This window comes from Pseudomonas sp. KUIN-1 (genome assembly GCF_009176725.1).
In the GTDB taxonomy this organism is placed as follows: domain Bacteria; phylum Pseudomonadota; class Gammaproteobacteria; order Pseudomonadales; family Pseudomonadaceae; genus Aquipseudomonas; species Aquipseudomonas fragariae.
In genome coordinates, this window is the sequence record NZ_AP020337.1 from 3,957,840 (window position 1) to 4,186,756 (window position 228,917).

The following is a 228,917-nucleotide window of genomic DNA, read 5'->3' on the forward strand; positions in this document are numbered from 1 at the left end:
GCGCATCATGCTCAGCGAGCTGCACCTGGCTGACCGGGTGCTGGTTCAGCCCGGTGCAGTGATACCGGCTGATGGCAAAATCCTCGAAGGCCGCTCCAGTGTCGACGAGTCGTTGTTGACCGGCGAATACCTGCCACAAATGCGCAGTGTAGGCGATGCGGTCACCGCAGGAACGCTGAATGTCGAAAGCCCGCTGACCATCGGCGTGACGGCGCTGGGTCACGAAACCCGCCTTTCGGCCATTGTCCGACTGCTCGAACGTGCTCAGGCAGAAAAACCCCGACTCGCGCAGATCGCCGACCGGGCGGCACAGACCTTTCTGCTGTTATCGCTGATCGCAGCTGCGCTGATCGGGGTGATCTGGTGGCAGCTGGACGCATCGCGCGCGGTCTGGATCGTGCTGGCCATGCTCGTCGCCACCTGCCCTTGCGCACTGTCGCTGGCGACGCCGACCGCCTTGACTGCGGCGACCGGCACTCTGCACAGACTCGGCCTGCTGCTGACCCGAGGTCACGTGCTCGAAGGCCTCAACCAGATCGACACGGTCATCTTCGACAAGACCGGCACCCTGACCGAAGGACGCCTGACGCTGCGCAGCATTCACCCATTGCGCGAGCTGGACGCCAATCGCTGCCTGGAGCTGGCGGCCGCCCTGGAAAACCGCTCCGAGCACCCCATCGCCCGCGCCTTCGGTCGAGCGCCGAGAGCTGCCGAGGAGGTGCTCAGCACACCGGGGATGGGTCTGCAAGGTCGTGTCGACGGGCATCTGCTGCGCATCGGCGAGGCGGCTTTCGTCTGTGCGCTGAGCGGCGCTGAAACGCCCTTGCCAACTGAAATATCCGGCCAATGGCTGTTGCTGGGCGATGCGCAGGGCCCACTCGCATGGCTGGTGCTGGACGACCGGCTGCGCGAGGATGCAGCCATCCTGTTACACGCATGCCGGGCGCGAGGCTGGAAAACGCTGCTGTTGTCCGGTGACAGCTCGCCGATGGTTGGCAGTGTCGCGCAGGCGCTGGGCATCGACGATGCGCGTGGCGGCATGCGCCCGGACGATAAGCTGGAGGTGCTGCGCCAGCTTCAGGCTCAGGGGCGCAAAGTGCTGATGATCGGTGACGGGGTGAACGACGTACCGGTCATGGCAGCAGCCGACATCAGCGTGGCGATGGGCTCGGCCACCGACCTCGCCAAAACCAGCGCTGACGCCGTGCTGCTGTGCAACCGCTTGCCGGTGCTGATCGACGCCCTGAATCTGGCCCGCCGCACGCGTAGCGTCATTATCGAAAACCTGCTCTGGGCCGGTCTGTACAATGGCCTCATGCTGCCCTTCGCGGCGCTGGGCTGGATCACTCCGGTGTGGGCGGCGATCGGCATGTCGCTCAGTTCGCTGACTGTGGTGCTCAACGCCTTGCGCCTGACCCGCCTGTCGCGTCGTGCGCCTGTCTCCCCATCTGCCCCGGAGGTTTCATGCCCGCGCTTTACATCATGATCCCTGCCGCTCTGCTGCTGGTGGGCGTGGCGATCTACGTGTTCTTCTGGGCAGTGGACAGCGGCCAGTACGACGACATGGAAGGTCCGGCACACAGCATATTGTTCGATGACACGCCGCCTGTGGAACATGTCCCGCCTGAGCCTCCCCAGTCGGGCGCGGACGAGAAACGCGATGTTTGAACTTGCTTCGATGCTGTTCTCGGCATTCATTCTCGGGCTGCTGGGCGGTGGTCACTGCCTGGGTATGTGTGGCGGCCTGATGGGTGCCCTGACGCTGGCCATCCCCAAAGAACAGCGCAGCCGCCGGTTTCGTCTGCTGCTGGCCTACAACCTGGGGCGCATTCTCAGCTACGGCGTTGCCGGCGTGTGTTCCGGACTGGTCGGCTGGGCGGTCGCGCAAAGTCCGCTGGCGACAGGCCTGCGCATCGTCGCCGCCGTGTTGCTGATCATGATGGGGTTGTACCTGGCCGGCTGGTGGAGCGGACTGACCTATATAGAGCGCCTTGGCCGAGGCCTGTGGCGTTATTTGCAACCCCTGGCCAGTCGCCTGTTGCCGGTGTCCAGTGTGCCGCGCGCCTTGTTGCTCGGCGCCCTGTGGGGCTGGCTGCCCTGCGGGCTGGTCTACAGCGCCCTGCTGTGGGCCGCCAGCCAGGGCAATCCTCTCGACAGCGCGCTGCTGATGCTGGCCTTCGGGCTGGGCACCTGGCCCGTGCTGCTGGCCACCGGCCTGGCTGCCGAACGCACCACGGCCTTGCTGCGCAAACGTGGTGTGCGCATGGCGGGAGGGCTGCTGGTGATAGTCTTCGGTATCTGGACCTTGCCAGGCCCGCATCAGCATTGGCTGATGGGGCATTGAGGCCGGTAACTCTTGCCATTTGATCCACATCAACGCCGCCCCTCGGCCTCCTGCGTATGCTCGCGACATCGCCAGCCGGACCGGGAAACGCGCGCATGCTTGACGCCATTCGTTGGGATTCAGACCTGATCCATCGCTACGATGTGGCAGGACCGCGCTACACGTCCTATCCGACAGCGGTGCAGTTTCATACCCAAGTGGGTGCCTTCGAGCTGCTGCACGCGCTACGCGAAAGCCGCAAGGCGTCACGTCCGTTGTCGCTCTACGTGCATCTGCCCTTCTGCGCGAATATTTGCTACTACTGCGCCTGCAACAAAGTCGTCACCAAGGATCGCGGACGCGCTCAGGCCTACCTGCAACGGCTCGAGCACGAGATACAAATGCTCGCCTGTCACCTGGCGCCCGGTCAGGTGGTGGAGCAACTGCACCTGGGCGGCGGTACGCCGACCTTTCTCAGCCATGCTGAACTGCGCCGCTTGATGGCGCAGTTGCGCTTGCATTTCAATCTGCTGGAAGACGACTCCGGCGACTATGGCATCGAGATCGATCCTCGCGAAGCGGACTGGTCGACGATGGGGCTGCTGCGCGAGCTGGGTTTCAACCGGGTCAGCCTGGGCGTTCAGGACCTCGACCCGACGGTGCAGCGGGCGATCAACCGCATGCAGAGCCTGGAAGAGACCCGCGCGATTGTTGAAGCAGCGCGCACGCTGCAATTTCGTTCGGTGAATATTGATCTGATCTACGGTCTGCCCGCGCAAAACCCGCAGACCTTCAGCCACACCGTGGACAAGGTCATCGATCTGCAGCCTGATCGGCTGTCGGTGTTCAACTATGCGCATCTGCCCGAGCGCTTCATGCCGCAGCGGCGCATCGACGCGGCGGATCTGCCGGATGCAGCGAGCAAACTGCTGATGCTGCAGCGCACCGTCGAACAATTGGGCAACGCCGGCTATCGCTACATCGGCATGGACCATTTCGCCCTGCCCGACGACGAGCTGGCCACCGCCCAGGAAGACCTGACCCTGCAGCGCAACTTTCAGGGCTATACCACGCATGGCCACTGCGATCTGATCGGGCTGGGGGTTTCGGCCATCAGCCAGGTCGGCGAGCTGTACAGCCAGAACAGCAGCGACCTGAGCGAATATTCAAGGCTGCTGGACAGCGATCAGCCCGCAACCAAACGCGGCCTGCTCTGCAACGATGACGACCGCATCAGGCGCGCGATCATTCAGCAGTTGATCTGCCACTTCACACTGGAGTTCGGCGAGATCGAAAAGACTTTCCGCATCGATTTCAGGGACTATTTCCGCGATGCGTGGCCGCAACTGCTTGGCATGGCCAGCGACGGGCTGATTACGCTGAGCGAGACGGGCATTGAAGTCAGACCGGCGGGCCGACTGCTGGTGCGCGCTGTGTGCATGGTCTTCGATGCCTACCTGACCCGGCAGAACAGACAGCAGTTCTCTCGGGTGATATGACCCGTTGCCAAGTGCTACATTTTGGCCAGAACCAGCATGCCCGCCTTGGTCTTGTCGCCGTCACTGGAGCCCAGGCTGTTCATGAGCGACGACAGATCGGCCGTGGAATTGCTCACCTGCGCCTGCAACGTGCTGAGCACGGTCTGTAGCGCCGCCGCCTTGGTCCTGCGCTCCTCGGGGCTCAGGCTGGGGTCATTCAGGGCCTTCTGGATCTGCTCCATGGTCTCCTCGATCCTGCGCTGAAGTTCGCGAATCGCCTTGAGGATCTTCTGCACGGAAGCCGGCAGGCCGCTCTGCTCGATATCAGCGTTTCTGGAAGACGATGACGCAGCCGCCTTGCCTTCTGCCGACAAATTGACCTGTACGCCCTTTGTCTCGCTCGCCGACGTCTCGGCAGTGCTTTGCCCGGCGCTACTGTAGGTGGTCTGCGAGGTCGCAGTGCGGATCGTAATGCTGTTGATCAACGGGAGTGTCGTTGACATGACGAGGCATCCTGGCTTGGCTGAAGGAATACGGGGTTATCGGCAGGCAACCTGAAACCTTGACGACGCCGACAGGTTTGCAGGCTGGCCCCGACAAGCCTGGGTGAGTTACCCTTACGGCTTATGTGTGATTTCCCACAAGGAATTAAGTGATGTCCGAGCCAGTCAAGTTGCGCGCTCAAACCCAGGCTCACTGCAAGGATTGCAGTCTCGCGCCGTTGTGCCTGCCCCTTTCGTTAAATACCGAAGACATGGACTGCCTTGACCAGATCGTCAAACGCGGCCGGCCACTGAAGAAAGGCGAGTTTCTGTTTCGCCAGGGTGACACCTTCGAGTCGGTCTACGCGGTGCGTTCCGGGGCGTTGAAAACCTTCAATATCAGTGACAGCGGTGAAGAACAGCTCACCGGCTTTCACCTGCCCAGCGAACTGGTAGGCATGTCCGGCATGGACGCCGAGGCTTACCCGGTCTCGGCGCAGGCACTGGAAACCACATCGGTCTGCGAAATCCCTTTCGAGCGCCTGGACGAGCTGTCCGTAAGACTGCCGCAACTGCGTCGGCAGTTGATGCGCGTCATGAGCCGTGAGATCCGTGACGATCAGCAAATGATGCTGCTGCTGTCGAAAAAGACCGCCGATGAGCGTATCGCCACGTTTCTGATCAATCTGTCTGCACGCTTTCGCGCCAGAGGCTTTTCGGCCAATCAGTTCCGCCTGAGCATGTCGCGCAATGAAATCGGTAATCACCTGGGTCTGGCAGTCGAGACGGTGTCCCGTGTATTTACCCGATTCCAGCAAAATCAGCTGATTTCTGCCGAGGGCAAAGAGATACACATCCTCGACCCCATCGAGCTGTGTGCGCTGGCTGGCGGGTCGATGCAAAGCTGAAACGTGCGATCTTTGGCGGGTCGGCTTAAACTGTCGGCCAAAACTGCCATGGAACCCCCTGATGACTTTCGATCAATCGAACTTCAAATCCCTCATCCGCCCGGTCGTGGACTTCCCCAAGCCGGGTGTGGTCTTCCGTGATATCACGCCGCTCTTCCAGTCGCCCAAGGCCACCCGTCAGGTGATTGACAGCTTCGTGCAGCGCTACATCGATGCCGAATTCAGCCACATCGGCGTGATGGACGCGCGGGGTTTTCTGATCGGTTCGGTGATCGCGTATCAGCTGAACAAGCCGCTGGTGCTGTTTCGCAAACAAGGCAAGCTGCCCGCCGATGTACTGTCCGAGGCGTATCAGACCGAATACGGCGAAGCGTATCTGGAAGTGCATGCCGACAGTCTGTGCGAAGGCGACTCGGTCGTCATGTTCGATGACCTCATCGCGACGGGAGGCACGCTGATTGCCGCCGCCAACCTGATCCGCCGTATGGGTGCCGAAGTGTATGAGGCCGCTGCGATTATCGACCTGCCGGAACTGGGCGGCTCCATGCGTCTTAACGATCTGAAGATCCCGACGTTCTGCCTGACCGAGTTTGCGCTGGACGAGCAGTAACGGCACAGGCACGAGAGTTACAGGTTTCAAACGGTCCAGCGCTCACGGCTATCGTAAATGCGCTTTTTTATCGCGATGGCACTGACGACGCAGAGTGCGACGTTAGTGACGGCTGAGTCCTGGCGCTGATCCGGGGGTAGCCTGGCAGGACGCCAGGCTAGCCGCACCGCGCCATGGATGGCGCGTTGCGGCGACCCCCGGATCAGTGACAGGGCGAAGGAACCCGACGAAGTCGGGCCGGAAACAGGAGCGAAGGACTTTGCTCACTTTGGTCCCTCAAAGTGAGTCGCCGAGGGGCGAAAAGGTGACTTGAGTCGAACCCCAATCTACCTGACATCACAGAAACACTGTGTGACGCGGAGCGTCACGAACTGCATTCCCACGCGGAGCATGGGAACGATAGCCATCCGAACGAGAAACTAGCTCGCTGTATTGCCGTGCAGTTTGGTCATCAGTTGCGCTTCGGCCTGGGTCAGGCCGCAGGACTGGGTCAGCTCATCGATGCTGGCACCCATGCCGACCAGACGGGCGGCCTGGGCGAAGGACAGCGTGGAGGGATCGCGCTGCTCCAGAGCAGTGAGCTTGTCCGGCAACGGCGCAACGACGGCACGCAGCTCATGCAACGCTTCGCCCATGCGCACCGTACCGTTCTGGTAGTTGTCCAGGCGTCTGGCCAACTCCTTGATCCGCTGATCCCGCAAGGCAGCCGCGTCATCACGCTCGGCGTCGAGCTTGCGCTGACGCCTGGTATGGGCCAGGAACATAAACAGGGTGACAACCCAGAGAATGCCCAGAAAGACGACAGCTACCTCAAAGATCAATCAGATGTTCTCCAGCTCGGACCACTCTTCTTCGGACATCATTTTGTCCAGTTCAACCAGAATCAACAGCTCGCCGTTCTTGTTGCAAACGCCCTGAATGAACTTGGCCGATTCGTCGTTACCGACGTTAGGCGCAGTTTCAACTTCTGACTGACGCAAGTAAACCACTTCAGCCACGCTATCGACCAGGATACCGACCACTTGCTTGTCGGCTTCGATGATCACGATACGCGTATTGTCGCTGACTTCAACCGGGGCCAGGCCAAAACGCTGACGGGTATCGATCACGGTCACGACATTACCGCGCAGGTTGATGATGCCCAATACGTAGCTTGGCGCACCCGGCACCGGGGCGATTTCAGTGTAGCGCAGCACTTCCTGCACCTGCATTACGTTGATGCCGTAGGACTCGTTATCCAGGCGGAACGTGACCCATTGCAGAATAGGATCTTCGGAACCTTGTGCAGACGACTTATTCATAACCCCAACCCCTCACGTGTGTTCTTTGCAGGTGATGCCACTGGCATCGACCCATGATTATTTCGACTTGTTCAACTGCTTGACCGCGCCACTGGCTATCAGCTCGGCCAACTCTGCAACATCCAGCAACGCGCACATGTGCTCGATGACCGTACCCGCCAGCCATGGACGATGACCTCGCTGCGCGCGCCATTTGATCTCGTTCGGATCAAGACGCAACGAACGGCTGACCTGATGCACCGCCAGCCCCCACTCGTACCCCTGCACCGAAATCACGTACTGCAATCCCTGGCGAAAATCGTCGCGGTAGCGATCAGGCATGATCCAGCGCGCGGTATCCAACACTTTCAGGTTGCCTGCCTGGCACGGCAGGATCCCGAGAAACCAGTCCGGCTGACCGAACAGCGGCGTCAGCTCCTGCCCCGCCAGCGGATAAATCGACCCCAGGCACACCAGCGGCACCGCCAGTGTCAGACCGGCCACATCGAACAACAGGCATTCGAACGGCTCGGCAGCCCATGCCGGACGACCATCGCTGGTCGGCGGTGGCGTCGGAGTGCGCTGGGCTGCCAGCGTGCTCAACTCGGCGACCGGCTCCACCAGCGCAACGGTGGGCACTGCCTCTTCAACCTGAGCCACGTCAACCTGCACCGCTTCGGCAACAATCACCGGAGCGACTTCAACCACTGGCGCAGGCGCTGCGACCTGTACCTCGACAGCCACCGCAGCCGGTGCGGCAACCGCGACCGCCAGCGGTTTGATCTGCGCCTGCATCCGCGCATCAAAGGCCTGCTCTTCGAGCACAGCCGCCTGAAATTCATCGATGCTGCTGACGGGCTCTTCGAGCACCTCAGTCGCGTCGTACAGCAATGCGTCCAGATAGGACTGCAATGCCAGTTTGGGTCGTGTTGCTACTTCTACAGGGCGGTTCATACCGGGGCCCAACAAAAAATGGAGCATGTGCAGCCTGATAGAGTTATCGGCCGCATTGAGGCATCACTTGAGCAAACAATGTAGAAAGAGTAGGCGTTCACGTCAGGCCACCTGCGCATTGAGCTGCTCGGCGAGCATATGCTTGAGCAATGCCCGGTAAGCGATCACACCACGACTCTTGCTGTCGTTCTGCGACGGCGTAAGACCCAGACGGCTGGCATCGCGCAGTCGGGTATCGACCGGCACATAGGCTTGCCAGACATGCTCGGGGAAGCTGTCACGCAACAGTTTCAAGGTGCCCATCGAGGCCTGGGTACGGCGGTCGAACAAGGTCGGCACGATGGTGTAAGGCAGCGGCACCTTGCGCGAACGGTTGATCATGGTCAGCGTATTGACCATGCGCTCCAGACCTTTCACGGCCAGAAACTCGGTTTGCACCGGAATCGCCAGTTGCTGGCTGGCCGCCAGTGCATTGACCATGAGAACGCCCAGCAGCGGCGGACTGTCGATCAACGCATAGTCAAAATCCTGCCACAACTGAGCCAGGCTTTTCGCGACAACCAGGCCCAGGCCGCTCTGGCCGGGTGACTGGCGTTCCAGCGTGGCGAGTGCAGTGCTGGACGGTATCAGCGAGATACGTTTGTCGCTGGTAGGCAGCAGCAACTGGCCGGGAAGACCGTCCGGCACCGCGCCTTTATGCAGGAACAGATCGAAAGCACTGTGTTCCAGCTCGTCCGGGTTATGCCCGAAATAACTGGTCATGGAGCCGTGAGGGTCCAGATCGACCACCACCACGCGCTTGCCTGAATCGGCCAGCAAACCGGCCAGGGCAATGGTCGTGGTGGTCTTTCCGACTCCACCTTTCTGGTTGGCTACTGCCCAGACTCTCATTAATTGTTTTCCTTCCGTACAGCGACGACCATACCGATACGATGTTTAGGGGGCGGGTGACGGAGAATTGACGGCGTTCGCGCGTACCGGCGGCTTTGCTGGCACCGGTGCAGTTTGTGTGCCAGCACGCCGCAATGCAGCATCCGGCTGCACATTGGCTGATCCGGCGCTGGTCAGGCTGCGGCGAATATCCAGATTCCGGGAGATAACCAGCACTACACGGCGGTTCTTGGCGCGTCCGGCGGTGCTGGTGTTGGGAACGATCGGCTGAAACTCACCGTAGCCCACCGAGGCGAGTCGCGCCGGATTGACGCCGTCCATGGCCAGCATGCGCACAATGCTGGCAGAACGCGCCGAAGACAGTTCCCAGTTGGTCGGAAACTGTGCAGTACTGATCGGCTGGTCGTCGGTAAAACCCTCGACATGGATCGGGTTGTCAAAGCGTTTGACGATCCCGGCGACCTTTTCAATGATGGTGAAGGCCTTGTCGCTGGGCATCGCATCGCCGCTGCCGAAAAGCATGCTGGAGTTAAGCTCGATCTCGATCCACAGTTCGTTGCCGCGCACAGTCATCTGGTCGGACTTGATCAGGTCACCGAAGGCATCGCGCACGTCCTGGGCGATGGTCTGCAACGGGTCATCGGACGCCTGACCTATGCCGGCGTCAGTCTGCTCGCTGTCCTTGACCAGCGGCTCGGCGGGCTTGATCGAGACCGGGCGTTGCTCACCGATGGGGATCGGCTTCATGGTGCGCTCGGTGTCGTTGAATACGCCGACCAATGCCTGGGACAGAATCTTGTACTTGCCTTCGTTGACCGAGGAAATCGAGTACATCACCACGAAAAACGCGAACAACAGGGTAATGAAGTCGGCATACGACACCAGCCAGCGTTCGTGATTTTCGTGTTCTTCGACCTGACGACGGCGAGCCATGCGCTGTTACTCCATGAAGCCTTGCAGCTTGAGTTCGATGGAGCGCGGGTTTTCACCCTCGGCGATGGACAAAAGACCTTCAAGCAACATTTCGCGATAGCGCGCCTGACGGTGGGCAATGGCCTTGAGCTTGTTCGCCACTGGCAGAAGGATCAGGTTGGCCATGGCCACACCATAGATCGTGGCGACAAAGGCCACCGCAATACCGCTGCCCAGTTGACTGGGGTCAGCCAGGTTGCCCATGACATGAATCAGGCCCATGACTGCGCCGATGATACCCACGGTCGGCGCGTAGCCGCCCATGCTTTCGAATACTTTCGCAGCCTGAATATCGCGGGTTTCCTGAGTGATGAAATCCACTTCGAGAATGCTGCGAATCGCTGCCGGCTCGGCACCATCGACCAACAGTTGCAAACCTTTGCGGGCATAACCGTCGGGCTCGGAATCGGCTACGGTTTCCAGACCCAGCAAGCCCTCTTTGCGGGCAGTCATGCTCCAGCCGATGACCCGGTCGACACCACCGGGCAGGTCGATACGTGGCGGGAAAATGATCCAGTGGATGATCTTCATGGCACGCATGAACGCGCTCATCGGCGACTGTAACAGCGAAGCACCGAGTGTACCGCCCAGCACGATCAGCGCCGCCGGGCCATTGAGCAAGGCACCGAGGTGTCCGCCTTCGAGAAAATTGCCACCAATGATTGCGACAAATGCCAGAATCAGACCGATAAGACTCAGTACATCCATCAGAGACAAGCCTCTACCAAGTGCCGACCGATGTCGTCGAGACTGTAGATCGCGTCCGCAAGCTCAGCCTTGACGATGGCCATCGGCATGCCATAAATCACGCAGCTCGCTTCATCCTGAGCCCACACGGTACTGCCGGCCTGCTTGAGCAGACGCGCGCCCTCACGGCCGTCAGCGCCCATGCCGGTCAAGACCACCGAAAGCACCTTGTCGCCGTAGGACTTGGCGGCAGAGCCAAAGGTGATGTCGACACAGGGCTTGTAATTGAGGCGCTCGTCGCCCGGCAGAATCTTCACCGTACCGCGTCCGTCAACCATCATCTGCTTGCCACCCGGCGCCAGCAGCGCCAGACCAGGACGCAATACGTCGCCGTCTTCGGCTTCCTTGACGCTGATCTTGCACAGCTTGTCGAGACGCTCGGCAAATGCCTTGGTAAACGCCGCAGGCATGTGCTGAATCAGCACCAGTGGTGCCGGGAAATTGGCTGGCAGTTGGGTCAGCACCCGTTGCAGCGCAACCGGGCCGCCCGTTGAGGTGCCGATGGCCACCAGCTTGTAGGCCTTGCGCTTGGCCGTGCCGGAAGTCGTCGGGTGCGCCGGCGCATGACTGGCCGGGGCGGCTGGAGCCGCAGCAGGTGTCGCAGTGCGTGACGGTACCGCCCTGGCAGGTGCCGGGGCTGGCGCAGAGGCGCGGCTGGACAACGTCGACGGCGCCGGTGCGGCCGGAGCTGCACTGGCTGAACCGAACCCGCTGGAACGACGGTTGCTACGTGAAATGCTATTGATTTTCTCGCACAGCAGTTGCTTGACCTTCTGCGGGTTGCGCGAGATATCTTCGAAATTCTTGGGCAGAAAATCCACCGCACCGGCATCAAGAGCATCCAGCGTCACGCGCGCACCTTCGTGCGTCAGCGACGAGAACATCAATACCGGGGTGGGGATACGCTGCATGATATGGCGAACTGCCGTAATGCCATCCATCATCGGCATTTCGTAGTCCATGGTGATGACATCCGGCTTGAGCGCCAGCGCCTGCTCAATCGCTTCCTTGCCGTTGGTGGCGGTGCCGACCACTACAATGTTGGGGTCCGAAGAAAGAATTTCCGTAACGCGGCGGCGGAAAAAACCGGAATCATCCACCACCAGGACCTTGACTGCCATAAACACTCCAATAGGTGTCGCAGGCAGCCAGGCTGCCCGCAACCCCGGGTTCAGATACGCCGTGCGGCGTAACGCTTGAGCATGCTGGGTACATCGAGAATCAAGGCGATGCGACCGTCACCGGTGATGGTGGCGCCCGACATGCCCGGCGTACCTTGCAGCATCTTGCCCAGCGGTTTGATAACCACTTCTTCCTGACCAACCAGTTGATCGACGACAAAGCCGATGCGCTGGGTACCGACTGTGAGGATCACCACATGCCCTTCGCGCTGCTCCTCGTGAGCCGCCGAACTGACCAGCCAGCGCTTGAGGTAGAACAGCGGCAAGGCCTTGTCACGTACGATCACCACTTCCTGGCCATCAACCACGTTGGTAGTCGACAGGTTCAGGTGGAAGATTTCGTTGACGTTGACCAGCGGGAAAGCGAAGGCCTGGTTGCCCAGCATCACCATCAGGGTCGGCATGATCGCCAGGGTCAGCGGCACCTTGATGACGATCTTCGAACCCTGGCCCTTGGTCGAGTAGATATTGATCGAACCGTTGAGCTGGGAGATCTTGGTCTTGACCACGTCCATGCCCACACCGCGACCCGACACATCGGAAATCTCGGTCTTGGTCGAGAAACCCGGCGCGAAGATCAGGTTGTAGCAGTCGGTGTCACTCAACCGATCGGCTGCATCCTTGTCCATGACGCCACGCTTCACAGCAATGGAGCGCAGGACGTTAGGGTCCATGCCCTTGCCGTCATCGGAGATCGACAGCAGGATATGGTCGCCCTCCTGCTCTGCCGAAAGGATTACCCGACCGCCGCGGGATTTGCCCGTGGCTTCGCGCTCTTCCGGCGTTTCGATACCGTGGTCGACCGCGTTACGCACCAAGTGGACCAGCGGATCGGCAAGCGCCTCTACGAGGTTCTTGTCGAGGTCGGTCTCTTCACCGACCAGTTCCAGGTTGATCTCTTTCTTGAGCTGACGAGCCAGGTCACGAACCAGACGCGGAAAACGACCGAAGACCTTCTTGATCGGCTGCATGCGGGTTTTCATCACCGCAGTCTGCAGATCGGCAGTCACCACATCCAGGTTGGAAACTGCCTTGGACATGGCTTCATCGCCGCTGTTGAGACCCAACCGCACCAGGCGGTTACGCACCAGAACCAGCTCGCCGACCATGTTCATGATCTCGTCCAGTCGGGCGGTATCGACACGAACCGTGGTTTCAGCCTCTGTAGCCACCGGCTTTTCGCCGCTGGGTGCAGGAGCGCGCGCAGGGGCCGGAGCCGAAGCGGGTTTGGCCGGCTCGGCTTTCGCAGCAGGCGCCGGAGCAGGCTTGGCAACAGGAGGCGGCGGTGGCGAAGCAGCCGCTGCGGCTGCCGGAGCAGGCGCCTTGGCAACAATCGCCTCAGGCTCGAACTTGCCCTTGCCGTGCAATTCGTCGAGCAGGCTTTCGAATTCGTGATCGGTGATTTCGTCCGATGCAGCCGCAGCAGCGGGTGCCTTGGCAGCAACGGCTACAGGTGCCGCAGCTACGGGAGCCGCTACAGCGCCATCAAACGAGCCTTTGCCGTGCAGTTGATCGAGCAACGCTTCGAATTCGTCGTCGGTGATTTCATCACTGGCAGGCGCTGCACTGCCCTGCGCCACAGGTGCAGGGGCCGGAGCGGTTGCGGCATCGGCCGCAAATTTGCCCTTGCCATGCAGCTGATCGAGCAGGGATTCAAATTCCTGATCGGTGATCTCATCACCCGCCGGCGCAGCCGCTGCTGCTGGCGTCTGTGCAGGCGCTGCAGACACCGGGCTGGAGCCGTGCAGCGAATCGAGCAACTGCTCGAATTCATCATCGGTAATCTCGTCGCCAGCCGCCGGTTCTGCAACCGGAGCAGCAGCCTGTACTTCAACCACCGGCTCCAGCTCAGGGGCAACGGCCTCGTCGGCGGATTGTGGCTCGGCCAGCCGCGCAAGTGCGGCCAGCAGTTCTGGCGTCGCCGGGGTTACGTCAGTCCGTTCACGTACCTGACCAAACATGCTGTTGACGGTGTCCAGTGCTTCCAGGACCACGTCCATCAGTTCGGAATCAACGCGACGCTCACCCTTGCGCAGGATGTCGAACACGTTTTCGGCGATGTGGCAGCACTCCACCAGCTCATGGAGCTGGAGGAAGCCGGCGCCCCCTTTTACAGTGTGAAAACCGCGAAAAATTGCATTGAGCAGGTCAGCATCATCCGGTCGGCTTTCCAGCTCGACCAATTGCTCTGACAACTGCTCCAGAATTTCGCCGGCCTCTACCAGAAAATCCTGAAGGATTTCTTCATCGGCGCCGAAGCTCATGGGGTGCTCCCTAAAATTAACCGTCAACAGACCTTAGAAGCCGAGGCTCGATAGCAGATCGTCTACATCATCCTGTCCGGATACGACGTCTTCACGTTTATCGGCATGAATCTGCGGACCTTCACCCTGAGCGAGATGTTTTTTAGGATCTTTTTCATCGAGGATGGATTGTTCGTCATGTTCGATGCCTGCGAAGCGATCGACGTGACTGGCCATGAGCACCAGTTTGAGCAGGTTGCTCTCGACTTCAGTGACCAGTTGCGTCACACGCTTGATGACCTGACCGGTAAGGTCCTGGTAATCCTGGGCGAGCAGAATGTCATTGAGATGTGCGGAAACCTGATGGGTTTCCTTCTCGGTACGCGTCAGAAAACCATCGACCCGCTTGGCCAGCTCGCGGAACTCTTCGGCACCGATTTCGCGGCGCATGAAACGTCCCCAGTCATCGCTCAATGCCTTGGCGTCGGAACTCAGGCCGTTCATGACCGGCGTACTCTCCTCCACCAGGTCCATGGTGCGGTTGGCCGCATTCTCGGTCAGCCTCACCACATACGACAGGCGTTCGGTAGCATCCGTGATCTGCGACACTTCCTCGGCTTGAGGCATGTGCGGATCAATGTGAAAGTTTACGATTGCACTGTGCAGCTCACGAGTCAGCTTGCCCACTTCCTGATAAAGGCCGCGGTCGCGTGTCTGATTGAGTTCGTGGATCAGTTGCACAGCGTCACCAAAACGACCCTTTTCAAGGCTGGTGACAAGTTCCTGCGCGTGTCTTTTTAAGGTCGACTCAAAGTCGGCCATCGAATCATTGTTATCCATAGCGCCCTCGCGGCTTGCATCAGCTATTGACGCGTTCAAAGATCTTGTCGATCTTGTCTTTCAGGGCTTGGGCAGTGAATGGCTTGACTACATAACCGTTCACCCCAGCCTGGGCAGCTTCAATGATCTGCTCACGCTTGGCTTCGGCAGTGACCATCAGCACGGGAAGGCTCTTGAGGCGTTCGTCCTTGCGGACTTCGCGCAGCAGATCGATACCGGACATGCCAGGCATGTTCCAGTCCGTCACTAGAAAGTCAAAGGCACCGCTCTGCAGCATCGGCAATGCGGTCAGACCATCATCCGCTTCCGATGTGTTGGTAAACCCCAGATCACGCAAAAGGTTCTTGATGATCCGCCGCATCGTTGAGAAGTCATCAACGATGAGGATTTTCATGTTCTTGTCCAATTCGACCTCCAAGCAGTCTTTAACGCGTTCAGCACCTGAACACGCTGTTCACTCAATACTGGCACAGCACACCCCCGGCTGTACGAAACGACGACGGGCTTGGCACAACAACAGGCAAGGACCTGAGAAACAAGCCCATCAAGGCAATGCCTGACAGGCTTCTGACGGGTCCATCCTGTTACCACGTAACGCTCTGCACAGCCGGCTTGCAGTCAACGCGCGGCCATAGACCGCACATTGCCTGTCAACGCGCTCGCCACTCCCCCAAACGCCCTCGCAAACGAGCTGCGCACTGGCTGTGTAACTGACTGACCCGAGATTCGCTGACCCCCAGAACCTCTCCGATTTCCTTGAGGTTCAGCTCTTCGTCGTAGTACAGCGCCAACACCAGACGCTCACGCTCTGGCAGATTGGCAATTGCATCGGCCAACGCAGCCTGGAAGCGCTCGTCTTCCAGGTCGCGCGACGGCTCAAGCGAACCGCTTGCGCCATCCTCGTGCAGCCCTTCATGATCGCCGTCCTGCAGCAGGTCGTCGAAACTGAAGAGGCGGCTGCCCAAGGTATCGTTCAAAATCCCGTAGTAATCATCGAGACTTAACTGGAGTTCGGCCGCAACCTCGTGATCTTTAGCGTCACGGCCGGTTTTAGCTTCAATTGCCCGAATTGCGTCACTCACCATGCGCGTATTGCGGTGTACCGAGCGTGGCGCCCAGTCCCCCTTGCGCACTTCATCGAGCATCGCACCACGGATGCGGATGCCGGCATAGGTCTCGAAACTCGCACCCTTGGTGGAATCATACTTGGTGGAGACTTCAAGCAGGCCGATCATGCCGGCCTGGATCAGATCCTCGACCTGCACGCTGGCCGGCAAGCGCGCCAGCAGATGATAAGCGATACGCTTGACCAAGGGCGCATAGCGCTCGATCAACTCGTATTGTGAATTACGGGAAGTCTTGCTGTACATCTGGTAGCCGCTCGCAGTCATTGCACAGGCCCTGCACTGGTCTGGTGAACGAGTCGCTCAACGAAGAACTCGAGATGACCCCGCGGGTTGGCTGGCAACGGCCAGGTATCAACCTTCTGGGCAATGGCCTTGAAGGCCAGTGCACATTTGGAACGCGGGAATGCTTCGTAAACGGCGCGCTGTTTCTGTACAGCCTTGCGTACGCATTCGTCGTACGGCACGGCACCTACATACTGCAGCGCAACATCGAGAAAACGATCCGTCACTTTGGTCAGTTTGGCGAACAGGTTGCGCCCTTCCTGCGGGCTCTGTGCCATGTTGGCCAGCACCCGGAAGCGGTTCATGCCGTAATCGCGATTGAGCAGTTTGATCAGGGCGTAGGCATCGGTGATCGACGTGGGCTCGTCGCACACCACCAGCAGCACTTCCTGAGCGGCGCGCACGAAGCTGACCACCGACTCGCCGATACCGGCGGCTGTGTCGATCACCAGCACATCGAGGTTGTCGCCAATCTCGCTGAACGCCTGGATCAGGCCGGCATGCTGAGCGGGCGACAGATGCACCATGCTCTGGGTGCCGGACGCAGCGGGTACGATCCGAACCCCGCCCGGCCCCTGCAACAGCACGTCGCGCAACTCACAACGCCCCTCGATGACATCGGCAAGCGTGCGCTTGGGCGTCAACCCAAGCAGCACGTCGACATTGGCCAGACCCAGATCGGCGTCCAGCAGCATGACGCGACGGCCGAGCTCGGCGAGGGCCAGTGAAAGGTTCACTGACACGTTAGTCTTACCGACGCCACCTTTGCCACCGGTCACCGCGATAACCTGTACGGGATGCATGCTGCCCATGTTATTTCTTTACCTTGTCTTGCGTAGACCGAAACCACATCGAGGGCTGCACGTGCGCAAATGAACACCGCATGGCAGACCGTTGACGCAGGGACATTCCAATAATATCCATCACTTAACCCACTCTCTTGCCAGGGGTGTGATAGAGGTCAGCAAACATATCAGCCATTGCTTCTTCACTGGGCTCATCCTGCATTTGCACACTCACCGCGCGGCTTACCAGTTGATGACGACGCGGGGTATGCAGGTCATCAGGAATGCGTGGTCCGTCCGTGAGGTAGGCCACAGGTAATTCGTGACTGATCGCCAGGCTCAGGACTTCACCGAGGCTGGCTGTTTCATCAAGCTTGGTCAGAATGCATCCGGCCAGGCCACAACGTTTGTAACTGTGATACGCGGCTGTCAGCACCTGCTTCTGGCTGGTGGTTGCCAGTACCAGATAGTTGCGCGACTTGATGCCGCGACCCGCGAGGCTTTCCAGCTGCATGCGCAGCGCAGGATCACTGGCCTGCAGGCCGGCGGTGTCAATCAGCACCACGCGCTTGCGCAGCAGCGGTTCCAGCGCCTGAACCAGAGACTGGCCAGGATCGATATGGGTGACCGGTACGTTGAGGATGCGCCCAAGGGTCTTGAGCTGCTCCTGCGCGCCGATGCGGAAACTGTCCATGCTGACCAGTGCGATATTCTGCGGGCCGTACTTCAACACGTAACGTGCTGCCAGTTTGGCCAGCGTGGTGGTCTTGCCCATGCCGGCAGGACCGACCATTGCAATCACGCCGCCCTCTTCGAGTGGCTCGACTTCAGGGACGGCGATCATGCGGGCCAGGTGCGCCAGCAGCATGCGCCAGGCCTGACGAGGCTCGTCGATCTCCGGAATCATCGACAGCAGGTCGCGTGACAGCGGGCCGGACAGGCCGACACGTTGCAGGCGGCGCCACAGGTTGGCCTGCTGCGGACGAGTGCCCTGCAGCTGGTTCCAGGCCAGCGAGCCGAGCTGGACTTCCAGCAGCTCACGCAGGCCGTTCAATTCGGAGCGCATCGAGTCATAGGCGCGCTGGCCAATGGCAGGCTCGGCGGCCTGTGGCGGTGCGTACGCGAATGGACGCGGCGGCTCTTCGAGTGTCGGCTCGATGTGCGTCTCGGCAGGGTTGGCCGGCTTGCCGGAAAACAGCTGCAGGTTCACCGATGCGTCGCTGTCGCTGCGGTTGTTCAATTCGGCCTGGGCGGAAACGATGCGCGACTGAGTCTTGCGCAGCTCGTCTTCCAGTTCCATGTTCGGCACACGCGGTGCCAGGGCGGACAGCTTGTAATCCAGAGCAGCAGTCAGCTCTACGCCACCGGCAATGCGCCGGTTACCGATGATGGCCGCTTCAGCGCCCAGCTCATCGCGAACCAGCTTCATGGCTTGACGCATATCGGCGGCGAAAAATCGCTTAACTTGCATGACTCACTACCTCAGCCGTTTGGCCCGACAGTCGCTACGATGGTTACTTGCTTGTTGTCCGGAATTTCCTGATACGCCAGAACATGCATGTTCGGTACAGCCAATCGTCCAAATCGTGACAGCATCGCCCGGACAGGCCCTGCTACCAGAAGAATTACCGGCAACCCTTGCATCTCCTGACGCTGGGCCGCCTCGATCAACGAACGCTGGAGCTTCTCAGCCATGCTTGGCTCAAGAAGAACGCCTTCTTCCTGACCCTGACCAGCCTTCTGCAAACTATTGAGCAATATCTGTTCCAACCTTGGCTCCAGAGTGATAACAGGCAGCTCCGGCTCAACGCCTACAATGCTTTGGACGATTGCGCGGCTCAGACCCACGCGCACTGCGGCCACCAAAGCGGCGGTATCTTGACTCTTCCCGGCGTTGTTGGCGATAGCCTCTGCAATGCTGCGAATATCCCGCACAGGTACGTGTTCAGCCAGCAGCGCCTGCAGCACGTTGAGCAGCGAGGACAGCGACAGCACGCCCGGTACCAGCTCTTCAGCCAGCTTGGGCGAGCTTTTGGCCAGCAATTGCATCAATTGCTGGACTTCTTCGTGGCCGATCAGCTCATGCGAATGTTTGTAGAGAATCTGGTTCAGGTGGGTTGCCACTACCGTACTGGCATCGACCACGGTGTAACCCAGCGACTGCGCCTGACTGCGCTGGCTGATTTCGATCCACACGGCTTCCAGACCAAACGCCGGGTCTCTGGCGGTAATGCCGTTCAGGGTGCCGAACACTTGACCGGGGTTGATCGCCAGTTCGCGATCCGGGTAGATCTCGGCCTCGGCCAGAATCACACCCATCAGCGTCAGACGATAGGCGCTTGGCGCCAGATCGAGGTTGTCGCGAATGTGCACGGTAGGCATCAGGAAACCGAGCTCTTGCGAGAGCTTCTTGCGCACACCCTTGATACGCGCCAGCAACTGGCCACCTTGATTGCGATCCACCAGCGGAATCAGGCGATAACCCACTTCCAGGCCAATGATATCGATGGGCGTCACGTCATCCCAACCCAGTTCTTTGGCATCCTGAACACGGGTCGGCGAAGGCAGCAGGTCTTGCTGGCGCTGCACTTCAGCGATGGCCTCGACCTTCACCTGATTTTCTTTTTTCCACAACAGGTAGGCGCCGCCTGCGGCAACCAGCCCGAGACTGATAAAGGAAAAGTGCGGCATGCCCGGGACAAGGCCCATGACGATCATGATTGCAGCGGAAACCCCCAGCGCCTTGGGCGAGGCGAACATCTGACGATTGATCAGCTTGCCCATCTCTTCCGAACCGGAAGCACGGGTCACCATGATCGCTGCGGCGGTGGACAGCAGCAGTGATGGCAATTGCGCCACCAAACCGTCACCGATGGTCAACAGGGTATAAACACGGCCGGCGTCGGCGAAAGTCATGTTGTGTTGCAGGATACCGACCAGCATGCCGCCGATCAGGTTGATGAACAGAATCAGCAGACCGGCAATCGCATCGCCGCGCACGAATTTACTGGCACCGTCCATGGAACCGTAGAACTCGGCTTCCTGGGCGACTTCGGCACGGCGGCGCTTGGCTTCCGGCTGATCGATGAGGCCGGCGTTGAGGTCGGCGTCGATCGCCATCTGTTTGCCGGGCATCGCGTCGAGGGTAAAGCGTGCGCTCACCTCGGAAATACGGCCGGCACCCTTGGTGATAACCACGAAGTTGATGATCATCAGAATCGCGAACACCACGATACCGACGACGTAGTTGCCACCGATCACCACTTCACCGAAGGCCTGAATCACCTTGCCCGCCGCGGCGTGGCCGTCCTGACCGTGAAGCATCACCACCCGCGTGGAAGCGACGTTCAGCGCCAGACGCAGCAACGTGGCGACCAGCAGAATGGTCGGAAACACAGAAAAATCCAGCGGCCGCAGGGCGTACACGCAGACCAGCAGTACGACGATGGACAGTGCAATGTTGAACGTGAAGAACACGTCCAGCAGGAACGGCGGCATAGGCAACATCATCATTGCCATCATGACCAGCAACAACAACGGAACGCCCAACTGACCACGGCCCAGGCCTGTGATGTTGCTGCGTGCGCTACTGAGTAATTGAGAGCGATCCACTGATTCGTTACCTGCGCACTAGATCAAAACATTGACGCCGATGGCGCCCTGTATCGACCCTGTTGCAAAAATCTGTCCAACTTTTACAAAGCCAGTGGCGGTAAGGCTTTAGGCACAGAAGTCACGTAAATCCGGTGCGCTGAGCGCAGTCAGAAAATCTTCTCGTTTAGCTGTGCAAGAACGGACGCGGAGCGTCCGGAACGGCATGCCCGCGCGGAGCATGGGCAGGTGTCTGCCGGAAAAATCTCGCTCCTCACGCTTCAGCGCGGGAATGCCGTGGGTGACGCTCTGCGTCACAAATCTGCGCCGCACCACGCGTCCAGGAGCAGACTACGCGTCGCGCTGCAGGTCGGGCGGGATCTTGATGTCGCCCAGAGGGTCGGGGCGCTTGCCCTGACCGGCGCGGAACTGGCGGATCTGGTAGACGTAGGCCAGCACCTGGGCGACTGCCAGATACAGCCCGGCAGGGATCTCCTGGTCAAGCTCGGTGCTGTAGTAGATAGAACGCGCCAGTGCCGCAGACTCCAGAATCAGGATCTCGTTATGCGCGCCGATTTCACGAATTTTCAGCGCCACCAGATCAGTACCCTTGGCCAACAACATCGGCGCCCCGCCCTGCTCGGGATCGTATTTGAGGGCGACGGCGAAGTGTGTCGGGTTGGTGATGATCACGTCTGCTTCGGGAACGGAGGCCATCATGCGCCGCTGCGACATTTCACGCTGCAACTGACGAATACGTTGCTTGACCTCCGGGCTGCCCTCGCTGTTCTTGTGCTCGTCGCGCACCTCCTGCTTGGTCATCAGCAATTTCTTGTGCGCTTCATACAACACGAACGGCACATCCGCCGCCGCGATGAATATCAGGCCGCAGGCCATCCAGAAACTGCTCCAGCCCACCACCACCAGGCTATGGATCATGGCCTGCTCGAGCGGCTCGTGAGCAATCGCGACCAGATCCTTGCGCTCATTGTTCAGGACCACCAGCGCCACTGCCAGAGTGATCAGGAATTTTCCGAAGGACTTGAGCAACTCGACCAGCGCATGCGGCGAGAACATGCGTTTGAGCCCTGCTGCCGGGTTCATGCGGCTGAACTTGGGCATCAACGATTTGGTTGCGAAAAGCCAGCCACCGAGCATGATCGGCCCCACCAGTGCAGCAACCAGCATGGCGATCAGAAACGGCAGGACCACGACCAGCGCATGCATCCCGGAACTGAGCAGCGCCTTGCCCATGTAGGACTGGTCCATCAGGGTTTCACGGGATATCGTGAAATTGTCACGCATCAGTTCGGACATCATCAGGGCGATATCAGAGCCGAACATCAGTAACCCGCCCGCCCCCATCAGCATCACCACCAGCGTGGTCAGCTCCTTGGAGCGCGCGATCTGGCCGTCAGCCCGTGAGTCCTTGACCTTTTTTTCCGTGGGGTCTTCTGTCTTGTCCTGGCCATTCTCGTTTTCTGCCATTCAACGAGCCCTCACCATATCGCGCAACGCCTGCAATGCCTGCGTTGCGATCGGTTGATACTGATTGAGCATGTCACCCATGGTCATCCACAGAATGACCATGCCCAACACCAGCGTAAGCGGGAAGCCGATGGAAAAGATGTTGAGTTGCGGCGCGGCGCGAGTCATGACCCCGAAGGCGATGTTGATGATCAGCAGCGCGGTGATCGCAGGCAATACCAGTCGCAGACCCGAAGCCAGTGCCCAGCCCAGCCCATTGGCCAGCTCCCAGAAGTTATTGACCAGCAAACCACTGCCGACCGGCATCGTGGTAAAGCTCTCGACGAGAACCTCCAGCACCACCAGATGGCCGTTCATGGCCAGGAACAACAGGGTGACCAGCATCGTGAAGAACTGACCAATGGTGGCGGAGGAAACACCGTTGGTAGGGTCGACCATTGACGCAAAGCCCATCCCCATCTGCGTCGAGATGATCTGTCCCGCGATGACAAAGATATGGAAGAACAACTGCAACGACAAGCCCATCCCGGCGCCGATGATGATCTGTTCACCGATCAGCAACAGCGCGCTCAGGTCGAGCGCCTGCACGGGCGGCATGGCTGGGAGCGCAGGCGCGACCACTACGGTGATCGCCACGGCGAGATACATGCGCACGCGACGCGGGACCAGCGTGGTGCCGATGATCGGCATGGTCATCAGCAACGCGATGATGCGAAACAGCGGCAGCATGAAGCTGGCTACCCAGATACTGATCTGGGTATCGGTCAGCGCAAGCATCGGCTGCATGCGGTGCTAGCCGATCAGGGTCGGAATACTGGTGTACAACGACAGCATGTATTCCATGAATATTTTCAACAGCCACGGGCCGATGACGATAAGGGTGACGAGCATCACCAGCAGACGCGGCAGGAAGCTCAAGGTCTGTTCGTTGATCTGCGTGGCCGCCTGAAACATGGCCACCAGCAGACCGCACAACAGGCTCGGCACCACAAGAATCGCGACCAGCACAGTGGTCAGCCACAGCGCCTCGCGGAACAGATCGACGGCTACTTCCGGCGTCATCGGGCAGACTCCTCAGTAAAACGGCTCATACGCCACCAAAACTGCCAGCCAGGGTGCCGACAATCAGCGCCCAGCCGTCCACCAGTACAAACAGCATGATCTTGAACGGCAGAGAAATGATCAGCGGCGACAGCATCATCATACCCATCGCCATCAGCACACTGGCCACCACCAGATCGATGATCAGAAACGGAATGAAGATCATGAAGCCGATCTGAAACGCCGTCTTGAGTTCCGAAATCACGAACGCCGGAACCAGAATGGTCAATGGCGCGGCATCCGGGGTCGGAATGTCGGTACGCTTGGACAGGCGCATGAACAGCTCGAGATCGCTGGTGCGCGTCTGGGCCAGCATGAAGTCCTTGATCGGCACTTGCGCCTTGGCCACCGCATCCTGCGCGGAAAGTTTCTCCGCCAGGTAAGGCTGCAAGGCGTCCTGATTCACCCGATCGAAGACCGGCGCCATGATGAACATGGTCAGAAACAGCGCCATGCCGGTGAGGATCTGGTTCGACGGCGCCTGCTGCAGGCCGAGGGCCTGACGCAGGATCGAGAAGACGATGATGATTCGCGTGAAGCTGGTCATCAACATAACAAACGCCGGAATGAAGCTCAGCGCGGTCATGATCAGCAGAATCTGCAGGCTGACCGAATACTCCTGCTGACCATCGGCACCGTTGGACAGCGTGATCGCCGGAATCGACAGCGGATCGGCCGCCAGCGCAGCAGGCGTCACCATGACCAGCAACAGCAGTATCAGGAAACGCAAGGCGCCCATCACTTCTTGTCCTTATCCTTGCCCATCAGCTCCATCAGGCGCTGAGCGAATTCAGGGGTGGCCTGCTCGCGCACCGGCACCTGCACCGGCTCCTTGAGCACATGCAGAGGCGTGATTCGCCCGGGCGTAATGCCCAGCAGCACCTGTTCATTGCCGATCTGCACCAGCACCAGCCGATCACGCGGCCCCAGCGCGCGCGAACTCACCAGCTCGATCACCTGATTGCTGTTCGGCCCGACGCGCTGCACCCGGCGCATCAGCCAGGCGAGCACGAAGATCAGACCAATCACCAGGATCAGACCGAACAGCAGTTGCACCACCTGCCCGCCCATGCCGCCGGAGACCGTGTTGGCCACCTGCGCAGGCGCCGCCTGAGCGGCGGGTTCGGCGGCCCAGGCCAGCGATGGCAGGGTCAGCAGAACACTCAGCCAGCGCCTCACTTAGCGCAGCTTCTTGATGCGTTCGCTCGGGCTGATCACGTCGGTCAGACGGATGCCGAACTTTTCGTTGACCACCACCACTTCGCCATGCGCGATCAGTGTGCCGTTGACCAGCACATCCAGCGGTTCGCCCGCCAGACGATCCAGCTCGATCACCGAGCCCTGGTTGAGCTGCAACAGGTTGCGAATGTTAATGTCGGTGCTGCCCACTTCCATGGAGATCGATACCGGAATGTCGAGAATCACATCCAGATTGGGACCATCCAGAGAAACCGGACCAGTGCTTTTCGGCACGCTGCCAAACTCTTCCATGGCCATCCGGCTACCCGAATTCCCGGCGTCCGCAGCCAGCAACGCATCAATATCAGCCTGACTGTCGCCAGCTTCGCCCAAGGCAGCAGCCCATTCATCGGCCAATGCCTGGTCTTCAGCAGACGTCATATCGTTTTCATCAGCCATCGGTTGTCCTCTGCACGCAGTATTTCAGTTACGCAACAATTTCCGACGCAGACCAGAAAGGTCAGCGTCGCGCTATGGGTTCGATTACTTGCAGGGCCATCTTGCCCTTGTGCGAGCCAAGCTTGACCTTGAATGAAGGTACGCCATTGGCTCGCATGACCAGCGAGTCGCTCAGTTCCACCGGGATCACATCACCAGGGCGCATGTGCAGAATGTCCCGCAACGGCAACTGGCGCTGGGCGATGGTCGTCGTGAGCGGCACGTTGACGTCCAGCACGTCTTCCTTGAGCGCGTTGACCCAACGCTCATCCTGGTCGTCCAGATCGGACTGGAAACCGGCATCGAGCATTTCGCGGATCGGCTCAATCATCGAGTACGGCATGGTCACGTGCAGATCGCCACCACCGCCATCGAGTTCGATGTGGAAGGTGGAAATAACTACAGCCTCGCTCGGCCCTACGATGTTGGCCATGGCCGGGTTCACTTCCGAGTTGATGTACTCGAAATTCACTTCCATGATCGCCTGCCAGGCCTCCTTGAGGTCGACAAACGCCTGATCCAGCACCATGCGCACGACACGCAGTTCGGTCGGCGTGAACTCCCGGCCTTCGATCTTGGCGTGACGCCCGTCACCGCCGAAAAAGTTGTCCACCAGCTTGAACACCAGCTTGGCATCGAGAATGAACAGCGCGGTGCCACGCAGCGGCTTGATCTTGGCCAGGTTAAGGCTGGTCGGCACGTACAGGGAATGCACGTACTCACCGAACTTCATGACCTGGACACCGCCCACCGCCACGTCCGCAGAGCGGCGCAGCAGGTTGAACATGCTGATACGCGTGTAGCGGGCGAATCGCTCGTTGATCATTTCCAGCGTCGGCATGCGTCCGCGGACGATCCGGTCCTGGCTGGTCAGGTCGTAACTTTTGACGCTGCCAGGTTCGCTGTTGTTGTCGGTCTGGACCATCCCATCGTCGACGCCATGCAGCAGCGCATCGATCTCATCCTGGGAGAGCAGGTCTTGCACGGCCATGTGAGAGTCCTACTGCAATACGAAGTTAGTGAAGAGCAGCTGTTCGATCACAGTCTTGCCGAGTTCTTTCTGTGCGACTTCCTGAATGCTGGCGGTCGCTTTCTGGCGCAGCATTTCCTGGCCGATCGGCGAAGCCAGCGATTCGAAGGGAATGGCTGCAAACAGCATGACCAGATTATTGCGGATCAATGGCATGTGTACCTTCAGCGCTTCCATGTCGGCTGCGTTACGGCCCAGCATGGTAATACTCACCTGCATGTAGCGTTGGCGACCGTTGGCGTTGAAGTTGACGACGAAGGCCGGGGTCATCGGTTCGAACACCGCCACTGGCTTGACGTTCGCTGCCGCTGCAGCCGCCGCTGGATCTACCTTGCTTTCGCTCTTGTGCATGAGGAACCAGGTCGCGCCCACCGACAAGCCTACCGCCAGCAGCAACGCCACGACGGCGATGATAATGAGCTTGAGTTTGCCTTTACCTTTGCCTGTGGTCGCGGGGTCTTTAACTTCTTCGCTCTGCGCCATGCCAATAATCCGTCACTATTCAAGAGGTTCTTCAATACGTGACAGAGGCAGAGCAAGTGTTATGCCAGAGTTGTACGAAACGGGGATGTATCGGACACAACCGGTTACGCGCCAGGGCGCGCAGGGATCGTGATTCTTGTGCCAGCGCTGAGGGCCCGGCCCGGGAGTTGATGACTATCGCCCCCACGCTCCGCGTGGCAATGCCGTTCGTGACGTCGCGTCGCGGCTGCCACGACTATCGTTCCTCACGCTCCAGCGTGGGAATGCAGTTCGTGACGCTCTGCGTCACACGGCGGTTTTTCTTTGTCAGGTGGATTGAGGTTCGACTCAGGGGACCTTTTCGCCCCTCGGCGACTCACTTTGAGGGACCAAAGTGAGCAAAGTCCTTCGCTCCTGTTTCCGGCCCGACTTCGTCGGGTTCCTTCGTCCTGACACTGATCCGGGGGTCGCCGCAACGGGCCCTCCATGGCCCGGTGCGGCTAGCCTGGCGTCCTGCCAGGCTACCCCCGGATCAGCGCCAGGACTCAGCCGTCACTAACGTCGCACTCTGCGTCGTCAGTGCCATCGTGCTCGAAAAGCACTTTAGAGTAGTCGGGCTAGAGGCACGGCCCGGTAGCTGATGACTATCGTTCCTCACGCTCCAGCGTGGGAATGCAGTTCGTGACGCTCTGCGTCACACAACGGTTCTGTGATATCAGGCTAATTAGCGTTTGGCTCAAATCACCTTTTCGCCCCTCGACTTCATCAGTGCCATCGCGCTCAAAAAGCATTTCTGCGCCAAGACGTGAAGACAATGCATGACATCGTGTAGCGACTGCCATGTGACGCAGGAGCCTCACGCGTAATAATCGATCTCACTGGTGCCGATCACACGTGCTGCTGGCTGGCTGACCGGGATGGCCGCATCGACGCCTGCGATTTCATCGGAGCTATCGCCGGAGCTCATGCCACCGCCACGACCGCTGCGCTGGGAGCGGCTGGCCTGTTCCTGAGCCTGTTGCTGGGCCTGCTGTTGCGACTGATCGGAGACATTGACGTCGACGTTGCCAAGCCCCTGCTGCACGAACGATTCACGCAGCTTCGACATCTGGCTTTCCAGCGCATCACGTACGCCCATGTGCGCGCTCATGAATGTCACCTGGGTCTGCTGCTCAGGCGCCATGTTGATACGGATATCAAGACGACCGAGTTCGGCAGGTTCCAGCTTGATATCGGCGGTCTTGAGGTTCTGGCTCGACAGGTACATGACGCGATCGACGATGCCTTCGGTCCAGCCGCTTTGATGCATGGCCAACGGTTGGTTCATCAAGGGTGCGGCAGGTGCAGCCGCTGCGCGTGCAGGTTGCGCGGCCTGACTGAGCGCTGCGAGGCGATCGGCAAAGTTGTCGACGCGAGTATCACCGGCGGCGCCTTTGACATCCTTCAGCCCCTCGCCGATCAAACCGCTGAACGACTTGTCACTGCTTTCGGTGCTGCCGCCTTCGGACGGAAGCTGCTCGCTCAAGACCGACAGGTTATTGACGATATTCTGATTCGGGTCAGCTTCAGCATTGCTCGGCGTCGCCTTGTTGGCAGCCTGGGCATTCTGCGTAGCCAGTTGAGTCTTGGCAGTGGCGTTTTCCAGCGCCAGCTGCACAGCATCCAGACCATCAAGCGGATCGGCGTCAGGATCGAAGGCTTCTTTAGCCACTGCTGGCGGTGCCGCCTGCGTAGTGGTGAGCGCCGAAACCGCTGGCGCAGTGACAACTTCCGCACCTGGCGCCTTGGCTACAACAGGTGCCGCGGGAGCCTGTGCGGCCATTGCCTGCAATGCCGGATCAAGGACTGGATCAAGGGCCGGATCGACGATCGCCTGGCCGTCATTCAGCGCCGGATCGGCAGAGGCCTGCGCATCATCCTGCTTCGAGTCAGAATGGGCTGCGTCATCATCTGCAGCAGCCGGCCTGGCTGGCAAATCATTGCCGCTATCGGCAACGCCAGACTTGTCGGCGGCATTTGCCTGATCGCTTGCAGGCTTGTCCTTGCCGGCGGCAACCTTGTCCTTGTCAGGCGCGGTCTTGTCGCGGGCTGGCTTTACTGGCGCATCTTCGCGCGCAGGCACGGTGTCTTTCGCCTGCTTTGCATAGACATTGGAAAAGCTGGAGGCCCCGTCCTTGCTGCTGTCAGCAGACTTGACCGCATTGTTGGCCACACCGGACCTGGCGGTCACAGAGGTTGTGGCCTGAAGAAGCGCATTGGTAGCAAGGGGCATTTCGGTCTCCGCATCAGCTGCTGGTTATCGCCTTACCGAAATAGTTAGCAATATACGGGCCAGCTATCTAATGATTCCCCATAGCGGGGATCGAGGGTATGACTCTAAGGGCTCAGATGACGAACAGCTGCCGCTCGGAATTGAACAGCCCGCGAATCGTCATGTATTCGCTATCGATCGTGCCAATCAATTCTGCCAGACCTGCGAACTGCTCCTGACGGGCCTGCTCCTCGAGCTGACGGCACAGCTCGGAAAGCTGCAAGGCCCCCATGTTGCTGCTGCTGCCCTTGAAACTGTGAGCGGTAAGGCTCAACTCCTGAAAGTCAGGATTGCGGGACCCGGCAGCCAGACGCAGCTGCGCGATACGCTGCTCGGAATCCTTGATAAAAACATCCAGCAAGGTTGGATATTCGTCTTCCATGACCTCCTGCAAGGTATTCAACACGCTGTAATCCAGATGAATCGACACTTGTTCACTCCTTGATCAAGACTCCAGGCGGGGATTATGCCACTCCCTCCCAGGAAAATTCCACGCAGGCGGTCCTGCCATCCCTGGACCACCTGGCCTCGCGGCTCAACTCACAGACCAGATGCAGCCCGCGACCATACAGTTCATTGCCGGCAGGCGTCAGCGTCCGGGTCTTTTCCACATCAAATCCCTGGCCGCTGTCCTCGACGCCGAGGGTCAGCCGACCGCCCTGCGCGACCGTTTCAACCTGCAGGGTCATGCGGATGAAGCCGGACTGCAGCCTGTCGAGGCGTTCTGCCCGCTGCTGATAATAGAGCGCGAAGCCTGCTGCGTCGTGCTTGAGCGCCGAATCCAACCCTAGCACACCATGCTCCAGCGCATTGCTGTACAGCTCGCCGAGCACCATATGCAGTGCAGCGCCCTGATCACGCAGGCCGTGAACCTCCAGCAGCAATTGCAGTACGTAAGGCAGGGGGTTGAAACGCTTGAGGGTCGAGGCGCGAAACTCGAAGCTGGCCGACCAGTCCAGCGGGCTGGAGGCGCCGCTGTCCGAATACATCATGGCAGGCAGACTTTGCAGCGGCGCTTCGACAGCGCTGACTTCCAGCAGACTGACATCGTCACGCGCCTTGCCGCCAAATTCGTTGAGCGCCTCGAGGATCTCTTCGATCAGCAACTGCGGTTCGCGATTGGCCGACAGAACCTGTCGCAGACGCTGCGCACCGAACAGCTCCTCCTGACTGTTACTGGTGTCGAGCACGCCGTCGGACAACAGAAATATGCGGTCACCCGGCGCCAACGGATACACGTCGGTGCGCGCGTCGAAGGCATCGACGCTCAATACGCCCAAGGGCAGATGATTCGAGGCCAGCGGCACATGCTCGCCCTGTGCGCCGCGCAGCAGGTAGCCGTCCGGCAAGCCACCGCTCCAGACCTCGACCTGCCGCTGCGGCAGATTGATACACAGCAGCGTCGCACAACAAAACATGTCGACCGGGAGGATGCGTTTGAGCTTGGCGTTCATTTCACGGAGGATTTCAACCAAGCCATAGCCCTTGGCTGTCATGCCATAGAACACTTCTGCAAGCGGCATCGCGCCAACGGCAGCCGGCAAGCCATGTCCGGTGAAATCACCGAGCAGCACCTGCATGTGCCCGGCGGGGGTGTAAGCAGCCAGCATCAGGTCGCCGTTGAACAGTGCGTAGGGGGACTGCAGGTAGCGAATGTTGCTCGCCCCCAGGCAACCGGCGTGGGCGATCTGATCGAACACCGCCTTGGCGACACGTTGCTCATTGAGCAGATACTCATGGTGCCTGGCGATCTGGTCACGCTGCTGGCGAACAGTTTCGTGCAATACCCGCAAACGGTTCATGGCGTTGAGCTTGGCGGCCAATACCAGCGGGTTGTAAGGCTTGGACATAAAGTCGTCACCACCGGCGTCCAGACAGCGTGCAAGCGCCTCGCCTTCGGTGAGCGAGGTCAGGAAGATGATCGGCACCAGCGATTCGCCGGCCATCGCCTTGATCCTTCGCGCGGCCTCGAAACCATCCATGACCGGCATCATGGCGTCCATCAGAATCAAATGCGGGCTTTCGGCCTTGAAGATGGCAACCGCTTCGACACCGTTGCCCGCGCTGAGGACCCGGTGACCCTGCCGCGCCACGATGGCTGACAGCAGCAAGCGGTCACTGGTGCTGTCATCAGCGATCAGAATGCACAGTTTGTTCGGGGCTGGCTGCACGGGGTATGCTCAATTCGAACAGCTTCGAGAAATTGGAAATGGCCAGAATCTTCAGCACATCAGGCGTGCAGTTGACCAGGCGTACCAATGCCTTGTCACCTCCGGCGTGATCGCGCAGCAGCAACAGCATGCCCAGCGCAGAACTGTCCAGATAATGCGTACCGCGCAGGTCGACCACGTAGTTCAGCGACTGCGGATAGTCCTCATAGGCAGTGCGAAACGCCTGATGGGAATTGAAATCGAAACGCCCTTCGATATAAAGGGTCAGCGTCTGGCCATCGGCAGAACGTTCGGAAGTGACAGTCATGGGAACCTCGAGGTGTTTCATCACCGAGACATTGATAGCGTAGACCAGCCAGAGAGATCACTGCGGGTCTGATTGAGTCAAACGTCAGAATTGTTCATGACGAGGCAGGCGCTGCGACAACTCGTCGAGCAATTTCTGCTCGCGCTTGTCTTCCAGCCTGCGCGCCTCGTCCATGTACCGCTGCACCAGCTTGCGCAAGCCCTCTACCCGCGCGTAGCAATCCTGCCAGGCGCTGCGCGCCCGATCCAGATTGGCTTTGTGCCATTCAAGACTTTTGTATTGCTGGGCAACGGCGACATCGAGCTGACTGAGAAAGCGTTGATAACCCAGCAGCCACTGCCCGGAAACCCCGGCACTGCCGCGCTGCAACCATTGTTGCTGATAATCCTGACGAAACTGGTCAAGTTCCTGCAGCTTGTTGTTGGCAAGATTGACCTGCCCCTGGAAGTGCCCAAGGCGCTGGGCGGCAGTTCGCTCGGCAGCCTCTGCCATCTCGACCACCGGCGCCAGACGCGCCGCTCGACTCTGCGCCATGGGTTATCAGCCGCCAGGCGCTGGTGCGAAGATCGACGCCAGCGCCTCGCTGCTGCCCTGCATGCTTTCGTTCTCGCGCAACGCCTGACGCTGATAGCGCACCAGTACCGGATGCAGCGCGATCGCCATGTCCGTCTCGCGATCACCACCGGCCACGTAGGCGCCGACGCTGATCAGATCGCGCGTCTGCTGATAACGCGACCACAACTGTTTGAAATGCTGCGCACGCGCCATGTGTTCGGGGCTGACCACGGCGGGCATGACCCGGCTGATCGACGCTTCGATATCGATAGCCGGGTAATGCCCCTCTTCGGCCAGACGCCGGGACAACACGATGTGACCGTCCAGCACACCGCGCGCCGAGTCGGCAATCGGGTCCTGCTGGTCATCGCCTTCGGAGAGCACGGTGTAAAACGCGGTAATAGAACCACCGCCCTTTTCAGCGTTGCCGGCGCGCTCGACCAGTTTGGGCAAGCGGGCAAACACTGATGGAGGATAGCCCTTGGTGGCCGGCGGCTCGCCAATGGCCAGCGCGATTTCCCGCTGAGCCTGAGCAAAACGGGTCAGGGAATCCATCAGCAACAGGACATTCTTGCCCTTGTCACGAAAGTATTCGGCGATTCGCGTGCAATACATCGCTGCGCGCAAACGCATCAGAGGCGCATCATCGGCTGGCGAAGCGACCACCACCGAACGCTTCAGGCCCTCCTCGCCGAGGATGTGCTCGATGAACTCCTTGACCTCACGGCCCCGCTCCCCGATCAGGCCGACGACGATGATGTCCGCTTCGGTGAAGCGCGTCATCATGCCGAGCAGCACACTCTTGCCCACGCCCGTACCGGCAAACAGCCCGAGACGCTGACCGCGACCCACCGTCAATAAACCGTTGATGCACCGAATGCCGACATCCAGTGGCTGACTGATGGGGTCACGCTTGAGCGGGTTGATGGTCGGGCCATCCATCGGCACCCAGTCTTCAGCCTTGATCGGCGAGCGACCATCCAGCGGACGACCGGCACCATCAAGCACCCGGCCCAGCATGCTCATGCCCATCGGCAGACGACCGGTATCGGCCAGCGGCACAACCCGCGCGCCAGGCGCGATGCCGGCCACGCTGCCGACCGGCATGAGAAACACCTTGCCACCGGAAAAACCCATCACTTCAGCTTCGACTTCCACCGGGTGATGGCTGTCGTCATTGATAACTACACACCGGCTGCCCATTGCCGCGCGCAGGCCCTCGGCCTCAAGCGTCAGACCCACCATGCGCAGCAGCCGACCTTCCACTACGGGCTGGGCAGGCAGGCTGATCGACTCGGCATAGGAACCGAGGCGCTTGGCGAAACTGGTGCGATCAAGGCGCATCGAGGGTGTCCGCGTCAGATTCTTCAGCATTGGAGGCTTTGCCTGGCGAAACATCCAGATCAACGCTCAGATCCGCTGCAGCAGGATGAGTGACCTGTTCATGCAACTGGTCGTGCATCTTGGAAATCGCCAGGGCAATGCGTGTTTCGACGCTGGCGTCGATACGGCTATGCTCGGTTTCGATGCGGCAACCGCCCGGCAGCAGGTCTTCGTCTTCGACGATCTTCCACGACTCCTCGTGACGTTCACGCATGGCCTTGACCAGCAGGAAGTCCTGAGGGTTTATGAAAATTCGCACATTCTGCGCGCCCATCGGCAATAGCTTGAGGGCATCGCGCAGCACGCTGGCAATCTGTGCCGAGTCCGTGACCAGCTCGCGCTGAATGACCTTACGCGCGATGTGCTCGACGAGGTAAATGACGGCCTTTTCGATCTGGGTGTCCTGCTCGGCGATAGGTGCCAGCAGATTACCCATCAGTTGTTCCAGGCTGGCAACTTTTGCAGCAAGAACGACCTCCGCCTCCTGACGCACTTTTAGCTGAGTGCTGTGAAAACCTTCCTTTTCACCGGTGGCGAAGCCTTCGTTCCAGGCCTCCTGGCGGATGCTTTCCAGCTCTTCCAGAGTCAGTGGCTGAACTTCATCCAGCGGCACTTCTTCCATCTCGGCCGGTTCGTCGACCAGCTCGGGTTCCGGTTCAGGTTCGGGCTCCACGTGTGGATCGAAGCTGGGCAGCGCCCAGATGTCGAGCAACGCGGCGTCCTTGGCGCGAATGAGGTCGCTGGCCGATTCTTTATTGGAACTGGACATGAGTCGGCTGAATCCTTAGATCATTTCCTCGCCACCCTTGCCACCGAGTACGATCTCGCCGGCCTCGGCCATACGACGCGCAATGGTGAGGATTTCTTTCTGGGCGGTTTCCACATCGCTGACACGCACCGGACCTTTTGCTTCCAGATCGTCGCGCAACAGCTCAGAGGCACGCTTGGACATGTTCTTGAAGATTTTTTCCTTGATGCCTTCGTCCGAGCCCTTGAGCGCGAGTACCAGCACGTCCGAGGATACTTCGCGCAGCAGCGCCTGGATACCACGGTCGTCGACATCGGAAAGATTGTTGAAGACGAACATGAGGTCCTCGATCTGCACCGAAAGGTCTTCGTCGACCTCGCGGATCGAGTCCATGAGCGAACCTTCGATCGAGCTGTCGAGGAAGTTCATGATATCGGCCGCACGCTTGATACCACCCAGTGTGGTACGCGACGTGTTGGCGTTACCGGAGAACTGCTTCTCGAGAATCTGGTTCAATTCCTTGAGAGCCGCTGGCTGTACGGTGTTGAGCGATGACACGCGCAGGATGATATCGAGGCGGACCTTGTGATCGAAATGCCCAAGCACCTCGCCCGCCTGATCGGCGTCGAGGTAGGCGACCACGATGGCCTGAATCTGCGGGTGCTCGAAACGGATCACGTCGGCGACGGCACGCGGCTCCATCCACTTGAGGCTGTCCAGACCGCTGGTATTGCCACCCAGCAGGATCCGGTCGATCAGGCCGTTGGCCTTGTCCTCGCCCAGTGCCTGGGTCAGCATCTTGCGGATATAGCCATCGGAACCGACGCCAAGACTGGTCTGATCACCGACGATGTCGACGAACTCGCTCATGACCTCTTCGACCTGCTCGCGATGCACGTTGCGCATCTGCGCCATCGCTACGCCCACTTTCTGGACTTCCTTGGGGCCCATGTGCCGGAGCACCTGAGCCGCATCGGTTTCGCCCAGCGAGAGCAACAGTACAGCCGCTTTTTCAACTTTGGAGAGTTTGGCTACCATGGCTCGTTCATTCATCAGTGTTGATCCACTCTTTCACAACCTGAGCCACACGGCCAGGATCCTCAGCCACCAAACTCTTGATTGCGTTCAGCTGTGCGTCATAGCCTTCGGTCGGGCTCGGCAGCAGAATACTCTGCGGGCCGCCCAGGCTTACGCGATCGTTGGACAATTCGCCGTCCAGACCGCCCATGCCACCCAGTTCGGCGTCGCCACCGAAACCTGCCAGTTCCTTGCGCTTGCCGTTGGTGATGTTGTTCAACACCGGGCGCAGTACACCAAACACCAGGATCAGGATGAAAATCACGCCAACCGCCTGCTTGACGATGTCCCAGAACCAGGGTTGCGAATAGAACGACGCCTCAGGCAGCACTTCAGCGCGTTCGCTGGAGAATGGCACGTTGATCACGCTGACGCTGTCACCGCGGCTGGCGTCGAAACCCACGGCATCCTGTACCAGACGCGTGAAGCGAGCCAGATCCGCCGCGCTCCACGGAGCACGCGTCACTTCGCCATTGGCCGCGTTGGTCTTGACCATGTCGTCGACCACCACCGCGACCGACAGGCGGGTCAGACGGCCCTGCTGCTGCTTGGTGTGACTGATCGAACGGTCCAGCTCGAAGTTCTTGGTCGACTGCACGCGCTTGTCGGCAGGGTATGGCGCCAACGCGGGCTGACCGGTGGCCGGGTCCATGATCTGCTGACCATTGGCATCCAGCAGTGGCTGGCCTGGCGCGATGGGGCCGGCAGCACCGGCGGCACCACCGCCTGCAGTCTGCGGAGCCGTCGCCGGGCCGGGCGGCTGGTTGCTCAGCGCACCCGGAACGCCGCCCGAGCTTGAGCTGCTGGAACGTTGTTCATTGACCGACTGCTCGCTGCGCAAGGCAGGCTGGTCGGGGTTGAAGCTTTCGGCGGTCGATTCGACAGCGCTGAAATCAACCACTGCCGAGACCTCGGCCTTGTAGCGATCATTGCCCAGAATCGGCTGCAGAATGTTCTGCACGCGCTGGGTCAGCATGCCTTCCATGCGACGGCTGTAGTCGAATTGCTTGCCGGCCATGGTCAGTTCGGAGTTTTCCGCCTGATCGGAAAGCAGAGCGCCCTTCTGGTCGACGACGGTAATCTGCGACTTGCTCAGCTCGGGAACACTGGTGGCCACCAGATTGATGATGGCCATGACCTGACTCGGCTCCAGTGAACGACCGGCGTACAGCTCGACCAGTACCGATGCACTTGGCTTGCGGTCATCACGGACGAACACCGAGCTCTTCGGAATGGCCAGGTGCACACGGGCACCCTTGACGTTGTTCAATGCAGAAATGGTACGTGCCAGTTCACCTTCCAGGCCACGACGATAGCGTGTGGCTTCCATGAACTGACTGGTGCCAAGGCCCTGATCCTTGTCAAGGATTTCGAAACCGATGTTGGCGTCGTTCTGTACCACACCCGCCTGGGCCAGTTGGATACGCGCACGCTGCACATCATCGGACTTGACCAGCAGCGCACCGGAGTTCGGCTCGACGGTGTAGTTGATGTTCGCCGCAGTCAGGGTGTCCATGATCTGCTTGCTGTCCATGCCCGCCAGACTGCCATAAAGCGGACGATAGTCAGGCTGCTGGGACCAGAGCACCACGGCGAAGCCGATGGCCACGCTCGCGGCAAGACCGACCATGAGGCCGATCTGACGCAGCATGGTCATTTCGGAAAGATTTTCCAGAAAAGACATACCGAACAACGGTTTTCTTTCGGAATCGCCCGTTCTTGCAGGAACGGTATCGGCAGCTGCTTCGGCCATGACTCAGTACGTCCCTTAAACCGGCATCTGCATGATGTCTTGGTAAGCTTGAACCAGCTTGTTACGCACCTGGGTCAACGCCTGAAAAGACACGCTGGCTTTCTGCGACGAAATCATGACGTCGGTCAGATCCACGCCGCTCTTGCCGACTTCAAATGCATTGGCCAACTGGCTGGAAGCCTGCTGGGTCTGCGCGACCTTGTTGACGGCCTGACCAAGCATGTCAGCGAAGCTGCTGGCACCGGCTTCCTGCGCACCGGACACGGGCTTGGGCGCAGACATCGCATCCATCTGCATGGCCCGCATATCCAACATCAAGCGATTAAATTCAACACCTTGGCTCATGGACATATCTCTCGTAAGGCCCGCAAATTTTTGACACTGATTCAGCGGGTACAGAAGGTATAGCAACAACGATGCCAGCTAGATGGCGGCTATTTGCCACACCAGATGAGTGCATCATGTCGCTTGACACGAGTTCGCGCCGGGCCGCCCGTATCTACGGGGCGCCGGGATTATTTCAGGCTTGTATCACAGCAAAAATATTCAGTGACCGCCGATCGGGAGCGGCGATCCGTGTGCCTGGTTCATGTGGCAAACAGATAGGCTTCCACATCCATTCCGGCGTCACGCATCTGCGCCAGCTTGTAGCGCAATGTACGCGGGCTGATACCCAGGCGTTCCGCAGCCTCCTTGCGACGTCCCCGTTCAGAACGCAGGGTGTCGATGATCATTTGAAACTCGTGACGCCTGAGGTCATCGCCCAGCGCGCCGACAGATTCCGGACTGACGCCGGCACCTGCATTCTCCGCCACGGTAGTGCCAGTCACTGCCACTGCAGCCTCGACAGAGGCAGCAACAGGCAGGCTGGTAACCGGCCCGGACAGACAGAAATCCTGCGCCTGAATCACCCCGCCCTGCTGCAGAATCAAGGCCCGCTGCACAGCGTTATCCAGCTCCCGCACATTCCCGGGCCATGGATAGCTCACCAGACACTGCTGCGCTTCGGCGGAAAGACGAACCGGCGCATGCTTCATTTTATTGACGTGTTTGGCCAGAAGCCGCTCGGCCAACGGCAGAATATCGGCAGTCCTTTGACGCAACGCCTGCCATGCCAGTGGAAATACCGACAGGCGATAAAACAGATCTTCACGAAAGCGCCCCGCCGCCACTTCACCCGCCAGATCGCGGTTGGTGGTCGCCACGACGCGGATATCCAGAACGATCGGCTTGCGCGCCCCTACGCGTTCGACTTCGCGCTCCTGCAACACACGCAGCAATTTGGCTTGCAGCCCCAGCGGCATTTCGGAAATCTCGTCCAGCAGGATCGTCCCGCCGTCAGCCTGCTCGAACTTGCCAGCCTGCGCCGCAATGGCGCCGGTAAACGAACCCTTCTCATGACCGAATAACGTGGCTTCCAGCATGTTGTCCGGAATCGCCGCACAGTTGATCGCAATAAAAGGCTTATCGGCACGGGGCGAGTTTTGATGAATGAAACGCGCCAAAACCTCTTTGCCGGTCCCGGACTCGCCGGAGATCAACACGGTGGAGTCGCTTTTCGCCACGCGACTGGCCAGGTTCAGCAACTGGATACTGGCGGGCTCGACGGCAATCGGCCCGTCGCGCTCGGCAGGTTCCAGACGACCCAGTGCATGCCGCGCAACCAGCGCGATCAGCGCCTTGGGCTCGAAGGGTTTGACCAGGTAATCCGCAGCCCCCTGACGCATGGCATCGACAGCGCGCTCGACTGCGCCATGCGCCGTCATCAGCAGCACCGGCAGTTGCGGATGCCGGCTGCGCAACAGACTCAACAACTGGTGGCCGTCCATGCCCGGCATGTTGACGTCACTGATCACCAGGCTGAAGGGCGTTGCCTCGGCAGCCACCAGTGCTTCTTCGGCGGAACCGACCGCCTTATAGTCATAACCGGCCAGCTCGAGGGTTTCCCCAAGCGCTTCCCGGAGCGAACGGTCATCCTCGACCAGCAGCACATTGATCGGCATCAGTTATTACCTGTCGGACTGGAAGCCGGGATCAACGGCAGACTGACAATGGCGCAGGTACCACGGCCGACCCGCGACAAATAATCCACGCGCCCCTGATGCGCACGCGACACCGCCGTCACCACGGCCAGACCAAGCCCTGTGCCGGTGGTCTTGGTCGTAAAGAACGGCTCACCGATGCGCGCCAGCGCGGCCTTGTCAATGCCGCTGCCGTTATCGCTGAAGCAGATTCGCAGTTCGTTGCCGCGACTGTAGGCGTGAATTTTCAGCAGCGTCCGGCCAGCGCTGGCCTGGACGGCGTTTTCAATCAGATTGAGCAGTGCGCCGACCAGTGTGTCGCGATTACACAGCAGCTCGCCATCGATGCTGTCGCACTGCCAGCGCACCGAAACGCCCTGAACATGCGTCGCAGCCGCATTTTGCAGCGCCTGAAACAGAGCACCGGGCGTCAGGCGATCCGTCAGCGGCAGTTCGCCGCGGGCGAACACCAGCATGTCGCGAACCTGATGCTCCAGCTCATGCAAACGATCCTTGAGCCGCGCGGCGAAACGCTGCTGGGTTTCCACCGGCAGTTCCTGCTCGGTCAAATGGCTGGCGTAGATCATGGCAGCGGACAACGGCGTACGAATCTGATGCGCCAGAGAGGCGACCATACGCCCCAGTGAAGACAGGCGCTCGTGACGGGCCAGCTGTTCCTGAAGATGACGGGTTTCGGTCAGGTCATTGAGCAATACCAACTGACCCGGCTCGGCATCCAGCGAGCGTGTGGCAATCGAGAGCCTGCGACCGTCCTTGAGGGAGACTTCGTGGCCGTCGTCCTCTCGGGGTGCAAAGCAGCGGCTGATCACATGACGCCAGAGCATGCCCAGCAGCGGCTGCCCGAGCAGATCGATAGCAGCGGGGTTGGCCTCGCGCACGACGCCCATGCCATCAATGACGATCACCCCGCCGGGCAGCAGATCAAGCAGATTCTGCAGGCGGTTGGCCAGGCGTTCTTTTTCCGCCAGTTCCTGAAGACGCTGGGCGCCGGCATGTGCCAGTTCGCCCTTGAGTTCGGTGACGCGCGCTTCAAGCACCCCGTAGGAATCGGTCAATTGCGCCGACATTTGATTGAACAGCGAGAATGCGTGCTCAAGCCCCTGACGACTTTCCAGCTCCGGGGAGTACGGAGCCTGAACAGATAGGGCGGAAGTCAGTTGGGCGGCCTGGGACATGATTCATCTCTCTCGTGGCGAACCGTCAGTAAACGGTGTGTTAAGAGAGACTTAGCAATCCCCGTGCCTAAAAAAAACCCCTGAAAAATCAGGGGCTTGGTTTTTGGCACAAAAAACCGGCGTCAATCATCTGCCTGTTCATCGCCCTCACGGCGGCTCATACCGTACTTGCGCATCTTCTCGACCAGCGTGGTACGACGAATACGCAAGCGCTCCGCAGCACGGGCAACGATACCGTTGGCATCGTCGAGCGCCTGCTGAATCAGGCCCTGCTCCAGACCACCGAGGTAGTCTTTCAGATCAAGACCTTCAGGCGGCAGCATCGCGCCGGAAGCGAAGTTCGGCGTATTGCTGTTGATCGCCACACGCTCTTCGATCTCGCTGCGCATGCTGTCGACCATCTGCTCGTCTTCGTCGTCGACGTAGCGAAACTTCTTTGGCAGCTCAGCCACGCCAATCACACCGTACGGGTGCATGATCGCCATGCGCTCGACCAGGTTGGCCAGCTCACGAACGTTGCCCGGCCAGGCATGGCGACACAGCGACATGATGGCGGCGGAGTTGAAACGAATCGAACCGCGCTTCTCGTGCTCCATGCGCGAAATCAATTCATTCATGAGCAGCGGGATGTCTTCGACACGCTCGCGCAACGGCGCCATCTCGATCGGGAACACATTGAGGCGGTAATAAAGGTCTTCGCGGAAGCTGCCCAGCTCGATCATGGTCTCGAGATTCTTGTGCGTCGCGGCGATAATGCGCACATCGATGCTTTGCGTCTTGTTGCTGCCCACACGCTCAAAGGTGCGTTCCTGCAGGACGCGCAGCAGCTTGACCTGCATCGGCAGCGGCATGTCGCCGATTTCGTCGAGAAACAATGTGCCGCCGTTGGCCAGCTCGAAGCGCCCGGCACGGCTGGTGATCGCACCGGTAAACGCGCCCTTCTCGTGTCCGAACAGCTCGCTTTCGAGCAGCTCGGCCGGAATGGCACCGCAGTTGACCGGCACGAACGGCGCATCACGACGCTTGGAGTGGTAGTGCAGGTTACGCGCAACCACTTCCTTGCCAGTGCCCGACTCGCCCAGAATCAGTACGCTGGCATCGGTGTCGGCGACCTGCTGCATCATCTGCCGTACGTGCTGAATCGCGCGGCTGGTACCTACCAGACTGCGGAACAGGTTCGGTTCACGATGACGGCCGCGCTCGCGGGCCTGATCGTACATCTCGCGATAGACCTGGGCACGGTGCAGCGAATCGAGCAGCTTGCTGTAGCTGGGCGGCATTTCGAGTGCAGAAAGGACTCGCCTGCGCAAATCCTCGGGCAATTCGACAGAGGAATTTTCGCTCATCAGCAGCACAGGAAGGAACTCATCCCATGCGGCGATGGTCTTAAGGAGCCCTTGCAGGCTGCCCGGCGCGTTTACGCTACCGACCAGTACGCAAAGTACTTCTCGTGGAGACGCCAGAGAGCCGACCACCTGCTGCCAGTCCTGACTGGAACAGGAGAGATTTTCTTCGCCAAGAAAATTCAGGATAACCGCCAGATCCCGGCGGCGCTGGCTATCGTCATCGATTAGCAGAATCTTGATTTCACGCCACATGCAATAGCAACTTCCCTAGTCAACTCAATGCCCATGATTGGGGGGCAGCTTGGCTTCTCAGCTGTATAAACCTTGAGACGCCAGAAAATAGTAAACATCACTAGTTAAGTCAAAAAAAACGGACACAGTCAAATTTATGGCGAAATTCTTGTCGAACAATAAAAATGACAATTAAACATTAACCAAACAGATGGTATACCTTCGTCGCGCTCTTCGCATTCTGGATTTGAGTCATTTCTTCGACAACCGCTTGACGCTCACCGGTTGCAACATCAATCAGTTGCCTGTAGACACCCAATAACTCCTCAAGGTTGCTGCGCAGTGCAGGTTCGTCGTCGGGCGCTTCGCTGACCACCGCGTCGACACACTCGCGACACGCCAGGTCCAGCTTGACGATAGCCTCCCAGTCACGATCTGCCAGCGCGCCTACCAAGGCTTCGCGGGTTTCCTCGATACGCTTGAGCGCAGCACTCATTATTGTTCTCCTCAGGCCAGCAGATTATTGCAAGGTGCCGATAGCATCCCAGCCTTCCTTGACGGTGATCAACAGGCCGGCGACTTCATCGAGCATCTTCTGATCATTACGGGCGTTGGCTTCCGCCAGACGCGTCATCATGTAGTGATAGAGACTGTCCTGCCTGACCAGCGCGTCACTTGGCGAGCTTTCCAGATCCAGCCCCTCACGCAGGCCGCCCACGATGTCGATGGCCTTGCTGATGAGCACGCCCTTACTAGCGATATCCTTGCGCGCCATGGCACCCTTGGCCTGAGCAATGCGGTCGAGGCCACCTTCCATCAACATTTGAACAAGACGATGAGGACTGGCCTCCGAGGTCTGAGCCTGGGAGCCGATCTTCTGATACTGCCGCAACGCTAACATCGGATTCATAATGGGCCTCGTAACAAATCCAGAATACTGATACTCAAGCTATCGACGCAGTGCGCGGAAACTTTAGCCTAAAAGCAAGAACCCGACACAGCGTCGGGTTCCTGGTACTTCTGCACTGGTTTTTTACGAGGCGTTTTTCTGCGCGTTCATCGCTTCAAAAATCGAAGTAATGCTTGAAGCCGTTGCCTTTAACTGCCCGACGACCAGGTCCATTGCGTTATATTTCTTGGTGAGGGTTGCCGTCAATGTCGTAATACGACGGTTGAGCGCCTCCTGATCACTGGCCAGTCGCGTCTGCACTTTATTAAGACTGGTGGTCTTGCCAGCCAGAACGCCGTCGGCTTTCGTATACGGCTCAAGCGCAGTGTTCATGCGTGCGATCAAGCCACCCGAGCTGGTGCCGTCAGCATTGGTCACACCGGTGAACATCGCCTGAATCTGGCTGCCCAGCTTCTTGTCGCTCAGCGCTGTTGTGAGTTCGGTCGTGCTTAACGTCAATTTGCCGTCAGACTGTTGAGTCTTGATCCCCAACTGCGCCAGGGAACTCAAGCCGGCATTCGACGTAGCCGTGGCAATCTGGTCGCGTATCGTCGCCAGCAGGGCACGCGGCGCGGAATCGCCGGTCAACGCAGCGGCCGTGTATTTACCCTGACTGTCGACAGTGCCCTTGGTCAACGACGACACCAGTGAAACCAGTGTGTTGTAAGAGTCGACGAAAGACTGCAATGACGTTTTCAGACCATCGGTGTTAGTGGCTACCGTGACTGTGGTCGATGCCGAAGGAGCAGAAGAAGCGCTGGGCGCGACCAGTTCGAACGTCAGACCGGAAATGGCCGTACTCACGGTATTGGTCTTGCTGGTCAGACTCAGGCCATCGACCGTGAACGCAGCGTCCTTGGCGACATCGGTAATCGCACCGGCGCCAGTACCCGAGGCACTCATCAACTTGGTGCCATCAATGTTAAGCGCTTCCTGGCCGGAAGCGCCCGTCACCGAAATGTCACTGCCCTTGCCGGTGGTCGTCGAACTGAACACCAGCCTGGAACCGTTGTTGTCGTTGATGATGTTGGCGGTGATGCCTTTACCCTGCAGCGTCGAGTTGACCTTGTCGCGCACTTCCTGCAGCGTCGAGGTCTTGTCGATCGCCACGTTGTAATCAGTGCCATTTTGAGTGATTTTCAGAGTACCACTCGGAATAGCACTTGACTGCGTCGAGTCTAGCGCGGCGGTAGCCACCTTCGAAGGCGTTGCCAGCTGGCTAACGTTGATCGCGTAGGAGCCGTTGACTGCCGTGTTGCCCGCTGTGGCCTTGACCACCGCTTCATTAGAAGACGTAGCAGCAAAGCCCTGGAAGGCAGGCGTGGTGGAACTGGCAAGGGTATCCAGTGTCTTCTGGAACGCAGCCAGTGCAGACGTCAACTGACTGACACCCGACAGGGATGCAGTCGTGGAGGCGCTCTGCTTGTCGATCTGGTTCTGCTTGGGCGCTTTTTCAGCACCGACAAGACCTTCGACGATGGAACCGATTGCCAAACCGGACCCAATACCATTTGTAGATGTAATCGGACTTGCCATGGTGCTTCTCCCTTCAAGAATGCCGCAGGGTTAACCGCCCTTTTAAAAGGCGAATGACCCGACAACACATGCGGTACCGGCGATCAGGCCTTGGCGCGGAACAACAAACTGTTCGCATCACTCAAGCTATCGGCCAGTTTCAGGATTTCTGCATTGGGAATCTGTCTTACTACTTCACCGGAGTCGCTTGCAATCACTTTGACAATGACTTTGCCAGAATCTTCGTCAATCGAGAACTCAAGATTGCGCTTCACCGCGTGAAAGAATTTTTGAATATCCTCGGCCGCTGCTTTGACTTTAGCATCGTCCTTGGGATTATCCTTATGCAGATCGGAACCTTTACTTTCGGCCGGGGCCGCAACCCGCTCCACGGGCTTCGCGTCGGCAGGCTTGTCAACCGGCGGGGCGGCCACAACGGCCTGGCCTGCCGGTTGAACGGCCGGATAAGACAAGCTCAGCTTCACACTCATATCCATGACCATCACCTCTGAAAGCAAAAAAGCGAGAGAGCACTGTTAAGTGCTCACCCGCCAAAACTCATTCCGATATTACTGAAGCAGTTTCAGTACAGCGGACGGCAGCTGGTTAGCCTGTGCCAGGATCGAGGTGGAAGCCTGTTGCAGGGTCTGTTGCTTGGTCAGCTGTGCAGTTTCAGCAGCAAAGTCGGTATCCTGGATACGACCCAGTGCAGCACTGGCGTTTTCGTTGATGTTCTGCAGGTTGGAGATGGTGCTGGACAGACGGTTTTGCGCAGCACCCAGATCCGAACGGGTGTTGTTGATGGTCTGCAGAGCCGAGTCGATCGCGGCGATTGAAGCAGAGAAGTTGGTCTCCGCTGCGGCGCTGTCGGAGCCGACGATGGTGATCGCCGAACCGACACCCAGGGTGTTCGCGTCAAAACTGGCGCTCAAAGACAGCGAGATCTGGTTCGAGGCGCCGGAGTTGGAGCCAACCTGGAAAGTCATGGTGCTGGCAGAACCGTCAATCAGGTTTTTGCCGTTCAGGTTGGTACTGTTGGCGATACGGGTCAGTTCCGAACTCATCTGGGTGAATTCTTTGTTCAGCGCAACGCGGTCAGTAGCGCTGTTGCTGTCGTTTCGCGACTGAACAGCCAGTTCACGCATACGCTGCAGAATGTTGGTCGACTCTTGCAGAGCGCCTTCAGCGGTCTGAGCAATGGACATACCGTCGTTGGCGTTTTTGATCGCCATGGTCTGACCTTTGATCTGCGAGTTGATCTTGGTAGCAATGTTCAGGCCGGCGGCGTCATCTTTCGAGCTCATGATCTTCAAGCCGGAAGACAAACGACCCATCGACGTCGACAGTGCGTCGGAGGCGCGGCTCAGGTTCTTCTGGACGCTCAACGATGTTACGTTGGTGTTTACTGTTAAAGCCATGATGAATTCCTCGGTGGTTTTGGTACTACGTGGCTTCCGGCCCCTGCAAGCGCCGGGTATGCCTAGAGAACCTTCGTAATAGTTATCGTCGCGATGGCAGGTTGCTTGAGTGTTTTTTTTTAATATTTTGCCATCATCGTGACACCCCTTATAAAACAAGGGTTTGGGGCGTAAACCCACGGCGGGAAAGAGGGGAATTCACGGCAGTCAGAAGTGGCGGCAGGCGAGCGCATTGCGCCACGAAGTTCAAAGTGTGACGTAGATCACTATTTAATTTAAGAACGCCTGGGGTTTTATCCGCAGGCGTTCTTTGTAAGGCGAGGTGAACTCAGTCTTTATAGATAATTGCAGAGCCCCAGGACAACCCCACACCAAAACCGCTCAAGGCGACCCGCTTCCATGAAGAACCGAGCACATGCTTCTCGATCAGCAGCGGAATGCTGGATGACACGGTGTTGCCGGTTTCGACCATGTCCTTGAGAAACTTCTCGGGTTTGTCTTCGAAGCGCCGCGCGACCGCATCGACGATCGCCGCACTGCCCTGGTGAATACAGAAGGCATCGATATCGTCCGGGGTCAGATCCGACTCGCCCAGTAGCTCATGCAAATGCGCCGGGACTTTCAACAGTGCAAAGTTGAACACCTGGCGACCGTTCATGAAGAAAACGCCGTTGCTGACCTTCAGATGTGGCGCACCGGAACCATCGGTACCGAACTTCGCCTTGCCCAGCTGCCATTGGGCCCCCTCGCCCATCCAGGTGGCCGTCGCAGCATCACCGAACAGCATGGTGGTGTTGCGGTCTTCCTGATCGACAATTTTCGAATACGGATCGGCAGTGATCAACAGGCCATTTTTCAAGCCTGCCGCTTCCATGAAGCCCTTGATCGCATAAATGCCGTACACATAGCCGGAACAGCCCAGCGATATATCGAATGCAGCGACGTTGGTCGACAGCCCCAGCTTGTCCTGAACGATGGCTGCGGTATGCGGCAGCCCTTCCTCGTCGCCATTCTGGGTGACGACGATCAGCACATCGATGCTTTCGCGCTTGAGCTGCGGGTTATTGGCAAACAGCGTGTTGGCCGCCTCAACGCACAGATCCGAGGTTTCCTGGCCGGCGTCTTTGCGCGGCAGGAAGGTGGAGCCGATTTTCCCAAGGATGAATTCTTCATCCTTGCCGAATCTGGCGCCTTGAGCGTAGTTATCAACACCTGCAACAGGCACGTAACTCGCTATGCTTTTAATGCCAATCATCATGGCTTCCCGATGAGTAAACAGGTCATTTTTCGTCCCGATGCAATCGGGGCGCTACCGAATAGGGGTGATTTACGGACATTTTCAGGGCGCTTGGCAGGTTAAAGCAAGTCAGGCGCATGTCGCTCCCTGTAAAACAATACAGTGGAGATGCACTTTATGACCCGCAGGTCACTCCCGTGTGCATGCTTTAGGATAATTTGCGTCGAGGGAACATGCACTTGATGCTTGCCGGCAGCTTCCTGCGAAGAAGCCTTCAAAGTGACTAACCGGCCGCGAAGCAGCCGGTTTTACGGGGGTGAACGACTCAAACGGCCAGAGTGAAGCCTTTGCCGTGGAGATCCAGATTGACGCTGTAGGCTTCATCCTGCGCGAACTGCGATGACCACTTGTCCATCAATGCTTCGCGCGCCTGCTGCGGGGCATGCAGCACACCGGAATGCACTACCTGCACATGCGGCGTCCATACGGTCAGATAGCCGGCTTGCGCAGCCTTGAGGCACAGATCGACATCGCCCAGTGCTTCGGCGAATGCCTCCTCATCAAGACCGCCCACTGCGTTGTACAGCTCCTTGGCAATCATCAGGCAGGCCGATGACACGGCAGAGTAGTTCTGCTCGACCACCAGGCGCTGCATATAGCCAGTGGCGGTCTTGGGCTCACCGACGAACCCCGAACCCACACCGCCATTCAGGCCCAGCACCAGACCGGCCTGAGTCACTGCACCTTCGCCGTCCACCAGCTTGGCGCCTACCACGCCCACTTCCGGACGCTGCGCCTGGTTGAGCAGTGATTCGATCCAGCCGACATTGACGATCTGACTTTCGGCATCCAGCAGGATCAGGTATTCGCCACCGGCTTCCTGACTGATCAGATTGCGCAAGGCTGCCGGGCTCATGCGCTGCTCGGCGCGGAACACCCGCACGCGACCCGACACCTGCTCCTGCCGGTCCAGCCAGGTCGACAATTCGGCAGAGCTGCTGGCGTTGTCACCGATCAGCACTTCATAACGCTGATAGCGGGTGCGTTGCAGAATGCTTTGCAGGCAACGCTGCAACTCGGGCAGGTTGTCCTGGCCGTGCAGCAGGATCGAAACCACCGGCCGGTGGGCGTGGCGATAATCGATCTTGTAAGCACCAGGCTGCGCCGAGCTGACTTCCGCCTGATAACCGCGCTTGTCAAGGTGGCGCTTGAGCGCTTTTTGTTCGTCCGGATTGTCTTTCAATTCGGGCGCCTCACAGATCAGCAACGGTTCGCTCAGATGGGCCAGACCGCTCATGCCGCCCTGCTCGATCAGGCGCAGCAACAGATCGAATTCCAGCGCCTCGGGAAACTCGCGCGAGTATCCACCCGCCTCGACCAGCAACTCGCGACGCACCAGCCAGTGACGAGCCATCAATGCCGGCAGACTTTGCAGCAGATCAAGGTTGAAGCCGGGACGAAACACCGGCGTGAGCGTGCCATTGGCTTGACGCTGAATCTCGTCCACGGCAACGGCCCGGCACTGCGCGGCATCGATCAGCTCGGCGCTGGCCAGCAACAGACCGCTGCGGGTGAACTCTTCGCCGGCCTGCGCGAGCATCAGCCAGTCGCTGGGCGACTGTTTGACGAACTGATTAATCTTGTCGACGTAGTTGCTTTCGGTGACTTTCACAAAGTGCAGGGTACTGTGCAGCGTAGTCACGGCCGGCAATTCCCCGGTGGTGAACACCGCCACCCTGAAGGCCTTGTAATGACTGTTGATCAGGCTGTCGAACGTGGCCTGCAGCTTGAATACATCCGCTTCCAGATCCAGCACCAGGATACCGATCTGCGACCCGGCCGGTTTGCTGGCGAGTTTGTCGCTGATCTGCTTGAGGGCCTCAGGCGCCGGATCGCGCGAATCGAGCCAGTTGAGCAGTTGACCGGAAGCCATGCCATCGAGCAGCCGACCATTGTCGAAAGCGGATGCCGCCTGCAGACGCTGGCTCCAGGCCGAAACCTGTTCGATCTGCTTTTCGCTGTCCTTGCCTTTGCCGCTGATCAATTCCGCGATCAGGCTCTTCACGACGCCCAGGTTGAAAGCGTAGGTTTCGTAGGCGTACCACAAGCGGCTGATGCGCGCCTCGGCGTCCGGGTTGCTCTGCTCGCGCAACAACTCGGCCTGCTTGAGCAGCGCCGCTTCCAGCCCTTCCAGCTGCAGACGGCCCGCCGGCATCAGATGGATGAGGAATTCGATTCTGGCCAGCTCATCGAACAGTGCCTGGTTGTAAAACGGCATTTCGACGAACTGGCGAGGCTCGAAGAGCGCGTCCGATTGCTCAAGGCCGACGTTCCACACCGCGCTGATGATTTTCTCATCGCCCTGGAAGCCCTGGGTCTTGAGGCACTCGCCCATGGCGGCAAGACCGGCCTGAATCTTCTGTTCACCCTGCGCGCCGTCGAAGCCCGAGCCCTCACCGAGCAGCGCGACCAGTTTTTTGGCGAACGCATCGCGGACGGCCCTGGCCTTGGGATCAGTGTGCCTGACGGCGGCGGCAATGGCCGCGCCATGGCGTAGCTCGGCCTGCTTGCCCGAGGTGAAGTGCAGTGCATAAGCGATTGGCAGGATGCGCAGGCGGGCCGCCGCAACCAGATAGTTCATATGGCCGATTTCCTGCCAGTGCGGCTCGGTGTCATCGGTAACCGAAGTGAACCACTGCTGCGCCAGCTCCGTGCGCGTCACTGCGCTGAGCAGCGACAGGCTTTCACTCATGAAACCCAGAACCCGCTCACCCGCGTCATCCGCGGCATAGTCTTCGCAGGTTTTGCGATCGCGACGGAAATAGTCCACCTGACCGACCTGTGCCTGATAGCTCAGGCTGTAGCCCTGACAGGCGCCGTAGGTGGGGTTGGCCTCAAGAAAGCTCAGTGCTGCGCTCAGTGCATCAGGCAGCAGAAAACTGTCGACCGGAGCCTGAACCACGAAGGGCGTGGTCACCTGCTTGAGCCCCTCGGCGACCCTGACGCCAAGGCTGGCACTGGCCAGCGCGTCACTGTGCAGGTAATGCAGGCCGGCTGTGCCGGCAATCTCCGCATCAGGCTGGGCTGACGCATCGACCACTATGAGGGTGCACGGAAACTGGCTGTAATACTTCAAGGCGCGGCGCAGGAAGTCTGGCTGGTCCCTGGCCATCAACAGCAGGGTCAGACGCTGATTCAAAGCGGTGTGTTCATTTCCCGAATGGCTTTGCATGATCTTTCCTTATAACGAATCGATTGCGCCTTCAACCGCAGCGGGCGTTGAAGCAAGAGCGTAGCGTGACCGTGCCAGCGGGCAACCCGCTGGTGCGTGTTCAAACGGATCGGATCAGTCCGGCAACCAGCCGTTGGCCCAATACTGCAGGTTTTCGCCGCGCAACATGAAGTCACGCAGTACTGTCTCGCGCAACTCGTCGCCCATGCGGTAGCTGGCATTGGGGTCGGACAAGTGCATGCGGATCGCCTGCAACCATTCTTCGGAGCTGTTGGTGTACACCCGGGTCGCCGGCAGATGGCCGCGATACGCCTCGGTGTCGGAACAGATCACCGGATAGCCGCAGGCGCCGTACTCGAGCAACCTGAGGTTGCTTTTGCAGTCATTGAAAATATGGAATTCCAGCGGTGCCAAGGCCAGATCAAGGTTCAGGCTGGCGAGCTTGGCCGGGTAGGTTTTCAGGCTGACCCCTGGATGGAACTCATGGATGTAGGGCTTGAGCAGATCCGGGCACATGCCGAAGAACACCCACTCGACTTCATCAGCCAGTTCGCGCACCACATCGGCAATCAGCTCCAGGTCTCCCCGATGGCTGGTGCCGCCGCCCCAGCCAATACGCGGCTTGTCCGAGCTGCGACGCTGGGTCCTGAGGTTACTCCACAAGTGGGTCGCCAGCATGTTCGGCACGACGCGAATGTCGCTGTGCATGCTCGACAGCGCCTCGGCCAGCGGGTGAGTCGATACCACCACACGGTCACACAGGCCTATGCCCTTGCGCAGCATGGCGCCGATGTTGTCCGGCATGTTGCGCTTGTGCTCGTTGCGCTCGGGGACATCGGCGATATAGTCATCGAGCTCGAAAATACGCATGGCACTGGAGTAGTTCTTCGCCAGCTCGATGTCCGGAACCTTGGCTTCTGTGTAACGGCCCTGGAAAACGATGACATCCGGCGACTGGCGCTCTATTTCGACCGGCGTTGCGGTCTCGTAAGTCATTCGGCCAACCACCCGCCCGGCCGCCATCAACTCCAGCAGTGGCTGGCTGACCCGGTAGTGCCCCACCGCCGAGGAGTTGACCGCCATACCGAAAATGGACGGCAGGTGCCGGGTGCAGAACGGGCTCCAGCCCGCCAGCAGACCAGGGTCCAGAGTGAACGACAGCGCCTCGTTGAGGTACAGGTTGGGGTTGTAGGCCTGATCCCTGGCCATTTTCGGCAGCCACTTCTGGAAGAACGATTTCTGCTCGTTGTCGAGTACCTGACGAGACGTCTCGTTACGTTCGGCGGCAGCAGGCTCGGCCAGTACCAGCGATGAATCCGGGGTACCGACGATCAGGTAACCCTCGTGCCCGACGCGCATGCACAGGTCCAGATCCTGCAGCCCCTGCGTGAAGGTCGCAGCCTCCAGTGCGCCGACGGCGTCGAAAACGTCCTTGCGCACCATCAGGCAATTGCCGCTGACCGCGCTCCAGTTCTGGGTCAATTGCAGGCGCTGCATGTAGCCACTGGCACCTGCAGGGAAATGGATGAACGGCCGACCGGCCAGACCATCCATGCCCATGACCATGCCTGCGTACAGAATATTGCCTTGTGGATTGAGGATACGTGGACCGACGATCCCGACCTCGGGGCGCTGGGCATGGTGCATCAGCCCCTGCAGCCAGTCCGCCTGATGGATCAGCGCATAGGCGCTGAGCATCAGCAGATAATCGCCACGCGCCTGACCGGCGGCATGATTCTGGGCGGCTGCCTCGCTGCCTGTTGCGGACAGGGAAAAAATCCGCAACTTGTCGCTGCCCAGCTCACTCATCGCCGTGAACCATGCCCGCGCTTCGGCGCTTTCGCTGGCGTTGTCGACGATCAGGACTTCGTAATTCGGGTAGGTGGTGTTGCTGAGCAGACTGTCTATGCAGCGCTCCAGGGCGCCCAGTTGATCCCTGGCGGTGATGATGATCGAGACCAGCGGCAGCGACGGGTGAACGTACTCGATGCGATTGAGCAACGGCAACTGATCGTGATGAATCACGTGTTCTCTGCCGATCCGTGACAGGTGGGCTGCAACCAGAGGCTCGCTGTGCTCGATAACACCAGGCAGCGACAGCCAGTCCGCGAATGCCAGACGCGACTCGACCTGCACTTCGGCAATGTGCTCGATGCTCTGCGGCCCGGCCCCTTCGACCAGACGCCAGATCACATCGTGCGGGGCGAGTTCATCGAAGGCCGGATCGAAACCGCCCATGTCGAGCAGATTTCGACGTTCGAACGCCAGCGTGCGCCCGACATAAGGGTAGGCACGCAGCAGGTCCAGGTTGAAGCCGGGTTTGAATATCGGCTCTCTGGACTCGTCCTCGACCAGCGCGCCTTCGTCGCTGTAGACACACAGCAGCCCGGGGATCTGGGCGATACGCTCGGCCAGAATCAACAACGCTGGCTGCGTCAGCCGGTCACCAGCGCGCAACAGGTAGACCCAGTCGGCACTGTCCAGCAGTGGCAATACTTCGTTCAGTTGCCGAGCCCAGTCCGGCTGCAGAGAAAAACGCAGCACCTGAGGGTCGTCGACACTGGCGTTGGTCAGCACCACCACCGAGTCTGCGGCATAGTCCTGTTCGGCCAGGCTGCGCAAGGTGATATCGAGGGCCTCGGCATCGCCATCCGCATCGATGATCACCGGCACGATACGTGGCTGCCAGGCCCAACTGACGATGCGCTGTTCCAGCAGTTTTTTTTGCGGCTCGGAAAACCGGCGGCAGGACAGCCATTCGGCGTAAAGCTCTGCATAGCTGTCACTGCTACTGCCGACGCGGCTCATCATGATGCCCTGGCGACCAGCCATCACCCCGTAAAGGCCGACCTCATCCCACTCACGCGGTTCTTCGTGCGCGCGGCGCAGAGGCAGAAAACGCACCCAGCCCTGAGCCGGTGCGTCTTCGCCGCTACGCGCCTTGAGCATTTCGTTCAGCCAGCCCCATTCGGTGGTGGCTTTCTGGTGCATATCGCCCTGACTGCTGAAGCGCCCCGGGTGCAGGCGTTCGGTGCTCTGGATGCTGTGCAGCACCACGAGATTGCCGCGTCGCAGCAGGCAGATAAACAACGTGAAATCCAGCAGCGCAACGAAACCCTGCGGCAGCGCAATGGACGGCAGGTATTCCTGGACATCGGCGCGACGCATCAGCGCGCCACTGAAACCGCCCAGATAATTGCGCGGCGTGCGCTCGAAAATCGCCAGCATGTCCTCGCCCTTGAACACGGCGTCGTAGGGCACGAGGCCGACGTTTTCCATGCGGGCCGGCAGGACATAATCATCGACGTCCACCAGATGGCGCTTGCTGACGACGAGTTGGACGTCCTGGTAGGTATCAAGGGTTTGCGCCTGATGCGCAATGCAGTAGTTATAGAGGCGGTCGTCATCGCAGAGAAATTTGATGTACTCGCCGCTCGCCTGCTCCAGCCCCATGAGCAGGTTGCCCTGAAACCCCAGGCGCTGAGGATTGCGCAGGTAACGGGCCCGGTCGCTGTCGGGAGCCACCAGTTCGTCGAAAATCGCCTTGATCTCGTCGCTACGGCAATCGTCACAGACGATGATTTCGAGATTGTCGTAGACCTGGTCGAGCGCACTTTGCAGCGCTGCGCGGAAAAAACGCGGATTGAAGGCGGGAATGACGATACTGACGAGGGGGACTGAATTCACTATGACTGACTCGCGAGCGGCTGGGGACCCATCAGTCGAGTGGCCCCCCTCACCGCTGAAAAAAGACGGCGGATGCTCAACGTCAGAACTCAAAGCTGACTGAACAGGTTCAACTTGGATAGCATGGTAAACACCTGCTGAGAAGCGTCCAGCATGGTTTTTTGCAATGTCAGGCGAGTGGTCGCCTCGACGATATCGGCGTTTACGTAAGTGCCTTGCTCAACGGTATTGTTATCTTTGAGCAGATCGTTGGTCGTGCCTTGGGCGGTTGCCGCCAGCTGACGCGCACCGCCACTGGAACGTGCCGTAGAGGCCTGTTCGATGGCACTGCTCATGTTGCCCAGCGCAGTGTTCAGCGCTGCCGTCATATTCTGCGAGGCCACCAGGTTGCCATCGGTGGGCGTCGACAGGGCTTTGATCGCCGCTGTCAGCGTATTGAGAATGTTCTCGGTCTGGTGCGTGCCAGACTCGACGATGAACTGGTCGCCGGCAGCCGGCGTGCCGCTGATATTGAAGTTCACCCCTGAAGCATTGGCCGTCGAACCGGTCATGGTGCCGCTGGACACTGGCTTGCTGCTGCTGGTCAATGGCGCAGCATACAAGTCGTAATCGGTCGGGCTGGTGAACTTGAGAATTGCGCCTTCTGTCGGGAAGGTATTGTTGAACGCGGTCCGGTCCGCAGCAGTATTGCCCACAGCAGAGCTGCTGACGGTCGCCGTCGAGGTATTGCCGGCGCTGCGCGCGGTGGAAACACTGTCCGGTGTCGACGCCAGCTGGTAGCTGCGATTGACCAGCGCCGCATCTGCGGTAGCGTCCGAAACCCGGTCAGCGGCTGGCAGGTTGACGTTGAGGGTCATTTCCACGCCGCGGAAGGTGAACGTCTGGGCATCGAACGAGCCGTGGGAAAACTTGCCGCCAGACGACGTATCGGAACTCACGTCAGTGCCACTGGCGTCAGTGATCTTGAACTGCGTACCGCTGAGAAAGGTCAGCGTGTAGGGCTCACCGGCCTGGTAGCTGGCGTTATAGGTCGGAGTGGACGTCACCAGGCCACTGCTGAGGCCGATCTTGCCGTCATCGGTTGCAGGCGAGAGCAGTGTGGCAGACGTACGGGTTGTGTTGACCGACTGTTCGAAGGCCTCGAAACCTGTTGTGTTGCTAGCCATCACCAGACCATCGCCTACCGCCAGATTGACGCTGGTCTGATCGCCCTTGTAGCTGTAGGAGCCGTCAGCGTTCTGCGCGTACGGCGGCGTCGACGCCTTGGAACCGGAAAATATGTACTGACCGTTCGGGTCCTGGCTGTTCATCAGGCCCAGAATCTGACTCTGGTACTGCTTGAGGGCCGAAGCCTTGGCGAGCCGGTCCGAGTCGGTAAACGCGCCACTGCCTGCCGATACGATCTGCTCACGCGCGGCCTGCATCGTGTCGATGATGCTGGTCAGCGTGGTCTCGGTGGTCACCGCATTGGTATTGATCGTGCCGATATTGGTTTCGTACTGGGTCAGCATGGAGTTCTGCTGGGTCAGTTGCAGTACGCGCGCCGCACCCACCGGATCATCGCCCGCGGTATTGAGCTTGATGCCGCTGGAAACCTCTTCGCTGGTCTTGTTCAGGTTCGAATAGTTACGCTGATAATTGGTGTTCGTGGATTCGAAGAACTGGGTAGTCGAGATACGCATGGCTCACGATTCCTTAAAGACTGTTGATCAGCGTGCTGAAAATGGTTTGTGCCGCCTTAATGATCTGCGAAGAGGCGGTGTAGTACTGCTGGTACTTGATCAGGTTGGACGCTTCTTCATCGAGGGATACACCCGAGACCGAATCGCGTGACGACTTCGCCTGGCTGACAACGGCCGCTGTGGCGGTCACATCGTTCTTGCTCTGGCTCGCCAGCGTACCCACAACAGACACCGTATCTGCATACGAACCGGACAGGCTGGTACCTACACCACCGTTGACGACGCCGACAGTCTTGGCAGTCTGCAGGCCGACCACCGCCAACGCATTGCGGTTATCGGACGAGCCGCCGCCGGTCATGCCGATGCTGAACGTGTCATTGGCAACCGGCGAGCCGGAAATGGTCATTTGCAGTTCAAAAGCGGTTTTACTGTTCGGCGTCGTCGTGGTGTCGGTGTAGCCAACGTTCAACTTGACCGTGTTGGCCTGGCCCTGAATGATCGAACCACCGATGGCGTTGCCATTCTGGTCGAGCACCGCACCGCCATTCGCCTTGATCAGGGTATAGCTCTGCACACCGCTGCTGTTGACCGCCCCCATTACCAGTTTCATCGGGGTGGAGTCTTTGAGCGCATTGCGCAGATCAGCGGTCTGGGTGCTGTCGTAGATATCGGACTTGGTGTTCAGCACAGGCTGAGTGAAGCCGCCGGTGCCGGAGTTGCTGCTACCCGCGGTTGCCGTCAACGGCGCGGCAGCTGCAATGTCCTTGGCATCGGTCAGAGCCACAGAAATCCCCGACGCGCCAGTGCGTGTCGGGATGACCTTGAAACTGTCACCGGCGGCCAGCGTATTGCCGTTGAGGCTCACACTGAAGCCTTCGAACTGCTTGGGCGGATTGTCAGCCAGCGAACCGGAACCCACGCTCTCGCCATTGGGCAGACGGCGCACGCTGAAATTCGATGAGTCGCTGAACGTCACTTCATAATCGTTGGCGGTCAGCTTGCTGGTGTCGCCGATCGTCACGTTGAGGTTGCCGGAGCCGACACTGTTGGTGGTTTTGCCGATGCTGCGCTGAGTGATGGCATCTGCACTGTTGATGCTGGAGTACAGGTTCGAACCAAAGTTACCCTTGCTGTCGATACCCTGATTCATCTGGCTGTTGACCTGGTCGGACAGCACCATCGCGGTACGGCCCAATTCATTGGTCGCGGGCACCAGCACTTCGTTGCGATAACGCAACAGACCACCGATCGAGCCGCCAGTAAGCACCGAGGTCACATCGGTCTGGGTCTGGCCGTAGGCAATCTGCACGTTGTACTGCAACGGATCGGACGGGCTCGGGCTGGCCGACATCTTGTAGGACGTGCCGCCACTGACCAATGATTGTCCGGTGCCGGTATAAATGTCGAAGTTGCCGTTGTTCTCGACCACTTTCACGCCAACCAGCTCGTTGAGCTGACGAACCGCTTCACTGCGCGAGTCAAGCAGGGTGTTCGGTGTGGCATTGCCCGCCGACGCTTGTGTGATCTGCTTGTTCAGGCTCGCCAGCGTGGTGGTCAGCTCGTTGACCTGTTTGGTGAAGGTGTTGAGCTGCGTGTTGACGTTATCGTTCTGCGTGGACAACTGCGACGACACCGAGTTGAAGCGTGCGCTCAACGCGCCAGCCTGGGTCAGGAACGACGAGCGTTCTGCCGACTGCGTGGCGCTGGTGGCGATGCCCTGCATCTTGGTGAAGAAATCCGCCAGCTGCACGGAGATCCCCGTCGCACTGTCGGACAGCAATGTATCGGTCTTGCTGGCCTGACCGGAATAAGCCACTGCATCCGCGCTGAGGGCGGTGCTCGATTGCAATTGGGTGTCCAGATAGCTGTTGTAGATGCGACGTACGTCGGACAGCGTGGTGCCGGTACCGATGTAGCCCACACCCTGACCAAGAGCGATCTGCGCCGAAGCCGTGGTCAGCACCTGCTGACGCGAGTAACCCGCGGTATCCACGTTGGCCGTGTTGTTACCGATGGTGTTGATCGCGGCACTGCTGGCATTGATACCTGAGAGCCCAATTGAAATCAGCGACATGAGTCAAACCTTATAAAGTCGTGGAAGAGCCCGCTGCAGCGGCGTAAGTCTGGTAACTCTTCATCTGCTTGGCAATCTGCGAAATCTTGCTGGCATAGTCCGGGTCAGTGGCGTAACCGGCTTTCTGCAATTCTTTTACAAACTGTTCCGGTTTATCGGCCGAATTGACCACTTCTTTATAGCGACTATTGTTCTGCAACAGACTGACCAGGTCGTGGAAGCTGTCGGCATAGGAATCGTAGGAACGGAAGTCCGCGGTTTCCTTGACCATCTTGCCGTCGCGGAACTCGCTGGTGATCGCGCGCGCTTCGGCACCCTTCCAGCTGCCTGCCGCCTTGATGCCGAACAGGTTGTGACTACTGCTGCCGTCCTGCTGACGCATGATCGATTTGCCCCAACCGGTTTCCAGTGCCGCCTGCGCCACCAGCATGACCGGGTCAACGCCGATACGTGCTGCGGCTTCCTTGGCCAATGGCAGCATGGTTTCGACGAACTGATCGGCGTTGCTGAACGCACGCTTGGCCGGTGCCAGCGGTGGCTGGGCCATGGAACGCACGTACTCGGGCGCTGGCGCCAGGTTCGGATCGAGTGTCCAGTCGCCGTTGTTGCCTGTGCTGCCGGCTGTCGCGCGAGCGGGTACCGGGCTGTTGCTGACGGCGGTTGTAGCGGACGGCACGATGCCAGCCAGCAGACGATCGGTGAGCTTGGCGGGCAGGGACAGGCGGCGGGCGTTGAGCAGCGCCATGTCATTGCGCCCTTCTCCGGACGCCGATGCCGCAGCCGCCGCCTGATCGGCAGCCGCCGAGCGCGTGGCCCACAATGGACGCTGGTAGACACTGGTCGCCAGACCGGTCTTGGCCGGCGCAGCGTCAGTGGCGGCCGTTGCAGCGTCGGTCGTATTGACCGGCGCGGCATGGTTTATCCCCTTGTCTTTCGACAATTGGCGCATCAGCACATCCTGCAGACCGATACCGTTGCCACGCGTGGACAGCGTGACCGCCAACTGCTGGTCATACATATCCTGATACTGCCGCGTGGCCGGGGTGTTCATCGGATTGTCCTTGGCCAGCACTTCGTTGGCCGAGCGCATGGCCTTGAGCATCTGGCTGACGAACAGCGACTCGAACTCGCGGGCCACTTTCTTCTGGTTTTCCACACTGTCCTTGTCGCCATGCTTCAGCGACGCCAGACGGTTGACGTCGGTGTACGCACCCGAGTCGACCGCTGACGAAATTCCGCTCTTGGGCATATCCATGCTCGAATCCTCAGATCACGATCAGGTCGGCTTGCAACGCGCCGGCCTGTTTAAGCGCTTCGAGAATGGCCATCAGGTCACCGGGCGCAGCGCCCACCTGATTGACCGCGCGAACGATCTCATCCAGCGTGGTGCCTGGACCGAACTTGAACATCGGGTGCAGCTCCTGCTGGGCATTGACCCGCGAGCGAGGCACTACCGCAGTCTGACCGCCGGACAATGCGCCCGGCTGGCTGACGATCGGGTCTTCGGTGATGGTCACGGTCAGGCTGCCGTGGGTCACGGCAGCAGGCGACACCTTGACGTTCTGACCGATGACAATCGTGCCGGTACGCGAATTGATGATGACCTTGGCAGCGGTCTGGCCGGGATCGACTTCCAGGTTTTCCAGAATCGACAGGTAGTCGACACGCTGACCCGGATCAAGCGGCGCGGTCACACGCACCGAACCACCGTCCAGCGCCTGGGCGACGCCCGGGCCCAGCAATTCGTTGATCTTGTCGACAATCCGCTTGGCCGTAGTGAAGTCGGAGCGATTCAGGTTCAGGGTCAGGGTATTGCCCTGATTGAAGCCGCTCGGTACCGAGCGCTCGACCGAAGCGCCGCCAGGAATGCGTCCCGACGACGGGACGTTGACGGTAATTTTCGAACCGTCGCGACCTTCCGCATCGAAACCACCGACCACCAGGTTGCCCTGGGCGATGGCGTAAACGTTGCCGTCGACACCTTTCATCGGTGTCATCAACAGCGCACCGCCGCGCAGGCTCTTGGAGTTACCGATCGAGGAAACGGTGATATCGACCGTCTGGCCCGGCTTGGCGAAGGCAGGCAGATCCGCATACACGGCGACCGCCGCGACGTTTTTCAACTGCACGGTGCCGGAGCCGGCCGGGACCTTGATGCCGAACTGCGACAGCATGTTGTTGAAGGTCTGCAGGGTGAACGGGGTCTGGGTGGTCTGGTCACCTGTACCATTGAGACCCACGACCAGACCGTAACCGATCAACTGGTTGGCCCGTACGCCGGAGATGCTCGCGATGTCCTTCAGACGCTCGGCGTGGACGCCGAACGCTGTGGACAACAACAAGGTCGCCGCTATCAGTTGCTTGAGCTTGATCATGTCTATCCCGCTATCAGAAAGGGAACAACGGGCTGAGGAAGAACCGGTCGAACCAGCCTGGCTGGCTGGTATCGGCAAAGGCTCCGGTCCCCGAATAGGTAATACGTGCATCAGCGATACGGGTAGATGACACAGTATTGTCGGTGGCGATATCGTCAGCCCGGACCAGGCCGGCAATCCGCACCAGTTCATCACCGGTATTGAGGGTCATCCACTTTTCACCACGTACCGCCAGAATGCCGTTGGGCAGCACATCCGCAACCGTCACGGTAACCGAACCGGTCAGACTGTTGCTCTGTGCAGCCTTGCCATCACCCTTGGTGGTCCGCGCACCGTTGTAACCGGCGTTCAGACTCAGGTCGTTGCCGCCAATCGGGTTGTTGGTGGTCAGACCCGAACCGAACAGCGAGGTCAGACCAATGCTGTTGGTGCTGTCCTTGGACATTGCCGACGTGGCCGCCTTGCTCGCCGCCATACGCTCGGAGAGCGTGATGGTAATGATGTCGCCAATACGGAAGGCCTTGCGGTCGCCGTACAGGTTCTGCTCGAAACCGGCCTGATAGATGGCGCCATTGTTGGCAGCCGCCGACATGGGCGTACGCGGCAACACCGGAGCGTAATAAGGGTCATTGGGCTTGGCCGTCGGCGCAACACAGCCGGACAGCAGGGTGATCCCGCACAATGAAGCGATCAACACTGAAAAACGCGGAACACTAAGGCGGTTCATGACACTTGAAACCTCGCGGTGTAACAGGCGCTTATCAGGCGCCCCATCGGATTGAGCGGTTCTACGAGCAGCGACATCAAGGCCTTACAGGTTCTGCGTCAGGTTCTGCAGCATCTGGTCAGCGGTCGAGATCACTTTGGAGTTCATCTCGTAGGCGCGCTGGGTAGTGATCATGTTGACCAGTTCCTCAACGGTGCTGACGTTGGAGTTTTCCAGCGTGTTCTGCAGGGTCGGACCCAGGCCGTTAAGGCCAGGGGTGCCGATCTGCGGCGCGCCGCTCGAACCGGTTTCCAGGTACAGGTTGCCCCCGATGGCCTGCAGGCCGGCCGGGTTGATGAAGTCGGCGGTCTGGATGTTGCCGATGATCTGCGGCGTAGCGGTTGCGCCTGCCAGCGTGACGGAAACAGTACCGTCCTGGCCGACCGTGAAGGTCTGGGCGTTCTGCGGAACGACAATCGCAGGCTCGAGGGCATAACCGTTGGCGGTCACGATCTGGCCGTTGGCGTCGAGGTGAAACGTACCGTCACGGCTGTAGGCAATGGTGCCGTCCGGCTGGGTCACCTGAAAGAAACCACGACCGTTGACCGCCAGGTCCAGCGGGTTGTTGGTGGTCTGCAGGCTACCGGCAGTGAAGTTCTTCTGCGTGCCGACAATGCGCACACCGGTACCCAGTTGCAGGCCGGAAGGCAGTTCGCTGTCCTGAGTGGACTGGGCACCCGGCTGGCGTTTGATCTGATACAGCAGGTCCTGGAACTCGGCCCGGTCACTTTTGAAACCGGTGGTCGAGACGTTCGCCAGGTTGTTGGAGATGGTGGTCAGGTTGGTGTCCTGAGCGGCAAGACCGGTTTTGGCGACGTATAGTGCAGGAAGCATGTGTGTTCTCCTCGAGCGCCGGTTTGTCGGCGCAAGCTGTCATTGATTAGCCAAGTTGCAAGACGCGAGCCATAGACTGATCGTCTTCTTCGGCGGTCTTCATCATCTTGACGTGCAATTCGAATTGACGGGACAAGGCCAGTACCGAGGTCATTTCCTCGACCGCATTGACGTTGCTCGCCTGCAGAAAGCCGGACTCGACCTGAACGGTGGCATCTGCATCGGCAGGCCGGCCGTTCTTGGTGTGGATCAGGCCATCAGGGCCCTTCTCCATGGTCTTCAGGTCAGGCCTGACCAGTTTGATGCGGTCGACCTGCGCCATCACCTGCGGACTCTCGCCCAGCGAACGAATGCTGATCGTGCCGTCGGCGCCGATCTCGATCTGCTGCTGAGGCGGCACGGCAATCGGACCGCCGTTGCCCATAACCGGCAAACCGCTGCCGTCGCGCAACACGCCCAGAGCATCGATGTTCATGCCGGAGCTGCGGGTGTAGGCTTCACCGCCGTCAGGCGTCTGCACCGCGATCCAGCCATCACCCTTGACAGCGATGTCCAGCTCACGACCGGTCTGCACCATGGCGCCGGCGGAAAAGTCGGTCCCGGGACGCTCGCTCATGGCGTAGGCACGCGATGGCATGACCTCGCCAAACACCGGCATCGAGCGGGCCTGTTCAAGGTCACGCATGAAACCGTTGGTCGAGACGTTTGCCAGGTTGTTGGCATGAGCCTTTTGCGCGATCGCGTTTTCGGATGCACCGCTCATTGCGACGTAAAGCAACTTGTCCACAGTCTTCCTCCTCCGACAGACGCTTGCCGCCTGTAGCTGTTCTGAAAGGGTTAAAGCAATTTTTGAACCAACTTGTCAGGCTCGATACAAATGCCTGATTAGCCAGTAAAAACCGGCATTCGCCGACGGCCTGAGGAGCGCGCGTCAGCCAATAGCGGCGGTGGACTGCCGCCTGCCGCTTGCCAGACCGGAAACACCGCCAAAAAAACTTCATCGAACTGCGCCGAGAACCGGATCGACAGTGATAACCTTGCCGACACCGCAACCCTGAACGGGAACCGTCATGCCTTTTCGTGCGTGCATCATCGGTATCGCGAGCGCGAGCCTGATGACCCTTGCCCTGCTCTCTCAGGCCGATCCCGCCCACTATTACAAATGGCAGGGCGACAGCCGGATCGTCTGCGCCCAGGCCAGCCCGGGCCCAGGCTGGAAACGCCTGAAAGGCCACTTCATCAAAGCCGACTGCTCGATCTGATCAGGTCGACTGAATCAGCGTCTGCATCAACGTCACTTCGGTGGATATCGCCTTGGAGTTGGCCTGATAGGCCGTCTGGGCCTGGATCAGCGCAATCAGCTCATCGGCCAGCACGACGTTCGAACCCTCCAGCGCGCCACTGACGATACTGCCCAGCGTACCGACGCCCGGCACATCATATTCAGCCACTCCGGAATCAGCGGTGGCGGTCCAGCGTGTATCGCTACGCGGCTGCAAGCCATGGGGATTGGCGAAACTGGCGAGCATCACCTGACCGATATCTTTAGTCATGCCATTGGTAAACCCGGCACGCAGAATGCCGTCCCGGCCAACGTCGAGACTTTTCAACTCCCCTGCCGAATGGCCATCCACGTAGGCGGCGGAGCGCGAACTGGCAGCGTTGTGCTGAAGCAAATGGGTGAAGTCGATGGTGATGCCGTCAGCGCTGCCGGCCGCCCCGTTGGCTATCCAGCGCTCACGACTGGTGCCAGGATCAACCGCCATCACCGGCGACCAGCCCGTGAGTTTCAGCTGATTGCCATTGCTGCTGCTCAGACCCGGACTGCCGGTCAACGACGCAACAGTGCCATGCGAATCGAAGACGATATTCGCTGTCAGCGGCGTGGTGGAAGCGGAGTTCTGCGGGTTTCGATCGTCGATCAGCACATGCATGCGCCAGCTGTTGGTGCCGTCCTTCACGAAATACTGTTTCAGCTCATGGGTGTTGCCCTGACTGTCAAAAATCTGGTTACCGAACATCCTGCTGTAAGTGTTCAGGTCTGCGGGGTTGAAATCCGGAACCGGCCGATGCATGACCGTATCGCCCGGGTCGAGCAGACTGGCCCCGGCATCGCTCAACGGCAACGAAACAGCCCCGCCGTTCAGCGAGCCGTTCGCCGCCCACGCGCCATTGATCTGCGTGGCAGGTACCCAACCCTGCAAGGCAAATTCGGTGTCCGAGACTTTGCTCAGGTGCTGATCATTGCCGCTGTACGACAGGGAGCCGTCAGGCTTGAGCTCAAGACTCACCTGCAACGGCGCTACGCTGTCGGGATCCACCGGATTGCGCCCGTCCACCAGCACATACATGGACCATTGATTAGCCTCGGTCTTGACGAAATACTGTTTGAGCTCATGATCGGCTGCGGGCACCGGAGTGATGCCCACATCCTGGATGGTCCGGGTGGCGACCCGTGTGAAGGTCGCGGGGTCGGCCGGGTCAAAGGTCGGCAAGCGGGCGAGCGAAGGCAGCGAGGCATCCAGATTGATAGTTTCGGCCACCGTGGTCGTGGCCCTGGCACCGACGTTGGACGTATCGATCTGCAGGTCCGTGCGGATACCACTGGCAATCTCGCCCTTGTCGTTTGCGGCGTAACCCTGCAAGCGCCCGCCATCGCTGTCGACGACAAAGTTGGCAGCATCCTTCAAAAAGGCGCCGGCCCGCGTATAGGCCAGTGAACCCTGATCACTGACCACAAAAAAACCGTTGCCCTGAATACGCATATCCAGGGCATTGCCGGAACTGATCACGGTTTCACCCTGATTGAAATTCTGCTGCACCGAAGCAAGTCGTACGCCATCGCCGACAGCGTGCTGCCCGGCCCCCAACTGTGCGGACGCATATAAAGCAGAAAACTGCGCACGAGACGACTTGAACCCCAGGGTACCGACGTTGGCAATATTATTGCCCGCCACTTCCAGTCGTTTATTGGCAGCATGAATACCGCTGATCGCTGTATTGAATGACATGAGAACTCCCTTGCCGCAAAGGCAATTCATAGAGGAGTTTTATTCTCACATCATCGTGCGTAGGAAGTTTCCAAGTAGGATGCGGGAGTCATCCGTAACTTTCAGTACTAAAAAAGACATAACAAAATACTTTGCAGACACCCATAAAAAAGCCCCTTTTTACAGGGGCTCTTTCAACACGCATCCAACAACACGTGTTACGTCATCTGAATAGTGGTCTGCATGATGGTGCTTTGTGTGGAAATGGTCTTGGCGTTAGCCTGATAGTTGCTCTGCGCCTTGATCAGGTTAACCAGTTCCATGGTCAGGTCGACGTTGGATTCTTCCAGCGCCTGACCGGTGATGTAACCCAGCGTACCCGACTGTGGAGCGCCGCTCACCGGGACGCCGGAAGCGAACGTTTCACGCCAGTTGGTGCCGCCGGCCTGCGCCAGACCCTGCACGTTGGCAAAGCTGGTCAGCGAAGTCTGACCGATCACCTGCGACTTGCCGTTGGTGTAAGTGGCGAACAGGTTGCCGCTCGAGTCAACGTTCATGCCGCTCAGCTGGCCAGTGGCGTAGCCATTCTGATCCTGCTTGAGCAGACCGGATACCGAAGCGGTCTGGGTAGTGCTCGACATGTCCAGCTTGATCGAAGCAGCGCCCGTCGCGCCATTGGCTGCCCAGGTAGCTGCCGTACCAGTACCGACCTGCACGCCAGGAACCCAGTTGGTCACGGCGAATGTACCGTCAGCGTTGAACTTGATGTTGGCGCTGTCAGTAGGAACGGCGCCGCCGGCGGTGGTCACCAGTTTGCCCGAGGAATCGAATGTCAGGTTATTCTTGTCCGGCGTGGTGGACGTCGGATCGGAAATGCTGCGCCCGTCCATCAGGGAATACATCGACCAGGTATTGGTGCCGGTCTTGACGAAATACTGATCCAGGGTGTGCGCATTACCCTGAGTGTCGTAAGTCGGGGTGCTGTACTTGACGTTGTAGCTATTGGTATCGGTCGCATCGAACGTCGCAACGGTCGGCAGCGCAGTTGTCGAGTTCAGGTTGGCGGAGTTGGTGATCGTGGTCGTCGCCTTGGGCTCCAGGTTGGACGCATTCACACGCAGATCGCTGAGCGCGCCGGTCACCACAGCGCCATTGGCGTCAACGTTGTAACCCTGCAGCTTCATGTTGCTGCTATTGACGACGTAGCCTTCCTTGTCGGTGTGGAATGCACCGGCACGGGTGTACAGCTTCTCGCCGTTATTGCTCATCATGAAGAACCCGTCGCCATTGATGGCCAGGTCCAGACTGTTGGCTGTTCCGGTGGTCAGGCTGCCCTGGGAGAACTGCTGGGAAACTGCCGCAGTTCTCACGCCACTGCCGACACTGGTATTGCCGGAAGTACCGCGAATCGACTGAGCATACTGATCAGCGAACTCGGCACGTGACGATTTGAAACCGGTTGTCGCGACGTTGGCAATGTTGTTGCCGGTAACGTCGAGACTTTTGTTTGCAGCATAGAGCCCACTAAGGCCGATATTGAAAGACATGTTTCACTCCTGCGCCGTAGCGGCTCTACAATCCGATAGTTTGAACTTTGGACAGGGCAACACTGCCGCTGGCCAGGTTAAGCGTTGTTTCTGCGCCATTGACACCCAGCGTGACACTGTTGACCGTGGCGGGCAGGTAAGTTGAAAACTGTGTGTTCTTGCCTTCGACCGAGCCTTCAGCCTTGAAGCTGTAAGTGCCCGATGGCAGCTGGGTACCGCTTGAGTCCGTACCGTCCCAGGCAAAGCTGGTGGTACCGGCTTTTTGCGTGCCCAGGTCGACACTGTCGACCAGATTCGATTGCGCGTCGTACACCTTGACCGTCGTTAGCGAGCTTTCGCTCGGCACCACGATCGAACCGGTCAGGCCTTTGGTGGTATCGACCGAGGTGCTGCTCGCATCGATGATCACTGAGCGACCGACCAGTGACGAGGCCTGCAAGGCCTGCGACGACTTGTAGCTGCTGGCGATCGTGTCCACCGTCGACGTCAGGTTCTGCATGCTTTCAAGGCTGCTGAACTGCGCCAGTTGCGCCACGAACTGCGTGTTGTCCTGTGGATCCAGCGGGTTCTGGTTCTTCATCTGCGTCACGAGCAACTGCAGAAAAGAGTCCTTGCCCAGCGTGCCGGTAGAATTCGTCGCGGTCGGCGTCGGATTCTGCAGCGTATTCAAAAATGTCGATGAAACGCTGTTTGCTGCGGTGCTATCAACGGCCATAACGTTCGCCTTCTATCACTGACCGAGGGTCAGAACCTTCTGCATCATGGATTTAGCGGTGTTCATGATTTCTGCGTTGGTCTGGAAAGACCGGCTGGCAGAAATCATGTCGGCCATTTCTTCCACGACATTGACGTTGGGGTAGTAGACATACCCGTCCTTGTCAGCGGAAGGATGATTGGGCTCGTAACGTGCTTCCAGGTTCGAGCTGTCTTCGATGATGCCGTTGACCTGAACACCCTGCCCGGCTTCGCCCTGGTCCTGGAACAGCGAACCACCTGTGGACTGCTGACCCTGCATCACGGTGGCGAACACCGGGTGACGGGCGCGATAGGTCTGGTCCATGCTCGAAGACACGGTCTCGGCGTTGGCGATGTTACTGGCCGTGGTGTTCAGACGCGTGGTCTGGGCACTCATGGCGCTACCGGCAATGTTGAACACATTGGCTAGTGACATGAATTATTCTCCGCGAAGGGCTGCAACCAGCCCCTTGAACTTGCTGTTGAGCAATGTGAAGCTGGCCTGGAAGCCCATGGCGTTCTCGGTGTAGCTGGCCTGCTCGACCTGGGAATCAACGGTGTTCTGGTCCAGCGAAGGCTGCGACGGCGTGCGATACATCAGCGTCCCGTCGTCATTGCCCATGCCCTCGGCTTCGATATGGCGGCTGTTGGTCTTGTTCAGCGCGAAGTGACCGTTCTGGACCTTGTCGTTTTCGGCAGCCAGCACCGAAGAGAAGTCCAGATCGCGAGCCTTGAAATTCGGGGTGTCGGCGTTGGAGATGTTGTTGGCCAACACCTCTGCACGCTGAGCCCGGAAGTTCAGAGCCTTTTCATGTATGCCTAGCGCTTTATCGAAGCTGATGCTCATTTCGGGAAACCTTTGCCGGTTGACCTGATTCTGTTGTTACTGACAAAGCAATCGGCGTGCCATGTTGTAAAAGCCAATGTTTGCAGGGTCCACAGGCGGCGGCGAGGCGGCAATGCCAGAAAAGCGGCAAGGCATTTCCGCTGCAGAGGGGTAAAGCGGCAAGGCGGGTGCCGTTTTTTTTGCCAGTATCGACTTGCCGCGTGGCAATCGTGGCTCTTCATCATTGCCTCAACCGGACACCCAATAAAAAAGAGACCCGAAGGTCTCTTTGACGATTGATCAGAGGCCAAGCTCGCTCAACCCCGGGTGATCATCCGGTCGGCGCCCCAGCGGCCAATGGTATTTGCGCTCGGACTCGGCGATCGGCAAATCATTGATGCAGGCAAAGCGCCGTTGCATGAGGCCGTTTGCAGCGAACTCCCAGTTTTCATTGCCATACGAACGGAACCAGTTGCCGGAGTCGTCATGCCATTCGTAGGCATAGCGCACGGCGATGCGGTTATCGGTGAATGCCCAGAGCTCCTTGATCAGCCGGTAGTCCAGTTCCTTACGCCACTTGCGTTCCAGAAAGGCCTGGGCCTCTGCGCGACCATTGACGAACTCGCTGCGGTTACGCCAGTAGGTGTCTTCGGTGTAAGCCAGTGCGACTTTCGCCGCATCGCGTGAATTCCAGCCATCCTCGGCGCCACGGACTTTCTGGACTGCAGTCTCCAGGGTGAAGGGTGGCAATGGCGGTCTTCCTTTATCACTCATCTCAGCGTCCTCAGAACGGTTTGTAGGGCAGGAATTTTCCATCGAGGGTGATCACGGCTCGCTCTCCCCCTTCCGGATCGTCGACTTTCTTGATGTCGAGCTTGAAGTTGATTGCGCTGATGATGCCGTCGCCGAACTGCTCATGCACCAGTGCTTTCAGCGTTGTGCCGTAGACCTGAACCATTTCATGGAAGCGGTAGATGGTCGGGTCGCTGGAGACGTCTTCGACATTGCCGCGCAACGGGATGGTTTGCAGTTCGGCGACCGCGTCCCGGTCCAGTCCGAGACGCTCGGCGACCACCTCGGCCACCGCTTGCGGCAAAGGGTGCTGCCCGAGCAATGCAGCGGTGACATACACCACGCTCAACCCCGTACCTTCTGCAAGTCCCGCCCAGGTCAGGTTCTTTGCAGTCTTGGCCTGCAGCACACGTTCAGTCAGATGCTGGCGCGGCGCTCGGGAAATATTGCTGTGCGGCATAGGTAACCCTCCGGAATAAATTCACTTCAATCACAGCATCGACGACTATCACCATAAGATCCAAGACTGATTTATGATCATCACCATAATCCTGACTTATGGTGATGCCGTGCTGTTACGCCATATACGTTATTTGCTGGCAGTCGCCGACCATGGCAATTTCACCCGGGCAGCCGAGGCCCTGCATGTCTCGCAGCCGGCGTTGTCGCAGCAGATCAGGCAGCTGGAAAGCAGTCTGGGTGTGCAACTGTTCGACCGCACCCGCCGCAGTGTCGTGCCGACCGATGCCGGCCGCGTGTATCTGGACCACGCGCGTCGCTGCCTGCTTGAGCTGGAGGCCGGGAAGCGTGCGCTCAACGATGTCAGCGACCTGTCACGCGGACAATTGCGCCTCGGCGTCACGCCTACCTTCAGTGAATACCTGATAGCGCCGCTGATCGACCGCTTCAGCGCGCTGTATCCGGGAGTGGCAATCATCCTCACGGAGCTGCCTCTGGAGCAGATTACCGAGGCACTGATCAGTGACGCGCTCGATCTGGCCATCGGCTTTGCCGGCAGTCATGCTGTCGAGATAGACAGCCAGCCGCTGTTCGATGAACAACTGTGCCTGGTCATGGCCAAGCCTGGCCCCGAAAAGCAGGCCGCATTGACACTTGAGGACCTGCAAACACTTCGCTTTGCCTTGCTCGCCCCCGGATTCGCCACTCGCCAGTTGCTGGATGCCTGGTGCCAGATGCACAACTTCAAGCCGACGGTCGGCTTGGAAGCGAACTCGATTGCCATTTTGCTCAAGGTCGTCGCCCAGGGTCGCATGGCAACCATTCTTCCCGATGCCATCGTTCGCGAGCAGCCTGGATTGCGCGAAGTTCAGACCATCCCTGCCCTGCCTGGGCGGACTGTCGCACTGCTGCGGCGTAAAAACGGCTACCAGAGCGCCGCCGCCAAAGCTTTTGCAAAACTGGTGAGCGATATCAGAACGAAAATATGAACCCGATGGGCAGACAATCAGAGCTGTTTTCGGCCGCGCACAAAAAAAGAGACCCGAAAGTCTCTTTTTTCATGACAGGCCACTGACAGATCGTCACTTGGCCTTGTAGATGATCCCGGGGCTGCACTGAACCATCTGATAGTGATCCGGCAAACCATTGAGCGCTTCGGAAGCCCCGAGAAACAGGTAGCCGCCTGGCTTGAGCGTGCCGTGGATGCGCAGCAGGATGTCTTTCTTCACTTCGGCGGAGAAGTAGATCAATACGTTACGGCAGAAAACGATGTCGAACTTGCCCAGCGAGGCGTAGCTGTCGAGCAGGTTGAACGAGCGGAACTCCACACGACTCTTGATCGGCGCCTTGACCACCCAGCGGCCCGGACTTTTTACGTCAAAAAAGCGCTGCAGACGGTCCGGCGACAGGCCGCGACCGATGGCCAGGCTGTCGTACTCGCCGGTCTTGCAGTTATTGAGCATCAAGCCCGACAGATCGGTTGCGACGATCTGCACGCCCGATTTGAGCTGACCCTGATTGGCTCGCTCGAACTCGTCGATGGACATCGACAGCGAATACGGTTCCTGACCCGACGAACAGGCGGCCGACCAGATGCGCAGACGCTGACCAGGACTGGCCTTGATCTGCTCGGGCAACACCTTGTTCTTCAGCACTTCGAACGGATAGGTGTCGCGAAACCACAGGGTTTCGTTGGTGGTCATCGCATCGACCACCTGCTCGCGCAAACCACTGCGCGGCTGGGTCTGAATGCGCTGGACCAACTCGCCAAGCGACTTGATGCTTTGCTGCTCCATCAATTTGTTGAGGCGGCTGGACACCAGGTACTGCTTGTTTTCCCCAAGCAGAATGCCACAGGCTTTTTCCAGAAATACCCGGAACTGATCAAAATCCAAATTACCCGTAGACAAAGTGCCGCCTCTCAAATCATGTGAATCACCGGGGACGACGCCCCCGGCTGGTTATTCTGCTGCCTTGATCCGCGCAACGACCCTGGCCGCCAGATCATCAGGCCTGAATTTCGCGAGAAAATCATCCGCGCCAACTTTCTTGACCATCGCCTGGTTGAATACCCCTGACAGCGAGGTATGCAAAGTGATGTGCATCTTCTGCATGCGTGGATCATTGCGTATTGCTGCGGTAAGGGTATAGCCATCCATCTCCGGCATTTCAATGTCGGAGATCATCATCAGGAACTCTTCTTCAGGTTTTTTGCCTTCTGCGACCATCTTGAGCAGGTAATCCAGCGCCTGACGACCATCGTTGAGCGCTACGACTTCCACCCCGACGGTTTCCAGGCAGCGGCTCACCTGCTTACGGGCCACCGACGAGTCGTCGACCGTCAGCACACGCAGGGAGACAGCCTTGTGCTGAACCTCGGCGTCAATGACACCGACCGAGATTTCTTCGGACACTGGCGCGACTTCGGCGAGAATTTTCTCGACGTCGATGATTTCCACCAGCTGGTTATCAACCCGGGTCACGGCGGTCAGGTAATGATCGCGCCCGGTGCCCTTGGGTGGTGGATGAATCTCTTCCCAGTTCATGTTGACTATGCGTTCGACAGAATGCACCAGAAAGCCCTGAACCTTGGTGTTGTACTCGGTAATGATGACGAAGGAATTAACCAGCGAAATCATCCCTGTGGAACCTGTCGCCATTGCCAGATCCATGATCGGGATCGTGCCGCCACGAATATTGGCCACGCCCCGAACGATCTTGCTCGATTTGGGCATGATGGTGAGTTTCGGGCATTGCAGTACTTCTTTTACCTTGAAGACGTTGATCCCATAGAGCTGCTTGCCGTCGAGACGGAACAAGAGCAGCTCCAGGCGATTCTGACCCACCAGCTGAGTTCGCTGGTTTACCGAATCCATTACACCTGCCATGCCGAACCCCCTTACAAAATGACCGCCGCCCAGACACCAGATCAACAAGCGGCACGGGCTTTGCTATTTATTACTTCATGAACGCAAAGACGACAATTTCTCGACACCTCGCATTAGAAACCCGCAGGCTTCTGTGCGCAATCGCCCTGCTGTGCCTTTCCAGCACGGTGACCCTCGCTCGTGCCGAGAATTTCACACTGCCTGAGCAGCTTATCGGCGTCACCCAAGGGTTTCTTGAGTTCACAGTAGAAGACTATTTGGCAACCAACCAGATTGACGGGCGTCATGAGATACAGGTCAAGCAGCTCGACCCGCGTTTAAGGATGGGTGCCTGCGACAAGGATTTGACAGCCACACTGGAAAGTCCGCGCCCGGTTGGCCGGGTTACCGTGCGGGTACGCTGCGAAGGTTCTTCGCCCTGGACGGTGTTTGTGCCCGCCCAGGTGTTGCTGTATCGCAACGTCGTGACCGTGATGCGCCCGCTCAAACGTGACGCGATCGTCACCGAAGAAGACGTTGCGATGCGCGAGCGGGATGTCAGCAGCCTGGGTCAGGGTTTCCTGGCATCGCTGGATCAGGCAGTCGGTCAGAAGGTTGTCCGACAGATGGTCATCGACCAGGTCATCACCCCGGTGGCGCTTGAGCAGCCACAAATGATTCACAAGGGCGATCAGGTGGTGATCATCGCCCGCAGCGGCTCGCTGGCGGTGCGCATGCCCGGCGAAGCGATGTCCGATGGAGGCTTCAACGAACAGATACGGGTGAAAAACCTCAATTCCCAGCGGGTGATCAAGGCAAGTGTCACCGGCCCAGGGCAGGTGGAAGTCGCTATGTAGTGCATTGATGGTGGCGCGAAGGGTGTGTTTTTTTTAGACTGCGGGGAATGCCCGACGGCAAATGTCGTCTATTGGGAAGCTTTCTCACAATCAGCCTAAAGTTTGATGGGGGTTGGCCGAAAACAAGGCAAGCGTCCAAACACCCAGAGGTTTTTTCAATCATGGTCATAGATTTCAGTCGCCTTAACAACTCACAGTCTGTTGCCGGTGCTTCACGTACCAGCGCCAGTAAAGACACCGCCAAAACCGATGCTCCAGCCCCTGCCGTCACCGCAGGTGTCAAAAGCACCGGGGAAACTTTTTCCTTGAGCAGTGAGGCTCAACAGTTGCAGAAAATCACGGACAAGCTGACCGATCTGCCAACCGTCAACAGTGCTCGGGTTGCCGAGCTCAAACAGGCCATCGCCGACGGTAGTTACACAGTGGACAGCAACCGTGTCGCCAGCAAACTGTTGAATTTCGAAACCCAACGCTAAGCCAAGGCTGGCGCTGGATATTCTGGACGCTTAAAAACCAGAGCATGCGATGCAAGACACTACTTTGCTGCAGATGATCACTGACGACATGGTTTCGGCCCGACAGCTTCTTGAGCTGTTGCAGGCCGAATCACTGATTCTTCACGGCCGCGACATGGGCGAGATGGAGCAGGTGCTGGCGCAGAAACAGGCGCTGGTCATTCTTCTCGATCAGCATGGTCGCAAACGTAGCCAGGTGCTTGCGGGCATGGGGCTGCCAGCCAATCGCAGTGGTCTCCAGCAACTGGCCAGCCAGTCGGATATCGGTGAGCAATTGCTGCTGGCCGCCGACGAACTGAACACGTTGATCAACGAATGCCAGACGCTCAACGAGCGCAATGGTAGTCTGATCCAGTTGCAACAGGTCAGTACCGCTCACCAGCTTCGCATCCTGAACGGTGGCGATACGCCTACACTCTATGACAGCCGCGGATCGACTGCGCTTAGAGCAAAACCACGCCCTCTGAGCCAGGCGTAACTTCCTGTATCAAGGTTTCGTGCATAGTGGCAGAATGCCTGCTGTTGCGTTGCCGTAGTATTTTGCCTGGAGATTCAAGAACGTGAATGGCTCAAGCGCGGACGATGCTCCGCAGCCCCCGAAGGTTCTCAATACACCTTTGGAAATTGCCGCTAACCTGCGGCTGCTACTCGAGAGTCATGATCCTCTGATCATTACCTTTCACGAGCGTCCCCAGCGCTTTCAGAGTTATCTGCTTGAAGTCGACCGTGACAACAACGTCATGGCCCTCGACGAAATGATCCCCCGCGATGGCGAACGCTTTCTGAGCAACGGCGAATCCTTCCGTGTCGAAGGCTTTCATGACGGCGTGCGGATTGCCTGGGAAAGTACTGCGCAGATGGACATCCTCAGCACCGACGGTCAACGCATGTACCGCGGCCCGATGCCTGAGGAAGTGGTTTATCACCAGCGCCGCAACGCCTTCCGGGCCGCGCTGAAGCTGGCGCAGCTGGTCGACGTCGAAATCGGCGGTGACCGCCTGAAATTCACACTGGCTGGCAAGCTGCTGGATATTTCTGCCACCGGTTGCAAGTTGCGCTTCGAGGGCGACGTGTCCGATCGCATGCAATTGGGCCAGGTATACGAACGTTTCGTTGCCAAGCTGCCTTTCGGCGCCATGACAGCACCTGTCGAGTTGCGCCACCTGCATTTCGAAGAACGATTCAACACCACCTTTGCCGGCGTACGCTTCCACAACATGAGTGGGCTGGTGCAGCGTCAGGTCGAACGTTTCGTCTATCAGTTACAGCGCGAAGCACGGCGCTTCGACAAAGACGACGACTTCTGACACTCACCTGAATCCCCCGGCGATTGCGGCATTGCTGCCGCAATCGTGTACTGCCCTACCCCTCAGGCCTTCCAGGTCTCGCTTTCACGCTCGCGTTCATGCTCATCGGCTTCGGTTGTTTCCGCTCCGGCAGCCGGCTCGCTCTGCGCCAGAACCTCGCTTTCTGCCTCGGCCTCTGCTTCAGACACCACCTCGGGATCCGCCTCAGGCTCAGGCTCAGGCTCAACGGTTGCCTGCATCTGCTCCTGAACCACCTGCTCATCGACACGCGGGTCAAGTGCAACCACCAGTGGCGAACTGGACATACTGTCCGGCATCGCAACGTGGTGCAGCGGTGCGTTTTCGACCTGGTGCAGGTGAGTGACCGCCTTGGGCCTGATCAGCAACACCAGAATCACACCCGCGCCACAGACGAACGCATAGAGCATGTGCCCGCCAAACAGCTTCATCACCACACCTGCGGCCAACGGACCGATACTGGCGCCGATGCCATAGGTCATGAGCAACATGGCCGTCAGCGACACCCGGCGCTCGGCCTCGACGTGGTCATTGGCGAAGGCCACTGCCAGTGGATAGAGGCAGAACTGCATCAGCGAAGCCAGAAAACCGACACCGAACAGCACCTCGACCGGCACGCTGGGAAACACCGCCAGCGGTAACGACGCCACCACCAGGGCGGCGGCAAAGATACGCATCAGCACGGAACGGTCATAGCGGTCGGACAGCAGGCCCAACGGCCACTGCACCAGAAACCCGGCCAGAATGCAGCAGCCCATGAACAAACCGACCTGCTCGGTGGACAGCCCCTGCTCGGCGGCGTAGACCGGTGCCAGACCATAGAACGAACCGATGATCAGACCGGCGCCCAGTACCGCTGTCAACGACTGCGGCACACGTTTCATGAAGAAGCGCGGCTCCAGTGGTGCCGGATGCAGAGGCGCCGGGTGAATCGCCCGGGTCATGGCGACGGGCACCAGGCACAGTGCGAAACACAGCGCTACCAGCATCAGCAGCTCAGGCCCCAGTTGCGGGTGAACCACCAGCACCAGCTGACCCAGTACCAGCCCCAGGTAGGATGCAATCATGTAGCCGCTGAAGACCATGCCGCGCTGTTTGGCGGCCGCCTGCTCGTTCAGCCAGCTCTCGATGACCATGTATTGGCACATCATGCCCAGACCGACGATCACCCTCAGCACCAGCCAGGCGGGCAACCAGCTGATCAGGCCATGCCCCAGCACCGCCGCACCGACGATGCCGGCACAGGTGGCGTAGGCGCGAATATGCCCGACACGGCCGATCAGGCGGTGACCGATCTTGCCGCCCAGCACCAGACCGAAATAGTTGGCGGCCATCAACGCACCGACCCACAGGCTGTCAACCTGATCGGCGGCCAGGCGCAGGGCCAGATAAGTGCTCAGCAGACCCGAGCCGATCAACATCATCAACGAGGCAAAATAAAGCGCTCGAAAGGACTTCCAGATTTGGCGCATCAACTTTCCAAAAATAGGGAGTCGCCCGACTGGGCGAGCCCGACACTGCGATTCTTAAACCTGAGCAGCCAGCACGCGCCGTTCCCAGGGGGTTATCTCGTCGAAAAAACTGGTCAGTTCCAGGGCCTTCGACGCAATGTAGCCTTCGATGAATTCATGACCAAACAGTTCCTTGGCCAACTGACTGCTTTTCAGACGCTCCAGAGCAGCGTGCAAGGTACACGGCAGTAACAATTCTTCCGGCACCTCCAGTTCGCCCTGCAGCGGCGGCGTCGGTTCCAGTCGCTGCTCGATGCCGTGCAACCCGGCCGCCAGACTTGCAGCGATGGCCAGATAGGGATTGGCATCAGCGCCCGGCAGACGATTCTCCACCCTTCTGGCCGCCGCTGCACTCGACGGAATACGTAATCCGGCAGCGCGATTGTCGTAGGACCAGCAAGCGTTGTTGGGCGATGCATAAGGATGGCACAGGCGCTGGTAGGAATTCACATTGGGCGCGAACAGCGCGGTGAAGTCCGCCATGCAGGCTTGCTGGCCGGCAATGAAATGACCAAACGTGTCGCTCGGCTCACCCTGCGCATCACTGAATACATTCACTGCGCCCTCTGCTGCCACCACGCTCTGATGGATATGCATCGAACTGCCCGCCGTATGGGCGAGCGGTTTGGCCATGCACACCACGATGAGCCCGTGTTTGAGCGCAACCTCCTTGAGCAGGTGCTTGAACAGAAAAGTCTGATCGGCCAGCAGCAGCGGATCGCCATGCAGCAGGTTGATCTCGAACTGGCTGACACCCATCTCGTGCATCACCGTGTCACGCGGCAGCCCCAGCGCTGCCATGCAGGCATACACCTCGGCAAAAAAAGGCCGCAAGCCGTTGTTGGAGCTGACGCTGAATGCCGAGTGCCCCTGTTCGCGTCGCCCGTCCAGCCCGGTCGGCGGCTCGAATGGATAAAGCGGCTCGGGATTGGGCGCGAAGACAAAAAACTCGAGTTCGGTGGCCACCACTGGCACCAGCCCCTGCGCAACGTAACGGGCGATAACAGCCTTGAGCTGATTACGGGTAGAGAGCATGCACGGCTGGCCATCGAGGTCCTGCGCATCGCAGATGGCCAAGGCTCGCGGCGACGTGCTCCAGGGCAGACGGTGGAGCTGCTGCGGATCACTGATCAGTGCCAGATCGCCGTCGTCACTGCCGTAAAAGCGCGCCGGCGGATACCCGCCCATGATGCATTGCAGCAACACGCCGCGCGCCAGCTGCAAACGGCGACCTTCGAGAAAACCTTCAGCCGTCATTACCTTGCCGCGCGGTACACCGTTCAAATCCGGGGTTACACACTCCACTTCATCAATGCCCATCAGCATTTCTTTCTGCGAATGGGGGTCATTGCCTGTCATGGGTCAGTCCTTTTAGTTGAGCAGCAGACGCCAAGCTTCAACCTTCAGACTGCAATCTTCAAGCACCGCGCTTCAGGCTGTCGGCCTGCCGCTCGACGTGTCAGAGAACCGGGTTATGGAAAGGTGTCCCGGTCACTTCGATGAACTCCTTTCGGTAGTCTTCGTTTTCCGGGTCGACCACAAGGGCCTGGCGCAGGAATTCGACGCCTTCGGCCACATTGCCCAACTGACGACTCAGGGCGCCGGCGAGGTGCAGCCTGGTGGCATCGAAAAAATTGAATGACAGCATTATCTTGGTCAGCGTCAACGCGTTCTCGAGCTTGCCCGCCATCAACAACTGGTTGAACTGGGTGTTGAAGTCGCCGAGATCCTGCCACTTTTCGGCAGACAACCCTTCGACTTTGCGGAGCACGACGGTGTGGCCGTTGCCCACTTTCGAATCGGTCTCTTCGACGCACTCGATGTACCAGCAACCCAGGCCTGACGAGTTAACGTAATTGACCGCGCGGAGCATGCTTTGCAGGGAAAAGACCTGATAGTGACCGCGCCATTCACCTTCCGTGACGGTGGTCATGTCGACCTTGTTTTCATAGTCCTCGATCATCTGCGTCAGCGTCGTCAAACGACGCGCCCGATCAGTCTTGGCTGCCGTGCGCTTGGGAAAGATGCAGAAGAATACCCCGCCGTTCTTCAGCACTCTGAAGGATTCGACGTACGCAGAAAACAGATTGGGGACGTGCTCGATGACGTGCGAGCTGATCAGATAGTCAACCGACGAGTCTGGCGTATGGATGCATTGAAAATCGCCCAGCATGTCGACCTTCGAAACGTCGCCCGACACTTTCATCTGCTCGACGAAGTACTGCTGATAGTCTTCCATGTCGCGGGGGTGCAGAAAATCGACACCGTTGCACGGCGCAACGTTGAGGCAATGGGCAAGGTTGAACGCGTTGTGAGCCGCTGCGCCCAACTCTATTCCGTGCCCCTGGCAGTACTTTTTAGCTAACAGCATCACCCACCCACCGCTCATCGTGATATCGAATACAGCCTTTCAACGATTTCGGCGGTGCCCGCTAAAACTTTAACCGGCGCCTCCCCCTGGCCTTGGCGCACCAGCAATTGGCGCAAATATTGCAAACCACCGCGTACATACATCGATTTACGTCAGCGCAGGCCTGAACCACCCGCCACGCGGCAACGCAAGTCAACAACAATCACGCTAACGCCCAAGAGAACAGAGGATCACCATGATCAATGGTCAAAAGGTTGGCTGCGGAATCGTCACCTACAATCGTCCTGCGCTGCTGAAAAAGCTTTACGATTCCCTGCCTGCCGAGATCATCGACTGCGTTGTCATCATCAATGACGGCGATGTGTACCCGGAGTTTTCCGCGTATGACAGCGAGGTGTTCTTCAATAACGAAACCAACCTCGGCGTTGGAAAATCCAAGAACAGAGCCTTGTCGCGACTCATGGATGCCGGGTGCGAGCATCTGTTCCTGATCGAAGACGACATCTATATAAAAAGTCCGGAAGTATTCGAGCTTTATATTCTGACCTCGACGCTGACCGGCATTCAGCACCTCAATTACAGCCAGCATGGTCTGATGAACAAGACGCCGTCGGGCGAGGCCAACGCGGTGTACAGGATTGACTACGGCAATGGCATCAACCTGCCCTTGTACCGCCATTGCGTCGGTGCGTTTTCCTACTACTCCAGACGCAGTCTGGAAGCCGCCGGCCTGATGGACGAGACGTATCACAACGCCTTTGAACACGTCGATCACACACTGGCCATCATCAACCAGAACATGCACCCGCCTTTCTGGTTTTTTGCCGACATCGATAATTCGCAACTGTACCTGGGGGACGAGCCCTGGACGCTCGAGGGCTCAACGATTTCGTCCGACACCCTGCACCGCAAAAACGCCCTCGCGGCCATTGAACACTTCACGCTCAAGCACGGCTGCGAACCGGTCAGACATCCGTTGGCGTCTGATCAGGAACTGATGGACAGCCTGAACAGTATCAAACAGAACTTCGGATTGAATATCTAAGCGCCGAACCTGCCCCGCAATCCTGACAAGGCGTTGCGGGGTACTCGTTGCAAGACCGCTGCCTCAGGGCAGGGTCATACTGAACATCGCCCCGCCCAGCACCCCGCCGTTGGCGATTTCAATGCGCCCGCGCATGCCGTTGCGTACATGCAACTGGGCAATGTGTGCAGCGAAGTACAAGCCCAGGCCAGTACTGCCGCTGCCCTGGTTGATGCCCTGCACGTATTCGGTCTGGCGCTCGATCAGATACGCCGGGTAACCGGGGCCGTCGTCATTGATGGTGATCTTCAACTGCCCGCCTTCATCACCAACACTGACAACGATCTGCTCACGGGCGAAACCGATGGCGTTGACGATGATATTGCCCACCACCGAGCCGATCAGTTCGCGGTCGAAAAAGCCCAGGGGGCTTGCCACATCGATCGCATGACGGGCGGCAATGCCGCGGCTGCCCAGCACGTCCTGATGATGGGCCAGTTGCGCTTCGATGAAATCGTCCAGTTCGTGGTAATCCGGACGCAACGGCATCTGGTTGACACCCAGTTTATAGAGGCCGAGCAACTGCACGAGCATGCCATTGAGGTTGGCAAACTCATAGTCGATGACGCCGTGCTCCGGCGTGTCACGCTGCTGCACCGAAAGCTTCGCCTGCCACTGGCTGTGCGCCTGGGTCAGGGTCGCCAGCGAGTTCTTCATGTCGTGCACCGTGGAGGCGATCACCATGGAAAAGTCGAGGCCCTGCTCTGTCTCTTCACTCATGCGCTAAACGCCCTCTCCCTGAGTTTATGGTAGCGCTCATAGCGTGGATCGCTTTCCGGGATCTTGCCCAGCATGGTCAGGCTGGCACGACACTCGTCAATTCCGGCCTGGCCCAGATCCTGTCCAGGGTGAAGCAGCGATTGCACCATGTTCAGCACGATACTGATGTTCTTCGGCTGCAAGCCAAGCGCACTGCGGAAAAATGCCTGTGCTTCGGTGAGGTTGCCGGCCTTGTAGCTGCGCACGCCTTGCAGGTTGAAATCGACAGCCGCCTTGCTGGCCCCCAGAATCGCCGGATCATCGGTCATGCTGGCAATGCTTTTCATCACCGCAGGATCGTCGCCATAGGCTCCCGCACAACTCTTCAAGACGCCGGCACCGGCCTCTTCCTGACCGAGCTGCTTCAGTTGCGCAGCCACCATCAGTGCGGCGTCGGCACTGAGCACCTGCTCCATGCCATCCAGTCTGGCCATTGCCTGCTCGGTGAGCTTGGCTGCGGCTTCCGGGTCCGAATGCTGCAGGCTGGCCGCCTTCATCAGCCGGGTGCGCACTTGCAGACCTTGATCGTCGCCATGCTCCTTGGCAACGTCGACGAGGGCGTTGTTGATCTCGACGCGGGTGCGCGCATCAAGACCCTGATCGCCGCCCTTGCTGATCAACGCGTGAGCCAGCCCCAGATTGGTTTCCGGATCCTTGAAACGCGAATGCTGACCTTGGGAGACGGCCTGACGATAGGCCTTGGAGGCACTTTCGAAGTCCTCGTTGCCCAGCGCCAGCTTGCCCAGCAGCTTCTGTCGACGCACCGCCAGCGGCGACAAGCGCACTGCGCTTTCCAGCGCAGACTGCGCGCGTTTGCCATCGCCAAGCGCCACCAGCACATCAGCCAGGCCATCGAACAGCGCAGGCATGGTCGGAAACGCCTTGATCGCCTGTTCGTAGACAGCCTGTGCCTCGGCGGTCTTGCCGCGCTTGAGCAGCAGGCTGCCCAATGCACCGTAAGCCCACGGCGTGGCCCGATCAGCCAGAATGGTCTTGAGGAACGCTTCCAGGGGCTCGTTCTGCTTCAGATCACGCAAGGCATCGGCCTTGTAACGCAGGCACAACGGCGCATAACGCGGGTCCTGCTCGATCAGCTTGTCGCACGCGGCCAGCACCTCGGCCGGCTTGCGACGGTCGAGGGCCTGCAGAATCGGCTTGAGCAAGGTCTTGCGCTGCACCAGCTTTTCCAGCCGCTGGGCCAGCCCGGCGCGGTTGAACGGCTTGGTCAGGTAACCATCCGGCTCCCACTCAAGCGCACTCATGACCATCGCCTGACTGTTTTCGGCAGTGACCATGATGAATACGCTTTCGTAACTCAGCAGCCGCTCGATCATCAGGTCTTCCAGCACCTGCTGGCCGTTCTTGCGGCCATCACCCAGGTTGAAATCGTGCAGCACGAAGTCATAACGCTTTTGCGAGCACATGCGCAGAGCCTGCTCACCGGTATCGGCGGTGTCCACTTCCTTGACGCCCAGCTCACGCAGCATCGATCTCACTGAACTGCGAAAGTCAGAGAAATCATCAACGATAAGAAAGCTTTTTTGGTTGTACGCCAGCATCCGGATTCCTGCACAGGAGAGGGGTGAAAATATGAGACCCGTGGCCTGAAAACGATTCAGGCCCGACTCGGCAGCCCATTTTTCAGGACGCACATAATAACTGATGGCAAAGCGCCACAATACGACTTGCCGGTACCCTCCCCCTATGCGTCAAAGCGCGAGGGTGAGGGCAACACTCAGTTTTTCGACCATCCACGCAGAAACTGTAGAACGAACATCAACTTCGCACACGGACTCTGTGCCAGGCAGGCCTGAAGAGTGTGGGCCGGGTCGTGATTGCGGCAGGGGAAAGGCATTTTCGGAGAGGTTTGTCACACATCGGCTGTGCATTCGATACAACGCACAGCGTGGCGGAACGGCATGCCAGCGCGGCGCGCTGGCATGCGAGGTTGCACAGGTGGTTTACACCCAGCCGTCGTTCTTCTTGCGGCCCTTGGTCAGCGCCGGAAGGATCAGGCCGACCAGCAAGCCAGCACCGGCAATGCTGCCGCCGTAGACCATGTAACGCATCATCACCTGCTTGTTCTCGTCGCCAAGTCGCGCCTGAGTCGCACGCAACTCAGCCTGAGAGTCGGCCAGTTGATCGTTGAGGGTCTTGGTGCGCGCCTCCAGTTCGTCGACCAGCTTCTTGCGCGCGTCCAGCGTTTCCTGCATGCCTTGCACGCGGGTCTTCCAGGTGTTGTCGATGCCCGCCAGCTGCTCGGTCAGGTCGGCAACCTGCTGAGTCAGCTGCGGCACACGCTCGGCCTGGCCAGGGACTTCCTGCAAGTCGCTGCTGGGGATCCACACGGTGGAACCGCCTTCGCCACGCACCTGGCTGAACTTGCCCGAAGCGCTGAGCAGCTCGACCTTCTGCCCGGATTTCAGCGTCCCCACAATCCGATGATCATCGGTTGGTCCGCTGCGTACGTAGGTAGTGAGGCTGTCGCTGACCCAGCGATCGCTGCCGGCGGCCTGTGCGCTGCCAGGCATGACAACGGTCAATGCAGCGCCAACCAGGCCTGCGCCGAGCAAGCGACGCGAAACGGCGAACAGGCCAGGGGCTCGGGAAAGAAGTGCGGAAAAATGACGAGACATGGCGATAATTATCTTTATCTGAAATGAAAATAAAGCCTCGTTTAACGGGCCGGCTAAGGATGGGAGCGGCAAGTGATCAACGGTTTTGCAACTCCTGCCCGGACGGAATGTCTGCCTATCAGGCGCGTTGAAAAAGCACCTGATGATCCCTTTCATGCAGGCCGTCCAGAAAGTCCATCAGCTAACAGACTCCGTTAAAGGGGTCAGGTTCACTATTGCCCGTTGTCCGCGTCAAAATTCAGCCGCACGGTCATGCGAAGCAAGTGCCTGCTTTCAAAAGAATTCGCCTGCCGATTCAATCCTGCGATGACGCACAGGGGCTCAAATAAGGGACGTCGGCGGTCCGGCGTTTGCTTTCCCGGCCAAGTGCTGTAGAAAAGGCCCCACAGGGGTGAATCTTCTCGATATTCACCATCCTGATGCTCGACTGCATCGCTCTAATGGAAAATAGAATGATCCCAAGACAAGTGATTAACGCCACCGTAAGCCCGAAAGGCAGCCTTGAAACCCTGTCCCAACGTGAAGTGCAGCAGCTCAGCGCGGCCGGTTCAGGCAGCACCTATACCCTGTTTCGCCAGTGCGCCCTGGCCATTCTCAATACCGGCGCCCACGTCGATAACGCCAAGACCATTCTTGAAGCGTACGAGAGTTTTGAAGTCCGCATCCATCAACAGGACCGCGGGGTTCGCCTGGAGCTGCTCAACGCTCCGGCTGATGCATTCGTCGACGGCGAGATGATCGCCAGCACCCGCGAAATGCTGTTCAGCGCCTTGCGCGACATCGTCTATACCGAAAGCGAACTGGACAGCCAGCGCATCGACCTGAGTAATTCCCAGGGCATCACCGACTACGTGTTCCATCTGCTGCGCAATGCTCGTACCCTGCGTGCCGGTGTCGAGCCGAAGATGGTGGTGTGCTGGGGCGGCCATTCGATCAATACCGAAGAATACAAATACACCAAGAAAGTCGGCCATGAACTGGGCCTGCGCAGCCTGGATATCTGCACCGGCTGCGGCCCCGGCGTGATGAAAGGCCCGATGAAAGGCGCGACCATCGCGCACGCCAAGCAGCGCATCGTCGGCGGTCGCTACCTGGGCCTGACCGAGCCGGGCATCATCGCCGCCGAAGCGCCCAACCCGATCGTCAATGAGCTGGTGATCCTGCCGGACATCGAAAAGCGTCTCGAAGCCTTCGTGCGCGTCGGCCACGGCATCATCATCTTCCCCGGTGGCGCAGGCACTGCCGAAGAGTTCCTGTATCTGCTGGGCATTCTGATGCATCCGGACAACAAGGATGTGCCGTTCCCGGTGATCCTGACCGGCCCGAAAAACACCGAACCGTACCTGCAGCAGTTGCACGCGTTTGTCGGTGCCACGCTGGGTGAAGAGGCGCAGCGTCACTATCAGATCATCATCGACAACCCGGCAGACGTTGCCCGGCAGATGACCCAGGGCCTGAAGGAAGTGAAGCAGTTCCGCCGCGAGCGTAACGACGCGTTTCACTTCAACTGGCTGCTGAAGATCGAGGAAAGCTTCCAGCACCCTTTCGATCCAACCCACGAGAACATGTCGAAGCTGCATTTGAACCACGATGTGCCGACTCACGAACTGGCCGCCAACCTGCGCCGGGCGTTTTCCGGCATCGTCGCCGGCAACGTCAAGGACAAGGGCATTCGCCTGATCGAACAGCACGGTCCGTATCAGATCCACGGCGACCCATCGATCATGGGCCCGCTGGACAAACTGTTGCAGGCCTTCGTCGATCAGCACCGCATGAAGCTGCCAGGCGGCGCGGCGTACGTGCCGTGCTATCAGGTCGTAACCTGACCGCATAGCGACGTACGGCAAGCCGACGGGGTGCTCTTGAGCACCCCGTTTCTATTTTTGCTGGCGAAATGCCTTGGGCGACTGCCCGGTAGCGCGCTTGAAGAAGCGCGAAAAATACGCAGGCTCGGAAAACCCAAGGCTGTCTGAGACCTGATTGATGGTCAGGGTGGTGTAGATCAGGTTGCGCTTGGCCTCCAGCAACAAGCGCTCACTGATGATCTGCAAGGCCGACTGGTTGCACAGCCGCCGACACAGTGCATTCAAATGCGCGGCGCTGATACCCATCGCCTGAGCATGCTGGTCGATCGACCAGTGCTCGCGAAAACTCGCTTCCAGCTGATGCATGAACACCTGCAAATGCTCGCGGCCGCGATCCATCGCATGAGTTTCTTCGCCTGCATGTTCACTGCTGCGCCGACTGAGCCACACCGCCAGCACATTGACCAGCGAGTGCAGCATAAGATCGCGGCCCGCTCTGGGCTGCCGGTATTCATTGGCAATGGCATTGAACAGCGTGTCCACATAATCGCCATCCGCCCCGAGCGCATAGCAGCGTGCCGCGCTGAGGGCTGAGACGTCGAGCGCAGCCTCGAGTTGCTCCACCAAGGGTCTGGCCAGGCTGAGAATATGGCCCTGAATATCTCTGGAGAACCTGAAGGTGTGCACGCTCAGTGCGGGAACGACCTGCAACGAAGGCATCTCGACCTCGCTGACCCGGTCCTCGACCTTGAGCATCGCCTTGCCCGACTGCACGTAAAGCAGCTGGACCAGATCGCCATGCCGATGCGGCTTGATCTCCCATTCGTGAATCCTGCTGCGCTCGGGGATCGACTCGCAATGAATCAGGTCCGGGGTCGGCCAGGCCGTGGTTTCCCCATAGAGCTTGAACACCGGTATCGCTGCTGTGGCAGGTCTGGCCATGTCGCCCTCTCTCGTCCGGACCCTCGGAAAGTCCAGATAATGCAGCGGATATTGCCTTCTTATCTCGACGGCATCCATTAAAAATGCAGGAGACAAAAACAAACACGTCCCGCTGACTAAACCTGGCAGGGATCAAAAGACAGGACTATCGCCATGAAGACCAAGGTTGCCATTATCGGTTCAGGCCCTTCCGGGCTGCTGCTAGGCCAACTGCTGCAGCGTGCCGGCATCGACAACGTCATCGTCGAGCGCAAGGACCCCGATTACATCCTTTCGCGCATCCGCGCCGGCGTGCTGGAACAAGGCATGACCGACCTGTTGCGTGAAGCGGGCGTCAGTGAACGCATGGACGCAGAGGGCATGATCCATGACGGTTTCGAGCTGGCGTTCGCCGGTCGCTGCGAGCGTATCGACCTGAAGAGTCTTGCCGATGGCAGGACGGTGATGGTCTACGGCCAGACCGAAGTCACCCGCGACCTGATGGCCGCGCGCGCCGCGACCGGAGCAATGACGATCTACAACGCTACGGACGTCAAAACGCACGACCTCAAGAGCGATAGTCCGTACCTGACGTTCGTGAAAGACGGCGAGACCGTGCGCCTGGACTGCGATTACATTGCCGGCTGTGACGGCTTTCACGGGGTCTCACGGCAATCGATTCCCGCTGACGCCCTCAAGGTATTCGAACGCGTCTATCCGTTCGGCTGGCTCGGCGTACTGGCCGACACGCCACCGGTCAACGAAGAGCTGGTCTACGCCAATCACCCGCGCGGCTTTGCCTTGTGCAGCATGCGCTCGGCCATTCGCACCCGCTATTACGTGCAGGTCAGTGCCGACGAGAAGGTCGAAGACTGGTCGGACGAGCGCTTCTGGGATGAACTCAAATCCCGTCTGCCCGAGCATCTGGCAGAGCGACTGGTCACCGGCCCGTCCATCGAGAAAAGCATCGCGCCGCTGCGCAGCTTTGTGGTTGAACCCATGCAGTACGGCCGCCTGTTCCTGCTCGGCGACGCCGCGCACATCGTCCCGCCGACCGGTGCCAAGGGCCTGAACCTGGCGGCCAGCGATGTCAGCACGCTGTACCGCATCCTGCTCAAGGTCTATCAGGAAGGCCGCACTGACCTGCTGGAAAAGTATTCACAGATCTGCCTGCGCCGAGTGTGGAAAGCCGAGCGCTTCTCCTGGTGGATGACGTCGGTGCTGCATAACTTCCCCGACACCGACGCCTTCAGCCAGCGCATCCAGCAGACTGAACTGGACTACTACGTCGGCTCGGAAGCCGGGCGCAGGACCATTGCCGAGAACTACGTGGGCTTGCCGTATGAGGCTGTCGAGTAGAGCGTCGGCCCCGGCGCTGTGATTGCGCTGCGTACTCACAAGCCATAGGCTGCCCGTCGACATGCGTTGTGCAATCACACAACGCATGCTCCCCGCCGCCGTGCAAAACCCCAAAGCGTTTTCGACACTGCCCACCTATGATCAGACGTGCGTCCAATAGCTATCTGGCTATATAAAAACAACAAGCACAGAGGAACCCCCGCCATGACACCTGTTTCGACCCACGAGGTGGGCGACGCCGAAGGCAATCATGTCTACCGTCGCATCACCCTGCGCCTTATCCCGTTTATCTTCATTTGTTACCTGTTCAATTACCTCGACCGCGTGAACGTCGGCTTTGCCAAGCTGCAGATGCTCGATGCCCTGAGTTTCAGCGAGACGGTCTATGGCCTGGGCGCCGGTATCTTCTTCATTGGCTACGTGCTGTGTGGCCTGCCCAGCAATCTGGCGCTGAACCGCTTCGGGCCGCGTCGCTGGATCGGTCTGATGATGATTACCTGGGGAATCTTCTCGACCTGCCTGATGTTCGTCACCACGCCGGTCGAGTTCTACGTGCTGCGCTTTCTGACCGGTATGGCAGAGGCCGGTTTCTTCCCAGGCATCGTGCTGTACCTCTCGCGCTGGTATCCAAATCAGCGTCGCGGGCGGATCATGGCACTGTTCATGTCGGCCATCCCGGTCTCCGGCCTGCTGGGCGGCCCGTTTTCCGGATGGATTCTCAATCATTTCGCTGCGGGCCAGGGCGGCATGGCCGGCTGGCAATGGATGTTCCTGATTCAGGGCGTGCCGACGGTGGCGCTGGGTGTGCTGGCCTTCGTTCTGCTGTGCGACAAGGTCGAGGATGCCCGCTGGCTGACGCCCGGACAGCGTCAGCGGGTCAAGACCGATATCACCAACGATGAACTGAGCCGTCCGGTGCACGGCAAAAGCTCGGTGGCTTCCGTGCTGAGCATGCCGTTCATATGGATCCTGGGCTTTATCTACTTCTGCATTCAAAGCGGCGTCTACGCGATCAATTTCTGGCTGCCGTCGATCATCAAGAACCTCGGTTTCAGCGATGCACTCGTGATCGGCTGGATCAGCGCCGTGCCGTACCTGATGGCAGGCGTGTTCATGCTGCTGGTCGGCCGCTCCGCCGACCTGCGCAATGAGCGCCGCTGGCATCTGGTGGTCCCGATGCTGATGGGCGCGACCGGCCTGATCATCGCCGCCAACTTCGCGACGCTGCCCATCGTTGCCATCATCGGGCTGACCATCGCCACCATGGGTGCGCTGACCAGCCTGCCGATGTTCTGGCCATTACCGACCGCCCTGCTGAGTGCCAGCGTCGCCGCAGGCGGGCTGGCGCTGATCAACTCGATTGGGCAGATGGCAGGCTTTCTCAGCCCTTACCTGGTGGGCTGGATCAAGGATCAGACCGGCTCGACTACCCTGGCGCTGTATTCACTGGCCGCGCTGACCATCGTCGGCAGTCTGGTGGCACTGCGGCTCAGTCGGTCGTCGGCAGTCAAGGTGGCAGGGAGCGCCTGAGCGCCATTGCCGAAGACAGCGTGATCCTGCGCAGATGGCGTGGTGCGGGATGCGCAGATTTTTGCGCACCCGATACCCGCATAAAACTGACCAAGGCTCGTATTCAAAGCGCTGCAGCACACAGGTATGAGTCAGCGCATGTGCGCAGACATTTGCGCACTATTTCATGCTTTTTTTGCTTGATGTCTTTGCTTTAAATCTCTATCTCTTTGTTTTATATCGATAAATAGACAGTCGGCACATATCTTGGAATGCACCTCTGCATACAGCGGGCGATATCGCCCGTTTCTGCGCAGAGATTCCATGCATGACCGACAAATCCGGCACCCATACTCAACGACGTGCTGCAACGTTCGCCAAAACTCCCGCCACGGCCACCAGCCTGTGTCCCTTCCGCGGACCTGACATCGCCATCGTGCCAGTGCGCTATGCGCTGGACCGCTCCCGCTACGATGCCGCGCCCGAGAAGCTCAAGCCGCTGCTCAAGGGCAGCCGCTGGGCGGTGATGCCGAAGCTGAAAACACGCAGCTATACCCTTCGCCAGCTGTATGACGGCTACGTGTATGTCTATGACGAAACGGCCGGCACCTTTCATGAGTACCTCTCGTCAGCCGCCAATGGTCATCTGAGCCGCATCATCTGGACAGACGCACAGATCGGCAGTGACCGGCGAAGCAGTGCCGACGATGGCAAACCCTTCCTGCTCTATCCGCGAAACAACCGGCTGCACATCGCCTTTTCCCCGCAGCAATGGACGTGGCGAATCTGCGAACACCTGCGCTCCAGTCCGGAAAGCCGCGCTTCATGGATGAAAGCGCTGGATCTGAAACGCTACTGCACGACCATGGCCGAGCCGGATACCTTGCCATTGAACCGTATCGCCGAGGCGGTAGCGGACATCGACAAGGAGTATGTGGTCGATGATGACCGCTTTGCAGACTCGGCGATTCCTGCTGCTCGCCCGCCTTCGGATAGCGATGAAGTTAAGGCACTGTTTTCGCCAATCGGCGCCGACGTTTTCTGGCAGGGCAGCGTTGAAGATCAGGACAGCTCTCTGCTCATTGCCCTTGATGACCCTCTGTCCATTTTCAACGATCTGGGCATGCAACTGGCCGCCGATCAGGCCGCATACCGCAACTGGCAAGCCGAGCACGAACACAAGATCCAGATTGCCCAGACCGTCGCCACGCTATGTGGCGCTGAAAGTGAACCGGAGAAACTGCCGGCATCGGTGCGCGGCAATGCGGCGCTCACTCACCAGTATCTGGGCGAGCTCGAAGCTTACTTCGAGCAGTGCATCCTTGAGGAAGCGCAGATCAGCAGCAGTAACGTTCCCGGCGATTTTCTGCTGATGCCGGACATGTTCAAGAGCCTGGATATGCGCAAATCGATTGAAATGCGATACGGCAGCGCGCCCTCCGACCAGGCCCTGCAAGCCTGGAAAGATCGCCACAAATGGCGTCGCGAGGTCGATCTGAGTGGTGCGCGTGCGTACCTTCAGCAGCACCTGCCAACCGGTGACACACTGCTGCAACAGGTGCGAGACACGCAAAGCGACTTTCGGCAATGGTCGACCCATCTGGGCACGGAACCGCTCAAGCTGTTTGTCGACACTACCCACCCTGAAAGCCTGCTGTACCTGCAAACGCTCATGCTCAATCTGCAGATCATTTACGCTCAGGACAACGCCGCCAGCGCCTGGCTCGCCGAGCAGGAAGCCAACGACAGCAGCCTGTTTGGCACGTTGCGCTACGGCTTCTCACCGGCGCTCAAGCACGCGCTGCACCAGGAGGCCAACGCGCTGCTGAACGGCCTCGGCGACATCACCAACCTGGCCACCCGCATCGGCGAACTCAACGGCACGCTCAATCACCAGGGCTTTGCCGACAAGCCGTGGATGAAGGCGCTGAAACAACCTGTTCAGGACACCTTCAAAGCCATCGGCCAACTGGCCAGCAGCGCAGGCAAGGCAACGTTCGAAAGTATCCTGCTGGCCTGGGTGCCTATCGACAGCCGCCTGGCAGTGGGCAAGCAGCAGAACATCGTGGCACTGATTCGCACACTGTTGATTGGCCAGATTTTGCTCGATTCAAAGGCGCGTATCGCGATCGATCACAACATGCTCGCGAAGCTGAAAACCTGGATCAGGGAGTGGCAGGTACTCAACAAACAGATCAGCGACACCCGCCGCAGCTGGCTCTACCCCACCGCTTACAACCCCCGCAAAAGCATCGCCAGCCACCTGCGCGCCCTCGAGCAAAAACTTCGTCTGCACGAACTGAGCATGCCCGCCCTGCTCGACTTTCAAAACAACCAATACGCCAAGCAGTTGCAGGATGAGATTCGCCTGCACTTCCAGTCCGGCAAAGCCATCACCAAAGAATGGCTGAGCACCGCCAGGCGCTGGCTCGATGGACTGGGAGGCATTGCCGGTTCGATCACCTGGGGCGTGATCATGCTCAACTTCATCAACACCGCCTTCACCTATCGCGACCTTACTCGGGACGGAAACTTCAGTGCCAAGGATATTGGCAAGGTGACGTATGGGTTGGGGTATAGCTTTAACCTGTTGATGGCGGTGTTTGTTGAAGCGCCGTGGGTGGTTATCAGTACGGCCAAGCCTCTTTCCATTGGCGGCTATGACATAGGCATTCTCGATAAGTCGGCGGCTTACTGGAAAGCACGGGGTAATGCGGTTTGGGGGGATGCTATACGTGGGTTTAGAGGTTCGATGGTGGCGATGGGGGCATTTGGGATAGCGGCGGCCATGCTGGAAATTCTGGATATAGGAAATGATCTAAACAAGGTCAAAACAAGCGAAGAGCGGATAGCGAGTGAGATAAAAATTGCGTCGGTCGCCATGATGCTACTCGGCAGCGCCATTCAGCTCAGCGCTGGTCTCTTCCCGACAACTTTTCTCGCTGCGTTCGCAATGGCTTCATGGTTCAGTGCTGTACTGCTGCTGACTGGTGTCGTGTATCTGCTCGCCACAATGGCGTTGAACCACTTAAAACAAGACAGTATAGGACGGTGGCTAAGAAAATGTTGCTGGTCAAAGTCAATCGAATATCGATACTCTACAAATGGAGAAGGCCAACTTGAAGAAAAGCTTGCTCTACTCACGATACAGCTCAGTCCTCAAGTTTATGTGAAGAGCACCACACGTGATGCAACCCGCTACCTCGGCAAAGGTGATTACTACAGCACCCCGGAGCAGTATGGTGCTGGTGTTCAAATCCTCTTGCCCAAAGTGGTGCGCGGTCAGTCGGTGCATTTCAACGTCATCAGTAGTAAACGTCCCTGGGGCGTGCTTCCCGTGAAAAAAATTGATTCTTCAATACATGAATCATTTCTTAGTAGGGGTCAATTCAAAAAGACTGATCAGTTTGGAAAACTTGTTAATCTACCCGCTCGCAATGCTGAGGAAGATTTTACATTTCCTCGCATGCCTCCAGAAAGTGAGGATCTGGTTTGGGAAACCTGGGTGCCACTCGAGAAAGAAGCAGCATACCTAGAACTAAAAATATGGTATTCAAACAACCTACTGAACTCAGATCCACAGGATATTGGCTACCTGTTTCAGCTTGAGCTAAGCGGTAAGGGCGAAACCGCTATCAATGGGGTAGACGCCACCGAGTTTGAAGTAAAATCAGCAAGTTTAATCAACGCGCTGACTCTTGAGATTGCGGATTAATAACATGACCGAACAAAAGACATCCGCCACTTACACACACAAAAGCGAAACACCTGTGAGCGACGTGCTAAAAACTCAAAATAAAAACCTGCCCCATAATAGTAAAGACCTATTGAATTGGACAATAAAAACCATTGCAAGATCACCAAAAGAAACCCTAATATCTGAGCTAAGTGTTATTTGCTTATGCGCTCTTGTACTGAGCTTTACTTTATGGATAAGCTGGGATCACTACATAGAAAACCCAATGGACTCGAGCTACCAAGTAATTACGTTAACTGGAGCTGCAATCTATATCATCGCGCTAGGTGTCCGCCAAAAAACCATCTACAACTACACCCTGAAAACCGACGGCGCCACGGTCGAGTATTACCTCCACTACCCCGACTTCGCCTCAAGCTTCTTCAAAGGCATCGCCATTTTCGTCATGCTGGTATTCGCACTCGTCGCCATCCTGACCGGATCGTTGCTCTTTCTGGTCGGTCCGGTGGCGATGGCCTTCATCGCCGCCATCAAACTGCTGAATTGGGAAAACCCTGTCCACCATCGACAAACCGCCCCTTGGCAACTGCACGAATTTGTCACGGTCGATCACAAACGCCTGATGGTCATTATCCATTGCGACGATATCACCACCGGCTTCGCCGCGCGCTTTCCCAGCAAGGCGCTGATGGACAAGTACCTCGCCTTCCTGCGCGAGGTACTTCCAGCGAACGTTGAATACATCGAAAAGGCCACCCACTGGCATCAGGGCTGATGCGACTCAGGCTTGAGTTGAAACTCACTGCAAGCCTGAGAACGCGATCAAACCGCCATTGGCACCGTGAAGCGGAACTCGCTGCCCTCGCCCACCTGGCTTTGCGCTACCAGTTCTCCACCATGGGCCTTGACGATGCCCTGGGAGATGTAAAGGCCCAGGCCGGTGCCGGTCGGGTTGCCTTCCTTGACGGTCCAGTAGCGTTCGAAGATATGCGGCAACTGCTCGGGAGGGATACCCTCGCCGGAGTCCCGCACGGTGAACACGATTTCAGTGCCGTTGGACATGGCTGACACGTCGATCTTGCCCAGTTTCGGGGTGAATTTGATGGCGTTGCCAACCAGGTTGGACAGCACCTGAAACAGCCGCTCCGGGTCAGCATTGACCTTGATGTCTGGCTCGGCGTTGAAGGAAATTTCGACGGACTTGTCCATCGCCAGCGGGGCCAGCAAGGTATAGGCCTCCTCGAATATCTGGCTGACTTCCAGTGGCTGCGGCGTAATCGTGTAGCGGCCCGCTTCGATTTTCGAGGTGTCGAGCAGGTCTTCGAGTAACACATTCATGCGGCTGGCCGCTTGCTGCATGGTATCGATTGCCGTGGAAATACGTCGCGACGTATGCGGCCCATCGGAGCTGAACGACTTCTGCATCATCCCGCAGAGCATGGAAATGACCGTCATCGGGTTACGCAAGTCATGGGACACGACCGCTACCAGCTCGTCACGCGCGCGAACAGCCTGTTGCTCCCTGCGCACCTGACGGGCGAGGTCATTTTCCAGGGCGGAGCGGCGCAGGTCATTGGCGGCGAACACATCGCCGTAGCTCCACTTCGTAGCGATCCCGGTCATCTCGACCTTCCAGATCTCAAACGAGGTACGCGGCCGAAGACGCATGCCGCCCGCCGAGCTTTCCATGTTCAATGGCTTTTTAGGATCACCGCTCCACTGGACCGTTTCCTTGACCTCGGGACGAAACCAGATAACGCCATTGTCGACCGGCTTTGGCAGGCTCATCGCCAATACGCCGCTGGCGACTGGCTGATAAGCCTCGGCAGGCGCATAGACACTGGATAGATGATGACTGGCATACACTGGTTCGCCACCAGCGATCATCCAGGCATGCAATGCACGTATGTCGGACGGCTCAGGGCAGATGCCGAAACAATGCGTTTGCCGGTCTTCGATGATGGCGACGCCGGTCGCGCCGACCAGATCCATCAACAACTGGGGTTGCTGCGCCAGGCCATCGAAGACGTTTTCTTCGGACCCGGCCATGGCCAGATTCAATTGCTCGAGCGCCCTGACCTTCGCCTCTCGCTGACGGCTTATTTCCAGCGCTTCCATGGCGCTGATCTGCAGCGACAGCACCTGGCCTATCGCCTGGCAGGCACTGCGCAATTCGTGAGACACGTACAGCGGCGTGCGGTTGCCGCAACTGATCAATCCCCACAACTTGCCGCCCTGAATCAGCGACACACTCATGGACGACAGCACGCCCATGTTCTTCATGTACTGGCAGTGGATCGGTGAAACACTGCGCAACGTCGAAAAACTCAGATCAAGCTGCTGCTGAGTGTCCGGGCGCAGTTGAGGCACCAGGGGCACCGGGATGTAATCGGCATCGGGAATAATGCGCAGCCAGTTGCGGCGATACAGTTCGCGCGCCTGCTCGGGAATGTCCGATGCCGGGAAAAACAGACCGTTGAAAAGCTCCATGGACGGCGCCGACGCTTCGGCGATCACCTGGCCATGGCCCTCCTCTTCGAAACGGTAGATCAGCACCCGGTCGTAACCGGTCATTTTCTGGATCTCGCGGACACTGACTTCATACAGGGTCTGCAGATCACTCGCAGCGTGCAGTTGACGCAACATGCGACCCATGTTGCCGGTGCGCTCGGAATAACTCACCGACTGCGCATCCTTGCCCTGAATTTCGAGTTCCAGCACCAGAACGCCCTGATGACGGTGTAACAAGGCTTCGAACTCGATGCCGTTGATCGACATCAGCAGGCGTTGCGCGTCGATGAACGAATCATGGGCACTGGCGCTTCTGATCACCTCGGCCCAGCCAGCGCCCAGCACACAGTCCAGCCCCTTGCCGAGCAACTGCTCGGGCACATGACCCAGCACAGTCTGCACGTTGGCGCTGACTTGCAGGATCGTCAGCTCGGGCTCTGCAAGGGTAAACAGCAGGCCATGGGGTTGAATGGCGCCGGGAAACTGAATGGGCTCATCCGCACAATTGGCCAGAAGGACTTCAAAGGCGTCTTTGTCGAGTTGGCTCATAACAGTACCTTTTGACCCTCGAGCCAGTGCTCGAAACATGCAAATGTGGAGTGCGCTGCAAACGCGGCAGCATCATTAAAAGCAACTTCCCGCGACACTTCATCCAGATGGTTCAGAAACGCCTTCCAGCGAGGTCCGGTGCGGGCGCCATACACATCGAGAAAGGCCGTTCCACTTTGCCCATCCAGACCCAGACGCTTGTTTATTTCGCGTCGCAACACCTGCCCGCCCAATGTCGCCCCTTCCAGTACATACATCACACCCAGACAGGCGCCGGGAGAATCAATGGCGGGCAACTGTTGGCAGCGGGGCAATTGCCCGATGTCGTGATCGGACATCCCCAACGCATGAAGATCCTCGACCAGCACAGGTGTTTTGACCCTCTCGGCCGGGACAAGCTCCGCAGGTACCAAGGCACTGCCGTGCAATACCGCTTCAAGCGGTGCATAAAAGCCGTAATAGGCCTGAAGCAGGCGCAGGTAAAGAGCGTGATCGAGAGCGGATGAAAAAAACGGCATGCGTTTTTCAAGCCTGACGTGCAACTGACTGGTTTCAGCACGCAGTGCATCAAGCAGTTTCGGCGGGGTAACACGTGGAAAACTTGCCGGCATCCAGGAAGGCTCTTGAGTGTGCAATGGGCAGAAAACGCATCCGAGCGAAAACAGGCCGCCAAAATACAGATTCAGAGCAAAATCTGACAGGTTTTTCCTGCGTTTGCGATGAAATACCACAATCCATAAAGAAAAACAGTCAGCGAAATAAGACGACGGTTTGCCACCGCCCGAAAATCCGCTATCGACCAAATAACGATAGTTGAAAACCGAACCCTATACGCGCCAGATGCGCGAGCGGTTCACAGAGGCAAGCACTTTAACATCATCCAATAACGATGCCATCCTCACGCAAGCCCCTGACTCGACCAGCGGCTTGCGTGACAACGCTGAAAAGGCCAGCTCACGTGGTCAACGCACGTTCTGATACAGCATCATTCGCGAGGTTTCATGCAGACCGCGGGTCAGGTCGCGCAGCCGCTCGAACTCTTGCGGATTCTGTTCGGCGACGTTGTCCAGCGGCGTGGGCGAAGACAGGTCGTGGAGCGTTGGCGAACTGCCGTCGTGTTCCATTTGCAGCAGGTAGTTGCGCGTGACACCGCCGATCAGCGGAAACGTACCTTCGCGCAGTACCAGCGGCACTACGCGTTCACCTTCCGGAGCCGCCTGCTGAATGTCGCGGCCCATGGTGCCGCTGGTGAAGTCCATACCGGCCATCCCGGCGAGTGTCGGCAGCAGGTCGGCAAGGCCGACCGCTTCGTCGACGACCCGTGTGCCCAGCAGGCCAGGGGCGTGAATCAACAGCGGAACGTTGTTGCTCTCCAGGCCCAATTGCTCGAACGCTGGTGCCATGTGCGGGATCTGGCTGATGCGCGTGTTGTGATCGCCAAACAGCACGAAGATGGTGTTTTCGTAGTAACCGCCCGCCTTGGCCAGCTCCATCAACCGCCCGATATTGAAATCCAGCAGGCGCACCGCGTTGTACTGCTCCACGCTGCGCGAACCGGCGGCCTGGACCTGCTCCACGGTCTTGTCGCTGACCTGAAAACCGTCGTTGTCTTTGGGAATGGTAAACGGCCGGTGATTGCCCGCAGTCTGCACGTAGGCAAAGAACGGTTTGTCGGCTGGCAACGCACGCAGGATCCGGTCACTCTCCTTGAATAGATCCAGGTCGGAAATCCCCCAGACATCCACCTGCGGTGACTTCCAGTCGCGCTCGTCATACAGCCGTACGTCGTCGATACTGCGACGGATCAGGGCGTTCATGTTGGCCCAGCCGGAATTTCCGCCAATCATGTACAGCTTCTCGTACCCTTTGAAGTCGTTGATGATGGTGTTTTGCCGGGTGAGCAGCGGATGACGTGTAGCCGTTTCCTGCCGGGTCACGTCGGGTACCCCGGTGATGCTCGCCCAGACCGTTTTCGCAGTGCCGGTAACCGGCACGTAAAAGTGCTTGAAGAACCAGCTTTGGGTGGCCAGATGGTCCAGGTTCGGCGTCGGGTTCAGCGGGTTGCCGTAGGCGCCGACGGCACTGGTGCCCAGCGATTCGAGCATGACGAACATGACATTCGGCGGCCGCTCGCCCGGCAGCCGGTAAGGCTGCACGGGCTGATGACGCTTGAAACTCAACCCCTGCACGTCTGGCTGGCGGACGCCCAGATAACGCGCGACTTTTTCATAATGCTTGCGCACCTGAGGCTCATCGAAGTTCGACTGCGAGACCTTGAGCGTGTCGTACAGAAACAGCGCCGGATTAAGCCCCAGCGCCGCCACCTGACTGTTGCCGGAGAAGAACGCATCGCTCCAGCGCAGCGGTACCGGGTTTTCCAGATTGAGATTCTCCACCCGGCCCAACAGGCCGAGGAAGGTCGCACAGATCATCAGTGCCGAACCCCAGACCGCGGACCAGCGTTTGATCGGTCTGGCCTCACGGTCCAGGGTGACACGCTCAAGCCTGATCAATACCCAGCCGAGCACTGCGACCGTGAGCAGCCAACCGACAGTGATCCACACCACTGGATAGGTCTGCCAGAGCATGTCCCGGGAAATCTGCGCATCCTCCAGATAGCGCAGCACACTGGCGTTGAGCCTGACGCCGAGATAGGCGTAATGACCGAAATCGACGATGTAGATCATCGTCAGAATCGCCAGCGTCACGATCAGATAACCTCGCGCCAGCCAGCGCAAGGCACGCACGCTGATCAGGTTCCAGCCCGGCAACCAGAGCAGCACCGCGACTGGCAGCAGTATCAGCAGCGCCAGGCGCAAGTCGAAACGCAAACCGATGCCCAGCGTCTGGGCGACCTCGCCATGCGTGAACAGCGTGCCCGGTTCGATGCCGGAAAACCCGTAGAAGAACACGCCCCTCAGCAACGCCGACAGCAGGAACACCACCATGACCGCGCCCAGCCAATAATGCAGGCGTCGCGATTGCAACCAACTCATCGTCATTCCTCTAGACATTGCCGACAGACAGAGCGGCCGGACGGCGCGTCTGCATTGCCCGGCGATAAACAAAACGGATAGCCAGAATCAGCAAGGCCCCACAACAGTAAAGGCCAAGCAGCGGATCAATCAGGTAATCCCAATAATTTTCCGATGGCTTGATGCGAAAAGTGAAGGCCAGCGTCGCCGCGCTGAGCATCACGGCGGCCAGCGCATTGCGCATAAAGACCAGCCCCAGTGCGATGACAGCGACAATCATGATCATCGGCCGCGGGTTGTAGCCCCAGCGGTACGGATCGAAATAGGTCAGGCCCAGCGTGGCCGGGTACAGGGTCAGCGCCAGCGCAGCGAACACCACCAGCATCACCCCGCGTCTGGACACGGCCAGCGGCTGGAGCACACCGAGTCGCTGCAGGGTCAGCCAGCCCAGCAGGACCAGGCTGCTGATGGCCAGGTCATCGGTCAGGCTGCGGGCATAGGACGCCATCGACAGCCCGTCGATCGAGATCACACTCAATAGCGAGGTGGCGGCCAGCAGGCCGCAGCGCCACCATAACGATGCGGTCAAGGGTGCCAACAGCACAAACAGGGTCCAGGCAAACGCCAGATGAGCCAATCCCAAAGCGATCATAAAAGTTGCTCCGCCAGCCAGGCCTCGTTGAAGCTGACATGCTTGATGAAGGTGTTATTCCATGAGTAGACCAGGTGATACAGGCCGTCCGGACTGCGGATGAAGTACGGGTATTCGTATTCGAAATCGCAGCCCTGGGGCGAGCAGACGCGTTGGTCCAGATTGCTCAGAAACGCCTCTTCCATCGGTTGACGCAGGGCACCACTGGAGCTGCGGAAGCCCTCGCCGATCACCTCCTTGTACGCCTCAAGGGTAAACGGCGTGCCCAGCGGATCGGGCGACTTGTCGAAATCCATCAATGGCCGCCAGACGTTCATCTCCTCGTCAGTCCCGTACAGACTGAGTTTGAAGCGCCCCTCGCGCAAGTCATTGAGCGCCACCAGCAGACCCTTGCCCGGCACACCGACCGCAGCCAGCGAAGAATTGGGGTTGCTCGGGGTCAACGGATACGGCTCGCTCCAGCTCTGCCCGCCGTCTTCGGTGCGGCTGGCCAGCACCCGGTGGAACGTCTCGCCGGCATAGCGCAGCAAGGCCACGGCACGCTGCCCATCCAAAGGCACGACGGTGGGCTGCAGGGAATTGTTGCCACGGCTGATGCGAAACTTGTCGATGACCTCACCGTCGGCGCTCAGGTACAGGTATTCGGCAAACTTGCCGAGAAACTCGTGGTAGACCGGCAGGCCGATCGAACCGTCGGCATGAAACACCGGCGCACCGCGTACCAGCGTACTGATGTTCAGAAACGGTGTTGTCACCAGTTGCCACGGCGGCGACCAGCTGGCGCCCATGTCGCTGGAGACCATGGCGTTGACCGTGCTGCCCGCCCAGCCGCCGACCGAGACTGAAACGTAGAACAGCCACAGGCGATTGTCCGGAGCCAGGGCGATCACCGGATTGCCCAGTTTGCGGATGTATTTGCCGGTGCCCGCCTGGGTGGACTCGCGGGTTGCCAGCACCTGCTCGCCGCCCCACTCGCCACTGGCCGCATCGAAGCGCGAGGTGCGTATTTCAACGTCGCCCGCCCCTTCGCGAGAGCCGGCGAACCATACCGACATCAGGTCGCCGCCGGGCAACGCCGTCACGGCTGAAGAATGCACGAAATCGTCCAGGTCGGAAGACGCGAAGCGCGACATATAGGACGCCTTGGGCGCCACGCTCTCAGCGCCAACTGGCGCGGGGCTGACCGCAAAGGGCGCAATACGGTGCTGTGGATGGCTGAGCCACGCACTGAGAAAAATCGCCACAACAATCAGGCCTGCGCTCCATGCAGCCACGTTTCGGGAAATAACACGCATCGGGAGGCATCACTGTAAAGAGGAACAAAGGTGTGGTTTCAGCGATGGCGATCTTCGGGCAACGGACGTCGCTTGCCTGTCAGCATCGACAAGGGCAGGTTGTCACGTACCTGCACGCTTTCGAAGATGGCGGCGGCCATGTGCAGCACCACCAGGGCACACAATGTGTTGGCGAGAATTTCATGGATGTCCTGCGGCCAGTCGGCGCCCCACAAGGCATCGACCTCTTCCATCAGAAAACCGGTCAGGCCCATGCCGAAGATCAGCACCATCATGAGTACCATGACCAGCGCGCCGAGCGGGGAATGGCCGAGCCGATGCATCGGCCGCCGCTCGATCAGCGAGCGGATGTGCGTACGCAGGCGCGCCGGATGTGGCCAGAAATCACTCCAGCATGCGCTGCGTGGCCCGATGAATCCCCATACCACTCGCACCGCCAGCCAGGCAACCGCGTAATAGCCCAGCCAGATATGCCAGTCGCCACCGGCTTCATTGAAGAAATAATTGGCAACAAAAACACCCGCGATCGAGACGTGAAACAGCCTGACCAGCGGGTCCCACAGGCGCAGGGAACCACGGTTCATTACTTGATCTCGGTCTTCACCGCTTTACCCGTCACCGGATCGTGGTAGATCTCGACCTTGCGCTTGTCCTTGTCGAAGCCATAGATTTCGTAGCAGTTGCCATCGGTCACTTTGAACTTGCTGATCTCGTAACCCTGAGCCTTGAGCTGCTCCTGGAAGTTGGCCTGATCCTGCCATTGGGACTTGTCAGCCGTGGTGCATTGCGGGCCGGCAAGTGCCAGCGGGCTGGCCAGACACAGGGAAATCAGCAGGACTTTACGCATGACAGAGACTCGCAAGCAGTTAAGGAGCGCCTACTGTGCGAAACGAATCTTAGGAAAAGCTTAATACGTAACAGCTCGTAACATCTTCCCGGACACACGGCACTTCGCGCTGCTGTCTGCTGACGGCATCATGGCGCCCTTCTCCCCACACTCACCGGTCAAACCCTATGCGCCTGCTTCTCGTCGAGGATGATCGAGCCATTGGTCAGGGCATCCGCGTGGCCCTGAATACCGAGGGCTATACCCTCGACTGGCTGGAGGACGGACTGAGCGCGCTGCACGCTTTGCGCAGCGAGCCATTCGACCTGTTGCTGCTCGACCTCGGCCTGCCGCGCCTGGATGGCCTGGACCTGCTGCGCCAGTTGCGCGCCGAAGCACTCACCCTGCCGGTGCTGATCCTGACCGCGCGCGACGGGACTGCCGACCGTATTGCCGGTCTGGATGCCGGTGCGGACGATTACCTGATCAAGCCATTCGACGTCGATGAACTGAAAGCCCGGGTCCGCGCCCTGCTCAGGCGCAGCCAGGGCCGTGCGCAACCGCTGCTGGAACATGCCGGCATCAGCCTCGATCCGGCGTCGCAGCAGGTCAGTTTCCAGGGCAGCGAAGTACCGATGACGCCCATGGAGTACCAGTTACTGCATCAACTGATGATCCGCCCCGGCAAGGTGGTCACCCGCGAGCGCTTGTCCAATACCCTGTACGGTTGGCAGGACAAGGTCGAAAGCAACACGCTGGAGGTACTGATTCACAACCTGCGCAAGAAACTGTCCACCGAGCTGATCCGCACCGTGCGCGGCGTCGGCTACCTGCTGGAGCTCAAGGCATGACCTCGGTACGCGCGCGCATTCTGGTCCCGGTGCTGATGCTGTTGCTGCTCGGCGACCTGACCATCAGCCTGCTCGCCCTGCGCGACAGCCATCACGAAATCGAAGAAGTCTACGACGCACAGCTGGCCCAAAGCGCGCGCCTGCTGCAAGGCGTACTGCATCAGCGCGCAGCGGGTGAACAGGACCTCGACAAGCTGTATCAGGCGTTCGATCAGGCCATGAGCCGGGTCGGCACCAGTGGCGTGGCCCATCCCTACGAAACCCGGCTGACCTTTCAGGTCTGGCGAACCTCGGGCGAGCTGCTGGTGCGCTCGGCCGAAGCGCCGCTGCTCAGCGCACCTCCGGCAACCGAAGGCTCCCATGATCTGGTCGAGAACGGCCACGAGTGGTGCGGCTTTCTCCTCGCCGATCCACAGCAGGGTTTTCTCATTTGGGTGGGTGAGCGCGATGACGTGCGCCAGGACCTGATTCAGCGCATTGTCAGTCACACGCTGTGGCCGACGCTGATCGGTGTGCCGCTGCTGGTGGTGGCGATCTGGCTGGCCATCGGCTGGGGCCTGCGCCCGCTGCAAGCGATGGCCAGAGTCATCCGCAAGCGCGATGCCGAAAGCCTCGAACCGCTTGCTGTAACGCCCCTGCCCAAAGAGCTGGAGCCCATGCAGTACGCGCTCAACCGCCTGCTGACCCAGATCGAGAGTGTGCTGGAACGCGAGCGACGCTTCATCGCTGACGCGGCGCACGAACTGCGCACACCACTGACCATCCTGCGCATCCACGCGCAGAACGCGCGCCAGGCCGAAACCCCGGAGCAACGCCTGGAAGCACTGGATTTCCTTGTGCATGGCGTCGACCGCGCCGCCCGCCTGGCCAGTCAGTTATTGACCATGGCACGCCTGGAACCGCGCCTTGAAGTCAGCCAGTTACAGACCTTCGAGCTGAACACGCTGGTACGCGAGGAAATGGCCGAACTCACGCCGCTGGCTCTGGAGAAGCGCGTCGATCTGGTGTTCGAGGAAGGCGAGAATTGCGTGATCCGCAGCGACCCGGCAGCCATCACCATTGCCCTGCAGAACCTGCTGACCAATGCGCTGAATTTCGCCCCGACCGCCAGCGAGATACGCGTCGCTCTGCACACACAGGAAGATGGCAGCGCGCACCTTTCAGTCGAAGACGCAGGGCCGGGTATCGACGAACAACAGAAGGCGCGCCTCTTCGAACGCTTTTACAGTCAGGGTCACAGCAATGGCGCAGGGCTAGGGCTGGCGATCGTCGACATGATCGTGCGCAAACTGGAAAGCAGCCTGCACCTGCGCAACTCGGCGCAGGGCGGACTGTGTGCAGAGCTGCGCATCAAGAGCAGGACGAGCTGAACCCGCTCGGTTCAAAGCACCACGCGCAGGCATTGCCCGGCGTGATACAGGGTGAAACCCGTGTCGTAGGCGAGGCTGCGCAGCGAACTGCCCGAGACCTTTTTGCCGCTTGAAAAACTCATCGGCAACGCGGTCGCATCGTTGCTCAGCAGGTAATCGGCAAAGCACTTGCCCACCAGTGTCCCGGTGGTCACCCCCCGACCATTGAAACCGGTCGCCGCCAGCAAGCCTGGCGCGGGTTCGAAAAGGCGCAACAAGTGGTCCGGCGTGAAGCCGATGCGCCCGGTCCAGGTGCTCTGCCACTCGACCCGGCCCAGTTGCGGGAAGTAATGCTGCTGGACGCGATCCGCCCACTGACGAATGAACCACAGCGGATAATTGCCGGCGTTACCCAGGCTGCCCAGCAGCAGGCGCCCGTGAGCGTCGCGACGAATGTTGCTGAGCACCGTGCGCGTATCCCACGAACCCTGACCGCCAGGCAGAATCTGCGCCTGCTCGGCACCGCTGAGTGGCTGTGAAGCGACCTGATAGTAGTACCCCGCGAAGATGTGATCCTTGATATCGGTCCACTCGCCTTCGGTGTAGGCATTGGACGCGATGATCACTTTCTCGGCACGTACACTGCCCGCGGCAGTAGAGACCTTCCAGCCATCAGCGGTGCGTTGCAAGCCGTTGACAGGAGAATCGCCGAACACTTGCCCACCCTGCGCCACCACGTTGAGCGCCATGCCCGAGACATAGGCCATCGGGTTCACCGTGCCGGCGCGGTGATCGAGCAAGGCACCGCTGACCTTGTCGGTGCCACAAGCGTCTTCGCAGGGTTTGCCGGTCAGCAATTCGACGTTGGCACCGCGCCGTTGCCACTGTTCGGCACGGCTGCGCAGGTCAGCCAGACCCTTGGCGTTATGCGCCATGTGCAGGTTGCCGGTGCGCGTGTCCTGGCAATCGATGCGGTACTGGTCGATGGTCGCGAACACCAGTGCCGGTGCCGCGCCCAATGCGCCATTCAGTCGGCTGGCCTCGACGCTGCCCAGTACCTTGTCCAGTTGATCGGGCGCCACCCAGGTCCCGGCATTCACCAGACCGACGTTGCGTCCGGAACCGCCATGGCCGACCTGGTGCGCTTCGACCACGCACACCGACTTGCCGCCTTCCAGCAAGCGCAACGCCGCCGACAGACCGGTGAACCCGGCGCCGATGATGCACACATCGGCGCTCCGCTCACCGCTCAGGGCCGGGCTGACCGGACGTTGCGGAGTCAATTGTTCCCACAGACAGCCTTGAGCAAACTGCACCATCGAAAAACTCCAGCAATGTCGGTAATAAGCGCCCGGTTCACATCAGTCGAAAACAATGCCCTGAGCCAGCGGCAACTCGCGGGAGTAGTTGACGGTGTTGGTCTGCCGGCGCATGTAGGCGCGCCACGAATCGGAGCCGGACTCGCGACCGCCACCGGTTTCTTTCTCGCCGCCAAATGCCCCGCCGATTTCCGCACCGCTGGTGCCGATATTGACGTTGGCAATCCCGCAATCGCTGCCCGCGGCACTCTGGAAAGCCTCGGCCTCACGCAGATCAGTGGTGAAAATGCACGACGACAGGCCCTGCGGTACTTCGTTGTTCAGGCGCAGGGCCTCTTCGAAGTCGTCGTAGGCCAGCACGTAGAGAATCGGCGCGAAGGTTTCGTGACGCACGACTTCGCTCTGCCCAGGCATTTCGGCAATGGCCGGCGTGACGTAGTAGCCGTTCGGGTATTTGTCCTGCAACTGACGCTCGCCACCGAACACCTGCCCGCCTTCGTCGCGGGCCTTGGTCAGCGCGTTCTGCATGGCCGAAAACGCTTGCTGGTCGATCAGCGGACCGATCAGATTGCCTTCGCGCGGATCACCGACGCGCACCTTGGCGTAGGCGGCCTTGACGCGGGCGACCACTTCGTCCTTGATCGAACGGTGCACAATCAGGCGGCGCAACGTGGTGCAACGCTGACCGGCGGTGCCTACCGCGCTGAACAGAATGCCACGCACGGCCAGGTCCAGATCGGCGCTGGGGGCCAGAATCATCGCGTTGTTGCCACCCAGCTCCAGAATGCTGCGCCCGAAACGCGCGGCGACACGCGGACCGACTTCACGGCCCATGCGGGTGCTGCCGGTGGCGCTGATCAGTGGCACGCGCGGGTCATCGACCAGCGCTTCACCGGCGTCACGATCACCGATGACCAATTGCGCCAGCGCTGCGGGGGCATCACCGAAAATCTTCAGCGCCTTGTCAAACAGTGCCTGACAGGCCAGTGCCGTCAGCGGAGTCTTTTCCGAAGGCTTCCAGATCACCGGGTTGCCACAGACCAGCGCCAGCGTGGTGTTCCAGGCCCAGACTGCGACCGGGAAGTTGAACGCGCTGATCACGCCGACCACACCCAGCGGGTGCCAGGTTTCGCGCATGTGATGACCGGGACGCTCGGAGGCAATGGTCAGACCGTACAGCTGACGCGACAGACCGACGGCGAAGTCGCAGATGTCGATCATTTCCTGCACTTCACCCAGGCCTTCCTGAGTGATCTTGCCAGCCTCGACCGACACCAGTTCGCCCAGATCAGCCTTATGCTCACGCAGTACTTCACCAAAGATCCGCACCAGCTCGCCACGCCGTGGGGCCGGTACTGTGCGCCACTTCAGAAACGCGCTGTGGGCGCTGTCGATACGCGCTACGACCTGTGCCTTGCCTTCAAGCGTGACCGAGGCAATCCGGCTGCCATCAATCGGGGTGTAAACCGGATAGTCCCCTTGGGTGTGGGCACTGTTCGCCACGCCCAGACGTGCTAGTAACTCGGCAACCATGTTGATTCTCCTGTCATGAAACCACGGTGGAAATCATCGATGAGCTCAGTATCAAGCCACTCGGGGCTGACCTACAAACGACGTTTTTGAAAAACATGATTCCTTTTAGGAATGAACTTTTGATCATTAGCAGCCAGAAAGGCCACTACATTGGGAATTATTGGAATGACCCGGTGATTTTATTTCGTTTGCGAGCGCTGCCCGATGTTTGTTTGGATAAGGCCATCATGATCACCCGGAGTCGGGGCCAGACCGATGAGCGAACACATCAGCGAATCCATTTCGTTTGTCCACAACATGACGCTGTCCCACGGCCGCAACGCTGAAGTCTGGGACACCGCCGGCAAGCGCTACATCGACTTTGTCGGCGGCATCGGGGTGCTCAATCTGGGGCATTGCAACCCGCAAGTGGTCACGGCCATTCAGGACCAGGCGGCAAAACTGACCCACTATTGCTTCAACGCCACGCCTCACGACCCGTACATCCGCTTCATGCAGCAGCTCACGCAGTTCGTACCGGTCAGTTATCCCCTCAGCGGCATGCTCACCAACAGCGGTGCGGAAGCGGCCGAAAATGCCCTGAAGATCGTACGCGGCGCCACAGGGCGCACGGCGGTCATCGCCTTCGACGGTGGTTTTCATGGCCGCACTCTGGCGACCCTGAACCTCAACGGCAAGGTGGCCCCCTATAAACAGAAAGTCGGCGTGCTGCCCGGCCCGGTCTTTCACGTTCCGTTCCCCAGCAAGGACAACGGCGTGTCCACCGAGCAGGCGCTCAAGGCCATGGACCGGCTGTTCAGCGTCGAGATCGACGTCAATGACGTGGGCTGCATCATCTTCGAACCGGTGCAGGGCGAAGGCGGTTTTCTGGCCATGCAGCCGGACTTTGCCCAGGCATTGCGAGCGTTCTGCGATAAACACGGCATCGTGCTGATCGCCGATGAAATCCAGTCCGGCTTCGGCCGTACCGGGCAGCGTTTTGCGTTCAGTCGTCTGGGCATCGAGCCCGATCTGATTCTGCTGGGCAAAAGCATTGCGGGCGGCATCCCGCTGGGCGCGGTGGTGGGTCGCAAGCCGTTGCTGGACAACCTGCCCAAGGGCGGCCTGGGCGGCACGTACTCTGGCAACCCGATTGGCTGCGCAGCGGGCCTCGCGTCACTGGCGCAGATGACCGATGCCAACCTGTCCAGTTGGGGCGAGCAGCAGGAGCGCGCCATCGTTTCACGCTATGAAGCCTGGCGGGCAAGCGGACTGTCGCCGTATCTGGGCAGGCTGACCGGTGTCGGTTGCATGCGCGGTATCGAACTGATCACGCCGGAAGGTGAGCCCGGCACCCGACCGCTCGCCGAACTGCTGAGCTCAGCGAGGGACGCCGGGCTGCTGCTGATGCCCAGCGGCAAGGCGCGGCACATTATCCGCCTGCTGATCCCGCTGACCATCGAACCCGACGTGCTGCACGAAGGGCTGGATATTTTCGAGCGCTGCCTGGCAGCGCTGGCTTGAACCCGTACGGAGAAAACACCCTGATGAGCACATCACGCTTTGCCGACCCGGACCAGATCCGCGCGGGCTTTTCTCGCGCCATGTCGCAGATGTACAAGCACGAAGTGCCGCTGTACGGCACGCTGATGGCGCTGGTGAGTGAAGTCAACGAACAGGTCATGAGCCATGACAGCAGTGTGCTGGACAGCCTGCGCCAGACCGGTGAAATCCAGCGCCTGGACATGGAACGGCACGGTGCGATCCGCGTCGGCACGGCACAGGAACTGGCCACCCTCGCCCGCCTGTTCGCGGTCATGGGCATGCAGCCGGTGGGTTACTACGACCTGAGCGCGGCCGGCGTGCCGGTTCACTCCACTGCCTTTCGCGCCGTGCATGAGCAGGCGCTGCAGATCAGTCCGTTTCGCGTGTTCACCTCGTTGCTGCGCCTGGAACTGATCGAAAGCGACAGCCTGCGTGAGTTCGCCGGTCAGGTGCTGGGCAAACGCAATATCTTCACGCCCGGCGCCCTGGCGTTGATCGACAAGCATGAAGCAGACGGCGGCTTGAGCGAAGCCGATGCGGCCGAGTTCATTCAGCAGGCGCTGGAAACCTTTCGCTGGCACAACACGGCGACCGTTTCGCTGGACGACTATCAGAAGCTGAACACGCAGCATCGTCTGATCGCTGATGTGGTGGCGTTTCGTGGTCCGCACATCAACCACCTGACGCCTCGCACGCTGGACATCGATGCGGTTCAGGCCGGCATGCCCGGCAAGGGCATCACCCCCAAAGCGGTGGTTGAAGGGCCGCCACGTCGCCAGTGCCCGATTCTGCTGCGCCAGACCAGCTTCAAGGCGCTGGAAGAACCGATTGCCTTCATCGGCCAAGGTGGCAGTCAGTCGGGCAGCCACTCGGCACGCTTCGGCGAGATCGAACAGCGTGGCGCCGCACTGACGCCCAAAGGCCGCGAGCTGTATGACCGGCTGTTGAGCGAAGCCCGCGACGCGCTGGGCGAGTTCCCCAATGAGGCCAATGCCGTGCGCTATGCCGGGCTGCTGGAAGAGACGTTCAAGGCGTTCCCGGACAGCCACGCTGAAATGCGCAGGCAGGGTCTGGCCTACTTCCGCTATTTCCCGACCGAATCAGGCATTGCCGCGCGCGCATCAGGCAGTCTGGAGCAGCTTGTCGAAGCCGGTCATGTGCGCTTCGAGCCACTGGTGTACGAAGACTTTTTGCCGGTCAGCGCGGCGGGTATCTTCCAGTCCAATCTGGGCGATAACGCACAGGCGCATTACGCGACGAATTCGAATCAGCAGGATTTCGAGCGGGCGCTGGGACGCGGGACGCTTAACGAACTGGACCTGTATGCCGATACCCAGCGTCGCTCCCTGGAGGAATGCGCCAAGGCGCTGGAGCTGAGCAGTCCCGCCTGCTAATTAGTGAGAGCGAGCTTGCTCGCGAAGACGATGTTTCAGGCGATGCATTTTGGCGCCCATACCGACTTTTTCGCGAACAAGTTCGCTCCTACGGCCTTCGGCCAGAATCAAACGCGCACTTGTGTATAACGATGAGCGCTCTGCGTCACATTCCCGGTTCGCTCCCCCTTGGGCAAAAGGCCGTTTTGATTCTGCCCAACGGGCGTAGGAGCGGACTTGTCCGCGAAGGGGCCGCAAGCCTTCCCGAGAATGTATCGCCTGAAACATCGTCTTCGCGAACGAGTTCGCTCCTACGGCCTTCGGCCAGAATCAAAAGCGGACTTGTGTATAACGATGAGCGCTCTGCGTCACATTCCCGGTTCGCTACCCCTTGAGCAAAAGGCCGTTTTGATTCTGCCCAACGGGCGTAGGAGCGGACTTGTCCGCGAAGGGGCCGCAAGCCTTCCCGAGAATGTATCGCCTGAAACATCGTCTTCGCGAACAAGTTCGCTCCTACGGCCTTCGGCCAGAATCAAACGCGCATTTGTGTATAACGATGAGCGCTCTGCGTCACATTCCCGGTTCGCTACCCCTTGGGCAAAAGGCCGTTTTGATTCTGCCCAACGGGCGTAGGAGCGGACTTGTCCGCGAAGGGGCCGCAAGCCTTCCCGAAAATATATCGCCTGAAAAATCGTCTTCGCGAACAAGTTCGCTCCTACGGCCTTCGGCCAGAATTAAAAGCGCACTTGCGCATAATGATGAGCGCGCTGCGTCACATTCCCGGTTCGCTACCCCTTGTCCAGAAGGCCGTCTTGATTCTGCCCAACGGGCGTAGGAGCGGACTTGTCCGCGAAGGGGCCGCAAGCCTTCCCGAGAATGTATCGCCTGAAACATCGTCTTCGCGAACGAGTTCGCTCCTACGGCCTTCGGCCAGAATCAAAAGCGGACTTGTGCATAACGATGAGCGCTCTGCGTCACATTCCCGGTTCGCTCCCCCTTGGGCAAAAGGCCGTTTTGATTCTGCCCAACGGGCGTAGGAGCGGACTTGTCCGCGAAGGGGCCGCAAGCCTTCCCGAGAATGTATCGCCTGAAACATCGTCTTCGCGAACGAGTTCGCTCCTACGGCCTCCGGCAAGAATCAAAAGCGGACTTGTGCATAATGATGAGCGCTCTGCGTCACATTCCGGGGCGTTCTGTGTTCTGTTTAAAGCAACGATAAATAAAATTCGCAATATTGGTGTGCAACCTCTCGCTATGCATACTGCGATTGCGTGTGGACAGCAAAGTGCCGTATTCAAAGGCTCATCCCTTCAAATAGCGCACCCTGTGATCCCCTTGCGAAGGCTCGAAGCAGCCTGGGTCTGGATCACATTCAGACCTCATAAAAATACCTGGCCGGATAACGGTCTCCATGACTTCATGGACTTTCCAACGCTGCCCTGGCGCTTCACCGCGCCGACCTGAAAAACAGAATAACGATTGATAAGGCCTGAAAAAGGTCATTCAGCAGGCAAGGGGATCATCATGCAAAACTCACACGCTGCAGTGTCGGGTGACAATCAGGCCGTTTCATCGACGGTGAAACTGTATGTCTGGGCCGCCATTATCCTCACCATTGCCGAAATGATCGGTGCAGTCAGTATTCCGCTGGGCCCCGGCAAGGTGGTGCTGTTGCCGATGGTGTGGGCGCTGCTGCTGGGCGCGATGATCGGCCTTGCCAGCCGTCGTATGCCGGGCACCATTGGCATCGACCACGGCACGCAATTGCGCTCGGCCTCCATCCTGCAACCTGCCCTGCTGCTGTTCATCGCCAAGCTCGGTCTGGTGGTCGGTGGCTCGCTGCCGGTGGTGTTCGCTTCCGGGTGGGCGCTGATGTTTCAGGAGTTCGGCCACTTCGTCGGTACCGTGATGCTCGGTCTGCCGGTGGCGTTGATGCTCGGTATCAAGCGCGAAGCCATTGGTGCGACCTTCTCGGTCGGCCGTGAGCCGAGCCTGGCAATCATCGGCGAGCGTTATGGCATGGACTCACCGGAAGGTCGCGGCGTATTGGCCGAGTACCTGACGGGCACCCTGTTCGGCGCGCTGTTCATCGCCATCGTCGCCGGGTTTATCGCCAGCCTGGGGATCTTCCATCCCAACTCGCTGGCGATGGGCTCAGGCATCGGTTCGGGCAGCATGATGGCAGCCGCTGCCGGAGCCATTGCCGCGCAACAGACACCGGAAGTCGCCAAGGAAGTCATGACCCTGGCAGCAGCCTCGAACCTGATCACCACCACCATCGGCACCTACTTCACCCTGTTCATCTCCCTGCCACTGGCGGTCTGGGGCTATCGTGTGCTCGAGCCGCTGATCGGCCGCACCACCAAAGCCTCCATGAGCGAGGAAGGCCTGCGCCACAGCGACGTGTCGCTGGAGGTGCCGGAACTGGGCTGGTCGGGCAAGATCAGTGCCTGGCTGGCGGCGGGGGCACTGGCGCTGATTGCCAACTATGTCGGCTACAAGACACTGTCAGGCGATGCCTTCACCGGCATGGGCATTATGATTTTCTGTGCCTTCGTGGGTGAGGTGCTGTGCAACCTGCTGCGCCGCAAGATCCCGGCGGTGTGCATGGTGTCGCTGGTAGCGATGTTCCTGACGTCGCCGGCCTGCCCCTGGGCCGCCGAGATTGCGCGGATCACCGGCTCGATCAACCTGCTGGCGGTCATCACCCCGATGCTGACCTTCGCCGGCCTGTCGATTGCCAAGGACCTCCCGGCCTTCCGCCGCCTGGGCTGGCGGATTGTGCTGGTGTCGTTCCTCGCCAACTTCGGTACGTTCATCGGCGCGGTATTGATCGCCGAGCTGTTCCATTGATCCGCACCGCCTGATTCGGTGCAGTCAGCCAAGCGCCTCGTTCACCAGCCAGTCATGCACTGCGCGACGTGACGGGGTGCTGAGCGCCCCTTCACGATAGGCCAGCACGTATTTCTTTCTGGCCTTGATCGGATGACCGAACGGCACGATCAACAAGCCCTGCTCCAGCTCATCGGTGATCAGCGCCTTGCGCGCAATAGCCACACCCATGCCCATGCGCGCGGCGTCGATGGTCAGGTGATTACGGTTGAACGTGTGGCCGCGACGCACGTCGATGCCATCGGCACCGATGGCCGTCAGGTAGAACTCCCACTCCGCATACTCATAGCTGCCGCGCCAGGCAGTGATGTCGTGCAACAACGGAAAGTGCACCAGCTGACTGGGCGTATCCAGCGGCGGCTTGCCCACCAGCAGGTCTGGCGAGCAGACTGCGAACAGTTCCTCTTCCAGCAAGGGCGTAGTCGACAACCCCGGATAGCTGCCGTCGTTCAGGTCGATGGCCAGATCGAAATCGTCATCACGCAACGAGCCGCTGCTGTCCTCGGCAATGATCCGCAACTGGATGTCCGGAAACGCCGCCTGCAAGCGTGGCAGGCGCGGCATCAGCCATTTGCTCAGGAATGATGGGATGCAACGCAGCTTGAACACCCCGCCGATACGCCCGGAATACAGCAGGCGCAGTTCTTCGCTGATACGGCTCTGCACTTCGTTGGCGACCACCGCCAGACGCTGACCTTCAGCGGTCAGCTCAAGCCCGCGCCCGACCCGGTGAAACAGCGCAAAGCCCAGGCGCTCTTCGAGCTGGCGCATCTGCTGGCTGATCGCGCCGGGGGTGACGTGCAATTCTTCCGCGCAGCGGGTGAAGGACAGGTGACGGGCCGCGCAGGCGAACACCTGTAGCCAGGCGTGCATCTGTGCGTTGAAGATTCTGCTCATTGAAGAGTTCCGCTAAAGCGTTGCATAGCAACAATCGTTTGTCGTTTCGACAGCCGAAGCCAAAGATGAGTAACAGAAAAAGGGGAATACCAAATTCCCGTGCATCATCTCACCTGAAGGACCTTCGTGATGGCTATCAGCGTCTTCGACATGTTCAAAATCGGCATCGGGCCGTCCAGTTCCCACACCGTCGGGCCAATGCGCGCCGGTGCGCTGTTCGTGACCGAGCTGCGCAACCACAACCGGTTGCACAGCGTAGAACGGATCGAGGTGCGATTGTACGGTTCTCTGTCGGCCACGGGCATCGGTCACGGCAGCGATCGCGCAACGGTCATGGGCCTGATGGGCGAGTGGCCGGACCAGATCGACCCTAGCCAGGTCAACCAGCGCATCGACGCGCTGCGTGCCGATAACCAGCTGATGCTGGCGGGCGAACAGGCCATCACCTTCGTCTGGGAGCGGGACATGTGCCTGCTCGATGAAAGCCTCCCCTACCATCCCAACGGCATGACCCTGTGTGCCTACGGCAAGAACGGCGAACTCCACGAGCAGACCTACTATTCGGTGGGCGGCGGATTTGTGATCGACGCTGAACAGGCCGCCAGCGGCGTGCTGGACAACGACACAACCGTCCTGCCCTATGATTTTTTCAGTGGCGCGCAGTTGCTCAAGCTGTGCAAGACCCACGGCATGAGCATTTCCGAGCTGATGATGGCCAATGAAAAGGTCTGGCGCAGCGAGGAGGAAATCCGCGAGAAAATCATGGTGATCTGGGCCGCAATGCGCGCCTGCGTCGACAAGGGCCTGGTGGAAACCGGCATCCTGCCCGGTGGCCTGAACGTGCGGCGGCGTGCCTACCGCCTGCATCAGAACCTGCAGAACCTGGATAACCCCAACGTAATCGGCTCGACCCTGAGCGCCATGGAATGGGTCAACCTGTTCGCCCTCGCAGTCAACGAAGAAAACGCCGCAGGCGGGCGCATGGTGACCGCGCCCACCAACGGCGCAGCTGGCATCGTGCCCGCCGTGCTGCATTACTTCATGAAATTCAAACCCACGGCCAATGACGATGACGTGGTGCGCTTTTTCCTGAGCGCCGCCGCGGTCGGCATTCTGTGCAAGAAAAACGCCTCGATTTCCGGTGCCGAGGTTGGTTGTCAGGGCGAGGTAGGATCGGCCTGCGCAATGGCCGCCGCCGGTCTGGCGGAGATCCTCGGCGCGACGCCCGAGCAGGTAGAGAACGCTGCCGAGATTGGCCTGGAGCATAATCTGGGGCTGACCTGCGACCCGGTCGGCGGGCTGGTGCAGATCCCCTGCATCGAACGCAATGCGATTGCTGCCGTAAAGGCCATCAATGCCGCCCAGATGGCCCTGCGCGGCGACGGCGAGCACCACATCTCGCTGGACCACGCCATCCGCACCATGCGTGACACCGGCGCCGACATGCACGACAAATACAAGGAAACCTCACGCGGCGGGCTGGCGGTCAACCTGATCGAGTGCTGACAGACATCCACCGGCGTCGCGACGTATTCGAGAGCGTCCGGGACGGTACATCCCCTGCGGAGGTACCGTCCTTTTCGCGAACCGCGTCGCTCCTATGACCTACGGCCAGCATCAAAGGCAGGCGTAAGCGCGAGAGCCATTCAAGCCACCGGCAAACACTGCTCCACCAGCGAGGTCCAGACCGCAACGCCGGGCTCAATCACCTGGTCGTTGAAGTCGTAGTAAGGGTTGTGCAACGCCGCTGACGGCTTCTCGCCGTCGACGCCCATCCAGATGTAAGCACCGGGACAGGCATGCAGCATGAAGGCGAAGTCTTCAGAGGCCATCGACGGGTTGCAGCCCCACTGCACGTTGGCCTCGCCGACTGCGGCGACTGCTGCACGACGGATCGTGGCAGCCGCTTCGACGTGGTTTTCGGTCACCGGGTAGCCGACGTTGTAAACCAGCTCGCCGCGCACGCCGAAGGCCGTCGGCAAACGCTCGACGAACTCGCCGATCAGTTGCTGAACCTTTTCGCGCACAGGGGTTTGCAGGCAGCGCACGGTGCCACGCAACGTGGCGGTTTCCGGGATCACGTTGATCGCCTCGCCGGCATTGAACTGAGTGATGCTGACCACCGCCGAATCGAGCGGCGACAGGCGCCGGGAGACAATGGTTTGCAGCCCCAGCACCAGCTCGGCCGCGGCCACGATCGGATCATTGCCCTTGTCCGGCATGGCCGCGTGGCTGCCTTTGCCGGTCAGGGTGATTTCAAAGGTGTCGAGCGACGCCATCATCGGCCCCGGATTGATCACCACCTTGCCCGCAGGCACGCCCGGCCAGTTGTGCAGGCCGTAGATGGCTTCCATCGGAAAGCGTTCGAACAGCCCGTCTTCGATCATTCGCTGTGCGCCGCCGAGGTTCTCTTCGGCAGGCTGGAAGACGAAATGCACCGTGCCGCGAAAGCGCCGAGTCTCGGCCAGATGCCTCGCGGTGGCCAGCAGGATAGCGGTGTGGCCATCATGGCCGCAGGCGTGCATGCAGCCCTTGTGGGTCGACTTGTGAACGCTGTCGCCCAGTTCCTGAATCGGCAAGGCATCCATGTCGGCACGCAGGCCGATGGTCGGACCTTCACCATTACGCAGGGTGCCAACCACACCAGTGCCGCCCAGCCCACGGTGGATCTCGATGCCGAAACCGCTCAGCAACTCAGCCACCTTGTCAGAGGTTTTCAGCTCCTGAAACCCCAGTTCCGGCGCGGCATGGAGGGTGCGGCGCCACACAGTTGCTTCGTCAATCAACGTCTTTGAAATGGACATGTGCTTACTCCAGACTCGCGCCGTAGCCAAAGCTGGCGGCTGGCTTGGCGGCGGTTTCGACCCAGACGCTTTTCACTTCACTGTACTCGCGCAGGGCATCCAGACCGGAAGACCGGCCATAACCACTCTCACCATAGCCGCCGAACGGCGAACTGACGTGAATAGTCTTGTAACCGTTGACCCAGAAGGTCCCGGCCCGCACTTGTCTGGCAACGCGGTGAGCACGACCGACATCGCGGGTCCAGACACCACCGGCCAGGCCGAAACGGCTGTCGTTGGCGATGCGGATCGCGTCCTCTTCGTCTTTGAATGGAATCGCCACCACCACCGGGCCGAAGATTTCTTCCTGCGCGCAGTACAGCGCGTTGGTGCCTGCCAGGACGGTCGGATTGATGTAGTAACCGGGTTTTTCCGGGATCGGATCAGCGTGCTCGCCCACCAGCTTCGCGCCGTCTTTGAGCGCCTGCTCGACCATGTTTTTCACGTGGTTGTATTGCTTGGCGTTGTTGATCGGGCCGATCTGGGTTTCCGGATCGCTCGGATCACCGACCTTGAACTGTGTCGCTGCCACTGCCAGGGCATTGGTGAACTTCTCGAAGATCGATTCCTGCACCAGCAGCCGCGAACCGGACACACAGCTCTGCCCGGCACCGGAAAAGATCGCGGCCTGGGCACCGCGCAAGGCAACTTCCAGGTCGGCGTCGTCGAACACGATGTTGGCCGACTTGCCGCCCAGCTCCAGCACCGCAGGAATGCAACGCTGCGCCGCTGCCACGGCGATATGCCGGCCAGTGGCTGGCGAGCCGACGAACACCACCTTGCGAATGTCAGCCTTGGCGATGAACGCCTGGCCGATGGAATGACCGAAACCGGCAATCACGTTGACCAGCCCTTTCGGCACGCCGGCCCGCTCGATCAGCACGCCGACCATCAGCGAGCTGAGCGGGGTCAGTTCCGACGGTTTGAGAATGACCGCGTTGCCCGCTGCAATCGCCGGGGCGATCTGCCAGCCACAGGTGAAGATCGGCGCATTCCAGGGCGTAATCTGCAACACCGTGCCCAGCGGTTCGTAGGTCACATAGTTCAGATGCGTGGTCGGCACCGGGATGATCTCGCCGTGCAGCTTGTCCGCCCAACCAGCGTAATACTCGAACATCTCGGCCACTTTCAGCACTTCGACGCGGGCGTCACGGATCGGCTTGTTGGCGGTCAGGGATTCGATCTGCGCGAGGTTTTCCAGCTCGTCACGAATCAGATTGCCCACCTGGTACATGGCACGGCCACGCGCCTGGGCGGTCAGCGCCCACCATTGTTGTTGCGCAGCCCTGGCAGCCTTGTCGGCCACTTCAACCAACGACTCGTCGGCGTCCGGGAAACTCAGCAGCAGGCTGTCGTCATGAGCATTGCGCACTTCGACGGGCGTACCGTGGCCTTCGATGAACTGGCCGCCAACGTAACTGGCGATGACACTGCGATCGCCCCAGTAAGGACGCATCAGTTCGAGGATTTTTGCAGTGCTCATCGCTTATTCTCCATGACCGTAAAGTTTGCCATCGGTGCGTTGCACGATGGCGCAGAAGTCTTCGTTGTCCGCCAGGGTTTCACTGCTGGCCTGCCACAACTGCGCGACGACGCGCGACAGCGGCAGGTCCATGTCCAGGCTGTCCGCCAGATCGCTGGCCAGGCCGACGTCCTTGCGCATCAGGCCCATGGTGAAGCCGGAGTCATAGGCCTTGTTGAGTACCCAGGTCGGGAACATCACTTGCGTGGCACCGCTGCGTCCGGAACCGGCATTCAGACCCTGCAGAAGTTTTTCCGGATCGACCCCTGCACGCGCGGCCATCGCCACGGCTTCGGCAGTGCTGATCAGGTGACAGGCGGCGAGCATGTTGTTGGCGATCTTGGCCACGTTCCCTGCGCCACATTGCCCGACGTGCACGCGTGTCCCGCTCATGCCTTCCAGGACCGGCATGGCGCGCGCCAGGTCAGCATCCTCGGCACCGATCACCATCGACATGCTGCCGGTGGCAGCGCCTTTCGGGCCGCCAGACACCGGCGCGTCGATGAAGGCGATGCCGTTCTTCGCCAGTTCGGCGGCGACCTTGCGGCTCATTTCCGGCGTCGACGTCGTGGTATCGACGACGATAAGGCCCTTGCGCCCCACCTCGTTGATGCCACCCGCGCCGAGGCACACCGACTCCACGTGCTCGGCCTTGGGCAGCGAGAGGATCAGAATGTCCACGCCTTGAATCAGTTGCGTGCGATCGGCAACCGGCTTGACGCCCTTGCTTTCGGCCTGGGCCAGCGCGGCCTGCGACAGGTCGAAGCCGCTGACATCAAAGCCCTTGCCGGCCAGCGTGGCCGCCATGCCGCCGCCCATGTTGCCCAGTCCGATCACACCTGCTTTCAAAGTCATGTCTGCATCCCGATCAAAGATTTTGTACGAATTAGAGGATGACGCTGCGGGCCCCTGCGGCCGGCAATGTGCTGGTGATTCGAGTATGGACAGCGCTCTCCCCTCTCAGCAATAATCCAAAAATCGAATTTATGTTGCCTTTAGCGCAACACTGGAAGCCCATGAGCCTCGTTCAAGATCGACGCATCCTGTACTTTTTCGAAGCCGTACGATTGGGCAGCGTCCGGGCTGCCGCCGACTTCCTCAACGTTGCGCCTTCGGCGGTCAGCCGCCAGATCGCGCAACTGGAACAGGAGCTGGGTTCCCCCCTGCTGGAGCGCCATCGACGCGGCGTCAAACCGACCGAGGCGGGCGACAAGGTGCTGGCCTATTACCGCCAGCGACTGACGCAGCAGGAGGTCCTGCTGGATTCGATTCAGGCCCTCAAAGGCTTGCACAGCGGCTCGGTGACGCTGGTCTCCGGGGAGGGGTTTCTGGAAAGTCTCGCGCAGCCGCTGGCCCGGTTTTCCGAGCTGTACCCCAGGATCGAACTGATCGTGAACGTCTGCGGCAGCAACGAAGTGATTCGCCAGGTGGTCGAGGATGAAGCGCACATCGGCCTGGTCTTCAATCCGGCTGCCGACCCGAAAATCCGCTCGCATGCGCATCAGCGTCAACCGGTCTGTGTGATCACCGCGCCTGATCACCCGCTGACCGACGAACCAGGCCCGATACAGCTGCGGGCACTTGAAGACTACCGTGTCGCCCTGCCTGCGGTGTCTTACGGTATCCGCCAGATTCTGCTGCAAGCCGAGCACCAGCTGGGCATCACCGTGCAGCCGACGCTGACCTGCAGCACCTTCGCGATGCTCAAGCACTTCGCCATGCAAGGGGGCGTCACGCTGCTGCCGACCTTTGTCGTGGAGGAAGAGATAAAAGCCGGCACATTGCGTGCCCTGCCCTTGCAGCATGAGGTGTTCAGCAGCCCGCAAACCCACCTGATCAGCCGCCTGGGCCGTCAGCTCAGCGTTGGTGCCAACCGCCTGATGGGCATGCTGTTGCAGGATATGACAGCGTTCCGCAACTGACCTACCGTTAGTCCGCGCGTCAAGCAATCGCGCTGAACCAACAAAAAGCTCATGGTTCATCTTCAGTAACGGAGCGGAATTCCTGCTGCCACTGAGGATTGATCATGAGAGCTTTGACTTACCACGGCGCGAACAGTGTAAAAGTCGATACAGTGCCGGACCCTGTGATCGAGCAAGCGGATGACATCATTCTGCGCGTAACGGCGACCGCTATCTGCGGTTCCGACCTGCACTTGTATCGCGGCAAAATCCCTACGGTTGAACACGGCGACATCTTCGGTCACGAGTTCATGGGCGTCGTTGAAGAGACCGGCTCGGCCGTCACGGCTGTAGCCAAAGGCGATCGCGTGGTGATCCCGTTCGTCATCGCCTGCGGCAGCTGCTTTTTCTGCAACCTCGACCAGTTCGCGGCCTGCGAAACCACCAACACCGGACGTGGCGCGATTCTCAACAAAAAGTCGATTCCACCAGGGGCGGCGCTGTTCGGCTTCAGCCATCTGTATGGCGGTGTGCCGGGCGGCCAGGCTGAATACGTGCGAGTGCCCAAGGCCAACGTTGGTCCGTTCAAGGTGCCAGGCACGCTGGCTGACGAGAAGGTTCTGTTCCTCTCCGATATTCTCCCCACCGCCTGGCAGGCTGTACTCAACGCCGGGATTGGCCAGGGTTCGACGGTTGCCATTTACGGCGCTGGCCCGGTGGGTCTGATGAGCGCAGCGTGCGCAAAAATGCTCGGTGCGGAAAAGATCTTCATGGTCGATCACCATCCGTATCGTCTGGCCTATGCGCAGAAAACTTACGGCGTGATCCCGATCAATTTTGATGAAGACGATGATCCGGCTGACACGATCATTCGCCAGACCGCCGGCATGCGCGGCGTGGATGGCGTAATCGACGCGGTGGGTTTCGAGGCCAAAGGCAGCACCACGGAAACCATCCTTGCCACGCTGAAGCTGGAAGGCAGCAGCGGCAAGGCATTGCGTCAGTGCATCGCAGCAGTACGACGCGGCGGCGTGGTCAGTGTGCCGGGGGTATATGCCGGGTTCATCCATGGCTTCATGTTCGGCGATGCGTTCGACAAGGGCCTGACCTTCAAAATGGGCCAGACCCACGTGCATCGCTTCATGCCTGAATTGCTGGAACACATCGAGGCCGGCCGCCTGGAACCCGAAGCCATCATCACTCACCGGATGTCACTGGAGGATGCGGCGAAGGGCTACAAGCTGTTCGACAAGAAGGAAGAAGATTGCCGCAAGGTCATCCTGACGCCTGGCAACAACACCATTGTGGTGCCGGACGACACGACTGAAGCCCTGGTCGGGGGTGGCGTGCCGGCTATGTAAGGTACGGGTTCGCCTTTGATTCTGGCCTAAGGCCGCAGGAGCGAACGTGTTCGGGAACGGTATTGCAGACGATGTATGTTCATCGTTCATGCCACCCCTTTCGCGAACAAGTTCGCTCCTACGCCCTGCGGGCAGAAGCTTGAAAACGGTGTTTCAGACGATGTATGTTCATCGTTCGTGCTGCCCCTTTCGCGAACACGTTCGCTCCTACGCCCTCCGGGCAGAAGCCTGAAAACGGTGTTTCAGACGATGTATGTTCATCGTTCATGCCGCCCCTTTCGCGAACAAGTTCGCTCCTACGCCCTCCGGGCAGAAGCCTGAAAACGGTGTTTAGACGATGTATGTTCATCGTTCATGCCGCCCCTTTCGCGAACAAGTTCGCTCCTACGCCCTGCGGGCAGAAGCCTGAAAAAGGTGTTTCAGACGATGTATGTTCATCGTTCATGCCGCCCCTTTCGCGAACACGTTCGCTCCTGCGCCCTGCGGGCAAACGCCATCACCGACTCAGGTAGGCAAACCGGCCTTTGAACGGTTTGCTGATGGGGTCGGCCAGGTCGCCGTGTTTGCTGGTGGTCAGGCCCAGATCCACCAGCGATTCGGCCAGTTTCACCGCCGCTGCCACGCCGTCGATGACCGGCAGGCCAATCGCTTCGCTCAGTTGCCTGCCCAGATCCGCCATCCCGCCGCAACCCAGTACAATGGCTCCTGCCCCTTCTTCGTCACGGGCGCGACGGGCCTGTTCGGCCATGCATTCGATGAGCTCCGGCCCGCTTTCCTCCAGCGCCAGCACCGGCAGATCGATACAGCGCACCGATGTGCATAACTCACTGAAGCCATAACGCTGCAGCAAGTGCTCGGCGATGATCCGCGTGCGGGTCAGCGTCGTGACCACGGCGAAACGGGTAGAAATCAGGCTGGCCATATGAAAGGCCGCTTCGGCGATGCCGATCACCGGGGCGCTGGCGTACTCGCGTGCCGCCAACAGGCCGGGGTCGCCGAAACAGGCGATGATATGCGCGTCGACCTGTTGCTCGCGCCCCTTACGCACTTCTTCCAGCACGCCCAGCGTCGCGATCGCCTCATCGAAATGGCCTTCGATGGACACCGGGCCATCCGCCGGACTGCAGGCGATGATCTGTGTGCCTGGGCGCGCCACGGCTTGCGCGGCCAGACCGATCTTGTGGGTCATGGCTTCGCTGGTATTGGGGTTGATCACTTGAATACGCACCGGAACTCCTTCAGCGCCGTTTGAAAATGCTATGAAAATCCACTGTCTCGCTGAGCGGCGCATCCACATTCAGGCTGGCGCGGATGCGGCGCAAATGCTCGGCCATCCATTCGCGCGCCTGTTCGCCCTGCCCGCTTTCGAGCAAGGCCAGCAAGTCGACATGCTGGCCACAATCACACCCGACACTGCGTCGCGAACCGTACACCGCAACAATCAAGGAGGATCGCGTGGTGAGCTGCGCGACCTGTTCGGTCAACACCTGATTGCCCGCCAGCGCGCTCAACTGCACATGAAAGCGCGCCGACAGTTGAATCGCTTCGCTGTGGCGCCCCGCGTGTTGCGCCTCATGCTCCTGATCGCAAAGCGCACGCAGTGCATCCAGACGCCGGCCGCCGACTCGCGTGGCGATCTCGGCCATCAGCGCGGGCTCGATCAGTTGCCTGGCACCCAATACATCCTGTGCTTCCTGAGCCGACGGTTGCGCGACCTCCGCGCCGCGCTTGGGGCGCAGGGTCACCAGCCGTTCCAGCGCCAGACGCTGCAAGACCTTGCGAATGCCGGTGCGGCTGATCTCGAACACTTCGGCCAGTGCGTCCTCGGGCAAGCGCGTTCCCGGAGCGAGCCGGTGTTCGACGATGGCTTCCAGAACATGCTGGTAAATCTGTTCATCACGGCCCTTTTCAGCGGCAGAAGGCGTGAGAAACAACGGGGCACTGTCAGGTCGGATCATGGCTTCACATCACATTGGCATTACAGATCGTATACAAGAATAGTGCCTGATACGGAACATGATGAGTAGCGCGATTTGAATAACTGGCCAGAGAGCCACTCAACTGAAAACGAATAAATCGCACCGTAAATGAGCAAAAGCGCCCTGTTTACGTGCACTTCAAATCACTGCTCGGACTTGCCCGTTTTACCCGCCTGTCTCAGTAAAAACGCCCTAAAACAAGACTCGCAGCCATTCCCTACCAACGAGAAATCGTATGGCACATGTTTTGCGTACACGATCGTATACAAAAAAATCATCGATCGTACTCCGATCCCGTCACGACACACCGAGGGAGTCACGCAATGACAGATCAACGCCCGGCCGGGTACAGCCCGCGCCTGCACAACCACGATCTGGGGCCGGTGCCGCAGAAGTGGACCTGGTACAACATTCTGGCGTTCTGGATGAGCGATGTGCACAGCGTCGGCGGCTACGTTTTTGCCGCCAGTCTGTTCGCCCTGGGCCTGGCCAGTTGGCAGGTGCTGATCGCCCTGCTGGTGGGGATCTGCATCATTCAGGTGATTGCCAACCTGGTCGCCAAACCCAGTCAGCAAGCCGCCGTGCCCTACCCGGTCATCTGCCGCCTGGCTTTCGGCGTGTTCGGTGCCAACATTCCCGCCATCATTCGCGGGCTGATCGCGGTGGCGTGGTACGGCATTCAAACCTACCTGGCGTCCAGCGCACTGGTGATCGTGGTGCTGCGCTTCTTCCCGGAACTGGCCGTCTATCAAAGCGTGACATTTCTCGGACTGTCCTGGCTCGGCTGGTTCGGCTTTCTGGCGTTGTGGGTGGTGCAAGCCGCGGTGTTCTGGACGGGTATGGAGTCGATCAGGCGCTTCATCGACTGGGCCGGCCCTGCCGTTTATGCGGTGATGTTCGCTCTGGCAGGCTGGATTGTCTGGCGCGCCGGCTGGGACAACATCAGTTTTACTCTGGCTGAAAAGGAGTTGTCCGGCTGGGCAGCGTTCGGCCAGGTGGTCATGGCCATTGCGCTGGTGGTCTCGTATTTCTCCGGGCCGACGCTGAACTTCGGTGATTTCAGCCGCTATTGCCGCAGCATGGCCGACGTGCGCCGCGGCAATTTCTGGGGCTTACCGGTGAATTTTCTGGCGTTTTCACTGGTAACAGTGGTGATCGTCTCGGGCACGTTGCCGATTTTCGGTGAGATGATCCACGACCCGATTGCGACCGTCGCGCGCATCGACAACACCACGGCCGTGCTGCTCGGCGCCTTCACCTTCGTCACCGCCACGGTAGGCATCAATATCGTCGCCAACTTCGTTTCCCCCGCCTTCGACTTCGCCAACGTGGCGCCCAGCCGCATCAGCTGGCGGGCAGGCGGCATGATCGCAGCGGTAGCGTCGATCTTCATTACGCCCTGGAACCTGTTCAACAACCCTGAAGTGATTCACTACACCCTCGACGTGCTGGCGGCCTGTATCGGCCCACTGTTCGGCATCCTGCTGGTGGATTACTACCTGATCAAGAAGCAGCAGATCGATGTGGATGCCCTGTTCGATGACACGCCAAGCGGTCGCTACTGGTACACCAACGGCGTGAACTGGATCGCGGTCAAGGCATTGCTGCTCACCGCACTGGTCGGTCTGTGCTTCACCTTTGTCGAGTGGTTCAAGCCGATTGCCAACTTCGCCTGGTTTACCGGCTGCATCCTGGGCGGCGCAGTGTTTTACGCGTTGACCCGCTGGTCGCCCGTACAGGCTGCCAACCTTCCTGCGCCTGTCGGCCAGCATTGAGACGTCGCAAGACGCCAATACCTGAATGAAACCAGCGCTTTCAGAGGATTCGCCAAGCCCGGCATGACCTGAAAGCGCCGCCCTGCCTGCTCCGCTGAAAATAGCGCACGCCCCGGATGATATTAATTTAATATCATCCACTCCAGAATCATTGAATGATCGAGAGTCACTCATCGTTTTGTGAGGCCTGAAGCACAAAATAGAATAAATTTTGTACAACTTTCAGGCCGCTGCGCTGCCCTATGACTGAGTCTTTGTGAACCAGGCGTTCAAGTGGGTCGATAGTGATGAGCAATGATGTTTTTGGCGGCAGGCCATTCGCCCCCCAGCCACCCGTTCCCTCGGCGCAGGAAGCAGCCGAGCGGCTGCAACTTGCCCTGGAGTCAGGGGCGGTTGTCGGTACCTGGGTGTGGGACATCATTGCCGATCAGTTGACCGGCGATGAGCGTTTTGCCCGGACCTTCGGCTTGTGCCCGAAGCTGTGCGCCAAAGGTTTGCCACTGGAACTGGTGATTGCCTCCATTCATCCTGACGATTCGGCCAGAGTCGACAAGTCAATCGAGGAAGCGCTGCAGAGTAGCGAAACCTATCGATGCGAATACCGGGTTCTCCATGAAGACGGTATTTATCGCTGGATCGAAGCCAGCGGAAGAATCGAACGCGACAGTCGTGGCAAACCCATTCGCAGTCCGGGTGTATTGCTTGATATAGACGGCCGTCGCACTGCCGAAGACGAGCGCGACCGCCTCAACGAGTTGCTGAGAATATTCACAGCTGCCGTTCCCGGCGTTGTCTACGCCAAGGATCTCGAAGGTCGAATGCTGGTCGCCAATCGTGGCACCGCTGACCTGATCGGCAAGCCGCCCGAGTTTTTCATTGGCAAGACGGACCTGGAATTTCTGGATGATCAGGAACAGGCGCGGACGCTCATGGAAACCGACCGCCGGATCATGCAGAGCAATGTCAGCGAACAGATCGAAGAACAGGTCAACCTGGCTGACGGCTCTGCAGCGATATGGCTCTCGACCAAAGCGCCGCTGCTCGATGCCAGCGGCGACGTGATCGGTCTGATCGGCTCCTCTATCGATGTAACCGCCAGAAAAAAAGCCGAAGAAGCGGTCAGAGAACTCAACCAGACACTCGAACAGCGCATCGAACAAGCGGTTTTCGAACGCGAGCAGATCGAAGACGCCCTGCGTCACTCGCAGAAGATGGATGCCGTCGGACAACTGACGGGGGGCATCGCCCATGATTTCAACAACTTGCTGGCCGGCATTTCCGGCAGCCTGGAACTGATCACCAAACGCCTGGCCCAGGGCCGCGTCGGTGACGTCGACCGTTACGTGTCGGTCGCCCAGGGCGCAGTACGCCGCGCCGCATCGCTGACCCACCGCCTGCTGGCGTTCTCAAGACGCCAGACACTGTCGCCAAGAGTCACCGACGTGAACGGGTTGATTCATGACATGGAAGAGTTGATCGCGCGCACGGTCGGCCCGGAGATAGACATCAATGTCGTCGCCCATGATGACCTGTGGCCCGCGCTGATCGATCATGCCCAGCTGGAAAGCTCGCTGCTTAACCTGTGCCTGAACGCCCGTGACGCAATGCCCAACGGCGGGCGCATTATCATCGAGACCGCCAATGCGTCCCTCGAAGAGTGCACCGACCCGGATCACGGCATTCCTGCCGGCGAGCACCTGAGCATCCGCGTGACCGACACGGGCATCGGCATGAGTCCGGACATCGCCGCCAAAGCCTTTGAACCGTTCTTCACCACCAAGGCCATCGGTGCCGGCACCGGTCTCGGGCTGTCGATGGTGTATGGCTTTGTGCGCCAGTCCGGCGGGCAGATTCGCGTCGAGTCGGTCGAAGGCCAGGGCACCAGCGTAGTCATGCACCTGCCCCGCCACACCGCTGAAAGCGCTCCGCGCCCCGTTGCGCCGGAAGTCATCGAAGAGCCGCCGCATCACACCGGCGAAACCGTTCTGGTCGTAGACGACGAACCCTCGGTGAGGATGCTCGTCGCCGAAGTCATCAGCGGTCTGGGCTACAACTGCCTGGAAGCGGCAGACGCACAATCGGGCTTGCAGATCCTGCAGTCGGACACACGCATCGACCTGCTGATCAGTGACATAGGCTTGCCAGGCGGCATGAACGGCCGGGAAATGGCCGATGCGGCCGGTGACTGTCGACCTGGCTTGCCGACCCTGTTCATCACCGGTTACGCCAAGACATCCGTGCTGGACGATTGCCACCTGCGGCCTTGCACGCAAGTGCTGACCAAGCCGTTCGGGCTGGACGCGCTGGCCGGGCGAGTGACAGGTCTGATCGGCGCTGACGCGGTCGCCCGCGGGTATTCGTGAGATGAACCCGACCACGCCTGATGGTCGGTATTTCGTGGTCAAGGGGCAACTCTGGCGGTGCTCCAATCCCTCCTTGAGCGACGACGTCCGCCAGAATCTGGTGGATGAGCTGATGGCTGCACGTCGTGCAGTCAAGGCCGCCAAGGCATCCGAAGACCCCGCAGCCCTGAAGGCGGCTCGGGCCAGTGTCGACAAGGCCAAAGTTGCCCTGGGCGAGCGCGGTGAAGTCTGGTGGACCGATGGCGCTGAAGATTTCAATCGGCACAAGGTGCAAAACACGCCTTATGCCCAGTGGTACCTCGACCTGAATCACCCTGCCATCTGAAGCTGCCAGCCTGATTGGGGGCTGAAAGATGAAAAAATCAGGCCTTTTGTCATTTATATGACACATGACATTCATAAACACCGATTCCCGCCGATAACCACCCCTGCTCCACCCACTACCTATGACCCCTTGCGCAATACCCCTCTAAAGGCTCATATCGGCATGAGAAAATCTTTAAAATTCAGCCATAAAATTCTCTTGGCGGCGTCCCTTGTGGTGATCGCCGCATTCACGCTATTCACGTTCTATAACGACTATCTGCAGCGCAATGCGTTGCACGTGCAGCTCAAGGAGAACCTTAACCAGACGAGCGAAAGTACCGCCGGCAATATCCGTAACTGGCTTTCAGGGCGAATTCTTCTGGTAGAGAACCTGGCGGAAAACGCGTCTTCGCCTCAGTCCCCGCAAGAGCAGAATCGGGTACTCGGGCAACCCACGCTGATCGCCACCTTCATGAGCATTTATCAGGGCAGAAGCGATGGCTCCTTCGTCACCCAGCCGCCTGATGACATGTCGGCCGACTACGACCCAAGAACCCGACCGTGGTATGTCGATGCCCTTCGCGCCGGCAAAACCATCCTGACCGAGCCGTATCTGGACGCCGTGACCAAGGGCCTGGTCGTGACCCTTGCCACACCGATCAAGGGAGACTCCGGCGTGTCCGGTGTAATTGGCGGCGACCTGAGCCTGGAAATCCTGGTGAAGATGATCAGTTCGCTGCGACTGCACGGCGACGGATACGCGTTTCTGGTCGACGCGAATGGCCGCATCCTGGTCCATCCGGACACCTCACTGGTGATGAAGACGCTGGCCGAAGTCTACCCGGCGAATACGCCCAGGCTGTCGCAAGACCTGAGTGAAAGCGAGTATGCCGGCAAGACCCAGATCCTGACCTTCGCTCACGTAGACGGCCTGCCCTCGGTCAACTGGTACATCGGCGTAGCGATGGATAAAGACATCGCCTACGCGGCCCTGGGCGAGTTCAGAAACTCGGCCATCGTGGCCACTGTGATTGCTGTGGTGCTGATCATCCTGCTGCTGGGCATGCTCCTGAGTGTCCTGCTGCGCCCACTGAACCTGATGGGCCGCGCCATGCACGATATCGCTGCCGGCGAAGGTGACCTGACCAAGCGCCTGGTCATCGAGAGCCAGGACGAGTTCGGGCATCTGGGCAATGGTTTCAACCTCTTTGTAGAGCGAATCCATGACTCGATGCGTGAAGTCGCCTCCTCCACCGTGCAGCTCAATGAAGTTGCCCTGCGGGTACTGAATGCATCCAACTCGTCGATGCTCAACTCCGATCAACAGTCCCACCGCACCAACAGCGTCGCCGCAGCCATCAATGAGCTGGGCGCCGCAACGCAGGAGATCGCCCAGAATGCCGCGCGCGCCTCGGGTCACTCCAGCGATGCACGAACGCTGGCGTCGGACGGGCAGGACGTGGTCGGGCAGAACATCGAGGCCATGAGCCGTCTTTCCAAGCGCATCAGCAGCGCAAGCGGGCAGATCGAAACGCTGAACACCAAGACAGCCAACATCGGCCAGATCCTCGACGTGATTACCGGCATCTCGCAGCAGACCAATCTACTGGCCCTCAATGCGGCCATCGAGGCCGCGCGTGCAGGTGAAGCCGGCAGAGGGTTTGCCGTGGTTGCCGACGAAGTCCGCAGCCTGGCGCACCGAACGCAGGAATCGGCGAGTCAGGTGCAGGAGATGATCGAGCAGCTGCAATCCGGTGCCCGTGAAGCCGTGTCGATCATGAACGACAGCCAGCGCGAGAGCGTTGAAACGGTCGGCATTGCCAACAAGGCCGTTGCAAGCCTTGAGCACGTGACCGAACGCATTGGCGAAATCGATGGCATGAACCAGTCGGTCGCTGCAGCCACCGAAGAGCAGACCGCCGTCGTGGAAGCGATCAACATGGACATCACCGAGATCAATACGCTGAACCAGCAAGGCGTAGAGAACCTGAACGCGACCCTGCGCGCGTGCACTGACCTTGAACAGCAGTCCACCCGACTGACGCAGTTGGTGGGCAGTTTCAGGATCTGATGTGCCAAGGCCGCTGCCGGGAAGCGTTCGGCAGCGGCCTGCCTTGCATAAATATCGGGGAATAGCGCCAGTCTCTCGTTTTGGCGGTATGGTTACGCTTTCGTACGAGGGTGATCCATGGCCGTCCAAAACCCCAACAGTTCTCAAAAGCACCTGGCGGTGCTGATCGATGCCGACAATGCGCCAGCAGCTATCGTAGAAGGTCTTTTCGAAGAGATCGCCAAATATGGCGTGGCCAGCGTCAAGCGCATCTATGGTGACTGGACCGGCCCGCAGCTCGGCGGCTGGAAGAAAGTTCTGCTCGACTACTCCATCCAGCCCATCCAGCAATTCGCCTACACCAAAGGCAAGAATGCGACTGACAGCTCATTGATCATCGACGCGATGGACTTGCTCTACACGCGTCGTTTCGACGGGTTCTGCCTGGTGTCCAGCGACAGTGACTTCACACGCCTGGCCTCGCGCCTGCGTGAGGAAGGTCTGACCGTTTATGGCTTTGGCGAAGAAAAGACACCCAAACCCTTCGTGGCGGCCTGCGACAAGTTCATCTACATCGAATTGCTTCGCGAAGAGATCGCCGTACCCGCCAGCGCAGACCCTGCATCGGACGCCACCGCACCTGCAGACAACGTCAAATCCGTTGCCGCCGAGCCGAGCAAGAAGCCCAAGGCCCCAGTGGCTTTCATTGCGAAAATCATGGACGACATCGCTGATGAAGACGGTTGGGCGCACTTGAGCGCTCTGGGCACAAACATCACCAAACTGCGGCCGGAGTTCGATCCTCGTACCCATGGCTACAAGAAACTGAGCGATTTGATCAAAGGCTATCCACAAACGTTCGAGCTACAGGCCCGTGCGGCCTCTGGCGGAACAGCAGTGCTTTATGCGCGGCATAAGCTGCAGGGCAAGTGAGGTTTGTCATTCCTGGGCTGACAGTTGCGACTGTCAGTTCTTTCCTGACGCTGTAGCTGGGACGGCACCGTCGAACACATGTAAAAAAGGTCAGCCTGAAAACGCCGGTATTCCAGTACGGCCGCACCTGTTTCGGTAACACCAAGAACAATGTGCTGGACATAGGGAAACGAGATGTCGTGATCCAGCACAGCGGCTGAAACCAGCAGTCCCTCTTTGACCAGCTCATCAATCATGGCCATAAAATCCCCGGCCGCCGGAACGTCTGATTGAAGACGTATCAGCGCGAGATAAATTTGCCCAGACGTCAACTTTCCAGGGCGAACGAAGTTGGCGCTGCGGACGATTTCAAGCACCGCCAATTCATCGGAAAAATTATTAAAACCCATAGCGGCCTCCAGCTTCTGAAGACGCTGACCCGCCTGCCCGGCTACGTCAGGACTTTTAAAAGAAGCTCAGCTCGTGATGAGCGGAAACGCATCTGGCTTCCGTTATTCATCTTGCAATTAAACGAGCCAGGTCCAACTGGCACATACGGATTTCATGAAGCTGCGTGTAGACGCTTTAGAGTGGAATCGTTGGAAAGGCCATCCGTTGCGGATGCCGTTAACGATGATCCGGTTTCAGAAACTTCATCACTTCGTCTATCACCGATGGATGATCAATCAACCGATTGTGGCCAAGCCCTTCAGTAGTAAACAGACGCGCCCCCGGCCATAGTTCTGCAAAACGAGCGCCCTTTTCCCACGGTGTTTCGCGGTCACGGCGGTCATGAATGATCAGGGCGGGACGATCAAGCAGCGGCAGTCGCGAAGTGGCGTCGTAGTCTGCAAAGCGGCGACCGGTCAGCGAATGCAGGACGGCCTCGAAAGGTTTGAATACTTTGTGGGCAACACCGACTGAATCGAACTGTTGAAATACGCTGTCCGTAGGTGCCAGGAGCGGCGCAATCAGGATAAAACGCTCGGGGCGCCACGACTGTTCCTGAGCGAAAACAATCGATGAAGCGCCGAGTGAATGCGCTATCACCGCCGAAGGCTTTCCGAAATGGCGTCCCACGTGCTGCTGCACAGCCACGAACTGGGTCATATGACTGATGCTGCCCGCGCTCAACCCGTGCGCGGGCTGATCGAACCCCACCACGGCGTAGCCCATGGAGCGCAGTAACGGCACCCATCCGATAAACCGCATCGCGTAACTTGACCAGCCGTGGGCCAGCAACACATATGGCTGGCTGGAGGGATCGCCCCAGACATAGGTGGCAATTCTGATGCCGTCCAGTTCAAGGCTACCGGTTTGCACATCCGTCGCTGTACTCAGAATGTCAGCAGCCTTGGCACGTCCGGACGCCTGCGGAGTCACAAAACGTCGAGCGAGATATCTTCCAGTGATGCCCGGTAGAATACGGCTGATCAGCGTGAACGTGCCGCGCAGCGTCAATAGTCGAAGCCTCTTGATGATGTCGCTCATCGGTGTTCCCCACGCCCGTCAGATGATCTGGCGCCATTAGAACAGCCTATCTTGTCACTGACAAGATAGGCTGGGCCGACGGGAATATAACTTTTGTTTCATGATAGGGAGCCTTACATGTCGACTTCAGACACCCCGCGGACCTACCACCACGGCAATCTGCCTGCCGTTCTGCGTCAGGCCGCCTGGGATATCGTGGGGGAAGCGGGAGTGCGCGGGATGTCACTGCGCGAGTGCGCCAGACGGGCGAATGTCTCTCACGCCGCTCCCGCTCACCATTTCGGCTCTCTGGAAAATCTGCTGGCAGAGGTGGTGGCCGATGGATATGAGCGCATGGCCGACGTCATCATTGCCGTCCAACAGGAACTTGACGACACCCTCCTGGGTTGCGGCATTGGTTATGTAAGTTTCGCCAAAAGTTACCCGGAGCACTTCCGATTGATGTTTGGCGCGGGTGTAAACCGCACGTTACCCAGGCTGCTTAAATCGGGTGAACGTACGCTGCAAGTGCTCCGCCAGTCGATACGCAACGCCTGGGTAGCGAAATACGGTAGCGAGCCCGAGCCGGAGCTGCTTGAACAGCGCACCTTCCTCGCCTGGAGCACCGCACATGGTTACGCGTCCCTGATAATCGACAGAAAGGCGGATCAATTCCCTATTCCCTCTGCCGAGTCGATATTCCAGTTGGTGAAACGCTCCGTGCTTACGCCGTCAGACTGAAAACAGGCGTACTGACTCCACCTGATCGACACACAACCGCCGTCGTGACTGCGCTTGCGCAGAAGCGGTTTCGACGGTGTGCATGCAATTTGCCAGGACGTCTTCCGATGATGCTCTCCACATCCCCTTCCGAAAACTGCGCTCGATCGGCATCGAGCGTTTTTGATGTCGATCAACATCAATACGTTGACATTTTAGATTTCGATCGTAATCATAAGTGCGACTTCCTCAACGCACTTTACGAGTACATCCTCCATGACAACGCCATCCACTGTTCTCATTACCGGTGCCTCCAGCGGCATCGGCGCGGTATATGCCGAACGATTTGCCCGTCGCGGTCACAATCTCGTGACAGTCGCTCGTGACAAGGCACGTCTTGATGCCCTGGCGGCGCGCCTTCGTGAAGAAAACGGCGTTGCCGTTGAAGTCATTCAGGCTGACTTGACTCGATCTGCCGACCTCACGGCTCTGGAAACCCGTCTGCGTGAGGACACCAACATCGATGTGCTGATCAACAACGCTGGCATTGCTCAATCCGGAGGGTTCGTTCAACAGAACGCCGAGTCCATCGACAAGCTTGTCGCACTCAATATCGTCGCCCTGACACGCCTTGCGGCCGCCGTGGCCCCGCGTTTCGCGCAGTCCGGCTCAGGCTCGATCGTCAACCTCGGATCGGTGGTGGGCCTTGCGCCAGAGTTCGGCATGTCGGTCTACGGTGCGACCAAGGCCTATGTGCTGTTCCTTTCCCAGGGAATGAACGTGGAACTGGCGCCCAAGGGCGTATACGTCCAGGCGGTGCTCCCGGCGGCCACCCGTACCGAAATCTGGGAGCGCGCGGGAATCGATCTGAACACTATTGCAGAGGTGATGGACGTCGACGAACTGGTTGATGCGGCACTGGTGGGCTACGACCGCCGCGAACAGGTGACCATTCCGCCGCTGCATGTGGCGGGTCGTTGGGACTCGCTGGATGAGGCGCGGCAAGGGCTGTTGTCGGACATTCGACAGGCCCAGGCAGCCGAGCGCTATCGCCCGCAAGCCTGAAGCGGATCAAGCCGTGGCAGGCGTCCATCCTTGTTCGACGACACTGGAATCAGAGCGTCATGAAAGCACTGACATTCGAGAACTACGGCAAATCGCCGGAGATTGCGATTACCCACGTTCCCATACCGGCCATCAAACCTGATGAACTGTTGGTGGAAGTTCACGCGGCCGGGTTGAACCCGATCGACAACATGATCACTACGGGTGCTTTCAAGACTGTGGTGAAGCTGCAACTACCGGCCATCATGGGCAGCGATCTGGCAGGCGTGGTCATTCAGGTGGGCAGCGCAGTCACTCGATTCAAGGCAGGCGACGCGGTATTCGCGAGCCTGTTCGAGCTGGGTGGCGGCGCAATCGCCGAGTTCGCCGCCGTGCCGGAACACGCTGCCGCCCGGAAGCCCGCCAATCTGGACTTTGTTCAGGCAGCCTCCATTCCGATGGTCGGGCTTACGTCGTGGCAGGCATTCAAGGAGCGCGCCTCTCTTCAATCGGGCCAGAAAGTGTTCATACCGGCCGGGGCTGGAGGTATCGGCACCTTCGCCATCCAGCTGGCCAAACACCTGGGCGCCGAAGTGGCCACGACCACCAGCACAGGAAATATGGCGCTGGTTCGCAGCCTGGGCGCAGATGAAGTCGTGAATTACCAAGAGCAGGCATTCGAACAGTTGCTGCACGACGTTGACCTGGTCCTCGGCACCACCCGGGGAGACGACCTTGCAAGAGCTGTCGGCATCCTCAAGCCCGGCGGCAGGATCGTATCACTGGTCGGTCCGCTGGATGCGTCATTCGCCAAGGCTCGGCGGATGAATGCGTTCTTCACCTTCGTATTCGGGTTGATGAGCCGCAGGATCACGCGTCTGGCCAGAAAGAAGAATGTGTCGTACTCGTTTCTGTTTGTTCGCGCGGATGGCGCTCAACTTGGCGAGATTGCCAGGTTGCTTGAACGTGGCCAGATAACACCGGTGATTGACAGGGTCTTTGCGTTTGAACAGGCCCGCGAAGGGCTTGAATACCTGGGTCAGGGCCGCGCCAAAGGCAAGGTCGTCGTGAAGATCAAGTAAGCGCTTATTAAAGCCCCGCCCAGCCACCCTTCAGGCACGCGCCTGTTGAGCATTGGAGTATCGAATGAACACCTCTTCCAAAAGAACCGCCATCGTCACGGGTGCATCATCGGGCATCGGTCGCGCCACCGCCGAGGCGCTGGCACGCACCGGGTATACCGTGTTTGGCACGAGCCGCAAAATCGGTGTCAGTGATGCACAGGTCTCCATGCTGACCTGCGATGTCACGGCTGACGATTCTGTCCGCGCGCTCGTTACCGCCGTCCTCGCGCAAACCGGGCGTATCGACCTGCTGGTCAATAATGCCGGCATCGGCATGCTGGGCGGCGCCGAGGAGTTCTCGATCCCGCAAGTGCAGGCACTGTTCGACGTCAATCTGTTTGGCGTCATGCGCATGACCAACGCAGTACTGCCATCGATGCGCCAACGAGGTCAGGGGCGCATTATCAATATCGGCTCGGTTCTGGGGCTGATACCGGCGCCCTACTCGGCGCATTATTCGGCGGTCAAACATGCTCTGGAAGGCTATTCGGAATCGCTCGATCATGAAATTCGTGCCTTCAACGTCCGGGTCTCGGTCATTGAGCCGGCCTACGTACGCACCGTCTTCGATCAAAATGGCATCGAGCCGGACTCGCAGTTGCAGGCGTACGATCAGGCGCGAGCCGGGGTCCGTGCATTGCTCGCCGATGTCATGCCGACAGCCGACTTGCCCGAGGTTGTCGCAGCGGTGGTGCTGAAAGCGGCGAGCGATGTTCGTCCCCGGCATCGATACACCGCCGGCAAGACCGCCCGACAAATCAGCCTGCTACGGCGCTTCGCACCTGCCGGGGCGTTCGATAAGAGCTTGCGCAAGCAGTTTCGCTTGCCGGAGTAAATGGCATGGGTCGGGATGGAATGATAAGTTGCCAAAGCGCCCTCTCCGGTCCATGCGCATCCTTGGTTCAACCGATAGCGTCAGTAACCGACGCCCCTGACCCCGCCCGAAGCGCGGATGGATTCGCCGGTGACCCAGTGCGAGTCCTGCGACGCCAGAAACACAGCCAAGGGGGCGATATCTTCGGGCTCTCCAAAACGACCCAAGGGTGTTCCAGCCAGAATCTTCTCACCTAACTCACCGGCAAAATGCCCATGGGTTGCCGGGGTGTTGGTGTGCCCCGGCAGGATCGAGTTGACCCTGATGCCCCGCGCGCCCAGCTCTCTGGCCAGCGCGAAGGTCAAGGTATCGACCGCGCCCTTGGTCGCCGCGTACACGCTCGACGCCAGGTAAGGGTCGGTGCTGAGAATCGAGCTGATATTGATGATGCTGCCGGTCGGCCCCAACAATTTGACGGCCTCTCGCACTGCAAGCAGGTAGCCCAGCACGTTCAGGTTGAATTGCGTGTGGAAAGCCTCTTCAGTCAGGTCGTCGATCATCTGGAACACAGCGACACCCGCATTGTTGACCAGAATGTCCAGAGCGCCGTACTTCGTGCCGACCGTTTCGAACAGGCGTATCACGTCTGCTGACTGGCTCATGTCTGCCTGTACCGCAAACGCGGAGCCGCCGTGCTCTGCGATCCAGGCGACGACGGCGTCCGCATCCGCCTTGCCGGAAGCGTAGTTGACGATGACGGTCGCGCCCTCGGCGCCCAGTGCTTTGGCGATCCCGGCACCTATGCCTTTGGACGCCCCCGTGACAACCGCTATCTTTCCTTCGAGTTTCATAAACCGGCCTTCTTCAAGTGATGTGGTATGAGGCCTCGTTGCAATCGGATCATGAATGACCGCCAGGCAACCAGCCGCGTGTCATCAGTATTCGGCCATCGAGGAGCACAACGTTTGCCGGTTAGTCGCAGATCCTTGCCTGTTCCTCTCAAGTTGCTTGCCATGCCTCGGGATATGGCCCACGGTGGCCTGTATGGAGAAATCATTGGCAGAACTGCGCTGCATCGTGATGCGCGCACAGGACAAGTGGACCGACACCGGGTTGCCTCGGGTGTCCATGGTCCGGGCCGAGGCCTGTGCGGATCAGGTCTATCAGCCGATGCTGCACTTGGTGCTTCAAGGCACCAAGACCCTGTCGATCGGCGAAGATGCGTCCAGATACACCGCGGGGAACTACTTTCTGGTGCCTGTCGATGTGCCTGCGACGGGGCAGATTCACGCCGACACGCCGGAAAAACCTTATCTTGCGGTCAGCCTGACCCTCGATCCGGAAGTAATCGCCACGCTGCTGATGGCCGAAGGCAGAGCACCTGAAGCGCCCCAGAACGCCTGCTTCGAGGGCGTCATCGCGCCAGATGAAATGATCGATGCGTGGTTGCGCATGCTGCGACTCATGGACCGCCCGCACGAAGCCGCAATCCTCGCGCCCATGATCGAACGGGAGATTCTGTTCCGGGCCTTGCAGGGACCACTGGGTGGCATTCTTCGTGACGTTGCACGCCCGGATGGCCGACTGACGCAGATCCGCCGCGTCACCCAGTGGATTGGTGAGCACTACACCGAGCCCTTTCGCGTCGAACCGCTCGCGCAGATGGCCGACATGAGTGTTGCTGCCTTTTACAGGCACTTCAAATCCGTCACAGCGATGAGCCCGATTCAATATCAGAAGCGCCTGCGCCTGTTGAAGGCGCGCTGGTTGCTGCTCTTCGACACACTGGATGCGACCTCCATCGCTTATGCCGTAGGGTACGAAAGCGCTTCGCAATTCAACCGGGAGTACGCGCGGCTGTTCGGCCTGCCTCCGGCGCGGGACGCTGCAAGATTCAGGACGCCCGCAGATGAATTGACGGCCGTGTCGTGAGCCGTCGCCCCAGTTGTTACATGTCAGTCACGAGCGTACCGGCAATGCTCTCGGCGAACCCGCCACCGAAGACCTTGGCCGGTGTGACAAAACCCGGCAGCCGTTCGCCGTCGAGCACGCGACGCGCAGCCTCTACGGCCGCCAGCGGCGTATAGGTATAGCCGTTCACGGTCTCGATCATGGAACGTGCGATGGCGCCCTTCGCATCGGTCACCTCAACCACTGCACGCGCCCGATGCGCCTCCCTTTGCTCGGGCGTCGGGCCATCAGGCAGTTGTGACAGATCGCCTTGCGGGAACGCATCCCCGGCGATATGCACAAACATTGCAATATTGCGGATGCCGGTCGAATGCCAGGCGGTGACCAGATCACCGAATGACAACGGTACGCAAAGGACCGGGCCCTGACCAAAATCAAAATGACGCGGCTCGGCATCCGGCGTTGCAACAAGTTCGCCATCGATTCTGGCGAGCACGCCTGCACCAATGATTTCGCTGACACTCATGGCAGACCCGCGGGACATCGACCCTGGCACCTGCAGCGCCATGTTCAGCGCCGTTGGCCCCTGCACGCGCCCGGCAACCTGCACGGCCAGCGAATCGGTAGGCACGACATCCCAACCGACACCCGGCAACAGCATGACCTGACTTGCCGCCGCTTCAGCGCCCAGCCTTTCGGCCAGCCGGTAAACGTTGATCTCGGCGGTGATGTCGAGGTAGTCGACACCGGCCTTGATACAGGCGCGCATAAACGGCTCGGCGGTCTGCACAAATGGCCCTGCGAAGTTGAGCAACACCGAGATGCCGGACAAAAAACCCTCGGCCTGGTCGGCATCGAAAACCCGGTATTTCACGTCCAGCTGCGCAGCGAGGGAGGCGAGGCGCTGCTGATTGCGTCCGGCGATTTCTACCTTCAGGCCGAGCGTCCTGGCCCGTTCTGCGGCCATACGCCCGGTGTAGCCCGTAGCGCCATAAATCAGAAGTGTGCTCATTGGACGTGCTGCCTTTTTTTCGAGACGAAGTCGGGGCTGTAGCCATCGAGGTACAGAACGGCTGGTGCGCGTAGAACGCTATGATCGAGCATGGGGTGGCCCTCAGATGTTGTAGCCGCCTGCGACTTCGATAGTCTGCGCATTGATCCAGCCGCCTTCTTCGGACAGCAGCATGGCGATGACGCGTGCCACATCCTGCGGCTCGCCAACCCGGCCCAGGGCCGTCTGCGCCGCCAGCATCGCCTCGAACTCATCATTGAGCCCACCGCCCAGTTCGGTACGAATGGCGCCGGGCGACACAGCGTTGGCCCGGATGCGTCGACCGGCAAACTCGGCCGCCATATAGCGGGTCAAGACTTCAAGCCCGCCCTTGAACGCCGCATAGGGAGCGACCCCCGCAGTGGCGACGCGAGTGGTGGCACTGGTCAAATTGACGATGCTGGCGTTTTCCGCCATCAGCGGCAGCAATGTCTGGGTGAGGAAAAAAGGGCCTTTGAGATGCACGTTGAACAGGCCATCGAACTGCGCTTCGCTGACCGTCTCCAACGGATTGAACAGCCCGTAACCCGCGTTGTTGACCAGACCGCTCAGTGTTGCGACGCCCCAGACTTCTTGCAGGACGGAGCACACTGACGCTCGAAACGCCTCGAAGCTGCCGACGTCAGCGACATCCAGCCTGAGCGCAACTGCCTTGCCACCGGCCTGCGCGATACGCTCGACCACCGTTGCGGCGGCCTCCGGGTTGGCGTTGTAGGTAAGGATGACCCCCATCCCGCGTCGAGCCACGTGTTCGGCTGCACTTGCGCCGATGCCACGGCTGCCGCCAGTGATTACGATGACGCCCATGTGATGTTCCTCTGTGGTTTGAATGTGTCTCCACAGTACCCAGCGCCATCACCGGGAGCGTACCCGTTCCTGCTCGAAACCTGCCTGTTCCTGCTTTTCGCTTGCACGGCGCCATGCTCTGCCCTCAGCATGCGAAGCATGGACAATCAACTCGATGAACTGCGGCTGCTCGCGGCCAAGGCTGAAAATCGCCGTACTGAAACAGGCATACCTCGTGTGGCCATGGTTCAAGGCAAAATCCCCGAGCATATGCTGGCAGCGGTCTACGACCCGATGATTAATGTGATCCTGCAAGGCAGCAAGCACATGACCGTCGGTGACAGCACGCTCGAATATGACCCGGCGACCTACTTCGTCATGTCCATCGACCTGCCTGCCGTGGGCTCGGTACGTCCCGCCCGGTCCGGAGAACCCTATCTGGCGGTGAGCCTGACGCTGGATCCTGCGGTGTTATCCACACTGTTCGCCGACTTGCCCAAACCTGCCAGCCGCCTCGAGAACAGGCCCGGGTTTTCAGTGGCGCCGATGACCACCAAACTGATGGATGCGTGGGTGCGAATGCTGCGCCTGATGGGCGACCCGGACGCCATCGCCGCGCTGGCGCCGGTTTACGAACGGGAGATTATCTTCCGGGTACTTCAAGGGCCTCATGGCTGGATGCTCCGCGAGATCGCCGCACCGGATACTGCGATGGCCAGAGTCAACATGGCGATCCAGTGGATCCGCCGCGACTTCGCTGAGCCGTTAGGCGTGGAGCGTCTGGCGGAACGCGCGTCGATGAGCGTCTCGGCGTTTCATCGCCACTTCAAGGCCGTGACCAACCTGAGCCCTTTGCAGTACCAGAAGCGGGTACGTCTGCTGCACGCCAGAACGCTGATGGTGGCCAACGCCAAAAGTGTCATGGCGGCAGCCTTCGAGGTGGGCTATGAAAGCGCCACGCAATTCAGTCGGGATTATTCGAGGGTGTTCGGACTTCCGCCGGCCCAGGATGCCGGGCGGATCCTCGAGGCTACGAGGGGCGCGGCAGTTAATCAGCCTCTCGCCTGATGCACGCAGAGCGGCGGGCCTCTAGGCCGGAAGCGGCCCACAGGCACGATAGGTGTCGATCAACGTGTCAAAAAGGGAAATATCCGACCTGCTTCTGGCCACCAGTTGAGCGCCCGCCACAGCGGAAAAAATGGCCTGCGCCCGCACCTCGCTGTCCGAGGGCGCGCAAACCTTCGCAGCCACCAGAAGCTTGCTCAGCCAGGCAATGTTGACCTGGGCGAATAGCTGCATTTCCTCGGTCATCTCAGGCGGCAGGTTGTCGGTTTCAGCACCGACGAAAGTGCCCAGGCAAAGGCGGTTTTCAACTTCCAGCGAACGCCGGAAAATTTCCGGGAAACGCTGTAACGCTTCGCCGGGATCGGGGGTTTCTTCGCAGATCGTCTCGAGTGCAGCGGCACCGTCCTGCCAGTATCGCCTGGCAACCGCGACACCCAGATCAGCCTTGCTGGGGAAGTGGTAGTAAATACTGGCCGGCTTGATTCCGACCTGGGCGGCCAGATCGCGAAAGTTCAGGCCGTTGTAGCCCTGCGACTGGGCAATGTTTCTCGCAGCAAGCAGGATCGCCTCACGGGCGTTGATGGTCATCGTAGTGCCTTGTACTTCGGACGCGTTTCTGGAGACCGACACATGCTAATTCAAAAACCTGCCTTTTGTTAGGTAGAAAGACGGTGTGGGCATGGCAGCGGTCATCCGCTGCTGAACGGCCATCGTCGGTTTCTCCCAAGCTGCAACGGCTATCGCCGGGAACATCCTGCTTGACGTTCCCGGCGATAAGGTGCACGTACAACCGCTCAATCATTCGGCCGGCGAGTCCAGCTCAGGAATACCGCTGCTGCGATCAGCATAAGCGGCCTGGAAAGCCGGACGCTTCTGCCAGCGCTGCCAGTACAGATCCAGGAACTCGAAACGCTCATCCAGTGGCGTGGCATTGACCGGGAACTTGGAGAAGGCAATGGCGGTTGCAAGCGTGATGTCCGCGAACGTTGGCGCATCGCCGCCCAGCAGCCACTCGCGGCCATCGGACAGGTGACGATTGACTAATGCCGCATGGCTCAGCGCCTCTTTGCGGCAATGCTCGCCCCATGCTTCGTTCTTGGTCAGTTCAAGCTTGAAGCCGAGGCCGGTGTGCAGCACGTGAAAGGCCGTAACGATCCGGTAGAGGATATGCACCCAGATGCGGTTATCCCACATGTTATCGAGGCCCTGCTCCAGGGCGCCCTCGCCCATGATCTTGCGGCCCGGATAAGCCTGATCCAGGTAACGCGCGATAGCAGCCGTCTCGGAAATGAAGCTGCCGTCTGCCAGTTCCAGGGTCGGTGTTTCACCCCACGGGTTCATGTTCAGGTGACGCCAGCCACGCTGCTCTCCACCCGGCGTCATGTCATAAATGGTTTCGTCGAACTGATCGGCAATGCCTTTTTCGTGGATGAACAAACGCAGGCGTTGAGGATTCGGAAATGCCGAAGGAGAGGTGAAAAGTCGCAATTTGGAGGTCATGGTCGGGCCTGTGAGGTAGGGTAAAAAACCTACCTAACTATCGTTAGGTAGCCATACCGTAGCGGTACTTTTGCGCTGAGTCAACGTCTACCTAACATTTGTTAGGTAGACAATATCTGGCTCGGCTGACCAGCAAGCCTAGCAACCGGACAGGATTGTGCTGAAAATGCAGCCCTCAGGCATGGGTTGGCCCGCATTGACAGCGCTCGAACGTGAGCACCTTGATATCCTGTCCGCTGATCTCGGGCGGCCAGTGCATGCCGCTCAAACACAAGACCCAGACTCGAACCACAGGCCTCGCCAGGCCGCATCGCGCAGAGAAAGAAGGAAAAAGAATGCAGCACGCTTCGCTGAACCGTTTTCGTACCGGGTTGCTCGCCTTGCTTTTGCTGTGCGTGACCTTGCCGGCCCTGGCCCAGAATGCCCCCGCCCCCAAGCCGATAGTGCCAGCAGCGCAGCACCTGCCGTGGAAGCCCCGAGCCTGGATGATCTGAACCAACAGCTCGATCAGATCCGTCAGAAAGTGACGGTCAGCGCCAACGATGACCTGCTTTCAAGCCTGCGCCAGGCGGCTTTGCAGGTCCAGAAACAAGCTGACAATCTGGTTGCTCAGCAGGCTGTCGACATCGAACACCTGAATGATCAGCTCAACATTCTCGGGCCGGTGCAACCGGACGAAGCGCCAAGCCTGACCAGTCAGCGCAAGACGTTGACCGCGCAGAAAAACGCGCTGGTCAATGATGAACGGCAGACCAATGAGCTAAGCCAGTCAGCCCGGGATCTGGCTACGCAGATATTCAACCTGCGCCGCAGCCTCTTCGATTCACAGATCAGCACGCGCACCGCTAGCCCGCTCAGTTCGGCATTCTGGTCCACGCTGATTCGCCCGACCGATGACGACCTGGGACGCCTGAACAGGCTTCTGGTGGACGTGCGCCAGGTACTCAACAACGCGATGGCACCGGAAAACCGTGTGCAATTCATCAGCGTGGTGCTGGGCGCGTTGTTCATCTGGGTAGTTGTCCGGCGCCTGCTGGAGCGCCTGCTGATCTGGGCAATGATTCGCTGGCTGCCCGAAGGCCGCCTGCGCCGCAGTGCTCTGGCCCTGGCTGTCGGGCTGTCGACCATTCTCACCATCACCATTGCCACTTCTTTGCTGCGCTGGGGGATCGTCCACAACGCGGTACTCAGCAACGACGTAGTCAATCTGCTCGATCAGGTGCAGACGCTGATTACCTTCTGCGCCTTCATCGTCGGTCTGGGCCGTGCGCTGTTGATGCTGGCACACGCCTCGTGGCGCCTGCCGCAAATTCCTGACCAGATCGCCACCGCATTGGGTCGCTTCCCCCCTGCCCTGGCGCTGGCACTGATGGTCATCGGCACGCAGGAACGAATCAACAGCGTGATTGCCAGCAGCCTGGCCCTGACAGTTGCGGTCAATGGCCTGACGGCACTGGCGGTTTCGCTGGTGTTCTTCTACGCCCTGTTGCGCTACCGCCGCACCCGCCGACGCTTTGAGCTGGAGCGCCCGGCGGGCTTCGCCGGGCTGATTCCGTTTATCGTTGCGGTGTGGGTCGGCCTGAGTTTGCTGGCGTTGTTGAGCGGCTACCTGACGCTGGCGTACTTTCTGGCAGTGAAACTGCTCTGGGTGAGCGTGGTAGCGTCCACTGCGTACCTGCTGATCGCCTGCTTCGGTGACATCTGCGAAACCCTGCTGTCGCCGAAACAGCCCGGTGGTCTGGCGCTGGGGTCGGCGCTAGGCTTGTCCACTCGCCATCAGGCGCAGGCAAGTACCGTACTGGCCGGCATAGGCCGTACCTTGCTGCTGCTCACCGCTGTACTGCTGGCGTTCCTGCCTTCGGGGTCAAGCCCGGGGGATCTGCTCGCCAGCTTTACTCAGCTGGATGTCACGTCCAAATCCATGGGCAACCTGAACATCGTCCCCGGCGACATTCTGGTGGCATTGGTGTGCTTGGTCGTCGGCCTGCTGAGCGTGCGTGTACTCAAGGAATGGTTTGGAGAACGCCTGCTGCCCGAAACCAACATGGACGCGGGCATGCAGGCCTCGCTGGTGACCCTGATCGGATACATCGGCTTTGTGCTGGTGGTGGCCGTGGTGATGTCCACACTCAACATCAGCCTTACCAACCTGACCTGGGTGGTCAGTGCGCTGTCGGTGGGGATAGGTTTCGGCCTGCAAGCCATTGTGCAGAACTTCATCTCCGGCCTGATTCTGCTGACCGAGCGTCCGGTCAAAGTCGGCGACTGGGTGAGCCTGGCGGGGGTCGAAGGCGATATTCGCCGGATCAACGTCCGCGCGACCGAAATCCAGATGGGCGACCGCTCGACAGTGATCGTGCCGAACTCGCAGTTCATCACTCAGAACGTCCGTAACGTGACCATGGGCAATGCGCTGGGCGTAGTCGGAATCACCCTCACCCTGCCCCTGGAAACAGACGTTCTGCAAATACGCGAACTGCTGTTGCAGGCCTTCACCGAGCATGAAGCCATACTCGATGCGCCAGCGCCTTCAGTCACCTTCAAGGACTTGACCAATACCGGTTTGATCATCAGCGCCAGCGGCTATGTGAACAGCCCACGCTCGGTGGGTGGCGCACGGAGTGATCTGTTGTTTACCGTTCTGGGACGTCTGAGGGAATTGGGTGTAGCGCTGTCTGCACCGCAGAGCATGGTGTTGATTAATGAGGGGGCTGGGAAGGATGCGGCGGCGGAGGAGAGTCAGTGATGCTTGTTTATATGGTGTCCCAGGCGGGGTTCGAACCTGCAACCTTCCCCTTAGGAGGGGGATGCTCTATCCAATTGAGCTACTGAGACACTGCGTGCCGACACACCGATCGGTGCCAGCGAGGACGGCGTGCATCTTAGCGGCATGTGGCGCTTTTGTCATGTCGTCATTGCCCTTCGACCCTGTAGCCGATGTCGCCTGGAAACACGGCCCGATAAACCGATCATGCAATTTGCAACACCCCAAAAAGCCATCATTGCAAAACGCACTGCAGGGCACTTTTTTTGATTTAATAAGTAATTGATTTAAAAGGATTTTTTATCATTTTCTGATTGGCATGCAGACTGCATTATTGATATCTGTGGAACACATCTCATCCCAAACGGTCGGGCACAGGTACTGGAAAATGAACAAGACTCTCTCAGCGTTGAATGCGGCAGCTCTGGTGGCTCTGGTGGCATTTCATTTCCAGGATTCCGGTATCAAGGACGCTCAGGCCATCACGCCTGCTCCTGTGCACCACCAGATCAGTCAGGCGCCAAAGCTGGCAATCATGACTGACCGCGTTGCAAGCGCAGCGATGCTGGCCAATGACGATGATGAGTCACTTCAGTTTCCACGCGCCGAACAGCGCTGGGTTTTCTGATAACGCCCGCAACGAGCCTTTCAAGAGAGAGTAGCCATGTCAAAATCCGCGTTGTCATTTCTGGTCCTGGCTATCATGGCTGTCGTTGCCGACCTTTTGCTTCCTGCTAATGCACAAGCCATGAGTATCGCTGCGAATATCGCCGCCGGTATGTTCGCCAGTCTCTTCGTGGTTGCGCTGTTCGTCGGTCGTCGCTTCAAGTTCGACCCGGTGCTTCGCTGACAGCGAAGCTACCTGCAGCAATTTGCCCGGTCGTCTGACCGTTCGCATCCAGAATTTCCCCCTCCTTTAGAAGAAACCTCCTGCATCGCAGCCAACCCTTGGTCGGCTAACCTCGCTCACGCTGAATTTAGACGCATACTCAGAGTCAAATGGCCATGATCGTTAAAAAGGCTCGGTGGCGTGCCCTTTTATCCGGGGACAAATGCGATGACTTTGCAAATTCGCTCGCATTTCTGATAATTGGTGCTGGCAATACGCCGCTACCTGAGTCAATATTTGTCACAGAATTGACGCCAAGGATTCGACGTAATACGGCATGATGTCGGCCCCTTGGAACCCCGGTTGAACATTTGGCCAAAATGATTGTCAGACTGTGACAATCTTGCGGCCACTTGCTAGAACCGCTTCCCCTGAACTAACCGGTTAAATATATGAGCCCTATGAAACAGGCTACTTATTCCAGCCGCACGGCTGACAAGTTCGTCGTTCGCCTACCAGACGGCATGCGTAATCGCGTGCAAGAGGTAGCCAAGAATCATCACCGCAGCATGAACTCGGAGATCATTGCTCGTCTCGAACAAAGCCTGATTCAGGAAGGTGCTCTTGGTGATGAACCAAGCCTGCGTCTCGATAGTCCTGAGCTGTCCTTGCACGAACGCGAGCTGCTGCAACGCTTTCGTCAGCTTTCACATCGTCAACAGAACGCCCTTGTTTCGCTGATTGCTCATGACACGGAACTCGCTTCCGAAGAGTCCTGAGATTTGACGTAACAGACAAAGGCCAGCGAAAGCTGGCCTTTGTCGTTATAGCCTTTTTGTAGTCTTTTTCTTTATTAGTCGTCGGCTTATTGTGTTACACAGCGACATGAAGACTTGGCCGAAGCATAAAAAAACCGCCTGATCACGGCGGTTTTTTATTTCAAAAGACTGTAAGAGTCGCGAGACTTAGAGCAGAAAGATCGTCGCCAGCCCTAGAAAGATAAAGAAGCCGCCGCTGTCGGTCATCGCCGTAATCATGACGCTTGCCCCCATCGCCGGATCTCGTCCCAGGCGGGAAAGCGCCATGGGAATGGAAACGCCCATCAGCGCTGCCAGCAACAGATTCAGCGTCATGGCTGCGGTCATGACCACACCCAGCGACCAGCTGTCATAAAGCAGGTAGGCGACCACGCCGATCACACCCCCCCAGATCAGGCCGTTGATCAGGCCGACAGCGAGCTCCTTGCGCAGCAATCGCGCGGTATTCCCGGTATTGACCTGGTCCAGCGCCATCGCGCGCACGATCATGGTGATGGTCTGATTACCGGAGTTGCCACCGATCCCGGCCACGATAGGCATCAGCGCAGCGAGCGCCACCAGCTTCTCGATGGAGCCTTCGAACAGGCCGATCACACGCGAGGCCAGAAACGCGGTTACCAGATTGACTGCCAGCCAGGCCCAGCGGTTGCGCAGCGAACGCCATACCGACGCGAAGATGTCTTCTTCTTCACGCAGACCCGCCATGTTGAGGACTTCGCTTTCGCTTTCCTCACGGATCAGGTCGACCATTTCATCGATGGTCAGACGGCCGATCAGCTTGCCGTTCTTGTCCACGACCGGCGTGGAGATAAGGTCGTAACGCTCGAACGCCTGTGCCGCATCGTAGGCATCGTCTTCCGGGTGAAAGCTGACCGGATCGTTGGCCATGACTTCGCCAACCTGCTTCTCCGGATCATTGACCAGCAGACGCTTGATCGGCAGCACGCCCTTGAGCACGCCCTCGGAATCGACTACGAACAGTTTGTCGGTGTGACCGGGCAGCTCTTTGAGCCTGCGCAGGTAGCGCAGCACGACTTCAAGGCTGACGTCCTCACGGATCGTCACCATCTCGAAGTCCATCAGCGCACCGACCTGATCCTCGTCATAGGACAGGGCCGACCGCACGCGCTCACGCTGCTGTGAATCCAGTGTTTCCATGAGCTCGTGAACGACGTCGCGGGGCAACTCGGGAGCAAGGTCGGCCAGTTCGTCGGCGTCCATGTCCCGTGCCGCCGCGAGCAACTCATGATCGTCCATGTCGGCGATCAGGGTTTCACGAACGGAATCGGATACTTCAAGAAGAATGTCGCCGTCGCGATCGGCCTTGACCAGCTGCCAGACGGTCAGACGGTCTTCCAGGGGCAAGGCTTCAAGGATATAAGCGACGTCGGCAGAGTGAAGGTCTTCGAGCTTGCGTTGCAACTCGACGAGGTTCTGCCGGTGAACCAGGTTTTCTACACGGTCCTGATGCTGACCTTCCTGACGGTGGGTCAGGTCTTCAACAATACGCTGGCGCTGCAGCAGATCGACAACCTGAGCCAGGCGATCCTGCAAGCTTTCCTGCGTTTTTTTTACTTCTCTTTCGGTCATAGGCGAACTCCACTCCCAGCAGCGGGGCACGCCGGGAGATCAATCAGTTAATTCATGATTGTTGAAAAACATTATCGAGTAACGACTGGGTATGTCCATGGAGGTGTTCCACAAGCCCCGGCGGAGCTGACGGGCGCAATGATACACCGCTTTGAGCGAAGCGCACGCGAGAAAATTCAGCTCAGAACAACCGTTTGCAGTGCAAACCTGCACAACTCCGTAAGCCAGCCAGGGTTCGACGTCACATTCAGCCAATAAAACACGCTCGCCCCGTCCAAAGGCGGGCGTTAGCCTTTGCTGACACCCGTCACGGAGGACCCTGGGCATGCGACCTGCCAATCATCTGCTGCTGTGGAGCGCCCTGCTCTGCCTACCTGCAACTGCAACCGCCAGCAACGTGCATCGCTGCGAGGATGCATCCGGAAAGATTACGTTTACCACCCTGGGATGCCCGGATGGGCACAGCAGCCGTCTGCAGAAAGCCTTCAATGCGCCGCCGGGAACCCTTATCGATGTGCTTCCGCCCGCCGACACTGCGCATACTGTGCGTGAAAAACCGGCAGACCGGACAGTTGTCGTGGTCGGCACACGCGATGATGGCTGCGGCAACCGCCTGAGCGCCGAACAGCGCCGGACTGCGATCATCAACCAGCGCACCCCTCCCGGTATGACGCAGCGTGATGTCGAGAGCCTGCTGGGGCGCCCCGACAAAGTCACCCACCGCAACGGAGAATTGCATTACGTGTACAACCAGAAAAAAGGCCGCAGCCATAAGGTGACATTTGACGAGCACGGATGCGTTAAAGGAAAACGCTAGAAAGCAAAAAGCCCACATCTTTCGATGTGGGCTTTTCGTTTGTATGGTGCACTCGACAGGATTCGAACCTGTGACCGCTCGGTTCGTAGCCGAGTACTCTATCCAGCTGAGCTACGAGTGCATTGGTGTTTTTAGACCAGATCACCTCTGGTTGGAGCCAGTTATCGGAAACCTTGTAATTGCTTACAACACTTCAAACAACTTTAAATGGTGCACTCGACAGGATTCGAACCTGTGACCGCTCGGTTCGTAGCCGAGTACTCTATCCAGCTGAGCTACGAGTGCATGTGTTGGTGCCGCGCATTATAGGTCGTAAGATTGTTTAGTCAAGCACTTTTTCTAGTAAATTCAACAACTTACAGATCAAGCCCAATCTTACGCACTACATAAATAATGGCGGAGAACGGGGGATTCGAACCCCCGACACCCTTTTGAGGTGTACTCCCTTAGCAGGGGAGCGCCTTCGGCCACTCGGCCAGCTCTCCGCAACACGGGGCGTATAATAACCACCCTTTTCCCCGTTTGCAAACCAAAAATTCAATAAAAATTAATGGCTTGGTTCTTCGTCCTTCTCTTTCTTGATACGCAGGTAAATCTCTTCACGGTGGACAGCGACTTCCTTGGGCGCATTGACACCAATACGCACCTGATTACCCTTCACTCCGAGCACGGTGACGGTGATTTCACCATCCCCAATGATCAGGCTTTCCGCGCACCGACGAGTCAGAATCAGCATACTTTTCTCCTTACGCCTTTATTCAGGGACAACAGTCTGCAACCTATAGGCAGTGACACTAGCAAAACGCCATGACCACTACCTGTATATCGACTAACGCAAAGAAAACAAAAGCCCTTCTGCGCAGCACCCGAAAGACGCGGTCACGCCGCGCCCTTCGATGACAGGGTCATTCACCCTGCCGCGGAGCATCCAGCTCAAAGGCCGTGTGCAATGCGCGCACAGCCAACTCCAGGTATTTCTCTTCGATGACCACGGAAACCTTGATTTCCGATGTGGAGATCATCTGGATATTGATGCTCTCCTTGGCCAGCGCTTCGAACATACGACTCGCAACGCCGGCATGCGAGCGCATGCCGACGCCGACGATGGACACCTTGGCGATCTTGGTATCGCCGGACACTTCACGCGCGCTGATTTCACGCGCGGTGGCTTCGAGCACCTGCAAGGCCGCCTGATAGTCGTTGCGATGGATCGTGAAGGTGAAATCGGTGGTGTTATCGTGCGAGACGTTCTGCACGATCATGTCCACTTCGATATTGGCCGCGCTGATCGGGCCGAGAATCTTGAACGCCACGCCGGGGGTGTCTGGCACACCACGGATGGTCAGCTTGGCTTCATCGCGGTTGAAGGCGATGCCGGAAATGATCGGCTGTTCCATGGATTCCTCTTCATCGATTGTAATAAGGGTGCCCGGCCCCTCTTTGAAGCTGTGCAGAACGCGCAGCGGGACATTGTATTTGCCGGCGAATTCGACCGCACGGATCTGCAGCACCTTGGAACCGAGGCTGGCCATTTCCAGCATCTCTTCGAAGGTGATCTTGTCGAGGCGCTGGGCCTGCGACACGACACGCGGATCGGTGGTGTAGACGCCATCGACGTCGGTGTAGATCTGGCACTCGTCCGCTTTCAGCGCCGCCGCCAGGGCAACACCGGTCGTGTCCGAGCCACCACGGCCGAGGGTGGTGATATTGCCGTGTTCGTCGACACCCTGGAAACCGGCGACCACCACCACGCGACCCGCTTTCAGGTCGGAGCGGATCTTCTGGTCGTCGATCTGCAGAATGCGCGCCTTGTTGTGCGCGCTGTCGGTGAGAATACGTACCTGATTGCCGGTGTAGGACACCGCCGGAACGCCACGCTTCATCAAGGCCATCGCCAGCAGCGCGATGGTGACCTGCTCGCCCGTGGAGACAATGACATCCAGCTCACGGGGAACCGGCTGATCACTGATCTGCCTGGCCAGCTCGATCAGACGATTGGTTTCACCGCTCATGGCCGACAGCACGACCACCAGGTCGTCACCCGCCTCACGGAATTTCTTGACCTTGTCGGCCACCTGCTCGATGCGCTCTACAGAGCCCACGGAGGTGCCGCCAAATTTCTGTACGATTAAAGCCATCTCAAAGCCGCCTCAAATCCCGTTAAGAGCACCCATTAACATTCGAGCCCAGGTACGGCCTGCCGGTGTGCGGCAGGCCCGCTGACCCGACTCAGATACCCTGCTCTACAAAAGGAACGGCCAGTGCCAGCGCTGAATCCAGCGCACCGGCATCGACACCACCGCCTTGAGCCATGTCAGGACGGCCACCACCTTTACCACCCACGGCGGCAGCTGCCTGCTTCATCAAATCACCGGCTTTGAGTTGGCCAGTCAGGTCCTTGGTCACGCCTGCGACCAAGACAACCTTGTCCTCATGAACACTGCCGAGCAGGATCACTGCGCGGCCGAGCTTGTTCTTCAACTGATCGACAAGCGCCAACAGCGCCTTGCCGTCCTGACCATCCAGGCGCGTGGCCAGAACCTTGACCCCTTTGACATCCAGCGCCGCTGACGACAGGTCGTCACCGGCGGCACTGGCTGCCTTGGCTTGCAGTTGTTCCAGTTGTTTTTCCAGCAGACGGTTGCGTTCAATCACCGCCGTCAGCTTGTCCAGCAGGTTGTCGCGATTGCCTTTGACCAGCGTCGCGGCTTCCTTGAGTTGATCCTCGGCCGAATTCAGCCAGGCCAGCGCCGCAGCGCCGGTGACGGCCTCGATACGGCGCACGCCTGCTGCAACACCGCCCTCACTGACGATCTTGAACAGCGCGATGTCACCGGTACGGCTGGCGTGAATGCCACCGCACAGCTCGACGGAGAACTCGCCGCCCATGCTCAGCACACGAACGCTGTCACCGTACTTCTCGCCGAACAGCGCCATGGCGCCCTTCTTCTTCGCCGTGTCGATATCGGTTTCTTCGGTCATTACCTCGGTGTTCTTGCGAATCTCGGCGTTGACGATATCTTCCAGCGCGCGCAGTTGCTCGGCCTTGATCGCTTCGAAGTGGCTGAAGTCGAAGCGCAGGCGCTGACTGTCAACCAGCGAGCCTTTCTGCTGAACGTGCTCACCCAGCACCTGACGCAATGCGGCGTGCAGCAAGTGAGTGGCCGAATGGTTCAATTTGGTTGCATCGCGAACTTCATCAGCCACTTGTGTTTCAACCTGCGCGCCAACGCTCAGGCTGCCGGACGCCACAACGCCGTGGTGCAGGAAGGCACCGCCGGTCTTGGTGGTATCACTGACGTCAAAGCGCGCGTCACCGGCCTGCAGGAAACCGCTGTCACCGATCTGACCGCCCGACTCGGCGTAGAACGGGGTGATGTCGAGAATCACCACGCCCTCTTCGCCTTCATTCAGGTGAGAAACCGACTGGCCTTCCTTATAGAGGGCCACGACGCTGGCGCTGCCAGTGGTCGCCGAGTAACCGGTAAACTGCGTGGCCACATCGACCTTGACCAGGCTGTTGTAATCCATGCCGAACGAGCTGGCCGAACGGGCGCGCACGCGCTGGGCGTCCATTTCACGCTCGAAGCCTGCTTCGTCGAGGGTCAGGTTACGCTCGCGGGCGATGTCACCGGTCAGGTCCATCGGGAAACCGTAGGTGTCGTACAGCTTGAACACCACTTCGCCCGGAACCACCGTGCCTTTGAGGTCGGCCAGATCCTGCTCGAGAATTTTCAGACCTTGCTCGAGGGTCTTGGCGAACTGCTCTTCTTCGCCTTTCAGCACGCGTTCGATGTGCGACTGCTGTTGCACCAGCTCAGGGAACGCAGACCCCATCTCGGCAACCAGCGCGGCAACGATCTGGTAGAAGAAGCTGCCCTTGGCGCCCAGCTTGTTGCCGTGACGGCAGGCGCGACGAATGATGCGGCGCAGCACATAACCACGCCCTTCGTTGGACGGCAGCACGCCGTCGGCGATCAGGAAGCCGCACGAGCGAATGTGGTCAGCCACGACTTTCAGCGAAGCCTGATTGTCATTGCTGCAACCAATGGCCTTGGCCGACGCAGCCAGCAGGCTCTGGAACAGATCGATTTCATAGTTGGAATGCACGTGCTGCAGCACCGCACTGACGCGCTCCAGGCCCATGCCGGTATCGACCGACGGTGCCGGCAGCGGGTGCAGCACGCCATCCGCAGTCCGGTTGAACTGCATGAATACGTTGTTCCAGATTTCGATGTAACGGTCGCCGTCTTCTTCCGGCGAGCCTGGCGGGCCGCCCCAGATTTCCGGGCCGTGATCGAAGAAAATCTCGCTGCAAGGACCGCACGGGCCGGTATCACCCATGGTCCAGAAGTTATCGGAGGCGTACGGTGCGCCTTTGTTGTCGCCAATACGGACCATGCGCTCGGCGGGCACGCCGATCTCCTTGGTCCAGATGTCGTAGGCTTCGTCGTCAGTGGCGTACACCGTGACCCAGAGTTTTTCCTTGGGCAGGTTGAGCCATTTTTCGGAGGTCAGGAAGGTCCAGGCGTAGGTGATGGCATCACGCTTGAAATAGTCACCGAAGCTGAAGTTGCCCAGCATTTCGAAAAAAGTATGGTGACGAGCGGTATAGCCGACGTTTTCCAGGTCGTTGTGCTTGCCACCGGCACGCACGCATTTCTGACTGGTAACGGCGCGGGTGTAGGCACGCTTTTCCTGGCCCAGGAAGCAATCCTTGAACTGGTTCATGCCTGCGTTGGTGAACAGCAGGGTTGGGTCATTGCCCGGAATCAAGGAGCTTGAAGCGACACGGGTGTGGCCTTGCTCTTCGAAGAAGCCAAGGAAGGCTTCACGGATTTCTGCGCTTTTCATAGGTTCTTCCACGGAGACTGCGGCCAGAGGCAAGTGCAAAACGTCAAATGACGTAGCGACGGCAAAGGGCCGCATTATATAGGCGTTGCGCCCTCGGTACAGTGTGTTTGTGCGATAGAAACAAGTAACTGGATTATCGGCATGTCATGAATGTTCAAAGGCTGCGAATGCGGCGATGACCTGTTCGACCTGAGCGCGCGACACGTTCAGGTGGGTCACCATGCGTAGCCGCGACGCGGCCGTGAGTACGATGCCCCGCTCGGCGCAGAACGCTTTGAGCGATGCCGCGCGTTCGCCGATCTGCACATAGACCATATTGGTCTGTACCGGCTCGACAGGGTAGCCAAGCCCGCTCAGGCCTTCAGCCAGAAACGCCGCGTTGGCATGATCATCCGCCAACCGCTCGACCTGATGATCCAGCGCATAGAGCCCTGCAGCAGCCAGCCCTCCAGCCTGACGCATGCCACCGCCAAGCATCTTGCGCAAGCGGCGGGCCTTGGCGATCAACGGCTGCGAACCGCACAGCACCGAGCCGATCGGCGCGCCCAGCCCCTTGGAAAGGCAGACCGAAACCGAATCGAAGTGCCGGGTGACCTCATGGACATCGACACCCAGCCTGACCGCGGCGTTGTACAGCCTCGCGCCGTCCAGATGCAGGGCGAGCCCCTTTTCCAGGGTCAGGGTACGCGCGGCAGCCAGGTAGTCCAGGGGCAGCACCTTGCCCTGCATGGTGTTTTCCAGGGCCAGCAGGCGCGTACGGGCGAAGTGAAAGTCATCGGGTTTGATGGCGTCGAGCACCTGCTGCAGGTCCAGGGAGCCGTCGGCCTGCACCTCCAGCGGCTGCGGCTGAATGGAGCCCAGCACTGCCGCACCACCACCCTCGTACTTATAGGTGTGGGCCTGCTGACCGACGATGTACTCATCGCCACGCTCACAGTGCGCCATCAGTGCCAGCAGATTGCTCATGGTGCCCGACGGCACGAACAGCGCGGCATCGAACCCGAGGCGTCCGGCAAGCGTCGCTTCGAGCAGATTGACGGTAGGGTCCTCGCCGTAGACGTCATCGCCAACGGGCGCACGTGCCATGGCATCGAGCATGCCGGCCGTGGGCAGAGTCACTGTGTCGCTGCGCAGATCGATGACAGTCACGAAAAAGCTCCCTGAAGTTGAAGATCGATAATGCATGCAACCTTTGGCTTGCAACAAGGCATTACTGAGGCTGCAGTACATGATAATCAAGCGCCGCCGCTCTCGATACTCCGAGCCCTTATAAGAAAAAGGCAGGTATACCGTACGAAAGTGTCCATGCATGATCCAGCGAACTATGATAAAAATCTCGCGCCGGCCACGTAAAGTGACGGCAACGTTCTCAGGGCGGGGTGCAATTCCCCACCGGCGGTAATGACGCGCAATGCGTCTAGCCCGCGAGCGCTTGGGGGTCGTGGCTTTGGCTGCTATCTGCAAGGTCAGCAGACCCGGTGTGATTCCGGGGCCGACGGTCATAGTCCGGATGAAGAGAGAGCGGGATTGGTGTCAGCAAGAACGTCTGTAAAACCTATCCATGAACGACATCGTTCAGGAGGCTTTCCTACGCAGCTTGAATCCCTTTCGATCCAAATGCCCTGTTTTTTCCATAAACAGGAGTCAGAACACGTGCAACCAACTGCAATCGACAGCAAAAGCAAAAGTCACGCAAACGAGCGTGTCGCGTTCATCCAGGCCTGTTGGCACAAGGATATCGTCGACCAGAGCCGTAAAGGTTTTATCGCCGAGATGGCCAATCAGGGCTACGCCGAAAGCGATATCGACATCTTTGAAGTGGGCGGCGCCTTTGAAATCCCGCTGCATGCAAAACTGCTGGCCAATACCGGCCGCTACGCTGGCATCGTCGGCGCCGCACTGGTAGTGGACGGCGGCATCTATCGTCACGAGTTCGTCGCGCAGTCAGTGGTCAGCGCATTGATGCAGGTTCAGCTGGAAACCGAAGTACCGGTGTTCTCCGTGGTCCTGACACCGCATCACTTCCATGCGGGCGAAGAGCATCAGAAGTTCTTCTTCGATCACTTCGTGCACAAGGGCGAAGAAGCGGCCAAGACCTGCGCTGACACCCTGACCAAGGTACGCAGCCTGCGCCGTCTGGATGCACAGCAGAAAGCGGCCTGCTGAGACGCAGCATCGGTAGGTGTCCTCCCGGACACCTATCGTTCTCACGCTCCAGCGTGGGAATGCCGTTCTGGACGCTCTGCGCCCGGTCCTGAGGGTGCGGAGCGATCAGCCGAGGCTATCCGCATCAGTGGGTACGATCAGAATTCCCGCACGCAGGCCGTTTTTGACCCTGGGATTGGGGAAGATGATCCTCGCGCCCTCTTCTTCCACTACCCAGCGTGAACCACCCGCGTCTTCGGCCAGCACGTAGCCTTTTTCCAGCGGGGAGAAGTTCTCGACGTCATCGGCCAGGTTGAACGTGAACGCATCGGTGCGCTTGATCACTTCCCGCGCCACGCTGAACAGTTGCAACCCTTCAAGATCGTCATCCCGCTCGGGCTCGGTGCCCTCGATGAGCTGCTCGAGACACAAGCGCAGCGGCCCAAGATTGACCTGCTGGTTCTGCCCGAACGGCCGCGCCTTGCCCAGTTCCAGAGTGAAAGCCTCGGCCCCCAATTGATCGTAGGTGTAGGCGCTGAACACAATGGACGGCTTGTTCTGCAGCAGCACCGCACTCATGCCCGCCGCCCGCAGCCGGGCCAGCTCGAGCCGGGAATGCTGACGTCCTTCCTTCCACGGGTACAGCGCGAACTGCTCGATCGTCGAGCCACGAATGGCGGTGTGCAGATCGTAGTGCAGCCGATAGCGCTCCGGCAGGCTGAAAAAGCTGGCGGCCAGTCGTTCCAGCTCGCAGGCCCGCAAGGCCTCGGCACCACCGCTTTGCAGATGACGGCCGTTGAACAGCCGGTTGACATCCTGCTCGACAAAACGCGCCCCGCGTCGCATCGCATCGGGATTGCCGAACAGGAACAGAATACGTGCGCGCGGTTTCAGGTCGCCGCGCGCGATGCTGCGGATCAATTCATCCAGCAGCTCGATGGGTGCAGTCTCGTTGCCGTGGATACCGGCAGACAGCAGCAGGTCAGTGCCATTGTCACGAGCCTCTGGCGGGCGGACTTCCAGTGCGCCCTCGCCCATCCAGCGCATGCGCACGCCTTCGACGGTCAGTTGAGTCTTCTCCGCCGGCTCACGTCCAGCCAGGGTCAGTTCAAGCAGTTTGCCGAGGGCGAGCATGGCGCGCTTCCTTAGTGGTTGCAGTCAGGACCGTGAACGTGACCGTCTTCCTCGACGCCCATGTCGGCTGGCTCCATTTCCAGTTGCAGGCTGACCAGGTTGGTCGCCAGCGGACGCAGCAGCAGGTTGGCGTATTCGGCATCGTCTTCTTCGACGTCAACGCCGATCAGCAACTGGCCACGGCCATCCTGCTGAATCCACAATTCCTTGCCCTGCCAGATGACGGCAACGCGGGTGCAGGACGTTTCCAGCTGGGTGCCATCAGTGTCTTCAAGGATCAGTTGCAGGGCGTCGCTCATATAAAAATGCTCTCTATCAAGGAAATAGTGCGCCGGACAGCGGCCCGACGCGCAGGATGCTTCAATTCAGTTGAAACGGATAAACCGCGCCCAGTTTAAGGATTTGCGTCAGTTCATCCAATGCCGTGCGGCATTCGTTGAGTAATCGGGGGTCGGCCAGATCGCTTTCACTCATGCGGTCCCGGTAGTGCCTGTCGACCCACTGCGTCAACGTTTCGTACAACGGCGCAGTCATGATTACCCCCGGATTCACCGCCGCCAGCTCGGTGTCATTGAGCGCCACCCGCAGGCGCAGGCAGGCCGGGCCGCCGCCGTTCTGCATGCTTTGCTTGAGGTCGAACACCTTGACCTCGGCAACCGGGCTGTCATCGGCGATCAGTCGTTGCAGGTAAGCCCAGACATTCGCGTTCGCCTGGCACTCCTGCGGCACGATCAGCAGCATCGAGCCATCGGGACGCGACAACAGCTGGCTATTGAACAGGTAGGAGCGCACGGCATCCTGAACCGAAACCTCGGCACGCGGTACGCAAATCGCGCGCAACTGCCCGCCGACACGACCGAGTTTGTCGCGCAGCTCATTGAGCATCGGTTCGGTATTGAGGAACGCGTCCTGGTGATAGAACAATACCTCACCGTTGCCGACCGCAATCACATCGTTATGGAACACACCCTGATCAATGACCGCCGGGTTCTGCTGACCATAAACCACGCCGGCTTCGCTCAGACCGTGCAGCCGCGCAACGGCGCGTGACGCCTCCAGGGTCTGACGGGCCGGGTACTTCTGCGGTGCCGGGTAACGCGTGTCGAACGCACTGCGGCCAAACACGAAAAACTCCACACCGGCCTCGCCGTAATCACGACAGAAACGGGTGTGGTTGGCAGCGCCTTCATCGCCAAACTGCGCGACAGCCGGTAACGCAGGGTGATGAGCGAAATGTTTTGCATCAGCGAACATGGCGCCGAGCACGCGAGTGGTGGTCGGATGCTCGATGCTGCGGTGGTATTTGCAGTTGAGGTTGGCCGCCGTGAAATGCACACGCCCATCGGCAGTGTCGGCACTGGGGCTGACCGTGGCCGCGTTGGCCACCCACATGCTGGAAGCCGAGCAACTGGCGACCAGCAGCGGCATGTCCTGCCGGGCCGCTTTTTCAATGACCTGCTCATCGCTGCCGGTGAAGCCCAGACGGCGCAGGCCGGACACATCAGGACGCTCCTGCGGCGCCAGCACGCCCTGGGTAAACCCCAGGTCCATCAGCGCTTTCATTTTCGCCAGGCCTTGCAGCGCCGCCTCACGCGGGTTGGCGCTTTGCTGGCTGTTACTCTGGGAGGCAACGTTACCGTAGGACAACCCGCCGTAGTTGTGGGTTGGCCCGACCAGACCGTCAAAATTCACTTCACAGGACTTCATCGGCAAGGCTCCGTGGATCTGTTTTTATAAGCAATCGTGCGCACACTGTCAGCTCAACCTGATACCGGGAGTCAGTGTCGCAGGCAGCGTCAGGCTGCCCGCCTCCAGCGAAGCCACCGGATAGGCGCAGTAATCGGCCGCATAATAGGCGCTGGCGCGGTGGTTGCCCGAGGCGCCTACCCCGCCGAACGGCGCACTGCTGGCGGCTCCGGTCAACGGCTTGTTCCAGTTGACGATCCCGGCACGGCTGTGCAGCCAGAACTGCTGGTAACGCGCTTCGGAGTCAGACAGCAGACCTGCCGCCAGGCCATACCGGGTGGCGTTGGCTTCGGCGATGGCGGCATCGAAACCGGCGTAGCGGATGACTTGCAGCAGCGGGCCGAACAGCTCTTCGTCGGGGCGCTCGGGCACCGCACTGACATCGATAATGCCAGGCGTCAGCAATGCCGCGCCGGGCTGCGGCTGGCGCATTTCCAGCAGGGTCAGCGCGCCGTTGGCGAGCAGATTGCGCTGCGCGTCGAGCAAGGCGCGTGCAGCCTCCAGCGAAATCACCGAGCCCATAAACGGCGCAGGCTGCTGATCGAACGCCCCGGCTTCGATAGTAGCGCTGACCCCAACCAGTCGTGCCAGCAGGGCATCACCCCAGTCGCCTTCGGGCACCAGCAGACGACGCGCACAGGTGCAGCGCTGGCCTGCGGAAATGAAGGCCGACTGAATGATGGTGTACACTGCGGCATCGATGTCCTGAACCTGATCGACGATCAACGGATTGTTACCGCCCATTTCCAGCGCAAGGATCTTGTCCGGCCGACCGGCGAACTGCTGGTGCAGCGCATTGCCGGTGCGGCTCGACCCGGTGAAGAACAGGCCGTCGATACCCGGATTGGCGGCCAGCGCGATACCGGTTTCGCGACCGCCCTGCAGCAGGTTCAGAACCCCGGCAGGCAGTCCGGCTTCGATCCAGCACTTGACGGTCAGCTCAGCGACTTTCGGTGTCAGTTCGCTGGGTTTGAACAGCACCACGTTGCCCGCCAGCAAGGCCGGGACGATATGCCCGTTGGGCAGATGCCCGGGAAAGTTGTACGGGCCGAACACGGCGACCACGCCGTGCGGCTTGTGGCGCAGTACCGCAGTGGCGTCGCCCAGTGGCCCGCTCTTTTCACCGGTTCGTTCGCGATAGCTCTGCACCGAGATGGCAATCTTGTTGACCATGCTGGTCACTTCGGTCGCCGACTCCCACAACGGTTTGCCGGTTTCTTCACCGATGCACTGCGCCAGCGCGTCGGCGTGATGCTTGAGACGTGCAGCGAAGGCCTCCAGTACCGCGATGCGCTGATCCAGAGACAGCAGTGCCCAGCCGGGAAATGCCTGACGCGCCGCCTGCACCGCCTGCTCGACCTGCGCGGCGCTCGCGCCACGCCCGGACCACAGCACCTGCTGGGTCACCGGGTTCAGCGAATTGACCACCTCACCCTGCCCGTCCTGCCACACACCTGCGATGTAAAGGCTATTCATCAAACGCCCTCCCGCGCCGCAGACAAGGGCACCGCGCGCACATTGTCGCCCGCACTCATGCGCAGCCGCCTGGCAGTCTGCGGAGCGACGACCAGCGTGCCGGCAGCAAAACGCGCAGCGCCTACCGTGATGCGGCAGTCTTCACGCTTGCGGTTGTAGATCAGGAACTGTGGAGCGTCGTCACCTGGCGTGCCGATGGCCAGCACCAGCGCCTGGCTGTCCTTGATTGCGCGAATCTTGCCGGTCTCGCACTCGATGGCCGGGCCGGCATCGAAGATGTCGACATAACCCTGATACGAAAAGCCTTCGCTCTTGAGCATGGTCAGCGCAGGCTCGGTGTCGGCATGCACCCGACCGATCACGTTGCGTGCGTCTTCGGAAAGAAAGCAGCTGTACAACGGAAACTTGGGCATCAGCTCGGCGATGAATGCCTTGTTGCCCACGCCGGTCAGGTAATCGGCCTGGCTGAATTCCATCTTGAAGAAGTGCCGCCCCAGACTTTCCCAGAACGGCGAACGGCCCTGCTCATCGGACATGCCGCGCATTTCGGCAATGATCTTGTTGCCGAACAGCCTGGGGAATTCGGCGATAAACAGCATCCGCGCCTTGGACAGCAGGCGGCCGTTGAGGCCGTTACGCGAATCACTGTGCAGGAACAGCGAGCACAGCTCGGAATTGCCGGTCAGGTCGTTGGCCAGGAACAGGGTCGGAATTTCCCGATAGATGTTCAGTTCCTGTGAAGCGCTGACGGTCAGGCCGACCCGGTAGTTGTACCAGGGCTCACGCAGACCGACCGCTCCGGCGATGGCGGAAATGCCCACCACCCGGCCGTCATCATCTTCCAGCACGAACAGGTAATCGGCATCGCCGCGCTCGGCTTCGCCGCGAAAGGTCTTTTCAGCCCAGCCTACCCGGTGCGCCAGACGCTGCTCATTGGCGGGCAGGGTCGTCAGACCGGCGCCGGTGCTGCGCGCCAGCTCGATCAACGCGGGCAGGTCGCTGCTGCGTACAGGACGAACGATCATGTTATCTCCTCAGCGGCTCATCGAGAGCCTTGAAACTCGCTAATCGGCTATCGAACGTCCGGTTCAGACCGCGACAATCCGCACACTGGCACCTTCACCAACACCCAGGGCATCGGCAGCCTGGAGGCTCAACACCACCGGCCTGCCGGGCGCCCAGTCCAGTTCCAGCAGCACCGCGCGGTAGTCCTGCAACAGGCCATTGGCGATCAGATACAGACGCCCGCCCTTGCCGACATCGCTGCTTTGCCCGGCCTCGACCTTGACCGGAACCAGACGGCTCTGGGCAATCGAGCGAATCCCGGACACCCGCGCATGCAGCGTCGGCCCACCGTCGAAAATGTCGATGTAGTGATCGGTTTCAAAGCCCTCGCGCATGAGGATGTCGAAGGTGATCTGCGCACGCGGATGCACCTGCCCCATGGCTTCCTGCGCCGCGTCGGGCAGCAGTGGCACGTAGATCGGGTAATGCGGCATCAGCTCGGCGAGGAAGGTCCGGCTTTTCAGCCCGCACAGGCGTTCGGCAGCGGCGTAATTGATATCGAAGAAGTTGCGCCCGATGGCATCCCAGAACGGTGAGTCGCCCTGCTCATCGCTGTAACCGACGATCTCGGTGACCACCGAATCGGCAAAGCGCTCGGGGTGACTGGCGACAAACAGCAGGCGGCCGCGCGAATTGAGCTCCGACCATGCCGTGCCGACCAGCTCCGGGACCACGTAGAAACTGGTCAACAGGCTGTTACCGGTCAGGTCATGACACTGCGACAGCACGTGAATCTTGTTATGGATCTTCAGCTCGCGGGAAGCATGCACGAAGGTTTCGTTACGAAAACTGTAGAACGGCTCGGAGTAGCCCGCCGAGGCCACGATGCCCGAGCAGCCCACCAGCTTGCCGCCTTCGCTGTCTTCGAGCACGAAGAAGTAGGTTTCTTCGCCGTTGAAGCTGACCTCGGCGGCAAACGACGCCTCCGACGAGCCGATCTTGTCGGTCAGGCGGCCAGCATCGTCGGGCAAGGACGTGACACCGATAGGGCTGTCGGCAGCGAGGCGTTGAACCTCGGCCAGATCAGCCATTTGCGCAGGGCGCATTACCAGCATGGTGCCACTCCTTGTAGATCGACCAGCCTTTACGACCGGCGCTAGTAAAAGCACCACACGGCGTCAGGCCGCATGGCGCAGGAAACAGGTGCGGCACCCGCCATCAGGCGGACGCCGCAAGGCTGCCATCGAGTCAGGATGTCAGTTTGGCGATGGCGCGTTCAAAGCGGTTCAGGCCCTCTTCGATGTCCGCGTCTTCAATCACCAGGCTTGGCGCGAAACGAATCACGTCAGGGCCGGCCTGCAGGATCATCAGGTCCTGAGCTTCCGCCGCATTGAAGATGTCCTTGGCCTTGCCTTTCCAGGCATCGGACAACACGCAACCGATCAGCAGACCCAGACCGCGCACTTCGCTGAACACGCCGTATTGCTGGCCAATGCTTTGCAGACGGGTCTTGAACTGCTGATGCTTGCGCTGTACGCCAGCCAGCACTTCAGGCGTATTGATCACGTCGATCACCGCCTCACCGACCGCACACGCCAGCGGGTTGCCGCCATAGGTGGTGCCGTGAACGCCGACCGCAAAGTGCCTGGCGAGCTTTTCAGTGGTCAACATCGCCGCCAACGGGAAACCGCCGCCGATGCTCTTGGCGCTGGAAAGGATGTCCGGGGTCACGCCGTAATGCATGTAGGCGAACAGATGACCGCTACGGCCCATGCCGCTCTGCACTTCATCGAACACCAGCAGGGCGTTGTGCTCGTCACACAGTTTGCGCGCACCTTGCAGGTATTCCAGCTGACCCGGCAGAACACCGCCCTCGCCCTGGATCGGCTCCAGCACCACGGCACAGGTCTTGTCGGTCACAGCGGCCTTCAGTGCGTCGAGGTCGTTGTACGGCACATGGCTGATGCCGGTGATCTTCGGCCCGAAACCATCGGAGTACTTCGGCTGCCCACCGACGCTGACGGTGAACAGGGTACGGCCATGAAAACTGTTCAGCGCCGCGATGATTTCGTACTTTTCCGGGCCGTACTGGTCATGCGCCACACGACGTGCCAGCTTGAAGGCGGCTTCGTTGGCTTCCGCACCGGAGTTACAGAAGAACACGCGCTCGGCGAACGTCGCATCCACCAGTTTTTTCGCCAGACGCAGGGTCGGCTCGTTGGTGAAGACGTTGGACACATGCCAGAGGTTATTGGCCTGCTCTGTCAAGGCACCGACCAGCGCCGGGTGGCAGTGGCCCAATACGTTGACGGCGATCCCGCCCGAGAAATCCACCAGTTCGCGCCCCGCCTGATCCCAGACCCGGGAGCCCGCACCGCGCACAGGGATGAACCCGGCCGGGGCGTAATTGGGGACCATTACCTGGTCGAAATCGGCGCGTTGCACCGCAGCATGCTCAACGGACATCGGAGTCTCCTGATGAGGAACGCCTGCCTGAAACTGGCGAGCGATGGAAAGATTGTAAGGACTGAATTGTGTTCGGCCTTGCCGCCAGGCGACAACTTGTTACAGCGCAAAACCGGGTTTTTTCAAGGTTTTCGGCAATGCGACAATTTGCGTCACAAAGGCGCAGTTTAAACGGATTGAAGCCGGCCTGTCTGGACCTGAGCTGTCGCGGCAGCACTTCTATCGCGACAAGACAATCAACCGCGTTCGGCAGGCACAGGGGAAAGTTCGAACGGGCTGCTGCTGCGTCGCTGATTGCGGTCTTCACGCGGCGTGGCACCGAAGAAATTGCGGTAGGCGCTGGAGAAGTGCGGCCCCGAGGAAAAACCGCACGAAAGGCCGATCTGAATGATCGACTTGCTGGTCTGCATCAGCATCTGGCGCGCCTTGTTCAAGCGCAGTTCCAGGTAATACTGGCTGGGTACACGGTTGAGGTACTGCTTGAAGATCCGCTCCAGTTGGCGACGAGACACGCACACATGCTGGGCGATTTCGTCGGTGGTCAGCGGCTCTTCGATGTTGGCTTCCATCAGCAGCACCGCCTGGGTCAGCTTGGGATGGCTGGAGCCCAGACGGTTCTGCAGCGGAATGCGCTGACGCTCGCCGCCTTCGCGAATGCGCTCGACCACCAGCTCTTCGGACACCGCCCCGGCCAGTTCGGCCCCATGGTCGCGGGACAGCACCGCCAGCAGCAGGTCGAGCACCGACATGCCACCACAGGCGGTCAGGCGATCCCGATCCCAATCGAACAAATGGCTGGTGGCGATGACCTTGGGGAAGCGCTCGGCGAAGTCGTCCTGCCAGCGCCAGTGCACGGCGGCACGGTAGCCATCCAGCAGGCCCAGTTGCGCAAGCGGGTAGACGCCCGCCGACAGCCCGCCAATCGAACAGCCGGCACGCACCAGTTGCTTGAGTGCACTGCCCAGCGCCGGGGCCACGCCCGCCGGAGGTTCGTCAGCCAGTAAAAACAGCTTCTGAAAGCCCTCCAGTCGCCCGGCCCAGGGCTCACCCGGCAACTGCCACGCACCGGCAAGCGCCGCTGGCTCCGCGGCCTCGGCCTGTAGAAACGACAGCTCATAGACCACTTCAGGGTGAACGCGCTGCGCAACGCGCAAGGCTTCCTCGGCCAGTGCCAGGGTCAGGGCTCTGGTGCCAGGCCAGACGAGGAAACCTATTCGATGGGCAGTCATTGGGAGATCCGATACGTATTGCCGCAAAAGCCGAGCCTTGGAAGATAGCTCGATCTGGAACATCCAGGTCGTGTCGCGCGTCGCGCAGCATGCCCTGTTCTGGCATAAAAAGGCATCGTCATGCGCTGCCGATCGTCACTTCAGGCTGCCGGACAGGAATTGCTGCAAACGCTCGGTCTGCGGATTGGCCAGCACTTCGCGCGGATTGCCACGTTCCAGAACGACGCCCTGGTGCAGGAAAACCAACTGGTTGGAGACCTCACGGGCAAAACCCATTTCGTGAGTCACCACCACCATGGTGCGGCCTTCCTGAGCCAGCCCTTGCATGACCTTGAGCACATCACCGACCAGCTCCGGGTCCAGCGCCGAGGTCGGCTCATCGAACAGCATGACCTCGGGCTCCATCGCCAGTGCGCGGGCAATCGCCACACGCTGCTGCTCACCGCCGGACATGTGCCCAGGGTAAGCGTCCTTGCGATGGGACACGCCGACCTTGGCCAGATAGTGTTCGGCCTTTTCCAGCGCTTCCTTTTTCGACACACCCAGCACATGGACCGGCGCTTCGATGATGTTCTGCAGTGCAGTCATGTGCGACCACAGGTTGAAGTGCTGAAACACCATCGACAGGCGTGAACGCATGCGCTGCAACTGCTTGGCATCGGCAGCTTTCAGGCCGCCTTCCTTGTTCGGCACCAGCTTTAACTCTTCGTTGTTGAGCAGGATCTTGCCGGCATGGGGCTGTTCGAGCAGGTTGATGCAGCGCAGAAAGGTGCTTTTGCCCGAGCCGCTGGAGCCGATGATGCTGATGACATCGCCGGCCTTGGCGGTCAGGGACACGCCCTTGATCACTTCGTGACTGCCATAGCGCTTGTGCAGATCCTGCACTTCCAGTTTGTTCATGCTTTGGGTTTCCACAGTACGGTCAATCACTGAGCAGACGTCCGTGACGCAGCGCCGTGCGCCCCGCCACCTTGGCCAGCCAGAAACCGGGTTGAGCGTAACGAAGCCGCTCGATGGCGAACAACACCCCGGCAGTATTCGCACAAATGGTACTGACCTGATCGGACAGCGGGTCGATCACTTCGAACAGCGGATCGCCCACCTCGACCCTGTCGCCTGCAGCGCGCAGGAACGTCACCACACCAGGGTGCGGCGCATAGAGCAATTCGGTGCCTTCGAACGGCAAGCCTTCGCAGGCTTGGTGCACCGGCTGCGGCCAATCACCACTGATGAAGCCCTGCTCGGCAAGGAACGCCAGGATACCTTCGGCATGCGCGATTGCCTGCGGCTTGCCGGTGTCGGCCTGACCGCCCAGTTCAAGGGTGGTGGCGAGGCAGGCCAGCGGGATCTGCGCCTGCGGGAAAATCCGCGAAAGACGCAACCACGGCAGCGAGCAGGCCTCATCGAAGGAGCTGCCACCGGAATCTTCGGCGAGCAGCGCTACCTGAATATTCAGATGTGCCGACAGCGACCGCCATTGTGGCCAGTGCTGCGGCAAGGCGTACATGTGCAGCGCGGCATCGGCATCACAATGCAGATCGAGCACCACATCAGCGACGCAGGCATGACGGAGCAGGATGCGCTGCATGCCTTGCAATTCGCTCTGCGGCACGGGCAGCCCTTCGAGCGCAGCGCTCATCGCCTGGCGAATCAGCCGGGTATTGGCGCGCGGGTCATCGCCCAACTGACCTTCCAGCAACTCGGCGACCGGCTCGCTCAGCTCGGTGAAGTCACGGTTGAAGTTCTTGCCACTGCCGAACTCGAAACGGCCCTGATGCGCGCCTTGCAGCAACTGCCCCAGGCCCAGCGGATTGGCCACCGGTACCAGTTCGACAACACCTTTGAGGAGGCCTTGCTGCTCCAGCTCGGTCAGGCGTTTTTTCAGTTCCCAGGCCGTGCGCATGCCGGGCAGTTCGTCGGCATGCAGGCTGGCCTGGATGTAAGCCTTGCGCTCGCCGGTGCCGAAGCGAAAGACACTCAGCGTGCGCTCGGTGCCGAGGGTGCTCCACGGCAATACATGATCGGTTCTTTGCATTTCAGACCTTCCGTGGGGCGAGGTAGCCCAGCCAGCGGCGTTCGGCGATCTTGAACAGCCGCACCAGAATGAATGTCAGGCCCAGATAGAAAACACCTGCGGTGATATAAGCCTCGAAAGGCAGGTAGAACTGCGCGTTGACCGTACGGGCCGCGCCCGTGATGTCGATCAGGGTCACGATGGACGCCAGACTGGTAGTCTGCAGCATCATGATGACCTCGTTGCTGTACTGCGGCAGTGCCCGGCGCAAGGCCGAGGGCAGCAGAATGCGCCGGTACATCTTGGCTTTCGACATGCCCATGGCCCGCGCGGCCTCGATTTCACCCGCTGGTGTGGCCTTGAGGCTGCCGGCGATGATTTCCGCCGTGTAGGCGCTGGTATTGATGGTGAATGCCAGGCACGCACAGAAGGTGGCGCTGGACAGCCAGGGCCACAAAAAGCTTTCGCGCACCGCGTCGAACTGGGCCAGCCCGTAGTAGATCAGGAACAGCTGCACCAGCATCGGCGTGCCGCGAATCACGTAGGTGTACAGCCAGGCCGGCATGTTCACCCAAGGGTTTTTCGAGACCCGCATCAAGCCCAGCGGCAATGCCGCCAGCAGCCCGAACGCGAGCGAAATCGCCAGCAGCTTCAGGGTGGTCAGCAGGCCGCCGAAGTACAGCGGCAGACTGTCCCAGATCACGTTGTAGTCAAAGATCATAGGTCAGCCGCCCTCACGCCTACCGAGTAGCGTTTTTCGAGGTAACGCAAAGCGAGCAGCGACACACTGGTGATCACCAGGTACATCGCCGCAACCGCCAGAAAGAAGGTGAAAGGCTCGCGGGTGGCATCGGCCGCCTGCTTGGCCTTGAACATCATGTCCTGCAGACCGACCACGGAGATCAGCGCAGTCGCCTTGGTCAGCACCAGCCAGTTGTTGGTGAAACCGGGAATCGCCAGACGAATCATCTGCGGCACCAGAATGCGGAAGAACACCTTGCCACTGCTCAGGCCATACGCCATGCCCGCCTCGGCCTGCCCCTTGGGGATGGCCATGAACGCACCGCGAAAGGTTTCCGAGAGATACGCGCCGAAGATGAAGCCCAGCGTGCAGATGCCGGCCATCAACGGATCGAGGTCGATGTAGTCGTCAAACCCCAGCAAAGGGGCGACGCGATTGAGCAGGTCCTGGCCGCCGTAGAAAATCAGCAGAATCAGGACCAGATCGGGAATGCCACGAATCACCGTGCTGTACAGATCGCCCAGCCAGGCGATCCAGCGTACCGGAGACAGTCTCAGCGCCACGCCGATCAGACCGAGAACGATCGCCAGAGCCATCGACGACAGGGCCAGCTGCAACGTCAGCCAGGCACCTTCGAGGATGACAGCTCCGTAACCTTTCAACATGATGTGCGGTCCTCAAGCGTGGAATAAAAATGGCGCAAGCCAGGCAACCCTGTTTGCGCCATCTCGTTGCGACGACTTATTTGCCGAAGATATCGAAGTCGAAATACTTGTCCTGGATAGCCTTGTACTTGCCGTTGGCGCGGATCGCGGCGATGGCGGCGTTGAGACGGTCAAGGTTTGCCTTGTCGCCCTTGCGCACGGCAATGCCGATGCCGTCACCGAAGTATTTCGGATCGAAGAACGACGGGCCTACGAACGCATAGCCTTTGCCAGCATCGGTTTTCAGGAAGCCGTCCTGCAACAGCGTGGCGTCGGCGATAGTACCGTCAAGGCGCCCTGCACTGACGTCCAGATAGATTTCGTTCTGCGAACCGTACGGCGTCACTTCGACACCCTGCGGGGCCAGCACTTCACGGGCGAAACGCTCGTGAATCGTGCCACGCTGTACGCCGATCTTCTTGCCCTTGAGTTCAGCCAGGCTGTCGCTGACCGTAGTGCCGTCCTTCATCACCAGACGCGCCGGTGAATTGTAATACTTGCCGGTGAAGTCCACGGACTTCTTGCGGTCGTCGGTGATGGACATCGACGACAGGATCGCATCGATCTTGCGCACTTTCAGCGCCGGAATAAGCCCGTCGAATTCCTGCTCGACCCAGGTGCACTTGACCTTCATTTCTTCACACAGCGCATTGCCGATGTCGTAATCAAAGCCGACGATGCTGCCATCCGGGGCCTTGGACGCGAACGGAGGGTAAGCCGCTTCGATACCGATTTTCAGTGGTTTTTCATCAGCAAAGATCGGCTGGGCGAGCATGGACAACGCCATCGCGCCAATAAGCATGAGCTTTTTCATTTCCAGGGACTCCATCGGTAAAGCACGACAAATGGCAAAGTGAGCAAGCGCCCAATGTGCGAAAGGACAATCTCGGGGAGGAGCGACGCTGGATGCGTGACACCGCGCTGGCGGTTCACAGCCCTCCGGCGAATGAGAGGCATTTTAACGACAGGCTCAAAGTCGATATTTCTTCAATGCGACAACTAGTTACAGAAGCACCTGAAAACCCGCTACACGGTATTGACGGGACCTGTTTCTGCTGATCCAGCAACGCAGACTTAACCTGTCATAACAGCAAAAAGTGCGCCCATTATTGGCAAACCCTTTTAATCCGGCAAGCCCGGCGTGCCACATGGCGGTTTTAAAGCCCTGCTGCGTCGTACTTTCCTACACAGAAAGCCCGGACATGTCCCACAACGAAGCACCGCGCGACAACACCGTGTAAACCGGTAACAACCCGATATATATCCCGTTTCTCGCTTAGCCCCTGGAAACAAAAGCGCCCCGATCGGCTCTCACCGAACGGGGCGCTTCAGTCACAGGAACGCTCAGGCAGCGTTCATGGTCTTGTGCGTATCGATCAGATGCTGCACCACGCCCGGGTCGGCCAGGGTGGAGATGTCACCCAGCGCATCGTACTCGGCAGTCGCAATCTTGCGCAGGATACGGCGCATGATCTTGCCCGAACGGGTCTTCGGCAGGCCGGGCGCCCACTGAATGAAGTCAGGCGAGGCAATAGGGCCAATCTCCTTGCGTACCCAGTTGCGCAATTCAGTGCGCAGCGCGTCACTCGGCTCTTCACCGCCGTTGAGGGTCACATAGACGTAGATGCCCTGCCCCTTCAGGTCATGCGGCACACCGACCACAGCAGCCTCGGCGACTTTCGGGTGCGCAACCATCGCGCTTTCGATTTCAGCCGTGCCCATGCGGTGGCCGGAAACGTTGAGCACGTCGTCCACACGCCCGGTGATCCAGAAATAACCGTCCTCGTCACGACGGGCACCGTCACCGGTGAAGTACATGCCGCGGAACGTCTTGAAGTAGGTGTCGACGAAACGGTCGTGATCGCCGTACAGCGAGCGCGACTGGCCCGGCCACGAATCGAGGATCACCAGGTTGCCCTCGGCAGCGCCCTCGATGAGGTTGCCCAGGTTGTCCACCAGCGCCGGAATCACGCCGAAGAACGGACGTGTCGCCGAGCCCGGCTTAAGGGCGGTCGCACCTGGCAACGGGCTGATCAGAATGCCACCGGTTTCGGTCTGCCACCAGGTATCGACGATCGGGCAGTTCTGCTTGCCGACTGTGTTGTAGTACCAGGCCCAGGCTTCCGGGTTGATCGGCTCGCCCACCGAACCCAGCAGGCGCAGGCTGGAACCGTCGGCACCTTCAACGGACTTGGTGCCTTCAGCCATCATGGCGCGAATCGCGGTCGGCGCGGTATAGAGGATATTGACCTTGTGCTTGTCGATGATCTTCGACACGCGGGTGATGTCCGGATAGTTCGGCACGCCTTCGAACAGCAGCGTGGTCGCACCGTTGGCCAGAGGCCCGTAGACAATGTAACTGTGCCCGGTGACCCAGCCGACGTCGGCGGTGCACCAGTAAACTTCACCCGGCCGGTAGTCGAACACGCGTTCGTGGGTCAGCGCGGCATACAGCAGGTAACCTGCGGTGGTGTGCAACACGCCCTTGGGTTTACCGGTCGAGCCCGAGGTGTAGAGAATGAACAGCGACTCTTCGGCGCCCATCTCTTTCGGCGCGCAGGTGCTGGACGCCACTTCCAGAAGCGAGTGGTACCAGATATCACGGTGACGGTTCCATTCGATCTCGCCCCCGGTGCGCTTGCAGACGATAACCTTCTGCACGCTGCTGGTTTCCGGGTTGGTCAGGGCGCGGTCGACGTTGGCCTTGAGCGCAGTCTTCTTGCCGCCACGCAGACCTTCGTCAGCAGTGATGACCACTTTGGAACTGCAATCGATGATCCGGCCAGCCAGTGCTTCGGGCGAGAAACCGCCGAACACCACCGAGTGAATCGCACCGATCCGGGCGCATGCCAGCATGGCGACCACAGCTTCGGGGATCATCGGCATGTAGATCGTCACGACGTCGCCACGGTGCACATCCTGGCCACGCAGGGCGTTGGCGAACTTGCACACTTCGGCGTGCAGTTCGCGGTAGGTGATTTCCCGGTGCTCGGAAGGGTCGTCGCCCTCCCAGATGATGGCGATGCTGTCGCCGCGTTCTTCCAGATGGCGATCCAGGCAGTTGTAGGCAACGTTCAGCGTGCCGTCGGCGAACCATTTGATATCGACACGGTGATCATCGAACGAGGTCTGTTTGACCACACTGAAAGGTTTGATCCAGTCGAGGCGCTGAGCCTGTTCACGCCAGAAACCATCAGGGTTGACCACCGACTGCTGGTACATGGCCTTGTAGGTCGCTTCATCCGTCAGCGTAGTCGCTGCGACTTCTGGGCGGACGGGGTACAGGGAAGCTGCACTCATCTTGGTTACCTCGGTGGATAGTTGTTGTTTTATGCCCCTGTTGTATCCCGCCCCACCCGCAGGGGCCATTCGACGTTGGTATTACCGGGCGGGGCCGGAGCCGGAGCCGGAGCCGCAAGCCGCAAGCATGAAGCTTGAAGCATGAAGCTTGAAGCTTGAAGCTTGAAGCTTGAAGCTTGCAGCTTGCAGCTGCCCTCAAGATTATTACCATTTTGATAAAAGCGCTTATCCAAAGTCTTTATATATGCGCTGTCACAACAGGCATAGAATTCGATCCGCCAACAAGGCAGACATCAACTGCCCCCACGCAGTGTTGTTCCAACTCGAAAAACGTATCAGACCGCCTGAGCCCATGACGTCAAAAACGTGATGCGACGGCGCTCACTTTGAAAAAGGTAAACGACAATGAAAGTTTTATTAGTGGCATTGGCCCTGTGCGGCGTCAGTAGTCTGGCCATGGCCGAAGAATCGCAGACCAAAGTGGCTGCGCAACAGGCGCGTGTCGAGCAATATACCTACGGCACTCATCTGGATATCGCTCGGGTTATTTCCATCAGCCAGATACCCAATGTCTGCGAAGTGGTCCCGGCGCGCATGGTGTATGAAGATTCGCAGGGCGCACGCCACACCATGGGCTATCAGGTGATGGGCAACGGCTGCAGCAACGGTTGAGGCTTCTTGCCGTTGCAACCTGTGCACGACGCCTCGCAGCTATAGCCTCGCCGCTATATAAGGTGCGAGGCGCATGCACGAAGTGGGTGACGGAACTATCAATGAGCGAGTTATTTATCCGTTGAATGCGGATCTGATTCGCGCCCCACTTCATAGTCGCGCAACTTGTTGGCAATTGTTGTATGAGACACTCCCAGGCGTTTGCCTAATTGGCGACTGCTGGGATATTGCGCATAGAGTTGTTCCAGCACCGACTTTTCAAAGCGCCCGATAATAGCGCCCAGCCCGCCCTCCAGCGACACCTCACTCAACCCCTGTCGCATGCCGTAGTCCGGCAAACGAATATGCTCGGCCTGCACCTTGCCGCCGTCACACAGCGATACGGCCTGAAACAATACATTTTCCAATTGCCGCACATTACCGGGCCAGTGGTACTGACCAAGGCGTTTGATGGCCGCAGGTGATATGCCGGGCAGCGCACAGCCGATCTGCCGGCTGGCCTGATCGAGAAAATGCTCCACCAGCGGCTCAAGACCGTCCAGACAGTCGCGCAGTGGTGGTATATGCAGTGAAAGCACGTTAAGGCGATGATAAAGGTCCTGCCTGAACATGCCCTTGGCGCACAGCTCCGAGAGATCGACCTGGGTCGAACACATCACCCGCACATCGAGAAACATGTCCTCGTCGCTGCCGACCCGGCGAAAACTGCCGTCCTGAATGAAGCGCAGCAGCTTGGCCTGCATGCGGGCACTCAGCTCACCCACGCCATCGAGAAACAGCGTGCCGCCCGCGGTCAGCTCCAATAGCCCCAGCCGCCCTTCCGCACGCGCACCTTCGAACGCGCCGGGGTCATAGCCGAACAGCTCGATCTCGGCCATCGACTCCGACAACCCGGCGCAGTTGAGCGCCATCAGCGGTGACTGGCCGCGCGGGCTGGCCAGGTGGCAGGCGCGGGCCAGCAATTCCTTGCCGGTGCCGGTCTCACCCTCGATCAGCAGCGGCGCATCGAGGGGCGCCATGCGCCGCGCCTCGCGAACCACAGCGGCCATGACCTTCGAGCTCTGAAAGATACTGTCGAAGCCGCGCAACTCCTGCTTGCGCACATGGTAGATGCGCTCGCCGACCCGATCAGCGCGGTGCAGCGTCAGCACGGCCCCGGCCATGGCCTCGCTGTCGTCATGCTCCGATTGCAGGGGCGCGATATCGGCAAGAAACACATCGCCGCATACCTTGACCCGCAGGCCGTTGATCCGCGACTGGCTGGCGCGCACCAGTTCAGGCAGGTCGAAATCTTCGGCGTAACGCGACAAGGGCATGCCCGGCACTTCATCGACCCGCACACCCAGCAATTGCGCAGCGGCACGATTGGCCGCAACTATCGCCCCGCCCATGTCGATGGACAACACCGGGAATTCCAGCGCGCCGAGCAAGGCATTGAGCTCCATGTGCCGGCGCTCGCTGGGCATCAGCCCGACACGCTTGACGCCGAATACCCCGGTGATCGCCTCGAACTTCGGGCGCAGGGCCTGGAACTGCAGGTTGATCAGGTTCGGGCAATGCAGATAGATCGCATCACCGTGCTCGCCCCCCACTTCACCGCGCGCCACGTTGACGCCGTAAGCCACCAGCAGGTCGAGAATGTCGCGAAGAATGCCGATGCGGTTCTGGCAGTGCACCTTGATGCGCATGAGTCGTTGCCCCTGTGAGGGTAGTTTTTTATGAGGCGGCAAAATTAATGTCAACAATACGTTACGCACGCACGCTTCGCGAGCGGCAGGAGGACTGATTTCAGGCCTCACCCACCGTGATCGTAAACTTTTCGTTACGAACCAGTGATCAAACCCTCGCACGGCCCTGCTCACCGCCGCTGACGCGCCCTCGAAACCGGGTTATTCCTGAACACAGGCTTTTACAAGAACACTTTAAAAACAGCAGCCTTTCGAGGACATCAGCATGGCCCAGACGCTTTACGTGGCACGCGAGCCGGACGCTTCGGGTTTCATCGATTACACGGCGGACGAACATGCGGTATGGAACACCCTGATCACCCGGCAGATGGAGATCATCGAAGGGCGTGCCTGCCAGGAGTATCTGGACGGCATCGAGCAACTGGGCCTGCCGCTTGATCGCATTCCTCAGTTAGGCGAAATCAACAAGGTTCTGGGCGCGACCACGGGCTGGCAGGTCGAGCGAGTGCCTGCGCTGATCCCCTTCCAGAGGTTTTTTGAACTGCTGGCCAGCAAGCGTTTTCCGGTGGCGACGTTCATCCGTAGCGCAGAAGAACTGGACTACCTGCAAGAACCGGACATCTTTCATGAAATATTTGGCCACTGCCCGCTGCTGACCAATCCGTGGTTTGCCGAATTCACCCATACCTACGGCAAACTCGGCCTGAGCGCGAGCAAGGAACAACGCGTGTACCTGGCCCGGCTGTACTGGATGACCATCGAGTTCGGCCTGGTCGATACACCACAAGGGCGGAAAATCTACGGCGGCGGCATCCTTTCTTCACCGAAGGAAGCGCTGTACAGCTTGTCGTCAGCCCCCGAACACCAGCCTTTCGATGCGCTTGAAGCGATGCGCACGCCTTATCGCATCGACATTCTGCAACCGCTGTACTTTGTCCTGCCGGATCTGAAGCGCCTGTTCGACCTGGCGCAGCAGGACATCATGGCGCTGGTCGGGCAAGGCATGCAGTTGGGCTTGCACGCACCCAAATTTCCACCTAAAACCAAAAGCCACGCCGCCTGACACTCGGCCAGCTCTCCGAAAAGGACTCTCTGGTTATGACCACCTTGAATCAAGCTCACTGTGAAGCCTGCCGTGCCGATGCGCCGCAGGTCAGCGAAGCCGAATTGCCGGAACTGCTCAAGCAGATCCCGGACTGGAACATCGAGGTCCGCGACGCGGTGATGCAGCTGGAAAAAGTCTTTCTGTTCAAGAATTTCAAATGGGCGCTGGCGTTCACCAACGCAGTGGGTGAGATTGCCGAAGCGGAAGGCCATCATCCCGGCCTGCTGACTGAGTGGGGCAAGGTGACCGTGACCTGGTGGAGCCACTCGATCAAGGGCCTGCACCGCAACGACTTCATCATGGCGGCGCGCACTGATGAAGTGGCCAAGGGCGCAGAAGGCCGAAAATAAAATGATTGGTGGGCCATGGACCTTGCCAGAGCGGTCCGGCCCAATGAAATCAAGCTGCTCAGCACCTCGCAAGGTGAAAAGCCGGACAGTAAAAACGCGATTTTGTTTCACGATCAGGGCAATCAGGGTAAAAAAATATCCTGATTGTCATTTTCAGTGGGTTATCCTGCGCAGGCTTTTTAAAGCACGGTTCTATCTGCAACCCCTTGCGAGGAGCGACGACGATGCATGAAATCCCTAACTTCCCACCAGGCCAACAGGAACCACAACAGTCGACTCTGGCTCAGAAAGAGCTTGGTCAACCTGTCGCAATGAAAGCAGCACCCTCGGCTCAAGACAGCCAGAAAGCCGGAAGCAAAGACTGAAGGCGATTGTTTTCAGGCGTATCGAAAAACGGTTTTGCCGGTTTTCAATACGCCTGGAAAACCAGCAACAGGCAAACAGCAGATTTTTATGAGCGACTTCACTGAAACCCAAGCCAGCGCCCTGATTGGCACCGCCGAGAAAATGATCGAGATCTGGTCACGCCTCAGCCCGGAAAAACAGAGCGCCCTGCTCGCCCGTTTCGGTACTCAGGAAAACGCCTTGGCCGCTCTCGTGACCACACACCTTGTGGCCCCCAGGGACAAATAGCCCCTCCATTCAGGTTTATTTCAATCTGTTGCACCTGCATCGCCCGATGCATCGGTATGATGAGCACTTCGAGAGCTTGCTAAGGGTTTTCCCTGCCCGCTCGAACGCCATGCCCGCAAAAGAACGAAAGCCCGCCCCATGTCCGAGACACAGCAAAACACACCGCAAACCCCGATGGCCGTTACCCTGACCGTCGTGTCCATCGTGATGTTCACCTTTATCGGCTACCTGAACATCGGCATTCCCCTCGCCGTTCTGCCCGGCTATGTCCACAGTGATCTGGGCTTTGGTGCAGTCATCGCCGGGCTGGTCATCAGCGTGCAATACCTGGCCACGCTGATCAGTCGGCCCTGGTCGAGTCGCATCATCGACAATCTGGGCAGCAAGAAAGCTGTGCAGATCGGGCTGACCGGTTGCGGGCTGAGCGGTGTGTTCATGCTGGTGCCGGTGTGGCTGGACAGCTGGCCGATGGCGAGCCTGGTGATTCTGCTGATTGGCCGGGTGATCCTCGGTGCTGCGGAAAGCCTGGTCGGTTCTGGTTCGATTGGCTGGGGCATCGGCCGGGTCGGCGCACAGAACACCGCCAAGGTCATTTCCTGGAATGGCATCGCCAGCTACGGCGCGCTGGCCATCGGTGCGCCACTGGGCGTGTGGATGGTTGACGAACTCGGCCTGTGGACAGTGGGCGTGAGCATCATGCTGCTGTGCGGGCTGGGCCTGTACCTGACCTGGCATAAAGAGCCGGCGCCTATTGTGCAGGGTGAGCGACTGCCATTCATGCATGTGCTGGGGCGAGTGTTTCCGCATGGCATGGGCCTGGCATTGGGCGGTATCGGTTTCGGCACTATCGCGACGTTCATCACCCTGTATTACGCGAGCAACCACTGGCCGAATGCCGCGCTGTGCCTGACGCTGTTTGGTGGCAGTTTCATCGCCGCGCGCCTGCTGTTCGGCAACCTGATCAATCGCCTGGGCGGCTTTCGAGTGGCGATTGTCTGCATGTCCGTGGAAAGCCTGGGGCTGTTGCTGCTGTGGCTGGCACCTACTCCGGACCTGGCACTGGCTGGCGCGGCGCTGACCGGCTTCGGATTCTCGCTGGTGTTCCCGGCGCTGGGCGTGGAAGCGGTCAATCTGGTCCCGGCGTCGAGCCGAGGCGCGGCAGTGGGCGCCTACTCGCTGTTCATCGACCTGTCACTGGGCATCACCGGTCCACTGGCAGGCGCCATTGCCGCCGGCTTCGGCTTCGTCTCGATCTTCCTGTTCGCGGCACTGGCGTCACTCACCGGGCTGGCGTTGAGCGTTTATCTGTACAAACAGGCGCAGGTGCTGCGCCAGTAATGATCGGTGCTCATAGTCATACAGGTCCTGAAGAGCCCGAAAAGCGGAGTTTTCAGGCTGCTGCCCGCAGGGCGTAGGAGCGAACTTGTTCGCGAAGACATTGTTTTGAACGCAAAATCTTCCGCGACGGTACGGGCCCTTTCGCGAACAAGTTCGCTCCTACGTTCGAGCGTGGGAACGGGGCTTTTGTAGGAGCGAACTTGTTCGCGAAGGCATTGTTTTGAACGCCAAATCTTCCGCGACGGTACGAGCCCTTTCGCGAACAAGTTCGCTCCTACGTTCGAGCGTGGGAACGGGGCTTTTCTAGGAACGAACTTGTTCGCGAAGGCATTGTTTTGAACGCCAAATCTTCCGCGACTGTACGGGCCCTTTCGCGAACAAGTTCGCTCCTACGTTCGAGCGTGGGAACGGGGCTTTTGTAGGAGCGAACTTGTTCGCGAAGGCATTGTTTTGAACGCCAAATTTTCTGCGACTGTACGGGCCCTTTCGCGAACAAGTTCGCTCCTACGTTCGAGCGTGGGAACGGGGCTTTTCTAGGAGCGAACTTGTTCGCGAAGGCATTGTTTTGAACGCCAGATCTTCCGCGACGGTACGAGCCCTTTCGCGAACAAGTTCGCTCCTACGTTCGAGCGTGGGAACGGGGGCTTTTGTAGGAGCGAACTTGTTCGCGAAGACATTGTTTTGAACGCTAAATCTTCTGCGACGGTACGGGCCCTTTCGCGAACAAGTTCGCTCCTACGTTCGAGCGTGGGAACGGGGCTTTTGTAGGAGCGAACTTGTTCGCGAAGGCATTGTTTTGAACGCCAGATCTTCCGCGACGGTACGAGCCCTTTCGCGAACAAGTTCGCTCCTACGTTCGAGCGTGGGAACGGGGCTTTTGTAGGAGCGAACTTGTTCGCGAAGACATTGTTTTGAACGCCAAAATTTCTGCGACTGTACGGGCCCTTTCGCGAACAAGTTCGCTCCCACGGCCTGCGGCCAGAATCAAGCGTAGACTTTTGTATAGCGCTGAGCACTGCGTGGCACGAGACTGAAAAACACCTCAGAAATCCACTTTCCCGCGTCCGGCCTTGATCGAGCCACGTTTGCTCTTGGACTCCAGGCGCCGGGTCTTGGAGCCGAGGGTCGGGCGTGTCGGGCGGCGTTTCTTTTCGACCTTGGCCGCGTTGACGATCAGCTCGCTCAGGCGCAGCAAGGCATCGGCACGGTTCTGCTCCTGGGTTCGATACTGCTGAGCCTTGAGCACAATTACGCCGTCGCTGGTGATCCGGCTGTCACTCAACGCCAGCAGCCGCGCCTTGTAGAACGGCGGCAGCGACGAGGCGTTGATGTCGAAACGCAAATGCACGGCGCTGGAGACCTTGTTGACGTTCTGCCCACCCGCGCCCTGGGCACGGATAGCGGTCAACTCGATCTCGGCGTCGGGCAGATGAACGTTGTTGGAAATCACCAGCATCGGGGTCTCTTCTTCTCGGAAACAGACAAGGCTATTTGCCAGACTCGGCAGGCACGACAACGCTACGCCTGTTTTTGGCCCGGTAACAGACCCACATCACCGCCAGCCACACCGGGATCGCATACACCGAGATCTGGATGCCGGGGATCATCAGCATGATGCCGAGGATGAACACCACGAAGGCCAGGCACACATAGTTGCCATAGGGATACCACAGCGCCTTGAACAGCGGCACTTGTGCGGTGCGGTTCATGTGCTGGCGGAATTTCAGGTGCGAGTAGCTGATCATCGCCCAGTTGATCACCAGCGTGGCCACCACCAGCGACATCAACAGTTCCAGCGCCTGCTGCGGCACGAAATAATTGAGCAGCACCGCGACCAGTGTCACCGCGGCAGAGGCGAAGATAGCCTTGACCGGCACCCCGCGTTTGTCGACCTGGGCCAGCGCCCTGGGCGCATCACCCTGCTCGGCCATGCCCACCAGCATGCGGCTGTTGCAATAGGTGCCGCTGTTGTAGACCGACAGCGCTGCCGTCAGCACCACAAAGTTGAGGATGTGCGCCGCCGTGTCGCTACCCAGCATCGAGAACACCTGCACGAACGGGCTGCCGCTGTAGGAATCGCCAGACGCATTCAGGCTGGCCAGCAGGCTGTCCCACGGCGTCAGTGACAACAGGACCACCAGCGCGCCGATGTAGAAAATCAGGATGCGGTAGATGACCTGGTTGATCGCCTTGGGAATTACGGTCTTCGGCTGTTCGGCTTCGGCAGCAGTGAAACCGAGCATTTCCAGGCCGCCGAAGGAGAACATGATGATTGCCAGCGCCATCACCAAACCGCTGACACCATTGGGAAAGAATCCGCCATGCTCCCAGAGGTTGCTGACCGAGGCCTGCGGGCCACCGCTACCGCTGACCAGCATGTAGCTGCCCAACGCAATCATGCCGATGATCGCCACCACCTTGATGATCGCGAACCAGAATTCGGTCTCGCCGAAGACCTTGACGTTGGTCAGGTTGATGGCATTGATCAGCACGAAGAAGGCTGCCGCGGATACCCAGCCCGGGATGTCCGGCAACCAGTAATGGATGTATTTGCCGACGGCAGTCAGCTCGGACATGCCGACCAGGATGTACAGCAGCCAGCAATTCCAGCCCGACAGAAACCCGGCGAAACCGCCCCAGTAGTTGTGGGCGAAGTGGCTGAACGAGCCGGCGACCGGCTCTTCGACGATCATCTCGCCCAACTGGCGCATGATCATGAAAGCGATGAAGCCACAGATGGCATAACCGAGAATCATCGACGGCCCGGCTGATTTCAGCACGCCCGCCGAACCGAGAAACAGGCCTGTCCCGATGGCACCGCCCAAGGCGATCAACTGGATGTGTCGATTCTTCAGGCCACGTTTCAGTTCGCCCGAGGGTGAGGTTGTTTCACTCATTCAATAGCCACCTGATCGATCGTGTTCTGTGACGGAATAGAACCTGTTGCGCTCGTGGCGCAACAGAATTGCAGCGTTCGAGGCGGATGGCCCGGAGCGTTGAACAGCACTGTTTCACAGAAAAAAGCGCAGCATTGTACACGTGCATCCCGGCTGAGGTTCAAAACAGGGGGGTCGAGGTGCCGCGGCTGTGTGACCGCACTTTTCAGAGCGCCGAAAACGACAACGCCAGCCCTGTGGACTGGCGCTGCCATTCATTCACACCGCGCGATCACTCGGGCTTGCGACGACCGAAGCCCGGACGCTGACCTGAACCTGCCGGTGGGCCACGACGCTTGCCTGACGGCGCATCATCGTTGACCAGCTTGATGCCGACACGCTTGGGGCCCGGCTTGGCCGGACGCTTGTTCATGTCGCTCGGACGCTCGGCGACCGGCGTGCCACGGCTGTTGTCGGCCGGACGCGGCGCGCGCGAACCGGGCTTGCCCGAATCCTTGCGCGGCGAAGGACGCTGAGTCGAATCGCCACCGCGCGGGCGATCACGCTCGCTGCCGGTGATTTGTGGCTGACGCGGTGCGCGCTCGCCGCCGGTCGCCGGAGCACCAGCAGCCGGACGCAAGGTGCGAACGCGCTCGCCTTTGCCCAGAGGGCGCGACGATTGACGCTGCAGACGCTCCATCTTGTCCTTGGTCTTGGCATTCATCTGCGGCTGGGCCACAGGTTGCAGACCGACTTCAGCGGCCAGAATATCGACTTCGTACTGGCTCATTTCGCGCCAGCGACCCATCGGCAGGTCGGAGTTGAGGAACACCGGCCCGTAACGCACGCGCTTCAGGCGGCTGACCACCAGCCCCTGGGATTCCCAGAGACGACGTACTTCGCGGTTGCGGCCTTCCATCACCACGCAGTGATACCAGTGGTTGAAGCCTTCGCCGCCCGGTGCCTGCTGGATATCGGTGAAGCGCGCAGGACCGTCTTCGAGAATCACACCGTTCTTGAGGCGCAGCAGCATGTCGTCATCGACTTCGCCACGCACGCGAACCGCGTATTCACGGTCCATTTCAAACGACGGGTGCATCAGGCGGTTGGCGAGTTCACCGTCGGTGGTGAACATCAGCAGGCCGGTGGTATTGATGTCGAGACGACCGATGTTGATCCAGCGGCCTTCTTTCGGGCGCGGCAGACGATCAAACACGGTCGGACGGCCTTCAGGGTCGTCACGGGTGCAGATTTCACCATCGGGCTTGTTGTACATGATGACGCGACGGACCGTTTCGGCCGCTTCTTCGCGCTTGATGACGCGACCATCGACACTGATGGCGTCATGCAGGTCGACGCGTTGACCGAGGGTCGCGTCCTTGCCGTTGACCTTGATACGGCCTTGGGTAATCCAGGCTTCCACGTCGCGGCGTGAACCCACGCCAATGCGCGCCAGAACCTTCTGCAGCTTTTCGCCTGCGGGTCCGATTTCCTGGCTGTCCTGCTTGTCTTTTTCACTCATCTGGGCACCTCCCGGTGTGTCGAATCAGGGCTGGCCGAGAACCGGCAAGACCTGTGCCCGGCGCGCTGTGGATAGCGGCAAGGCGAAATACTTGAAAGCCCGGGCGACACTTGATCGCCGAGGGTCGGCCATCATACGCCCCTGCGCCGGTTTACGCATCCGGCGTCAGCGGCAAATGCCCGGATCACTTCTTCTTTTTACGACCGGCGGTCTTGAGCTTCGCCAGCCGCTTGGCAGACTCATCGAGCACCGTGCGTTTGTCGTCCTTGTCGAGCTTCTTCCAGGACTTGATTTCGCGCTTGCTGCGGCCGCATCCCAGACAAATGTCATCATCGAACTTGCACAGGCTGATGCAGGGGTTCTTGGTCGAACTCATGGGCAGCGAATCTCGTGGCGAGTGGTATCAGATGTGACCCTGGGCTGGCGTATGAATTCGACCGAAGTGCATCGGGCGTTGGCAGGGCAGTTCTGATTGTCGTTCCGCACGCTCCAGGACGAGGTATCAAGAGGACGCAGATCGCTCATGGCTACATACAGGTCTTGTGGGAGCGAGCTTGCTCGCGAAAGGGCCCTTACAGAATCCGAAAATAGCGAGCCTGCACCATCGCCTTCGCGAGCAAGCTCGCTCCCACGAGACTTGTGTATCACGCTGAACGCTTCAGCGTGGGAGCGCTAGTCAATCAGACCTCATCGTCGCCTTTGTCGTCTTCAGGCTCTGGCTCCGCGCGTAGCAGGTCATCGAAGTCGGTCTTGAGGCCCTGCTCCATCGAGTCCAGTTCCACCAGCAGGCTGCGGAAGCTGGTTTCGTCACGCGGGGCTTCGGGCTCTGCGTCCGGGTCGAGGCTGGCGTCGGCCAGGGCTTGCAGGTGCGCAGGCACCGGCGCCTCTTCGAAATCCAGCACTGGCTCGGTTTCCATTTCGCGCAGGTCGGCCAGCGGCGGAAGTTCGTCGAGGCTTTTGAGGTTGAAGTGGTCGAGAAAGCCCTTGGTGGTCGCGAACATGGCCGGTTTGCCGGGCACATCACGGTAGCCCACCACGCGAATCCACTCGCGCTCGAGCAGGGTCTTGACGATGTGGCTGTTGACCGCGACACCGCGCACATCTTCGATCTCGCCCCGCGTGATCGGCTGGCGGTAGGCGATCAGCGCGAGGGTTTCCAGCATGGCCCGGGAGTAACGCTGCGGCCGCTCTTCCCACAACCGCCCGACCCACGGCGAAAAGCGGTCACGAATCTGCAGACGATAACCCGACGCCACTTCCTTGAGCTCGAAGGCGCGCCCGTCACAGGACTTGCGCAGCACCTCGAGTGCCTTTTTGAACACCGGAGGTTCAGGGCGCTCGCCTTCCTCGAACAGCTCATACAGCCGCTCCAGCGTCTGCGGTTTTCCGGAGGCCAGCAGAAATGCTTCAAGCAACGGGGCCAGTTCGCGAGGTTCGTTGAGATTCATGGGTGTGTTTTAGCTCTACTCGGCTCGCGCCCGGACATGGATCGCCGCAAAGGGCTCGTTTTGGACCAGCTCGACAAGGGACTCCTTGACCAGCTCAAGCACCGCCATAAACGTCACGACCACACCCAGACGCCCTTCTTCGGCAGTGAACAGCTCGGCGAACGGCACAAAACCGCCGCCCTTGAGACGTTCCAGCACATCGCTCATGCGCTCGCGGGTGGACAGTGCCTCGCGGCTGACCTGGTGGCTTTCGAACATGTCGCCGCGGTGCAGCACTTCGGCCATCGACATCAGCACTTCTTCGAGACTGACATCCGGCAGCAACTTGCGTGCACGGGCTTCTGGAGCGTCCAGTTTTGGCACGATGACATCGCGCCCCACCCGGCTCAGGCCATCGATGCCCTCGGCGGCCGCCTTGAAGCGCTCGTATTCCTGCAAGCGGCGAATCAGCTCGGCGCGCGGATCGCCTTCTTCCTCTTCGACTTCCGCCGAACGCGGCAACAGCATGCGCGATTTGATCTCGGCCAGCATGGCGGCCATGACCAGATACTCGGCAGCCAGCTCCAGCCGCACGGTTTTCATCAGCTCGACGTAACCCATGTACTGCTTGGTGATCTCGGCCACGGGAATATCGAGGATGTCGATGTTCTGTTTACGGATCAGGTACAGCAGCAGGTCGAGCGGCCCTTCGAACGCTTCGAGAAAAACCTCCAGCGCGTCGGGCGGGATGTACAGGTCCAGCGGCATCTGCGTGACAGCACGCCCATAGACCAGCGCGAACGGCAGTTCCTGCTGGGCGTCTGCCTGGCTGTCCACCGACTCGACGGCTGTCATCAGGCGCGTTCACCGAAAGGCGTCGGATCACCGCAACCAACCCGAACGATCTGGGGTTCACCCTCAGCCAGGTTAATGACCGTGGACGCCGAAATACCGCCGATCCCGCCATCGATGATCAGGTCGACCTGATGCTCGAGAACCTGGCGCATCTCATAGGGATCGCTGAGGGGCACGCTGTCGCCCGGCATGATCAGGCTGACGCTCATCAGCGGCTCGCCCAATTGCTCCAGCAGGGCCTGGGCGATGGGATGGCTTGGCACACGCAGGCCGATGGTGCGGCGCTTGGGGTGCAGCACCAGACGCGGCACCTCGCGGGTGGCGTTGAGAATGAAGGTGTATGGCCCTGGCGTGTGCGCCTTCAGTGCGCGGAACGCGCCGGTGTCGACCTTGGCAAACAGCCCCAGTTGCGACAGATCACAGCACATCAGGGTGAAGTTGTGCTTGTCGTCCAGCTGGCGCAGGCGGCGGATACGCTCGATGGCGCTCTTGTCACCGATCTGGCAACCCAGTGCATAGGACGAATCTGTCGGGTACACCACCAGCCCGCCGGCCTTGATGATTTCAGCGGCCTGTTTGATCAGGCGCGGCTGCGGGTTTTCCGGATGGACCTGGAAAAATTGACTCACGATTACTTCCTGTTCAGACGGAGGCAGTAGGCTGTTCATGTTTGAATCTGCACCACAAAGGCGGTAGATCTTCAGGCACGGGGCGATAAGTGCCGATTTCGCCCCAGGTGCCAGGACCGTGGAAGTCGCTGCCGGCGGAAACCAGCAGACCGAACTCGCGGGCAAGGATGGCCAGGGTGCCGACCTGATCGGCAGGCTGCATGCCATTGACCACTTCTATGGCGTGCCCACCGGCCTGGACGAAATCGCCGACCAGTTTACGCCGTTTACTGCGGGTAAAGTCATAATGTGAAGGATGTGCGAGGCTGACCCATGCACCCGACGCCCGCAAGGTGGCTACCGTGTCTTCCAGCGTCGGCCAGTGCTGTTTCACATCGCCCAGTTTGCCCGCGCCCAGCCATTTGCGAAATGCCTCGGCGCGATCCTTGACGAAGCCCGAGCGCACCATGAAGTCGGCAAAGTGCGGACGCGCAGGCGCATTACCGCTGTCACCCAGCTCCTGCTGAATCGCGCGCGCGCCTTCCAGCGCCCCTGGCATACCTTTGATCGCCAGTTTGCGGCTGATTTCTTCCGCACGCAGCCAGCGTCCTTCGTGCAAACGGCTGATGGCTTCGGTCAGCGCCGGGGCCCGGGTATCGAATCCGTACCCCAGAATATGAATGGTCGCCCCGCCCCAGGTGCAGGACAGCTCCACCCCGTTGACCAGTTGCATACCCAATGAATGCGCGGCCGCACGGGCCTCTTCAAGCCCTTCGAGGGTGTCGTGGTCGGTCAGCGAAAGGACGCGCACGCCGTTTTCATGAGCACGCGCAACCAGTGCCGTGGGCGAGAGCGCCCCGTCGGAAGCGGTGCTGTGGCAGTGCAGGTCTACATTCATAGTGATGCTTTCGTGTTCATTGATGTTTGTTATTATGCCGCCACATCCTGCTTCTGGCTGCCATTGTGAAACAATTCATCGACTTCATCCCGCTGCTGCTGTTTTTCATCGTTTACAAAACCGAGCCGCGCGCCGTGGATATCCTCGGCAATACCTATATGGTAGGCGGCATTTTCAGTGCAACGGCGATGCTGATCATCAGTTCGGTGGTGGTCTACGGCATTCTCTACGTCAAACAGCGCAAGCTGGAAAAAAGCCAGTGGCTCACCCTGGTGGCGTGCCTGGTGTTCGGCAGCCTGACCCTGGCCTTCCACAGCGAAACCTTCCTTAAATGGAAAGCACCGGTGGTCAACTGGCTGTTTGCAGTCGCCTTCGCCGGCAGTCATTTCATCGGCGACCGTCCGCTTATCCAGCGCATCATGGGTCATGCACTGACCCTGCCGGCGGCGATCTGGACGCGGCTCAACATCGCCTGGATCATATTCTTCCTGTTCTGTGGCGCAGCCAACCTGTATGTGGCGTTCACTTATCAGGAATTCTGGGTCGACTTCAAAGTATTCGGCAGTCTGGGCATGACCCTGATCTTCCTGGTCGGCCAGGGGATCTACCTGTCACGCCACCTGCATGACACCACTCCCAATACGCCCAAATCCGAGGACTGACATGCTCTACGCAATCATCGCCACCGACGTCGAAAACTCGCTGGAAAAACGCCTCAGCGTTCGCCCGGCACACCTGGAGCGCCTCAACGCGCTCAAGGATGAAGGCCGTCTGGTGCTGGCCGGTCCACACCCGGCAGTCGACAGTAACGACCCGGGCGCTGCCGGTTTCAGCGGCAGCCTGATCGTTGCCGAGTTCGAATCGCAAAGCGCCGCCAAGGCGTGGGCCGAAGCCGATCCGTTCGTGGCCGCAGGCGTCTACGCCAACGTCGTGGTCAAGCCGTTCAAGCAGGTTATGCCCTGAGCCTGCCCGACCGACTTCTTAACAGCTCTGCTTTCTGATCGAGGCAGAGTCACGCTGCACCCCGGTAGTGGCCAATTGAGTGAGTCATGAGCGAGCTGTTACTAATTGATGATGATCAGGAGCTGTGCGAGCTGCTGAGCAGTTGGCTGAGCCAGGAAGGCTTTCAGGTACGCGCCTGTCACGACGGGAACAGCGCGCGCAAGGCATTGGCCGACGCTGCCCCGGCGGCCGTGGTGCTGGACGTGATGCTGCCCGATGGCAGTGGTCTGGAATTGCTCAAGCAATTACGCGCCGAACACCCTGACCTGCCGGTGGTCATGCTCTCGGCACGCGGCGAGCCGCTGGACCGTATTCTGGGTCTGGAGCTGGGCGCTGACGACTACCTGGCAAAGCCCTGCGACCCTCGCGAACTCACCGCCCGCCTGCGCGCCGTGCTGCGCCGCAGCCATCCGGTGGCGTCGTCCAGCCAGCTCGAACTGGGCGACCTGACTTTCAGCCCGATGCGCGGCGTGGTCAGTGTCGACGAGAAGGAACTGACCCTCACCGTGTCCGAAAGCCGTTTGCTGGAAGCGCTGATGCGCCAGCCCGGCGAGCCGTTGGACAAGCAGGAACTGGCGCAACTGGCCCTGGGCCGCAAACTGACCCTGTACGACCGCAGTCTGGACATGCACGTCAGCAACCTGCGCAAGAAAATCGGCCCGCACGCCGACGGCCGCCCGCGCATCGTCGCACTGCGCAGCCGCGGCTATTATTATGCTCTTTGAGCAGCTGCAAGCTACAAGCAGAGCGCTTCTGGCTTGAAGCTTGAAGCTGACAACTTGCAGCTGCCCCTTACACAAGCTTTACCAAGCGCTGACTGCGCTTGACCTTGATCTCCCTAGACTGGGCTCATCGGCATCGAGCCGCACTAGAGACAAGGAGATACACAATGCGCAAGACCCTGATCGCTTTGATGTTTGCCACTGCCCTGCCGACCATTGCCATGGCTGCACCACCAGCACCACCTGCCGGTGGCCCGGATGCTGACGGACCTGCCATGCACATGGATCGCGATGACCGCGGCCCAGGCCCTGGCCCACGTATGGATCGCGGCCCTGGCCCGATGGGACCGATGGCTGAGCTGGACCTGACACGTGAACAGCGTCAGCAGATCGAACGCCTGATGCGCGAGCAAAAGCATGAGCGCCGCGAAATCACTCAAAGCTACCTGGAAAAAATGCCTGCTGCCGACCAGAAAGCAATGCACGACGAAATCGAAGCCAAACGCTCCAAGACCGACAGCGAAGTTCGTGCACTGCTGAGGCCTGACCAGCAGAAGCTGTTTGACGAAATCAAGAAGAAAGAAGATGAGCGTCGCGCCGAATGGGCCGAGTTCAAGGCCTGGAAAGCGGCAAAAGCAGCAAAAACGCTGTAACCATCAGGCCTCGCGGCCCGGTGAGTTGAACACAACCCGGCATGCGCGCGCATGCCGGGCTTTTTTACTGAGACCGAGGAAATCCCGTGCGTTCATTGTTCTGGCGAATCCTGGCCAGCTTCTGGCTGGCCATCGCTCTGGTAGGCGGCCTGTCGGTGCTCATGGGGCATATGCTCAATCAGGATGCGTGGATCCTCAGTCGTCATCCGGTGCTCAACTCGTTGCCCGAACAGTGGACGCAACGCTTCGAGGACAAGGGCGCGGATAACGCTCAGGAATTTCTTCAGGACATCAAACGACGCAATCGTATCGACACGCAAGTGCTCAGCGACAGCGGCGAGCCGATGGTGCGCGGCACCTTCCCGCCCCGCGCCGCAGCCCTGGAAGCGCGGCAGCGGGAAGACGACGATCAGGGGCGCAAACTGCCCTGGCGCCGCCTGGCCACCGAGTACAGCAGCCCGAAGACCGGCGAAACCTACCTGTTTATCTACCGCGTTCCGCACCCGGAGCTCGACGAGTGGCACCGTCAGAGTCTGATGTGGCCGTTGAGCGCGCTGGGCATTGCCCTGGTGGTGCTGACCCTGTTCAGCCTGTTCGTGACGCTGTCGATTACCCGACCGCTGAGCCGCCTGCGCGGCGCAGTGTACGACCTGGGGCAAACCAGCTATCAACAGCACAGCCTCGGACAGCTGGCCAACCGCCGTGACGAATTCGGCGTGCTGGCCAAGGACTTCAACCGCATGGGTGCGCGCCTGCAAAGCCTGATTGGCAGCCAGCGCCAGTTGCTGCGCGATGTGTCTCATGAACTGCGCTCACCGCTGGCCCGGTTGCGCATCGCTCTGGCGCTGGCGGAACGCGCGGAGCCTGCCGAGCGTGAAAAGCTCTGGCCACGGCTGGGTCGTGAATGTGACCGGCTGGAGGCGTTGATCAGCGAGATTCTGGCCCTCGCACGCCTCGACGCCGAGCTTCGTGGCCCTGAGCCCGTCGACATCGAAGCCCTGCTGCAGCGCCTGAAGAGTGACACACAGCTGGACGGTGTCGACCAGAATATTCGCGTCGAGGTGCAGGACAACCTGCAGTTCAAAGGCTGGCCGGACATGATCGAACGTGCGCTGGACAACCTGCTGCGCAACGCGTTGCGCTTCAACCCGAGCGGCCAGAGCATCGATCTGCAGGCAACGCTGGTGGGCGATCACATCCGTCTGAGCGTTCGTGATCATGGCCCGGGGGTTGCCGACGAACACCTGACACAACTGGGAGAGCCGTTTTACCGCGCCCCCGGCCAGACCACGCCGGGTCACGGTCTGGGGCTGGCGATCGCCAAACGCGCAGCGGAACGACATGGCGGCACTCTGATGTTGGGCAATCACCCGGACGGCGGGTTTATCGCCACGCTGGATCTGCCCAGAGAGCCGCTCGGTTCATCGTCGGTCTGATCAGCCCTGCCACTCGCTGACAAACCCGCCCGTATCGACTTTTGGTGCTTCGCGCGGCGGGTTCAGCGGGGTGCCCAGATACAGAAAGCCGAGCACTTCTTCGCCGGCTTCAAGGCCGAAGCCTTTGGCTACCTGCGGCGCATAGGACAGCTCGCCAGTCCTCCAGACCGCACCGATACCCAGTGCATAAGCTGCCAGCAACACACCATGGGCGGCGCATCCGGCGGTGATCCGTTGTTCTGAGTGCGGGACTTTGAAGTGGTCCTGCAAGCGCGCGATCACGACCACCACCAAGGGTGCGCGAAACGGGCCAAGACGGGCCTTTTCCAGCGCCTGCGGGGTAACTTCTGCGCCACTCTCCTGCAGCGCCTGCGCCAGCATCTCGCCCATGCGCTCACGGGCCGCGCCTTCGACCGTCAGAAAACGATACGGCTTGAGCTGTCCATGATCCGGGGCGCGCAATGCGGCACCGAACAGGATTTCCCGCTGCGCAGCGTCCGGGGCCGGGTCGACCAGTCGTGGAACCGATACACGATTGAGCAAAACGTCGAGCGCCTGCATGGACTGTCTCCTTGAAAAGTGATCGAGCATTCTAGAGCCTGTTTAGCGTCAATAACGAGTGCGACGGACAATTCGTTACCTCTGCGCTTGCAGCCGGTCCTCGGCCGCGCCGGTTTACATGCCCTCAAGCGCAGGTAGAATGGCGCCTTTCCTCACACCAGCCAGAGCCTGTCATGTCGTTGCCGACCTTGCGTATCATCGGTTTCATTATCGGCATCTTCCTGATCACCCTGGCCGTTGCCATGATCGTACCCATGGCCACGCTGGTCATCTACGACCGTTTCGAAGACCTGCGCGAGTTTCTCTGGGCCAGCGCCATCACCTTTATCGCCGGCCTGGCGCTGGTGGTGCCCGGACGTCCCGACAACGTTCAGTTGCGCCCGCGGGACATGTACATGCTGACCGTCTCCAGCTGGATCGTGGTGTGCATTTTTGCCGCCCTGCCCTTTCTTCTGACCCAGCACATCAGTTACACCGACTCGTTCTTCGAGAGCATGTCCGGCATCACGGCCACCGGCTCGACAGTACTCAGCCATCTCGACAGCATGTCACCGGGCATTCTGATCTGGCGTTCGATGTTGCACTGGCTGGGCGGTATCGGCTTCATCGGTATGGCCGTGGCGATTCTGCCCTTGCTGCGCATCGGCGGCATGCGTCTGTTTCAGACCGAGTCCTCGGACCGCTCGGAAAAGGTCATGCCCCGCTCGCACATGGTGGCCAAGTTCATCGTGCTCGCCTACGTGGGCTTTACCGCGCTGGGCAGCCTGGCTTTCTGGGCGGCGGGCATGAGTCTGTTCGACGCGATCAACCATGCGATGTCGGCGATTTCCACCGGCGGGTTCTCTACCTCCGACCAGTCGCTGGCCAAATGGCCGCAACCGGCGGTGCACTGGGTGGCGATCGTGGTGATGATCCTCGGCAGCCTGCCCTTTACCCTGTATGTCGCGACCCTGCGCGGCAACCGCAAGGCGTTGATCAAGGATGAGCAGGTTCAGGGCCTGATCGGGTTGCTGTTGATTACCTGGCTGGTCATGACCGTCTGGTACGCCAACACCACGGACCTGCCGTGGACCGAGGCGCTGCGCCATGTCGCGCTGAACGTGACTTCGGTGGTGACGACGACGGGTTTTGCACTCGGTGACTACAGCCTGTGGGGCAACTTCTCGCTGATGTTGTTCTTTTATCTGGGCTTTATCGGCGGCTGTTCCGGCTCGACAGCGGGCGGAGTGAAGATCTTCCGCTTTCAGGTGGCCTACATTCTGCTCAAGACCAACCTCAATCAACTGATCCATCCGCGCGCGGTGATGAAGCAGAAATACAACGGCCATCGGCTGGACGACGAGATCGTGCGCTCGATCCTGACCTTTTCGTTTTTCTTCACGATCACTATCTGTCTGATCGCGCTGATGCTGTCGCTGCTCGGGCTGGACTGGATGACTGCGCTGACTGGCGCTGCCAGTACGGTATCGGGTGTGGGACCAGGGCTGGGTGAGGTCATCGGGCCGGCGGGCAATTTCTCTACCCTGCCGGATGCGGCCAAATGGATTCTGTCCGGCGGTATGCTGCTTGGCCGTCTGGAAATCATTACTGTGCTGGTGCTCTGTGTACCGGCATTCTGGCGGCATTGAGGCCTGGCAGAGGCCGCGGGCAAGGCATTATTTATCGTCCCCATGCTGCGCGTGGGCATGCAGTTCGTGACGCTCCGCGTCACACCCCGGCTCTGCGATGTCAGGTGGATTGGTGTTCAGCTCAGGTCACCTTTTCGCCCCTCGGCGACTCACGTTGAGGGACCAAGTGAGCAACGTCAGTGCCATCGTGTTCGAAAAGCACCTTAGAGTAGTTTTGCTAGAGGCACGGTTCGGAAACTGATGACTATCGTCCCCACGCTCCGCGTGGGAATGCAGTTCGTGACGCTCCGCGTCACACAGCGGTTCTGTGACATCAGCTGGATTGACGTTCGGCTCAGGTCACCTTTTCGCCCCTCGGCGAGTTACTTGATGAGGCCAAAGTAACCAAATCCTTTCGCTCCTGTTTCCGGCCCGACTTCGTCGGGTTCCTTCGCCCTGTCACTGACGTCGCACTATGCGTCGTCAGTGCCATTGCGGTTGAAAAGCGCTTTTGCGGCAGTGGCTGCGGGCAAGGCATTAGATTGTTTTGCTATCGTTCCAACGCTGCGCGTGGGCACGATAGTCGTAAACATGAGCACGACTCGAATACTCCACATCGGCACGACAGTCGGCTAAATGTGTGTGTATAACAACAAGAGCCCACACGAGGACAGGCACCGTGGATACCATCAGGCGTTTTTCGAGCTTTGCCGAGTTCTATCCTTTTTATCTTGCCGAGCACAGCAGTGCTACCAGCCGACGCTTGCATTTTGTCGGTACGTCTCTGGTGATTTTCCTGTTGGCGTTTGGTGTGGGCAGCGGTCGGTGGGGGTTGTTATGGTTATTGCCGGTCGCGGGTTACGGCTTCGCGTGGGCCGGGCATTTCTTCTTCGAGAAGAACCGCCCGGCCACGTTCAAGCATCCGTTTTACAGTCTGCTCGGCGACTTCGTGATGTATCGCGACATGCTCTTGGGCAAGGTGCCGTTCTAGGCCGGTTGCTTCAGGCAAGCGTTTCGCTGGCGGGTTCTTCGACCGCAACCTGTTGCGCCTTCAAATACGCATCCGCCAGGCGGAACAGTTCGATGTTGCCGTCCAGGTGTTCGATCAGGGCGGTACAGGATTCGACCCAGTCGCCGCAGTTGAGGTATTCCACGCCGCCCACCTGGCGAATTTCCGCATGGTGTATGTGCCCGCAGACCACCCCGTCCAGCCCGCGCTTCACGCATTCGTGGGCGATGGCTTCCTCGAAATCGCTGATGAAGTTCACTGCACTCTTGACCTTGTGCTTGAGGTACGCCGACAGCGACCAGTAGCCATAGCCGTATTTGGCGCGCCAGTGGTTGAGCCAGCGGTTGAGGGTCAGGGTGAATTCATAGGCCGAGTCGCCCAGAAAGGCCAGCCAGCGGTGGTAGCGGGTGATCACGTCGAACTGGTCGCCGTGAATGACCAGAAAGCGACGTCCATCGGCCGTGACGTGCTCGACTTCGTCGACCAGCTGGATGTTGCCCAGCACCAGCTTGGAGTAACGGCGCAGGAATTCATCGTGATTGCCGGTGACATAAATGACTTCGGTGCCGCGCTTGCTCATGGTCAGCAAGCGGCGAATCACGTTGGTGTGTGCTTGTGGCCAGTACATGCCGCCGCGCAGTTTCCAGCCATCGATGATGTCGCCGACCAGGTACACCTTGTCAGCCTGATAGCGCTTGAGAAAAGCGGAAAGGTGCTCGGCCTGGCAATCACGTGTACCCAGATGAACGTCGGAAATCCACAAGGTGCGCACGCGCTGTTTGCGGCTGGGTGTGGCGAGCTGAGCACTGGTCATGTAACGACCTCCGGCAGGGTTTCCAGAAGAGTGGAGCATGCCGGTTAACCGAATGTGACACGTGCGTGGCGATGTCGTGACAGCGGCCCTGTATTACTGAGGGCTTGCCGGAGTATGACGGTCGTTATGGCCCAGATCGCGGGCCGGGTCGATCTGGTCCCGCAGCCGTTGCTTGAGCACTTTGGCTTCGGGAAAGCCGCCGTCGGCCTTGCGCTCCCAGAGTTGTACGCCGTCGCAGGTAATGCGGAACACGCCGCCGGTGCCTGGCTGCAGCGAGACTTTACCCAGATCGTCACTGAAGGTGCTCAGCAGTTCCTGGGCCAGCCAGGCAGCGCGCAACAGCCACTGGCATTGAATGCAATAGGTGATGATGACTTCAGGCTTTTCGGCAGGCATGGGCGTCCCTCTTCGGAAATTCAGACGACCATGATACGCAGCGTGCGCCGAATCAACGAGCGTTGGCGAAGCGGCGCAATGCGCTGAGGGTCACGTCCTGTTCTGGCGCTTGCGGTGCGCTATCGACAGCCGCGTGCACCTTGACGCCCAGCAAGCCCAGCAAGCGGCTGCGAATCAGCTGAAACCCGGCCTGCCCGCTGTCGCGCTGGCGCGGCAGGTCGACGCGGATGTCGTCGGCAATCCTGCCGTCGGCCAGCACGTTGACCCGGTCAGCGAGCAGGATCGCCTCATCGACATCGTGCGTCACCAGCAGCACCGCCGGGGTGTGTTTGCGCCACAGGTCGATGATCAACTGATGCATGCGAATGCGCGTCAACGCATCGAGTGCGGCAAAAGGCTCGTCGAGCAGCAACAGTTTTGGCTCACGGACTAGCCCTCGCGCCAGCGCCACACGCTGCGCTTCGCCGCCGGACAAGGTGGCAGGAAAGGCATTCAGCCGATGCGCCAGGCCAACCTCGGTCAACGCCGCTTCGGCCCGAGCCTTGGCATCGTTGATACGCAAGCCGAGAACCACGTTCTTCCAGGCGCTTTTCCACGGCATCAGGCGCGGTTCCTGAAACACCGCCGCACGTGCCACCGGCACACGCAGTTCGCCGCTGTCGATCTCGTCCAGCCCGGCCAGGGTGCGCAGCAAGGTGGTCTTGCCGGAGCCACTGGCGCCGAGCAAGGCGACAAATTCGCCAGAAGCAATGTCCAGATTCAGCCCGTCGATGACCCGTTGCCGGCCAAACTGGCGCACCACGTTGCGCAGTTGTACAGGCGCCTGCCCCGCCTCGGGAGACACGGATGGAGTGTTGCGCAGATCAGGAGTCGCCATGTGTTCAATGCCTCACGAAGGTCGGTCGCCAGGCCAGCGCATAGCGCTCCAGCGTGCGAATGATGGCGTCGATCACCAGGCCAAGGACGCTGTAGATCAACAGGCAGATAACGATCACATCAGTGCGCATGAAGTCCCGTGCATCACTGGCCAGATAACCGATGCCAGCGGTGGTGTTGATTTGCTCGACAAAGACCAGGGCCAGCCACGAAATACCCAGTGAATAGCGCAGCCCGACAAAAAACGCAGGCAGCGAACCGGGCAGGATGACGTGCCAGATCAGTTCGCGGCGGCTCAAGCCGAGCGTATTGGCAGCCTCGATCAGTTTCGGGTCGATATTGCGGATGCCGGAAAACAGGTTCAGGTAAACCGGAAAGGTGGTGCCCATGACGATCAGCGCCACTTTGGTGAACTCGCCAATGCCGAACCAGAGGATGAACAGTGGCACCAATGCCAGCGAGGGAATGGTGCGCAACATCTGCATGGGCGAGTCGAGAACGATTTCGCCGCGCCGGGAAAGCCCGGTCACCAGCGCAGCGACCACGCCGATGCTGACGCCAATGCTCAAGCCCAACAGTGCCCGTTGCAACGAGACCCACAAGTGGTGGGCCAGTTCGCCCGAAACGATCATCGACCAGAGCGTACCGCCGATCTGCGATGGCGCGGCAATCACGCGGACGGGCAGCAGGCCGGTTTGTGAGGCCAGTTCCCAGAGCAGCAACAGCACCAGCGGGCTGAGCAGACGCAAGACAAAGCCCGGCACTTGCCAGCGCGGGCGACCCGATTGCGAGACGCGCCCCTGTTCGGGTTTGTTCACCACCAGAAAACCGGGTTCTGCGGGGTTGAGCGTTGTGTCAGACATGGGTACATCCTTCCTGGACAAACCGGGCAGGACGCACCCGATGCATTATGAAGGCCATATTATGAGCATAAGAACGCTGCGTGAAATTCGATTTAGACCTAAGCTAATAGTTAAAATATTTGATCACATGACGATACCATAATGCATATTTTTTATAATTAACTTAGACCGAAATCGAATTTCACAGCGTCTGCCCCTTGCCTTTATGGTGCCTCTCGACAAGGTCGAACGGACCTCAACCATTGGCAGGAGTTTTCATGAGCATCGAATTCATTGGCTATATCGCCACGCAACCCGGTTCTGAAATTCACCCGCGCAGCGGCGCGACCATCCAGCCCGACTACGTGAAGACCGTCGCCAAGGCTCATGAAGATGCCGGTTTTGATCGTGCACTGATCGCCTACCACTCCAACAGCCCGGACAGCACGCTGGTCGCAGCGCATGCCGCCAGCGTCACCACCAAGCTGAAGTTTCTGGTCGCCCATCGCCCTGGCTTCATCGCCCCTACTGTAGCGGCACGCCAGTTCGCGACGCTGGACGTGTTCAATGGCGGGCGCACCGCCGTGCATATCATCACCGGTGGTGACGACAAGGAACTGCGCGCCGACGGCAGCCACATCGGCAAGGACGAACGCTACGCACGCAGCGACGAGTACCTCAGCGTAGTGCGTCAGGAATGGACCAGCGACAAGCCGTTCGATCATAACGGCACCTACTACCAGCTCGAGGGTGCGCATTCACTGGTCAAATCCCCTCAGCAGCCACATATCCCGCTGTACTTCGGCGGCTCCTCGGCAGCGGCGATTGCGGTGGCCGGCAAGCACGCCGATGTTTATGCGTTGTGGGGCGAGACATACGAACAGGTGCGTGAAGTGGTGAAGCAGGTTCGCGCCGAAGCCGCCAGACATGGGCGGACCATTCGTTTCAGCCTGTCACTGCGCCCGATTCTGGCCGAGACCGAGGAACAGGCCTGGGCACGCGCCGACAGTATTCTGGAAAAGGCCAAGGCCCTGGCAGACCGCAACGGCTTCGTACGTCGCGAACCACCGAATGAAGGATCACGCCGCCTGCTCGCCGCCGCTGCACAAGGATCGCGCCTGGACAAGCGCCTGTGGACCGGCATCGCCGGCCTGCTCGGCGCACAGGGCAATTCGACCTCGCTGGTCGGCACCCCGGAACAGGTCGCCGAAGCGCTGCTGGATTACTACGATCTGGGGATTACCACCTTCCTGATTCGCGGCTTCGATCCACTGGAAGATGCCATCGACTACGGCAAGAAGCTGATCCCGCTGACCCGCGCATTGGTGGCGCAGCGTGAACAGCAGGCTCGCGAACAGGTCGCCTGATTCAACTCATACCCTGCGGGCCGGTCTGACGCCCGGCGCCGGACTGCCTGCCCGCGATGCGGTATTCAGGCGGCTGCCGAGACCGGCTTGAGCGACCGCGCCACCAGTGCGCCAAAGGCTTCGACCGGCGCTTGCAGGTTACCCAGGAAGCGCGGGTAGAACAGCCACAAGTCCATCACCGGCTTGAAATCCTTGAGCGGCAACGCCACCAACTGCTCGCGGTGCGCGCTGCGTTCCAGCAACGGCCTGGGCACCAGGCCAAGCCCCATGCCATCGGCCACCAGCCCGAGTTGCAGCTCGGTGCCGAAAGTTTCCAGATTGACCTTCATGCTCAGGCCCTGATCGGTCAGCGTGCGCTGCAAGCCTGCACGAAAGCCGCAGCCGTCCGGATTCAGCACCCAGCCCTGCTCATAACAGTCCGCCAGCTTGCCGGGCTTTTTCGGGGCCAGCCCCCTGGCGCAGACCACCACCAGCTCCATCTTGCCAATCGACTGACCGATGATGTTGTCCGGAAATATCTTGCCTGCCGGAAACAGCGCAGCCGCCGCATCCAGCTCGCCGTTTTCGATCTTGCCGATCAGGTGGCTGCCCCAACCGGTGCTGACCTGCGCACGCAGGTCCGGAAATTCCCCACGCAACTGCTTGAGCGCATCGAGCAGCACCACGTCACCGATGGTTTGCGGCACGCCCAGACGCAACAGACCGCTGGGCGGCGTGTCACTGGCCACCAGCTCGCGCAACGAATCCATCTCGCGCAGGATCGCCAGGCACTTCTGGTAAACCTGAAGCCCCATCGGAGTCGGCTTGAGCGGCTTGGTATTGCGGTCGAACAGCTCGACTCCGAGGGCTTGCTCGAAATTCTGCACCCGGCGCGTTATGGCTGGCTGGGTCAGATCCAGCGATTCAGCGGCGTGGCTGATCGACTGGCAGCGGATGACTGCAACGAACGCATCGATATCATCAATTTTCATTCGGACCGCACATAAAAAAGAGATTAAACATAGGCAAAAAGCATAGTACCAGCCGGCGCTCATGGATAGCCCGAGCGTAGATTTCGCGGATTACGACAAAGAAGTAAAAGACGTTTTCGTTATAACCTAATCATTAAAAAATAGCATATTAAATATCAATATTATGATTATATCGAACCATTCCCCGACTTTGATCTGGAAATGGACATGACTCAGAACCGACACCCGGAACGACTCGGGGCGTTTATCGATGCCCTCACCGAACTGCTTGGCAGCGAGCCGCACGAAGGCGATCTGTTGCGTCGCGGCGGCAAGCTGCTGGCGCAGCTGGTCAGCCACGATGACTGGCTGGCGGAAGAATTCACCGTACCCGACGCCAACCGCTATCAGCAATTTCTGCTGCATGCCGATCCGCAGCAGCGCTTTTCGGTGGTCAGTTTCGTCTGGGGACCGGGGCAGCGCACGCCGATTCACGACCACCGCGTCTGGGGGCTGATCGGCATGCTGCGCGGCGCGGAAGACGCCCAGGGCTACCGTCGCAACGCGCAAGGGCGCCTGGAAACCAGCGGCCCGGCGATTCGCCTGCAACCCGGGCAGGTCGAGGCGCTGTCACCGCACAGCAACGATGTCCATCAGGTCAGCAACGCCTTCAGCGATCAGGTGTCGATCAGCATCCACGTTTACGGCGCCGATATCGGCACCGTCAAGCGTGCGGTCTATGACCTCGACGGCAGCGAAAAACTGTTCATCTCCGGCTATTCGAACGCCGCCACTGCCCATCAGGATCAGCCAACAGGGAGCCCGACCCCATGACCACACCTGCCACCCGATCATTCGCCGACATTCGCCAGGCCTTGCTGGACCGTCAGGAGCTGGCCCTGGTAGACGTCCGCGAAGAGGCACCCTTTGCCCAGGCTCATCCGCTGTTTGCCGTGAACATCCCGTTGTCGAAGCTGGAGCTGGAGGTTTTCTCCCGCATCCCGCGACGCGACACGGCCGTGACGCTGTACGACGATGGCGAAGGCTTGGCCCAGATCGCCCTGCAACGCCTGCAGACACTGGGCTACAGCGACGTGAAACTGCTCGACGGCGGCCTGCAGGGCTGGCGCGCGGCTGGCGGCGAGCTGTTCATCGACGTGAATGTGCCGAGCAAGGCGTTTGGCGAGCTGGTGGAGCATCACCGCGCCACCCCGTCGCTGGCCGCAGAAGAGGTCAAGCGCCTGCTCGACAGCAATGCCGACGTGGTGGTGCTCGATGCCCGGCGCTATGACGAATACCAGACCATGAGCATTCCCGGCGGCATCAGCGTGCCGGGTGCCGAACTGGTGCTGCGGGCACGTGAGCTGGCACCGGATCCCACTACTCGAATCATCGTCAATTGTGCCGGTCGCACGCGAAGCATCATCGGCACCCAGTCGCTGGTCAACGCGGGTCTGCCCAACCCGATCAACGCACTGCGCAACGGCACCATTGGCTGGCTGCTGGCCGGCCAGACGCTGGACCATGGCCAGAACCGGCGTTTTGCGGCAGTCAGTGAAGAGACCCGCGAAACCGCCAGTGCCGATGCCCGCAAGGTGGCCGATCGCGCCAGCGTCAAACGTGCCAGCCGTGCCGATCTGCAACGCTGGCAAGCCGAGGCTTCACGCACCACTTACCTGTTCGATGTACGCACCCCGGAAGAGTTTGCCAAAGGCCACCTGCCCGGCGCGCGCTCTACACCGGGCGGGCAACTGGTGCAGGAAACCGATCATTTCGCCAGCGTACGCGGTGCGCGAATCGCTCTGCTGGACGACGACGGCGTACGCGCCAACATGTCGGCCTCCTGGCTGGCACAGTTGGGCTGGGACGTGGCGGTGATCGATGACCTGGATGCGGCCGACTTCAGCGAACAGGGCGACTGGGACGCGCCCTTCCCGACGCCGCCGCAGGTGGAGGCGATCAGCGTCGAGACTCTCACCCAGTGGCAGACACAGGTAAAGGTGGCGGTGCTGGATTTCACTGCCAGCGCCAACTATGTCAAACAGCATATTCCCGGCGCCTGGTGGACCTTGCGTGCCGACCTGAAACAGGCGCTGCACAAGCTGCCGGCTGCTGACCGCTATGTCTTGACCTGCGGCAGCAGCCGTCTGGCGCGCTTCGCCGTGGCCGACCTCGAAGCGTTGACCGACAAGCCGGTGTTCCTGCTCGAAGGCGGCACCGCCAGCTGGATCAAGGCAGGTCTGCCGCTGGAGCACGGCGAAAGCCGACTGGCCTCGCCACGCATCGATCGCTACCGCCGCCCGTACGAAGGCACCGACGCACCGCGCGAGGCCATGCAGGCGTATCTGGACTGGGAATTTGGCCTCGTAGAACAGCTGGGACGTGACGGGACACATGGGTTTTACGTGATTTGATGCCGTTGAGTACACCGCGCAGCGCATTGGCACAAGCGCCAAGTGGGAGCGAGCTTGCTCGCGAAGAGGGCGCTACATTCAGTGCATTTTCTGCGTCTGGAACAGGGTCTTCGCGAGCAAGCTCGCTCCCACAAGGCTGCGTCCGACTCTAAAGGTGAGGCGTATTGGCACAAGCGTCAAAGGCTCATCAGGACTATTCATCACCCTATTGGAGACACACTTAAATGCTGCCTTTTTTCAAATCCCCCCTGCCCTTCAAAAGCCTGTTGCTGGGCGCGCTGTTGAGCGTCATGGCAGGTCAGCAGGTTCTGGCCGCTGAGCTGGCACCGTTGCTGGTGGCCAACCAGAAGTCACTGCTCAAAGTGCTGTTGCAGGTCTCCGGCGAACTCAAGGGTGTGCCGTACGAAATCAAGTTCTCCGAGTTCCCTTCGGCCGCGCCTTTGGGTGAAGCGCTGAATGCCGAGGCAGTGGATATCGGTGCACTGGGTGATGCACCTTATGTGTTTGCCCTCGGCGCAGGTGCACCGTTGAAAGTGGTCAGCATCACCCACGCCCAAGGCCGATTCACCACCGCCGTGCTGGTGGCGAAAGATTCGCCGATCCAGACCGTGGCCGACCTCAAAGGCAAGCGCATCGTCACCGGGCGTGGCTCCATCGGCCACTATCTGGCGATTCGCGCGCTGCACCAGGCGGGGCTCAAGACCAGCGATGTGACCTTCATCTACCTGTTGCCCAGCGAATCACGGCTGGTGCTGGCCAATGGCGACGCCGATGCCTGGGCAACCTGGGACCCCTACACCACGATCTCCATCAGCCAGAACGATGCGCGCGTATTGGTCAGTGGTAACGAACTGCTGAGCAACCACCTGTACCTCGCCGCAACCAGCAAGGCCATTGACAGCAAACGCGTGCAACTGGAGGACTTCGTGGCCAGGGTCGAGCGCGCCTTCGACTGGACCAACAATCATCCAGAGGAGTATGCCGCTGCGCAGGCCAAAGTCACCGGCCTGCCAGTAGACGTGCATCTGGCCGTGGCGAAGGCCACAAAGATGCAGCGTACGCCGATTGATGACCCGATTATTCAGGGCCTGCAAGAAACCGCCAACACCTACCTGGCGGAAGGCATCGTCAGCAAGCCCATCGACGTCTCGACCGGCTTCGATAAAAGCTTCAACACATCGCGTGCCCGGATTGCCCAGGCCAACGCTCACTAACCCTCGGATATCCGCTGCGAAAAGGACCCCGCATGAAACTTTCACCGCTTCGTCAGCACCGTGAGCTGTCCGAATCAGCAGCAGATTTCGCCACCCGGCTGGAAGGGATTACCGCAACGCTGGCCGAAACCGCAGAGCACTACGATGCCAGCGGAGCATTCCCCCACGCCAACTTTGCCTTGCTGCACAGCCATGGCCTGCTGGGCTTTACCGTGCCCGCCGAACTGGGCGGCGGCGGTGCCGATCTGGCGCGAGCGCAACAGGTCGTCAGCGCAGTGGCCAGGGGCGAACCGTCGACAGCGCTGATTCTGGTGATGCAGTACCTGCAGCATTCGCGCCTGCAAGAGAACAGCCAATGGCCGACTGATCTGCGCATTCGCGTGGCCGAAGAGGCGGTTCGCGACGGCGCGCTGATCAACGCCCTGCGCGTGGAGCCGGACCTGGGCACACCCGCACGCGGCGGCCTGCCGGGCACCATCGCCTGCCGTACCGCCGAGGGCTGGCGGATCAGCGGCAGCAAGATCTACTCCACCGGCAGCCAGGGTCTGACCTGGTTTGCCGTGTGGGCGCGCAGCGATGACGATGACCCGCTGGTGGGCAGCTGGCTGGTTCACAAGGACACGCCGGGCATCACCATCATTGAGGACTGGGACCATCTGGGCATGCGCGCCACCAGCAGCCACGAAGTCAGATTCGACAACGTGATGGTGCCGCTCGATCACGCGGTCAGCGTCAGCCCGTGGAGCGCCCCGCAATCCGAACTGGATGGATCGGGCCTGCTGTGGATGGCGGTGCTGCTGTCGTCGGTCTACGACGGTATCGCCCATTCCGCCCGCGACTGGCTGGTGCACTGGCTGGAACAGCGCAAACCGTCCAATCTCGGGGCGGCACTTTCGACGCTGCCGCGTTTTCAGGAAACCGTCGGGCATATCGACACACTGCTGTTCGCCAACCAGAACCTGCTGCAATCCGCAGCACAGGGACACACGTCCGCCGAACATGCCGCGCAGATCAAATTTCTGGTGACCGGCAATGCCATACGCGCCGTGGAGCTGGCCGTCGAAGCCTCGGGCAACCCGGGCCTGTCGCGCAGCAACCCGCTGCAGCGTCATTACCGCAATGTACTGTGCGGTCGGGTGCATACGCCGCAGAACGATGCGGTGCTCATCGGTGTGGGCAAAGCGGCTTTTGCCAGGCGCAATAAAGGGTAACCTGGGGCGCACCGATCAACCCTGCTGGCCATCCAGTTCGATACTCGAATCCAGACGCTCGCGCAGAAACTCGATGAACATCTGTACCAGTCGCGAAGCCTGACGGTGTTGCGGGTACACCGCTGACAGCGTCAGTGGCTCGGGCCGCCTGTCGTCCAGCACGCGCACCAGACTGCCAGCGCGCAGGGCTGCACCGACGATGAACGTCGGTAGATAAGTGATCCCCAGCCCGGCAACGGCTGCATCTCTGAGCAACTCGCCGTTATTGACCCGCATTCGCCCACTGACGTTCAGGCTCGACGCTTTGCCCGCGCCTTGAAAACGCCATTGCACCTGGCGGCTGTGACCATACGGCAGGCAGTCGTGCTGGTGCAGGTCTTCAGGCTCTAGCGGCGTGCCGCGCTCGGCGAGGTAGCCCGGGCTGGCGCAGTAGACCCGGTCAATTGCAGCGATGCGACGTGCGATCAGGCTGGAGTCTTCCAGCACGCCGATGCGCAGCACCAGATCGTAGCCCTCGCTGATCACGTCCACCGGTCGGTCGCTCAAGTCGACCTCCACCGCTACATCACGGTAGCGCTGTAAAAACTGTGGCAACAGGCAGCCCAGGTGGGCGACGGCAAACGTCAAGGGGGCGCTCAGGCGCAATGTGCCCCGCGGTTCGCTGCTCTGCCCGGTGATGCCCTGCTCGACCTGTTCGACTTCGGCCAGCAAGCGCAAGGCCGATTCGTAATAGCTTTGGCCCAGAGGTGTAGCATCCAGACGCCGCGTCGAGCGGTTGAGCAAACGCACGCCAAGCCGCTCCTCCAGTTGCATCAGGCGGCGACTGACAAACTGCTTGGACAGCCCGAGCTTGTCGGACGCGGCCGTGAAGCTGCCGGATTCCATCACCTGGCAAAAGATACGCATGTCTTCAAAAGGGTTCATCGGCATGGCCTGAGTGAGCTGGACAGCATTCAACAAAGCCTAATCCTTCACTGAGCACTGTCAACCAGAACGAGACGGTGATTCGTGTTTCAGCTACTTATTGCATCGAAAGATAACCAGTAATCTTGATCTCACTTGATCGATTGCTGAATGTGCAGCGTCGATATCCGATGGAGAAAGAATCATGCTGACTCTTCGCAAAGCTTCCGATCGCGGCGCGGCTGATCATGGCTGGCTGAAATCCTTTCATACCTTTTCCTTCGCCAGCTATCGTAATGCGCAGGAACAGGGCTTTTCCGATCTGCTGGTCATCAATGACGACCGTGTGACTGCAGGTAAAGGCTTTGGCCAGCATCCGCACCGCGACATGGAAATTTTTTCCTATGTGCTGGAAGGTGCGCTGGAACATAAGGACACGCTGGGCACCGGCTCGGTGATACGCCCTGGCGACGTGCAGTTGATGAGTGCCGGTAGCGGCGTGGCGCACAGCGAGTTCAACCACTCGCAGACCGAAGGCGTGCATTTTCTGCAGATATGGATCGTGCCGAATGTCGCCGGTGCCACGCCCAACTATCAGCAGGAACACTTCAGCCCTGAACAGAAACGCGGCCGTCTGCAACTTATCATCGCCCCTGAAGGCGAGAATGGCGCACTGAAAGTTCGTCAGGACGCCCGTGTGTACGCAGGTCTGTTCGATGGTGATGAAACCGCCGCGCTTGAGCTGGCTGCCAATCGCTATGCCTACGTGCATGTCGCCCGTGGCAGCGTGGTGCTCAATGGCGAGCGACTTGGCGAAGGTGACGGGGTGCGCGTGCGTAACGAGCGGCTGATCAGCCTGAGCGAAGGGGTTGATGCGGAAGTGCTGGTGTTTGATATGCGGCCTAATGAATTGCCGCAGATGCCTTGATGCATCGATTGATATCAGGAAAACCTAGCGTTTCTTTCACTTGATTGGTGCTGCGAGGTAACCCACGCTCCCGCCCTCCACCAGTCGCTCGCGGCACTGACCGGGCCGCATTGGGCTAGCCGATCAGACATCAAGTGAGGAAAAACCATGCCCCATGATCAACACTATGATTGTGTTCTTCTGAAGCCCGCCCGCACCTTTCAAGGTAAGCAGGGCCTGGATTATCAAGTCGGTATTTCAGCCCAAAGTGCGGGCGCGCGTCACATTCATATGCAGTTGCTGACGATCCCGCCCGGAGGTAAAGGCAAGGCACACAAACATCAGGAGCATGAAACAGCTATTTACGCACTGAGTGGAGCTACCGGCTGCTGGTATGGCGAGTCGCTGGAAAAACATGCAGTCGTGGAAGAAGGCGACTTCTTTTACATCCCGGCGGGCATGCCGCATGTGCCTTATAACCGCAGCAGCGAGAATGCAGCCACAGCTTTGATTGCGCGTACCGATCCAAATGAGCAGGAAAGCGTGACCTTGCTGCCGGAACTAGACGAGGTATTGGCTTCCAGGCAGAGCTGAGCATGACTGTCGGAATACGTTCAAAACGCACAAACAAAAACGCCGCTCTGTTGAGCGGCGTTTTTGTGAATTTGGAGCGGGAAACGAGACTCGAACTCGCGACCCCGACCTTGGCAAGGTCGTGCTCTACCAACTGAGCTATTCCCGCAATATGGCGTCCCCTAGGGGACTCGAACCCCTGTTACCGCCGTGAAAGGGCGGTGTCCTAGGCCACTAGACGAAGGGGACACTGCCTGAAACACAATGGTGTGTGTTTCAGTTCCAGACATCATCCGAAGACGTGTTCTGGTTTCACTCAACCCTGCCCAAAGGCAAAGCTGCTTAAAATTGGAGCGGGAAACGAGACTCGAACTCGCGACCCCGACCTTGGCAAGGTCGTGCTCTACCAACTGAGCTATTCCCGCAATGGCGTCCCCTAGGGGACTCGAACCCCTGTTACCGCCGTGAAAGGGCGGTGTCCTAGGCCACTAGACGAAGGGGACACACGTACAACATTCACTACTTATTGGCGCTACGCTGTGTGCTTTACGCTGTAAGTGGCGCGCATTCTATGGATGGATTGAGGGGTCGTCAACCCCCATGTGAAAATTTATTGAAATCAATAACTTCGATGCCGTTCGGACGCTGACCGACTGTCGCCAGGCGCGCGGCTGATCAATCTCCCCTCATCTATATAGAAGAGATGCCGACAAACTCCGAGAGGGACATCTATGCGCAGTAGTGCTTAGCCACTACACTCGCACTAAAACTAATTGAACGAATGAGGTTTGCACAGTGACTCCACTCATGATCACGCTGATGGTAGTAGCAGGTATCGCACTGCTCATCGCGATCGGCTACCTGAATCACGTCGCTGAAAACGGCAAACTGGAGAAGGCTCGCACCAAGGTCGAACTGGGCGATCGCCTGCGTCGCTGCAGCGAGATCACCGAAGTGTTCCCGGGCCAGCTGATGTCCCCCGCCTTGAAGCTGTTGCTCGCGCGGCTGGAGCTGAACGTCGTGCAGCGCATGCTGAACATGGAGAAAGGCAACGCTCAGCTCAAGCACCGTATTGGCGAACTGGAAGAGCAGATTGCCAAGGGCGAAGGCATCGACATACCCAACCCGGTCACACCGATCCAGACCGAAGCCAAGGCCAAGGACGTGCGTTTTCTGCTGGAAGCCCTGCATGGTCAGGTGACGCGTGCTGCACATGACGGCTTTCTGCAGACCAGCGAAGCGAAACACTGGATCCGTGAAATCCGCACGATCCTGGTCAACCTGCACATCGAATTCTTCAACAACCTTGGCCAGACTGCACTTTCTCAGGATCAGCCAGGTCAGGCACGTCTGGCATTCGAGCGCGGCGTACAGTATTTGCGCAACCAGCCGGACCCGGTCACTTATCAACAGCAACTGCTGGCGATGGAAAAACAACTGGCCCGTGCCAACTCCGTAGTGCTGACCAACACCGCGCCGACCGAAGACGACGACAACGCACTGACCGAAGGCCTCAAGCAGGACGACACCGAATCGGAATGGAAGAAGAAAGTCATCTACGATTGATGACTGCCCCGCCGCTGCCGGACTTGTGCTCCGGGCAGCGGCCGACCGGATCAGCAGTCGGTCGATGCCAGAAAGATCGCCACAAGACGCTCGATCCCTGCCTGATCCTCTTCGTTGAAACGCCCCACACTCGGACTGTCCAGGTCCAGCACACCGATCAGACGTCCCTCCTTGATCAATGGCACCACCAACTCGCTGTTCGATGCGCTGTCGCAGGCAATGTGCCCGGGAAACTCGTGAACGTCCTGCACACGCTGGGTTTGTCGGCTCTGCGCCGCCGCCCCGCAAACGCCCCGGCCGAAAGGAATGCGTACGCAGGCGATCTGCCCTTGAAACGGACCCAGCACCAGTTCTTCGTTGCGATTGAGGTAAAAGCCTGCCCAGTTCAGATCATCGAGCTGGGTGTAGAGAAACGCCGAAAACTGCGCCGCATTGGCGATGAAATCGCGTTCGTCGGCCAACAGTGCTTCCAGTTGTGCTGCCAGCAAACCATAGCCGTCCAGGCCCGCGCCGGTGTTTTGCAAATCAATCATGTGTGTTGCTCCAACAATTCAAGTCCTACCCAGTAACGTGCAAATTGATAGGCGCAGCGGCCATTGCGATTACCGCGCGCGGTTGCCCAGCGAATCGCGGCTTTTTCCAGGTTTTCGTCGCGCTGCCACTGCAATCCGGCTTTTTGCGCTAATTGCGTGATCCAGTGTTCGACGACGTTCAGATAATGCTCCTGAGTGAACGGATAGAACGACAGCCACAGCCCGAACCGGTCAGACAAGGCGATCTTGTCTTCGACGGCCTCACTGGGGTGCAGTTCGCCGTCAACGTGCTTCCAGTCGACGTTGTCACTTTCCTTCTCGGGCACCAGGTGACGACGATTGGAGGTCGCGTACAGCAGCACGTTGTCTGGCGCCTGCTCCAGCGAGCCGTCGAGTACACTCTTCAGCACGCGATAATCACCCTCGCCCGACTCGAACGACAGGTCATCGCAGAACAGCACGAAACGCTGCGGCAGCTTGTGCAGTTGTTCAACCACACGCGGCAAATCACCCAGATGGTCGCGTTCGATCTCGATCAGGCGCAGACCGGCCGGAGCGTACTCGGCCAGCAGCGCGCGGATCAAGGACGACTTGCCGGTGCCGCGCGAACCCCAGAGCAAGGCATGGTTGGCAGGCAGCCCGTCGATGAACTGACGGGTATTGCGCCCCAACTGATCGCGCTGCAGGTCGACGCCGATCAGATCGGTCAGGCGCGTATCGAGGCTCACTTGCAGCGGCATCAGGTAACCGCTGCGGCCCTCTTGCACCCAGCGCGCGGCCAGCGCCTGCGACCAGTCGACCGGCTCGCGCAGCGCTGGCAGCAACGGCTCCAGTCGGGCCAGCACGGCGTCGGCGCGCTGCAGAAAAGCATCCAACCGAGAATCCACGGGATCTCCTTATATTTAACTGATTAGTCAGCAGTGCCGATCGGCTATGCTTGGCCGGCACCGGGCACCAGAAGTGGCAGTACTCATGGATATATCGCTCAAAAACAGGCTGTCGTTCAAGCAGGCGCGCCTGGCTGTATCGATCGGCTTCGTGCTGGGGACCCTGCTGAGCCTGTTCCAGATTGCGATCGATTATGCCAGCGAAGACGCTTCCATCAATCGTGAAATCAAGTCACTGCTGGAAATCATCCAGAACCCGGCGTCGCGCATCGCCTATAACATCGACTCGGAGCTGGCCCAGGAACTCACGCTCGGCCTGCTGCGCTCGCCTGCCGTGGTCAGCGCCAGGCTTACCGATAACAACGACGCCGTGCTCTCCAGCGTCGAGCGCCCCATGGCCACCGGGCGTTATCGGGTGTTCAGCGACTGGCTGTTCGGCGAAAGCCGGCAGTTTCAGGAAAAGCTGCACCTCAATCACCTGCCCAATGAAACCATCGGCACACTGTACCTGACCGTGGACACCTTCGCGTTCGGCAGCCACTTTCTGCAGCGCGCCGAAATCACCCTGCTCAACGGCTTTGTGCGCAGCCTGGCGCTGGCCGGGATTCTGACCATTCTGTTTTACGCGACCCTGACCAAGCCGCTGGTGAGGGTAATCCGCGAACTGAGCAGTCGCGATCCGCGCAACCCTGACCAGGGCAAAATAACCTGCCCGCCCTACCATGCCCAGGATGAAATCGGCGTACTGGTCGAGACGTTCAACCGTCAGTTTGAAACCATGAGCAGCGAGTTTTCCAGGCGACGCGCGGCCGAGGACCGGCTGACCGACCACCTCAATGAACTGGAAAACATCGTCTCGGCGCGCACCAACGAGCTCAAGGCCAGCAACCTGCGCCTGCGCGAGTCCAATGAGGAACTGCAGATAGCGCGCAGCACGGCACTGGACATGGCCCATGCGCGCTCGGCGTTTCTGGCGCACATGAGCCACGAGATCCGCACACCGCTCAACGGTCTGCTGGGCATGCTGGCGCTGTCGCTGGACAGTCCGCTGGGTGCCGAACAGCGCCAGCAGCTGATGATCGCCCACGACTCCGGCAAGGTGCTGGTCGAGCTGCTCAACGATATTCTCGACATGTCCAAGTTCGATGCCGGTCACCTGGAGATCGAGCGCATTCCTTTCGACCTGGGGATGTTGATCGAGGACACCGCCAATCTGCTGTCGCAGAACGCAGCCCCCAGCGTGGAGCTGACCTGCCTGATCGCGCCGGACTTCCCGGCCATGGTCACCGGCGATCCGACCAGAGTACGCCAGATCGTCAGCAACCTGCTGTCCAACGCCCTCAAGTTCACCCGTTTCGGGCGCGTGGATGTGCGCCTGACTCATCATCGGGACGCCAGCTCCGGTGAACACCGGGTGCGCATCGAAGTCCGCGACACCGGCATCGGCATTGCGCAGGACGCCCAGACCCGAATCTTCCAGCCGTTCACCCAGGCTGAAACCGCCATCACCCGCCAGTACGGCGGTACGGGACTGGGCCTGGCGCTGACCAACAACCTCTGCGAGGCCATGAATGGCACGTTGAGCATCCAGTCGCAGTCCGGTTTCGGCAGCCAGTTCTGCGCCGAGCTGCCGCTGCCGGTCCACGTGCCTGCGGTTACTCAGACGCCGCTCAAGGGCCGGGTGACGGTGGTCAGCTCGGCAGGCAGCGGACTGGTGGAGCTGCTGGGCAGTCTGCTGCCGTTCTGGGGGGTCGACCTCAAGCGACGCAGCATCGACGATCGCGCACAAGCAGTGGACCTCGACGGCAGTTCCGATCTGGTCATCACCGACTGTCCCGAATGCCTGTTTACGATTCGCCCCACCACACCCGTGCCGATCCTGCTGGTGACCGCCTATGGCAACTTCATGCCCGGCGAACAGGTTGCCGCCCTGGCCCCGCTGCAACAGCAGGCCCGGCCACTGGCGCGCAACGCGCTTTACCACACGCTGCGGCGCATACTGGGTCAGGAAGAAACGGGGCTCAAGGACACACAGGCGCTCGAACATACGGCGCCACGTCTGGCGCGGGTGTTATTGGTCGAGGACAATCCGGTCAATCAACTGGTCGCCAAGGGCATCCTCGGCAAACTGGGTTGCGAAGTGATCATCAGCAGCCATGGCGGCGAAGCCCTGGAACAGCTGGAGCAAGGCCATTTCGATCTGGTATTGATGGACTGCAACATGCCGGTCATGGACGGCTATGAAGCCAGCCGCCAGATCCGCAGCAGCGGCCGCTGGCCGAACCTGCCGATCGTTGCCCTTACCGCCAACGCCATGCCCGATGAGCGCGAGCGCTGCAAGGCGGCGGGCATGAATGACTATCTGGCCAAGCCGTTCCGGCGTGCCGAACTGGTCAGCATTCTCGATCAGTGGATACCCATTACCGGCATCGACTGAAGACTCAGCGCAGCAGCGCCTCGATCTCGCCCGTCAGTTCCTCAGGCTTGGTCAATGGCGCAAAACGCTTGACCAGCCGACCGTCCTGGCCAATCAGGAACTTGGTGAAATTCCACTTGATGCGCTCCGTGCCCAACAACCCCGGCGCCTGCTGCTTGAGCTGCACGAACAGCGGATGGGCCTGCTCGCCGTTCACATCGATCTTCTTGAACAACGGGAAGCTGACGCCATAGTTCAGCTCGCAAAAGCCGGAAATCGCCCCCTCGTCGCCTGGCTCCTGCTTGCCGAACTGGTTGCAGGGGAAACCCAGCACCACCAAGCCCTGATCCCTATAGTCCTGCCAGAGCTTTTCCAGGCCCTTGTATTGAGGGGTAAAGCCACACTTGCTGGCGGTGTTAACCACCAGCAGCGCCTTGCCGGAGAAATCGGCGAGGGTTTTCTGTTCGCCCTTGATCGTCGTGACCGGGATGCTCAGCAGGTTTTCACTCATCAAAGGAGGCCTCGATACTGGAATTGGGACAGGGCGTTGGCTGAATCTGCGCAGCGCTTAGGCGCGCGGCACCAGATCCAGGCAGACCGAATTGATGCAATAACGCAGGCCGGTGGGTGGCGGTCCATCCGGGAACACATGCCCCAGGTGCGCATCACATTTGGCGCAAACCACTTCGGTACGAATCATGCCGTGGCTCATATCGCGAACCTCGATCACTGCACTGTTCTCGAGTGGCGCATAGAAGCTGGGCCAGCCGCAGCCTGAATCGAACTTGGTGGTGGAATCGAACAGTGGCTCCTCGCAGCAGATACAGCGATAAATGCCGTCTGTCTTGACCTTGTCGTACTTGCCGGAAAACGGCCGCTCGGTGCCTTTCAGACGGCAGACGTTGTACTGCTCCGGGTCGAGCATCTGCTTCCACTCTTCCAGCGTTTTCTGCAACTTGTCCACAGGTACACCTCCGAATTCGAAAAACCCTGATCTGTACCTTTTCCGCAGATCAGGTGGCACGTATCATTGCGCCAGGTCAGACGTCAGTCTGGCACCCGCGTTTGTCGTACACAAACCCATTTTCATGGCGAATGTAGCGACCTTCATTGCAAGCCGGCGACAGCTCGTCCATTTTCGGGATCATCACCATGCAGTTCAACAAATCGAACAAGCTCGCAAACGTCTGCTATGACATTCGCGGGCCGGTGCTCAAGCACGCCAAACGCCTGGAAGAGGAAGGTCACCGCATCCTCAAGCTGAACATCGGCAACCCGGCGCCGTTTGGTTTCGAGGCGCCGGACGAAATTCTGCAGGACGTGATCCGCAACTTGCCGACTGCGCAGGGCTACAGCGACTCCAAGGGCCTGTTCAGCGCCCGCAAGGCGGTGATGCAGTATTACCAGCAGAAGCAGGTCGAAGGCGTCGGCATCGAAGACATCTACCTGGGCAACGGCGTGTCCGAGCTGATCGTGATGTCGATGCAGGCGTTGCTCAACAATGGCGACGAAGTGCTGGTTCCGGCCCCCGACTACCCGCTGTGGACCGCTGCTGTCGCCTTGTCCGGTGGCAGCCCGGTGCACTACCTGTGCGACGAGCAGGCCAACTGGTGGCCGGATCTTGAAGACATCAAGGCCAAGATCACCCCGAACACCAAGGCCATGGTCATCATCAACCCGAACAACCCGACAGGTGCGGTGTATTCGCGCGAAGTACTGCTGGGCATGCTGGAGCTGGCTCGCCAGCATAATCTGGTGGTGTTCTCCGACGAAATCTACGACAAGATCCTGTATGACGACGCGGTACACATCTGCACCGCCTCGCTGGCGCCGGACCTGCTGTGCCTGACCTTCAACGGCCTGTCCAAGTCGTATCGGGTTGCGGGCTTCCGCTCCGGCTGGATCGCCATTTCCGGGCCGAAACACAACGCGCAGAGCTACATCGAAGGCATCGACATTCTGGCCAACATGCGCCTGTGTGCCAACGTACCGAGCCAGCACGCCATCCAGACCGCGCTGGGCGGCTATCAGAGCATCAATGATCTGATTCTTCCCCCTGGCCGTCTGCTGGAACAGCGCAACCGCACCTGGGAGCTGCTCAACGACATTCCCGGTGTCAGCTGCGTGAAGCCGATGGGCGCGCTGTATGCGTTCCCGCGCATTGACCCGAAAGTCTGCCCGATCCTCAACGACGAGAAGTTCGTCCTCGACCTGCTGCTTTCCGAAAAACTGCTGGTGGTTCAGGGTACAGCGTTCAATTGGCCATACCCCGACCACTTCCGCGTCGTGACCCTGCCCCGCGTCGATGAACTGGAGCAGGCCATTGGCCGCATCGGTAACTTCCTCAAGGGTTATCGGCAGTAAACAGCCACAGCGCTCTCCCCCGACCTCTCTGCCCCGACCCGCTCGGGGCAGTTTATTTCTGTGCGCCCGAAACATCATGGACGCCCTGCCCCAAACGCTTCAGGCATCGACCACTCTGGCTCAGGCGCCGTTCAGCCTTGCAGGATTACCATTGATTGCGACAAGAGGACACAGTTTGAAATAGTCCCTCTGTTGAATAGCAGCAAGCATCACCTTATATACCCGGCATCGAGTTACATATTTACCTGAGGAGAACGTTTCGACCATGATGCGCATTTTGCTGTTTTTGGCCACTAACCTTGCGGTCGTGCTGATTGCCAGCATCACCCTGAGCCTTTTTGGCTTCAATGGGTTCATGGCGGCCAACGGGGTTGATCTGAACCTCAATCAGCTGCTGGTCTTCTGCGCTGTGTTCGGCTTCGCGGGCTCGCTGTTCTCGCTGTTCATCTCCAAGTGGATGGCGAAGATGAGCACCGGTACTCAGATCATCAGCCAGCCTCGCACTCGCCATGAGCAATGGTTGCTGCAGACCGTTGAACAATTGTCCCGCGACGCGGGCATCAAGATGCCGGAGGTCGGTATTTTCCCGGCGTACGAAGCCAACGCGTTCGCTACGGGCTGGAACAAGAACGATGCACTGGTTGCGGTCAGCCAGGGCCTGCTCGAGCGTTTTTCGCCGGATGAGGTGAAAGCCGTACTGGCGCACGAGATCGGCCACGTTGCCAACGGCGACATGGTGACGCTGGCGCTGGTGCAGGGTGTGGTGAACACCTTCGTGATGTTCTTCGCCCGCATCATCGGCAACTTCGTCGACAAGGTGATCTTCAAGACTGAAAACGGTCAGGGCATCGCTTACTACATCACGACGATCTTCGCCGAGCTGGTACTGGGCTTTCTGGCCAGCGCCATCGTCATGTGGTTCTCGCGCAAACGCGAATTCCGCGCTGACGATGCCGGTGCACGACTGGCGGGTACGGGTGCAATGATCGGCGCGCTGCAACGCCTGCGTTCCGAACAGGGCGTCCCGGTGAACATGCCCGACAGCCTGACCGCCTTCGGTATCAACGCCGGTCTCAAGAAAGGCCTCGCCGGCCTGTTCATGAGCCACCCGCCGCTGGAGCAACGCATCGAGGCCCTGCGCCGCCGCGGTTGAACCACGAACGCGATAGCCTCAGCCCCGCGCATGGCAATGAGAGGTGTTCTTCCGGACACCTCTCGTTCCTTACGCTCCGCGTGGGAATGCAGTTCGTGACGCAGGGCGTCAAACGGTTCTGCGATTCAGAGAGATTCAGGACCAACTCAGCGCGATTGACGCTCCAACACATAAACATGCTCATCCATACGCTCCAATCCGGCCTTCAACGCCTTGGGACTGCTGTGCAGCGTATCCTGCCCGCCTACCTTCGTTACCTCCCAGTTTCCCGACATGCCCCTCTGCAGCCATGTGTGCGGCACGGAGAATGGCGGGCCTTCGAGCAGGGTCTGATCGTATTCCAGGGTGATCAGTAAACCGCTACACGCTTGCGGCGTCAGCGCTTCAAGCTGCCATACATAGCGTTCGCGCATATCCGCTGGCAAGGCGATCATCGCGGCACGGTCGTAAAACGCCGCGCAATGACCGATATCGCGCACAGTCAGCGCGAAGAAATCACCGCACCAGATTTCGATACCGGGCGCTGCGTAGACCTTGAAGTCGCCCTGCGACGTAATCTGCGGCTGCTCACCACGCTCGGTGAAATAGCTCTCTACCGCCGCCTCGGACAGCTCGGCGCCCACCACGTGATACCCCTGCCCCCTCAGCCAGCTCATGTCCTGGCTCTTGCCACATAACGGCACCAGAACCCGCGCCCCTGGTGCAACACTCAACGAGGACCAGTATTGCTGCAGGTCCTGATTGACCTCGGACTGATGAAAGCCGATCTGTCCGGCGCTCCAGCGCTGCAGCCAAAAATCCGTCTTCATGAAAACCTCCTGAAAATTCGATAAAAAAGCGCCAGAACTTATATTAGATTTAGATCATAAAAATGACCGACTATGAGTCATCTCTCTATTCTGGAGCTTTAAATGTTCCCCAGCCTGTTTATTTCCCATGGCTCCCCCATGCTGGCGCTGGAACCCGGTGACAGCGGCCCGGCTCTGAAGCGACTGGCTGCCAGCCTGCCACGGCCTCGCGCCATCGTGATGGTCTCTGCCCACTGGGAAAGCCATGAACTGATCGTCAACGGCAATTCACATCCAGAGACATGGCATGACTTCGGCGGTTTTTCGCCCGAATTGTTTGCAGTGCAGTACCCGGCGCAAGGGTTGCCGGAACTGACGCGCACGGTGGTAGATCTGCTTGCCGCCAGCGACCTGCCTGCACGCATCGACAGCAGACGTCCGTTCGACCACGGCGTCTGGGTGCCGTTGTCGCTGATGTACCCGAACGCCGACATTCCGGTGGTGCAGGTTTCACTGCCCAGCCGCCAGGGACCTGAACTGCAGACCCGCGTGGGCCGGGCACTGGCCAGCTTGCGTGAACAGGGTGTGCTGATCATCGGCTCAGGCAGCATCACGCATAACCTGCGTGATCTTGACTGGAACGCCGGACCCGACAGCATCGAGCCCTGGGCTGCCGTGTTTCGTGACTGGATGATCGACAAGCTGCAAAACGACGACGAAGCCGCACTGCACCACTACCGCAGCCTTGCTCCTCACGCAGCCCGTGCGCACCCCAGTGACGAGCACCTGCTGCCGCTGTATTTTGCGCGCGGCGCTGGCGGTGGCTTCGGCATTGCCCATCAGGGCTTCACCATGGGCGCGCTCGGGATGGATATCTATCGGTTCGGGTGAAGCCAATAGCGCCAACCTGCCTGAATCCAAAGCAAAAAAATCCCCGAACCAGTCGGGGATTTTTTATTGGCCGATCAGCTCAAGAGCCGATCAGTCTTCGCGATAGCGACGCAGCTTGAGCTGCTTGCCAGCAACACGGGTGTCCTTGAGCTTGGTCAGCAGACGCTCAAGACCATCTTCCGGCAGTTCGACCAGGCTGAAGCTGTCACGGACCTGGATACGGCCGATCGCTTCGCGGGCCAGGCCGCCTTCGTTGAGAATGGCACCCAGCAGGTTCTTGGCAGCGATACCATCACGCGCACCCAGCGCGGTACGGCAACGAGCACGGCCTTCGGCCAATGGAACCGGCGCACGACGCTCACGCTCAGGACGATCACCACGGTCGCTGCTGCGCTCTGGACGATCACCGCGCGGGGCGTTGTTCGGAACCAGTGGACGCTCGCGCTCGATGGCTGCCAGGGTCAGTGCCTGACCGTTGGTAGCCTTGCGCAGCAGTGCAGCGGCAAGCGCGCGAGGGCTGCAGCCGATGTCGGCAGTCAGACGATCGAGCAGATCACCGTGAGTCGATTCGGCATCAGCGACCAGCGGCGACAGGCTGTTGGTCAGTTTCTTGATGCGCGCATCCAGAACGGCCTGGGCATCCGGCAGGCGGACTTCCGCAACCTTCTGACCGGTAACACGCTCGATCACTTGCAGCATGCGGCGCTCACGAGGCGTCACCAGCAGCAGTGCGCGACCTTCGCGACCGGCACGACCGGTACGGCCGATACGGTGAACGTATGACTCCGGATCGTAAGGCATGTCCACGTTGAAGACGTGGGTGATACGCGGAACGTCAAGACCACGGGCAGCAACGTCGGTCGCCACAACGATGTCCAGACGGCCATCCTTGAGGGATTCGATAACGCGCTCGCGCTGGTTCTGGGCGATGTCGCCGTTCAGTGCGGCAGCCTTGTAGCCTTTGGCTTCAAGAGCACTGGCCAGATCCAGGGTCGCCTGCTTGGTGCGGACGAACATGATCAGGGCGTCGAAGTCTTCGACTTCCAGCAGGCTCAGTACGGCCGAGGTCTTCTGGTCAGCGTGAACCAGCAGGTGAGCCTGCTCGATCGCGGTAACGGTCTGGGTCTTGGTCTGGATCTTGACGTGCTTCGGATCGCGCAGATGGCGTTCGGCGATGGCACGGATCGACTGTGGCAGCGTGGCCGAGAACAGTACGGTCTGGCGGGTTTCAGGCATGGCCTTGAAGATGACTTCGAGGTCGTCCATGAAGCCCAGCTTGAGCATTTCGTCCGCTTCGTCGAGAACCAGATGGTTCACGGTCGCCAGGACTTTCTCGTCACGACGCAGGTGGTCGCAGAGACGGCCCGGGGTAGCGACGACGATCTGTGCGCCGTTGCGGATAGCCTTGAGCTGAGGGCCCATCGGCGCGCCGCCGTAGACCGCTACAACGGTCACGCCCGGCATTTGTTTTGCGTAGGTCTCGAACGCGGTGGCAACCTGAAGTGCCAGTTCGCGGGTCGGGGCCAGGATCAGTGCTTGCGGCTCGCGCTTGCTCGGGTCGATCCGATGCAGGATAGGCAGTGCGAACGCGGCGGTTTTACCCGTACCGGTTTGCGCCTGACCAATCATGTCGTGACCGGCGAGAATAATCGGGATCGATTGCTGCTGAATGGCCGAAGGCTCTTCGTAGCCAGTGGCGACGACTGCTGCAACGATATTTGGATGAAGTTCGAGAGCGGCGAAGCCGCCGATTTCCTGGGTCATGGGTCTGCCTCTAGTGCATCCGCAAAGACCCATGCTTCAAAGCTGCGCGTGCCGTGTACGACCTTGAGGTCACCCTGGCTGCTTTGTCGGCGGGGATTTGCGAAAACGTTTGATGAATGGATCGTCCAGGCTAGTCCGTTGTGCGAACAAGCAACCGAAGCTGGCTTCGGGGAACTGCAATACCTTGACGAGGGCCGTGTTAAGGCCGGCGCGCACTATACCGGAAATACGCACCTTAGTGAGTCTTTTTTTACGAAACGTTGCGCCATTTTTGAGCGGCGGCAGCCCCTGAGTCCGGGCAGAAGGCCGCATGATCAAGGCGCGGGCCCGAGATTGCGGGGATTACCGCTTAAACGTTTAATCTATTCTTGCACATGACCGGCATCCTGGCCTTCGAGGTGTGGCGAATTGTCCCACCCCGTTTTCAGCACAATCGACTCAGCTGTCACCTACTCAGGTGGCGGAACGAATAGCCTTGATCAGCGACGCAAGCGAGTAACCCAGATGCGGCGCAAGTGCCTCGGCTCGTCCGTTCAACGCGTCGATATCCAGTGTCTGCTCCAGGTCGGCCGGGACGAGCAGGATGACGTTGCCCTCCTTCACCGGCAGCTCCCAGTAATGGCGGTGGTAAAGGCCACGCAGCAGCGCCGCTCCCAGCGGCTTGCCGTCGTCGGTCGCCCACTGATTGATGATCAGCCAGCCGCCCGGATTCAGCCGCTGCTGACAGCTCTGCAGGAAATTCCAGGCCAGGTGCCCGACCCCAGGCCCGACATCGGTGTACAGGTCGACAAAGATCAGGTCGGCAGGCTCGGCACTGTCCAGCAGGTCCAGCGCATCGCCGATGCGGATATACAGTCGCGGATCGTCGTCGAGCCCCATGAACTCCATGGCCAGACGTGGCACATCCGGGCGCAGCTCGATGACTTCCACATCCTCGAGGGGCAGGAACTTCATGCAGGCCTGAGTCAGCGTACCGGCCCCCAGGCCCAGAAACAGCGCGCTTTCCGGCGCGTCATGGCACAGCGCGCCGATCAGCATCGCGCGGGTGTAGTCGTACTCCAGCCAGCTCGGATCGGCTGTAAAGGTGCAGCTTTGCTCGATGGCATCGCCAAACTCCAGAAAGCGGTAATCCTCCACTTCCAGCACGCGAATCATGCCGAAGTCGTCGTGCACCTCGGCCAGGATTCGCTCTACGCGCTCACGCTCTTCCGTCATCACCGTTCCTGGTTGTCTGCGCCGAGCGCAAAATACGAATTGTCGGGCAAGCGCACGGCTTTGTCACACGTTGTGGCGTACGGCGTCGCTCCAATGCTCCGCACCGCACTGGCAGAGCAACGACGAACTGCTAACATGCCGATCCGATTGCACAACTCTAGAGCCAATAATGAGCCAACCCTGGAGCCCCGACAGCTGGCGGGCACTGCCGATTCAGCAGCAACCTCACTACCCTGATGCCGAGCACCTGCACAGGGTCGAACAGACACTGGCCAGTTACCCGCCGCTGGTGTTCGCCGGCGAAGCACGTGAGTTGCGCCGTCAGTTTGCCGAAGTGACCCAGGGACGTGCGTTCTTGCTGCAGGGCGGTGACTGCGCGGAAAGCTTCATGGAGTTTTCCGCCGCCAAGATTCGCGATACGTTCAAGGTCCTGCTGCAGATGGCAATCGTGATGACGTTTGCCGCCGGTTGCCCGGTGGTGAAAGTCGGACGCATGGCCGGGCAATTTGCCAAGCCACGCTCGGCCAACGACGAAATCATCGATGGCGTGACGCTCCCGGCTTATCGGGGTGACATCGTCAACGGCATCGGTTTCGACGAGAAAAGCCGAGTGCCGGACCCGGAACGCCTGATCCAGGCTTACAACCAGTCCACCGCCACCCTGAACCTGCTGCGCGCCTTCGCACAGGGCGGGTTTGCCGATCTGCATCAGGTGCACAAGTGGAACCTGGACTTCATCGCCAACTCGGCGCTGGCCGACAAGTACAGCCAGTTGGCCGGGCGCATCGATGAAACCCTGGCGTTCATGCGCGCCTGCGGCATGGACGGCTCGCCGCAGTTGCGCGAAACCAGCTTCTTCACCGCCCACGAAGCGTTGCTGCTCAATTACGAAGAAGCCTTCGTACGACGCGACAGCCTGACCAACGATTACTACGATTGCTCGGCGCACATGCTGTGGATCGGCGACCGTACCCGCCAGCTCGATGGCGCGCACGTCGAGTTCCTGCGCGGGGTCAACAACCCGATCGGCGTCAAGGTCGGCCCGAGCATGAACACCGACGACCTGATCCGCCTGATCGATATCCTCAACCCGGACAACGACCCGGGGCGCCTGAACCTGATCGCGCGCATGGGTGCCAACAAGGTCGGTGATCACTTGCCGCAGCTGATCCGCGCCGTCGAGCGCGAAGGCCGCAAGGTGCTGTGGAGCTCGGACCCGATGCACGGCAACACGATCAAGGCCAGCAGTGGCTACAAGACCCGCGACTTTGCGCAGATCCTTGGCGAAGTGAAGCAGTTCTTCCAGGTGCACCAGGCTGAGGGCACTTACGCGGGCGGCATCCACATTGAAATGACCGGACAGAACGTCACCGAATGCATCGGTGGTGCCCGCCCGATCACTGAAGACGGCCTTTCGGATCGCTATCACACGCATTGCGACCCACGCATGAACGCCGATCAGTCACTGGAACTGGCCTTCCTGATTGCCGAGACCCTCAAGCAGGTCAGGCGCTAAACAGGAAAACCCGGAGCAACTGCCCGCTCAATGCTTGAGCGGGTCGTCCCAGAACGGACGCTCGGCTTCCTGCTGAATATCGGCACGGCTCAAGCCCAGGTCCTTCAGTGCTCCGTCACTCATCTGTGCCAGCAAGCGGCGCTGGCGGTGCAGCTCCAGCCAGCGCTGCAGATGACGCTTCAGCGCTGTGAACACCGTGCCCGCCTGCAACCCCCCATCGCCCCCTTCTACCCCTGCGCATTGTTTTTGACCTTTCATCATCTTGCCCTCCATGTGGGATGACTGAAGTCTCGCCTCGGGCGTAGGATCAATCCAACGAATGTTCGTTATGCCTTCCATCTGGGAGTTTGATGTATTGGCCACCTACCCGAGCATTGATACCGAACTGTTGCGCACCTTCGTGGCGATTGCCGATCACGGCGGTTTCACTCGCGCAGGTGAAGCGGTCAACCGCACACAGTCGGCGGTCAGCATGCAGATGAAGCGTCTGGAAGAAGACGTCGTGCAGCGCCCGCTGTTTCAGCGTGAAGGCCGGGTCCTGAACCTGACTGCGGAGGGCCAGGTACTGCTCGGTTACGCGCGGCGAATTCTCAAGCTGCACAGCGAGGTGTTCAACACCTTGCGCGAGCCGCACATGATCGGCGTGGTGAAAATCGGCTCGCCGGACGATTACGTGATGCGCTTCCTGCCCGGCATTCTGGCGCAGTTCGCCCAGGCCTATCCGCTGGTTCAAGTGGAAGTGCATTGCGAGCCATCGGACCTTCTGCTGCAACGTCACGACCTGGATCTGACCATTGTCACGCGCAAGCCCGGCACCGAGATCGGCACGCTGCTGCGTCAGGAACGTCTGATGTGGATGGAGGCCGTCGGCTTTGCCCCGCATGAGCAAACACCCATTCCGCTGGCGATGTTCAATACCCACTGCTTCTGTCGTGACTGGGCGTGCAATGCGCTGGACGGCATGGGGCGTGATTACCGCATCGCCTACAGCAGCTCGAGCATGGCGGCGATCACTGCAGTGGTCGGCGCGGGCCTGGCAGTCACCGCGCAGTTCCAGAGCCTGGCCACAGCGGATTTACGTATCCTCGGCGAGGCGGAACAATTGCCACAGCTGCCAACCGCCAGCATCGTCCTCCTGCGCAAGTCTGGAAATCCCTCGCCCATCACCGAATGCATGGCCGATTACATCATCGCCGGCTTCAAACCTTGAGCGCGAGAATGACCGCACAGAGCACCAGAAACACGCAGAACATCAGGCGCAGGGTGCGCTCCGGCAACGAATGCGCCAGCTTGACGCCCCAGCTGATGCTGGCCAGGCCGCCGATGGCCAGCGGAATGCCCATCGACCAGTTGACGTGATCGTGCAACGCATAGGTGACCAGCGTGATACCGGTGCTCGGCGCCGCCAGGGACAGCGCAAGCCCCTGAGCCACGACCTGGGTCGCGCCGAAGACACTGGTAAGGATCGGCGTCGCCACGACCCCGCCGCCGACGCCAAACAGACCACCGGTCACGCCGGAGCCGACGCCCAGCAGCCATAACCACTGTTCATGACGCAACCCGCCAGCGGCCTGCTTGCTGCGCCAATACATCTGCGCGACATTAAACACGGTCAGCACCACCAGAAAACCGACGAAGCCCAGGCGCATGCCTTGCGGGTCGATGCGAACCGCGAGCAGCGAGGTCAGCCAGGCAAAAATGAAACTGGGGATGATCAACATCAGCGCATTACGCAGCAGAATCCGGTTGCGCTGGTTGTAACGCCACAAGGCCAGCAACACATTCGGTAGCACCATCAGCAAGGCGGTCCCTTGAGCCAGTTGCTGATCCAGACCGAACAGCACCCCGAGCGCGGGAATTGCCACAAGACCACCACCGATGCCGAACAACCCTCCCAGGGTGCCCATCGCTGCACCCAGCAACACAAACATCACAATTTCAATCACACTGCGTCCCCACCCGATCAATGACCAAATGCTACGCAGTCCTGCTCTGGACCGACAGCCGATGACGCCGTTTTTTTCGCGCATCACGCACGATGCCAGCGCTTTGAGCGCTGCATGAGCGAAATTATCTGGCGCATTAAAGAGTGCAACACTAAGTTAAACTCATTCGACCGAGTTTGAGGACCTGATATGAGTGCCGACCAAAGCCCGACCCGCTCCGCACCTGCCGATTGCGATTCGCTGCTGCTGGATAACCAATTGTGTTTCGCCCTGTATTCCACCTCGTTGATGATGACCAAGGTTTACAAGCCGCTGTTGCAGGCGCTCGGGCTGACCTATCCGCAGTATCTGGCGATGATGGTGCTGTGGGAAAGGGACGGGCTCACTGTGGGCGACGTCAGCACGCGCCTGCTCACCGATCCGGGTTCATTGACGCCGCTGCTCAAACGACTCGAAGGCGAGGGCTTCATCAGCCGCACGCGCAGCAAGGAAGACGAGCGGGTGGTGTTGCTTCACCTGACCGAACAGGGACGCGAGTTGCAGCAAAAGGCCTTGACCGTACCTGGCTGCATTCTCTCGTCGAGCGGGCTGACCATGGAAAAGCTTCGCGACCTGCAAGCGCAGTTGCTGGAGCTGCGCGAGCACCTGCACCAGAGCCTCTAGGAAAAGGCCTCACCTCAGCTCGTCATGCCCGGCCACCCTGCGTGAGGTCTGGCAGGCCCTCCAACGATCATCCTAGACCTTTTTGCAGAATTATCTTGCGCGCAAACTATCCTTGGGCTACCTTTGCTTTGCGATTAATTAGCGCGCAAGCATTTAGCGCAATCAACCCTTCATCGAGCGAGGCAAGATCATGGACACTCTTTACACCGCAGTTGCAACCGCCACCGGCGGCCGTGATGGTCGTGCTGTTTCCGACGACAAGATTCTCGACGTCAAGCTGGCGACCCCGAAAGAACTCGGCGGTGCTGGCGGCGCAGCCACTAACCCTGAGCAGCTGTTCGCTGCCGGTTATTCGGCCTGCTTCATCGGTGCATTGAAGTTCGTGGCCGGCCAGAGCAAACGCAGCATTCCGGCAGATACCTCGATCACCGCCCACGTAGGCATCGGCCAGATCCCGGGCGGTTTCGGTCTGGACATCGACCTGCATGTCAGCCTGCCAGGCCTGGAGCAAGCCGACGCTCAGCAACTGGTCGATGCCGCGCACGTGGTCTGCCCATACTCGAACGCCACTCGCGGTAACGTCGATGTGCGCCTGCATGTAACGGTCTGATCCTGTCTGACGCCTGGGCAACGGCTGCCCGGCAAGAGTCTCAGGCACAAAAAAACCCGCAGCGATGCGGGTTTTTTGCGTAACGGGGTTACAAAACAATGCTTACTTCGCACGGCCTTTGTAGGAACCGCCTTCACGGGTATCGATCTCGATCATGTCGCCGATTTCGATGAAGTCGGCAACGCTCAGCTCGGTGCCGTTTTTCAGTTTGGCAGGCTTCATGACCTTGCCCGACGTGTCGCCACGAGCGGAGCCTTCGGTGTAGTCAACCTGACGCACGATAGTGGTCGGCAGCTCTACGGAAACCAGACGGTCTTCGAAGAACACGGCTTCGCAAACGTCAGTCATGCCTTCTTCGACGAAAGGCAGAACGCTTTCGATGTCTTCGGCGTTCAGCTCGTACATGGTGTAGTCAGAGGTGTCCATGAACGTGTAGGTGTCACCGCTGATGAAAGACAGGGTGGCTTCCTTGCGATCCAGGATCACGTCGTCCAGCTTGTCGTCGGCGCTGTAAACGATCTCGGTCTTGTAACCGGTCAGCAGGTTTTTCAGCTTGGTCTTCATGATCGCGCTGTTACGACCGGACTTGGTGAACTCAGCTTTCTGAACCAGCCATGGATCGTTCTCGAGACGGATCACGGTACCGGGTTTCAGCTCTTTACCAGTTTTCATTGCATATATCCGAATTTGGATGGAATTAACCAAAGGCTCTGTACGAGAAACAACCTGCGCAGGCCTTTTTCGTACAGAGCCTTGTATCAAGGCCGCGTATCATAGCGAATTTACATAAAACTGCACCAGCGCCGTGGCAAGATCAGTCTGTGCGGCTTGTTGCTGGCACCAGCGTTCGGCATTGCGCTCGATCTGCGACCAGTGTTCTGCCAGCGCCGTCCAGCATTCGCCAAGGTCGCCGCCGACATTCCAGCGCTGCCAGAACTGATTCACCGCCTGCGCGGCCGCGGGCGAAAGACCCGCGAGATAGAGCGTTAAAAACGCATCGAGCTTGGGCAGATGCGCGTCGTCTTCCTGCTGGTAGATGTGCCAGAGCATTGGCCGCCCCGACCACTGCGCACGCACGAACGAGTCCTCGCCGCGCACGATATTGAAATCGCAGCTCCAGAGCAGTTGGTCGTAAAGCTCCTGACGGATGAACGGCAGGACCTGAACCGTCAGCCCGCCGCTGACCTGAGTGAACCCGGCGCGCAGCGGATCGTCGACACCCAGCCAGCGCTGCAGGTCGCCGAGGATGCGTCCCTCCGGCACCAGAAGATGCGTCGGCCGGCTGTCGCTGGTCAGGGCATCGAGCCACCTGCCGAGCGCGGGATTTTCATAGGCAAATACCGAGATCAGACGCGCACCTGCCAACGCGTCGATACCCAATCCGCTCAGGAACGCTTGCCTTGCCGCGCTGTTTTGCTGAAACGCCTGGCGCTGTTCGATCAGGTTTTTTTCGCGCAACAGGCCACCGGTGGCCTCGGAAAAACCCGGAAAGAAAAAGAACTTCTTCAAACCGTTCGATTGTGGCGAAGGCAGGCCGTGGCAGCCAGACACCCAGTCCTCGGCGCTTAGGTAATCCAGATTCAGCCACAACGGCCTTGGCGAACGCTGCAGCATCGATTCGGTGTAGCGCGTCGGCAGGCGGCAGGCGAACGCTTCGATGACCACATCAGGAATATCGGTGTTCACCCATTCGCTCGGCCACTGGCAAACGCTCACGCCCTCTTGCCATTGTTGCCGGGCCTGGAGATCGGCACCGGGGCACAAGCGAACGAAGGCCGACAGGTCATCGATCCATAAACGCACCTGCAGGCCATGCTCGGCGACCAGCTGGCGCGCCAGACGCCAGGTCACGCCCGCATCACCGTAGTTGTCGACTACGCTGCAAAAAATATCCCACGAGGCTTTCATCCTGGCTCCCTGAGGCTGGATGGCAAAAACGCTGATTGTCGTTCACAAAGGTCTGTTGTCACCAGCCTGATGCTGCCGGGCAAACATGCAGCACCGTTTCCATGCCTGACCATCAGGCATGGCACAATCACATCTGTTGGCCTGCAAGGAGTTCAGCCATGTCATTCCCTACCCGCCGTCGCGACCTGTACGTGTCGTTGAAATTGATCGTGTGCATTGCGCTGGGCATCTGGCTGGGCGCCCTGGCGGTGTTTCTGACCGCCCTGCTCTATTACAAAAGCCTGCCACCGGCCCAGACCCAGGCGCTGGAAAACGCCGCCGCACAGCTGACCGCCCCGCCTGCGCAAAAAGCCGCCTCCCCGTCTGCGCCGGAGACCGAGATGTTTCGCAAATATGAGCAAAGCCTGCGTGAAAGCGAGGCCCGTCAGGCACGCGAGCAGGCTCAGGAGCAACAACAGCGCACCTTCAACCGCTCGAAATGTGATTTCTGGATACAGCAGGATCGCACCGCGCCGAGCGAAAAAAGCCGTGCCAGCATCAATCAGTACTGCGGATAAACCATGAACAAACAGGATGTACTGCAACGGATCATCGACAAGCTGAACATCGATCTGGATATCGCCGAACGAGCGGCGCAAACCGCCTACGAAACGGCTACCCACGAAGAGAACATCGCTGAGAACAAGTACGACACGCTAGGACTGGAAGCGTCCTACCTGGCAGCCGGCCAGGCACGCCGCGTCGAGGAGATTCGTCAGTCGCTGACGCTTTATCGGAAATGGTCGCTCAAGCCATTCGATGAATCGCGCGGTATTCAGACCGGTGATCTGGTGGTTGTCGAAGATGCGAGCGGGCAGACGCACTATCTGTTCCTCGGCCCCGATGCTGCCGGCCTGAAGGTCAGTGCAGGGGATCATCTGGTCACCGTCATTACCGCCAGAGCCCCGCTCGGGCAGAACCTACTGGGCAAATTCGAAGACGATGCTGTACAGATTGTCATCAACGGCAGCGGACAATCCTACGAGATAACGCAAACGTTGTGACACACCCGGCATCTGCAGGGTTGATCGCATCAAGTTTTTGTGGGTAAGGTGAACCGTCGCCATCACCACCGCAACCGGGGCAACATCAAAGCAAACAAGGACTAAAACCCAAGGAGATTTTTCATGACGAACGTCATCGCATTCCCTGACGCCCATGAACGTGATCGCCTGAAGTCCAGCCAAGATCCGGCGTTGAGATACTTGAACAAGAAAGAACGACAACTGATCGACCAACTGCGTTCGACCAGCCATGCGGGACGGCAGTACGTTTACGACTATGCGAGCATCATGCACTTGTCCAGGCCGTTGTATCCCGAGCCAGTGGACTGATCACGATCGCATAACGTCCTCGCAGCCTGCACCGCTGGATTGGCGCAGACTGCGAGGTTTCGCTTGCCGGCTTCAGCGGATCAGCGAAAAGATCAGTGCTGAAATCGCCACCACACCGGCGGCAACCACAAAGTAGTTGGACCACGCGCCAGCGTATTTACGCATGGCTGGTACTTTGTGGATGGCGTACATCGGCATCAGGAACAGCAAGGCTGAAATCACCGGCCCGCCCAGGGTTTCGATCATGCCCAGGATGCTCGGGTTGAGCGTTGCCACCAGCCAGCACACCACCAGCATGAACGCCGCGGTCATGCGGTCCAGGGCCTTGGGTGCAGGACGACGACCCGCCTTCAGAACCAGGCCTTTCAAGCCCTCGCTCGCACCGATGTAGTGGCCAAGAAACGACTTGGAAATAGCCACGAACGCGATCAGTGGCGCGACAAAGGCGATGGTCGGGTTGTTGAAGTGGTTGGCCAGGTAAGACAGGATCGAGATGTTCTGCGCCTTGGCCTCGGCCAGTTGGGCAGGCGACAGGGTCAACACGCAACTGAACACGAAGAACAGCACCATCACGACCATCAGACCGTGGGCGCGGGCCAGAATCTGCGAACTGCGCACCTCGGCGTTTTCGCCATACTGACGCTTCTGATCGACGGCAAAGGCCGAGATGATCGGTGTGTGGTTGAAAGAGAACACCATCACCGGAATGGCCAGCCACAACGTGGGTATGAACGCCGATAGCTCAGGGAACGTGGTAGCGGTGCTCAGAATGCCGCCGGTCCAGTGCGGGATGAGGAATATTGCCAGAAACAATAGTGCGACGATGAACGGATAAACCATCAGGCTCATGGCCTTGACGATGAACCGCTCGCCACAACGCACCACGGCCAGCAGCCCCATGATCAGCACAAACGCCAGTGCGGCGCGCGGCGGTGGCGTGATGTGCAACTGGTGCTCAAGAAAACTGCCGACGGTGTTGGTGAGGGCCACGCTGTAGATCAGCAGGATCGGGAAAATTGCGAAGAAATACAGCAAGGTGATCATCGCACCGGCACTCTTGCCGAAATGCTCTTCGACCACATCGGTGATGTCGGCACCTTCACGTCCTGAGAGCACGAAGCGCGTCAACCCACGGTGGGCGTAGAAGGTCATGGGAAACGCCAGCAGTGCCAGCGCCATCAATGGCCAGAAACCACCGATACCCGCGTTGATTGGCAAAAACAGGGTACCCGCACCGATGGCGGTACCGAACAATCCGAGCATCCAGGTGGTGTCATTACGATTCCATGACGCGATGCTCTCGGGAGCTACATCCAGACGTTCTACGACGCCATTAGCCTGATCATTCATCCGGTCGACTCTCCGTGGCCGGTTTATCAAAAAGGGAAACGCGTCGAAAAAACCGGCAGTTCAGCGCCCCCTCGAAAACAGCGGGCGAGATTCTCCGGGATTGTCGGCAGAAGTCAAAGGCTTGTAGGACAATAGTTTCTGCAGCACATGCTGGCATTCGAGCGCACGCCCTTTATATAAAGGGCTGGAGGACGGTCGACCTCTTGTCGAGGAATTAGTGTTTCAACAGCTTACGGGCTCAATCCAGCCGCCCACGCGGCCTAACATCCGGGAACAGTTCTGCATTTTTCCTGGAGGGGCAGCAGCGATACCATGCCGCCCTGTGCAGTACGCCCGGCAAAAAACCTTCAAGGACCAAAACGATGTTGAGCATCAACGCCGGGCCGTTCGCCCTCGCGATATCCCACCTGTTGTTGTTGGGCGCCTTGATAACGGCCACCTGGGTAGAAGCACGGCTTGTCCGGCATACCCTGTCCAGAAAGACCGCGGTATTCGGACTCTTCATTCTGGGTATCGCTACTGCACGTATCGCATTCGTCCTGACCTATTTCCCGCAGTACAGCGAAGCCCCCTGGAAGACACTGGACATCCGTGACGGCGGCTTTCTGGTCTGGGCCGGGGTTATCTGCGCCCTGCTGGGCGGCCTGATCATCGGCTGGCGCCGCCCCGAACAGCGTCGCGCCCTGACATTCGGAATCAGCATCGGACTGGCGATCTGGGTATCAGGCGGTTTTATTCTGGACCATTATCAAAAGGGCAATTCACTGCCTGATACAACCCTTCGGACGCTGACTGGCGCGCCGGTCAGGGTCTCCGACTACCGGGGCAAACCAGTGGTCATCAACCTGTGGGCCACCTGGTGCCCTCCGTGTCGCCGCGAAATGCCAGTGCTGCGCGATATGCAACGGGAACGCAAGGACATTACATTTTTGTTCGTCAATCAGGCCGAAAGCGCCGGGGAAGTCAGCGACTACCTGTCGAAACAGCAACTGGTGCTGAGCAACAGCTTTCTGGATCCGGACGGCGAGTTCGCCCGACAGGTGGGTTCGGCGGCGCTGCCCACCACTCTCTTCTATTCGCCGGATGGGCGCCTGATCGGCAGTCATCTGGGCGAATTGTCCAGCGCCAGCCTCACTCATTATCTGGATAAATAGTCAGGTATTCACCTGCCTGATTGAGATGAAGTTGTCATTGCGAGCGAAAGCCTGCTGCATCGTTTCACCTATCCATGTATAAATGCGCTTACACATTGGCCCTCTCGGAGACTCAGCGCATGCGTTACGCGCTTGATCATAAGGCCCAAACGCACCAACGCATTGTCAAGGAAGCGTCCATGCGCTTCCGTCGTGACGGCATTGGTGCTACGGGCTTGCAACCTTTGATGAAGGCACTTGGCTTGACCCATGGCGGGTTCTACGCGCATTTCAAATCCAAGGATGATCTTGTTGAACAGGCATTGAGTCACGCCTTCGACAATGTAAAAGGAATCACCAGCGACGTGTTCGCCAGACAGGACTCGCTTAGTGAATTCATTGATCTCTACCTATCGATAGCCAGCCGCGATGCGGAAGACGGCGGGTGTCCATTACCGACTATGTGCCTGGAACTGGGCCAGCGAGATCAGCCCAGCATGACGACGGATAAAATCATCCTTCACCTGCTGGAGAAGTTCGACAAGCCCCTGGCGGAGAATGGACTGGAGTCCAAAAGCCTGCCGGTGCTGTCCGCACTGGTAGGTGGTCTGGCACTCGCACGCGGCGCTTTTGACGAGGAGCTGTCACAGCGCATTCTGGACACGACCCGCGAATATCTCAAAAAGGAGATAAAAAAGAGCACCAACTGACCCTCTGGAACAGATACTTTCCCGGGAAGCTTCCCGGCGAGAGTTTATAAACACACAGGCCGATCATTGATCGGCCTGTGTGTTTAACGGATGAAACGCTGATCAGTCGATTGCAAGCTTTTCGCGATTCCTCTCCAGAAT

The 228,917-nt window shown here is 59.5% G+C and carries 212 protein-coding genes, 8 tRNA genes, 2 pseudogenes and 1 riboswitch (2 of these 223 cut by a window edge); of the genes and pseudogenes, 77 read left to right on the forward strand and 145 right to left on the reverse strand.

Features of this window, described 5'->3' with window-relative positions; all coding sequences use genetic code 11:
- The 4 genes from KUIN1_RS17580 to hemN all read left to right on the forward strand — a co-directional run.
- Positions 1 to 1,486, forward strand: partial view of a heavy metal translocating P-type ATPase gene (locus KUIN1_RS17580; RefSeq protein ID WP_024642992.1) — the 3' portion only. The gene continues 989 nt to the left of window position 1, outside the view; the window shows 1,486 of its 2,475 coding nt (coding positions 990–2,475); its start codon lies beyond the left edge, outside the window; its stop codon occupies positions 1,484 to 1,486.
- Entirely contained in the window at positions 1,465 to 1,668 is a 204-nt protein-coding gene (gene ccoS, locus KUIN1_RS17585) for a cbb3-type cytochrome oxidase assembly protein CcoS (RefSeq protein WP_004408106.1), read from the forward strand. The genes KUIN1_RS17580 and ccoS overlap by 22 nt, the downstream gene beginning before the upstream one ends.
- Positions 1,661 to 2,344 carry a sulfite exporter TauE/SafE family protein gene (locus tag KUIN1_RS17590; protein ID WP_004408104.1) on the forward strand — a complete coding sequence of 228 codons (684 nt, stop codon included), beginning with the start codon at positions 1,661 to 1,663 and terminating at the stop codon, positions 2,342 to 2,344. Before ccoS ends, KUIN1_RS17590 begins: the two co-directional genes overlap by 8 nt.
- Before the next feature lie 95 nt (positions 2,345 to 2,439).
- Positions 2,440 to 3,822: an oxygen-independent coproporphyrinogen III oxidase gene (hemN, locus tag KUIN1_RS17595; protein ID WP_096127467.1), complete on the forward strand. Its 1,383-nt coding sequence runs from the start codon at positions 2,440 to 2,442 to the stop codon at positions 3,820 to 3,822.
- A gap of 14 nt (positions 3,823 to 3,836) precedes the next feature.
- Here hemN and KUIN1_RS17600 read toward each other — a convergent pair whose 3' ends face one another.
- The gene (locus tag KUIN1_RS17600) at positions 3,837 to 4,304 is read right to left on the reverse strand and encodes a chemotaxis protein (protein ID WP_024640094.1); all 468 of its coding nucleotides are present in this window, start codon (positions 4,302 to 4,304) and stop codon (positions 3,837 to 3,839) included.
- Between the two features lie 152 nt (positions 4,305 to 4,456).
- Between KUIN1_RS17600 and fnr the strand changes: the two genes are divergently transcribed.
- Positions 4,457 to 5,191, forward strand: a complete 735-nt coding sequence (gene fnr / locus KUIN1_RS17605) for a fumarate/nitrate reduction transcriptional regulator Fnr (RefSeq protein WP_004408100.1) — start codon at positions 4,457 to 4,459, stop codon at positions 5,189 to 5,191.
- A 61-nt stretch (positions 5,192 to 5,252) separates the two neighbouring features.
- A complete protein-coding gene (locus KUIN1_RS17610) occupies positions 5,253 to 5,801 on the forward strand; it encodes an adenine phosphoribosyltransferase (protein WP_152092141.1) in 549 nt (182 codons plus the stop codon).
- A gap of 419 nt (positions 5,802 to 6,220) precedes the next feature.
- Here KUIN1_RS17610 and KUIN1_RS17620 read toward each other — a convergent pair whose 3' ends face one another.
- The 50 genes from KUIN1_RS17620 to KUIN1_RS17880 form a co-directional block, all read right to left on the reverse strand.
- On the reverse strand, positions 6,221 to 6,622 hold the full coding sequence (locus KUIN1_RS17620) for a DUF2802 domain-containing protein (RefSeq protein ID WP_003412376.1): 402 nt from the start codon (positions 6,620 to 6,622) through the stop codon (positions 6,221 to 6,223).
- Positions 6,623 to 7,102 (reverse strand): chemotaxis protein CheW, encoded by a 480-nt coding sequence (locus KUIN1_RS17625; protein WP_003370201.1) that lies wholly within the window; start codon positions 7,100 to 7,102, stop codon positions 6,623 to 6,625. It lies immediately after the preceding gene.
- A 57-nt stretch (positions 7,103 to 7,159) separates the two neighbouring features.
- Positions 7,160 to 8,062 (reverse strand): CheW domain-containing protein, encoded by a 903-nt coding sequence (locus tag KUIN1_RS17630; protein ID WP_004408099.1) that lies wholly within the window; start codon positions 8,060 to 8,062, stop codon positions 7,160 to 7,162.
- Positions 8,063 to 8,137: 75 nt separating this feature from the next.
- Positions 8,138 to 8,926, reverse strand: coding sequence for a ParA family protein (locus KUIN1_RS17635; protein WP_003316833.1), 789 nt, complete (start codon positions 8,924 to 8,926; stop codon positions 8,138 to 8,140).
- 45 nt (positions 8,927 to 8,971) lie between these two features.
- A complete protein-coding gene (motD, locus tag KUIN1_RS17640; RefSeq protein WP_004408098.1) occupies positions 8,972 to 9,859 on the reverse strand; it encodes a flagellar motor protein MotD in 888 nt (295 codons plus the stop codon).
- Between the two features lie 6 nt (positions 9,860 to 9,865).
- Complete coding sequence (locus tag KUIN1_RS17645) at positions 9,866 to 10,606, reverse strand: flagellar motor protein (RefSeq protein ID WP_003436124.1); 741 nt, start codon at positions 10,604 to 10,606, stop codon at positions 9,866 to 9,868.
- Positions 10,606 to 11,766 (reverse strand): protein-glutamate methylesterase/protein-glutamine glutaminase, encoded by a 1,161-nt coding sequence (locus tag KUIN1_RS17650; RefSeq protein ID WP_004408097.1) that lies wholly within the window; start codon positions 11,764 to 11,766, stop codon positions 10,606 to 10,608. The genes KUIN1_RS17645 and KUIN1_RS17650 overlap by 1 nt, the downstream gene beginning before the upstream one ends.
- A 50-nt stretch (positions 11,767 to 11,816) precedes the next feature.
- Positions 11,817 to 14,090 carry a chemotaxis protein CheA gene (locus tag KUIN1_RS17655; protein ID WP_152092142.1) on the reverse strand — a complete coding sequence of 758 codons (2,274 nt, stop codon included), beginning with the start codon at positions 14,088 to 14,090 and terminating at the stop codon, positions 11,817 to 11,819.
- A gap of 33 nt (positions 14,091 to 14,123) precedes the next feature.
- Entirely contained in the window at positions 14,124 to 14,909 is a 786-nt protein-coding gene (locus KUIN1_RS17660) for a protein phosphatase CheZ (protein WP_003316828.1), read from the reverse strand.
- 19 nt (positions 14,910 to 14,928) lie between these two features.
- Positions 14,929 to 15,303, reverse strand: a complete 375-nt coding sequence (locus tag KUIN1_RS17665) for a chemotaxis response regulator CheY (protein ID WP_161420660.1) — start codon at positions 15,301 to 15,303, stop codon at positions 14,929 to 14,931.
- Between the two features lie 256 nt (positions 15,304 to 15,559).
- A complete protein-coding gene (gene fliA, locus KUIN1_RS17670) occupies positions 15,560 to 16,300 on the reverse strand; it encodes an RNA polymerase sigma factor FliA (RefSeq protein WP_003378731.1) in 741 nt (246 codons plus the stop codon).
- A complete protein-coding gene (gene fleN / locus KUIN1_RS17675; protein ID WP_003412391.1) occupies positions 16,297 to 17,130 on the reverse strand; it encodes a flagellar synthesis regulator FleN in 834 nt (277 codons plus the stop codon). Before fleN ends, fliA begins: the two co-directional genes overlap by 4 nt.
- A 115-nt stretch (positions 17,131 to 17,245) precedes the next feature.
- Complete coding sequence (gene flhF, locus KUIN1_RS17680) at positions 17,246 to 18,574, reverse strand: flagellar biosynthesis protein FlhF (RefSeq protein WP_054092318.1); 1,329 nt, start codon at positions 18,572 to 18,574, stop codon at positions 17,246 to 17,248.
- Between the two features lie 11 nt (positions 18,575 to 18,585).
- Positions 18,586 to 20,715: a flagellar biosynthesis protein FlhA gene (gene flhA, locus KUIN1_RS17685; RefSeq protein WP_003412395.1), complete on the reverse strand. Its 2,130-nt coding sequence runs from the start codon at positions 20,713 to 20,715 to the stop codon at positions 18,586 to 18,588.
- 330 nt (positions 20,716 to 21,045) lie between these two features.
- Positions 21,046 to 22,182, reverse strand: coding sequence for a flagellar biosynthesis protein FlhB (flhB, locus tag KUIN1_RS17695; protein WP_003316822.1), 1,137 nt, complete (start codon positions 22,180 to 22,182; stop codon positions 21,046 to 21,048).
- The gene (gene fliR, locus KUIN1_RS17700) at positions 22,183 to 22,968 is read right to left on the reverse strand and encodes a flagellar biosynthetic protein FliR (protein WP_152092143.1); all 786 of its coding nucleotides are present in this window, start codon (positions 22,966 to 22,968) and stop codon (positions 22,183 to 22,185) included.
- 6 nt (positions 22,969 to 22,974) lie between these two features.
- Positions 22,975 to 23,244, reverse strand: a complete 270-nt coding sequence (locus KUIN1_RS17705; protein WP_002554277.1) for a flagellar biosynthetic protein FliQ — start codon at positions 23,242 to 23,244, stop codon at positions 22,975 to 22,977.
- A 25-nt stretch (positions 23,245 to 23,269) separates the two neighbouring features.
- Positions 23,270 to 24,022 (reverse strand): flagellar type III secretion system pore protein FliP, encoded by a 753-nt coding sequence (fliP, locus tag KUIN1_RS17710; protein ID WP_003316820.1) that lies wholly within the window; start codon positions 24,020 to 24,022, stop codon positions 23,270 to 23,272.
- Positions 24,022 to 24,462: a flagellar biosynthetic protein FliO gene (gene fliO, locus KUIN1_RS17715; protein ID WP_003343990.1), complete on the reverse strand. Its 441-nt coding sequence runs from the start codon at positions 24,460 to 24,462 to the stop codon at positions 24,022 to 24,024. Before fliO ends, fliP begins: the two co-directional genes overlap by 1 nt.
- Entirely contained in the window at positions 24,463 to 24,921 is a 459-nt protein-coding gene (gene fliN / locus KUIN1_RS17720) for a flagellar motor switch protein FliN (RefSeq protein WP_003316817.1), read from the reverse strand.
- A gap of 61 nt (positions 24,922 to 24,982) precedes the next feature.
- On the reverse strand, positions 24,983 to 25,951 hold the full coding sequence (fliM, locus tag KUIN1_RS17725; protein WP_003422170.1) for a flagellar motor switch protein FliM: 969 nt from the start codon (positions 25,949 to 25,951) through the stop codon (positions 24,983 to 24,985).
- 9 nt (positions 25,952 to 25,960) lie between these two features.
- Positions 25,961 to 26,473 (reverse strand): flagellar basal body-associated protein FliL, encoded by a 513-nt coding sequence (fliL, locus tag KUIN1_RS17730; protein ID WP_003343996.1) that lies wholly within the window; start codon positions 26,471 to 26,473, stop codon positions 25,961 to 25,963.
- Positions 26,474 to 27,308: 835 nt separating this feature from the next.
- Positions 27,309 to 28,724 carry a flagellar hook-length control protein FliK gene (locus KUIN1_RS17745; protein ID WP_152092144.1) on the reverse strand — a complete coding sequence of 472 codons (1,416 nt, stop codon included), beginning with the start codon at positions 28,722 to 28,724 and terminating at the stop codon, positions 27,309 to 27,311.
- Between the two features lie 112 nt (positions 28,725 to 28,836).
- Positions 28,837 to 29,193 carry an Hpt domain-containing protein gene (locus tag KUIN1_RS17750; RefSeq protein ID WP_103714150.1) on the reverse strand — a complete coding sequence of 119 codons (357 nt, stop codon included), beginning with the start codon at positions 29,191 to 29,193 and terminating at the stop codon, positions 28,837 to 28,839.
- A gap of 34 nt (positions 29,194 to 29,227) precedes the next feature.
- A complete protein-coding gene (locus KUIN1_RS17755; RefSeq protein ID WP_152092145.1) occupies positions 29,228 to 30,934 on the reverse strand; it encodes a fused response regulator/phosphatase in 1,707 nt (568 codons plus the stop codon).
- Complete coding sequence (locus KUIN1_RS17760) at positions 30,894 to 31,241, reverse strand: STAS domain-containing protein (protein WP_024639350.1); 348 nt, start codon at positions 31,239 to 31,241, stop codon at positions 30,894 to 30,896. Before KUIN1_RS17760 ends, KUIN1_RS17755 begins: the two co-directional genes overlap by 41 nt.
- 84 nt (positions 31,242 to 31,325) lie before the next feature.
- Positions 31,326 to 31,775: a flagellar export protein FliJ gene (gene fliJ / locus KUIN1_RS17765; RefSeq protein ID WP_002554288.1), complete on the reverse strand. Its 450-nt coding sequence runs from the start codon at positions 31,773 to 31,775 to the stop codon at positions 31,326 to 31,328.
- A 6-nt stretch (positions 31,776 to 31,781) separates the two neighbouring features.
- Positions 31,782 to 33,140 (reverse strand): flagellar protein export ATPase FliI, encoded by a 1,359-nt coding sequence (gene fliI, locus KUIN1_RS17770; protein WP_011268440.1) that lies wholly within the window; start codon positions 33,138 to 33,140, stop codon positions 31,782 to 31,784.
- The gene (gene fliH / locus KUIN1_RS17775; RefSeq protein WP_011268441.1) at positions 33,130 to 33,948 is read right to left on the reverse strand and encodes a flagellar assembly protein FliH; all 819 of its coding nucleotides are present in this window, start codon (positions 33,946 to 33,948) and stop codon (positions 33,130 to 33,132) included. Before fliH ends, fliI begins: the two co-directional genes overlap by 11 nt.
- A 15-nt stretch (positions 33,949 to 33,963) precedes the next feature.
- Entirely contained in the window at positions 33,964 to 34,980 is a 1,017-nt protein-coding gene (gene fliG / locus KUIN1_RS17780; protein WP_011268442.1) for a flagellar motor switch protein FliG, read from the reverse strand.
- On the reverse strand, positions 34,973 to 36,757 hold the full coding sequence (gene fliF / locus KUIN1_RS17785) for a flagellar basal-body MS-ring/collar protein FliF (protein ID WP_011268443.1): 1,785 nt from the start codon (positions 36,755 to 36,757) through the stop codon (positions 34,973 to 34,975). Before fliF ends, fliG begins: the two co-directional genes overlap by 8 nt.
- Before the next feature lie 15 nt (positions 36,758 to 36,772).
- A complete protein-coding gene (fliE, locus tag KUIN1_RS17790; RefSeq protein WP_003344011.1) occupies positions 36,773 to 37,102 on the reverse strand; it encodes a flagellar hook-basal body complex protein FliE in 330 nt (109 codons plus the stop codon).
- Between the two features lie 242 nt (positions 37,103 to 37,344).
- Complete coding sequence (locus KUIN1_RS17795; RefSeq protein ID WP_011268444.1) at positions 37,345 to 38,760, reverse strand: sigma-54-dependent transcriptional regulator; 1,416 nt, start codon at positions 38,758 to 38,760, stop codon at positions 37,345 to 37,347.
- Positions 38,760 to 39,974, reverse strand: coding sequence for a sensor histidine kinase (locus tag KUIN1_RS17800; RefSeq protein WP_011268445.1), 1,215 nt, complete (start codon positions 39,972 to 39,974; stop codon positions 38,760 to 38,762). The genes KUIN1_RS17795 and KUIN1_RS17800 overlap by 1 nt, the downstream gene beginning before the upstream one ends.
- Positions 39,975 to 40,096: 122 nt before the next feature.
- Entirely contained in the window at positions 40,097 to 41,572 is a 1,476-nt protein-coding gene (gene fleQ / locus KUIN1_RS17805; RefSeq protein ID WP_003316803.1) for a transcriptional regulator FleQ, read from the reverse strand.
- A gap of 178 nt (positions 41,573 to 41,750) precedes the next feature.
- Positions 41,751 to 42,047 (reverse strand): flagellar protein FliT, encoded by a 297-nt coding sequence (gene fliT, locus KUIN1_RS17810; RefSeq protein WP_003316802.1) that lies wholly within the window; start codon positions 42,045 to 42,047, stop codon positions 41,751 to 41,753.
- Positions 42,048 to 42,071: 24 nt separating this feature from the next.
- A complete protein-coding gene (gene fliS / locus KUIN1_RS17815) occupies positions 42,072 to 42,461 on the reverse strand; it encodes a flagellar export chaperone FliS (protein WP_011268446.1) in 390 nt (129 codons plus the stop codon).
- Between the two features lie 123 nt (positions 42,462 to 42,584).
- Entirely contained in the window at positions 42,585 to 44,036 is a 1,452-nt protein-coding gene (gene fliD, locus KUIN1_RS17820; protein WP_024651377.1) for a flagellar filament capping protein FliD, read from the reverse strand.
- Positions 44,037 to 44,119: 83 nt separating this feature from the next.
- The gene (locus KUIN1_RS17825) at positions 44,120 to 44,512 is read right to left on the reverse strand and encodes a flagellar protein FlaG (protein WP_011268448.1); all 393 of its coding nucleotides are present in this window, start codon (positions 44,510 to 44,512) and stop codon (positions 44,120 to 44,122) included.
- A gap of 72 nt (positions 44,513 to 44,584) precedes the next feature.
- Positions 44,585 to 45,433 (reverse strand): flagellin domain-containing protein, encoded by an 849-nt coding sequence (locus KUIN1_RS17830; RefSeq protein WP_011268449.1) that lies wholly within the window; start codon positions 45,431 to 45,433, stop codon positions 44,585 to 44,587.
- Between the two features lie 328 nt (positions 45,434 to 45,761).
- Positions 45,762 to 46,688, reverse strand: a complete 927-nt coding sequence (locus KUIN1_RS17835; protein WP_172980101.1) for a ketoacyl-ACP synthase III — start codon at positions 46,686 to 46,688, stop codon at positions 45,762 to 45,764.
- A gap of 307 nt (positions 46,689 to 46,995) precedes the next feature.
- Entirely contained in the window at positions 46,996 to 49,902 is a 2,907-nt protein-coding gene (locus tag KUIN1_RS17840) for a TIGR00180 family glycosyltransferase (protein WP_152092147.1), read from the reverse strand.
- Between the two features lie 114 nt (positions 49,903 to 50,016).
- Positions 50,017 to 53,589 carry a glycosyltransferase gene (locus KUIN1_RS17845; RefSeq protein ID WP_152092148.1) on the reverse strand — a complete coding sequence of 1,191 codons (3,573 nt, stop codon included), beginning with the start codon at positions 53,587 to 53,589 and terminating at the stop codon, positions 50,017 to 50,019.
- An 89-nt stretch (positions 53,590 to 53,678) separates the two neighbouring features.
- Positions 53,679 to 55,271, reverse strand: a complete 1,593-nt coding sequence (locus KUIN1_RS17850) for a flagellar hook-associated protein 3 (protein ID WP_152092149.1) — start codon at positions 55,269 to 55,271, stop codon at positions 53,679 to 53,681.
- 13 nt (positions 55,272 to 55,284) lie between these two features.
- Positions 55,285 to 57,345: a flagellar hook-associated protein FlgK gene (gene flgK / locus KUIN1_RS17855; protein ID WP_024651372.1), complete on the reverse strand. Its 2,061-nt coding sequence runs from the start codon at positions 57,343 to 57,345 to the stop codon at positions 55,285 to 55,287.
- A 10-nt stretch (positions 57,346 to 57,355) separates the two neighbouring features.
- Positions 57,356 to 58,600: a flagellar assembly peptidoglycan hydrolase FlgJ gene (gene flgJ / locus KUIN1_RS17860; protein ID WP_003316789.1), complete on the reverse strand. Its 1,245-nt coding sequence runs from the start codon at positions 58,598 to 58,600 to the stop codon at positions 57,356 to 57,358.
- 10 nt (positions 58,601 to 58,610) lie between these two features.
- A complete protein-coding gene (locus KUIN1_RS17865) occupies positions 58,611 to 59,720 on the reverse strand; it encodes a flagellar basal body P-ring protein FlgI (protein ID WP_011268456.1) in 1,110 nt (369 codons plus the stop codon).
- Between the two features lie 13 nt (positions 59,721 to 59,733).
- The gene (gene flgH / locus KUIN1_RS17870; RefSeq protein ID WP_011268457.1) at positions 59,734 to 60,447 is read right to left on the reverse strand and encodes a flagellar basal body L-ring protein FlgH; all 714 of its coding nucleotides are present in this window, start codon (positions 60,445 to 60,447) and stop codon (positions 59,734 to 59,736) included.
- 84 nt (positions 60,448 to 60,531) lie between these two features.
- A complete protein-coding gene (flgG, locus tag KUIN1_RS17875) occupies positions 60,532 to 61,320 on the reverse strand; it encodes a flagellar basal-body rod protein FlgG (RefSeq protein ID WP_003412455.1) in 789 nt (262 codons plus the stop codon).
- A 46-nt stretch (positions 61,321 to 61,366) separates the two neighbouring features.
- A complete protein-coding gene (locus tag KUIN1_RS17880) occupies positions 61,367 to 62,107 on the reverse strand; it encodes a flagellar basal body rod protein FlgF (RefSeq protein ID WP_152092150.1) in 741 nt (246 codons plus the stop codon).
- 283 nt (positions 62,108 to 62,390) lie between these two features.
- Between KUIN1_RS17880 and KUIN1_RS17885 the strand changes: the two genes are divergently transcribed.
- Complete coding sequence (locus KUIN1_RS17885; protein WP_024639345.1) at positions 62,391 to 62,582, forward strand: hypothetical protein; 192 nt, start codon at positions 62,391 to 62,393, stop codon at positions 62,580 to 62,582.
- Here the strand turns inward: KUIN1_RS17885 and KUIN1_RS17890 are convergent, their stop codons facing one another.
- The 7 genes from KUIN1_RS17890 to cynS all read right to left on the reverse strand — a co-directional run bounded on the left by KUIN1_RS17890 (position 62,583) and on the right by cynS (position 68,670).
- Entirely contained in the window at positions 62,583 to 64,331 is a 1,749-nt protein-coding gene (locus tag KUIN1_RS17890) for a flagellar hook-basal body complex protein (RefSeq protein WP_011268458.1), read from the reverse strand.
- Positions 64,332 to 64,528: 197 nt separating this feature from the next.
- Positions 64,529 to 65,857, reverse strand: a complete 1,329-nt coding sequence (gene flgE / locus KUIN1_RS17895) for a flagellar hook protein FlgE (protein WP_011268459.1) — start codon at positions 65,855 to 65,857, stop codon at positions 64,529 to 64,531.
- Positions 65,858 to 65,882: 25 nt separating this feature from the next.
- Positions 65,883 to 66,572 (reverse strand): flagellar hook assembly protein FlgD, encoded by a 690-nt coding sequence (gene flgD, locus KUIN1_RS17900; protein WP_003404333.1) that lies wholly within the window; start codon positions 66,570 to 66,572, stop codon positions 65,883 to 65,885.
- Between the two features lie 15 nt (positions 66,573 to 66,587).
- Positions 66,588 to 67,028: a flagellar basal body rod protein FlgC gene (gene flgC / locus KUIN1_RS17905; protein ID WP_002554316.1), complete on the reverse strand. Its 441-nt coding sequence runs from the start codon at positions 67,026 to 67,028 to the stop codon at positions 66,588 to 66,590.
- A gap of 3 nt (positions 67,029 to 67,031) precedes the next feature.
- Positions 67,032 to 67,439 carry a flagellar basal body rod protein FlgB gene (flgB, locus tag KUIN1_RS17910; RefSeq protein ID WP_003370068.1) on the reverse strand — a complete coding sequence of 136 codons (408 nt, stop codon included), beginning with the start codon at positions 67,437 to 67,439 and terminating at the stop codon, positions 67,032 to 67,034.
- A 279-nt stretch (positions 67,440 to 67,718) separates the two neighbouring features.
- Positions 67,719 to 68,192 (reverse strand): nuclear transport factor 2 family protein, encoded by a 474-nt coding sequence (locus tag KUIN1_RS17915; protein ID WP_004416966.1) that lies wholly within the window; start codon positions 68,190 to 68,192, stop codon positions 67,719 to 67,721.
- A 10-nt stretch (positions 68,193 to 68,202) separates the two neighbouring features.
- On the reverse strand, positions 68,203 to 68,670 hold the full coding sequence (cynS, locus tag KUIN1_RS17920; protein WP_003404332.1) for a cyanase: 468 nt from the start codon (positions 68,668 to 68,670) through the stop codon (positions 68,203 to 68,205).
- A gap of 73 nt (positions 68,671 to 68,743) precedes the next feature.
- Here cynS and cynR point away from each other — a divergent pair, with 73 nt between their 5' ends.
- Positions 68,744 to 69,658, forward strand: coding sequence for a transcriptional regulator CynR (gene cynR, locus KUIN1_RS17925; protein ID WP_162886001.1), 915 nt, complete (start codon positions 68,744 to 68,746; stop codon positions 69,656 to 69,658).
- A 93-nt stretch (positions 69,659 to 69,751) separates the two neighbouring features.
- Here the strand turns inward: cynR and cheR are convergent, their stop codons facing one another.
- Together cheR and KUIN1_RS17935 are read right to left on the reverse strand one after the other, a co-directional pair.
- Positions 69,752 to 70,579, reverse strand: coding sequence for a protein-glutamate O-methyltransferase CheR (gene cheR / locus KUIN1_RS17930; RefSeq protein ID WP_003347319.1), 828 nt, complete (start codon positions 70,577 to 70,579; stop codon positions 69,752 to 69,754).
- Positions 70,580 to 70,630: 51 nt separating this feature from the next.
- Positions 70,631 to 71,557: a chemotaxis protein CheV gene (locus KUIN1_RS17935; protein ID WP_003316772.1), complete on the reverse strand. Its 927-nt coding sequence runs from the start codon at positions 71,555 to 71,557 to the stop codon at positions 70,631 to 70,633.
- Positions 71,558 to 71,634: 77 nt separating this feature from the next.
- On the opposite strand from KUIN1_RS17935, the gene flgA reads away from it, so the two are divergent.
- From flgA to KUIN1_RS17955, 4 genes are all read left to right on the forward strand, one after another.
- Complete coding sequence (flgA, locus tag KUIN1_RS17940) at positions 71,635 to 72,393, forward strand: flagellar basal body P-ring formation chaperone FlgA (RefSeq protein ID WP_011268462.1); 759 nt, start codon at positions 71,635 to 71,637, stop codon at positions 72,391 to 72,393.
- 161 nt (positions 72,394 to 72,554) lie between these two features.
- Positions 72,555 to 72,869, forward strand: a complete 315-nt coding sequence (gene flgM, locus KUIN1_RS17945; RefSeq protein WP_003404324.1) for a flagellar biosynthesis anti-sigma factor FlgM — start codon at positions 72,555 to 72,557, stop codon at positions 72,867 to 72,869.
- 49 nt (positions 72,870 to 72,918) lie between these two features.
- Positions 72,919 to 73,386, forward strand: a complete 468-nt coding sequence (locus tag KUIN1_RS17950; RefSeq protein WP_003404322.1) for a flagella synthesis protein FlgN — start codon at positions 72,919 to 72,921, stop codon at positions 73,384 to 73,386.
- Positions 73,387 to 73,468: 82 nt separating this feature from the next.
- A complete protein-coding gene (locus KUIN1_RS17955) occupies positions 73,469 to 74,215 on the forward strand; it encodes a flagellar brake protein (RefSeq protein ID WP_003404320.1) in 747 nt (248 codons plus the stop codon).
- Positions 74,216 to 74,277: 62 nt separating this feature from the next.
- Here KUIN1_RS17955 and KUIN1_RS17960 read toward each other — a convergent pair whose 3' ends face one another.
- The 3 genes from KUIN1_RS17960 to KUIN1_RS17970 form a co-directional block, all read right to left on the reverse strand.
- Complete coding sequence (locus KUIN1_RS17960) at positions 74,278 to 75,705, reverse strand: MFS transporter (protein ID WP_057457571.1); 1,428 nt, start codon at positions 75,703 to 75,705, stop codon at positions 74,278 to 74,280.
- A gap of 54 nt (positions 75,706 to 75,759) precedes the next feature.
- Positions 75,760 to 77,001 carry a glutamine synthetase family protein gene (locus KUIN1_RS17965; protein ID WP_172980102.1) on the reverse strand — a complete coding sequence of 414 codons (1,242 nt, stop codon included), beginning with the start codon at positions 76,999 to 77,001 and terminating at the stop codon, positions 75,760 to 75,762.
- Positions 77,002 to 77,203: 202 nt separating this feature from the next.
- Positions 77,204 to 78,115: a methyltransferase domain-containing protein gene (locus KUIN1_RS17970; protein ID WP_054091705.1), complete on the reverse strand. Its 912-nt coding sequence runs from the start codon at positions 78,113 to 78,115 to the stop codon at positions 77,204 to 77,206.
- A 235-nt stretch (positions 78,116 to 78,350) separates the two neighbouring features.
- Here KUIN1_RS17970 and KUIN1_RS17975 point away from each other — a divergent pair, with 235 nt between their 5' ends.
- Entirely contained in the window at positions 78,351 to 79,160 is an 810-nt protein-coding gene (locus KUIN1_RS17975) for a glycosyltransferase family 2 protein (protein WP_011268466.1), read from the forward strand.
- 63 nt (positions 79,161 to 79,223) lie between these two features.
- Here the strand turns inward: KUIN1_RS17975 and KUIN1_RS17980 are convergent, their stop codons facing one another.
- The 3 genes from KUIN1_RS17980 to KUIN1_RS17990 all read right to left on the reverse strand — a co-directional run bounded on the left by KUIN1_RS17980 (position 79,224) and on the right by KUIN1_RS17990 (position 82,594).
- Positions 79,224 to 79,919: a sensor histidine kinase gene (locus KUIN1_RS17980; RefSeq protein ID WP_011268467.1), complete on the reverse strand. Its 696-nt coding sequence runs from the start codon at positions 79,917 to 79,919 to the stop codon at positions 79,224 to 79,226.
- Positions 79,916 to 81,517 (reverse strand): tetratricopeptide repeat-containing response regulator, encoded by a 1,602-nt coding sequence (locus KUIN1_RS17985; RefSeq protein WP_152092151.1) that lies wholly within the window; start codon positions 81,515 to 81,517, stop codon positions 79,916 to 79,918. The genes KUIN1_RS17980 and KUIN1_RS17985 overlap by 4 nt, the downstream gene beginning before the upstream one ends.
- A gap of 402 nt (positions 81,518 to 81,919) precedes the next feature.
- Entirely contained in the window at positions 81,920 to 82,594 is a 675-nt protein-coding gene (locus KUIN1_RS17990; RefSeq protein WP_003316760.1) for a TIGR04211 family SH3 domain-containing protein, read from the reverse strand.
- Between the two features lie 452 nt (positions 82,595 to 83,046).
- On the opposite strand from KUIN1_RS17990, the gene ppnN reads away from it, so the two are divergent.
- The gene (gene ppnN / locus KUIN1_RS17995; RefSeq protein WP_024659436.1) at positions 83,047 to 84,420 is read left to right on the forward strand and encodes a nucleotide 5'-monophosphate nucleosidase PpnN; all 1,374 of its coding nucleotides are present in this window, start codon (positions 83,047 to 83,049) and stop codon (positions 84,418 to 84,420) included.
- A gap of 51 nt (positions 84,421 to 84,471) precedes the next feature.
- Here ppnN and KUIN1_RS18000 read toward each other — a convergent pair whose 3' ends face one another.
- Positions 84,472 to 85,341 (reverse strand): helix-turn-helix domain-containing protein, encoded by an 870-nt coding sequence (locus tag KUIN1_RS18000; RefSeq protein WP_011268470.1) that lies wholly within the window; start codon positions 85,339 to 85,341, stop codon positions 84,472 to 84,474.
- A gap of 153 nt (positions 85,342 to 85,494) precedes the next feature.
- Between KUIN1_RS18000 and pobA the strand changes: the two genes are divergently transcribed.
- The 4 genes from pobA to KUIN1_RS18020 all read left to right on the forward strand — a co-directional run bounded on the left by pobA (position 85,495) and on the right by KUIN1_RS18020 (position 92,660).
- Complete coding sequence (pobA, locus tag KUIN1_RS18005; RefSeq protein ID WP_003404302.1) at positions 85,495 to 86,679, forward strand: 4-hydroxybenzoate 3-monooxygenase; 1,185 nt, start codon at positions 85,495 to 85,497, stop codon at positions 86,677 to 86,679.
- A gap of 204 nt (positions 86,680 to 86,883) precedes the next feature.
- Positions 86,884 to 88,209 carry an MFS transporter gene (locus tag KUIN1_RS18010; RefSeq protein WP_152092152.1) on the forward strand — a complete coding sequence of 442 codons (1,326 nt, stop codon included), beginning with the start codon at positions 86,884 to 86,886 and terminating at the stop codon, positions 88,207 to 88,209.
- 307 nt (positions 88,210 to 88,516) lie between these two features.
- Positions 88,517 to 91,903, forward strand: coding sequence for a toxin VasX (locus tag KUIN1_RS18015; protein ID WP_152092153.1), 3,387 nt, complete (start codon positions 88,517 to 88,519; stop codon positions 91,901 to 91,903).
- A gap of 4 nt (positions 91,904 to 91,907) precedes the next feature.
- A complete protein-coding gene (locus tag KUIN1_RS18020) occupies positions 91,908 to 92,660 on the forward strand; it encodes a permease (RefSeq protein ID WP_232059976.1) in 753 nt (250 codons plus the stop codon).
- A 47-nt stretch (positions 92,661 to 92,707) separates the two neighbouring features.
- On the opposite strand, the gene KUIN1_RS18025 is transcribed toward KUIN1_RS18020, so the two are convergent.
- The 7 genes from KUIN1_RS18025 to KUIN1_RS18055 form a co-directional block, all read right to left on the reverse strand.
- Complete coding sequence (locus tag KUIN1_RS18025; protein ID WP_116887001.1) at positions 92,708 to 94,945, reverse strand: ATP-binding protein; 2,238 nt, start codon at positions 94,943 to 94,945, stop codon at positions 92,708 to 92,710.
- A complete protein-coding gene (locus KUIN1_RS18030; protein ID WP_024640434.1) occupies positions 94,942 to 95,556 on the reverse strand; it encodes a biliverdin-producing heme oxygenase in 615 nt (204 codons plus the stop codon). The genes KUIN1_RS18025 and KUIN1_RS18030 overlap by 4 nt, the downstream gene beginning before the upstream one ends.
- A 351-nt stretch (positions 95,557 to 95,907) precedes the next feature.
- Positions 95,908 to 97,941 (reverse strand): LTA synthase family protein, encoded by a 2,034-nt coding sequence (locus KUIN1_RS18035; protein ID WP_011268477.1) that lies wholly within the window; start codon positions 97,939 to 97,941, stop codon positions 95,908 to 95,910.
- Positions 97,942 to 97,951: 10 nt separating this feature from the next.
- Positions 97,952 to 98,572: a hypothetical protein gene (locus KUIN1_RS18040; protein WP_096135938.1), complete on the reverse strand. Its 621-nt coding sequence runs from the start codon at positions 98,570 to 98,572 to the stop codon at positions 97,952 to 97,954.
- Positions 98,569 to 99,867, reverse strand: a complete 1,299-nt coding sequence (locus tag KUIN1_RS18045; RefSeq protein WP_024640431.1) for a sialidase family protein — start codon at positions 99,865 to 99,867, stop codon at positions 98,569 to 98,571. Before KUIN1_RS18045 ends, KUIN1_RS18040 begins: the two co-directional genes overlap by 4 nt.
- Before the next feature lie 38 nt (positions 99,868 to 99,905).
- Positions 99,906 to 100,451 carry a cytochrome b/b6 domain-containing protein gene (locus KUIN1_RS18050; protein ID WP_024661225.1) on the reverse strand — a complete coding sequence of 182 codons (546 nt, stop codon included), beginning with the start codon at positions 100,449 to 100,451 and terminating at the stop codon, positions 99,906 to 99,908.
- The gene (locus KUIN1_RS18055; protein ID WP_057458095.1) at positions 100,451 to 100,714 is read right to left on the reverse strand and encodes a PepSY domain-containing protein; all 264 of its coding nucleotides are present in this window, start codon (positions 100,712 to 100,714) and stop codon (positions 100,451 to 100,453) included. Before KUIN1_RS18055 ends, KUIN1_RS18050 begins: the two co-directional genes overlap by 1 nt.
- A 167-nt stretch (positions 100,715 to 100,881) precedes the next feature.
- Between KUIN1_RS18055 and KUIN1_RS18060 the strand changes: the two genes are divergently transcribed.
- A complete protein-coding gene (locus tag KUIN1_RS18060; RefSeq protein ID WP_003406384.1) occupies positions 100,882 to 101,544 on the forward strand; it encodes a response regulator in 663 nt (220 codons plus the stop codon).
- The gene (locus tag KUIN1_RS18065; RefSeq protein ID WP_024652803.1) at positions 101,541 to 102,914 is read left to right on the forward strand and encodes a sensor histidine kinase; all 1,374 of its coding nucleotides are present in this window, start codon (positions 101,541 to 101,543) and stop codon (positions 102,912 to 102,914) included. The genes KUIN1_RS18060 and KUIN1_RS18065 overlap by 4 nt, the downstream gene beginning before the upstream one ends.
- An 11-nt stretch (positions 102,915 to 102,925) precedes the next feature.
- On the opposite strand, the gene amaA is transcribed toward KUIN1_RS18065, so the two are convergent.
- Both amaA and amaB read right to left on the reverse strand, forming a co-directional pair.
- Entirely contained in the window at positions 102,926 to 104,212 is a 1,287-nt protein-coding gene (gene amaA, locus KUIN1_RS18070) for an L-pipecolate oxidase (RefSeq protein WP_011268481.1), read from the reverse strand.
- Between the two features lie 42 nt (positions 104,213 to 104,254).
- On the reverse strand, positions 104,255 to 105,745 hold the full coding sequence (amaB, locus tag KUIN1_RS18075) for an L-piperidine-6-carboxylate dehydrogenase (RefSeq protein ID WP_003406390.1): 1,491 nt from the start codon (positions 105,743 to 105,745) through the stop codon (positions 104,255 to 104,257).
- A 255-nt stretch (positions 105,746 to 106,000) separates the two neighbouring features.
- Here amaB and KUIN1_RS18080 point away from each other — a divergent pair, with 255 nt between their 5' ends.
- From KUIN1_RS18080 to KUIN1_RS18105, 3 genes are all read left to right on the forward strand, one after another.
- Entirely contained in the window at positions 106,001 to 107,248 is a 1,248-nt protein-coding gene (locus tag KUIN1_RS18080; RefSeq protein ID WP_104684424.1) for a 2-aminoadipate transaminase, read from the forward strand.
- Between the two features lie 23 nt (positions 107,249 to 107,271).
- The gene (hglS, locus tag KUIN1_RS18085) at positions 107,272 to 108,663 is read left to right on the forward strand and encodes a 2-oxoadipate dioxygenase/decarboxylase HglS (protein WP_116887002.1); all 1,392 of its coding nucleotides are present in this window, start codon (positions 107,272 to 107,274) and stop codon (positions 108,661 to 108,663) included.
- Between the two features lie 1,503 nt (positions 108,664 to 110,166).
- Entirely contained in the window at positions 110,167 to 111,495 is a 1,329-nt protein-coding gene (locus KUIN1_RS18105) for a DUF3100 domain-containing protein (RefSeq protein ID WP_024639145.1), read from the forward strand.
- A gap of 24 nt (positions 111,496 to 111,519) precedes the next feature.
- On the opposite strand, the gene KUIN1_RS18110 is transcribed toward KUIN1_RS18105, so the two are convergent.
- On the reverse strand, positions 111,520 to 112,431 hold the full coding sequence (locus KUIN1_RS18110) for a LysR substrate-binding domain-containing protein (RefSeq protein WP_003314779.1): 912 nt from the start codon (positions 112,429 to 112,431) through the stop codon (positions 111,520 to 111,522).
- Between the two features lie 129 nt (positions 112,432 to 112,560).
- On the opposite strand from KUIN1_RS18110, the gene KUIN1_RS18115 reads away from it, so the two are divergent.
- Entirely contained in the window at positions 112,561 to 113,937 is a 1,377-nt protein-coding gene (locus KUIN1_RS18115) for an L-serine ammonia-lyase (RefSeq protein WP_003349229.1), read from the forward strand.
- Between the two features lie 140 nt (positions 113,938 to 114,077).
- Here KUIN1_RS18115 and KUIN1_RS18120 read toward each other — a convergent pair whose 3' ends face one another.
- The 3 genes from KUIN1_RS18120 to KUIN1_RS18130 are packed head-to-tail and all read right to left on the reverse strand — an operon-like array spanning position 114,078 to position 117,651.
- Positions 114,078 to 115,235, reverse strand: coding sequence for a M20 aminoacylase family protein (locus KUIN1_RS18120; protein ID WP_116886596.1), 1,158 nt, complete (start codon positions 115,233 to 115,235; stop codon positions 114,078 to 114,080).
- 4 nt (positions 115,236 to 115,239) lie between these two features.
- Positions 115,240 to 116,757 carry an aldehyde dehydrogenase family protein gene (locus tag KUIN1_RS18125; RefSeq protein ID WP_024650716.1) on the reverse strand — a complete coding sequence of 506 codons (1,518 nt, stop codon included), beginning with the start codon at positions 116,755 to 116,757 and terminating at the stop codon, positions 115,240 to 115,242.
- A 3-nt stretch (positions 116,758 to 116,760) separates the two neighbouring features.
- Positions 116,761 to 117,651, reverse strand: a complete 891-nt coding sequence (locus KUIN1_RS18130; RefSeq protein WP_003406412.1) for an NAD(P)-dependent oxidoreductase — start codon at positions 117,649 to 117,651, stop codon at positions 116,761 to 116,763.
- Between the two features lie 161 nt (positions 117,652 to 117,812).
- Here KUIN1_RS18130 and KUIN1_RS18135 point away from each other — a divergent pair, with 161 nt between their 5' ends.
- Complete coding sequence (locus KUIN1_RS18135; protein ID WP_024660739.1) at positions 117,813 to 118,718, forward strand: LysR family transcriptional regulator; 906 nt, start codon at positions 117,813 to 117,815, stop codon at positions 118,716 to 118,718.
- 104 nt (positions 118,719 to 118,822) lie between these two features.
- Positions 118,823 to 120,058, forward strand: a complete 1,236-nt coding sequence (locus KUIN1_RS18140) for a zinc-dependent alcohol dehydrogenase (RefSeq protein ID WP_011268492.1) — start codon at positions 118,823 to 118,825, stop codon at positions 120,056 to 120,058.
- Positions 120,059 to 120,554: 496 nt separating this feature from the next.
- Here KUIN1_RS18140 and KUIN1_RS18150 read toward each other — a convergent pair whose 3' ends face one another.
- Together KUIN1_RS18150 and KUIN1_RS18155 are read right to left on the reverse strand one after the other, a co-directional pair.
- Positions 120,555 to 121,286, reverse strand: a complete 732-nt coding sequence (locus tag KUIN1_RS18150) for an aspartate/glutamate racemase family protein (protein WP_003406417.1) — start codon at positions 121,284 to 121,286, stop codon at positions 120,555 to 120,557.
- A gap of 10 nt (positions 121,287 to 121,296) precedes the next feature.
- Positions 121,297 to 122,016, reverse strand: a complete 720-nt coding sequence (locus KUIN1_RS18155; RefSeq protein ID WP_003406418.1) for a GntR family transcriptional regulator — start codon at positions 122,014 to 122,016, stop codon at positions 121,297 to 121,299.
- A 344-nt stretch (positions 122,017 to 122,360) separates the two neighbouring features.
- On the opposite strand from KUIN1_RS18155, the gene KUIN1_RS18160 reads away from it, so the two are divergent.
- From KUIN1_RS18160 to KUIN1_RS18180, 6 genes and pseudogenes are all read left to right on the forward strand, one after another.
- Complete coding sequence (locus KUIN1_RS18160) at positions 122,361 to 123,812, forward strand: NCS1 family nucleobase:cation symporter-1 (protein ID WP_011268495.1); 1,452 nt, start codon at positions 122,361 to 122,363, stop codon at positions 123,810 to 123,812.
- Between the two features lie 287 nt (positions 123,813 to 124,099).
- The gene (locus KUIN1_RS18165; RefSeq protein WP_152092155.1) at positions 124,100 to 126,175 is read left to right on the forward strand and encodes a hybrid sensor histidine kinase/response regulator; all 2,076 of its coding nucleotides are present in this window, start codon (positions 124,100 to 124,102) and stop codon (positions 126,173 to 126,175) included.
- 1 nt (position 126,176) lies between these two features.
- The gene (locus tag KUIN1_RS18170) at positions 126,177 to 126,500 is read left to right on the forward strand and encodes a hypothetical protein (protein ID WP_003406421.1); all 324 of its coding nucleotides are present in this window, start codon (positions 126,177 to 126,179) and stop codon (positions 126,498 to 126,500) included.
- Positions 126,501 to 126,662: 162 nt separating this feature from the next.
- Positions 126,663 to 127,697 (forward strand): annotated as a pseudogene (locus tag KUIN1_RS28795) (HAMP domain-containing protein); the annotation flags it as partial.
- Positions 127,698 to 127,787: 90 nt separating this feature from the next.
- Positions 127,788 to 128,552 (forward strand): methyl-accepting chemotaxis protein, encoded by a 765-nt coding sequence (locus KUIN1_RS28800; RefSeq protein ID WP_410003766.1) that lies wholly within the window; start codon positions 127,788 to 127,790, stop codon positions 128,550 to 128,552.
- Positions 128,553 to 128,669: 117 nt separating this feature from the next.
- The gene (locus KUIN1_RS18180) at positions 128,670 to 129,464 is read left to right on the forward strand and encodes an NYN domain-containing protein (RefSeq protein WP_003406424.1); all 795 of its coding nucleotides are present in this window, start codon (positions 128,670 to 128,672) and stop codon (positions 129,462 to 129,464) included.
- Here KUIN1_RS18180 and KUIN1_RS18185 read toward each other — a convergent pair.
- Positions 129,434 to 129,853, reverse strand: a complete 420-nt coding sequence (locus KUIN1_RS18185) for a hypothetical protein (RefSeq protein ID WP_103714127.1) — start codon at positions 129,851 to 129,853, stop codon at positions 129,434 to 129,436. The genes KUIN1_RS18180 and KUIN1_RS18185 overlap by 31 nt on opposite strands.
- 217 nt (positions 129,854 to 130,070) lie before the next feature.
- Positions 130,071 to 130,934 (reverse strand): alpha/beta hydrolase, encoded by an 864-nt coding sequence (locus tag KUIN1_RS18190; protein ID WP_103714126.1) that lies wholly within the window; start codon positions 130,932 to 130,934, stop codon positions 130,071 to 130,073.
- Positions 130,935 to 131,051: 117 nt separating this feature from the next.
- On the opposite strand from KUIN1_RS18190, the gene KUIN1_RS18195 reads away from it, so the two are divergent.
- From KUIN1_RS18195 to KUIN1_RS18210, 4 genes are all read left to right on the forward strand, one after another.
- On the forward strand, positions 131,052 to 131,654 hold the full coding sequence (locus KUIN1_RS18195; RefSeq protein ID WP_103714125.1) for a TetR/AcrR family transcriptional regulator: 603 nt from the start codon (positions 131,052 to 131,054) through the stop codon (positions 131,652 to 131,654).
- Between the two features lie 255 nt (positions 131,655 to 131,909).
- Complete coding sequence (locus tag KUIN1_RS18200; RefSeq protein ID WP_011268500.1) at positions 131,910 to 132,698, forward strand: SDR family NAD(P)-dependent oxidoreductase; 789 nt, start codon at positions 131,910 to 131,912, stop codon at positions 132,696 to 132,698.
- A 59-nt stretch (positions 132,699 to 132,757) separates the two neighbouring features.
- Entirely contained in the window at positions 132,758 to 133,759 is a 1,002-nt protein-coding gene (locus KUIN1_RS18205; RefSeq protein WP_003406429.1) for an NADP-dependent oxidoreductase, read from the forward strand.
- Between the two features lie 64 nt (positions 133,760 to 133,823).
- Positions 133,824 to 134,636 carry an oxidoreductase gene (locus KUIN1_RS18210; RefSeq protein WP_116799963.1) on the forward strand — a complete coding sequence of 271 codons (813 nt, stop codon included), beginning with the start codon at positions 133,824 to 133,826 and terminating at the stop codon, positions 134,634 to 134,636.
- 80 nt (positions 134,637 to 134,716) lie between these two features.
- Here KUIN1_RS18210 and KUIN1_RS18215 read toward each other — a convergent pair whose 3' ends face one another.
- Positions 134,717 to 135,466 carry an SDR family oxidoreductase gene (locus KUIN1_RS18215; RefSeq protein WP_003406431.1) on the reverse strand — a complete coding sequence of 250 codons (750 nt, stop codon included), beginning with the start codon at positions 135,464 to 135,466 and terminating at the stop codon, positions 134,717 to 134,719.
- 193 nt (positions 135,467 to 135,659) lie between these two features.
- Between KUIN1_RS18215 and KUIN1_RS18220 the strand changes: the two genes are divergently transcribed.
- Positions 135,660 to 136,547 (forward strand): AraC family transcriptional regulator, encoded by an 888-nt coding sequence (locus KUIN1_RS18220; protein WP_032620659.1) that lies wholly within the window; start codon positions 135,660 to 135,662, stop codon positions 136,545 to 136,547.
- A gap of 16 nt (positions 136,548 to 136,563) precedes the next feature.
- On the opposite strand, the gene KUIN1_RS18225 is transcribed toward KUIN1_RS18220, so the two are convergent.
- Complete coding sequence (locus KUIN1_RS18225) at positions 136,564 to 137,538, reverse strand: saccharopine dehydrogenase family protein (protein WP_152092157.1); 975 nt, start codon at positions 137,536 to 137,538, stop codon at positions 136,564 to 136,566.
- A 102-nt stretch (positions 137,539 to 137,640) separates the two neighbouring features.
- Positions 137,641 to 138,384 (reverse strand): SDR family NAD(P)-dependent oxidoreductase, encoded by a 744-nt coding sequence (locus tag KUIN1_RS18230; RefSeq protein WP_103712970.1) that lies wholly within the window; start codon positions 138,382 to 138,384, stop codon positions 137,641 to 137,643.
- A 138-nt stretch (positions 138,385 to 138,522) separates the two neighbouring features.
- Here KUIN1_RS18230 and KUIN1_RS18235 point away from each other — a divergent pair, with 138 nt between their 5' ends.
- Positions 138,523 to 139,431, forward strand: coding sequence for an AraC family transcriptional regulator (locus KUIN1_RS18235; RefSeq protein ID WP_152092158.1), 909 nt, complete (start codon positions 138,523 to 138,525; stop codon positions 139,429 to 139,431).
- Between the two features lie 21 nt (positions 139,432 to 139,452).
- Here KUIN1_RS18235 and KUIN1_RS18240 read toward each other — a convergent pair whose 3' ends face one another.
- Positions 139,453 to 140,016 (reverse strand): TetR/AcrR family transcriptional regulator, encoded by a 564-nt coding sequence (locus tag KUIN1_RS18240; RefSeq protein WP_024639130.1) that lies wholly within the window; start codon positions 140,014 to 140,016, stop codon positions 139,453 to 139,455.
- 210 nt (positions 140,017 to 140,226) lie between these two features.
- Positions 140,227 to 140,928 (reverse strand): glutathione S-transferase family protein, encoded by a 702-nt coding sequence (locus tag KUIN1_RS18250; protein ID WP_003406441.1) that lies wholly within the window; start codon positions 140,926 to 140,928, stop codon positions 140,227 to 140,229.
- Between the two features lie 335 nt (positions 140,929 to 141,263).
- Here KUIN1_RS18250 and KUIN1_RS18255 point away from each other — a divergent pair.
- A pseudogene (locus tag KUIN1_RS18255) lies at positions 141,264 to 143,674 on the forward strand (DUF3772 domain-containing protein).
- A gap of 12 nt (positions 143,675 to 143,686) precedes the next feature.
- On the opposite strand, the gene KUIN1_RS18260 reads toward KUIN1_RS18255, so the two are convergent.
- A tRNA-Arg gene (locus tag KUIN1_RS18260) sits at positions 143,687 to 143,763 on the reverse strand.
- Between the two features lie 317 nt (positions 143,764 to 144,080).
- Between KUIN1_RS18260 and KUIN1_RS18265 the strand changes: the two genes are divergently transcribed.
- The 3 genes from KUIN1_RS18265 (at position 144,081) to KUIN1_RS18280 (ending at position 145,300) form a co-directional block, all read left to right on the forward strand.
- Positions 144,081 to 144,320 (forward strand): hypothetical protein, encoded by a 240-nt coding sequence (locus tag KUIN1_RS18265; protein ID WP_024639118.1) that lies wholly within the window; start codon positions 144,081 to 144,083, stop codon positions 144,318 to 144,320.
- 36 nt (positions 144,321 to 144,356) lie between these two features.
- Positions 144,357 to 144,542, forward strand: coding sequence for a PA3371 family protein (locus tag KUIN1_RS18270; RefSeq protein WP_152092159.1), 186 nt, complete (start codon positions 144,357 to 144,359; stop codon positions 144,540 to 144,542).
- Between the two features lie 431 nt (positions 144,543 to 144,973).
- Positions 144,974 to 145,300: an Arc family DNA-binding protein gene (locus KUIN1_RS18280; RefSeq protein ID WP_002554423.1), complete on the forward strand. Its 327-nt coding sequence runs from the start codon at positions 144,974 to 144,976 to the stop codon at positions 145,298 to 145,300.
- A 186-nt stretch (positions 145,301 to 145,486) separates the two neighbouring features.
- Here the strand turns inward: KUIN1_RS18280 and mgtE are convergent, their stop codons facing one another.
- A complete protein-coding gene (mgtE, locus tag KUIN1_RS18285; RefSeq protein WP_003412626.1) occupies positions 145,487 to 146,929 on the reverse strand; it encodes a magnesium transporter in 1,443 nt (480 codons plus the stop codon).
- 325 nt (positions 146,930 to 147,254) lie between these two features.
- On the opposite strand from mgtE, the gene bamE reads away from it, so the two are divergent.
- Entirely contained in the window at positions 147,255 to 147,746 is a 492-nt protein-coding gene (bamE, locus tag KUIN1_RS18290) for an outer membrane protein assembly factor BamE domain-containing protein (protein WP_152092160.1), read from the forward strand.
- Positions 147,747 to 147,790: 44 nt separating this feature from the next.
- Here the strand turns inward: bamE and KUIN1_RS18295 are convergent.
- From KUIN1_RS18295 to ltaE, 7 genes are all read right to left on the reverse strand, one after another.
- Positions 147,791 to 147,867: transfer RNA gene (locus tag KUIN1_RS18295), tRNA-Arg, on the reverse strand.
- 87 nt (positions 147,868 to 147,954) lie between these two features.
- A tRNA-Arg gene (locus KUIN1_RS18300) sits at positions 147,955 to 148,031 on the reverse strand.
- 109 nt (positions 148,032 to 148,140) lie between these two features.
- A tRNA-Ser gene (locus KUIN1_RS18305) sits at positions 148,141 to 148,231 on the reverse strand.
- Between the two features lie 62 nt (positions 148,232 to 148,293).
- Entirely contained in the window at positions 148,294 to 148,482 is a 189-nt protein-coding gene (gene csrA / locus KUIN1_RS18310) for a carbon storage regulator CsrA (RefSeq protein WP_002554426.1), read from the reverse strand.
- A gap of 169 nt (positions 148,483 to 148,651) precedes the next feature.
- On the reverse strand, positions 148,652 to 149,884 hold the full coding sequence (locus KUIN1_RS18315) for an aspartate kinase (RefSeq protein ID WP_003369901.1): 1,233 nt from the start codon (positions 149,882 to 149,884) through the stop codon (positions 148,652 to 148,654).
- Between the two features lie 91 nt (positions 149,885 to 149,975).
- Entirely contained in the window at positions 149,976 to 152,600 is a 2,625-nt protein-coding gene (gene alaS / locus KUIN1_RS18320; RefSeq protein ID WP_024642718.1) for an alanine--tRNA ligase, read from the reverse strand.
- Between the two features lie 144 nt (positions 152,601 to 152,744).
- Positions 152,745 to 153,749 (reverse strand): low-specificity L-threonine aldolase, encoded by a 1,005-nt coding sequence (ltaE, locus tag KUIN1_RS18325; protein WP_103712967.1) that lies wholly within the window; start codon positions 153,747 to 153,749, stop codon positions 152,745 to 152,747.
- A 212-nt stretch (positions 153,750 to 153,961) separates the two neighbouring features.
- A riboswitch (FMN riboswitch) is annotated at positions 153,962 to 154,127 on the forward strand.
- Positions 154,128 to 154,253: 126 nt separating this feature from the next.
- On the opposite strand from ltaE, the gene KUIN1_RS18330 reads away from it, so the two are divergent.
- The gene (locus KUIN1_RS18330) at positions 154,254 to 154,766 is read left to right on the forward strand and encodes a 6,7-dimethyl-8-ribityllumazine synthase (protein WP_003406469.1); all 513 of its coding nucleotides are present in this window, start codon (positions 154,254 to 154,256) and stop codon (positions 154,764 to 154,766) included.
- Between the two features lie 105 nt (positions 154,767 to 154,871).
- Here the strand turns inward: KUIN1_RS18330 and astE are convergent, their stop codons facing one another.
- From astE to acs, 14 genes are all read right to left on the reverse strand, one after another.
- Positions 154,872 to 155,879 carry a succinylglutamate desuccinylase gene (gene astE, locus KUIN1_RS18335; RefSeq protein WP_054091885.1) on the reverse strand — a complete coding sequence of 336 codons (1,008 nt, stop codon included), beginning with the start codon at positions 155,877 to 155,879 and terminating at the stop codon, positions 154,872 to 154,874.
- Between the two features lie 11 nt (positions 155,880 to 155,890).
- The gene (locus tag KUIN1_RS18340; RefSeq protein WP_003314741.1) at positions 155,891 to 156,178 is read right to left on the reverse strand and encodes a hypothetical protein; all 288 of its coding nucleotides are present in this window, start codon (positions 156,176 to 156,178) and stop codon (positions 155,891 to 155,893) included.
- Positions 156,179 to 156,239: 61 nt separating this feature from the next.
- Positions 156,240 to 157,586: an N-succinylarginine dihydrolase gene (gene astB / locus KUIN1_RS18345; RefSeq protein WP_152092161.1), complete on the reverse strand. Its 1,347-nt coding sequence runs from the start codon at positions 157,584 to 157,586 to the stop codon at positions 156,240 to 156,242.
- A gap of 48 nt (positions 157,587 to 157,634) precedes the next feature.
- The gene (gene astD / locus KUIN1_RS18350; RefSeq protein ID WP_161633403.1) at positions 157,635 to 159,104 is read right to left on the reverse strand and encodes a succinylglutamate-semialdehyde dehydrogenase; all 1,470 of its coding nucleotides are present in this window, start codon (positions 159,102 to 159,104) and stop codon (positions 157,635 to 157,637) included.
- Positions 159,101 to 160,126, reverse strand: coding sequence for an arginine N-succinyltransferase (gene astA, locus KUIN1_RS18355; RefSeq protein ID WP_011268515.1), 1,026 nt, complete (start codon positions 160,124 to 160,126; stop codon positions 159,101 to 159,103). Before astA ends, astD begins: the two co-directional genes overlap by 4 nt.
- Positions 160,127 to 160,189: 63 nt before the next feature.
- Positions 160,190 to 161,221, reverse strand: a complete 1,032-nt coding sequence (gene aruF, locus KUIN1_RS18360) for an arginine/ornithine succinyltransferase subunit alpha (protein WP_152092162.1) — start codon at positions 161,219 to 161,221, stop codon at positions 160,190 to 160,192.
- A 133-nt stretch (positions 161,222 to 161,354) separates the two neighbouring features.
- Entirely contained in the window at positions 161,355 to 162,572 is a 1,218-nt protein-coding gene (locus KUIN1_RS18365; RefSeq protein WP_024639110.1) for an aspartate aminotransferase family protein, read from the reverse strand.
- 236 nt (positions 162,573 to 162,808) lie between these two features.
- Positions 162,809 to 163,801: a transcriptional regulator ArgR gene (gene argR / locus KUIN1_RS18375; RefSeq protein ID WP_024639109.1), complete on the reverse strand. Its 993-nt coding sequence runs from the start codon at positions 163,799 to 163,801 to the stop codon at positions 162,809 to 162,811.
- Positions 163,802 to 163,936: 135 nt separating this feature from the next.
- Complete coding sequence (locus tag KUIN1_RS18380) at positions 163,937 to 164,701, reverse strand: ABC transporter ATP-binding protein (RefSeq protein WP_003404100.1); 765 nt, start codon at positions 164,699 to 164,701, stop codon at positions 163,937 to 163,939.
- A gap of 22 nt (positions 164,702 to 164,723) precedes the next feature.
- Positions 164,724 to 165,836: a succinylglutamate desuccinylase/aspartoacylase family protein gene (locus KUIN1_RS18385; RefSeq protein ID WP_116830461.1), complete on the reverse strand. Its 1,113-nt coding sequence runs from the start codon at positions 165,834 to 165,836 to the stop codon at positions 164,724 to 164,726.
- A gap of 1 nt (position 165,837) precedes the next feature.
- Positions 165,838 to 166,536, reverse strand: a complete 699-nt coding sequence (locus KUIN1_RS18390) for an ABC transporter permease (protein WP_003314733.1) — start codon at positions 166,534 to 166,536, stop codon at positions 165,838 to 165,840.
- Positions 166,533 to 167,222: an ABC transporter permease gene (locus KUIN1_RS18395; RefSeq protein WP_003369874.1), complete on the reverse strand. Its 690-nt coding sequence runs from the start codon at positions 167,220 to 167,222 to the stop codon at positions 166,533 to 166,535. The genes KUIN1_RS18390 and KUIN1_RS18395 overlap by 4 nt, the downstream gene beginning before the upstream one ends.
- Positions 167,223 to 167,298: 76 nt before the next feature.
- Positions 167,299 to 168,075 (reverse strand): ABC transporter substrate-binding protein, encoded by a 777-nt coding sequence (locus KUIN1_RS18400; protein ID WP_152092163.1) that lies wholly within the window; start codon positions 168,073 to 168,075, stop codon positions 167,299 to 167,301.
- A 530-nt stretch (positions 168,076 to 168,605) separates the two neighbouring features.
- Positions 168,606 to 170,561, reverse strand: a complete 1,956-nt coding sequence (gene acs, locus KUIN1_RS18405; RefSeq protein WP_011268519.1) for an acetate--CoA ligase — start codon at positions 170,559 to 170,561, stop codon at positions 168,606 to 168,608.
- Positions 170,562 to 170,966: 405 nt separating this feature from the next.
- On the opposite strand from acs, the gene KUIN1_RS18410 reads away from it, so the two are divergent.
- Positions 170,967 to 171,233 (forward strand): DUF2790 domain-containing protein, encoded by a 267-nt coding sequence (locus tag KUIN1_RS18410; protein WP_024639107.1) that lies wholly within the window; start codon positions 170,967 to 170,969, stop codon positions 171,231 to 171,233.
- A gap of 110 nt (positions 171,234 to 171,343) precedes the next feature.
- On the opposite strand, the gene KUIN1_RS18415 is transcribed toward KUIN1_RS18410, so the two are convergent.
- Complete coding sequence (locus tag KUIN1_RS18415) at positions 171,344 to 172,921, reverse strand: sigma-54-dependent phenylalanine hydroxylase transcriptional regulator PhhR (protein ID WP_011268520.1); 1,578 nt, start codon at positions 172,919 to 172,921, stop codon at positions 171,344 to 171,346.
- A gap of 265 nt (positions 172,922 to 173,186) precedes the next feature.
- Here KUIN1_RS18415 and phhA point away from each other — a divergent pair, with 265 nt between their 5' ends.
- The 4 genes from phhA to KUIN1_RS18435 all read left to right on the forward strand — a co-directional run bounded on the left by phhA (position 173,187) and on the right by KUIN1_RS18435 (position 176,347).
- A complete protein-coding gene (gene phhA, locus KUIN1_RS18420; protein ID WP_152092164.1) occupies positions 173,187 to 173,984 on the forward strand; it encodes a phenylalanine 4-monooxygenase in 798 nt (265 codons plus the stop codon).
- Between the two features lie 35 nt (positions 173,985 to 174,019).
- Complete coding sequence (locus KUIN1_RS18425; protein ID WP_003342603.1) at positions 174,020 to 174,376, forward strand: 4a-hydroxytetrahydrobiopterin dehydratase; 357 nt, start codon at positions 174,020 to 174,022, stop codon at positions 174,374 to 174,376.
- Positions 174,377 to 174,829: 453 nt separating this feature from the next.
- Positions 174,830 to 175,009, forward strand: coding sequence for a hypothetical protein (locus tag KUIN1_RS18430; protein WP_003314725.1), 180 nt, complete (start codon positions 174,830 to 174,832; stop codon positions 175,007 to 175,009).
- Positions 175,010 to 175,147: 138 nt separating this feature from the next.
- Positions 175,148 to 176,347, forward strand: a complete 1,200-nt coding sequence (locus tag KUIN1_RS18435; RefSeq protein ID WP_024642710.1) for an MFS transporter — start codon at positions 175,148 to 175,150, stop codon at positions 176,345 to 176,347.
- 1,042 nt (positions 176,348 to 177,389) lie between these two features.
- On the opposite strand, the gene arfB is transcribed toward KUIN1_RS18435, so the two are convergent.
- From arfB to KUIN1_RS18495, 8 genes are all read right to left on the reverse strand, one after another.
- Positions 177,390 to 177,803, reverse strand: a complete 414-nt coding sequence (gene arfB / locus KUIN1_RS18455; protein WP_116830300.1) for an alternative ribosome rescue aminoacyl-tRNA hydrolase ArfB — start codon at positions 177,801 to 177,803, stop codon at positions 177,390 to 177,392.
- 31 nt (positions 177,804 to 177,834) lie between these two features.
- Positions 177,835 to 179,244: an amino acid permease gene (locus KUIN1_RS18460; RefSeq protein ID WP_003404128.1), complete on the reverse strand. Its 1,410-nt coding sequence runs from the start codon at positions 179,242 to 179,244 to the stop codon at positions 177,835 to 177,837.
- 271 nt (positions 179,245 to 179,515) lie between these two features.
- Positions 179,516 to 180,745, reverse strand: coding sequence for a 23S rRNA pseudouridine(2605) synthase RluB (gene rluB / locus KUIN1_RS18470; RefSeq protein WP_003314721.1), 1,230 nt, complete (start codon positions 180,743 to 180,745; stop codon positions 179,516 to 179,518).
- Between the two features lie 184 nt (positions 180,746 to 180,929).
- Entirely contained in the window at positions 180,930 to 181,121 is a 192-nt protein-coding gene (locus KUIN1_RS18475) for a DUF1289 domain-containing protein (RefSeq protein WP_003314720.1), read from the reverse strand.
- Between the two features lie 304 nt (positions 181,122 to 181,425).
- Positions 181,426 to 182,193 (reverse strand): SMC-Scp complex subunit ScpB, encoded by a 768-nt coding sequence (scpB, locus tag KUIN1_RS18480; RefSeq protein WP_116830299.1) that lies wholly within the window; start codon positions 182,191 to 182,193, stop codon positions 181,426 to 181,428.
- 15 nt (positions 182,194 to 182,208) lie between these two features.
- On the reverse strand, positions 182,209 to 182,907 hold the full coding sequence (locus KUIN1_RS18485; RefSeq protein WP_170855934.1) for a segregation and condensation protein A: 699 nt from the start codon (positions 182,905 to 182,907) through the stop codon (positions 182,209 to 182,211).
- A gap of 119 nt (positions 182,908 to 183,026) precedes the next feature.
- Positions 183,027 to 183,656, reverse strand: coding sequence for an L-threonylcarbamoyladenylate synthase (locus KUIN1_RS18490; RefSeq protein ID WP_003404133.1), 630 nt, complete (start codon positions 183,654 to 183,656; stop codon positions 183,027 to 183,029).
- Positions 183,657 to 183,669: 13 nt separating this feature from the next.
- On the reverse strand, positions 183,670 to 184,533 hold the full coding sequence (locus KUIN1_RS18495) for a PHP domain-containing protein (RefSeq protein WP_003404134.1): 864 nt from the start codon (positions 184,531 to 184,533) through the stop codon (positions 183,670 to 183,672).
- A gap of 65 nt (positions 184,534 to 184,598) precedes the next feature.
- Between KUIN1_RS18495 and KUIN1_RS18500 the strand changes: the two genes are divergently transcribed.
- The 5 genes from KUIN1_RS18500 to KUIN1_RS18520 all read left to right on the forward strand — a co-directional run bounded on the left by KUIN1_RS18500 (position 184,599) and on the right by KUIN1_RS18520 (position 188,346).
- The gene (locus tag KUIN1_RS18500; protein ID WP_011268525.1) at positions 184,599 to 185,195 is read left to right on the forward strand and encodes a septation protein A; all 597 of its coding nucleotides are present in this window, start codon (positions 184,599 to 184,601) and stop codon (positions 185,193 to 185,195) included.
- Position 185,196: 1 nt separating this feature from the next.
- Positions 185,197 to 185,496 (forward strand): YciI family protein, encoded by a 300-nt coding sequence (locus KUIN1_RS18505; protein WP_003404138.1) that lies wholly within the window; start codon positions 185,197 to 185,199, stop codon positions 185,494 to 185,496.
- A gap of 86 nt (positions 185,497 to 185,582) precedes the next feature.
- Complete coding sequence (locus KUIN1_RS18510) at positions 185,583 to 186,260, forward strand: response regulator transcription factor (RefSeq protein ID WP_003404140.1); 678 nt, start codon at positions 185,583 to 185,585, stop codon at positions 186,258 to 186,260.
- Positions 186,261 to 186,424: 164 nt separating this feature from the next.
- A complete protein-coding gene (locus tag KUIN1_RS18515; protein ID WP_003404142.1) occupies positions 186,425 to 186,910 on the forward strand; it encodes a hypothetical protein in 486 nt (161 codons plus the stop codon).
- An 86-nt stretch (positions 186,911 to 186,996) separates the two neighbouring features.
- A complete protein-coding gene (locus KUIN1_RS18520) occupies positions 186,997 to 188,346 on the forward strand; it encodes a sensor histidine kinase (protein ID WP_011268526.1) in 1,350 nt (449 codons plus the stop codon).
- Here the strand turns inward: KUIN1_RS18520 and KUIN1_RS18525 are convergent, their stop codons facing one another.
- Positions 188,347 to 188,907, reverse strand: a complete 561-nt coding sequence (locus tag KUIN1_RS18525) for a nitroreductase family protein (RefSeq protein WP_003404145.1) — start codon at positions 188,905 to 188,907, stop codon at positions 188,347 to 188,349.
- Between the two features lie 173 nt (positions 188,908 to 189,080).
- On the opposite strand from KUIN1_RS18525, the gene KUIN1_RS18530 reads away from it, so the two are divergent.
- The gene (locus KUIN1_RS18530) at positions 189,081 to 190,535 is read left to right on the forward strand and encodes a TrkH family potassium uptake protein (protein ID WP_003314706.1); all 1,455 of its coding nucleotides are present in this window, start codon (positions 189,081 to 189,083) and stop codon (positions 190,533 to 190,535) included.
- 658 nt (positions 190,536 to 191,193) lie between these two features.
- Positions 191,194 to 191,505: a DUF962 domain-containing protein gene (locus tag KUIN1_RS18535; RefSeq protein ID WP_003393857.1), complete on the forward strand. Its 312-nt coding sequence runs from the start codon at positions 191,194 to 191,196 to the stop codon at positions 191,503 to 191,505.
- Between the two features lie 10 nt (positions 191,506 to 191,515).
- Here the strand turns inward: KUIN1_RS18535 and KUIN1_RS18540 are convergent, their stop codons facing one another.
- The 4 genes from KUIN1_RS18540 to KUIN1_RS18555 all read right to left on the reverse strand — a co-directional run bounded on the left by KUIN1_RS18540 (position 191,516) and on the right by KUIN1_RS18555 (position 194,472).
- Positions 191,516 to 192,337 (reverse strand): UDP-2,3-diacylglucosamine diphosphatase, encoded by an 822-nt coding sequence (locus KUIN1_RS18540; RefSeq protein WP_152092165.1) that lies wholly within the window; start codon positions 192,335 to 192,337, stop codon positions 191,516 to 191,518.
- A gap of 93 nt (positions 192,338 to 192,430) precedes the next feature.
- Positions 192,431 to 192,733, reverse strand: coding sequence for a SelT/SelW/SelH family protein (locus KUIN1_RS18545; RefSeq protein ID WP_011268529.1), 303 nt, complete (start codon positions 192,731 to 192,733; stop codon positions 192,431 to 192,433).
- A gap of 52 nt (positions 192,734 to 192,785) precedes the next feature.
- Positions 192,786 to 193,610, reverse strand: coding sequence for an ABC transporter ATP-binding protein (locus KUIN1_RS18550; protein WP_152092166.1), 825 nt, complete (start codon positions 193,608 to 193,610; stop codon positions 192,786 to 192,788).
- A gap of 4 nt (positions 193,611 to 193,614) precedes the next feature.
- The gene (locus KUIN1_RS18555) at positions 193,615 to 194,472 is read right to left on the reverse strand and encodes an ABC transporter permease (RefSeq protein WP_024652863.1); all 858 of its coding nucleotides are present in this window, start codon (positions 194,470 to 194,472) and stop codon (positions 193,615 to 193,617) included.
- A gap of 257 nt (positions 194,473 to 194,729) precedes the next feature.
- Here KUIN1_RS18555 and KUIN1_RS18560 point away from each other — a divergent pair, with 257 nt between their 5' ends.
- Positions 194,730 to 195,818 carry an LLM class flavin-dependent oxidoreductase gene (locus KUIN1_RS18560; RefSeq protein ID WP_116830854.1) on the forward strand — a complete coding sequence of 363 codons (1,089 nt, stop codon included), beginning with the start codon at positions 194,730 to 194,732 and terminating at the stop codon, positions 195,816 to 195,818.
- Between the two features lie 65 nt (positions 195,819 to 195,883).
- Here the strand turns inward: KUIN1_RS18560 and KUIN1_RS18565 are convergent, their stop codons facing one another.
- Entirely contained in the window at positions 195,884 to 196,789 is a 906-nt protein-coding gene (locus tag KUIN1_RS18565) for a LysR family transcriptional regulator (protein WP_024640849.1), read from the reverse strand.
- A 207-nt stretch (positions 196,790 to 196,996) separates the two neighbouring features.
- Here KUIN1_RS18565 and KUIN1_RS18570 point away from each other — a divergent pair, with 207 nt between their 5' ends.
- From KUIN1_RS18570 to KUIN1_RS18585, 4 genes are all read left to right on the forward strand, one after another.
- Positions 196,997 to 197,602, forward strand: coding sequence for a cysteine dioxygenase (locus KUIN1_RS18570; RefSeq protein ID WP_054091850.1), 606 nt, complete (start codon positions 196,997 to 196,999; stop codon positions 197,600 to 197,602).
- Positions 197,599 to 199,182, forward strand: coding sequence for a rhodanese-related sulfurtransferase (locus KUIN1_RS18575; RefSeq protein WP_152092167.1), 1,584 nt, complete (start codon positions 197,599 to 197,601; stop codon positions 199,180 to 199,182). The genes KUIN1_RS18570 and KUIN1_RS18575 overlap by 4 nt, the downstream gene beginning before the upstream one ends.
- 224 nt (positions 199,183 to 199,406) lie before the next feature.
- Complete coding sequence (locus KUIN1_RS18580; RefSeq protein WP_003404164.1) at positions 199,407 to 200,396, forward strand: ABC transporter substrate-binding protein; 990 nt, start codon at positions 199,407 to 199,409, stop codon at positions 200,394 to 200,396.
- Between the two features lie 32 nt (positions 200,397 to 200,428).
- On the forward strand, positions 200,429 to 201,607 hold the full coding sequence (locus tag KUIN1_RS18585; protein ID WP_152092168.1) for an acyl-CoA dehydrogenase family protein: 1,179 nt from the start codon (positions 200,429 to 200,431) through the stop codon (positions 201,605 to 201,607).
- Positions 201,608 to 201,622: 15 nt separating this feature from the next.
- On the opposite strand, the gene KUIN1_RS18590 is transcribed toward KUIN1_RS18585, so the two are convergent.
- Complete coding sequence (locus KUIN1_RS18590) at positions 201,623 to 202,531, reverse strand: LysR family transcriptional regulator (protein WP_024640577.1); 909 nt, start codon at positions 202,529 to 202,531, stop codon at positions 201,623 to 201,625.
- 184 nt (positions 202,532 to 202,715) lie between these two features.
- Between KUIN1_RS18590 and KUIN1_RS18595 the strand changes: the two genes are divergently transcribed.
- Together KUIN1_RS18595 and KUIN1_RS18600 are read left to right on the forward strand one after the other, a co-directional pair.
- Complete coding sequence (locus KUIN1_RS18595; RefSeq protein WP_152092169.1) at positions 202,716 to 203,438, forward strand: pirin family protein; 723 nt, start codon at positions 202,716 to 202,718, stop codon at positions 203,436 to 203,438.
- A gap of 147 nt (positions 203,439 to 203,585) precedes the next feature.
- Complete coding sequence (locus KUIN1_RS18600; protein WP_003404169.1) at positions 203,586 to 204,011, forward strand: cupin domain-containing protein; 426 nt, start codon at positions 203,586 to 203,588, stop codon at positions 204,009 to 204,011.
- Positions 204,012 to 204,083: 72 nt separating this feature from the next.
- Here KUIN1_RS18600 and KUIN1_RS18605 read toward each other — a convergent pair.
- The 4 genes from KUIN1_RS18605 to KUIN1_RS18620 form a co-directional block, all read right to left on the reverse strand.
- Positions 204,084 to 204,159 (reverse strand) — tRNA-Gly (locus KUIN1_RS18605).
- 4 nt (positions 204,160 to 204,163) lie between these two features.
- A tRNA-Glu gene (locus KUIN1_RS18610) sits at positions 204,164 to 204,239 on the reverse strand.
- Between the two features lie 100 nt (positions 204,240 to 204,339).
- Positions 204,340 to 204,415 (reverse strand) — tRNA-Gly (locus KUIN1_RS18615).
- Positions 204,416 to 204,417: 2 nt separating this feature from the next.
- Positions 204,418 to 204,493, reverse strand: a tRNA-Glu gene (locus KUIN1_RS18620).
- A gap of 304 nt (positions 204,494 to 204,797) precedes the next feature.
- Between KUIN1_RS18620 and KUIN1_RS18625 the strand changes: the two genes are divergently transcribed.
- A complete protein-coding gene (locus KUIN1_RS18625; protein ID WP_011268541.1) occupies positions 204,798 to 205,556 on the forward strand; it encodes a hypothetical protein in 759 nt (252 codons plus the stop codon).
- A gap of 50 nt (positions 205,557 to 205,606) precedes the next feature.
- Here the strand turns inward: KUIN1_RS18625 and KUIN1_RS18630 are convergent, their stop codons facing one another.
- Both KUIN1_RS18630 and KUIN1_RS18635 read right to left on the reverse strand, forming a co-directional pair.
- Positions 205,607 to 206,089, reverse strand: coding sequence for a GAF domain-containing protein (locus KUIN1_RS18630; RefSeq protein WP_011268542.1), 483 nt, complete (start codon positions 206,087 to 206,089; stop codon positions 205,607 to 205,609).
- A complete protein-coding gene (locus KUIN1_RS18635; RefSeq protein ID WP_011268543.1) occupies positions 206,086 to 206,976 on the reverse strand; it encodes an ATP-binding protein in 891 nt (296 codons plus the stop codon). The genes KUIN1_RS18630 and KUIN1_RS18635 overlap by 4 nt, the downstream gene beginning before the upstream one ends.
- An 85-nt stretch (positions 206,977 to 207,061) precedes the next feature.
- Here KUIN1_RS18635 and KUIN1_RS18640 point away from each other — a divergent pair, with 85 nt between their 5' ends.
- Complete coding sequence (locus KUIN1_RS18640; RefSeq protein WP_024638898.1) at positions 207,062 to 209,413, forward strand: hybrid sensor histidine kinase/response regulator; 2,352 nt, start codon at positions 207,062 to 207,064, stop codon at positions 209,411 to 209,413.
- A gap of 4 nt (positions 209,414 to 209,417) precedes the next feature.
- Here the strand turns inward: KUIN1_RS18640 and KUIN1_RS18645 are convergent, their stop codons facing one another.
- Together KUIN1_RS18645 and msrB are read right to left on the reverse strand one after the other, a co-directional pair.
- Positions 209,418 to 209,903 (reverse strand): glutathione peroxidase, encoded by a 486-nt coding sequence (locus KUIN1_RS18645; protein ID WP_003418059.1) that lies wholly within the window; start codon positions 209,901 to 209,903, stop codon positions 209,418 to 209,420.
- Positions 209,904 to 209,960: 57 nt separating this feature from the next.
- Positions 209,961 to 210,356 (reverse strand): peptide-methionine (R)-S-oxide reductase MsrB, encoded by a 396-nt coding sequence (msrB, locus tag KUIN1_RS18650; protein WP_054092567.1) that lies wholly within the window; start codon positions 210,354 to 210,356, stop codon positions 209,961 to 209,963.
- 188 nt (positions 210,357 to 210,544) lie between these two features.
- Here msrB and KUIN1_RS18655 point away from each other — a divergent pair, with 188 nt between their 5' ends.
- Together KUIN1_RS18655 and htpX are read left to right on the forward strand one after the other, a co-directional pair.
- Positions 210,545 to 211,756, forward strand: coding sequence for a pyridoxal phosphate-dependent aminotransferase (locus KUIN1_RS18655; protein ID WP_003314686.1), 1,212 nt, complete (start codon positions 210,545 to 210,547; stop codon positions 211,754 to 211,756).
- Between the two features lie 265 nt (positions 211,757 to 212,021).
- Entirely contained in the window at positions 212,022 to 212,909 is an 888-nt protein-coding gene (gene htpX / locus KUIN1_RS18660; protein WP_003369784.1) for a protease HtpX, read from the forward strand.
- A gap of 146 nt (positions 212,910 to 213,055) precedes the next feature.
- On the opposite strand, the gene KUIN1_RS18665 is transcribed toward htpX, so the two are convergent.
- Positions 213,056 to 213,718, reverse strand: a complete 663-nt coding sequence (locus KUIN1_RS18665) for a thiopurine S-methyltransferase (RefSeq protein WP_152092170.1) — start codon at positions 213,716 to 213,718, stop codon at positions 213,056 to 213,058.
- A 102-nt stretch (positions 213,719 to 213,820) separates the two neighbouring features.
- Between KUIN1_RS18665 and KUIN1_RS18670 the strand changes: the two genes are divergently transcribed.
- A complete protein-coding gene (locus KUIN1_RS18670) occupies positions 213,821 to 214,588 on the forward strand; it encodes a DODA-type extradiol aromatic ring-opening family dioxygenase (protein ID WP_024652855.1) in 768 nt (255 codons plus the stop codon).
- Between the two features lie 90 nt (positions 214,589 to 214,678).
- Here the strand turns inward: KUIN1_RS18670 and KUIN1_RS18675 are convergent, their stop codons facing one another.
- Together KUIN1_RS18675 and KUIN1_RS18685 are read right to left on the reverse strand one after the other, a co-directional pair.
- The gene (locus KUIN1_RS18675) at positions 214,679 to 216,385 is read right to left on the reverse strand and encodes a DEAD/DEAH box helicase (RefSeq protein WP_172452258.1); all 1,707 of its coding nucleotides are present in this window, start codon (positions 216,383 to 216,385) and stop codon (positions 214,679 to 214,681) included.
- Between the two features lie 420 nt (positions 216,386 to 216,805).
- A complete protein-coding gene (locus KUIN1_RS18685; protein WP_003404195.1) occupies positions 216,806 to 217,567 on the reverse strand; it encodes a spermidine synthase in 762 nt (253 codons plus the stop codon).
- A gap of 169 nt (positions 217,568 to 217,736) precedes the next feature.
- On the opposite strand from KUIN1_RS18685, the gene KUIN1_RS18690 reads away from it, so the two are divergent.
- The gene (locus tag KUIN1_RS18690) at positions 217,737 to 219,083 is read left to right on the forward strand and encodes a class II 3-deoxy-7-phosphoheptulonate synthase (RefSeq protein WP_011268550.1); all 1,347 of its coding nucleotides are present in this window, start codon (positions 217,737 to 217,739) and stop codon (positions 219,081 to 219,083) included.
- A 27-nt stretch (positions 219,084 to 219,110) separates the two neighbouring features.
- On the opposite strand, the gene KUIN1_RS18695 is transcribed toward KUIN1_RS18690, so the two are convergent.
- A complete protein-coding gene (locus KUIN1_RS18695; RefSeq protein WP_003404198.1) occupies positions 219,111 to 219,344 on the reverse strand; it encodes a DUF1127 domain-containing protein in 234 nt (77 codons plus the stop codon).
- A 94-nt stretch (positions 219,345 to 219,438) separates the two neighbouring features.
- Between KUIN1_RS18695 and KUIN1_RS18700 the strand changes: the two genes are divergently transcribed.
- A complete protein-coding gene (locus KUIN1_RS18700; protein ID WP_219812166.1) occupies positions 219,439 to 220,293 on the forward strand; it encodes a LysR substrate-binding domain-containing protein in 855 nt (284 codons plus the stop codon).
- On the opposite strand, the gene KUIN1_RS18705 is transcribed toward KUIN1_RS18700, so the two are convergent.
- Positions 220,283 to 221,029: a sulfite exporter TauE/SafE family protein gene (locus KUIN1_RS18705; protein WP_024660907.1), complete on the reverse strand. Its 747-nt coding sequence runs from the start codon at positions 221,027 to 221,029 to the stop codon at positions 220,283 to 220,285. The genes KUIN1_RS18700 and KUIN1_RS18705 overlap by 11 nt on opposite strands.
- Positions 221,030 to 221,218: 189 nt before the next feature.
- On the opposite strand from KUIN1_RS18705, the gene KUIN1_RS18710 reads away from it, so the two are divergent.
- Positions 221,219 to 221,692: a MarR family winged helix-turn-helix transcriptional regulator gene (locus tag KUIN1_RS18710; protein WP_103714416.1), complete on the forward strand. Its 474-nt coding sequence runs from the start codon at positions 221,219 to 221,221 to the stop codon at positions 221,690 to 221,692.
- Positions 221,693 to 221,882: 190 nt separating this feature from the next.
- On the forward strand, positions 221,883 to 222,302 hold the full coding sequence (locus KUIN1_RS18715) for an organic hydroperoxide resistance protein (protein ID WP_003342698.1): 420 nt from the start codon (positions 221,883 to 221,885) through the stop codon (positions 222,300 to 222,302).
- A 102-nt stretch (positions 222,303 to 222,404) separates the two neighbouring features.
- On the opposite strand, the gene KUIN1_RS18720 is transcribed toward KUIN1_RS18715, so the two are convergent.
- Positions 222,405 to 222,974 (reverse strand): elongation factor P, encoded by a 570-nt coding sequence (locus tag KUIN1_RS18720; protein ID WP_003404205.1) that lies wholly within the window; start codon positions 222,972 to 222,974, stop codon positions 222,405 to 222,407.
- Positions 222,975 to 223,073: 99 nt separating this feature from the next.
- A complete protein-coding gene (gene earP / locus KUIN1_RS18725) occupies positions 223,074 to 224,210 on the reverse strand; it encodes an elongation factor P maturation arginine rhamnosyltransferase EarP (RefSeq protein WP_103714418.1) in 1,137 nt (378 codons plus the stop codon).
- A 158-nt stretch (positions 224,211 to 224,368) separates the two neighbouring features.
- Between earP and KUIN1_RS18730 the strand changes: the two genes are divergently transcribed.
- The 3 genes from KUIN1_RS18730 (at position 224,369) to KUIN1_RS18740 (ending at position 225,583) form a co-directional block, all read left to right on the forward strand.
- Positions 224,369 to 224,767 (forward strand): hypothetical protein, encoded by a 399-nt coding sequence (locus KUIN1_RS18730; RefSeq protein ID WP_003404210.1) that lies wholly within the window; start codon positions 224,369 to 224,371, stop codon positions 224,765 to 224,767.
- A gap of 3 nt (positions 224,768 to 224,770) precedes the next feature.
- Positions 224,771 to 225,253, forward strand: coding sequence for a GreA/GreB family elongation factor (locus KUIN1_RS18735; RefSeq protein ID WP_003404212.1), 483 nt, complete (start codon positions 224,771 to 224,773; stop codon positions 225,251 to 225,253).
- A 123-nt stretch (positions 225,254 to 225,376) separates the two neighbouring features.
- On the forward strand, positions 225,377 to 225,583 hold the full coding sequence (locus tag KUIN1_RS18740) for a hypothetical protein (RefSeq protein ID WP_002554553.1): 207 nt from the start codon (positions 225,377 to 225,379) through the stop codon (positions 225,581 to 225,583).
- A 72-nt stretch (positions 225,584 to 225,655) separates the two neighbouring features.
- Here the strand turns inward: KUIN1_RS18740 and KUIN1_RS18745 are convergent, their stop codons facing one another.
- Positions 225,656 to 226,933: an aromatic amino acid transport family protein gene (locus KUIN1_RS18745; RefSeq protein WP_011268556.1), complete on the reverse strand. Its 1,278-nt coding sequence runs from the start codon at positions 226,931 to 226,933 to the stop codon at positions 225,656 to 225,658.
- 362 nt (positions 226,934 to 227,295) lie between these two features.
- Between KUIN1_RS18745 and KUIN1_RS18750 the strand changes: the two genes are divergently transcribed.
- Together KUIN1_RS18750 and KUIN1_RS18755 are read left to right on the forward strand one after the other, a co-directional pair.
- Positions 227,296 to 228,087: a TlpA disulfide reductase family protein gene (locus KUIN1_RS18750; protein ID WP_003404217.1), complete on the forward strand. Its 792-nt coding sequence runs from the start codon at positions 227,296 to 227,298 to the stop codon at positions 228,085 to 228,087.
- Positions 228,088 to 228,206: 119 nt separating this feature from the next.
- Positions 228,207 to 228,776 (forward strand): TetR/AcrR family transcriptional regulator, encoded by a 570-nt coding sequence (locus tag KUIN1_RS18755; protein WP_011268557.1) that lies wholly within the window; start codon positions 228,207 to 228,209, stop codon positions 228,774 to 228,776.
- A gap of 102 nt (positions 228,777 to 228,878) precedes the next feature.
- On the opposite strand, the gene KUIN1_RS18760 is transcribed toward KUIN1_RS18755, so the two are convergent.
- Positions 228,879 to 228,917: the final stretch of a ComEA family DNA-binding protein gene (locus KUIN1_RS18760; protein ID WP_024638889.1), read on the reverse strand. Its footprint extends 324 nt past the window's final position; the window shows 39 of its 363 coding nt (coding positions 325–363); its start codon lies beyond the right edge, outside the window — the gene reads right to left on this strand; it ends in the stop codon at positions 228,879 to 228,881.

Bases quoted from the DNA above. Each gene is read 5' to 3' on its own strand.
- ccoS (WP_004408106.1), top strand. From the start codon at position 1,465: ATGCCCGCGCTTTACATCATGATCCCTGCCGCTCTGCTGCTGGTGGGC.
- KUIN1_RS17590 (WP_004408104.1), top strand. From the start codon at position 1,661: ATGTTTGAACTTGCTTCGATGCTGTTCTCGGCATTCATTCTCGGGCTG.
- hemN (WP_096127467.1), top strand. From the start codon at position 2,440: ATGCTTGACGCCATTCGTTGGGATTCAGACCTGATCCATCGCTACGAT.
- KUIN1_RS17600 (WP_024640094.1), bottom strand. From the start codon at position 4,304: ATGTCAACGACACTCCCGTTGATCAACAGCATTACGATCCGCACTGCG.
- fnr (WP_004408100.1), top strand. From the start codon at position 4,457: ATGTCCGAGCCAGTCAAGTTGCGCGCTCAAACCCAGGCTCACTGCAAG.
- KUIN1_RS17610 (WP_152092141.1), top strand. From the start codon at position 5,253: ATGACTTTCGATCAATCGAACTTCAAATCCCTCATCCGCCCGGTCGTG.
- KUIN1_RS17625 (WP_003370201.1), bottom strand. From the start codon at position 7,102: ATGAATAAGTCGTCTGCACAAGGTTCCGAAGATCCTATTCTGCAATGG.
- KUIN1_RS17630 (WP_004408099.1), bottom strand. From the start codon at position 8,062: ATGCTCCATTTTTTGTTGGGCCCCGGTATGAACCGCCCTGTAGAAGTA.
- KUIN1_RS17635 (WP_003316833.1), bottom strand. From the start codon at position 8,926: ATGAGAGTCTGGGCAGTAGCCAACCAGAAAGGTGGAGTCGGAAAGACC.
- motD (WP_004408098.1), bottom strand. From the start codon at position 9,859: ATGGCTCGCCGTCGTCAGGTCGAAGAACACGAAAATCACGAACGCTGG.
- KUIN1_RS17645 (WP_003436124.1), bottom strand. From the start codon at position 10,606: ATGGATGTACTGAGTCTTATCGGTCTGATTCTGGCATTTGTCGCAATC.
- KUIN1_RS17650 (WP_004408097.1), bottom strand. From the start codon at position 11,766: ATGGCAGTCAAGGTCCTGGTGGTGGATGATTCCGGTTTTTTCCGCCGC.
- KUIN1_RS17655 (WP_152092142.1), bottom strand. From the start codon at position 14,090: ATGAGCTTCGGCGCCGATGAAGAAATCCTTCAGGATTTTCTGGTAGAG.
- KUIN1_RS17660 (WP_003316828.1), bottom strand. From the start codon at position 14,909: ATGGATAACAATGATTCGATGGCCGACTTTGAGTCGACCTTAAAAAGA.
- KUIN1_RS17665 (WP_161420660.1), bottom strand. From the start codon at position 15,303: ATGAAAATCCTCATCGTTGATGACTTCTCAACGATGCGGCGGATCATC.
- fliA (WP_003378731.1), bottom strand. From the start codon at position 16,300: ATGACTGCGAGCGGCTACCAGATGTACAGCAAGACTTCCCGTAATTCA.
- fleN (WP_003412391.1), bottom strand. From the start codon at position 17,130: ATGGGCAGCATGCATCCCGTACAGGTTATCGCGGTGACCGGTGGCAAA.
- flhF (WP_054092318.1), bottom strand. From the start codon at position 18,574: ATGCAAGTTAAGCGATTTTTCGCCGCCGATATGCGTCAAGCCATGAAG.
- flhB (WP_003316822.1), bottom strand. From the start codon at position 22,182: ATGGCAGAAAACGAGAATGGCCAGGACAAGACAGAAGACCCCACGGAA.
- fliR (WP_152092143.1), bottom strand. From the start codon at position 22,968: ATGCAGCCGATGCTTGCGCTGACCGATACCCAGATCAGTATCTGGGTA.
- KUIN1_RS17705 (WP_002554277.1), bottom strand. From the start codon at position 23,244: ATGACGCCGGAAGTAGCCGTCGATCTGTTCCGCGAGGCGCTGTGGCTG.
- fliP (WP_003316820.1), bottom strand. From the start codon at position 24,022: ATGGGCGCCTTGCGTTTCCTGATACTGCTGTTGCTGGTCATGGTGACG.
- fliN (WP_003316817.1), bottom strand. From the start codon at position 24,921: ATGGCTGATGAAAACGATATGACGTCTGCTGAAGACCAGGCATTGGCC.
- fliM (WP_003422170.1), bottom strand. From the start codon at position 25,951: ATGGCCGTGCAAGACCTGCTCTCCCAGGATGAGATCGATGCGCTGCTG.
- fliL (WP_003343996.1), bottom strand. From the start codon at position 26,473: ATGGCGCAGAGCGAAGAAGTTAAAGACCCCGCGACCACAGGCAAAGGT.
- KUIN1_RS17745 (WP_152092144.1), bottom strand. From the start codon at position 28,724: ATGCCCCTTGCTACCAATGCGCTTCTTCAGGCCACAACCTCTGTGACC.
- KUIN1_RS17760 (WP_024639350.1), bottom strand. From the start codon at position 31,241: ATGACTGTCACTTCCGAACGTTCTGCCGATGGCCAGACGCTGACCCTT.
- fliJ (WP_002554288.1), bottom strand. From the start codon at position 31,775: ATGGCGCAGAGTCGAGCGGCGCGTCTGGCGCCGGTGGTCGAGATGGCA.
- fliI (WP_011268440.1), bottom strand. From the start codon at position 33,140: ATGCGCCTTGATCGCACCAGTTTCGCCAAGCGCCTCGGTTCCTATGCC.
- fliH (WP_011268441.1), bottom strand. From the start codon at position 33,948: ATGTCCAGTTCCAATAAAGAATCGGCCAGCGACCTCATTCGCGCCAAG.
- fliG (WP_011268442.1), bottom strand. From the start codon at position 34,980: ATGAATGAACGAGCCATGGTAGCCAAACTCTCCAAAGTTGAAAAAGCG.
- fliF (WP_011268443.1), bottom strand. From the start codon at position 36,757: ATGGCCGAAGCAGCTGCCGATACCGTTCCTGCAAGAACGGGCGATTCC.
- fliE (WP_003344011.1), bottom strand. From the start codon at position 37,102: ATGAGCCAAGGTGTTGAATTTAATCGCTTGATGTTGGATATGCGGGCC.
- KUIN1_RS17795 (WP_011268444.1), bottom strand. From the start codon at position 38,760: ATGCCGATCAATGTGCTGCTGGTCGAGGATGACCGTTCGCTCCGGGAA.
- KUIN1_RS17800 (WP_011268445.1), bottom strand. From the start codon at position 39,974: ATGTCCCAGGCCGCCCAACTGACTTCCGCCCTATCTGTTCAGGCTCCG.
- fleQ (WP_003316803.1), bottom strand. From the start codon at position 41,572: ATGTGGCGTGAAATCAAGATTCTGCTAATCGATGACGATAGCCAGCGC.
- fliT (WP_003316802.1), bottom strand. From the start codon at position 42,047: ATGAGTGCTGCGCTCAAGCGTATCGAGGAAACCCGCGAAGCCTTGGTA.
- fliS (WP_011268446.1), bottom strand. From the start codon at position 42,461: ATGAATCCGATGTTAGCGTTGCGGCAGTATCAGAAGATCGGCTCCCAG.
- fliD (WP_024651377.1), bottom strand. From the start codon at position 44,036: ATGGCAAGTCCGATTACATCTACAAATGGTATTGGGTCCGGTTTGGCA.
- KUIN1_RS17825 (WP_011268448.1), bottom strand. From the start codon at position 44,512: ATGGATATGAGTGTGAAGCTGAGCTTGTCTTATCCGGCCGTTCAACCG.
- KUIN1_RS17830 (WP_011268449.1), bottom strand. From the start codon at position 45,433: ATGGCTTTAACAGTAAACACCAACGTAACATCGTTGAGCGTCCAGAAG.
- KUIN1_RS17835 (WP_172980101.1), bottom strand. From the start codon at position 46,688: ATGATTGGCATTAAAAGCATAGCGAGTTACGTGCCTGTTGCAGGTGTT.
- KUIN1_RS17840 (WP_152092147.1), bottom strand. From the start codon at position 49,902: ATGCAAAGCCATTCGGGAAATGAACACACCGCTTTGAATCAGCGTCTG.
- KUIN1_RS17850 (WP_152092149.1), bottom strand. From the start codon at position 55,271: ATGCGTATCTCGACTACCCAGTTCTTCGAATCCACGAACACCAATTAT.
- flgK (WP_024651372.1), bottom strand. From the start codon at position 57,345: ATGTCGCTGATTTCAATTGGGCTCTCAGGTATCAATGCCAGCAGTGCC.
- flgJ (WP_003316789.1), bottom strand. From the start codon at position 58,600: ATGGATATGCCCAAGAGCGGAATTTCGTCAGCGGTCGACTCGGGTGCG.
- KUIN1_RS17865 (WP_011268456.1), bottom strand. From the start codon at position 59,720: ATGATCAAGCTCAAGCAACTGATAGCGGCGACCTTGTTGTTGTCCACA.
- flgH (WP_011268457.1), bottom strand. From the start codon at position 60,447: ATGAACCGCCTTAGTGTTCCGCGTTTTTCAGTGTTGATCGCTTCATTG.
- flgG (WP_003412455.1), bottom strand. From the start codon at position 61,320: ATGCTTCCTGCACTATACGTCGCCAAAACCGGTCTTGCCGCTCAGGAC.
- KUIN1_RS17885 (WP_024639345.1), top strand. From the start codon at position 62,391: ATGCCTTTTCGTGCGTGCATCATCGGTATCGCGAGCGCGAGCCTGATG.
- KUIN1_RS17890 (WP_011268458.1), bottom strand. From the start codon at position 64,331: ATGTCATTCAATACAGCGATCAGCGGTATTCATGCTGCCAATAAACGA.
- flgE (WP_011268459.1), bottom strand. From the start codon at position 65,857: ATGTCTTTCAATATCGGCCTTAGTGGGCTCTATGCTGCAAACAAAAGT.
- flgD (WP_003404333.1), bottom strand. From the start codon at position 66,572: ATGGCCGTTGATAGCACCGCAGCAAACAGCGTTTCATCGACATTTTTG.
- flgC (WP_002554316.1), bottom strand. From the start codon at position 67,028: ATGTCACTAGCCAATGTGTTCAACATTGCCGGTAGCGCCATGAGTGCC.
- flgB (WP_003370068.1), bottom strand. From the start codon at position 67,439: ATGAGCATCAGCTTCGATAAAGCGCTAGGCATACATGAAAAGGCTCTG.
- KUIN1_RS17915 (WP_004416966.1), bottom strand. From the start codon at position 68,192: ATGAGTGATAAAGGAAGACCGCCATTGCCACCCTTCACCCTGGAGACT.
- cynS (WP_003404332.1), bottom strand. From the start codon at position 68,670: ATGCCGCACAGCAATATTTCCCGAGCGCCGCGCCAGCATCTGACTGAA.
- cynR (WP_162886001.1), top strand. From the start codon at position 68,744: ATGATCATCACCATAATCCTGACTTATGGTGATGCCGTGCTGTTACGC.
- KUIN1_RS17935 (WP_003316772.1), bottom strand. From the start codon at position 71,557: ATGGCAGGTGTAATGGATTCGGTAAACCAGCGAACTCAGCTGGTGGGT.
- flgA (WP_011268462.1), top strand. From the start codon at position 71,635: ATGAACGCAAAGACGACAATTTCTCGACACCTCGCATTAGAAACCCGC.
- flgM (WP_003404324.1), top strand. From the start codon at position 72,555: ATGGTCATAGATTTCAGTCGCCTTAACAACTCACAGTCTGTTGCCGGT.
- KUIN1_RS17950 (WP_003404322.1), top strand. From the start codon at position 72,919: ATGCAAGACACTACTTTGCTGCAGATGATCACTGACGACATGGTTTCG.
- KUIN1_RS17960 (WP_057457571.1), bottom strand. From the start codon at position 75,705: ATGCGCCAAATCTGGAAGTCCTTTCGAGCGCTTTATTTTGCCTCGTTG.
- KUIN1_RS17965 (WP_172980102.1), bottom strand. From the start codon at position 77,001: ATGACGGCTGAAGGTTTTCTCGAAGGTCGCCGTTTGCAGCTGGCGCGC.
- KUIN1_RS17970 (WP_054091705.1), bottom strand. From the start codon at position 78,115: ATGCTGTTAGCTAAAAAGTACTGCCAGGGGCACGGAATAGAGTTGGGC.
- KUIN1_RS17975 (WP_011268466.1), top strand. From the start codon at position 78,351: ATGATCAATGGTCAAAAGGTTGGCTGCGGAATCGTCACCTACAATCGT.
- KUIN1_RS17980 (WP_011268467.1), bottom strand. From the start codon at position 79,919: ATGAGTGAAGAGACAGAGCAGGGCCTCGACTTTTCCATGGTGATCGCC.
- KUIN1_RS17985 (WP_152092151.1), bottom strand. From the start codon at position 81,517: ATGCTGGCGTACAACCAAAAAAGCTTTCTTATCGTTGATGATTTCTCT.
- KUIN1_RS17990 (WP_003316760.1), bottom strand. From the start codon at position 82,594: ATGTCTCGTCATTTTTCCGCACTTCTTTCCCGAGCCCCTGGCCTGTTC.
- ppnN (WP_024659436.1), top strand. From the start codon at position 83,047: ATGATCCCAAGACAAGTGATTAACGCCACCGTAAGCCCGAAAGGCAGC.
- KUIN1_RS18000 (WP_011268470.1), bottom strand. From the start codon at position 85,341: ATGGCCAGACCTGCCACAGCAGCGATACCGGTGTTCAAGCTCTATGGG.
- pobA (WP_003404302.1), top strand. From the start codon at position 85,495: ATGAAGACCAAGGTTGCCATTATCGGTTCAGGCCCTTCCGGGCTGCTG.
- KUIN1_RS18010 (WP_152092152.1), top strand. From the start codon at position 86,884: ATGACACCTGTTTCGACCCACGAGGTGGGCGACGCCGAAGGCAATCAT.
- KUIN1_RS18015 (WP_152092153.1), top strand. From the start codon at position 88,517: ATGACCGACAAATCCGGCACCCATACTCAACGACGTGCTGCAACGTTC.
- KUIN1_RS18020 (WP_232059976.1), top strand. From the start codon at position 91,908: ATGACCGAACAAAAGACATCCGCCACTTACACACACAAAAGCGAAACA.
- KUIN1_RS18025 (WP_116887001.1), bottom strand. From the start codon at position 94,945: ATGAGCCAACTCGACAAAGACGCCTTTGAAGTCCTTCTGGCCAATTGT.
- KUIN1_RS18030 (WP_024640434.1), bottom strand. From the start codon at position 95,556: ATGCCGGCAAGTTTTCCACGTGTTACCCCGCCGAAACTGCTTGATGCA.
- KUIN1_RS18035 (WP_011268477.1), bottom strand. From the start codon at position 97,941: ATGAGTTGGTTGCAATCGCGACGCCTGCATTATTGGCTGGGCGCGGTC.
- KUIN1_RS18040 (WP_096135938.1), bottom strand. From the start codon at position 98,572: ATGATCGCTTTGGGATTGGCTCATCTGGCGTTTGCCTGGACCCTGTTT.
- KUIN1_RS18045 (WP_024640431.1), bottom strand. From the start codon at position 99,867: ATGCGTGTTATTTCCCGAAACGTGGCTGCATGGAGCGCAGGCCTGATT.
- KUIN1_RS18050 (WP_024661225.1), bottom strand. From the start codon at position 100,451: ATGAACCGTGGTTCCCTGCGCCTGTGGGACCCGCTGGTCAGGCTGTTT.
- KUIN1_RS18055 (WP_057458095.1), bottom strand. From the start codon at position 100,714: ATGCGTAAAGTCCTGCTGATTTCCCTGTGTCTGGCCAGCCCGCTGGCA.
- KUIN1_RS18060 (WP_003406384.1), top strand. From the start codon at position 100,882: ATGCGCCTGCTTCTCGTCGAGGATGATCGAGCCATTGGTCAGGGCATC.
- KUIN1_RS18065 (WP_024652803.1), top strand. From the start codon at position 101,541: ATGACCTCGGTACGCGCGCGCATTCTGGTCCCGGTGCTGATGCTGTTG.
- amaA (WP_011268481.1), bottom strand. From the start codon at position 104,212: ATGGTGCAGTTTGCTCAAGGCTGTCTGTGGGAACAATTGACTCCGCAA.
- amaB (WP_003406390.1), bottom strand. From the start codon at position 105,745: ATGGTTGCCGAGTTACTAGCACGTCTGGGCGTGGCGAACAGTGCCCAC.
- KUIN1_RS18080 (WP_104684424.1), top strand. From the start codon at position 106,001: ATGAGCGAACACATCAGCGAATCCATTTCGTTTGTCCACAACATGACG.
- hglS (WP_116887002.1), top strand. From the start codon at position 107,272: ATGAGCACATCACGCTTTGCCGACCCGGACCAGATCCGCGCGGGCTTT.
- KUIN1_RS18105 (WP_024639145.1), top strand. From the start codon at position 110,167: ATGCAAAACTCACACGCTGCAGTGTCGGGTGACAATCAGGCCGTTTCA.
- KUIN1_RS18110 (WP_003314779.1), bottom strand. From the start codon at position 112,431: ATGAGCAGAATCTTCAACGCACAGATGCACGCCTGGCTACAGGTGTTC.
- KUIN1_RS18115 (WP_003349229.1), top strand. From the start codon at position 112,561: ATGGCTATCAGCGTCTTCGACATGTTCAAAATCGGCATCGGGCCGTCC.
- KUIN1_RS18120 (WP_116886596.1), bottom strand. From the start codon at position 115,235: ATGTCCATTTCAAAGACGTTGATTGACGAAGCAACTGTGTGGCGCCGC.
- KUIN1_RS18125 (WP_024650716.1), bottom strand. From the start codon at position 116,757: ATGAGCACTGCAAAAATCCTCGAACTGATGCGTCCTTACTGGGGCGAT.
- KUIN1_RS18130 (WP_003406412.1), bottom strand. From the start codon at position 117,651: ATGACTTTGAAAGCAGGTGTGATCGGACTGGGCAACATGGGCGGCGGC.
- KUIN1_RS18135 (WP_024660739.1), top strand. From the start codon at position 117,813: ATGAGCCTCGTTCAAGATCGACGCATCCTGTACTTTTTCGAAGCCGTA.
- KUIN1_RS18140 (WP_011268492.1), top strand. From the start codon at position 118,823: ATGAGAGCTTTGACTTACCACGGCGCGAACAGTGTAAAAGTCGATACA.
- KUIN1_RS18155 (WP_003406418.1), bottom strand. From the start codon at position 122,016: ATGATCCGACCTGACAGTGCCCCGTTGTTTCTCACGCCTTCTGCCGCT.
- KUIN1_RS18160 (WP_011268495.1), top strand. From the start codon at position 122,361: ATGACAGATCAACGCCCGGCCGGGTACAGCCCGCGCCTGCACAACCAC.
- KUIN1_RS18165 (WP_152092155.1), top strand. From the start codon at position 124,100: ATGAGCAATGATGTTTTTGGCGGCAGGCCATTCGCCCCCCAGCCACCC.
- KUIN1_RS18170 (WP_003406421.1), top strand. From the start codon at position 126,177: ATGAACCCGACCACGCCTGATGGTCGGTATTTCGTGGTCAAGGGGCAA.
- KUIN1_RS28800 (WP_410003766.1), top strand. From the start codon at position 127,788: ATGCTCAACTCCGATCAACAGTCCCACCGCACCAACAGCGTCGCCGCA.
- KUIN1_RS18180 (WP_003406424.1), top strand. From the start codon at position 128,670: ATGGCCGTCCAAAACCCCAACAGTTCTCAAAAGCACCTGGCGGTGCTG.
- KUIN1_RS18185 (WP_103714127.1), bottom strand. From the start codon at position 129,853: ATGGGTTTTAATAATTTTTCCGATGAATTGGCGGTGCTTGAAATCGTC.
- KUIN1_RS18190 (WP_103714126.1), bottom strand. From the start codon at position 130,934: ATGAGCGACATCATCAAGAGGCTTCGACTATTGACGCTGCGCGGCACG.
- KUIN1_RS18195 (WP_103714125.1), top strand. From the start codon at position 131,052: ATGTCGACTTCAGACACCCCGCGGACCTACCACCACGGCAATCTGCCT.
- KUIN1_RS18200 (WP_011268500.1), top strand. From the start codon at position 131,910: ATGACAACGCCATCCACTGTTCTCATTACCGGTGCCTCCAGCGGCATC.
- KUIN1_RS18205 (WP_003406429.1), top strand. From the start codon at position 132,758: ATGAAAGCACTGACATTCGAGAACTACGGCAAATCGCCGGAGATTGCG.
- KUIN1_RS18210 (WP_116799963.1), top strand. From the start codon at position 133,824: ATGAACACCTCTTCCAAAAGAACCGCCATCGTCACGGGTGCATCATCG.
- KUIN1_RS18215 (WP_003406431.1), bottom strand. From the start codon at position 135,466: ATGAAACTCGAAGGAAAGATAGCGGTTGTCACGGGGGCGTCCAAAGGC.
- KUIN1_RS18220 (WP_032620659.1), top strand. From the start codon at position 135,660: ATGGAGAAATCATTGGCAGAACTGCGCTGCATCGTGATGCGCGCACAG.
- KUIN1_RS18225 (WP_152092157.1), bottom strand. From the start codon at position 137,538: ATGAGCACACTTCTGATTTATGGCGCTACGGGCTACACCGGGCGTATG.
- KUIN1_RS18230 (WP_103712970.1), bottom strand. From the start codon at position 138,384: ATGGGCGTCATCGTAATCACTGGCGGCAGCCGTGGCATCGGCGCAAGT.
- KUIN1_RS18235 (WP_152092158.1), top strand. From the start codon at position 138,523: ATGGACAATCAACTCGATGAACTGCGGCTGCTCGCGGCCAAGGCTGAA.
- KUIN1_RS18240 (WP_024639130.1), bottom strand. From the start codon at position 140,016: ATGACCATCAACGCCCGTGAGGCGATCCTGCTTGCTGCGAGAAACATT.
- KUIN1_RS18250 (WP_003406441.1), bottom strand. From the start codon at position 140,928: ATGACCTCCAAATTGCGACTTTTCACCTCTCCTTCGGCATTTCCGAAT.
- KUIN1_RS18265 (WP_024639118.1), top strand. From the start codon at position 144,081: ATGAACAAGACTCTCTCAGCGTTGAATGCGGCAGCTCTGGTGGCTCTG.
- KUIN1_RS18270 (WP_152092159.1), top strand. From the start codon at position 144,357: ATGTCAAAATCCGCGTTGTCATTTCTGGTCCTGGCTATCATGGCTGTC.
- KUIN1_RS18280 (WP_002554423.1), top strand. From the start codon at position 144,974: ATGAGCCCTATGAAACAGGCTACTTATTCCAGCCGCACGGCTGACAAG.
- mgtE (WP_003412626.1), bottom strand. From the start codon at position 146,929: ATGACCGAAAGAGAAGTAAAAAAAACGCAGGAAAGCTTGCAGGATCGC.
- bamE (WP_152092160.1), top strand. From the start codon at position 147,255: ATGCGACCTGCCAATCATCTGCTGCTGTGGAGCGCCCTGCTCTGCCTA.
- csrA (WP_002554426.1), bottom strand. From the start codon at position 148,482: ATGCTGATTCTGACTCGTCGGTGCGCGGAAAGCCTGATCATTGGGGAT.
- KUIN1_RS18315 (WP_003369901.1), bottom strand. From the start codon at position 149,884: ATGGCTTTAATCGTACAGAAATTTGGCGGCACCTCCGTGGGCTCTGTA.
- alaS (WP_024642718.1), bottom strand. From the start codon at position 152,600: ATGAAAAGCGCAGAAATCCGTGAAGCCTTCCTTGGCTTCTTCGAAGAG.
- astE (WP_054091885.1), bottom strand. From the start codon at position 155,879: ATGCTCGCCCTCGGCAAACTGCTTGAACTGACCCTGGCTGGACGTGAG.
- KUIN1_RS18340 (WP_003314741.1), bottom strand. From the start codon at position 156,178: ATGAGCGACGCCCTGCAACTGATCCTTGAAGACACTGATGGCACCCAG.
- astB (WP_152092161.1), bottom strand. From the start codon at position 157,586: ATGAAGTCCTGTGAAGTGAATTTTGACGGTCTGGTCGGGCCAACCCAC.
- astA (WP_011268515.1), bottom strand. From the start codon at position 160,126: ATGATCGTTCGTCCTGTACGCAGCAGCGACCTGCCCGCGTTGATCGAG.
- aruF (WP_152092162.1), bottom strand. From the start codon at position 161,221: ATGCTGGTAATGCGCCCTGCGCAAATGGCTGATCTGGCCGAGGTTCAA.
- KUIN1_RS18365 (WP_024639110.1), bottom strand. From the start codon at position 162,572: ATGTCCGTTGAGCATGCTGCGGTGCAACGCGCCGATTTCGACCAGGTA.
- argR (WP_024639109.1), bottom strand. From the start codon at position 163,801: ATGACTGCCCATCGAATAGGTTTCCTCGTCTGGCCTGGCACCAGAGCC.
- KUIN1_RS18380 (WP_003404100.1), bottom strand. From the start codon at position 164,701: ATGAACAAACTGGAAGTGCAGGATCTGCACAAGCGCTATGGCAGTCAC.
- KUIN1_RS18385 (WP_116830461.1), bottom strand. From the start codon at position 165,836: ATGCAAAGAACCGATCATGTATTGCCGTGGAGCACCCTCGGCACCGAG.
- KUIN1_RS18390 (WP_003314733.1), bottom strand. From the start codon at position 166,536: ATGATCTTTGACTACAACGTGATCTGGGACAGTCTGCCGCTGTACTTC.
- KUIN1_RS18395 (WP_003369874.1), bottom strand. From the start codon at position 167,222: ATGTTGAAAGGTTACGGAGCTGTCATCCTCGAAGGTGCCTGGCTGACG.
- KUIN1_RS18400 (WP_152092163.1), bottom strand. From the start codon at position 168,075: ATGAAAAAGCTCATGCTTATTGGCGCGATGGCGTTGTCCATGCTCGCC.
- acs (WP_011268519.1), bottom strand. From the start codon at position 170,561: ATGAGTGCAGCTTCCCTGTACCCCGTCCGCCCAGAAGTCGCAGCGACT.
- KUIN1_RS18410 (WP_024639107.1), top strand. From the start codon at position 170,967: ATGAAAGTTTTATTAGTGGCATTGGCCCTGTGCGGCGTCAGTAGTCTG.
- KUIN1_RS18415 (WP_011268520.1), bottom strand. From the start codon at position 172,921: ATGCGCATCAAGGTGCACTGCCAGAACCGCATCGGCATTCTTCGCGAC.
- phhA (WP_152092164.1), top strand. From the start codon at position 173,187: ATGGCCCAGACGCTTTACGTGGCACGCGAGCCGGACGCTTCGGGTTTC.
- KUIN1_RS18425 (WP_003342603.1), top strand. From the start codon at position 174,020: ATGACCACCTTGAATCAAGCTCACTGTGAAGCCTGCCGTGCCGATGCG.
- KUIN1_RS18430 (WP_003314725.1), top strand. From the start codon at position 174,830: ATGAGCGACTTCACTGAAACCCAAGCCAGCGCCCTGATTGGCACCGCC.
- KUIN1_RS18435 (WP_024642710.1), top strand. From the start codon at position 175,148: ATGTCCGAGACACAGCAAAACACACCGCAAACCCCGATGGCCGTTACC.
- arfB (WP_116830300.1), bottom strand. From the start codon at position 177,803: ATGCTGGTGATTTCCAACAACGTTCATCTGCCCGACGCCGAGATCGAG.
- KUIN1_RS18460 (WP_003404128.1), bottom strand. From the start codon at position 179,244: ATGAGTGAAACAACCTCACCCTCGGGCGAACTGAAACGTGGCCTGAAG.
- rluB (WP_003314721.1), bottom strand. From the start codon at position 180,745: ATGAGTGAAAAAGACAAGCAGGACAGCCAGGAAATCGGACCCGCAGGC.
- KUIN1_RS18475 (WP_003314720.1), bottom strand. From the start codon at position 181,121: ATGAGTTCGACCAAGAACCCCTGCATCAGCCTGTGCAAGTTCGATGAT.
- scpB (WP_116830299.1), bottom strand. From the start codon at position 182,193: ATGAATCTCAACGAACCTCGCGAACTGGCCCCGTTGCTTGAAGCATTT.
- KUIN1_RS18495 (WP_003404134.1), bottom strand. From the start codon at position 184,533: ATGAATGTAGACCTGCACTGCCACAGCACCGCTTCCGACGGGGCGCTC.
- KUIN1_RS18505 (WP_003404138.1), top strand. From the start codon at position 185,197: ATGCTCTACGCAATCATCGCCACCGACGTCGAAAACTCGCTGGAAAAA.
- KUIN1_RS18510 (WP_003404140.1), top strand. From the start codon at position 185,583: ATGAGCGAGCTGTTACTAATTGATGATGATCAGGAGCTGTGCGAGCTG.
- KUIN1_RS18515 (WP_003404142.1), top strand. From the start codon at position 186,425: ATGCGCAAGACCCTGATCGCTTTGATGTTTGCCACTGCCCTGCCGACC.
- KUIN1_RS18525 (WP_003404145.1), bottom strand. From the start codon at position 188,907: ATGCAGGCGCTCGACGTTTTGCTCAATCGTGTATCGGTTCCACGACTG.
- KUIN1_RS18530 (WP_003314706.1), top strand. From the start codon at position 189,081: ATGTCGTTGCCGACCTTGCGTATCATCGGTTTCATTATCGGCATCTTC.
- KUIN1_RS18540 (WP_152092165.1), bottom strand. From the start codon at position 192,337: ATGACCAGTGCTCAGCTCGCCACACCCAGCCGCAAACAGCGCGTGCGC.
- KUIN1_RS18545 (WP_011268529.1), bottom strand. From the start codon at position 192,733: ATGCCTGCCGAAAAGCCTGAAGTCATCATCACCTATTGCATTCAATGC.
- KUIN1_RS18550 (WP_152092166.1), bottom strand. From the start codon at position 193,610: ATGGCGACTCCTGATCTGCGCAACACTCCATCCGTGTCTCCCGAGGCG.
- KUIN1_RS18555 (WP_024652863.1), bottom strand. From the start codon at position 194,472: ATGTCTGACACAACGCTCAACCCCGCAGAACCCGGTTTTCTGGTGGTG.
- KUIN1_RS18560 (WP_116830854.1), top strand. From the start codon at position 194,730: ATGAGCATCGAATTCATTGGCTATATCGCCACGCAACCCGGTTCTGAA.
- KUIN1_RS18565 (WP_024640849.1), bottom strand. From the start codon at position 196,789: ATGAAAATTGATGATATCGATGCGTTCGTTGCAGTCATCCGCTGCCAG.
- KUIN1_RS18570 (WP_054091850.1), top strand. From the start codon at position 196,997: ATGACTCAGAACCGACACCCGGAACGACTCGGGGCGTTTATCGATGCC.
- KUIN1_RS18575 (WP_152092167.1), top strand. From the start codon at position 197,599: ATGACCACACCTGCCACCCGATCATTCGCCGACATTCGCCAGGCCTTG.
- KUIN1_RS18580 (WP_003404164.1), top strand. From the start codon at position 199,407: ATGCTGCCTTTTTTCAAATCCCCCCTGCCCTTCAAAAGCCTGTTGCTG.
- KUIN1_RS18585 (WP_152092168.1), top strand. From the start codon at position 200,429: ATGAAACTTTCACCGCTTCGTCAGCACCGTGAGCTGTCCGAATCAGCA.
- KUIN1_RS18590 (WP_024640577.1), bottom strand. From the start codon at position 202,531: ATGAACCCTTTTGAAGACATGCGTATCTTTTGCCAGGTGATGGAATCC.
- KUIN1_RS18595 (WP_152092169.1), top strand. From the start codon at position 202,716: ATGCTGACTCTTCGCAAAGCTTCCGATCGCGGCGCGGCTGATCATGGC.
- KUIN1_RS18600 (WP_003404169.1), top strand. From the start codon at position 203,586: ATGCCCCATGATCAACACTATGATTGTGTTCTTCTGAAGCCCGCCCGC.
- KUIN1_RS18625 (WP_011268541.1), top strand. From the start codon at position 204,798: ATGATCACGCTGATGGTAGTAGCAGGTATCGCACTGCTCATCGCGATC.
- KUIN1_RS18630 (WP_011268542.1), bottom strand. From the start codon at position 206,089: ATGATTGATTTGCAAAACACCGGCGCGGGCCTGGACGGCTATGGTTTG.
- KUIN1_RS18640 (WP_024638898.1), top strand. From the start codon at position 207,062: ATGGATATATCGCTCAAAAACAGGCTGTCGTTCAAGCAGGCGCGCCTG.
- KUIN1_RS18645 (WP_003418059.1), bottom strand. From the start codon at position 209,903: ATGAGTGAAAACCTGCTGAGCATCCCGGTCACGACGATCAAGGGCGAA.
- KUIN1_RS18655 (WP_003314686.1), top strand. From the start codon at position 210,545: ATGCAGTTCAACAAATCGAACAAGCTCGCAAACGTCTGCTATGACATT.
- htpX (WP_003369784.1), top strand. From the start codon at position 212,022: ATGATGCGCATTTTGCTGTTTTTGGCCACTAACCTTGCGGTCGTGCTG.
- KUIN1_RS18665 (WP_152092170.1), bottom strand. From the start codon at position 213,718: ATGAAGACGGATTTTTGGCTGCAGCGCTGGAGCGCCGGACAGATCGGC.
- KUIN1_RS18670 (WP_024652855.1), top strand. From the start codon at position 213,821: ATGTTCCCCAGCCTGTTTATTTCCCATGGCTCCCCCATGCTGGCGCTG.
- KUIN1_RS18675 (WP_172452258.1), bottom strand. From the start codon at position 216,385: ATGGGTCTTTGCGGATGCACTAGAGGCAGACCCATGACCCAGGAAATC.
- KUIN1_RS18685 (WP_003404195.1), bottom strand. From the start codon at position 217,567: ATGACGGAAGAGCGTGAGCGCGTAGAGCGAATCCTGGCCGAGGTGCAC.
- KUIN1_RS18690 (WP_011268550.1), top strand. From the start codon at position 217,737: ATGAGCCAACCCTGGAGCCCCGACAGCTGGCGGGCACTGCCGATTCAG.
- KUIN1_RS18695 (WP_003404198.1), bottom strand. From the start codon at position 219,344: ATGATGAAAGGTCAAAAACAATGCGCAGGGGTAGAAGGGGGCGATGGG.
- KUIN1_RS18710 (WP_103714416.1), top strand. From the start codon at position 221,219: ATGAGTGCCGACCAAAGCCCGACCCGCTCCGCACCTGCCGATTGCGAT.
- KUIN1_RS18715 (WP_003342698.1), top strand. From the start codon at position 221,883: ATGGACACTCTTTACACCGCAGTTGCAACCGCCACCGGCGGCCGTGAT.
- KUIN1_RS18720 (WP_003404205.1), bottom strand. From the start codon at position 222,974: ATGAAAACTGGTAAAGAGCTGAAACCCGGTACCGTGATCCGTCTCGAG.
- earP (WP_103714418.1), bottom strand. From the start codon at position 224,210: ATGAAAGCCTCGTGGGATATTTTTTGCAGCGTAGTCGACAACTACGGT.
- KUIN1_RS18730 (WP_003404210.1), top strand. From the start codon at position 224,369: ATGTCATTCCCTACCCGCCGTCGCGACCTGTACGTGTCGTTGAAATTG.
- KUIN1_RS18735 (WP_003404212.1), top strand. From the start codon at position 224,771: ATGAACAAACAGGATGTACTGCAACGGATCATCGACAAGCTGAACATC.
- KUIN1_RS18740 (WP_002554553.1), top strand. From the start codon at position 225,377: ATGACGAACGTCATCGCATTCCCTGACGCCCATGAACGTGATCGCCTG.
- KUIN1_RS18745 (WP_011268556.1), bottom strand. From the start codon at position 226,933: ATGAATGATCAGGCTAATGGCGTCGTAGAACGTCTGGATGTAGCTCCC.
- KUIN1_RS18750 (WP_003404217.1), top strand. From the start codon at position 227,296: ATGTTGAGCATCAACGCCGGGCCGTTCGCCCTCGCGATATCCCACCTG.
- KUIN1_RS18755 (WP_011268557.1), top strand. From the start codon at position 228,207: ATGCGTTACGCGCTTGATCATAAGGCCCAAACGCACCAACGCATTGTC.